217 protein-coding genes, 4 tRNA genes, 1 other RNA gene and 1 riboswitch (1 of these 223 cut by a window edge) are annotated in these 230,686 nt (G+C 32.8%); of the genes, 71 read left to right on the top strand and 151 right to left on the bottom strand.

From position 1 onward, the window contains the following. Positions 1-420 precede the first annotated feature (420 nt). The 4 genes from H277_RS0103210 to H277_RS0103225 all read right to left on the bottom strand — a co-directional run bounded on the left by H277_RS0103210 (position 421) and on the right by H277_RS0103225 (position 4,610). Complete coding sequence (locus tag H277_RS0103210) at positions 421-1,362, bottom strand: YihY/virulence factor BrkB family protein (RefSeq protein WP_019974135.1); 942 nt, start codon at positions 1,360-1,362, stop codon at positions 421-423. A 99-nt stretch (positions 1,363-1,461) separates the two neighbouring features. Next, complete coding sequence (locus tag H277_RS0103215) at positions 1,462-3,066, bottom strand: pyruvate dehydrogenase complex dihydrolipoamide acetyltransferase (protein ID WP_019974136.1); 1,605 nt, start codon at positions 3,064-3,066, stop codon at positions 1,462-1,464. Positions 3,067-3,075: 9 nt separating this feature from the next. After that, positions 3,076-4,080 (bottom strand): pyruvate dehydrogenase (acetyl-transferring) E1 component subunit alpha, encoded by a 1,005-nt coding sequence (gene pdhA, locus H277_RS0103220; RefSeq protein WP_019974137.1) that lies wholly within the window; start codon positions 4,078-4,080, stop codon positions 3,076-3,078. A gap of 56 nt (positions 4,081-4,136) precedes the next feature. Further along, complete coding sequence (locus H277_RS0103225; RefSeq protein ID WP_019974138.1) at positions 4,137-4,610, bottom strand: cytidine deaminase; 474 nt, start codon at positions 4,608-4,610, stop codon at positions 4,137-4,139. Positions 4,611-4,717: 107 nt separating this feature from the next. Between H277_RS0103225 and H277_RS0103230 the strand changes: the two genes are divergently transcribed. Continuing rightward, the gene (locus tag H277_RS0103230; RefSeq protein ID WP_026357383.1) at positions 4,718-6,244 is read left to right on the top strand and encodes a YifB family Mg chelatase-like AAA ATPase; all 1,527 of its coding nucleotides are present in this window, start codon (positions 4,718-4,720) and stop codon (positions 6,242-6,244) included. Positions 6,245-6,335: 91 nt separating this feature from the next. Here the strand turns inward: H277_RS0103230 and H277_RS0103235 are convergent, their stop codons facing one another. Then, a complete protein-coding gene (locus tag H277_RS0103235; RefSeq protein ID WP_019974140.1) occupies positions 6,336-9,257 on the bottom strand; it encodes a VIT domain-containing protein in 2,922 nt (973 codons plus the stop codon). A gap of 121 nt (positions 9,258-9,378) precedes the next feature. Between H277_RS0103235 and H277_RS0103240 the strand changes: the two genes are divergently transcribed. Further along, on the top strand, positions 9,379-9,762 hold the full coding sequence (locus H277_RS0103240; RefSeq protein ID WP_019974141.1) for a hypothetical protein: 384 nt from the start codon (positions 9,379-9,381) through the stop codon (positions 9,760-9,762). A 55-nt stretch (positions 9,763-9,817) separates the two neighbouring features. Here the strand turns inward: H277_RS0103240 and H277_RS0103245 are convergent, their stop codons facing one another. Continuing rightward, complete coding sequence (locus H277_RS0103245; protein WP_019974142.1) at positions 9,818-10,792, bottom strand: PhoH family protein; 975 nt, start codon at positions 10,790-10,792, stop codon at positions 9,818-9,820. 76 nt (positions 10,793-10,868) lie between these two features. Between H277_RS0103245 and H277_RS0103250 the strand changes: the two genes are divergently transcribed. From H277_RS0103250 to H277_RS0103270, 5 genes are all read left to right on the top strand, one after another. Then, positions 10,869-11,711, top strand: a complete 843-nt coding sequence (locus tag H277_RS0103250) for an SAM hydrolase/SAM-dependent halogenase family protein (protein WP_019974143.1) — start codon at positions 10,869-10,871, stop codon at positions 11,709-11,711. Between the two features lie 40 nt (positions 11,712-11,751). Then, entirely contained in the window at positions 11,752-12,297 is a 546-nt protein-coding gene (locus tag H277_RS0103255; RefSeq protein ID WP_026357384.1) for a CopD family protein, read from the top strand. Between the two features lies 1 nt (position 12,298). Then, positions 12,299-13,027 carry an ABC transporter permease subunit gene (locus H277_RS0103260; protein ID WP_019974145.1) on the top strand — a complete coding sequence of 243 codons (729 nt, stop codon included), beginning with the start codon at positions 12,299-12,301 and terminating at the stop codon, positions 13,025-13,027. 4 nt (positions 13,028-13,031) lie between these two features. Further along, the gene (gene gldG / locus H277_RS0103265) at positions 13,032-14,702 is read left to right on the top strand and encodes a gliding motility-associated ABC transporter substrate-binding protein GldG (RefSeq protein WP_026357385.1); all 1,671 of its coding nucleotides are present in this window, start codon (positions 13,032-13,034) and stop codon (positions 14,700-14,702) included. A 184-nt stretch (positions 14,703-14,886) separates the two neighbouring features. Next, a complete protein-coding gene (locus H277_RS0103270; protein WP_019974147.1) occupies positions 14,887-15,228 on the top strand; it encodes a T9SS type B sorting domain-containing protein in 342 nt (113 codons plus the stop codon). Positions 15,229-15,282: 54 nt separating this feature from the next. Here H277_RS0103270 and H277_RS0103275 read toward each other — a convergent pair whose 3' ends face one another. Further along, complete coding sequence (locus H277_RS0103275; protein ID WP_026357386.1) at positions 15,283-15,633, bottom strand: 4Fe-4S dicluster domain-containing protein; 351 nt, start codon at positions 15,631-15,633, stop codon at positions 15,283-15,285. A gap of 62 nt (positions 15,634-15,695) precedes the next feature. On the opposite strand from H277_RS0103275, the gene H277_RS0103280 reads away from it, so the two are divergent. Continuing rightward, on the top strand, positions 15,696-16,760 hold the full coding sequence (locus H277_RS0103280; RefSeq protein ID WP_019974149.1) for an acyl-CoA reductase: 1,065 nt from the start codon (positions 15,696-15,698) through the stop codon (positions 16,758-16,760). 48 nt (positions 16,761-16,808) lie between these two features. Continuing rightward, positions 16,809-17,060 (top strand): hypothetical protein, encoded by a 252-nt coding sequence (locus H277_RS0103285; protein ID WP_019974150.1) that lies wholly within the window; start codon positions 16,809-16,811, stop codon positions 17,058-17,060. 67 nt (positions 17,061-17,127) lie between these two features. Here the strand turns inward: H277_RS0103285 and H277_RS0103290 are convergent, their stop codons facing one another. After that, the gene (locus H277_RS0103290; RefSeq protein ID WP_019974151.1) at positions 17,128-19,203 is read right to left on the bottom strand and encodes a TonB-dependent receptor plug domain-containing protein; all 2,076 of its coding nucleotides are present in this window, start codon (positions 19,201-19,203) and stop codon (positions 17,128-17,130) included. A gap of 107 nt (positions 19,204-19,310) precedes the next feature. Between H277_RS0103290 and H277_RS0103295 the strand changes: the two genes are divergently transcribed. From H277_RS0103295 to H277_RS0103305, 3 genes are read left to right on the top strand one after another with little or no spacing between them, the layout of a single operon-like run. Then, positions 19,311-19,745, top strand: a complete 435-nt coding sequence (locus tag H277_RS0103295) for a hypothetical protein (protein ID WP_026357387.1) — start codon at positions 19,311-19,313, stop codon at positions 19,743-19,745. A 2-nt stretch (positions 19,746-19,747) separates the two neighbouring features. Continuing rightward, positions 19,748-19,930 carry a hypothetical protein gene (locus tag H277_RS0103300; protein WP_019974153.1) on the top strand — a complete coding sequence of 61 codons (183 nt, stop codon included), beginning with the start codon at positions 19,748-19,750 and terminating at the stop codon, positions 19,928-19,930. 12 nt (positions 19,931-19,942) lie between these two features. Beyond that, on the top strand, positions 19,943-20,218 hold the full coding sequence (locus H277_RS0103305; RefSeq protein WP_019974154.1) for a hypothetical protein: 276 nt from the start codon (positions 19,943-19,945) through the stop codon (positions 20,216-20,218). A 56-nt stretch (positions 20,219-20,274) separates the two neighbouring features. Here H277_RS0103305 and ftsY read toward each other — a convergent pair whose 3' ends face one another. The 6 genes from ftsY to H277_RS0103335 form a co-directional block, all read right to left on the bottom strand. After that, positions 20,275-21,237, bottom strand: coding sequence for a signal recognition particle-docking protein FtsY (ftsY, locus tag H277_RS0103310; RefSeq protein WP_019974155.1), 963 nt, complete (start codon positions 21,235-21,237; stop codon positions 20,275-20,277). A 117-nt stretch (positions 21,238-21,354) separates the two neighbouring features. Beyond that, positions 21,355-21,504: a DUF4295 domain-containing protein gene (locus H277_RS19920; protein ID WP_019974156.1), complete on the bottom strand. Its 150-nt coding sequence runs from the start codon at positions 21,502-21,504 to the stop codon at positions 21,355-21,357. Between the two features lie 14 nt (positions 21,505-21,518). Next, on the bottom strand, positions 21,519-21,701 hold the full coding sequence (gene rpmG / locus H277_RS0103320) for a 50S ribosomal protein L33 (RefSeq protein ID WP_019974157.1): 183 nt from the start codon (positions 21,699-21,701) through the stop codon (positions 21,519-21,521). An 11-nt stretch (positions 21,702-21,712) separates the two neighbouring features. Next, positions 21,713-21,949 carry a 50S ribosomal protein L28 gene (gene rpmB, locus H277_RS0103325; protein ID WP_019974158.1) on the bottom strand — a complete coding sequence of 79 codons (237 nt, stop codon included), beginning with the start codon at positions 21,947-21,949 and terminating at the stop codon, positions 21,713-21,715. An 82-nt stretch (positions 21,950-22,031) separates the two neighbouring features. Next, a complete protein-coding gene (gene lnt / locus H277_RS0103330) occupies positions 22,032-23,687 on the bottom strand; it encodes an apolipoprotein N-acyltransferase (RefSeq protein ID WP_019974159.1) in 1,656 nt (551 codons plus the stop codon). Between the two features lie 130 nt (positions 23,688-23,817). Then, entirely contained in the window at positions 23,818-25,461 is a 1,644-nt protein-coding gene (locus H277_RS0103335) for a M1 family metallopeptidase (protein WP_019974160.1), read from the bottom strand. Between the two features lie 596 nt (positions 25,462-26,057). Between H277_RS0103335 and H277_RS0103340 the strand changes: the two genes are divergently transcribed. Then, positions 26,058-26,384: a tRNA-binding protein gene (locus H277_RS0103340; protein WP_026357388.1), complete on the top strand. Its 327-nt coding sequence runs from the start codon at positions 26,058-26,060 to the stop codon at positions 26,382-26,384. Positions 26,385-26,620: 236 nt separating this feature from the next. Further along, the gene (dnaK, locus tag H277_RS0103345; protein ID WP_019974162.1) at positions 26,621-28,522 is read left to right on the top strand and encodes a molecular chaperone DnaK; all 1,902 of its coding nucleotides are present in this window, start codon (positions 26,621-26,623) and stop codon (positions 28,520-28,522) included. A 53-nt stretch (positions 28,523-28,575) separates the two neighbouring features. Here dnaK and H277_RS0103350 read toward each other — a convergent pair whose 3' ends face one another. Both H277_RS0103350 and H277_RS0103355 read right to left on the bottom strand, forming a co-directional pair. After that, positions 28,576-29,502: a T9SS type A sorting domain-containing protein gene (locus H277_RS0103350; protein WP_019974163.1), complete on the bottom strand. Its 927-nt coding sequence runs from the start codon at positions 29,500-29,502 to the stop codon at positions 28,576-28,578. 206 nt (positions 29,503-29,708) lie between these two features. Continuing rightward, on the bottom strand, positions 29,709-31,976 hold the full coding sequence (locus tag H277_RS0103355; RefSeq protein ID WP_019974164.1) for an NADP-dependent malic enzyme: 2,268 nt from the start codon (positions 31,974-31,976) through the stop codon (positions 29,709-29,711). 220 nt (positions 31,977-32,196) lie between these two features. Between H277_RS0103355 and H277_RS0103360 the strand changes: the two genes are divergently transcribed. Genes H277_RS0103360 through H277_RS20475 form a run of 5 tightly spaced genes read left to right on the top strand, consistent with a single transcriptional unit; the run spans position 32,197 to position 35,375 of the window. Beyond that, a complete protein-coding gene (locus H277_RS0103360; protein WP_146810809.1) occupies positions 32,197-33,540 on the top strand; it encodes a hypothetical protein in 1,344 nt (447 codons plus the stop codon). An 8-nt stretch (positions 33,541-33,548) separates the two neighbouring features. Continuing rightward, the gene (locus H277_RS19615) at positions 33,549-34,163 is read left to right on the top strand and encodes a DUF6705 family protein (RefSeq protein ID WP_019974166.1); all 615 of its coding nucleotides are present in this window, start codon (positions 33,549-33,551) and stop codon (positions 34,161-34,163) included. Continuing rightward, on the top strand, positions 34,164-34,769 hold the full coding sequence (locus H277_RS0103370; protein ID WP_019974167.1) for a DUF6705 family protein: 606 nt from the start codon (positions 34,164-34,166) through the stop codon (positions 34,767-34,769). After that, the gene (locus H277_RS20470; RefSeq protein ID WP_019974168.1) at positions 34,770-34,937 is read left to right on the top strand and encodes a DUF6705 family protein; all 168 of its coding nucleotides are present in this window, start codon (positions 34,770-34,772) and stop codon (positions 34,935-34,937) included. A gap of 45 nt (positions 34,938-34,982) precedes the next feature. Further along, on the top strand, positions 34,983-35,375 hold the full coding sequence (locus H277_RS20475) for a hypothetical protein (RefSeq protein WP_019974169.1): 393 nt from the start codon (positions 34,983-34,985) through the stop codon (positions 35,373-35,375). A 15-nt stretch (positions 35,376-35,390) separates the two neighbouring features. Here H277_RS20475 and H277_RS0103385 read toward each other — a convergent pair whose 3' ends face one another. From H277_RS0103385 to rpsH, 19 genes are all read right to left on the bottom strand, one after another. Next, on the bottom strand, positions 35,391-36,683 hold the full coding sequence (locus H277_RS0103385; RefSeq protein ID WP_019974170.1) for a glycosyltransferase: 1,293 nt from the start codon (positions 36,681-36,683) through the stop codon (positions 35,391-35,393). A gap of 7 nt (positions 36,684-36,690) precedes the next feature. Continuing rightward, entirely contained in the window at positions 36,691-39,336 is a 2,646-nt protein-coding gene (locus tag H277_RS0103390; RefSeq protein WP_033422558.1) for a YfhO family protein, read from the bottom strand. Beyond that, a complete protein-coding gene (locus H277_RS0103395) occupies positions 39,326-39,583 on the bottom strand; it encodes a hypothetical protein (RefSeq protein ID WP_019974172.1) in 258 nt (85 codons plus the stop codon). The genes H277_RS0103390 and H277_RS0103395 overlap by 11 nt, the downstream gene beginning before the upstream one ends. Before the next feature lies 1 nt (position 39,584). Further along, entirely contained in the window at positions 39,585-40,655 is a 1,071-nt protein-coding gene (locus H277_RS0103400) for a DUF6263 family protein (RefSeq protein WP_146810506.1), read from the bottom strand. A 159-nt stretch (positions 40,656-40,814) separates the two neighbouring features. Beyond that, entirely contained in the window at positions 40,815-41,465 is a 651-nt protein-coding gene (locus H277_RS0103405) for a porin family protein (protein WP_019974174.1), read from the bottom strand. A 112-nt stretch (positions 41,466-41,577) separates the two neighbouring features. Then, positions 41,578-42,069 carry a 50S ribosomal protein L17 gene (gene rplQ, locus H277_RS0103410; protein ID WP_019974175.1) on the bottom strand — a complete coding sequence of 164 codons (492 nt, stop codon included), beginning with the start codon at positions 42,067-42,069 and terminating at the stop codon, positions 41,578-41,580. A 12-nt stretch (positions 42,070-42,081) separates the two neighbouring features. Next, complete coding sequence (locus tag H277_RS0103415; protein WP_019974176.1) at positions 42,082-43,074, bottom strand: DNA-directed RNA polymerase subunit alpha; 993 nt, start codon at positions 43,072-43,074, stop codon at positions 42,082-42,084. A gap of 22 nt (positions 43,075-43,096) precedes the next feature. After that, positions 43,097-43,699: a 30S ribosomal protein S4 gene (rpsD, locus tag H277_RS0103420; RefSeq protein WP_019974177.1), complete on the bottom strand. Its 603-nt coding sequence runs from the start codon at positions 43,697-43,699 to the stop codon at positions 43,097-43,099. Between the two features lie 44 nt (positions 43,700-43,743). Next, positions 43,744-44,133, bottom strand: coding sequence for a 30S ribosomal protein S11 (rpsK, locus tag H277_RS0103425; protein WP_019974178.1), 390 nt, complete (start codon positions 44,131-44,133; stop codon positions 43,744-43,746). Positions 44,134-44,144: 11 nt separating this feature from the next. Then, a complete protein-coding gene (gene rpsM, locus H277_RS0103430; RefSeq protein ID WP_019974179.1) occupies positions 44,145-44,522 on the bottom strand; it encodes a 30S ribosomal protein S13 in 378 nt (125 codons plus the stop codon). A 12-nt stretch (positions 44,523-44,534) separates the two neighbouring features. Continuing rightward, complete coding sequence (ykgO, locus tag H277_RS19930) at positions 44,535-44,651, bottom strand: type B 50S ribosomal protein L36 (RefSeq protein ID WP_013598490.1); 117 nt, start codon at positions 44,649-44,651, stop codon at positions 44,535-44,537. A gap of 76 nt (positions 44,652-44,727) precedes the next feature. After that, positions 44,728-44,943 carry a translation initiation factor IF-1 gene (gene infA, locus H277_RS0103435; protein ID WP_019974180.1) on the bottom strand — a complete coding sequence of 72 codons (216 nt, stop codon included), beginning with the start codon at positions 44,941-44,943 and terminating at the stop codon, positions 44,728-44,730. Positions 44,944-44,964: 21 nt separating this feature from the next. After that, positions 44,965-46,335, bottom strand: coding sequence for a preprotein translocase subunit SecY (gene secY / locus H277_RS0103440; RefSeq protein WP_019974181.1), 1,371 nt, complete (start codon positions 46,333-46,335; stop codon positions 44,965-44,967). Between the two features lie 15 nt (positions 46,336-46,350). Further along, positions 46,351-46,806, bottom strand: coding sequence for a 50S ribosomal protein L15 (gene rplO, locus H277_RS0103445; protein ID WP_019974182.1), 456 nt, complete (start codon positions 46,804-46,806; stop codon positions 46,351-46,353). A gap of 29 nt (positions 46,807-46,835) precedes the next feature. Next, positions 46,836-47,015, bottom strand: coding sequence for a 50S ribosomal protein L30 (gene rpmD / locus H277_RS0103450; protein WP_019974183.1), 180 nt, complete (start codon positions 47,013-47,015; stop codon positions 46,836-46,838). Between the two features lie 11 nt (positions 47,016-47,026). Next, positions 47,027-47,548 carry a 30S ribosomal protein S5 gene (gene rpsE, locus H277_RS0103455; RefSeq protein ID WP_019974184.1) on the bottom strand — a complete coding sequence of 174 codons (522 nt, stop codon included), beginning with the start codon at positions 47,546-47,548 and terminating at the stop codon, positions 47,027-47,029. A 16-nt stretch (positions 47,549-47,564) separates the two neighbouring features. Next, on the bottom strand, positions 47,565-47,918 hold the full coding sequence (gene rplR / locus H277_RS0103460; protein ID WP_019974185.1) for a 50S ribosomal protein L18: 354 nt from the start codon (positions 47,916-47,918) through the stop codon (positions 47,565-47,567). Positions 47,919-47,931: 13 nt separating this feature from the next. Beyond that, complete coding sequence (gene rplF, locus H277_RS0103465; RefSeq protein ID WP_019974186.1) at positions 47,932-48,477, bottom strand: 50S ribosomal protein L6; 546 nt, start codon at positions 48,475-48,477, stop codon at positions 47,932-47,934. A gap of 22 nt (positions 48,478-48,499) precedes the next feature. Then, the gene (rpsH, locus tag H277_RS0103470; RefSeq protein WP_019974187.1) at positions 48,500-48,901 is read right to left on the bottom strand and encodes a 30S ribosomal protein S8; all 402 of its coding nucleotides are present in this window, start codon (positions 48,899-48,901) and stop codon (positions 48,500-48,502) included. Positions 48,902-49,189: 288 nt separating this feature from the next. Next, positions 49,190-49,282, top strand: a riboswitch (TPP riboswitch). A gap of 83 nt (positions 49,283-49,365) precedes the next feature. Between rpsH and thiM the strand changes: the two genes are divergently transcribed. From thiM to H277_RS0103495, 5 genes are read left to right on the top strand one after another with little or no spacing between them, the layout of a single operon-like run. Continuing rightward, the gene (thiM, locus tag H277_RS0103475) at positions 49,366-50,169 is read left to right on the top strand and encodes a hydroxyethylthiazole kinase (protein ID WP_019974188.1); all 804 of its coding nucleotides are present in this window, start codon (positions 49,366-49,368) and stop codon (positions 50,167-50,169) included. Beyond that, a complete protein-coding gene (thiE, locus tag H277_RS0103480) occupies positions 50,159-50,818 on the top strand; it encodes a thiamine phosphate synthase (RefSeq protein WP_019974189.1) in 660 nt (219 codons plus the stop codon). The genes thiM and thiE overlap by 11 nt, the downstream gene beginning before the upstream one ends. Beyond that, positions 50,793-51,629, top strand: coding sequence for a bifunctional hydroxymethylpyrimidine kinase/phosphomethylpyrimidine kinase (gene thiD, locus H277_RS0103485; RefSeq protein WP_019974190.1), 837 nt, complete (start codon positions 50,793-50,795; stop codon positions 51,627-51,629). The genes thiE and thiD overlap by 26 nt, the downstream gene beginning before the upstream one ends. Then, entirely contained in the window at positions 51,613-52,275 is a 663-nt protein-coding gene (gene tenA, locus H277_RS0103490) for a thiaminase II (RefSeq protein ID WP_019974191.1), read from the top strand. The genes thiD and tenA overlap by 17 nt, the downstream gene beginning before the upstream one ends. Then, the gene (locus H277_RS0103495; protein ID WP_019974192.1) at positions 52,260-52,895 is read left to right on the top strand and encodes an HAD family hydrolase; all 636 of its coding nucleotides are present in this window, start codon (positions 52,260-52,262) and stop codon (positions 52,893-52,895) included. Before tenA ends, H277_RS0103495 begins: the two co-directional genes overlap by 16 nt. A 71-nt stretch (positions 52,896-52,966) precedes the next feature. On the opposite strand, the gene rpsN is transcribed toward H277_RS0103495, so the two are convergent. The 19 genes from rpsN to rpsL form a co-directional block, all read right to left on the bottom strand. Then, positions 52,967-53,236: a 30S ribosomal protein S14 gene (gene rpsN / locus H277_RS0103500; RefSeq protein ID WP_019974193.1), complete on the bottom strand. Its 270-nt coding sequence runs from the start codon at positions 53,234-53,236 to the stop codon at positions 52,967-52,969. A 6-nt stretch (positions 53,237-53,242) separates the two neighbouring features. Beyond that, a complete protein-coding gene (rplE, locus tag H277_RS0103505; RefSeq protein WP_019974194.1) occupies positions 53,243-53,806 on the bottom strand; it encodes a 50S ribosomal protein L5 in 564 nt (187 codons plus the stop codon). A gap of 2 nt (positions 53,807-53,808) precedes the next feature. After that, the gene (rplX, locus tag H277_RS0103510; RefSeq protein WP_019974195.1) at positions 53,809-54,123 is read right to left on the bottom strand and encodes a 50S ribosomal protein L24; all 315 of its coding nucleotides are present in this window, start codon (positions 54,121-54,123) and stop codon (positions 53,809-53,811) included. Positions 54,124-54,132: 9 nt separating this feature from the next. Beyond that, on the bottom strand, positions 54,133-54,501 hold the full coding sequence (rplN, locus tag H277_RS0103515) for a 50S ribosomal protein L14 (RefSeq protein ID WP_019974196.1): 369 nt from the start codon (positions 54,499-54,501) through the stop codon (positions 54,133-54,135). A gap of 8 nt (positions 54,502-54,509) precedes the next feature. Next, a complete protein-coding gene (gene rpsQ, locus H277_RS0103520) occupies positions 54,510-54,764 on the bottom strand; it encodes a 30S ribosomal protein S17 (RefSeq protein WP_019974197.1) in 255 nt (84 codons plus the stop codon). 16 nt (positions 54,765-54,780) lie between these two features. Next, positions 54,781-54,969, bottom strand: a complete 189-nt coding sequence (gene rpmC / locus H277_RS0103525; protein WP_019974198.1) for a 50S ribosomal protein L29 — start codon at positions 54,967-54,969, stop codon at positions 54,781-54,783. Positions 54,970-54,990: 21 nt separating this feature from the next. Continuing rightward, positions 54,991-55,410, bottom strand: a complete 420-nt coding sequence (rplP, locus tag H277_RS0103530) for a 50S ribosomal protein L16 (protein ID WP_019974199.1) — start codon at positions 55,408-55,410, stop codon at positions 54,991-54,993. A gap of 36 nt (positions 55,411-55,446) precedes the next feature. Next, positions 55,447-56,169 carry a 30S ribosomal protein S3 gene (gene rpsC, locus H277_RS0103535; RefSeq protein ID WP_019974200.1) on the bottom strand — a complete coding sequence of 241 codons (723 nt, stop codon included), beginning with the start codon at positions 56,167-56,169 and terminating at the stop codon, positions 55,447-55,449. A gap of 4 nt (positions 56,170-56,173) precedes the next feature. After that, positions 56,174-56,590, bottom strand: coding sequence for a 50S ribosomal protein L22 (rplV, locus tag H277_RS0103540; RefSeq protein ID WP_019974201.1), 417 nt, complete (start codon positions 56,588-56,590; stop codon positions 56,174-56,176). A 9-nt stretch (positions 56,591-56,599) separates the two neighbouring features. Further along, the gene (rpsS, locus tag H277_RS0103545; RefSeq protein WP_019974202.1) at positions 56,600-56,878 is read right to left on the bottom strand and encodes a 30S ribosomal protein S19; all 279 of its coding nucleotides are present in this window, start codon (positions 56,876-56,878) and stop codon (positions 56,600-56,602) included. Between the two features lie 3 nt (positions 56,879-56,881). Further along, complete coding sequence (gene rplB / locus H277_RS0103550) at positions 56,882-57,706, bottom strand: 50S ribosomal protein L2 (protein WP_019974203.1); 825 nt, start codon at positions 57,704-57,706, stop codon at positions 56,882-56,884. 15 nt (positions 57,707-57,721) lie between these two features. Then, the gene (gene rplW / locus H277_RS0103555; protein ID WP_019974204.1) at positions 57,722-58,006 is read right to left on the bottom strand and encodes a 50S ribosomal protein L23; all 285 of its coding nucleotides are present in this window, start codon (positions 58,004-58,006) and stop codon (positions 57,722-57,724) included. 10 nt (positions 58,007-58,016) lie between these two features. Continuing rightward, a complete protein-coding gene (gene rplD / locus H277_RS0103560) occupies positions 58,017-58,646 on the bottom strand; it encodes a 50S ribosomal protein L4 (protein ID WP_019974205.1) in 630 nt (209 codons plus the stop codon). Then, positions 58,637-59,266, bottom strand: a complete 630-nt coding sequence (gene rplC, locus H277_RS0103565; RefSeq protein WP_026357390.1) for a 50S ribosomal protein L3 — start codon at positions 59,264-59,266, stop codon at positions 58,637-58,639. The genes rplD and rplC overlap by 10 nt, the downstream gene beginning before the upstream one ends. Positions 59,267-59,458: 192 nt before the next feature. After that, positions 59,459-61,009, bottom strand: coding sequence for a hypothetical protein (locus H277_RS0103570; protein ID WP_019974207.1), 1,551 nt, complete (start codon positions 61,007-61,009; stop codon positions 59,459-59,461). A gap of 116 nt (positions 61,010-61,125) precedes the next feature. Further along, positions 61,126-61,431: a 30S ribosomal protein S10 gene (gene rpsJ / locus H277_RS0103575; protein ID WP_019974208.1), complete on the bottom strand. Its 306-nt coding sequence runs from the start codon at positions 61,429-61,431 to the stop codon at positions 61,126-61,128. 10 nt (positions 61,432-61,441) lie between these two features. After that, on the bottom strand, positions 61,442-63,565 hold the full coding sequence (fusA, locus tag H277_RS0103580; protein ID WP_019974209.1) for an elongation factor G: 2,124 nt from the start codon (positions 63,563-63,565) through the stop codon (positions 61,442-61,444). Positions 63,566-63,571: 6 nt separating this feature from the next. Next, positions 63,572-64,048 carry a 30S ribosomal protein S7 gene (gene rpsG, locus H277_RS0103585; protein ID WP_019974210.1) on the bottom strand — a complete coding sequence of 159 codons (477 nt, stop codon included), beginning with the start codon at positions 64,046-64,048 and terminating at the stop codon, positions 63,572-63,574. Positions 64,049-64,060: 12 nt separating this feature from the next. After that, positions 64,061-64,444 carry a 30S ribosomal protein S12 gene (rpsL, locus tag H277_RS0103590; RefSeq protein ID WP_019974211.1) on the bottom strand — a complete coding sequence of 128 codons (384 nt, stop codon included), beginning with the start codon at positions 64,442-64,444 and terminating at the stop codon, positions 64,061-64,063. 470 nt (positions 64,445-64,914) lie between these two features. On the opposite strand from rpsL, the gene H277_RS0103595 reads away from it, so the two are divergent. The 3 genes from H277_RS0103595 to H277_RS0103605 all read left to right on the top strand — a co-directional run bounded on the left by H277_RS0103595 (position 64,915) and on the right by H277_RS0103605 (position 67,887). Beyond that, positions 64,915-65,559: a DUF47 domain-containing protein gene (locus H277_RS0103595; protein WP_019974212.1), complete on the top strand. Its 645-nt coding sequence runs from the start codon at positions 64,915-64,917 to the stop codon at positions 65,557-65,559. A gap of 22 nt (positions 65,560-65,581) precedes the next feature. Further along, positions 65,582-66,688: an inorganic phosphate transporter gene (locus H277_RS0103600; RefSeq protein ID WP_051094525.1), complete on the top strand. Its 1,107-nt coding sequence runs from the start codon at positions 65,582-65,584 to the stop codon at positions 66,686-66,688. A gap of 101 nt (positions 66,689-66,789) precedes the next feature. Then, positions 66,790-67,887: an inorganic phosphate transporter gene (locus H277_RS0103605; RefSeq protein WP_019974214.1), complete on the top strand. Its 1,098-nt coding sequence runs from the start codon at positions 66,790-66,792 to the stop codon at positions 67,885-67,887. A gap of 68 nt (positions 67,888-67,955) precedes the next feature. On the opposite strand, the gene H277_RS0103610 is transcribed toward H277_RS0103605, so the two are convergent. The 4 genes from H277_RS0103610 to H277_RS0103625 are packed head-to-tail and all read right to left on the bottom strand — an operon-like array spanning position 67,956 to position 71,902. Then, positions 67,956-69,668 (bottom strand): phospho-sugar mutase, encoded by a 1,713-nt coding sequence (locus H277_RS0103610; protein WP_026357391.1) that lies wholly within the window; start codon positions 69,666-69,668, stop codon positions 67,956-67,958. 15 nt (positions 69,669-69,683) lie between these two features. Then, positions 69,684-70,388, bottom strand: a complete 705-nt coding sequence (locus H277_RS0103615) for a GIN domain-containing protein (RefSeq protein ID WP_019974216.1) — start codon at positions 70,386-70,388, stop codon at positions 69,684-69,686. A 20-nt stretch (positions 70,389-70,408) separates the two neighbouring features. Further along, positions 70,409-71,371, bottom strand: coding sequence for a glycosyltransferase family 2 protein (locus H277_RS0103620; RefSeq protein ID WP_019974217.1), 963 nt, complete (start codon positions 71,369-71,371; stop codon positions 70,409-70,411). Positions 71,372-71,374: 3 nt separating this feature from the next. Then, on the bottom strand, positions 71,375-71,902 hold the full coding sequence (locus tag H277_RS0103625) for a DUF4199 domain-containing protein (RefSeq protein WP_169337509.1): 528 nt from the start codon (positions 71,900-71,902) through the stop codon (positions 71,375-71,377). 271 nt (positions 71,903-72,173) lie between these two features. Here H277_RS0103625 and ffs point away from each other — a divergent pair. The 4 genes from ffs (at position 72,174) to H277_RS0103640 (ending at position 76,591) form a co-directional block, all read left to right on the top strand. Beyond that, an RNA gene (gene ffs / locus H277_RS19935) (signal recognition particle sRNA small type) lies at positions 72,174-72,272 on the top strand. 80 nt (positions 72,273-72,352) lie between these two features. Then, positions 72,353-74,005 carry a CTP synthase gene (locus H277_RS18555; protein ID WP_019974219.1) on the top strand — a complete coding sequence of 551 codons (1,653 nt, stop codon included), beginning with the start codon at positions 72,353-72,355 and terminating at the stop codon, positions 74,003-74,005. After that, positions 73,983-75,830 (top strand): membrane protein insertase YidC, encoded by a 1,848-nt coding sequence (yidC, locus tag H277_RS0103635; RefSeq protein ID WP_019974220.1) that lies wholly within the window; start codon positions 73,983-73,985, stop codon positions 75,828-75,830. Before H277_RS18555 ends, yidC begins: the two co-directional genes overlap by 23 nt. Before the next feature lie 194 nt (positions 75,831-76,024). Next, positions 76,025-76,591, top strand: coding sequence for an acetate uptake transporter (locus tag H277_RS0103640; RefSeq protein WP_019974221.1), 567 nt, complete (start codon positions 76,025-76,027; stop codon positions 76,589-76,591). 72 nt (positions 76,592-76,663) lie between these two features. Here the strand turns inward: H277_RS0103640 and H277_RS0103645 are convergent, their stop codons facing one another. Then, on the bottom strand, positions 76,664-76,978 hold the full coding sequence (locus H277_RS0103645; RefSeq protein ID WP_019974222.1) for a GlsB/YeaQ/YmgE family stress response membrane protein: 315 nt from the start codon (positions 76,976-76,978) through the stop codon (positions 76,664-76,666). 121 nt (positions 76,979-77,099) lie between these two features. On the opposite strand from H277_RS0103645, the gene glmM reads away from it, so the two are divergent. From glmM to H277_RS0103670, 4 genes are all read left to right on the top strand, one after another. Next, positions 77,100-78,482, top strand: coding sequence for a phosphoglucosamine mutase (gene glmM, locus H277_RS0103650; protein ID WP_019974223.1), 1,383 nt, complete (start codon positions 77,100-77,102; stop codon positions 78,480-78,482). A gap of 92 nt (positions 78,483-78,574) precedes the next feature. After that, positions 78,575-79,948: a tetratricopeptide repeat protein gene (locus H277_RS0103655; protein WP_019974224.1), complete on the top strand. Its 1,374-nt coding sequence runs from the start codon at positions 78,575-78,577 to the stop codon at positions 79,946-79,948. 89 nt (positions 79,949-80,037) lie between these two features. Further along, positions 80,038-80,625, top strand: a complete 588-nt coding sequence (locus H277_RS0103665) for an acyl carrier protein phosphodiesterase (protein ID WP_019974226.1) — start codon at positions 80,038-80,040, stop codon at positions 80,623-80,625. 70 nt (positions 80,626-80,695) lie between these two features. Next, positions 80,696-82,324 carry an acyl-CoA carboxylase subunit beta gene (locus tag H277_RS0103670; protein WP_019974227.1) on the top strand — a complete coding sequence of 543 codons (1,629 nt, stop codon included), beginning with the start codon at positions 80,696-80,698 and terminating at the stop codon, positions 82,322-82,324. A gap of 38 nt (positions 82,325-82,362) precedes the next feature. Here the strand turns inward: H277_RS0103670 and H277_RS0103675 are convergent, their stop codons facing one another. From H277_RS0103675 to H277_RS0103720, 10 genes are read right to left on the bottom strand one after another with little or no spacing between them, the layout of a single operon-like run. Beyond that, entirely contained in the window at positions 82,363-82,950 is a 588-nt protein-coding gene (locus H277_RS0103675) for a sugar transferase (protein WP_019974228.1), read from the bottom strand. 5 nt (positions 82,951-82,955) lie between these two features. Next, positions 82,956-85,439 (bottom strand): exopolysaccharide transport family protein, encoded by a 2,484-nt coding sequence (locus tag H277_RS20370; protein ID WP_019974229.1) that lies wholly within the window; start codon positions 85,437-85,439, stop codon positions 82,956-82,958. Between the two features lie 2 nt (positions 85,440-85,441). Beyond that, positions 85,442-86,236: a polysaccharide biosynthesis/export family protein gene (locus tag H277_RS0103685; RefSeq protein WP_081623186.1), complete on the bottom strand. Its 795-nt coding sequence runs from the start codon at positions 86,234-86,236 to the stop codon at positions 85,442-85,444. 2 nt (positions 86,237-86,238) lie between these two features. Further along, positions 86,239-87,342, bottom strand: coding sequence for a glycosyltransferase family 4 protein (locus tag H277_RS0103690; RefSeq protein WP_019974231.1), 1,104 nt, complete (start codon positions 87,340-87,342; stop codon positions 86,239-86,241). Further along, positions 87,329-88,081 carry a glycosyltransferase family 2 protein gene (locus H277_RS0103695; protein WP_019974232.1) on the bottom strand — a complete coding sequence of 251 codons (753 nt, stop codon included), beginning with the start codon at positions 88,079-88,081 and terminating at the stop codon, positions 87,329-87,331. The genes H277_RS0103690 and H277_RS0103695 overlap by 14 nt, the downstream gene beginning before the upstream one ends. Beyond that, positions 88,066-89,184 carry an EpsG family protein gene (locus H277_RS0103700; protein WP_019974233.1) on the bottom strand — a complete coding sequence of 373 codons (1,119 nt, stop codon included), beginning with the start codon at positions 89,182-89,184 and terminating at the stop codon, positions 88,066-88,068. Before H277_RS0103700 ends, H277_RS0103695 begins: the two co-directional genes overlap by 16 nt. Positions 89,185-89,190: 6 nt before the next feature. Next, complete coding sequence (locus tag H277_RS0103705; RefSeq protein ID WP_019974234.1) at positions 89,191-90,180, bottom strand: glycosyltransferase family 2 protein; 990 nt, start codon at positions 90,178-90,180, stop codon at positions 89,191-89,193. Further along, a complete protein-coding gene (locus H277_RS0103710) occupies positions 90,177-91,244 on the bottom strand; it encodes a glycosyltransferase (RefSeq protein WP_026357393.1) in 1,068 nt (355 codons plus the stop codon). Before H277_RS0103710 ends, H277_RS0103705 begins: the two co-directional genes overlap by 4 nt. Before the next feature lie 4 nt (positions 91,245-91,248). Beyond that, complete coding sequence (locus tag H277_RS0103715; RefSeq protein WP_019974236.1) at positions 91,249-91,800, bottom strand: serine O-acetyltransferase; 552 nt, start codon at positions 91,798-91,800, stop codon at positions 91,249-91,251. A gap of 2 nt (positions 91,801-91,802) precedes the next feature. Beyond that, positions 91,803-92,942, bottom strand: a complete 1,140-nt coding sequence (locus H277_RS0103720) for a glycosyltransferase (RefSeq protein WP_019974237.1) — start codon at positions 92,940-92,942, stop codon at positions 91,803-91,805. A gap of 326 nt (positions 92,943-93,268) precedes the next feature. Here H277_RS0103720 and H277_RS0103725 point away from each other — a divergent pair, with 326 nt between their 5' ends. Beyond that, positions 93,269-94,624, top strand: a complete 1,356-nt coding sequence (locus H277_RS0103725) for a hypothetical protein (RefSeq protein WP_244874872.1) — start codon at positions 93,269-93,271, stop codon at positions 94,622-94,624. Between the two features lie 136 nt (positions 94,625-94,760). Here the strand turns inward: H277_RS0103725 and H277_RS0103730 are convergent, their stop codons facing one another. The 7 genes from H277_RS0103730 to H277_RS0103760 all read right to left on the bottom strand — a co-directional run bounded on the left by H277_RS0103730 (position 94,761) and on the right by H277_RS0103760 (position 101,577). Further along, positions 94,761-95,354, bottom strand: a complete 594-nt coding sequence (locus H277_RS0103730) for an HAD-IB family phosphatase (RefSeq protein ID WP_019974239.1) — start codon at positions 95,352-95,354, stop codon at positions 94,761-94,763. After that, complete coding sequence (locus H277_RS0103735) at positions 95,354-96,079, bottom strand: SDR family NAD(P)-dependent oxidoreductase (protein ID WP_019974240.1); 726 nt, start codon at positions 96,077-96,079, stop codon at positions 95,354-95,356. Before H277_RS0103735 ends, H277_RS0103730 begins: the two co-directional genes overlap by 1 nt. After that, complete coding sequence (locus tag H277_RS0103740) at positions 96,076-97,398, bottom strand: FAD-binding oxidoreductase (RefSeq protein WP_019974241.1); 1,323 nt, start codon at positions 97,396-97,398, stop codon at positions 96,076-96,078. The genes H277_RS0103735 and H277_RS0103740 overlap by 4 nt, the downstream gene beginning before the upstream one ends. Then, complete coding sequence (locus H277_RS0103745) at positions 97,388-98,263, bottom strand: UbiA prenyltransferase family protein (RefSeq protein ID WP_019974242.1); 876 nt, start codon at positions 98,261-98,263, stop codon at positions 97,388-97,390. The genes H277_RS0103740 and H277_RS0103745 overlap by 11 nt, the downstream gene beginning before the upstream one ends. A gap of 1 nt (position 98,264) precedes the next feature. Beyond that, positions 98,265-99,320 (bottom strand): acyltransferase family protein, encoded by a 1,056-nt coding sequence (locus H277_RS0103750; protein WP_019974243.1) that lies wholly within the window; start codon positions 99,318-99,320, stop codon positions 98,265-98,267. A gap of 174 nt (positions 99,321-99,494) precedes the next feature. Beyond that, positions 99,495-100,406, bottom strand: coding sequence for a glycosyltransferase family A protein (locus tag H277_RS0103755; RefSeq protein WP_019974244.1), 912 nt, complete (start codon positions 100,404-100,406; stop codon positions 99,495-99,497). Further along, the gene (locus tag H277_RS0103760; RefSeq protein ID WP_019974245.1) at positions 100,393-101,577 is read right to left on the bottom strand and encodes a glycosyltransferase; all 1,185 of its coding nucleotides are present in this window, start codon (positions 101,575-101,577) and stop codon (positions 100,393-100,395) included. The genes H277_RS0103755 and H277_RS0103760 overlap by 14 nt, the downstream gene beginning before the upstream one ends. A gap of 105 nt (positions 101,578-101,682) precedes the next feature. Between H277_RS0103760 and H277_RS0103765 the strand changes: the two genes are divergently transcribed. Further along, a complete protein-coding gene (locus H277_RS0103765) occupies positions 101,683-102,198 on the top strand; it encodes a Smr/MutS family protein (RefSeq protein WP_019974246.1) in 516 nt (171 codons plus the stop codon). Between the two features lie 33 nt (positions 102,199-102,231). Here H277_RS0103765 and H277_RS0103770 read toward each other — a convergent pair whose 3' ends face one another. Then, on the bottom strand, positions 102,232-102,882 hold the full coding sequence (locus H277_RS0103770; RefSeq protein ID WP_019974247.1) for an alpha/beta hydrolase: 651 nt from the start codon (positions 102,880-102,882) through the stop codon (positions 102,232-102,234). Between the two features lie 115 nt (positions 102,883-102,997). Continuing rightward, on the bottom strand, positions 102,998-103,582 hold the full coding sequence (locus tag H277_RS0103775) for an NUMOD4 domain-containing protein (RefSeq protein ID WP_026357395.1): 585 nt from the start codon (positions 103,580-103,582) through the stop codon (positions 102,998-103,000). Positions 103,583-103,821: 239 nt separating this feature from the next. Between H277_RS0103775 and H277_RS0103780 the strand changes: the two genes are divergently transcribed. The 3 genes from H277_RS0103780 to H277_RS0103790 all read left to right on the top strand — a co-directional run bounded on the left by H277_RS0103780 (position 103,822) and on the right by H277_RS0103790 (position 109,774). After that, entirely contained in the window at positions 103,822-104,202 is a 381-nt protein-coding gene (locus H277_RS0103780; RefSeq protein ID WP_146810510.1) for a hypothetical protein, read from the top strand. 105 nt (positions 104,203-104,307) lie between these two features. Next, positions 104,308-108,636, top strand: a complete 4,329-nt coding sequence (locus H277_RS0103785) for a CusA/CzcA family heavy metal efflux RND transporter (RefSeq protein WP_019974250.1) — start codon at positions 104,308-104,310, stop codon at positions 108,634-108,636. Between the two features lies 1 nt (position 108,637). Next, the gene (locus H277_RS0103790) at positions 108,638-109,774 is read left to right on the top strand and encodes an efflux RND transporter periplasmic adaptor subunit (protein ID WP_026357396.1); all 1,137 of its coding nucleotides are present in this window, start codon (positions 108,638-108,640) and stop codon (positions 109,772-109,774) included. A gap of 77 nt (positions 109,775-109,851) precedes the next feature. Here H277_RS0103790 and H277_RS0103795 read toward each other — a convergent pair whose 3' ends face one another. The 3 genes from H277_RS0103795 to H277_RS0103805 form a co-directional block, all read right to left on the bottom strand. Beyond that, complete coding sequence (locus H277_RS0103795; protein ID WP_019974252.1) at positions 109,852-110,610, bottom strand: TIGR02757 family protein; 759 nt, start codon at positions 110,608-110,610, stop codon at positions 109,852-109,854. Between the two features lie 52 nt (positions 110,611-110,662). Further along, complete coding sequence (locus tag H277_RS19620) at positions 110,663-111,883, bottom strand: helix-turn-helix domain-containing protein (RefSeq protein ID WP_019974253.1); 1,221 nt, start codon at positions 111,881-111,883, stop codon at positions 110,663-110,665. A 71-nt stretch (positions 111,884-111,954) separates the two neighbouring features. Beyond that, a complete protein-coding gene (locus H277_RS0103805) occupies positions 111,955-112,629 on the bottom strand; it encodes an ABC transporter ATP-binding protein (protein WP_019974254.1) in 675 nt (224 codons plus the stop codon). A gap of 316 nt (positions 112,630-112,945) precedes the next feature. Between H277_RS0103805 and sucC the strand changes: the two genes are divergently transcribed. After that, positions 112,946-114,139, top strand: a complete 1,194-nt coding sequence (gene sucC, locus H277_RS0103810) for an ADP-forming succinate--CoA ligase subunit beta (RefSeq protein ID WP_019974255.1) — start codon at positions 112,946-112,948, stop codon at positions 114,137-114,139. Positions 114,140-114,361: 222 nt separating this feature from the next. On the opposite strand, the gene H277_RS0103815 is transcribed toward sucC, so the two are convergent. Beyond that, on the bottom strand, positions 114,362-114,742 hold the full coding sequence (locus tag H277_RS0103815) for a PUR family DNA/RNA-binding protein (RefSeq protein ID WP_019974256.1): 381 nt from the start codon (positions 114,740-114,742) through the stop codon (positions 114,362-114,364). A gap of 116 nt (positions 114,743-114,858) precedes the next feature. Further along, positions 114,859-116,616 (bottom strand): ABC transporter ATP-binding protein, encoded by a 1,758-nt coding sequence (locus H277_RS0103820; RefSeq protein WP_019974257.1) that lies wholly within the window; start codon positions 116,614-116,616, stop codon positions 114,859-114,861. On the opposite strand from H277_RS0103820, the gene nusB reads away from it, so the two are divergent. The 6 genes from nusB to H277_RS0103850 all read left to right on the top strand — a co-directional run bounded on the left by nusB (position 116,607) and on the right by H277_RS0103850 (position 121,556). Then, the gene (gene nusB, locus H277_RS0103825; protein ID WP_244874873.1) at positions 116,607-117,629 is read left to right on the top strand and encodes a transcription antitermination factor NusB; all 1,023 of its coding nucleotides are present in this window, start codon (positions 116,607-116,609) and stop codon (positions 117,627-117,629) included. The genes H277_RS0103820 and nusB overlap by 10 nt on opposite strands. A 44-nt stretch (positions 117,630-117,673) precedes the next feature. Then, on the top strand, positions 117,674-118,165 hold the full coding sequence (locus H277_RS0103830) for a DUF1573 domain-containing protein (protein WP_019974259.1): 492 nt from the start codon (positions 117,674-117,676) through the stop codon (positions 118,163-118,165). Between the two features lie 25 nt (positions 118,166-118,190). Beyond that, positions 118,191-118,547 carry a preprotein translocase subunit YajC gene (yajC, locus tag H277_RS0103835; protein WP_019974260.1) on the top strand — a complete coding sequence of 119 codons (357 nt, stop codon included), beginning with the start codon at positions 118,191-118,193 and terminating at the stop codon, positions 118,545-118,547. Between the two features lie 70 nt (positions 118,548-118,617). Further along, positions 118,618-119,220 (top strand): dephospho-CoA kinase, encoded by a 603-nt coding sequence (gene coaE, locus H277_RS0103840; RefSeq protein ID WP_019974261.1) that lies wholly within the window; start codon positions 118,618-118,620, stop codon positions 119,218-119,220. 82 nt (positions 119,221-119,302) lie between these two features. Then, a complete protein-coding gene (locus H277_RS0103845) occupies positions 119,303-120,856 on the top strand; it encodes a sensor histidine kinase (RefSeq protein ID WP_019974262.1) in 1,554 nt (517 codons plus the stop codon). A gap of 4 nt (positions 120,857-120,860) precedes the next feature. After that, entirely contained in the window at positions 120,861-121,556 is a 696-nt protein-coding gene (locus H277_RS0103850; protein ID WP_019974263.1) for a response regulator transcription factor, read from the top strand. Positions 121,557-121,617: 61 nt separating this feature from the next. On the opposite strand, the gene H277_RS0103855 is transcribed toward H277_RS0103850, so the two are convergent. Genes H277_RS0103855 through H277_RS0103875 form a run of 5 tightly spaced genes read right to left on the bottom strand, consistent with a single transcriptional unit; the run spans position 121,618 to position 125,780 of the window. Continuing rightward, positions 121,618-122,646, bottom strand: coding sequence for a glycosyltransferase family 2 protein (locus H277_RS0103855; RefSeq protein WP_019974264.1), 1,029 nt, complete (start codon positions 122,644-122,646; stop codon positions 121,618-121,620). Beyond that, positions 122,640-123,503, bottom strand: a complete 864-nt coding sequence (locus H277_RS18565; protein ID WP_019974265.1) for a glycosyltransferase — start codon at positions 123,501-123,503, stop codon at positions 122,640-122,642. Before H277_RS18565 ends, H277_RS0103855 begins: the two co-directional genes overlap by 7 nt. Further along, complete coding sequence (locus H277_RS0103865; RefSeq protein ID WP_019974266.1) at positions 123,496-124,134, bottom strand: NeuD/PglB/VioB family sugar acetyltransferase; 639 nt, start codon at positions 124,132-124,134, stop codon at positions 123,496-123,498. The genes H277_RS18565 and H277_RS0103865 overlap by 8 nt, the downstream gene beginning before the upstream one ends. A 1-nt stretch (position 124,135) precedes the next feature. Beyond that, positions 124,136-125,218, bottom strand: a complete 1,083-nt coding sequence (locus H277_RS0103870; RefSeq protein ID WP_019974267.1) for a DegT/DnrJ/EryC1/StrS family aminotransferase — start codon at positions 125,216-125,218, stop codon at positions 124,136-124,138. A gap of 4 nt (positions 125,219-125,222) precedes the next feature. Then, the gene (locus H277_RS0103875) at positions 125,223-125,780 is read right to left on the bottom strand and encodes an acyltransferase (RefSeq protein ID WP_146810512.1); all 558 of its coding nucleotides are present in this window, start codon (positions 125,778-125,780) and stop codon (positions 125,223-125,225) included. A gap of 96 nt (positions 125,781-125,876) precedes the next feature. Here H277_RS0103875 and H277_RS0103880 point away from each other — a divergent pair, with 96 nt between their 5' ends. Then, positions 125,877-126,878 carry a glycosyltransferase family 2 protein gene (locus H277_RS0103880; RefSeq protein WP_019974269.1) on the top strand — a complete coding sequence of 334 codons (1,002 nt, stop codon included), beginning with the start codon at positions 125,877-125,879 and terminating at the stop codon, positions 126,876-126,878. Here the strand turns inward: H277_RS0103880 and H277_RS0103885 are convergent. From H277_RS0103885 to H277_RS0103945, 13 genes are all read right to left on the bottom strand, one after another. Further along, positions 126,866-127,540, bottom strand: coding sequence for an NAD-dependent epimerase/dehydratase family protein (locus tag H277_RS0103885; protein WP_019974270.1), 675 nt, complete (start codon positions 127,538-127,540; stop codon positions 126,866-126,868). The genes H277_RS0103880 and H277_RS0103885 overlap by 13 nt on opposite strands. Further along, positions 127,527-128,378, bottom strand: a complete 852-nt coding sequence (locus H277_RS0103890) for a hypothetical protein (protein WP_019974271.1) — start codon at positions 128,376-128,378, stop codon at positions 127,527-127,529. The genes H277_RS0103885 and H277_RS0103890 overlap by 14 nt, the downstream gene beginning before the upstream one ends. Continuing rightward, complete coding sequence (locus H277_RS0103895) at positions 128,375-129,166, bottom strand: glycosyltransferase family 32 protein (RefSeq protein ID WP_019974272.1); 792 nt, start codon at positions 129,164-129,166, stop codon at positions 128,375-128,377. The genes H277_RS0103890 and H277_RS0103895 overlap by 4 nt, the downstream gene beginning before the upstream one ends. Before the next feature lie 7 nt (positions 129,167-129,173). Then, positions 129,174-130,160: a WaaS/CpsH family glycosyltransferase gene (locus tag H277_RS19625; RefSeq protein WP_019974273.1), complete on the bottom strand. Its 987-nt coding sequence runs from the start codon at positions 130,158-130,160 to the stop codon at positions 129,174-129,176. An 82-nt stretch (positions 130,161-130,242) separates the two neighbouring features. Further along, positions 130,243-131,040, bottom strand: coding sequence for a glycosyltransferase family protein (locus H277_RS0103905; protein WP_019974274.1), 798 nt, complete (start codon positions 131,038-131,040; stop codon positions 130,243-130,245). After that, positions 131,033-131,968: a glycosyltransferase family 2 protein gene (locus H277_RS0103910; protein ID WP_019974275.1), complete on the bottom strand. Its 936-nt coding sequence runs from the start codon at positions 131,966-131,968 to the stop codon at positions 131,033-131,035. The genes H277_RS0103905 and H277_RS0103910 overlap by 8 nt, the downstream gene beginning before the upstream one ends. A gap of 183 nt (positions 131,969-132,151) precedes the next feature. Then, a complete protein-coding gene (locus H277_RS0103915) occupies positions 132,152-133,153 on the bottom strand; it encodes a glycosyltransferase (protein WP_019974276.1) in 1,002 nt (333 codons plus the stop codon). After that, entirely contained in the window at positions 133,141-134,127 is a 987-nt protein-coding gene (locus H277_RS0103920; protein ID WP_019974277.1) for a glycosyltransferase family 2 protein, read from the bottom strand. Before H277_RS0103920 ends, H277_RS0103915 begins: the two co-directional genes overlap by 13 nt. Beyond that, the gene (locus tag H277_RS18575) at positions 134,124-135,203 is read right to left on the bottom strand and encodes a polysaccharide pyruvyl transferase family protein (protein ID WP_019974278.1); all 1,080 of its coding nucleotides are present in this window, start codon (positions 135,201-135,203) and stop codon (positions 134,124-134,126) included. The genes H277_RS0103920 and H277_RS18575 overlap by 4 nt, the downstream gene beginning before the upstream one ends. After that, on the bottom strand, positions 135,200-136,432 hold the full coding sequence (locus H277_RS0103930; RefSeq protein ID WP_019974279.1) for an ABC transporter ATP-binding protein: 1,233 nt from the start codon (positions 136,430-136,432) through the stop codon (positions 135,200-135,202). Before H277_RS0103930 ends, H277_RS18575 begins: the two co-directional genes overlap by 4 nt. Before the next feature lie 13 nt (positions 136,433-136,445). Continuing rightward, on the bottom strand, positions 136,446-137,285 hold the full coding sequence (locus H277_RS0103935) for an ABC transporter permease (protein ID WP_146810514.1): 840 nt from the start codon (positions 137,283-137,285) through the stop codon (positions 136,446-136,448). 148 nt (positions 137,286-137,433) lie between these two features. Then, complete coding sequence (rfbB, locus tag H277_RS0103940) at positions 137,434-138,480, bottom strand: dTDP-glucose 4,6-dehydratase (protein WP_019974281.1); 1,047 nt, start codon at positions 138,478-138,480, stop codon at positions 137,434-137,436. 9 nt (positions 138,481-138,489) lie between these two features. Beyond that, positions 138,490-139,656: a nucleotide sugar dehydrogenase gene (locus H277_RS0103945; protein ID WP_019974282.1), complete on the bottom strand. Its 1,167-nt coding sequence runs from the start codon at positions 139,654-139,656 to the stop codon at positions 138,490-138,492. 247 nt (positions 139,657-139,903) lie between these two features. Here H277_RS0103945 and panB point away from each other — a divergent pair, with 247 nt between their 5' ends. From panB to H277_RS0103995, 10 genes are all read left to right on the top strand, one after another. Beyond that, positions 139,904-140,719 carry a 3-methyl-2-oxobutanoate hydroxymethyltransferase gene (gene panB / locus H277_RS0103950; RefSeq protein WP_019974283.1) on the top strand — a complete coding sequence of 272 codons (816 nt, stop codon included), beginning with the start codon at positions 139,904-139,906 and terminating at the stop codon, positions 140,717-140,719. Between the two features lie 69 nt (positions 140,720-140,788). Continuing rightward, on the top strand, positions 140,789-141,466 hold the full coding sequence (locus H277_RS0103955) for an RluA family pseudouridine synthase (RefSeq protein ID WP_019974284.1): 678 nt from the start codon (positions 140,789-140,791) through the stop codon (positions 141,464-141,466). Between the two features lie 31 nt (positions 141,467-141,497). Continuing rightward, a complete protein-coding gene (locus tag H277_RS0103960; protein ID WP_019974285.1) occupies positions 141,498-142,358 on the top strand; it encodes a lysophospholipid acyltransferase family protein in 861 nt (286 codons plus the stop codon). 2 nt (positions 142,359-142,360) lie between these two features. Further along, a complete protein-coding gene (locus tag H277_RS0103965) occupies positions 142,361-143,353 on the top strand; it encodes a glycosyltransferase family 2 protein (protein ID WP_019974286.1) in 993 nt (330 codons plus the stop codon). 105 nt (positions 143,354-143,458) lie between these two features. After that, complete coding sequence (locus tag H277_RS0103970; protein ID WP_019974287.1) at positions 143,459-144,238, top strand: GLPGLI family protein; 780 nt, start codon at positions 143,459-143,461, stop codon at positions 144,236-144,238. 104 nt (positions 144,239-144,342) lie between these two features. Next, positions 144,343-145,122 carry a GLPGLI family protein gene (locus H277_RS0103975; protein WP_019974288.1) on the top strand — a complete coding sequence of 260 codons (780 nt, stop codon included), beginning with the start codon at positions 144,343-144,345 and terminating at the stop codon, positions 145,120-145,122. Between the two features lie 102 nt (positions 145,123-145,224). Further along, on the top strand, positions 145,225-145,827 hold the full coding sequence (pncA, locus tag H277_RS0103980; protein ID WP_019974289.1) for a bifunctional nicotinamidase/pyrazinamidase: 603 nt from the start codon (positions 145,225-145,227) through the stop codon (positions 145,825-145,827). A gap of 137 nt (positions 145,828-145,964) precedes the next feature. Then, positions 145,965-146,741: a GLPGLI family protein gene (locus H277_RS0103985; RefSeq protein ID WP_019974290.1), complete on the top strand. Its 777-nt coding sequence runs from the start codon at positions 145,965-145,967 to the stop codon at positions 146,739-146,741. Positions 146,742-146,829: 88 nt separating this feature from the next. Next, positions 146,830-149,577 (top strand): TonB-dependent receptor, encoded by a 2,748-nt coding sequence (locus H277_RS0103990; protein ID WP_019974291.1) that lies wholly within the window; start codon positions 146,830-146,832, stop codon positions 149,575-149,577. Between the two features lie 108 nt (positions 149,578-149,685). Further along, positions 149,686-151,707 carry a DUF3857 domain-containing protein gene (locus H277_RS0103995; protein ID WP_019974292.1) on the top strand — a complete coding sequence of 674 codons (2,022 nt, stop codon included), beginning with the start codon at positions 149,686-149,688 and terminating at the stop codon, positions 151,705-151,707. Between the two features lie 44 nt (positions 151,708-151,751). Here the strand turns inward: H277_RS0103995 and H277_RS0104000 are convergent, their stop codons facing one another. The 3 genes from H277_RS0104000 to dapF are packed head-to-tail and all read right to left on the bottom strand — an operon-like array spanning position 151,752 to position 154,991. Further along, positions 151,752-153,152: an FAD-binding oxidoreductase gene (locus H277_RS0104000; protein WP_019974293.1), complete on the bottom strand. Its 1,401-nt coding sequence runs from the start codon at positions 153,150-153,152 to the stop codon at positions 151,752-151,754. A gap of 30 nt (positions 153,153-153,182) precedes the next feature. Beyond that, positions 153,183-154,205, bottom strand: coding sequence for an endolytic transglycosylase MltG (gene mltG / locus H277_RS0104005; protein WP_019974294.1), 1,023 nt, complete (start codon positions 154,203-154,205; stop codon positions 153,183-153,185). Positions 154,206-154,214: 9 nt separating this feature from the next. After that, positions 154,215-154,991 carry a diaminopimelate epimerase gene (dapF, locus tag H277_RS0104010; protein ID WP_026357397.1) on the bottom strand — a complete coding sequence of 259 codons (777 nt, stop codon included), beginning with the start codon at positions 154,989-154,991 and terminating at the stop codon, positions 154,215-154,217. Positions 154,992-155,153: 162 nt separating this feature from the next. Here dapF and H277_RS0104015 point away from each other — a divergent pair, with 162 nt between their 5' ends. From H277_RS0104015 to H277_RS0104025, 3 genes are all read left to right on the top strand, one after another. Beyond that, a complete protein-coding gene (locus tag H277_RS0104015) occupies positions 155,154-156,665 on the top strand; it encodes a Do family serine endopeptidase (RefSeq protein ID WP_019974296.1) in 1,512 nt (503 codons plus the stop codon). Positions 156,666-156,758: 93 nt separating this feature from the next. Continuing rightward, positions 156,759-157,250: a hypothetical protein gene (locus tag H277_RS18580; RefSeq protein ID WP_019974297.1), complete on the top strand. Its 492-nt coding sequence runs from the start codon at positions 156,759-156,761 to the stop codon at positions 157,248-157,250. A gap of 20 nt (positions 157,251-157,270) precedes the next feature. Further along, complete coding sequence (locus H277_RS0104025; protein WP_019974298.1) at positions 157,271-157,753, top strand: hypothetical protein; 483 nt, start codon at positions 157,271-157,273, stop codon at positions 157,751-157,753. Here the strand turns inward: H277_RS0104025 and H277_RS18585 are convergent. From H277_RS18585 to H277_RS0104140, 23 genes are all read right to left on the bottom strand, one after another. After that, positions 157,725-158,240: a hypothetical protein gene (locus H277_RS18585; protein ID WP_019974299.1), complete on the bottom strand. Its 516-nt coding sequence runs from the start codon at positions 158,238-158,240 to the stop codon at positions 157,725-157,727. The genes H277_RS0104025 and H277_RS18585 overlap by 29 nt on opposite strands. A gap of 221 nt (positions 158,241-158,461) precedes the next feature. Then, complete coding sequence (locus H277_RS0104035; protein ID WP_019974300.1) at positions 158,462-160,489, bottom strand: T9SS type A sorting domain-containing protein; 2,028 nt, start codon at positions 160,487-160,489, stop codon at positions 158,462-158,464. A gap of 151 nt (positions 160,490-160,640) precedes the next feature. Then, on the bottom strand, positions 160,641-161,711 hold the full coding sequence (locus H277_RS0104040) for a tetratricopeptide repeat protein (RefSeq protein ID WP_019974301.1): 1,071 nt from the start codon (positions 161,709-161,711) through the stop codon (positions 160,641-160,643). Further along, positions 161,708-162,898, bottom strand: coding sequence for a helix-turn-helix domain-containing protein (locus H277_RS0104045; RefSeq protein WP_019974302.1), 1,191 nt, complete (start codon positions 162,896-162,898; stop codon positions 161,708-161,710). Before H277_RS0104045 ends, H277_RS0104040 begins: the two co-directional genes overlap by 4 nt. Before the next feature lie 91 nt (positions 162,899-162,989). Next, on the bottom strand, positions 162,990-164,309 hold the full coding sequence (locus H277_RS0104050; protein WP_019974303.1) for a dihydrolipoamide acetyltransferase family protein: 1,320 nt from the start codon (positions 164,307-164,309) through the stop codon (positions 162,990-162,992). A 234-nt stretch (positions 164,310-164,543) separates the two neighbouring features. Beyond that, positions 164,544-164,837, bottom strand: coding sequence for a DUF3467 domain-containing protein (locus H277_RS0104055; protein ID WP_019974304.1), 294 nt, complete (start codon positions 164,835-164,837; stop codon positions 164,544-164,546). Next, the gene (rpoC, locus tag H277_RS0104060) at positions 164,837-169,114 is read right to left on the bottom strand and encodes a DNA-directed RNA polymerase subunit beta' (RefSeq protein ID WP_019974305.1); all 4,278 of its coding nucleotides are present in this window, start codon (positions 169,112-169,114) and stop codon (positions 164,837-164,839) included. The genes H277_RS0104055 and rpoC overlap by 1 nt, the downstream gene beginning before the upstream one ends. Positions 169,115-169,176: 62 nt before the next feature. Further along, positions 169,177-173,019 (bottom strand): DNA-directed RNA polymerase subunit beta, encoded by a 3,843-nt coding sequence (gene rpoB / locus H277_RS0104065; protein WP_019974306.1) that lies wholly within the window; start codon positions 173,017-173,019, stop codon positions 169,177-169,179. A gap of 102 nt (positions 173,020-173,121) precedes the next feature. Then, positions 173,122-173,490 (bottom strand): 50S ribosomal protein L7/L12, encoded by a 369-nt coding sequence (gene rplL / locus H277_RS0104070; RefSeq protein ID WP_019974307.1) that lies wholly within the window; start codon positions 173,488-173,490, stop codon positions 173,122-173,124. A 46-nt stretch (positions 173,491-173,536) separates the two neighbouring features. Beyond that, positions 173,537-174,046 (bottom strand): 50S ribosomal protein L10, encoded by a 510-nt coding sequence (gene rplJ / locus H277_RS0104075; RefSeq protein WP_051094527.1) that lies wholly within the window; start codon positions 174,044-174,046, stop codon positions 173,537-173,539. A gap of 18 nt (positions 174,047-174,064) precedes the next feature. Beyond that, positions 174,065-174,760: a 50S ribosomal protein L1 gene (gene rplA / locus H277_RS0104080; RefSeq protein WP_019974309.1), complete on the bottom strand. Its 696-nt coding sequence runs from the start codon at positions 174,758-174,760 to the stop codon at positions 174,065-174,067. 17 nt (positions 174,761-174,777) lie between these two features. After that, positions 174,778-175,218 (bottom strand): 50S ribosomal protein L11, encoded by a 441-nt coding sequence (rplK, locus tag H277_RS0104085; protein WP_019974310.1) that lies wholly within the window; start codon positions 175,216-175,218, stop codon positions 174,778-174,780. A 70-nt stretch (positions 175,219-175,288) separates the two neighbouring features. Next, positions 175,289-175,837 (bottom strand): transcription termination/antitermination protein NusG, encoded by a 549-nt coding sequence (nusG, locus tag H277_RS0104090; RefSeq protein ID WP_019974311.1) that lies wholly within the window; start codon positions 175,835-175,837, stop codon positions 175,289-175,291. Positions 175,838-175,869: 32 nt separating this feature from the next. Further along, positions 175,870-176,058 carry a preprotein translocase subunit SecE gene (gene secE / locus H277_RS0104095; protein WP_026357398.1) on the bottom strand — a complete coding sequence of 63 codons (189 nt, stop codon included), beginning with the start codon at positions 176,056-176,058 and terminating at the stop codon, positions 175,870-175,872. Positions 176,059-176,073: 15 nt separating this feature from the next. After that, positions 176,074-176,144 (bottom strand) — tRNA-Trp (locus tag H277_RS0104100). Between the two features lie 60 nt (positions 176,145-176,204). Continuing rightward, positions 176,205-177,392, bottom strand: coding sequence for an elongation factor Tu (tuf, locus tag H277_RS0104105; protein ID WP_019974312.1), 1,188 nt, complete (start codon positions 177,390-177,392; stop codon positions 176,205-176,207). 187 nt (positions 177,393-177,579) lie between these two features. Then, a tRNA-Gly gene (locus H277_RS0104110) sits at positions 177,580-177,652 on the bottom strand. A 73-nt stretch (positions 177,653-177,725) separates the two neighbouring features. Beyond that, a tRNA-Tyr gene (locus H277_RS0104115) sits at positions 177,726-177,807 on the bottom strand. A gap of 30 nt (positions 177,808-177,837) precedes the next feature. Next, positions 177,838-177,911 (bottom strand) — tRNA-Thr (locus H277_RS0104120). Positions 177,912-178,041: 130 nt separating this feature from the next. Further along, a complete protein-coding gene (gene hpf, locus H277_RS0104125; protein WP_019974313.1) occupies positions 178,042-178,341 on the bottom strand; it encodes a ribosome hibernation-promoting factor, HPF/YfiA family in 300 nt (99 codons plus the stop codon). A 2-nt stretch (positions 178,342-178,343) separates the two neighbouring features. Then, positions 178,344-179,243, bottom strand: a complete 900-nt coding sequence (locus H277_RS0104130) for a tyrosine-type recombinase/integrase (RefSeq protein ID WP_019974314.1) — start codon at positions 179,241-179,243, stop codon at positions 178,344-178,346. 81 nt (positions 179,244-179,324) lie between these two features. Further along, positions 179,325-179,519 (bottom strand): 30S ribosomal protein S21, encoded by a 195-nt coding sequence (gene rpsU, locus H277_RS0104135; protein WP_026357399.1) that lies wholly within the window; start codon positions 179,517-179,519, stop codon positions 179,325-179,327. A 68-nt stretch (positions 179,520-179,587) separates the two neighbouring features. Next, positions 179,588-180,730, bottom strand: a complete 1,143-nt coding sequence (locus H277_RS0104140; RefSeq protein WP_019974316.1) for an acyl-CoA dehydrogenase family protein — start codon at positions 180,728-180,730, stop codon at positions 179,588-179,590. Positions 180,731-180,964: 234 nt separating this feature from the next. On the opposite strand from H277_RS0104140, the gene H277_RS0104145 reads away from it, so the two are divergent. Next, positions 180,965-181,609, top strand: coding sequence for an OmpW/AlkL family protein (locus H277_RS0104145; protein ID WP_026357400.1), 645 nt, complete (start codon positions 180,965-180,967; stop codon positions 181,607-181,609). Between the two features lie 70 nt (positions 181,610-181,679). Here H277_RS0104145 and H277_RS0104150 read toward each other — a convergent pair whose 3' ends face one another. From H277_RS0104150 to H277_RS0104190, 9 genes are all read right to left on the bottom strand, one after another. Beyond that, entirely contained in the window at positions 181,680-182,207 is a 528-nt protein-coding gene (locus tag H277_RS0104150; protein ID WP_019974318.1) for a hypothetical protein, read from the bottom strand. A gap of 9 nt (positions 182,208-182,216) precedes the next feature. After that, entirely contained in the window at positions 182,217-183,146 is a 930-nt protein-coding gene (locus H277_RS0104155; protein WP_019974319.1) for a cation diffusion facilitator family transporter, read from the bottom strand. Positions 183,147-183,206: 60 nt separating this feature from the next. Continuing rightward, complete coding sequence (pruA, locus tag H277_RS0104160) at positions 183,207-184,835, bottom strand: L-glutamate gamma-semialdehyde dehydrogenase (RefSeq protein WP_019974320.1); 1,629 nt, start codon at positions 184,833-184,835, stop codon at positions 183,207-183,209. A 123-nt stretch (positions 184,836-184,958) separates the two neighbouring features. Next, positions 184,959-185,675 (bottom strand): DUF1003 domain-containing protein, encoded by a 717-nt coding sequence (locus H277_RS0104165; RefSeq protein ID WP_019974321.1) that lies wholly within the window; start codon positions 185,673-185,675, stop codon positions 184,959-184,961. A gap of 62 nt (positions 185,676-185,737) precedes the next feature. Then, positions 185,738-188,299, bottom strand: a complete 2,562-nt coding sequence (locus H277_RS0104170) for a hypothetical protein (RefSeq protein ID WP_019974322.1) — start codon at positions 188,297-188,299, stop codon at positions 185,738-185,740. Continuing rightward, entirely contained in the window at positions 188,296-189,285 is a 990-nt protein-coding gene (locus tag H277_RS18590) for a hypothetical protein (protein ID WP_019974323.1), read from the bottom strand. Before H277_RS18590 ends, H277_RS0104170 begins: the two co-directional genes overlap by 4 nt. A gap of 81 nt (positions 189,286-189,366) precedes the next feature. Beyond that, on the bottom strand, positions 189,367-192,006 hold the full coding sequence (locus H277_RS0104180; RefSeq protein ID WP_019974324.1) for a DEAD/DEAH box helicase family protein: 2,640 nt from the start codon (positions 192,004-192,006) through the stop codon (positions 189,367-189,369). A gap of 30 nt (positions 192,007-192,036) precedes the next feature. Beyond that, a complete protein-coding gene (locus H277_RS0104185) occupies positions 192,037-193,293 on the bottom strand; it encodes a type IX secretion system plug protein (protein WP_019974325.1) in 1,257 nt (418 codons plus the stop codon). Between the two features lie 83 nt (positions 193,294-193,376). Beyond that, positions 193,377-195,791: an alpha-ketoacid dehydrogenase subunit alpha/beta gene (locus tag H277_RS0104190; protein WP_026357401.1), complete on the bottom strand. Its 2,415-nt coding sequence runs from the start codon at positions 195,789-195,791 to the stop codon at positions 193,377-193,379. 122 nt (positions 195,792-195,913) lie between these two features. On the opposite strand from H277_RS0104190, the gene H277_RS0104195 reads away from it, so the two are divergent. Continuing rightward, the gene (locus tag H277_RS0104195) at positions 195,914-198,655 is read left to right on the top strand and encodes a M16 family metallopeptidase (protein ID WP_019974327.1); all 2,742 of its coding nucleotides are present in this window, start codon (positions 195,914-195,916) and stop codon (positions 198,653-198,655) included. A 219-nt stretch (positions 198,656-198,874) separates the two neighbouring features. Then, positions 198,875-199,891 (top strand): tetratricopeptide repeat protein, encoded by a 1,017-nt coding sequence (locus tag H277_RS0104200; protein ID WP_019974328.1) that lies wholly within the window; start codon positions 198,875-198,877, stop codon positions 199,889-199,891. A 71-nt stretch (positions 199,892-199,962) separates the two neighbouring features. Here the strand turns inward: H277_RS0104200 and H277_RS0104205 are convergent, their stop codons facing one another. The 10 genes from H277_RS0104205 to H277_RS0104255 form a co-directional block, all read right to left on the bottom strand. Continuing rightward, a complete protein-coding gene (locus H277_RS0104205) occupies positions 199,963-201,564 on the bottom strand; it encodes a class I SAM-dependent methyltransferase (RefSeq protein ID WP_019974329.1) in 1,602 nt (533 codons plus the stop codon). A 123-nt stretch (positions 201,565-201,687) separates the two neighbouring features. Further along, positions 201,688-202,299 (bottom strand): PepSY-like domain-containing protein, encoded by a 612-nt coding sequence (locus tag H277_RS19630; RefSeq protein ID WP_019974331.1) that lies wholly within the window; start codon positions 202,297-202,299, stop codon positions 201,688-201,690. 79 nt (positions 202,300-202,378) lie between these two features. After that, complete coding sequence (locus H277_RS0104220; protein ID WP_019974332.1) at positions 202,379-203,764, bottom strand: alpha-amylase family glycosyl hydrolase; 1,386 nt, start codon at positions 203,762-203,764, stop codon at positions 202,379-202,381. A gap of 25 nt (positions 203,765-203,789) precedes the next feature. Next, on the bottom strand, positions 203,790-205,445 hold the full coding sequence (locus tag H277_RS0104225; RefSeq protein WP_019974333.1) for an alpha-amylase family glycosyl hydrolase: 1,656 nt from the start codon (positions 205,443-205,445) through the stop codon (positions 203,790-203,792). Between the two features lie 66 nt (positions 205,446-205,511). Next, positions 205,512-207,689: a glycoside hydrolase family 97 protein gene (locus tag H277_RS0104230; protein WP_019974334.1), complete on the bottom strand. Its 2,178-nt coding sequence runs from the start codon at positions 207,687-207,689 to the stop codon at positions 205,512-205,514. A 98-nt stretch (positions 207,690-207,787) separates the two neighbouring features. Continuing rightward, a complete protein-coding gene (locus H277_RS0104235) occupies positions 207,788-209,641 on the bottom strand; it encodes a glycoside hydrolase family 13 protein (RefSeq protein WP_019974335.1) in 1,854 nt (617 codons plus the stop codon). A 113-nt stretch (positions 209,642-209,754) separates the two neighbouring features. Further along, positions 209,755-212,052: a glycoside hydrolase family 65 protein gene (locus H277_RS0104240; RefSeq protein ID WP_019974336.1), complete on the bottom strand. Its 2,298-nt coding sequence runs from the start codon at positions 212,050-212,052 to the stop codon at positions 209,755-209,757. Between the two features lie 27 nt (positions 212,053-212,079). Continuing rightward, positions 212,080-212,760, bottom strand: coding sequence for a beta-phosphoglucomutase (gene pgmB / locus H277_RS0104245; protein WP_019974337.1), 681 nt, complete (start codon positions 212,758-212,760; stop codon positions 212,080-212,082). Then, the gene (locus H277_RS0104250) at positions 212,741-214,087 is read right to left on the bottom strand and encodes an MFS transporter (RefSeq protein ID WP_019974338.1); all 1,347 of its coding nucleotides are present in this window, start codon (positions 214,085-214,087) and stop codon (positions 212,741-212,743) included. The genes pgmB and H277_RS0104250 overlap by 20 nt, the downstream gene beginning before the upstream one ends. Before the next feature lie 160 nt (positions 214,088-214,247). Beyond that, entirely contained in the window at positions 214,248-215,267 is a 1,020-nt protein-coding gene (locus tag H277_RS0104255) for a LacI family DNA-binding transcriptional regulator (protein WP_019974339.1), read from the bottom strand. Between the two features lie 223 nt (positions 215,268-215,490). On the opposite strand from H277_RS0104255, the gene H277_RS0104260 reads away from it, so the two are divergent. The 4 genes from H277_RS0104260 (at position 215,491) to H277_RS0104275 (ending at position 223,984) form a co-directional block, all read left to right on the top strand. Continuing rightward, positions 215,491-218,421, top strand: a complete 2,931-nt coding sequence (locus tag H277_RS0104260) for a SusC/RagA family TonB-linked outer membrane protein (RefSeq protein WP_019974340.1) — start codon at positions 215,491-215,493, stop codon at positions 218,419-218,421. A gap of 10 nt (positions 218,422-218,431) precedes the next feature. Then, the gene (locus H277_RS0104265) at positions 218,432-220,054 is read left to right on the top strand and encodes a RagB/SusD family nutrient uptake outer membrane protein (RefSeq protein ID WP_051094528.1); all 1,623 of its coding nucleotides are present in this window, start codon (positions 218,432-218,434) and stop codon (positions 220,052-220,054) included. A gap of 1 nt (position 220,055) precedes the next feature. Then, on the top strand, positions 220,056-221,090 hold the full coding sequence (locus H277_RS0104270; RefSeq protein ID WP_019974342.1) for a SusE domain-containing protein: 1,035 nt from the start codon (positions 220,056-220,058) through the stop codon (positions 221,088-221,090). Between the two features lie 89 nt (positions 221,091-221,179). Continuing rightward, complete coding sequence (locus tag H277_RS0104275; RefSeq protein ID WP_019974343.1) at positions 221,180-223,984, top strand: alpha-amylase family glycosyl hydrolase; 2,805 nt, start codon at positions 221,180-221,182, stop codon at positions 223,982-223,984. Positions 223,985-224,020: 36 nt separating this feature from the next. On the opposite strand, the gene H277_RS0104280 is transcribed toward H277_RS0104275, so the two are convergent. Together H277_RS0104280 and H277_RS0104285 are read right to left on the bottom strand one after the other, a co-directional pair. Further along, a complete protein-coding gene (locus tag H277_RS0104280; protein WP_019974344.1) occupies positions 224,021-224,737 on the bottom strand; it encodes an LOG family protein in 717 nt (238 codons plus the stop codon). A gap of 69 nt (positions 224,738-224,806) precedes the next feature. Then, positions 224,807-225,511, bottom strand: coding sequence for a Bax inhibitor-1/YccA family protein (locus H277_RS0104285; RefSeq protein ID WP_019974345.1), 705 nt, complete (start codon positions 225,509-225,511; stop codon positions 224,807-224,809). A gap of 195 nt (positions 225,512-225,706) precedes the next feature. On the opposite strand from H277_RS0104285, the gene H277_RS19635 reads away from it, so the two are divergent. Next, complete coding sequence (locus H277_RS19635; protein WP_019974346.1) at positions 225,707-227,584, top strand: T9SS type A sorting domain-containing protein; 1,878 nt, start codon at positions 225,707-225,709, stop codon at positions 227,582-227,584. Between the two features lie 19 nt (positions 227,585-227,603). On the opposite strand, the gene pnuC is transcribed toward H277_RS19635, so the two are convergent. Beyond that, a complete protein-coding gene (gene pnuC, locus H277_RS0104295) occupies positions 227,604-228,272 on the bottom strand; it encodes a nicotinamide riboside transporter PnuC (protein ID WP_019974347.1) in 669 nt (222 codons plus the stop codon). 23 nt (positions 228,273-228,295) lie between these two features. After that, the gene (locus tag H277_RS0104300) at positions 228,296-228,655 is read right to left on the bottom strand and encodes a winged helix-turn-helix transcriptional regulator (protein ID WP_019974348.1); all 360 of its coding nucleotides are present in this window, start codon (positions 228,653-228,655) and stop codon (positions 228,296-228,298) included. A gap of 92 nt (positions 228,656-228,747) precedes the next feature. On the opposite strand from H277_RS0104300, the gene H277_RS0104305 reads away from it, so the two are divergent. After that, complete coding sequence (locus tag H277_RS0104305) at positions 228,748-229,185, top strand: DUF3291 domain-containing protein (protein ID WP_019974349.1); 438 nt, start codon at positions 228,748-228,750, stop codon at positions 229,183-229,185. A gap of 7 nt (positions 229,186-229,192) precedes the next feature. Here H277_RS0104305 and H277_RS0104310 read toward each other — a convergent pair whose 3' ends face one another. Next, positions 229,193-229,822, bottom strand: coding sequence for a 4'-phosphopantetheinyl transferase family protein (locus H277_RS0104310; protein ID WP_019974350.1), 630 nt, complete (start codon positions 229,820-229,822; stop codon positions 229,193-229,195). A gap of 72 nt (positions 229,823-229,894) precedes the next feature. Here H277_RS0104310 and ahcY point away from each other — a divergent pair, with 72 nt between their 5' ends. Further along, positions 229,895-230,686: the 5' portion of an adenosylhomocysteinase gene (gene ahcY / locus H277_RS0104315; RefSeq protein WP_019974351.1), read on the top strand. Its footprint extends 522 nt past the window's final position; the window shows 792 of its 1,314 coding nt (coding positions 1-792); its start codon is at positions 229,895-229,897; its stop codon lies beyond the right edge, outside the window.

A 230,686-nucleotide genomic window follows, 5' to 3' on the forward strand; every position in this document is an offset into this window, starting at 1 on the left:
CTTTTTAACTTTACTCATCAATTCATAAAAGAATCGGATCGCAAAACTAAATACTTATTTATAACTCTCAAAATTTAGTTTTAACTAAATAATTTCCGGTATTTATAAGCTCCTATGTCAACTACAATACTACTCGTCTTTCGTATTGGGATTGCAAATATACAACCCATTTTTCCGAAACTCCAAACGAAATTTACATTTATTTTACACAAATACCCTAACTCATTGTTATATCGCTAAATATTTTTTAAAAAATCATAAATTAAAACCATAATGCAACCTGATTACTGATTAAACAAGGGCAAAATCTATAGAGGTTGGCCCGGAAAATCACTAGCGATTTGTGATTATTCAACAAAAAGAGTGGAGAAAGGGAAGAGTTTATATGTAAATACTCGGATGAAGAGGGAGAATTAATCCTTAATCTATATTTTCGTAATCCTGTTTTTCTGTAATGTGATCAATAAAAGATACTTTTCGAAGCTTTGCATTTTTTTTAGGAACAATAGGATATCCTTTTATCTCTGCATAAACTTTTGTGAACTTTGCTCCAAAATAGAGTATTGTTGCTACATAATATATCCACAATAAAAGTATCACTAGAGAACCTGCTGAACCAAAAATTGTAGAATATTTAGAATTTGCAATATATATCCCAATCAAATATTTTGCAATAAAGAATAAAATTGCTGTAAAAATAGCCCCTACAAAAGCGGGTTTCGTTTTTATACGCGCATCAGGTAAAATTTTGAAGAGAATATAGAATATCAAGATTGAGATGGAAATACTCAAAGTGTTGTTGAGAAAAATAACGGAGGTTTTTGTCATTATTGTATCAAGTTCAAATAAACTAAATATCTCTTCTCCAAAACTTACTAGAATACTGTTGAGAATAACCGTTGCAATTAAAACGATTCCTAAAGAGAGAATAATTAAAAAAGAAAGCCCCCTGTTGATAACAAATTTTATCCAAGCTCTTCGAGGCACAGCTTCTACACGCCAAATGAGATTCAAACTATCTTGCATATCCGTAAACATAGTGGTAGATCCGAAAATCAGAATACCTATACCTATATATAGTGCAAGCGAGCTATCTCCTGATATAGTAGAGTTAGCAACAAAATTTTGAACCGATAATGCTACATCCGGACCGACAATATTCTTTAATTCATAAAACATTCTGTTTTCAATCGCATCTTTTTTAAAGAATAAACTTGCACTGGAAATCACAATCAAAATTAAAGGAGAAAGAGAAAATAAGGCATAATATGTCAACGAAGCGCTCAGTTTCATAATTCGGTCTTCACCAAACTCGATAAATGTCTGTTTTATTATATTGAAGTAAAATTTTAACTGCTTCATTAAGTTTAATTAGAAATTAAAGATACAAATTCATAAAATCTATAACAAAAAAAAGACCATTCGATGAATGGTCTTTTAAAATATATCTTAAATCTTAGCTTACACTAACATTGTTACAGGGTTCTCGATATACATTCTTAATGTTTGTAAGAATTGAGCACCTGTAGCTCCATCAACTGTTCTGTGATCACAAGCCAACGATAACTTCATTGTATTTCCTACTACAATTTGTCCGTCTTTAACAACCGGTTTTTGAATAATTGCACCAACTGATAAGATACAAGAGTTTGGTTGATTGATAATCGATGTAAATGATTCGATTCCAAACATACCTAAGTTAGAAACTGAGAAAGTAGATTTTTCCATTTCGTCCGCTTTTAATTTACGATCTCTTGCACGTCCTGCATAATCTTTTACCTCAGCAGAAATTTGAGCAAATGATTTTTGATCTGTGTTTTTAACAACAGGCACCAATAAACCATCTTCTACAGCAACTGCTACACCAATATTAACGTCTCCGTGTTGAATAATTTCCGTATCAGTCCATGTCGAATTAACAGCCGGATGTTTACGTAAAGCCATTGCACAAGCTTTTACCACCATATCATTGAATGATATTTTAGTATCTGGAACAGAATTTAATTGCTTACGAGCTGCAATTGCATTGTCCATATCCAACTCTACATTTAAATAATAATGAGGAGCGGTAAATTTAGATTCTGCTAAACGTTTTGCAATTACTTTTCTCATTTGAGAATTTGGAATCACTTTGTCTTCGCCTGAAATAAAAGTTTGAGCAGGTTTAACTGTTTCTGCTTTCGTTTCAGTTTTCGGCTGCGCAGATGGCTGATAATTTTCGATATCTTTTTTCACAATACGTCCATTATCTCCAGAACCTTTTACTTCTGCTAAATTAATTCCTTTATCTTTTGCAATCGTTTTTGCTAACGGAGAAGCAAAAATTCTGTCAGAAGAAGTGTCTTCTTCTTTTTTATTGTTAACATCCAATTGAACAACTACAGGTTTTTCATCGTCCTCTACTGCAGCTACTACAGGAACAGAAACTTTCCCTCCATTTGCAACAATAGCAGAAACATCAGTACCAGCTTCACCAATAATTGCCAAAACAGAATCTACGGGTGCAGGTTCATTTACCTTCGCTCCCTGGTATAATAAAATTCCATCGAACTCTGATTCGAATTCCTGAACAGCCTTATCCGTTTCAATATCTGCTAAAATATCTCCTTCAGAAACTTTATCTCCTACATTTTTATGCCAAACAACTACTGTCCCCTCTTCCATTGTATCAGAAAGGCGAGGCATTGAAATTACTTCCACATTTGCAGGAATTTCTACAGCTGGTTTTACTTCTTCAGTTTTTGTTTCTGTACTGGCTGTTGGATTTTCTTCTTTTGAATCGGTAGAAGCTTTTGCTCCTCCATCTATTAAACCAGAAATATCTTCTCCTTCATTTCCAATGATTGCTAAAACTTCGTCAACGTTTGTTGCTACTCCTTCTGCAATACCTTGGTATAACAAAACTCCATCAAATTCTGATTCAAATTCTTGGATTGCTTTATCTGTTTCGATTTCTGCTAAGATATCACCCTCAGCAACTTTATCTCCTACATTTTTATGCCATTTTACAACAGTTCCTTCCTCCATTGTATCGCTTAAGCGAGGCATTGTAATAATTTCTGCCATGATTTATCTTTAGTTTTTTTCGATTTTATCTAAGAATGGATAATTTTCTTCAGAATAGATATAATCATACATTACATGCTCTTCCGGATAGTTTGAATTTTCAGCAAATTCTACACACTCTTCAACTTGCACTTTTACTTCTTCCACAATCGCATCTAATTGTTCTTTAGTTGCCCAATTATTTACTAAAATATGGTTTTCTACATTCAAAATAGGATCTTCCTGTTTGTATTCTTCTACCTCTTCTTTTGTACGGTAAGGTTCTGCGTCAGACATAGAATGTCCTCTATAACGATAGGTACGAACATCTAAGAAAGTTGGTCCATCACCACGACGAGCACGTTCTACTGCTTCGTAAGCTGCTTCAGCAACTTTTACAGGATCCATACCATCTACAGGCATACATGGCATTTCATAACCTAATCCTAATTTCCAAACATCCTCATGATTTGCAGTACGAGAAACCGAAGTACCCATTGCATACTGGTTGTTTTCGCACACAAAAACAACTGGCAGCTTCCAGTTCATCGCCATATTAAATGTTTCATGTAATGTCCCTTGGCGAGTTGCCCCGTCTCCCATTAAACAGATTGTAACACCATCGCGGTTAAAAAATTTATCACCAAAAGCAATTCCTGCTCCTAATGGAATTTGTCCACCTACAATTCCGTGTCCTCCATAAAAATTATGTTCTTTACTGAAAACGTGCATAGATCCTCCCAAACCATGAGAAGTTCCAGTCTCTTTCCCACATAATTCTGCTAAAATACGTTTTGGGTCTACTCCTAAAGCCATTGGCCAAACGTGACAACGATAAGCTGTAATTACATGATCCACTCCTGGTTTCATTGCATGAATAAAACCAGCCGGTAAAGCCTCTTGACCATTGTATAAATGTAAGAAACCTCTAATTTTTTGTTTTAAATATAATGAACGACACTTGTCTTCAAAGCGACGCCAAAAAGTCATATCACGATACCATTGTAGGTACGTTTCTTGCGTTAATTTTTCCATAATTGCACAATTCCGTTGGAACAAATTTAAACTAATCTATTAAGTGTACAAAATTGCTACCCTAAAAAATCATCTGTAAAATGTAATGGCAGCAAATCTCTAGCGGAGTTCAGGACAAAAACTTCCCCTTCATTACCCGATAAGATAACTTCTATCGATTGCTCTTGTTTCTTCTCTATCTCTAAAATATATTGACGACACATTCCACAAGGAGGCAAAGGATAATTGACATTTGGAGTAGAAACAGCCAGCTTCTCTATCTTGATATTTGGATAATTGGCATTCACATAAGCCAACAAACCTCTTTCTGCACAAGTCCCAACCGGATAAGATGCATTTTCCTGATTTGAACTCGAAAATATTTCTCCATTAGCTAACTGAACAGCTGCTCCAACTTTAAAATTAGAATAAGGAGCATAAGCATGATGAGAAATCTCTAAAGCTTGCTCCACTACTTTTTTTTGTTCCGTTTCAAGTTCATTTTTATCTTCGAATCGGTCAAATTCAAAAGAATATTTTTCTTTTTTCATATAGAATTCACACAGCTAAGTGCTATTTAATTAATTATTAAATACTTAAATCCTTTTAGCTATTTTCTACAATAGAAAAAGGAAGTAAATTTATGAAAAATCAGTATATGTTGGTAAAAATTTTTGCAAGTGCTATTTTCGGAGTTTCTGCTCAAACCATTATTGTCGAAGTGAATATTGACCAGGGTGTTGGTTATCATTTAGTCGGTTTACCCGATAGTGCAATCAAAGAAAGTAACTTCAGAATTAACGCAGCATTAAAAAATTCTGATTTAAAATTACCGGGAAAAAAAATTACAATTAATATGGCGCCTGCTGATTTACAAAAAGAAGGATCTGCATATGATTTACCAATAGCAATAGGAATTTTAGCTGCTTCGGAACAAGTAAATGCAGAACATCTAAACCAATATGTAATGATGGGAGAATTATCTTTGGATGGCTCTCTTCGTCCAATAAAAGGTGCTTTACCTATTACAATCAAAGCAAAAGAAGAAGGATTCGAGGGAATTCTTCTACCTCAAATTAATGCAGATGAAGCCGCAGTTGTACAAGGGATTGATGTTTTTGCAATTGATAATATAAAAGAAGTGGTAGATTTTCTGAATCAAAAAATTGAATTGAATCCTCATCAGGTTAATTTAGATGAATATTTTTTCAATGAAATGAATAATTTTCCTTTTGATTTTGCTGACGTAAAAGGACAAGAAAATGTAAAACGTGCAATGGAAGTAGCTGCTGCAGGTGGACACAATATTATTTTAATTGGACCGCCGGGTAGTGGAAAAACAATGCTGGCCAAACGAATAGCTTCTATTCTTCCGAAAATGACAATTCATGAAGCTTTAGAAACGACCAAGATTCATAGTGTTGCGGGAAAATTAGCTCAAAAATCTCTGGTTACCGTCAGGCCGTTCAGTTCGCCTCATTCAAGTATTTCTGATGTCGCTTTGGTTGGAGGTGGTTCTTATCCTCAACCCGGAGAGATTTCTTTGGCACATAATGGCGTTTTATTTTTAGATGAATTACCTGAATTTAAACGTTCAGTATTAGAAGTCATGAGACAACCTTTAGAAGACAGAGAAGTGACTATTTCCAGAGCAAAATTCACCGTGAATTATCCTGCAAGTTTCATGTTAGTCGCTTCCATGAATCCCAGTCCAAGTGGTTATTTCATGGACGATCCGAACAATACCTCAACCTTGATGGAAATGCAACGTTATTTAAACAAAATTTCTGGTCCTTTGTTAGATCGAATTGATTTGCATATCGAAGTAAATCCTGTTCCGTTTGATGATTTAGCACAAGAACGTCGTGGCGAAAAAAGTAGTGTTATTCGAGAGCGGGTAACTCATGCACGTAATATTCAAACCAAACGATTTGAAAACACCAGAGTTCATTATAACTCGCAAATGGGACCAAAAGAACTGGATGCTTTTTGTTCTTTGGATGATGCTTCGAAAAATTTAATAAAAGTCGTCATGGAAAAATTAAATCTTTCAGCCCGTGCCTATGATCGGATTATACGAGTTGGACGAACGATTGCAGACTTAGATTATTCAGAAAGAATTCTTTCAAAACATATTAGCGAAGCTATTCAATATAGAAGCCTGGATAGAAATCAATGGATGTGAGTGTTGTAAAATGTATGACGTAAACTGCATAATTAATTTTTAAGTGTTAAGCAAAAAAAGGAATCTCTTTCAAGATTCCTTTTCCCATTTACTAAAATTCAAATTCTCCGACTAAGATTCCTTCTCCTCCTCGATCGGGATTATTATTTTGAAACGTAATCATTTTTTTCACTTGTTTACCTGAACTATACATCAAATATATTTCGGCCGAAATAGTCGTTGGTCCCGAAATGCTCATTTGACGCTCTGCAAAAAAGTTCGTTTCTATTTTATATTTTCCTTTTATGGCTTTCTTTAACATGAACTGTTCCGGCCCGAAACCTTGTGTTACATCTTCACTCATTCGCCCTCCAATAGCTGTTGTACGATGTCCATAAAAACACTTTTCTCCATTTGGATCCGTCACCCACAAATCAATATCTGTCATGTCTTTGTTCCAATTCATCACGACACGAATATCAACAGGTATATCTACAATAATATCTTTATTGATTCCACCTAAATTCAAATCTTTACGATGTAACGAGACTAAATTATTAACTTCAGGCACAATAATCTCTGTAATATCCCGGTCTCTATTTACTATTTCTACTGAATAATCATTCGTCAATACTTTATACAAATGATCTAAAGCAGTCTGATATTTTCCATTATCCTGTAATGCCAATGCATAATCCCGATAGCTTTGTGCATCAAAAGGTCGCCAATCCAATATCTTTTTTGTGATGAATAATTCTGTTGGATATTCTTCAATTTCTTTCAACTTATACGCCAACATCTTATACAATTCCGCATCTTCTAAGCCTAAATCTGCAATAGAACTTAAAATTTTAAGACCAATTTCTCTTTCCTTTTTCTGAAAGAAAAATGTGGCTACATCAAAATAATACGCAGGTGTTTCGGCATACTCTTTTCTCAGATCTAAATACGTTTGATATGGATTTTTTGACGCTTCTATCAACTTCATGTATTCTTTATCCGATTTGATGTTAACCATTTTAATTTCTGGAACTGAAACACTCTCCTCACTCTTCATATTCTTTTCTAAAGAAGCATTTCTTACCATCATTACATTTGCTACACCAGGAGTCCCAGAAATAACATCATACATTACAGTTTCTTGAGCATATCTAGCGTTTCTTTCACTATTTTCATTTTGAATACCTGGCACTCTTCCTTCTAAAATTCGATCTACAGAAGTTGAATCCGTAACAGGTTTTGGATATTTAGATTTTACAGGTTTAAAATCTTTCTTCCACCATTCTTTTAATTCTTTCGCTTTTGCAATTGCATTTTGCAGCAAATCTGCTTTCCTGTTTTCTTTATTCAGAACACCTTGTTTTAACAAGTCATTATATTCTTTTTGCAATTCTGTTGGTGGATTGATTTTGTACTTCACATAATCCGAAACATTTTCTAATACAATCAAACTTGTATGAGATGTAACGATCGAAAATTGTTTTCCGATTTCTTCAATCTCCGTTTTATTTTGTTCAGAATTTAATTCAAGGACATTTACTTTACTTTGTGCCCAAATTTTACTGATGTCAAGATTTTGAACTGCTTTACCCAAATCCAATTCTTTCTGAAATTCGACCTTTCCGTTTCGTCCAAACATCATGGTTAGTTTTGCATTTGGATATTGAGAAATTCCCACAATCGAAATTCCGTTATTCACTTCATTTGTGGATATTGGGTAAACTTCTCCTGCTGTATTATTGATAATTCCTAAGAACTGAGCAGAACTTGCATTCAATTGTTTGAATGCATTTTCAACAGAATTTTCATTCAGATTAATCAACTTTCCACCAACTTTCTGTGCAATCATTTTCAAAACACCATAATTAGACGTTGGCGAAGATGCAACAGTATAAAAAGGTTTATCTACATTAAAAATATTCGACCCGAAAGACGAAATACCATCCGAAAACAATAGATATTCATCTGCTTTCAGATTTGTAGGAAGAATTTTAGCATAATTAGTCCCTCCGTCATACGTTACATTTTCCAAGTAATTTTTCAGCTCGGACCACTCTCCATTTTTTATTTGAAATAACCTTCCTTTTCCCAACGTAATATTCAACAATGAAACTTCAATATTAAGATTTTTTTGCTGTGAAATAAGTTTATCCAGCAATTCAAGTTCCTTTTTATGATTTCGTTTCAAACCACTCAACGAATTATCCCAAATAATTCCAATATTTTTCGACCAAACTTTAGCTTGTGGTTTTTCATCAACCAATGCATTTGCGTAGAAATAAACTGAACCGTCTATATTTTTCTGTATAAATGATTCTACTCTATTTTCTGTTTTTGGGACATTAATTAACAACGAATTTTTAGGTGTAAAATCTGTTTTCGATAAACTTGCTTCATAAATATTACTATTCTCGGAAAAATTAAATGAACCATCCGGCGATTCTATCAATTGTGGTTTCCCTATCGAATTATACACTTTTGTAGTTAAATTAAACTTCGAGATTTTCTTAGAAGAATCCAAAGGCAAATGATATTGATACGCTGATTTACTCAATTTTAGTTCTTGATAGTACGATAGTTGAATTGTACGTGTACCTCTACCTGGAATCGGAGAAATACGAGTTCGAAAATTATTCCCTTCTACTTTCTCTATAATTCCGGGGTCTACGTTTTGTTTTTGAATACTCTCAAAAACCTCAACCGCACGCGCTTTTGTTACAGCAACTGCATCGCGTAATTTTCCATTCATATCAATCGCATAACCACTAACCGTTGTATTTTCAGGTAATGGAAACACTAAATTTCCTTCGAGATTTCGATTTGAAGAATTTGCAAAAATTAAAGTTGTTGTCGTTTTTGCAAGATTTCCGAAAATCTCAACTTGTACATCCATCGATTGTAAATGAACCGATTTTTCATCCGGACGATCTCCAATCTCAATACGTGGAATTCCTATCCGAATATCTTGGGCAATTATTTTTGGAGAAAAAAAGATTCCTACAAAAAGAACAAAAAAAGAAAATAACTTTTTCATACAGTTTAAATTTATAAGGTAGATGCAAGAGTTTTAAAAAAGGTTGGTTGAGAAAAAAATTATGTTTTGGACTATTTGATTTAATTATCTATATTTAAACATATTAACAAAATACACTTTTATGAAAAAATTTATTTTAACGATGCTAATGTTGATTCCTATATCAATATTTGCTAATCCTATTTCTTTATCAGAACAACTAATTAATCCTAAAATTGAAAATTTAATCAATCCTAATATTGTTACCATAAAGAGAACAGGGTGTAATTTTAACTATTACACATTTCCTGTTAGATTTTTGGTTTCTGATACTGATTATTTAGAAGTTAAAATTTACGATTATTGTGGTAATTTAATTTATGATGAAACTAGAGGTCAAGGAACTACAAATGGCGATTTTAGCGTTTGTAACATTTTACATTGTCTCACACCTCCTACTGTCACTACTACTCCCTACTATTATTATATAAATCTCAGTGGTACTGTAACACAAGGAGAAATTTAGAATAATAAAAAAACTCCTATTATTCGCTTTAAGTATCAAATAGGAGTTTTTTATTTTACTTTTTAATATCTATTTTCTCTCGCTCTTTATCTTCGCTTGTTTTATATGCTTTCAAAATTTCACGGACTATTTTATGTCGAACGACATCTTTATCATCTAAAAATATAAATCCGATGTCTTTTACATCACGTAAAATCGTAATCGCTTCCCGTAAACCCGATTTTTGTTTCGGAGGTAAATCGACCTGACTCGGATCTCCTGTAATAATGAATTTTGAGTTTTTTCCCATACGAGTCAAAAACATTTTCATCTGCGCGTACGTTGTGTTTTGTGCTTCATCCAAAATAACGAATGCCTCATCCAATGTTCGTCCACGCATAAATGCTAAAGGGGCTACTTCAATGACTCCTTTTTCTGTGTAGGAAGAAAGTTTCTCGAACGGAATCATATCTTTCAATGCATCATACAATGGTTGCAAATATGGATCGAGCTTATCTTTCATATCACCTGGTAAAAAACCTAAATTTTCTCCAGCTTCTACTGCAGGGCGTGTCATAATAATTCGGCGGACTTCTTTATTCTTCAACGCTTGTACGGCTAATGCAACTGCTGTATAAGTTTTTCCTGTTCCGGCCGGCCCAATAGCAAACACCATATCTTTGTTATACACAGTTTGCACCAACTTGTGCTGATTCGGCGTTTGAGGCCTAATAATTTTCCCATTTACACCATGTACAATGATTTCGTCTTCTTTCTTCATTTGAAGCATTTCATTGTTGTCTTCGGTCATAATGATTTCAAGTTCGCGATCAGATAGTCGATTGTATTTATGAATATGCTGAATAACCCGTTGCATTTTTTGGTCAAACATTTTCAGAACATCCTCATTTCCAAAGACTGTCAATTCTCGACCGCGTGCAATAATCTTCAATTTTGGATAATATTCTTTTATTCGTTTTAGATGTTCATTATTAGCGCCGTAAAAATCTTGGGCATTAATTTCCGCTAATTCTATATTAATTTCTGTCAAATGTGGTTGTTTTTTTGGTTCACTTACACAAAAATAAAGAATAATAAACAATATATTTGCTAATTATTAGAGAATAGTGGCAATTATTACATTAACATCGGATTTTGGAGTCAAAGATTACTTTGTTTCTAGCGTTAAAGGCGCAATTCTAAAAGAATTGGCCGATGTTACAATTGTAGATATTTCACATCATGTTAATCCATACGATTTATCTGAAGCTGCCTATATCATTCGTAATTCTTACGAAGAGTTCCCTGACGGAACCATTCATATTATAGGAATCAATGCATTAAGCACGCCTTTTCAGAAACCAATCTGCGCTTTGATTAACCATCATTATTTTATTTGTGCAGACAATGGAATTTTATCTTTGATTTGTCAAAAAAATCAACCAGATGAAATTTACGAAATCACGGCTTATCCGGAAGGCATTGATAGTTTGTTTCCAATGAAAAATTGTTTTGTGCCTGTTGCTTGTCACTTGGCTCGCGGTGGAGTTCCTGCTTTATTGGGAAATAAACGTTCCGAAATGAAACAATTGAATGAGTTGAAACCTATTTATCGTGATGATAAATTTATCATTGGAAATGTAATTTACATCGATCATTTTGGAAATGTTGTCAGTAATATTTCGAAAGACTTTTTTGATGAAATTGCACAAGACAGAAAATATAAGATTTTACTTCGTCAAAAAGATTTCTCAATGACTGACATCACTATCATTTATGAACATTACAACGAAGTTGTTCAGGATTTCAATAAAGAGGTACAAGCATTTGGCCGCACATTATGTTTATTCAATTCAGCCGGTTTTTTAGAAGTTACCTTATACAAAAGTAATCCAACAATATCTGGAGGGGCTAATCAATTAATGGGATTAAAGAAAAATGATACAATTACAATTGAATTTGAAAATTAACGCTGAGAAAATTTAGTATTAGAGAAGTTATCACAAACACATGACATACAATTATTTAATATATAAAGCAATACATGTTATCTTCGTCGTAAGTTATTTTGCCGGTTTGTTTTACATTGTTCGTTTGATGATTTATCATACGGAAACGCAAAAAATGGAAGAGCCTAAAAAGTCAATCCTACAAGAGCAGTACACTTACATGGAAAAAAAACTGTGGAATGTTATCACAGCTCCAGCTTTGGTTATTTTGATTACAATGGGACTGAATATGCTTTATAAAAATCAAGGGTTACTACAAATACCTTGGATGAAGAGTAAACTAGGCATGGTTAGTGTCTTGTTGATTTACCATTTTTGGTGCTGGAGAACATTGAAGCAAATTCAAAACAACGTTTTTAAATACACTTCTGTTCAACTACGAATGATGAATGAATTGGCTACAATTTTATTATTCGTCATTGTATTTGCTGTGATACAAAAAACTGATTTTGGAAGAGATTGGTATTGGTCTATTGTAAGTTTCTTCGGATCAGGTGTAATACTTATGCTTATTGTGCGTTTAATTAATCGTAATAATAAAAAATAACATGTGGACAATCTTCAAAAAAGAGTTTTCCAATTTTTATTTAGGTTTTACAGCCTATTTAGCAGCCGCAACGTTTGTTATTGTTTCGGTTTTGTTTCTTTGGTTTTTTGATAACGAATTCAATGTTTTCAACACAGGAAATGCTTCTTTAAGTAGCTTTTTCTTTATCGGACCTTGGATTTTTTTATTCATGATTCCTGCATTGACCATGAAATCAATTGCGGAAGAGCGAGCAAACGGCACTTTATTGTGGCTATTCACACTACCTATAAAAAATAATCAAATTATTTGGGGTAAATACTTAGCCGTGGTTTCTATTGTTATCTTTTGTTTACTCTCAACTTTTCTTTTTACAATTACATTACAAGAATTGTTGATACCTGAACAAGAATTGGATTATGGAACTATTTTCTCAGGCTATTTGGGACTTTTCTTCTTGGGAAGTTTATTTGCAGCAATTGGTTTATTCACCTCATCCATTACAAAAAATCAAGTGATGGCTTACGTTTTAGCTGTTTTCTTTTGTTTCATTATTTTCTATGGATTCGAAAGTTTAGCTTCGTACAACTTACTTGGTTCATTGGATTTTTATGTTCAAAAGATTGGAAGTTTTACACATTACAACCAGTTTTTGAAAGGAATTATTGACTCACGAGATTTACTTTATTTTGTTATTTTGATTGTTATTTTCAATCAGATCAGCACTGTTAATCTTGAAAATAAAAAATAGTGCCATGAAAAAATTAAACAAACAACATCTAATTACTTTCATCGCATGTATCGCGCTTTTCATCATCGGACAATTTGCCTATACACGAATTGACATGACGAAAGACAAACGTTTTACCTTAACTTCAACAACAGAAAAGTTAGTTGAGAATATAAAACAACCGCTTAAAATAGAAATTCTTTTAGGTGGAGACTTGACTGGTGATTACAGAATTTTGAAAAACGAAATTCAGTTTTTATTAGATGAGCTTCGCGAAAAAAACAGCAAAGTCACTTATTCGTTTGTTGACCCTGTCGACCTGGGACAAGCGGAGTTAGAACAAAATAAATTAACTCCGGTTCCAATTAAAACAGACAAAGGAATCCTAAATGTTTATCCATATGCTAAATTAACATATGGAGATAAATCTACCTATATGGAAGTTTTGGTTAATGACCCTTCCACTCCCTTCGAAAAATTAGCATTGGCTTCCACAGAAAAATTAGAATATTTATTTGCAGAAAAAATTCAAAAAGCAACCAATTTCGAACGCAAACGAGTTGGTTTTGTCGTTCATCATGATGAATTGCCAGAAGCTAACATTCAAGGTTTAGGAACTGCTCTATCCGAAAAATATGACGTAGAGGTTTATCTTAATCCAATTGCAAACAAAACATTTTCATTTCAACCTTCTGACTTAGATAGTTTGAAACGTTTTGATGCTTTAATTGTCGCAAAACCAACTTTACCTTTTTCTGATATGGATAAATTGGTTTTGGATCAATACATCATGAATGGAGGAAAGTTGATGATGGCTGTCGAAACGGTAGATGCTGAAATGGATTCGATCTTTAGAAGCGGTAAAATTGTTGCATTTCCGAGAGATTTAAAATTAAATGATTTCTTATTCAATTATGGCGTTCGTATTCATCCTGCTGTGATAAAAGATATGAATGGTGCACAGATTGTATTAGCCGATGGAGAAACAGCAGGAAATACAAGTTACAATTATTACAATTGGCCTTATTTCGAGTTGGGAATAAAAGGAGAAGAAAACCCAATTACAAGTTCGATAGATCCTGTTTTATTTCAATTTGCAAACCCGATCGAATTACTGAAAAACCCGACTATCAAGCAAACCGTTTTATTAAGTTCTTCTGAACAATCAAGTTTAAAACCTGTTTTAAATTATATCCAGCTAAATGAAGTTGAAGTCGAACATCCTGAAGAATACAAAATGGGTAAAATTCCGATGGCAGTTTTATTAGAAGGTAATTTTAATTCCGCTTATGCATCACGTTACGAACGTAAAGAATTTCCAAACTTTAAATCGAAAACGACAGATGGAAAAATGATCGTCATATCAGATGGAGATGTTTTAAAAAATGCTTTATGGCGTGGAATACCAATGCAATTAGGTGAGAATAAATTCTCGGTTCGTCCCGATAATCCGGATGCAAAACCTAAAACATATGCCAATCAAACGTTTGTCATGAATGCAATGGATTATTTATTAGGCGATTCAGACTTTTTAGCATTGAGAAATCGTAAGGTAGAAATTCCATTATTGAGTGAGACAATCGTTTTACAAGAAAAGGCAACCTGGCAAATGATTAACTTACTTGTTCCAACTTCAATTATTGCTATTTTAGGAGGACTTGGATTTTGGATAAGAAAAAGAACGTTTGCGAGATAAATTTATCAGGATTACTATTCTACCAAAATGTTCTGATTCTCTACTCAGAAAATCATTATTTCAAATATATTTTATAAGGAACCCTCGAAATATTTTCGAGGGTTCCTTTTTAGACCTTTTTTACAGTGTGTTAAAATTTAGACATGAATTATTATTTTTATTAATTTGAAGTATAATTCTCTCTATGAAACCTTTTTATACCTTTGTATTAGTACATCTATTATTTTTAACTTCTATATGTTACAGTCAAACCATTTGGTATGTTTCTCCTAATGGAGATGGAAAGAATGATCTATTGGACTTCTCTTTTTTATCAACCAAAGAAAATCCTAAACTCCTTATTGTAGATCGATTTGGTAAAACTGTATTCAAAGATCACGGAGAGAATAATTTTATATGGAATGGAAAACAACCCACTGGTTCAGCATTACCGAGTACTACATATTGGTATAGACTAGAATGGAAAGAAGCAAATGCTGAAAACACGGCAAGCTTACAAGGCGCTATTCTTCTCAAGAGTAAATAACAAAAAAACCTCGAGAAATGACTCGAGGTTTTTATATGTAAAGTTATGACGATTTTACTCTAAGTGCATAAACGCTTTTTTACTCAAAAGGCGTTCATCGCTTTCTACGTGGTTATCATCAGGCACACAACAATCCACCGGGCAAACTGCCGCACATTGTGGCTCTTCGTGGAAACCTTTACATTCAGTACATTTATCTGGAACAATGTAATAAACCTCATCACTTACAGGATCTTGCACCGCATCAGCATCAAAAGTAACACCATCTACGTTTACAATAGTTCCGGTAAGAGAAGTCCCGTCAGAATATTTCCAATCTACCGCAGCTTCATAAATTGCATTATTTGGACATTCTGGCTCACAAGCTCCACAATTTATACATTCATCTGTAATAATTATAGCCATTGTATCTGTTTTTTTATTTCCTACATTTGTACCTACAAAATTACATTTAATTTTCAGAAAAAATGACATTTGAACAAAGGATTTCAGCATTTAACGAATTGGGACAGTTTTTTAATTTTATTATAAATAATTATTCTACTCAAGACAAAGAACTGGCAGAAAAATTCGAAGATTGGAAAGATGATGCAGCATATGCTATTAGTGATGCAGAAGCCTACAACAATTGGTTTACGAAAGAGAACATTATATTAGCATTAAAGAATTGGTCAGAAGCTTTAACCACCGAAAATCTACATGCTTGGACAAAAAAATATCCTTATGCCAAAGCGCCAAAAAATGTCGGAATTATTATGGCTGGAAATTTACCTTTGGTAGGTTTTCATGATTTACTTTCTGTTGTCATTTCCGGAAATAATGCATTAATTAAAACCTCTTCAAAAGATGATAAATTAATCCAACTTGTAATTAAATTTCTTTATTCAGTTAATGAAGAATTCAAAACGATTATACAAACAGTTGAGCGATTAGAAGATTTTGAGGCTGTAATTGCAACAGGAAGTAATAATACAGCGCGTTATTTTGAGCAATATTTTGGAAAAGTCCCGCACATCATTCGAAAAAACAGAACATCTGTTGCTGTCCTGGATGGCTTAGAAACTGAAGAAGATTTGAAAAAATTAGGTGACGATTTATTCATTTATTATGGTTTAGGATGCCGCAATGTGACAAAACTTTATGTAAAGGATGAAGCGCAACTTCCTAACGTTTTTGAAGCTATTTTTCCTTGGGGAGAAATGGTTATAAATCATCCGAAATATGCAAATAACTACGATTACAATCGTGCGATTTATTTGTTAGGAAAGGATGAATTTCTGGATAATAATTTTGTTTTATTGAAAAAAGATTCGAGCTTGCATTCGCCCATTGCTGTTGTAAATTATGAAACCTATACGGATATTAATGAAGTAAAGCATTATTTAGCCGAACATAACGACCAAATCCAATGTGTCGTTGGAAACGAGATGAAAGACAACCCGAATCATGTTGAATTTGGACAGACGCAGTTTCCTAAATTAACAGATTACGCAGACAATATTGATACTTTAAAATTCTTAGCTGAGTTATAAAAATAATTCATATATTAGGCTTAATCATACTTTAATAATTAATACATTATGAAAAAATTAGTAATTTTAAGCTGTTTATTATTTTCTTCTGGTTTCTTAAAAGCAGAAGTAAAAGAATTACATTCTACCATTGTCAACTTTAGTAATCCGTGGTACAACGGTTATCCAGTTTTATTAAGCGAAAATGAATTACCTCAAGAACATTTAGATGAATTTAATTTAATGTTTGTAGGAATGTACCCTGTCGTTTCCGAAAATAATACTGTAACATATTTTTATGGTTATGTTCCTAGATCATAATTTATACATTAAGAAAAAGAAAAACGCATGGTACTAAAGTATCATGCGTTTTTCTTTCTATCACTTTCTAAAACGAAGCCGCTCCTGCTGTTTGATTTTCTAATTTTCGGTTAATATTCGTTTTCTTTCCTGTTGAAAAATCATAACTAAACCCTAAAATAAACATATTTTTATTGTTCCAAATTTGCGTATGACTTGTAAAGTTTACCAAACTCTCGTTCAGTGATTTTGTTTTATATTCAGAAGGCATTCCAAGCCAATATGCTCCTGTTTTAAACGACCAATTATTCCATTTATAACTTAATACCAAATGGCTTTTATTCTCATTTGTATTCAAGAATGGCCCTCTCAACGAATAAGTCGGAACATTAAATAAATACATGAAACTCAAGCTTTTGTAGACAGAACTAATCACAAAATTATTTCCTATATAATTATTCTTAACCGTTTCACCATTCTTCAGTTTTACACTTTCTGAAGCAGGTGCCAAAACAACTTTTAAGGTAAATATATCTGTTCCAAATGGTTTAACAGATCCGGAAACCTGTACTCCAAACTGTTGAGAGTTTTGAGCATTTTCATAGGTCAGCGCATAGCGATTTCCATCTAACACATACAATTGATTAATTGCATCTTTTCTGTACCAATAAAATAAATTGGTATTGAGATCAAAATATTTTGAATTGAAGGAATAGATTAAATTATTTCCAAATGACTTCTGAATATTTAACTCAGGATTTCCTTTTCGTACAATATTCGGCACCATTTGTACCACATTACTACTCAGTGCATCACTCCAAGGACTCGTTGGTGTATATGAACTTGTAAAACGTAAACTTTGGTTCTTCGTCAACTCATACCCCAACACTATTTTTGGTGTAATTGTCCATGTATTCTGAGTGTCATCAGCACTTTGATTATGTATATTTGTTAATCCCATTCCTAAACGATACATTAGTTTTTTCGTTTTCCCGGAGAATTCTGTATACATATATTGTTGCAGATAATTTACTTTATAATGAGAAACTCCTTCCAAATTTTCCAAATCATTTTTAATATCATTGGTCGAAATTCGATAGCCTGAACTCAATTTTCCCGATTTAAAATCATGTGTATGTGCGACTTCTCCTACAATGGAAGTTTGTTCAGCCTTTAACTTCATTTCATTATCAAATACACTATTCCCATTGCTCGTCAGCCATTCTTTCGATAACTCATACGTATTTGTTTTAAAATTAGATCCTACAACATTTAAGCTCAATTCATCTTTTTTTCCAAATTTCCTTGAGTAATAAATATCTAAAGTCGGCTTTGTATAACTACTGTTTCCATGTTTATAGGTAGTATGGTCCTCGGGAATTTGATTCATTAAGAAAATACTCTCTCCATTCACATCTGTAAAACTGTTGAAAATTTCTAAATCCAACTTGGTTTGAAAAGTATATTTATCCGAATCTGTATTGGTATAGCGTAGCACTGCATTTTGGGAAGTGTAACCAAAGTGATCAAAGCGATGTTCCGTTGTTTTGTAATAGTTGTTATCCAATAAATATTCATAGGTGTTCACATTTTCACGATTGTCATAATCTCTTAAATTAAGTAAATACTCAACTCCAAAATTATTTCTTCCTTTTGTAAAATTTGCATAAGCAGAACCATCTACAAATCCTGTCAGAGGAGAAGTTACTCCTTCTACTCCGAAAACATAACCATTTTCCGGATTTCGTGTAATCAAATTCACCACTTGATCAGCTCTATTAGCCCAACGTGATGGAGGAATGTCAAAATATTCTACCCGCACTACATCTTGCGGTTTCACTGAACGAATTTGATTATCTGTAACTTCAATGCCATTCATCAAAATCAATGTTGTTCCACCTTTAATACTCTGAATTGTATTTGAGACAGGATCTACATTTAATTCTGGCAATGTATTCAATAAATCTTTTGCATAACGCGCCTTTTCTAACGCATCTTTATCAAATGTATAAACCGATTTATCAGCAAACATTTTTTTTCGCTGGGCCTGAACTAAAACTTCTTTTATCTCGATTGGATTATAGTCAATTGAATCCTGTTTTTCTTCTTGAGCGAAAGTTAAAATTCCCATTAATGAAATTACAAGTACATAAATTTTTCTCATGTTTAATTCTTTTATTAAAGTTTAGTGTCTTTTATAAATGACGCTTGATTTATGAGTATGTTACATTTTATTTTCAATAACTTTACGTCAAACAAGAATTTTTAACCTTGAAAAAATTAATCCTTTTTATTACATTCCTTATAAGTTTTAATACATTGTATGCTCAACAACAAGCAGAACGCTCGTTGACAGAATATCGCGTAGAAAGTTTCCAGACCCCATTGGTTGCAAAAAAAATGCTATACGATTGGCTTGGAAAATGGGACAATGTTTTGTACACAGAAAATAATCAAGCTTTATTGGTTTGGTCAAATCGTAACATTATCAACGAAGCAAATGAAACCTTTACACTTATTGCATCGAGTATAGAAAACGAAGAAGAAATGTATGGCACGATACAAGTATTAACCAGTAAAAAGCAAGATGCTTTGGCGAAAGATTCTCCATTTAGAGAGTATTTAAACGAATACCTAAAAACTATTTCTAAAAAAGAAACAAAGAGTAAAAAGTTTTACAAAGAGTATATTAAGGTCGTGTATTAATTATGAGAACGTTATTTTTTATTTTTTTTGTGGCGCACTCTATTTGTTCCTTTGGACAAGATCAAATCAATTATATAGAAATAGAGAATAATTCATCACATTTATGGAGCAATACCACAATTTATATCGAATCTCCAAAGGCAAGTTTTCTTTCTCCAAAAAACAATAGAAAAGATAAAGTATGAATAGAAATAAAAATGAATCTAAAAGAAGATCGTAACTATCAAACAAATAAATACATCGACCTAAATGATTTTGAAGAACTTTCTACTAAATTATTAAGCTTAACTGCAAAAGATTTATTTCCTCAAACAGGTTGTTTAGATGGAAATCATACCACACTAAGTTTTAGCAATAACAACAATTCTGTGAAATATGATGTTAGTTGTACAAATAAAGAAACAAAATTTCATCAAGTTTTAAAGTTTATACTTGATAAAATTAATCTCAAGGAAAAAGATTTTTATAGATAAAAAAATCCTTTAAGCTAAGCTTAAAGGATTTTGTATTTTGTATTCTTAAAATCTTATTATTTATTTCGTTTGAAGAAAGAATCAACAAACTCCATTTTATTAAAAGCTTGTAAATCATTTATTCCTTCACCTACACCAATGTATTTGACAGGAATTTGAAATTGATCAGAAATTCCGATCACCACTCCACCTTTTGCGGTTCCATCTAACTTTGTAACCGCCAAAGCTGAAACTTCTGTTGCTTGCGTAAATTGTTTCGCCTGCTCAAAAGCATTCTGACCTGTAGAACCATCTAATACCAATAAAACTTCGTGAGGTGCGTCCGGAATAACCTTTTGCATGACACGTTTTATTTTTGTCAGCTCGTTCATCAAATTAACTTTATTGTGCAAACGCCCTGCTGTATCAATCAAAACGACATCTGCATTTTGAGCAACCGCCGATTGTATAGTATCAAAGGCTACTGAAGCAGGATCTGATCCCATTGCTTGTTTTACAATTGGCACTCCTGCACGTTCTGACCAAATCACCAATTGATCTACAGCTGCTGCACGAAAAGTATCGGCTGCACCGAGAACAACTTTTAATCCTTGCGATTTGAACTGAGAAGCTAATTTTCCAATTGTTGTGGTTTTTCCAACTCCATTTACACCGACAACCATAATCACATATGGTACCTCTTTTTTAGGAATTGCAAAACCATTTGTATCTTCTATATTATTTTCAGAAAGTAAGCCGGCAATTTCTTCACGAAGAATTAAATCCAACTCAGATGTCGAAACATATTTATCACGTTCCACACGTTCTTCAATTCGACGAATAATTTTCACCGTTGTTTCTACTCCTACATCAGAAGAAATTAAAACTTCTTCCAAGTCATCTAAAACCTCATCATCAACTTTAGATTTTCCAACAACTGCTCGACTTATTTTATCAAAAAATGAAGACTTCGATTTCTCAAGACCTTCATCTAATTTTTCTTTACTTTCTTTACCTAATATCTTTTTAAACCAACTCATTAAAAGCTAAATTTCTTAAAATTATGTACGAAGATACATAAAATATAAGGAAATAAAAAAGCCGCCTAAAAACGAGGCAGCTCTATTAACCTTAATATTTTGTGTTAAGCTAACAAATTATTTCGCGAAGAAAGAATCTGCTTCGTCAGCGTTAACTACTTTTTCAACAAATACGTAAGCTCCAGTTTTAGGAGATTTTACCATTTTGATTACTTTGGTCATTTTTTTAGACCCAGTTTGTAGGGTTGCTACCGTTTTCTTTGCCATCGTCTAAAATTTTATTATTTAATCTCCTTGTGAATTGTATACTTTTTCAATACTGGGTTGAATTTTTTCAACTCAATACGATCTGGAGTATTTTTTTTGTTTTTAGTTGTGATATAACGAGACATTCCTGGCATACCACTTTCTTTATGCTCTGTACATTCTAAAATAACCTGTACTCTGTTTCCTTTTTTTGCCATGGTGTCTTAAATTATTTGATTAAACCTTCTTTACGTGCACGTTTAACAGCCTCATCAACTCCTAATTTGTTGATTGTTTTTAAACCGTGTGCAGAAACTTTTAAAGTAATCCACTCACCAGCTTCTGGCATAAAAAATCTCTTTTTGAACAAATTCACTTCAAAAGTGCGTTTTGTTTTATTATTAGCATGAGAAACACTGTTTCCCACTAATCTCTTCTTACCTGTAATTTGACAAATTTTTGACATCTTATTTTGTATTGTCCTATTTTAAACGGAGTGCAAAGTAACAAATTATATATTACTTATACAACTCTTTAGGTTATTAATTTTATATTTTTTTCTTATTTTCTTTGTATAACAACTTCTGCGCAAAGGTATAAGCCAAGATAATTCCCATTACCAATAAAGCTATTCTTGCGATTACGTCACCATACTTTGTATAAAACGTTAATTCACTATTCATTAAAATTGTACCATTTAAAGCACCCTGTTCACCATAAGGTAACGATTTCATTATATCTCCTCGCTGATTAACGAAAGCCGAAATACCTGAGTTTGCAGATCTAACAATAGCTCGTCTATTTTCAATAGCTCTCAAGTTACCGTATAAAAGTAACTGACGATGACCATCGGTAGAGCCCCACCAAGAATCATTGGTCATCGTGAACAAAACATTTGCGCCTTCTCTCACATATTCTGTTGTATAGTCTCCGTAAATCGATTCGTAACATATAACCGGAGCAACAGTAGCGGTGTTTGTTTTATTTTTGAAAACAGAACGATGAGGTTGAATTCCCAACGTTTTTGTTGTGCCGCCAAAGTTAAGCATAAATTCTCCAATAATTGGCATTAAATAGTTACGATATGGAAAAATTTCGACACCGGGCACTAATTTACTCTTATGATAAACATCTATTGAATCGTTACCACCTATCTGCAAGGCCGAATTATAAGCGTCATACCATGTAATTCCATCTTTCATAACAGATGCTGTTTCCGAAGCTAAAGATTCCATCGGATAAATTCGCATAATAGATGCTCCTGTCACAAAATGTAAATCTTTCTTAGAATTTGTCCATTGTTGAATGTCTTGAATAATCAAATCATCATACAAATTATCAAAAATTAATGCAGAAGATCCAGGCACAGCAGTTTCCGGAGCTACAACAAATTGAGTGTTGGGTTGAATATTTTTCAAGGCCAATTGCTTCAGTTCATCGTATATCTGCAATCCATCTTTCATGTACTTTTCGTTGTATGGATCTAAATCAGGCTGAAGAATTAACACATTAAGTGCTTTTCCTTTCTCTTCATAGTTTGCATAAATAATGTAGGAAATACCGATTGGCACTGCAATTAATAACCCTGCGTAGATTCCTAATTTGTTCAGGTACTTTATTTCTTTCTTATTGATATATGCCGTTAAATAATAGAACACAATAATGTTCACCAACCAAATCCATAAGGCTCCTCCAAAAGTTCCTGTATATTCGTACCATTGTACCCATTCATAGTATTTTGCAAAACCATTTCCAAGATTAAACCAAGGCCAAGTCAGTTCCCAATTCAGTGTTAGTTTATCAAAACTCATCCAAATTGCCGGAAGAAAAATCAAACCATACAAGTTTCCTGCTTTCTTTTTTACAAAATGGTAGGATTGGAAAACAATTGACATAAATAATGAATTGGCCACCACCGGAATTAAATAAGCACTCCACGAATTTTGTAAATCTCCATTTGCATTGGTTTCTTGTGCATAATGCAGCCACCAAATAACAGTTGCATTCCAAATAAAAAATGCCAAATACGAAAGACCGAAAATCTTACGTCCTTTCTTCTTGAATTCTACTCGTTGCGAGATTTGATGTTCCGCTAACATCAAGGGAACAAATCCTATAAATAACAACAATGGAAAACCATACGATGGCCAACCGGCTGTCAGCAATAATCCTGTTGCAATTGCGTATGCAATGTATTTTTTCATGTCACAAATTTATAATTTCATCCTCCAATAATCGATGATATTTGTTTGGATTTATTGATTTTACAAACTTATCTCGTTTCGGGTGATGTGAATCTGAATGAACGTTTCATATCATTCAAAAGAATCTTTTTTAACGTACTATTTTTATTTTGATGTAATAATTTGGATTAATTTCTACATCAGAAATATTTTTAATTGAAACACTATTCAATGTTTTCCAATCTTTTGTTGGGCTTATTGTTTGTTCAGTATTTTTCAATCTCAAAGGCATTGAAAATCCATCAACAATGTTCGTGTATCTATAGTTGATTTGATTTCCTTCTTGTTTCAATTCTAATGTCGGAACTTCAACTGTTCTCAAATATTGATTAAAAAAAGATTTCAAATCTAAACCTGAAAATTTTGCCATATAATTCTCTATTTGCTGCGTTGTCACAGTTTGATGATAAAATTCTTTGTTCAATCCTCTTAACATTTGTCTGAATTGTTCATCATTGTTCATCCACGTTCTTAATGTATGAATCATATTTGCTCCTTTGTAGTACATATCACCACTTCCCTCCTGATTTACACCATAAACTCCAATGATCGGAATATCGTTTTCTATCGCATTTCGGGTTCCTCGAACATATTCTCCTGCAGCTTCTTTTCCATAAAAAGTTTCGGTGAATAATGTTTCAGAATAAGCTGTAAAGGACTCGTGAATCCACATATCCGCAACATCCTTTTCGGTTATATTATTTCCGAACCATTCGTGCCCGGCTTCATGAACAATAATAAAATCCCATTTCATTCCCCATCCTGAACCTGATAAATCACGACCTAAGTAACCATTCTTAAACTTATTTCCATAGGCAATTCCGGACTGATGTTCCATTCCCAAATGTGGTGTTTCTATAATCTTGAATGAATCTTCATAGAATGGATAAGGTCCAAACCAATGTTCGAAACTTTTCAACATCAATTTTGCCTGTTCAAATTGAGACTTTGCTTGCTCTAAATTATAATCTAACACATAATAATCTAAATCTAATTTTCCTTTTTCTCCTTCATAAATATCTTTGAAGTTGACATAATGCCCGATGTTTGGAATAATGTTATAATTATTGATTGGATTAACGACTTTCCATGTATAAGCCATTTTACCATTCATTTCTTTTTTAGAAACAAACCTCCCGTTTCCTACACCAACCAACTCCTTTGGGACAATGATTTCGAGTTCCATTCCGTTATCCGGTTCGTCACCCAAGTAATCTTTGTTCGGAAACCAAGCGCTTGCACCTAACCCTTGTACAGCAACAGACATCCAATCGCGGTCTTTTTGATCTTTGGTAAAAATCCAGCCTCCATCCCAAGGGGCATTTTTAGCAACACGAGGATTTCCACTATACTCTAATTCTAATTGATTTGAATTACTTTTTATTTTATTTCCTACCGTTATAAAATAAACATTTCCATCCCGTTTAAAATTTGAGATTTTCTTCCCGTTTAACTTTACGGCAGAAACAGTCATTGGATGTTGTAAATCAATTTGAAGCAAATCTGATTGCTGAGTATTGGTTTTATCAAATATGATGGTTGTTTTTCCTTTGATTGTTTTTGACTGAAAATCCGGTTCTACACTTACTTTATATTTTTTTACATCCCACCAATTACGAAATTCGTTATTGGTTCCGCGAAGCGAATCCTGTCGTGTAAATTCTTTTTTGTGATTAAGAACTTGTGCATGTGTTGTGATCGATATCAAGCCAAGCAATAGTACTAATTTCTTCATAGTCATTTTTAAAACATATCAAAAATAAGATTATATATTTGATATATAAGTGCAAAAAATCTATGATTACAGAAAAATTTAAAGAAAGAATAAATTATTTAAAAAATAACCACCTCATTATCGAAGCATTGTATGAAATTTTAGATGAATTGAAATTAAAACATAGTGCTTTCACAGGTTTTACGTTTAGAGAAGAAATTGATCCGAAAAGCTTTCTTCTAACAGCAGAAGGAGAAGAAAAAAATGGGATTACAATTCGTGTACCACGTAATATTTTAGATTTTGATCTTGTGTTACTTTCTAATGTTTTGATGCATGAAATGATGCATGTTTTTCAGCGTTCGGGAGAAAATCAGGTCGAAACCAGAGAAGAACGTGAATGGCAGGCATATACCGAAATGATTTTTCATAAAAGGTTTCCAAATGTTCCGACACTGACGAATTTCTATCTCAAACAATTTGGAGAAAAAGCTTTAACGTATTATGAAAGAATGCCGGATGAGATGAAAATAAAATATAGTAGTGAAAAAAATGAATTAATTCAGATCTTACAATCTATCCATGAAAAAGAAAACCAAAAGCAGAATACGGAAACTATTTCCTGGCAAGATTTTGAAAAAATTGATATCCGGGTTGGAACAATAGTTAAAGCAGATGATTTTCCAAAAGCAAAAAATCCTGCTTATATTCTAGAAATTGACTTTGGTCCATTGGGAATTAAAAAAAGTTCGGCCCAAATAACTTCTCTTTATTCAAAAGAAGAATTGATTGGGAAACAAATTATTTCCATCGTTAACTTTCCGAAAAAACAAATCGCTAATCTTATGAGTGAATGTCTTGTAATGGGTGTTTACGGCAATAACAGCGATGTGATTCTTCTGAATCCTGAGCGAAAAGTGGAAAACGGAAGTAAGATTGGGTAAGCATTCTGTTTCGTTATTTAGCTTAACGCTGACAATTTATCAATCAAAAAACTGACGATTCCTCCGCTTTATAATGATTTCTCTTTCATAATATGACAACATGACATTTTAAAATATCAGATGTCATTCTTTTATACGTTGGCACAAAGATTGTCCATTAGGTTGTAACATCATTTTTTTGTGATGTATAAAAGTTCAAAATAAATCATTAATAATATAAAAAATAACTAAACAATATGAGCAAAATAATCGGAATCGATTTAGGTACAACGAACTCTTGTGTTTCTGTAATGGAAGGTAGCGAGCCAGTTGTAATTCCAAATGCAGAAGGTAAAAGAACTACACCATCTATCGTAGCATTCGTAGAAGGTGGTGAAATTAAAGTTGGTGATTCAGCAAAACGTCAAGCTGTAACAAACCCAAAGAAAACGATTTATTCTATCAAACGTTTCATGGGAACTAAATTTAATAATGATGCAGATGAAATCAGTCGTGTTCCTTATTCAGTTGTAAAAGGAAATAATGATACGCCAGCAGTTGACATTGATGGTCGTAACTATACTCCACAAGAAATCTCAGCAATGATTTTACAAAAAATGAAAAAAACAGCTGAAGATTACTTAGGACAAGAAGTATCTAGAGCGGTAATTACTGTACCTGCTTACTTTAACGATGCTCAACGTCAAGCAACAAAAGAAGCTGGTGAAATTGCAGGATTAAAAGTAGAGCGTATTATCAACGAGCCTACTGCTGCAGCATTAGCTTACGGATTAGACAAAGCAAATTCAGATAAAAAAATCGTTGTTTATGATTTAGGTGGTGGTACTTTTGACGTATCTATCTTAGAATTAGGTGACGGTGTATTCGAAGTATTATCTACAAACGGTGATACTCACTTAGGAGGTGATGATTTTGATGATGCAATCATCAATTGGTTGGCTTCTGAATTCCAAGCAAAAGAAGGTGTTGATTTGAAAAAAGATGCAATGGCTTTACAACGTTTACGTGAAGCTGCTGAGAAAGCTAAAATCGAATTATCTTCTTCTGCGCAAACAGAAATTAATTTACCATACGTTACAGCAAATGAAACAGGACCAAAGCACTTAGTAGAAACTTTAACACGTTCAAAATTTGATCAGTTAACAGAAAACTTAGTGAAACGTTCTATGGATCCTTGTCAAAAGGCATTGTCTGATGCAGGATTATCAATCTCTGATATTGACGAAGTAATTTTAGTTGGTGGTTCAACTCGTATTCCTAAAATCCAAGAAGAAGTAGAAAAATTCTTTGGTAAAAAACCATCTAAAGGTGTAAACCCTGATGAAGTTGTTGCAGTAGGAGCAGCTATCCAAGGAGGTGTTTTAACAGGTGACGTAAAAGACGTATTATTATTAGACGTTACGCCATTATCTTTAGGTATTGAAACTTTAGGAGGTGTTTTCACTAAATTAATTGAAGCGAACACAACTATTCCAACTAAAAAATCTGAGGTTTTCTCAACTGCAGTTGATAATCAACCAGCGGTAACATTAAGAATTGGTCAAGGAGAACGTCCTTTATTCAATGACAACAAAGAAATCGGACGCTTTGACTTAGTCGATATTCCACCAGCACAAAGAGGTGTTCCTCAAATCGAAGTTACATTTGATATTGATGCGAATGGTATCTTGAGTGTTTCTGCAAAAGATAAAGGAACTGGAAAAGAGCAATCGATCAAAATTGAAGCTTCTTCCGGATTATCTGATGCGGATATCGAAAGAATGAAAAAAGAAGCGCAAGAAAATGCGGCTAAAGATGAAGAAGCAAAACAAAAAATTGAAAAAGTAAATGCTGCTGATGCTTTAATTTTCCAAACAGAAAAACAATTGACTGAGTATGGAGATAAAATTCCTGCTGATAAAAAACAACCGATTGAAGAAGCTTTAGCAGAAGTAAAATCTGCTCACGCTGCACAAGACGTTGCTGCAATTGATGCTTCTATGGAAAAATTAAATACAGCTTGGAATGCTGCTTCACAAGAAATTTATGCTGCAATGAACGAAGGTCAACAAGGTGGTGCACAAGCTCAACCAGGTACTGATCAAGGTCAAGCTAAAAATGATGGTGTTGAAGACGTAGACTTCGAAGAAGTTAAATAATAGAATTTCATTTATCAAATAGAAAATCCTCCCATTTGGGAGGATTTTTTTATTTATTTTTTGATGATTTTTCGTGTCATCATTTTTCCATCTTTTAATTTAATTTTCACAATATATACACCTGAACTTAAAGATGATGTATTGAGTTGTTTTACAGAATTATCAGACTTTAAAACCAATTGACCTGCTGTATTTAACACTTCTATCGTTGAAATTTGCTCATGAAAATTTCCATCAAAATTTAGATAATCGTTCACCGGATTAGGGTAAAGTTTGAATTCTTTATGCTCGATTTGATTCACGGCTAAATCATCTGTATTGAATTTGAAATTATCATAATAAGCATCACCTCCATAATTATTATGCAAAATAGTCAATCCATGAATATTCATTTTAGTGAAATTATCGCCTGTGTAGACTAAATTATCATTTAGATAATATTTAATTTCATTTTCTTTGACTTCTATTCTAAAATTATTCCATTTGTTAATTGCCCATCCTTCTGCAGCATCTGCATAATCAAAGCCATACTCAATATCTTTTGTAATATACAAATATCCCCTATTCTCCATTCCAAGACCGGCAACCGGATTAAATTCATCTGTATCGGGATTGATGGTATATAAGGTAAACTCGAAATCAGCCCCGTTGCGTTTTGTGACAAAAGCATCAAACGAAATGGTAAAGTTTTTGTAATCTGCTGGTTTTTCAAAAGTTTTTGTCACTCCCATTACAGGAAAACCTTTTGGGCTAAAATCTGTTTGGTCTCCATTTTTGAACGAATAACTTCCATCACTAGCTTGTTCATCAGAAACAAGTTGGTTATTGAGAATAGCCCCATTCCCTTCACTAACTTCCCAACCATTCTGTGAATGCATATTCCCTACTATATAACCTTCGCTTGCTTCAAAAGAAGTATTGTTTTGTGCAAAAGAAATAACACTTCCTGCAACTAATAAAATTGTGTAAACTTTTTTCATATCCTGTTAATTTAAAAAGGTATACAATTTACTGAATTTAATGCATTCGAAAAAAGACACTTTGGTGAATTGTGTACAAAAGATATTTCTATCCTGATAATAGAAATATATAAACGTAATTTTACAGAACGAATTTTTATAAAATTTATTCCAACAAAAAACTCCCTAAAGAGGGAGTTTTTTGTTATTATTAACTATGATGTAATTTACGACTTATGTTGTTGTGCATCAATTACAGCAATGGTAACCATATTTACTATTTCACGAACTGTGCTATCCAATTGCAACAAATGAATTGGTTTTTTCATTCCGATCAGAATTGGGCCAACTGCTTCTATGTTCCCTAATTCCTGCAACAATTTGTATGAAATATTAGCAGATTCAAGATTAGGAAAAACCAATGTATTGGCATATGTTCCGGCTAGTTTAGAAAACGGGAAGTTGCTTTGTAATTTTTCTTTATTCACGGCAAAATTTGCTTGAATATCTCCGTCTACTAAAATATCCGGATGATTTTTATGCAAATAATTTACTGCATTCTGAATTTTAGAAACCGTTTCTCCTTTGTTCGATCCAAAATTTGAATAAGACAATAATGCAATCTTAGGCTGAATTTTAAACTTCTTAATTGTTTCGTTGAATTGCAACGTAATATTCACCAAGTCTTCCGAAGTCGGTTCTAAGTTAACAGTCGTATCTCCTAAGAAAACAGGGCCTTTTTCCGTTAACATCATATACATACTCGCCACTTTTTGTCCTTCCTCTGCTCCGATTAATTCTAAAGCCGGACGAATTGCCTGCGAATAATTTTTTGTCATCCCCGAAATCATTGCATCTGCATAACCAAACTCAACCATGCATGAACCAAAATAATTACGATCTCTCAATAATTTTTTTGCATCTGATTTAGAAATTCCTTTTCGTTGACGTTTATTGTAGATAAATTCTACAAATTCGTTGTAACGATCGGAATCTTCTTCCGCATTCGTGTCTACAATTTCTACATCTTCCAAATCCAACATATACTCTTTGATCATTTGTTGAATCTTATTTTTCTTTCCTAAAATAATTGGAATTGCTATTTTTTCTTCTTTCACAATTTGAGCTGCACGAAGAATTTCGAAACGATCTCCTTCAGCAAAAACAACTCGTTTAGGATTAGATTTTGCAGTTTGTGTTAAATTGCGCATAATCGTACTTTCTTTTCCGATTCGTTTAATCAACGATAATTTATACGCTTCAAAATCTGTGATTTCATTTTTAGCAACACCAGTTTCTATCGCTGCTTTCGCCACAGCTGCTGAAACCTCTGGTAATAAACGAGGATCATTCGGTTTTGGAATAATATATTCTTTCCCAAATTTTATAGAATGATTGTTATAGGCTTGTGTGACAACTTCAGGAACAGGCTGTTTCGCTAATTCTGCAATTGCATGAACCGCAGCAATCTTCATCTCTTCATTAATTGTCGTTGAACGAACATCTAAAGCTCCTCTAAATATGTATGGGAATCCCAAAACATTATTCACCTGATTTGGATAATCTGAGCGACCAGTTCCCATAATAATATCCGTACGTGTAGATACCGCCAAATCATAAGCTATTTCCGGATTCGGATTTGCCATTGCCAATACAATTGGATCGGCAGCCATTGTATTCAACATTTCCGGTGTCAATACATCTGCAGCAGATAACCCAATAAAGACATCGGCCTCTTTTACAGCATCAGCTAACGTAGAAATATCCCGATCTGTCGCCCATTCAGCTTTAGAAGCATCAAGATTGTCTCTGTCGGAACGGATAACACCTTTACTATCCAACATCACGATATTCTCTTTTTTTGCTCCCACAGAAATATACATTCCTGTACAAGAAATAGCAGCTGCTCCTGCTCCATTTACCACGATTTTAACTTTAGAAATATCTTTTCCTTGTAATTCACATGCATTAATCAAAGCGGCTCCGGAAATAATTGCCGTTCCATGTTGATCATCGTGCATCACAGGAATATTCATTTCAGCTTTCAAACGTTTTTCAATTTCAAAACATTCAGGTGCTTTAATATCTTCTAAATTAATTCCTCCAAAAGTTGGCTCTAAAGCTTTTACTGTATTGATAAATTCATCCACATTCTTTGTATCCAATTCGATGTCAAAGACGTCGATATCAGCAAAAATTTTGAATAAAAGTCCTTTTCCTTCCATCACAGGTTTTGAAGCTACTGCTCCAATATCTCCCAGACCTAAAACTGCTGTTCCATTACTAATTACTGCGACTAAGTTTCCTTTTGCCGTGTATTTATAGGCATTTTCAGGATCTTTTTCAATCTCCAAACAAGGTTCCGCAACACCTGGCGAATAAGCAAGAGATAAATCACGTTGCGTATTTGTCGGTTTTGTCGGAACTACTGCAATCTTTCCCGGTTGACCCATTGAATGGTAATTCAATGCGTCTTTCTTACGATTGTCATTCATTTCTCTGTAGTTTTATTTTTTCCAAGAATAAATTTAGGTAAAATTTAACCAAACCATTTATGATGAATGTTGGATTTTGGTATTTTTTGATAGCATGTTATATCTCGAAATAGAATTTTCATTCGGTTTTGATGCAACAATAATCTTTCTTTTTTTGTTAAATATTTGTTTTTCAGGTAAATATTTCTTATTTTCAAGCAAATCAATCTACCTAACACACATGAATAAAATATTTACTCTCCTAATTCTTTCATTCTGTTTTTTATTATTTTCTTGCCATGATGATAATAATTCCATCTACAATGAAAAGAAAGATACAGAAATAAACGCCAGGGTTATTCTGAATTTTAATGATTTTAATCGTCACTTGTTTATAACAAATGATTTTAACAAAAAAGAATCGAATGATTTTGACTCTATTTTACAAAATTATACAATGGATTCTATCATCGTAAAAACAATTGTCTCCAATCAAGTGGCCAATTTTGCGATTAAACTTTTTCCTAAAAAGGAAGACAACGAAACTAACGTTTTATACAATTTGGTTCTTCATAAAGAAGCTGATTTAATGACTAAATATATCTTGAAATTTATTTTGTCCGATAATAAAATTGTAAAAGTCGAAACATTATACAAAGATCTGCATCATAGATCAGGCCCAAACTGCTACGTTCTGGTATATGCCCCTTGTGATTACGGGCATTGGCATAGTGATGATGATTGTATATCGGACGGTTGGAAAACAAAAGTTGTTTGTAACGAAGGTGGTGGTGGTTCCCCTGATGGAAATACGGATAATGGACCTATAATTCCAAGTGGAGAAAATCCTTCTGATATGGGAGGAGGTGGCGGAGGTTCTGACAATAACCAACACCATGACCCTTGTAAAAATTTGAAGAATAAATTGAAGAACGATAATATGTTCAAACAAAAATTAACTGATCTTAAACCAAAAGTTAGTGATACGCAGCGGGAACATGGATTTATTAATACAAATCCGAAAGACAACCCTAATTTAAATTCTGCTGCTCAAAATGTCTATTTAAATCCTAAATCTGCCGAAAGCGGCTCTATAAATTTTGGGATAAATTATTATAGACCTGAGATTTTTGGTTTTGCCCATACTCACCCTACAAAAGAAAACTCATTAGGTATTCCATCTATAACAGATATAAACACTTATCTCAATATGTTAAAAGCGAGAGCAGACCGAGGTTTATCGAACAACGACAGCTATGGTATAGTGGTTGGAAATTATGGTATTTATACCATGATGTTAGAAAATAACCAGAATTTCTTGGATGTTTATAATAATAATACAAGTGCGACAGCCAAAGAATTTTGGAAAAGGTTTGAAGATAATTATAAATATAGAATGTCTTATTATTTCTCAACATTAGATGATATTTCCAAAAATAATATGGAAAAATTTATCACCGAAGTGTTCAAAAAATTCTACCATGAAACAGGTATTGTTATGTACCGCATGACCGATGACATGAATTCGTGGGAAAAATTAGAATTTGACAACAATGGAAATGTAAAGCGTACAATGTGTAAATAAACAATAATATGAAAAAGATAATTTTAATAATAATCTTTTTGGCAAGTCTAAAAATCTTTAGTCAAAGTCAAATAATTCCTTTAAAAACTCCATTAGCAGAATTACCTGAAGGAGCCTATTTAAAAGATGTTAACAACGAACTCAACCAATTTGTGGGTACATGGACCTATACAGAAGGAAGTAAAAAATACACCATTAATTTTAAAAAATTGATTAAAGAAGAGTTTAACTGGGGACCTCATTATTATAAAGATATGTTGATAGGGGGGTATAAACTAGAGGTCAATAATCAAATTATTTACAATTCAATTCTTACTTTATATGAATATTATGAAGCTCCTCTAAGAGGAATCGGTTTTGTCAAAAATCAAAATAAATATATCATCACCTTTGAAGACCCATTAAATTGTGATATCAGCGGAAATGTTAAAATAGAAAAAGACCCTTCAAACATAAACCAACTCATTTGGAAAATGTACAGAGAATTTGAGATGAACCCAAATTTTGAGAAATGTCCCTATTTACACAATATAGACGAAACATCAACTTTTGGTGACACCATGTCATTACCCTATGAAATGATCTTAACAAAATTTACTGATTCTACACAAAAAATAGAATAAATGAAAATAATATTCTTCTTCATATTATTAAGTATCCATATTCAAGCTCAGACAGAAGTTTCTTTAATAGCAGGTTATGGAGATTATCCGGAAGGAACGTATTACAAAGATCTAAACAGCGAACTCAACCAGTTTGTGGGTACATGGACCTATACAAATGGAAGTAAAAAATACACCATTAATTTTAAAAAATTGATTAAATGGGAATCTACATGGGGACCTCATTATTATAAAGATATGTTGATAGGGGGATATAAATTAGAAGTAAATAATCAAGTTATATATAATTCCATTATTTCTAGTTATAATTTTTACGATGCAAGTTTGAACGGTATTAATTTTGTCAAAAATGAAAATAAGTATATCATTATCTTCGAAGACCCATTAAATTGTGATATAAATGGAAAAGCTGTAATAGAAAAAAACCTTTCAAATCCTAACCAACTCATTTGGAAGATGCGCAGAGAATTTGAGATGAACCCCAATTTTGAGAAATGTCCCTATCTACACGATATAGACGAAACATCAACTTTTGGTGACACCATGTCATTACCTTATGAAATGATCTTAATAAAATTTACTGATTCTACACAAAAAATAGAATAAATGAAAATATTCTTCTTCTTCATATTATTAAGTATCCATATTCAAGCTCAGACAGAAGTTTCTTTAAGAGCAGGTTATGGAGATTATCCGGAAGGAACGTATTACAAAGATCTTAACAACGAACTCAACCAGTTTGTGGGTACATGGGGGCTATACAGATGGAGATAAAAAATACACCATTAATTTTAAAAAATTGATTAAACGAGAACCTATATGGGGCCTCATTACTATGAAGATTTAATTATTGGAGGATATAAATTAGAAATCAATAATCAAATTATTTACAATTCAATTCTTACTACGTACGAGTATTATGAGGTTCCTCTAAGAGGAATCGGTTTTGTTAAAAATCAAAATAAATACATGCTTACATTTAAGGACCCATTAAATTGTGATATCAGCGGAAATGCTAAAATAGAAAAAGACCCTTCAAATCCTAACCAACTCATTTGGAAGATGCGCAGAGAATTTGAGATGAACCCCAATTTTGAGAAATGTCCCTATCTACACGATATAGACGAAACATCAACCTTTGGTGACACCATGTCATTACCTTATGAAATGATCTTAATAAAATTTACTGATTCTACACAAAAAATAGAATAAATGAAAAATGCTGTACTAAAGTCTATTCATTACTTCAACCAATTTTGAGGTCAAATTTTTGCGGTTAAATTGTTGTACCTCTTTTTTGTTTGTTTCAAATTTTTGATTCGGATTCACCAACCATTGTTTATAAACAGAAAGTATGAAACCTTTCATCTCTTCCACTTGTTGAGGCATAAAATAGTTTCCTGCCTCTGTTTTTTGTAGTATTTTTTCGACATCAGCATCTGTTGGTCCAATCGCTAAAATCGGATTCCCGGTTGCCATATATTCAAATAGTTTTCCCGGGATAATTCCTTTCGAAGCTTGGTTATCGAAATTTGTCAACAATAAGATGTTTGCAGCATTTATTGCATTCAATGATTCTTGATGCGAAACATAACCGTGGACAATCAAATTATTTTCTAATCCCTGGTCAATTATTGTTTGTTTTACGTCATCTGCCAAAGAACCATAAAAATCGAGTTTAAAATCTTCTTTGAACGATTGGTTTTCAGCTATAATCTCTGACAGTGCTTTCCATAAAGAAGCCGGGTTTCGAAGTATTTCCAATCCTCCTGAATATGTCAAATGGAAATATTTCTGATCTTTTTCTGTTTGTTGTTTTACCTCTTCAAAACCATTTGTTATCACTTCGACCCATTTCGCTCCTATCTTCTTGAAATTCTCTCCATCAGCATAACTTGTTGCAAGAATAACATCTGCTTTTTGCATCACTTCCCGTTCCAAATTCTCGTGTTTTTTGGCAGCCCAAGAAGTTAATTTCAATTCTTTGTGGTAACTGATTTGTGTCCAGGGATCTCGAAAATCTGCCAACCATTTAATATTCGGGAGTTGTTTTTTCAACTTCAAACCAATTAAATGAAGACTATGAGGTGGACCTGAAGTTACAATGGTATCAATATTTTCTTTCTGTAAAAAGTCTTTTAAATATGCTACAGAAGGATTTACCCAAAACTTACGTGCATCGGGAATAAAGAAATTTCCACGAACAAAAACTGATAATTTTGACAACAAAGATTGATTCTCTTTTTTCTCAAAATGTCCTCCTTTGTACGCTTTATTTTTCGGGTTCAGTTTTTCCGCTAATTGATAAGGTTCCCAAATTTTATTCTTGATTAGCTTAACTTTTGGATTGACATCTTTTGCCAAGGTTTCATCAAGAATTGGATAAGAAGGATTTTCCGGGATATAGACATACGTTTCATATCCAAATTCCGGAAGATATTTTGTGAATTTCAACCATCTCTGAACACCAGGGCCTCCCGCAGGAGGCCAATAATAGGTGATGATTAATATTTTTTTCATGCTAAGATTAAGCGTTTTCAGTCGCTACGTTTAAATTCGCTTTTGAAGTACATTTTTTGTATCCCAAATAAAGACCACCGGCCACAACAAGTAGAAGCAGAATATTTGAAATAATCACAATGATATTTCCTGTTGAAATGACTTGCGGTTTAAATTCCAGTACGATCGTATGATTTCCTTTCTGAACAGGAACTGCACGCAGCACATAGTTTGCTTTTTCAATTGGCACTTCTTTTCCATCAACTGTTGCTATCCATCCATGCGGATAATAAACCTCTGAGAAAACCGCAATCTGATCTGTATGTGATGAAGATTTATAGGTCATTTTCATTGGAGAATACTCCACCAATTCAATCTTAGCGTTTTCATCCGCTGAAACATTCAGATTCTTATTTTCAACTAAATCTTTACGTAAGATAACCGTGTTATTAACAGGTATAGAATTAATTGCCAGGATTTCATCATTCGCATTTTCTGTCCACTTAATATTTGAAGCCAGCCATGCACTTCCTAAAGCTGTCGGATTTTGTTGAACTTGTGGCTCACTTGGGCTTCCATGAATAATGTATTTTGTATTCAACATATTCAATACATTGATCAATCCTGTTTCATCCTTTATTCCATACTGTTTTAATTGCGGATTTTGAGAAAAATAAATATCAACAACATCTTGATATTTCCCTAGCTTTGCCGCATGGTAACCTCCTACAGATGGAACAAAGTAAGAAGTTCCTGCTTCGTTAAATGTACTTGAAGCTGTATTGTAAACACGGAAATGCGATGGATCTTGTTTCGCAATATTTGATAACAAATTATTCAAAGGAACTTTATATGCAATTTGTGCTACATTGTTGTTATTCTGGGCTTCAGTTTGCAAACGAGGTGACATTTCAGTCGGAAACGGATTATCAACAATATATTTTGATACAAAATTATCTTCATTCAAATATCTTTTATTAACCGTAAATCCATCAATAAAAGCTAACGCACCAATTCCTAAAACGACAATAATTGGTTTTTTGATCAATTTAAATAAATAACCCAATAATAAAGCCATTGTACAAAGAACAAAAATTAATGTACGAGCTGTATCAGCTTTGAACATTGTAATTCTATCTTGTATCAAAGCTTCGTCCAATCGTTTAATTAATCCATCCCATAGTCCAATTGCATTTGGGTTGGCTTGTTGAATTTGACCAATGAATTGTTCAGTCATCAACTTCTCATTTTCTGACGTAAAAGGAAAAATCATTCCTCCAAATAAGAAGAAAATCAGTAAAATACCAATTGTAGAACCACCAGCTATATAAAGCACTTTCTTTTTGAACTCATCCGACTCTTCAGAATTAAAGAAATAGTACAACGTCAATATCGCTAAGAAAGGCATTGTAAACTCGGCAATAACTAAAATGGAAGAAACGGCGCGGAATTTATCATACATTGGGAAATAGTCAATAAACAGATTCGTCACAAAAGGTAAATTCTTTCCCCAAGCTAAAATAAAGCTTAAGAATGTTGCTCCCGCTAACCATTTTTTATAGGTCGTGTATTTTCCACGAACCATAAATAACCCTATGACAAATAAGAATACAACTACTGCTCCCTGATAAGCAGGACCTGAAGTTCCGGGTTGATCTCCCCAATATGCACTTCGCGGTTGACTTGCTACCGCTTGAAAAACTTGCTGATTAAATTCGTCCTCACCAACACTATACTGCGTATTTTGTAATTCGGAGGTATAGTTTGTTAAATCTTCAGGATTCGTTTGAGAACCACCTCCCATTAAATTCGGAATAAACAAATTCAATGTTTCCAATTTTCCATAGCTCCATTGTGTAATATAATCGTGATCTAATCCGTTTGAATTCTTTTTTAGCAACGTCATTTCAGACTTTCCGCGTGTTGTTTCCTTACTGTATTCGTAAGTTGATAACAATCGGTTTGCATTTAATCCTGCTGCTATTATTACAGCAACAACTACCAATGCTGATGATTTAAAGAAATCAGGCAATTCTTTTTTCTTTAAACTGTCAATAAACTGAACGATTGCAAAAACCAACATCGCCAAGAACAAATAATAGGTCATTTGAATGTGGTTGGCTTGTAATTGCAACCCCATAAACAAGGTTGTCAAGACAAAACCTGCCATGTATTTTTTACGGTACAATAGAAGGATTCCGGCAACTAATGGAGCAAAATAACCAATGGTATGTAATTTACCATTGTGACCTGCTGCAATTAATTCGAAATAATAGGAACCAAATGCAAAGAAAATAGCCCCAACTAGAGCATATTTCCACTTTCTGAAAACTGTTAATCCAAGAATGAAGAAACCAGTAAACAACAAGAAAATATAATCTGCCGGCCGAGGTAAAAACCTAAAGACGCCGTCAATTGTTTTGATCACATCAAAATTATATTTTGCTCCTGTCTGATAGGTTGGCATACCACCAAACATGGCATCGGACCAATAGACATTTTCACCTGTCTTCTCCTGATACGTCAACATTTCTTGAGCACTTCCTTTGTAGTTGATAATATCAGGCTGTATAACAGATTTCCCTGATAAAACTGGTGCACAATAGACCAATGCTACCACTACAAAAAGTAGCAATGAGATAAGAACGTAGAGTAAATTCTTTTTATTTTTCATCCTTTTTTTCTTCGATTATTTCGTAATCCACCGTTTCGGCGTCTATATTGTATTTCGGTTTGTCGAAAGATGTGTTTTCTTGTGATTCTCTATGAGAATCGTTTGAATTTTGGTTCTGATTGTAAGCATTTCTTTGTTGATTAATTGCTTCCTGAAAAACTTTTTTGACCGCAAAGACTTTTCTTAAAAATCTAAAAATAGTTAAGAAAATGATACCTAGAATAATAATCCAAAGAATTGTTTTCATGTTAGTTCACTGTTGTGACAGTTGTAACCGATTCGGTCATGGTTTGTTTTTGACCTTGCGCTTCCACTGTACGTTTTAATGTTTCCTTTTTCGTTAAATTAACTTTGTTGATCCAACCTGATTTCGTATCCAACAAAATTTTTCCATCTACATTCGCACTACTATTTGCAGACATTGTTACACCTTGCTGCGATTCGTTACCTTTTAAATCTTGTTTGCCTGTTACAGAAATTGTCGTATTTGAAGGTTCTACACTTGCTAAGGTTCTTTTCATTGAAATGCTTCCTTTCATTGGTCCCTTATCAATTTTTTGACTATCGCTCCAAGACTCTTTCAAAGCTAAAGTTTTATTCGGAAAAATGTTCATTGTTTCTTCAAACTGAGAAGAAATAGCTTCTTTGTTTAATGAATTGTTGATAATTTCTGTAAAGAATTTAAACTCTTCTGCTGTTACTTGTTTTTTCACAGAATTAAGAATCGATGATTTGATCGCTTCTAATCCATCGACACTTAGCACCTTTCCTTTCTGATCAACTTTCATTGTATACGTTTTCCCAGTCATCGCTTTGTAAATTGACCATGAAACTGCAATGTCCTTGTTCGCAGGCTTCGCAGCATCTGTGTCATACGAAATAGATTTTCCTGAAGGATCTGTCATCTTCTCGCTATATTGTTTAGATTTTACTTCTAAAGTATAAGCTCCGTCTTTAAAATCTTTTACCGTATAATCAATTTTCTTTTTACTTTCGCTTGACATCTTTTGAGATTGTTTTCCATCAGAAGCTGTATGTGTTGTTTTGACACCTAACGTCATCGGATAAGTTTTCCCTATCTCTAAATTGTATTTATAAGCATATTTACCATCAACATCTTTTGCAATTGCAACAACTTCCGGTTTTACTACTAAAGAATCAACTTTCAAAGAATCGTTCGTTTCTGTTTTAGCAACAGTATCACCTTTTTCATTTACGATTAATTCTTTTCCGTCTTTATCTTTTCCTACAACTTTATCCTCTTTTTTACATGAAACAACTGCCATTGCGACAGCCATCATGAATAGTATTTTTTTCATATAAATTTTTATGTTTGATAATTGGTTTATTGCCAAAATCAATCCAAAAATAAGGATTTTAGTTGATTTTTTAACATTAAGATTTTAAATCAATCATACATAATTACTTATCATAAATTCAATTCAAATAAGAAAAGCCATTCTAATGAATGGCTTTTCTTATTTGATAAATGGAATAGCAAGCGATAAACTGAAATAGTGATTTCTCGATTTAATGTCATCTCCTTTATTAAAATTGGTTATTCCGTATGTATAACGCGCATTGATAGAAGCACCGAATTTAAAATCATACCCAATTCCTCCAACTACAGAAAAGTCCAAATCTTTAAAATCATCAATATCATCTTTTAGATCTACTCGTTGAGAAATTGTTTGAATAATACCTTGATAATTCCTGATATCTACTTGACGTGTATATTTTCCCAAATAAAAATAGGAAAGTTGCGGACCTACTTCGAAAGTCATTCCATTCTCCATCTTATATTTTGCAAGAACAGGTAAGGCAATATAGTCTGTTTTAAATTTTCCTTCAGATTCATACGTTAAACCTTCAAAACTAAAATCTTCTTTTGTTCTGAAACCTTGTGAAGAATATAAAAGTTCTGGTTGAATTGAAAGATTTTTATCAACAGGAATGTTCACATAGATACCTACTGTTGGCCCAAATTTGAATTTAGAGTTAATAAGCTCTTTATTTTCTGAAAAGCTAACATTAGAAAAATTAGAACCTAATCTCATTCCTAAAGTTGTTTGCGCTTGCGCAAACATGCTTAAACTGATAAAAGTTAATAAAGTGTAGATTTTTTTCATACAATACTATTTTATAGTAAAAATAATATTAATAATTGAGAGTTGAAGAAATAAGTATCAACAAAAAAAGCCTCCCATATTTGGGAGGCTTTTCAATTTATAATCGAATAGATTATGCTTTTTCTTCAGTACTTTCAGTTTCTGTTGCCGGAGCTTCTGCAGCCGGAGCAGCTTCTTCTGTTTTTGTACTTTTTCTACTACGACGTGTCGTTGCTTTCTTTTCAACTTTCGCGTTAGTGTAGATATCATTGAAATCTACTAACTCGATCATTGCCATGTCAGCTGAATCTCCTAAACGGAAACCAGTTTTGATGATACGAGTGTATCCTCCTGGACGATTAGCAATTTTAGGAGCTACAGTTCTGAATAGTTCAGTTACAGCTTCCTTATCTTGTAAGTATGAAAATACAACGCGACGGTTGTTCGTATCGTCTGTTTTAGACTTTGTCAATAAAGGCTCAACATATGTTTGTAATGCTTTAGCCTTTGCTACTGTTGTGTTGATTCTTTTATGAGTAATCAACGCTATAGCTAAATTAGATAATAAAGCTCTTCTATGAGAGGCAGTTCTACCTAAATGGTTAAATTTTTTTCCGTGTCTCATTTTTTAATAAAATTATTCTACGTCTAACTTATATTTTACGATGTCCATTCCAAAGTTAAGACCTTTGCTGTCCACCAATTCTTCTAACTCTGTAAGAGATTTCTTACCAAAGTTTCTGAATTTCATTAAGTCAGACTTAGCGAAAGAAACTAATTCGCCTAATGTTTCAACTTCAGCTGCTTTTAAACAATTTAATGCTCTTACTGATAAATCCATATCTACCAATTTTGTTTTCAATAATTGGCGCATATGTAACGCTTCTTCATCGTAAGTTTCACCAGATGCAACTTCTTCTGCTTCCAATGTAATTCTCTCGTCTGAGAACAACATAAAGTGGTGAATTAAGATTTTAGCTGCTTCAGTTAAAGCATCTTGAGGTGTTATAGATCCATCTGTAGTGATTTCAAAAACTAATTTTTCATAATCAGTTTTTTGTTCTACACGATGGTTTTCAATTGCATATCTTACATTCTTAATAGGAGTGTAAATAGAGTCAATTGCTATAGTACCGATTGGCGCAGAAGCCTTTTTATTCTCATCAGCTGGTACGTATCCTCTCCCTTTTTCGATTGTAAATGTAATGGTTACATTTACTTTAGCGTCTAAGTTAGCGATTACTAATTCAGGGTTTAAAACTTGGAATCCAGAAATAAATTTCCCTAAATCACCTGCTGTTAATTGATCTTGCCCTGAGATAGTAGCAGTTACAGTTTCAGCATCTGATTCATCAATTTGTTTCTTAAAACGAACCTTTTTCAGATTTAAAATGATCTCTGTAACATCTTCCACTACTCCTGGAATAGTTGAAAATTCGTGCTCAACACCTTCAATTTTAATTGAAGTGATCGCATATCCTTCTAATGAAGAAAGTAAAACTCTACGTAGAGCATTTCCAACTGTAATCCCGTATCCTGGCTCTAATGGACGGAATTCGAATTGTCCAAATTTAGAGTCAGACTCTACTAAGATTACTTTGTCAGGTTTGATGAAATTTAAAATAGTCATTTTATTAGTCTGATTTTAAGGTTTATTTAGAATATAACTCGACGATTAATTGCTCTTTGATATCTTCTGGAATTTGAACTCTTTCTGGAGCTTTTGTGAAAGTACCAGCTTTTTGCTCATCGTTCCAAACTAACCAATCGTACTCGCGACGTGCGTGTAAAGAGTTTGTGATAGCAGCTAAAGATTTAGATTTTTCTCTAACAGCTATAACATCACCAGCTTTTAATTGGTAAGATGGGATGTTCACGATTTCTCCGTTTACAGTTACGTGTTTGTGAGATACTAATTGACGTGCAGCACTACGTGAGTTTGCGATACCTAAACGGTAAACTACGTTGTCTAAACGAGATTCACATAATTGTAATAATACTTCACCTGTAATTCCTTTAGAAGCATTTGCTTTCTTGTATAAGTTAGCAAATTGTTTCTCTAAGATACCGTAAGTATATTTCGCTTTTTGTTTTTCAGTTAACTGAATAGCGTATTCTGATTTTTTAGCTCTTCTTTTGTTAGGTCCGTGTTGCCCTGGAGGATATTTCTTTTTCTCAAAAGATTTATCGTCACCGAAAATTGGTTGTCCAAATTTTCTTGCAATTTTAGTTTTTGGTCCTGTATATCTTGCCATGATTTGTTACTATTAAATATTAAATAATTAAATGAGAAAAATGATTATACTCTTCTCTTTTTAGGTGGACGACATCCATTGTGTGGTAATGGAGTAACATCAACGATCTCAGAAACTTCGATACCACCGTTATGAATTGTTCTAATAGCAGATTCACGACCTTGACCTGGTCCTTTCACGAATACTTTTACTCTTCTTAATCCTGCTTCATAAGCAACTGTTGTTGCATCTTGAGCAGCTACTTGAGCAGCGTAAGGAGTGTTCTTTTTAGATCCACGGAATCCCATTTTACCTGCTGAAGACCAAGAGATAACTTCACCGTTTTTGTTAGTTAAAGTAACGATAACGTTGTTAAACGATGCTTGAATATGAGCTTGTCCAGTAGCTTCAATAACTACTTTTCTTTTCTTTACTACTTTCTGATTTTTTGCCATGATCCTACTTATTATTTAGTGGCTTTTTTCTTGTTAGCAACTGTTTTCTTTTTACCTTTTCTTGTACGTGAGTTGTTTTTAGTTCTTTGACCACGTAATGGTAAACCTAATCTGTGACGAATACCTCGTTGACATCCGATATCCATTAAACGTTTGATGTTTAATTGGATTTCTGATCTTAATTCACCTTCTACTTTGAAAGTTTCATTGATCGATGCACGGATTCCGTTGATTTCTTCATCAGTCCATTCGCTAACTTTCTTATCTTCTGAAATGTTATTTTCAGCTAAGATTTTAGAAGCACTGCTTCTTCCGATCCCGTAAATGTATGTAAGTCCGATTACCCCTCTTTTGTTTTTAGGTAAATCTACACCTGAAATTCTTGCCATAATTCTAAATAATTAACCTTGTCTTTGTTTAAACTTAGGATTCTTTTTGTTGATCACATACAAACGTCCTTTACGACGTACAATCTTACAGTCAGCACTTCTCTTTTTAATGGATGCTCTAATTTTCATCTTTGTAAATTTATTTATAATCCGATAGAGTTAACGTCGAAACATTAACTCTATCACCAGTCGTTAAATTATTTTTTTAGTATCTATAAGATATTCTACCTTTTGTTAAGTCATAAGGAGACATCTCTATTTTAACTCTATCACCTGGTAATAGCTTAATGTAATGCATACGCATTTTACCAGATATATTACATGTTACAACATGTCCATTTTCTAATTCGACACGGAACATTGCATTAGATAATGCTTCTGTAATCGTACCGTCTTGTTCAATATGTTTTTGTTTAGCCATAAATCTTTTTAAATAATCTTATTAGATATCTCTTGAAGTTCTACCTGAAGACATTAAACCATCGTAACGGTGATTTAATAAATAGGTATTAATTTGCTGTACAGTATCTAAGATAACTCCCACCATAATTAACATCGATGTACCTCCAAAGAACATTGCTAAGCTCTGTTCTACACCTAATAATTTTACAATCGCTGGCAAAACAGCAAGCAAAGTTAGTAAAATTGCTCCAGGTAACGTAATTTTTGATAAAATTTCGTCTAAAAAATTTGCAGTTTCTTTTCCAGGACGGATTCCAGGGATGATTCCTCCGTTACGTTTAAGGTCTTCTGCCATCTGATTAACTGGAATTGTAATCGCAGTATAAAAATAAGTGAAGACAATAATTAGTAACCCAAAAATCAAGTTGTATTCCCACGTAAACGGATCTGCCATTTTCGCGAAGAATGCTTTTATTGGACTTCCTTCGTCTAAGAAATAGTTTGCCAATGTTCCTGGTAAAAACATAATTGCTTGTGCGAAGATAATAGGCATTACACCTGCTGCATTTACTTTAAGTGGAATATATGAACGTACAGAATCTGTAACTGATCTCATATATGAGCTACTTGAAGTTTGCGCTCTTCTTACATATTGTACTGGTACTTTACGCACCGCTGCAACAATCATAATACACATTGCAATAACTAGGATTAACCCTAACATTTCTATCAAGAAGAAAATACCGTTTGAAGGGTCTACTTCAAATGCATTAAATATTGCTTTTGGTAAGTCGGCCAAGATACCAACCATAATTAAGATTGAAATACCGTTACCTATACCTTTGTCAGTAATTTTTTCTCCCATCCACATGGCAAAGATTGTTCCCGTAATCAAAATGATTGTTGAAGGGAACCAGAACCAAAAGTTAGTTGGAGGAATTACATAGATAGCATATGATGAAGTTGGATCGTAAGGTAAAATCTGAGAAGTTACCAATGTAAGGTATGCTGGTGCTTGCACCAAACAAATCCCGATTGTTAACCATCTCGTAATTTGATTTACTTTGTTACGTCCGCTTTCTCCTTCTTTTTGTAGTTTTTGGATGTAAGGTACTGCTAATCCCATCAATTGTACAACAATCGAAGCAGAGATATAAGGCATAATTCCTAACGCAAATACGGAAGCTCTTTTGAAAGAACCTCCGGTAAAAGAGTTTAATAATCCTAAAATTCCTGAATTTGCATTTTCTTGGTCTGCAACAAAACGATTAACCTCGTTAATATCGACACCTGGAAGTGGAATATGAGAACCGAATCTATAAACCAATAATAGAAGGATAGTTACAAGTAACTTATCCTTCAATTCTTTTATGCTCCAGATATTTTTTATGGTCTGTATAAACCCTTTCATCTATAAAATATATTCTTAAGCGTTAACTAATTCTACTTTACCTCCTGCTTTCTCAATAGCCTCTTGAGCAGATTGAGTGAATTTATCAGCAGTAACATTAACAGTAGCTTTTAACTCTCCACGACCTAAGATTTTCACTAAGTCGTTTTTGTGAGCTAAACCTAATTGTACTAATGTTTCTTTGTTTAAAGTATCTGTAATTTTGTTGTTATCAACTAATTGTTGAATTGTATCTAAATTGATTCCTGTGTACTCAACTCTGTTGATATTTTTGAAACCAAATTTAGGTAAACGTCTTTGTAAAGGCATTTGTCCACCCTCAAATCCGATTTTTCTTGAATAACCAGAACGAGATTTAGCACCTTTGTGTCCACGACCTGCAGTCAAACCGTTTCCACTACCTTCACCTCTACCTTTACGGAATTTATTTTTTACTGAACCAGCTGCTGGTTTTAAATTACTTAAATTCATTTTAATAATCTTTTAAAGGTTAAAAGCGATTAAGCTCTTTCTACTACTACTAAGTGTGAAACTTTACGAATCATACCTTCAATTTGAGGTGTAGATTCGTGCTCAACAACTTGATTCAACTTTTTTAAACCTAAAGCAACTAATGTAGCTTTTTGAGATTTATCACGGTTGATTGCGCTACGTGTTTGTTTTACTCTTACTTTGCTCATTTTACTTTTTTTTAACCGTTGAACACTTTAGTTATAGAAATACCTCTTTGACGTGCAATTGTTTCTACAGAACGTAAGCTCAATAAAGCACGGAATGTAGCTTTTACCGCATTGTGAGGGTTAGAAGAACCTTTCGATTTTGATAATACATCATGTACACCAACTGATTCTAATACCGCACGTACTGTACCACCTGCAATTACCCCTGTACCTTTTGCTGCCGGACGGATGAATACTTGCGCACCACCGAAACGAGCTTCTTGCTCATGAGGAATTGTGTTGTTAAACAATGGGATACGTACTAAGTTTTTCTTTGCATCTTCGATAGCTTTAGCAATTGCAGAAGCAACATCTTTAGATTTACCTAATCCAAAACCTACTACTCCGTTTCCATCACCTACTACTACGATTGCAGAGAAACCAAATGCTCTACCTCCTTTTGTTACTTTAGTAACACGTTGTACTCCAACTAAACGATCTTTTAAATCTAAACCTGTTGGTTTTACTCTTTCTACGTTTTTAAATCCTAACATAATTTCTTTCTCTTTTTTAGAATTTTAATCCACCTTCTCTAGCACCATCTGCTAAAGCTTTGATTCTACCATGATACACGAAACCGTTACGGTCAAAAACTACAGTTTCAATTCCTTTTGCAATAGCTTTTGCAGCTAAAGCTTTACCAACAGATGCAGAAACATCAGTTTTTGTACCTTCTACAGAAACACCTTTTTCACGAGATGATGCAGAAGCTAAAGTTACTCCACTGTTATCGTCAATAATTTGAGCGTAAATTTCTTTGTTAGAACGGTAAACTGACAAACGAGGTTTAGTTTCTGTTCCAAAAATATTTCGACGCACGCGTCTTTTTATTTTTTGTCTTTTTTCTACTTTAGATAATGCCATTTTTCAATGATTTTTATGCAGATTTACCTGCTTTTCTTCTAATAATTTCCCCTACGAACTTAATTCCTTTTCCTTTGTAAGGCTCTGGCTTACGGTAAGAACGAATTTTAGCTACAACCATTCCTAATAATTGATTATCGTGAGACGATAATGTAATCACAGGGCTTTTACCTTTTTCAGTTAAAGTTTCAACTTTAACTTCCGTTGGTAATTCGATAATGATGTTGTGAGAGAAACCTAATGACAAATCTAATTTTTGTCCTTGGTTAGATGCTCTATAACCTACCCCAATCAATTCTAATTGTTTTTTAAAACCTTCTGTTACACCGATAACCATATTATTGATCAATGAACGGTATAAACCATGTAAAGCTTTACTATCTTTAGATTCGTTTGGACGAACTACAGTTAAAACTCCGTCTTCGATTTTTACATCAAATCCTTCTTTTAACTCTCTTGTCATTGTAATGTTGTTACCAGTTACAGTAACTACGTTATCTTTAAATTCAACTGTTGCAGCTGAAGGAATATTGATCTGTGCGTGTCCTATTCTTGACATAATTTCTTAATTTTTTAAAAGATTAATAAACAAAACATAAAACTTCACCACCAACATTCTCTTGACGAGCTTGTTTATCTGTCATAACACCTTTAGAAGTTGAAATGATCGCAACACCTAAACCGTTTAATACACGAGGCAATTCTTTAGATCCTGCATATTGACGTAAACCTGGAGTTGAAGCTCTTTTAATTTTACGGATAGCTGGCTCTTTCGTAACTTTATCGTACTTTAAAGCGATTTTAATCGTTCCTTGAGGTTGATCTTGACCTTCAAATTTGTAGTTCAAAATGTAACCTTGTTCAAATAAGATCTTAGTGATCTCTTTTTTAATTTTAGATGCAGGGATTTCCACTACTTTGTGTCCTGCCATCATTGCATTTCTAACACGAGTTAGAAAATCTGAAATTGGATCTGTATACATAAATAATTCTATAGTATAGCACCGAAGTACTACTTTTAAAATTAAACTTTTACCAAAATGCACTATGCATTTGGGTTGCAAATATATTGCATATTTTTTAATTACAAACTATTAATCTTAATAATTTATTTTTAATCGTTTTATAACTAGGAATTAAGATAAAACATGAAACTCAATCTTTATATTTATTTATCTTTTTAATCGATCTCAACAATTAATTCTTGATGTAATCTTCTACTTTTATTCTTAAAAAAATAGATGAAAGTCAAAACAATTTATATAAATTTGATTTGGCTTTAGGGGTATTCTGAAAAGAATTGAGAGAGTCCCTTTGAACCTGATACGGTTAACACCGACGTAGGGAAAAGCAATATCTATGCAATTATTTAATATTTGCAACGCTTTATTTTCAAAGAAAATCCTCTTTAGCCATTAATTGTTTCATTCTAAAAAATTATCAATTAATGGAAAATCTAATTATTCAAAATTTACATGCTGTCCGGACAAAAAATCCGCTTGTTCACAACATCACCAATTTTGTGGTAATGAACAATACTGCAAATGCTCTTTTGGCAATTGGAGCATCACCTGTTATGATACATGCACACAAAGAAGTGGAAAATATTGTCAAAATCTCAAATGCACTAGTCATCAATATCGGAACTCTTGATGATTATTGGGCAGAAAGCATGCTAATTGCAGCAAAAAAAGCAGATCAACTGAATAAACCTTGGGTGTTAGATCCTGTTGGTGCTGGAATTTCAACTTTCAGAAATGAACTTATAAAAGAACTGCTTCGCTATCATCCAACTGTCATCAGAGGAAATGCTTCAGAAATTTTAGCTTTAGATACCTTCGAAGCTGTTCAAGGAAAAGGTGTCGACAGTACACATCAAAGTAATCAAGCGATAAAAGCAGCCCACAATTTAAACCGGGAAATTGATTCTGTTGTGTGCATTTCAGGTGCTTCAGATTTTATTGTATCCAACAATCCGATAATTGAAATTAAAAATGGTCATGAATTGATGACTAAAGTTACTGGTTTAGGTTGTTCAGCAACAGCTAGCATCGGTGCTTTTATTGGCCTTAATGAAAATCCTTTCCTCGAAACGGTTAGCGGCATGGCCATATTTAGTTTAGCAGGTGAATTGGCACAGAAAAAAAGTAATGGCCCAGGAACCTTACAAATGAATTTGTATGACACGTTATACCATATATCTGCAGAAGAAATTCAAGCAAATTTGAAAATCTCAGTTTATGAAGATTAATCCAACTTTTCCTTATCCCTTGTATTTGGTCATTTCTGAAAAAGATTGTACACATCTTCACTGGTTAGATGTTGCAGAGCAAGCAATTATAGGTGGGGTTGATATCATTCAGCTTCGGGAAAAAAATTGTACTGCCAGCGAATACATTTCAAAAGCTGCAACATTAAAAAAAATTACGGATCACTACAACATCCCTTTGATTATTAACGATTCATTAGAGGTCACAACTACTGTTAACGCTTGGGGAATACATGTCGGGCAGTCGGATATACTACCTTCTGAAATTCAGAAAAATGCACAAGCTCCAAAAAATATTGGCTGGTCTATAGAAATTATCAAACAGTTGGATGATGATGAAATGAAATATGTACATCATTTAGGGGTAAGTCCAATATTTTTGACTCCAACGAAAACCAATACGATTACTGAGTGGGGTTTTGAAGGATTAAAATTTTTGAAAACTAAAACATCAAAACCATTGATTGCAATTGGCGGGATTAATGAAAGTAATATTGCCAAAATCATACAAGCCGGTGCAGATAGTGTTGCAATTGTTTCTGCAATTTGCGGAAGCAAGAATCCAAAAAAATCTGCCCAAATTTTAAAACAAATTATCAACGAAAATGAATACCATCCAAAAAGCATATAGTGTCTTAACAATTGCCGGATTTGACGGAAGCGGTGGCGCCGGCATACAAGCTGATACCAAAACAATTTCTGCTCATGGCTGTTATGCAACAAATGTATTGACAGCCTTGCCTGTTCAAAATACACAAGGCGTACAAAATATTTACGAAATTCCTGCACAAGCAATTCGTGAACAAATTCAATCCATATTAGAGGATATTTATCCTGATGCAATAAAAATTGGAATGGTTCATAGTGTTGAATTGGTTCATATCATTTCAGAGGAATTAAAAAATTACAATAAACCGATTGTTTATGACCCTGTCATGGTTGCGACAAGTGGACATCGGTTAATCAAAGAAGAAACACTTGAAGCTTGCATAGAAAAGCTTTTTCCTTTGGCCATGCTTATCACACCAAATCTTGATGAAGCAAGTATTTTGGTAAATCATAAAATTGATTCTGCTGAATTGATGCTTGCTTATGGAGAAACGATTTTAAATTTAGGTTGTCAGAATCTTTTATTAAAAGGCGGGCATCTTCAGCAAGAAAAAATTATCAGTTATTTATTTCAAAAAAAACAACCTGTACAAAGTTATACCTCTCAAAAAATAGAGACAAAAAATACGCATGGTTCAGGCTGCACGCTATCTTCTGCAATTGCATGTAATTTAGCTTTGGGATTTTCACTCACAGAAAGTGTACAACTTGCACAAGAATATGTTGAACAGGCAATATTAGGAAGTAAAGACCTAACAATTGGAAAAGGAAATGGACCTCTTAATCATTTATTTAATCCACAAAAATTAAAAACTTATGACATTCACAACTAAAGCTTGGGAAACCATCGCGCCTATTTACAATGATATTCTAAATATGCCTTTTATAATTGAATTGCAAAATGGGGCATTACCAATAGAGAAATTTCAGTTTTACATGTTACAAGATGCAAAATATTTGGAACATTTTGGACGAGTATTAGCTGCCATTGGATCAAAATCTGAAGACAATCAACAAGCCATTGACTTTTTCGAATTCGGAAAAAATGCATTGATTGTTGAACGTGCTTTACACGAATCCTATTTTGAGGATTTTGGATTGTCGCAAAACATCACCATCGAAACACAACCTGTTTGTCACCATTATTCACATTTCTTAAAAAGTACAGCTGCATTCGAACCTATTGAAATTGCATTAGCTGCTGTTTTGCCTTGCTTTTGGATTTATAAAGAAGTTGGTGATGAAATCATCAAAAATCAAACAAAAGAAAATAATCCGTATCAAAAATGGATTGACACCTATAGTGGAGATGAATTTGGTGAAGGTGTAAAAAAAGCGAAAAATTATGTTGATAAGATTGCAGAAGGAGCAACTGAAAAAATAAAAGAACAAATGCTAGAAGCTTTTGTCAAAGCAAGCGAATTAGAATTTCAGTTTTGGAATGCATCTTATGAAAAGATCACATGGGAAAGAAAATAAATGCCATCTTTTTTGATTTTGATGGGGTAATCGTAGACAGTCAACAATTATGGGAGCTGATGTTTGATGAAGTCGTTAAAATATATCGGCTGGATATGATATGTTTGGTAGAAAATGACGGAATGAATTTCACAACAAATGAAGCAATCCAATTGATGTTAGAAAACCAGCAACGCTTTACAAATCATTTGTACGAGGAAATAATCAATTGGACAGAAAAATTTTATGTCGAAAATTTTCATCCGTTTGTACAATTAAACGGTCATGTTGCTGAGATGTTGGAACATTTAAAAGCCAATCAGATTCAAATTGTTCTTGTTTCCAATTCCTCGAGAAGACAAATTGATTATGCTTTTCAGCAATTAAAACTTCATTCCTATTTTGATCATACTATTTCAGCAGATGATGTTTCGAAAGGTAAACCAAATGCAGAACCTTATTTAAAAGCTTTATCATTATCAGAAAAGCAAAAGGAAGAAGTTTTAGTTATCGAAGATTCACTCACCGGAATTAATGCAGCAAAAGATGCTGGTTTAAATTATAAAATTTACAACAATTCAGATTTTTGTCATCAGCCAAATTACATAGCTGATTTTAGGGAATTGATCAAAGAAATATAAACCTTACAGAAACAAAAAAACCTTACGCTAAGCGTAAGGTTTTTTTATATAATTTGCTCTTTGTAATTAGATTACCAAGACGCTTTTTTAACACCTGGGATTAACCCTTCGTTCGCCATTTCACGGAAAGTTACACGAGAGATCCCGAAAGTTCTCATGTATCCTCTTGGACGACCTGTTAATTTACAACGGTTGTGTAAACGTACAGGAGAAGCGTTTTTAGGTAATTTTTGTAATGCTTCGTAGTCACCAGCTTCTAATAAAGCTTGACGTTTCGCAGCATATTTAGCAACTAATGCTTCTCTTTTGCGCTCACGCGCTTTCATTGATTCTTTAGCCATGACTTCTTATTTTTCTTTAGTAAATGGTAATCCGAATTTAGACAATAAAGCTTTCGCTTCTTTATCTGTGTTCGCAGAAGTTACAAATGTAATATCTAAACCTTGAATTTTCTTGATTCTATCAATATTAATTTCAGGGAAGATAATTTGTTCTTTAACACCTAAGTTATAGTTACCTCTACCATCGAAACCTGTAGAAGAAACTCCGTTAAAATCACGTACACGAGGTAAAGCTGCAGATACTAAACGATCTAAGAATTCGTACATTTTCTCACCACGTAAAGTTACTTTAGCCCCAATTGGCATTCCTTTACGTAATTTGAAAGCTGCTTCATCTTTCTTAGAAATAGTTCCTACTGCTTTTTGACCTGTGATTAATTCTAACTCTTCGATAGCGTAATCAACGATTTTTTTGTCAGCTGTAGCAGCACCTAAACCTTGAGATAATACAATTTTCTCTAATTTAGGAACTTGCATAATCGATTTGTATCCAAACTCTTCTTTAAGAGCAGCTACAATCTCTTCTTTATATTTAACCTGCGGACGAGGTGTGTATGTTGTTGTACTCATTCTTAAATAGCTTTACCAGATTTTTTAGCAATTCTTACTTTTTTACCTCCTTCTTCTTTAATCGCTACTTTTGTTGCTTTTCCAGTTTCAGGATCTACTAAAGCCAATTTGCAAATATAGATTTGAGCTTCTTTTTCAACAACTCCACCTTGTGGATTTTGTGCGCTTGGCTTTACACGTTTTTTTGCGATATTAACCCCTTCAACGATAGCTTTAGCTTTGTCAGGGAATACGCGTAACACAGTACCAGTTTGTCCTTTTGAAGAACCTGATAATACGACTACTTTGTCTCCTTTTTTAATTTTTAACTTTGCCATGTTGTTCTATTATAATACCTCTGGGGCTAATGATACAATTTTCATATATTCTTTATCACGTAACTCACGAGCAACTGGACCGAATACACGAGTTCCACGCATTTCTCCTTGAGTGTTCAATAATACACATGCATTATCGTCGAAACGGATATATGAACCGTCTTTTCTACGAACTTCTTTTTTAGTTCTAACTACAACAGCTTTTGATACAGCACCTTTTTTAACGTTTCCTGAAGGTGTAGCTTCTTTGATCGCAACTACGATTTTATCACCTACTGATGCGTATCTTCTTTTAGTACCACCTAAAACGCGGATTACTAATGCTTCACGAGCTCCTGTGTTATCTGCAACTTTTAATCTAGATTCTTGTTGTAACATAACTTATATTATTTAGCTCTTTCAATGATTTCTACTAATCTCCATCTTTTGTTTTTAGACAAAGGACGAGTTTCCATGATACGCACTGTGTCACCTTCGTTACACTCGTTATTTTCGTCGTGCGCTGTATATTTCTTCGTTTTTAAAACGAATTTCCCATAGAATGGGTGCTTTTGTTTCTTCGTTTCAGCTACAACAATGGTTTTTTCCATTTTATTAGATGTAACTAAACCTACTCTTTCTTTTCTTAATTTTCTTTCCATCAGTTACAGATTACTGTTATGATTGTTTTTCGTTTAAAACGGTATTCAAACGAGCAATTGTTCTGCGTAATTGTCTGATACCGATTGGATTTGCTACAGGAGAAACAGCGTTCGTCAATTTCAATTGATCGTAGTTCGCTTGTTCTTCAGCTATTTTAGCTTGTAACTCCTCTACACTTAGATTTCTAATATCTGCTGCTTTCATTTTTTCTTAATTTTGAAATTATTAATTTTGGAAATCACGTGCAACGATAAACTTAGTCTTAACTGGTAACTTCTGAGCTGCTAAACGCAATGCTTCAGTTGCAACCTCTAATGGCACACCTCCTACTTCGAATAAAATACGACCTGGTTGTACCGGAGCTACCCAATATTCTGGTGCACCTTTACCTTTACCCATACGTACCTCTGCTGGTTTCTTAGTAATTGGTTTATCTGGAAATATTTTAATCCATAATTGACCCTCTCTCTTCATGAAACGAGTTGCAGCAATACGAGCTGCCTCGATTTGACGAGCTGTAATAAACGCTTCGTCTAAAGATTTGATCCCGAAAGTCCCGTAAGCTAATTGAGTTCCTCTGTGAGAAACACCTTTCATCTTACCTTTTTGGGTTTTTCTAAACTTTACTCTTCTCGGTGATAACATATCTACTTAATTCTTTATGTTAGTTGTTAAACTAAATTATCGCTTTCTATTATTAGATCTTTCACCTCCCTTTCTGTTGTTGTCAGATTTCTTTTGTTTCTTTTGTAATCCAACTAAAGGAGATAATTCTCTCTTACCATATACCTCACCTTTCATGATCCATACTTTGATCCCTAAACGACCATAAGTTGTATGAGCTTCTGAAATGTGGTAATCAATGTCCGCACGGAATGTAGACAAAGGAATACGTCCATCTTTATAAGTTTCTGAACGCGCCATCTCTGCACCATTTAAACGACCAGAGATTTGAACTTTAATTCCTTCTGCATTCATTCTCATTGCAGATTGAATAGCCATTTTGATTGCACGACGGTAAGAAATACGATTCTCAATTTGACGAGCGATACTATCACCTACTAAGATTGCATCTAATTCTGGTCTCTTAATTTCAAAGATGTTAATTTGAACCTCTTTACCAGTGATTTTCTTTAACTCTTCTTTTAATTTGTCAACTTCTTGTCCACCTTTACCAATGATGATACCTGGACGAGCAGTAGTTACAGTTACTGTAACCAATTTTAAAGTACGATCGATGTAAATACGAGAAACTCCGGCTTTAGACAAACGTGCTCTTAAATAAGTACGAATTTTTGCATCTTCTGCAATTTTATCACCGTAATCATTTCCACCGTACCAGTTAGAATCCCATCCTCTGATGATTCCTAAACGATTTCCGATTGGATTAGTTTTTTGTCCCATATTCTTAATCTTGTACTTTTTGTTTATCTTCTTTAGTTCCTAAAACCAAAGTTACATGGTTTGAACGTTTTCTGATTCTATGTGCTCTACCTTGAGGTGCAGTACGAATTCTTTTTAATTGACGTGCACTATCAACAGAGATTTCTTTAACATATAATCCAGCTTCTTCAACATCAGCTCCTTCGTTTTTGATTTGCCAGTTAGCGATAGCGCTTAATAACAATTTCTCTAAACGAATTGAAGCGTGATTTTTAGTATATTTTAAAATACCTAAAGCTTTTTGAATTTCAACTCCACGGATAATATCTACTACTAATCTCATCTTACGAGGAGAAGTAGGAACATTATTTAATTTCGCAAAAGCTACCTGCTTGTTAGCTTCTTTGATTCTTTCGTTACTTAATCTTTTTCTAGATCCCATGGCCTTCTACTATTTTTTTCCTTTGTTTTTAGCTCCGGCATGACCTCTAAAAGTACGTGTAGGAGCGAACTCACCTAATTTATGACCTACCATATTCTCAGTTACATAAACAGGAATAAATTGCTTTCCATTGTGTACTGCGATTGTTTGACCAACAAAATCAGGAGAAATCATTGATGCTCTTGACCATGTTTTGATCACGTTTTTGCTACCGCTTTCTACGTTAGCAAGAACTTTCTTTTCTAATTTATAGTGGATGAATGGTCCTTTTTTTAATGAACGTGCCATAAATTATTTTTTTCTTCTTTCAACAATATATTTGTTAGACGCTTTCTTCTTGTCACGAGTTTTGTAACCTTTAGATGGAATACCGTTACGAGAACGAGGAATACCTCCTGTCGCACGACCTTCACCACCACCCATTGGGTGATCTACAGGGTTCATAACCATTGGACGAGTTCTTGGACGACGACCTTGCCATCTAGAACGACCAGCTTTACCAGAAACTTCTAACTGATGGTCTGTGTTAGAAACAACACCTACTGTTGCTTTACACTCCACTAAAATCATTCTTGATTCACCACTTGGTAACTTAACGATAGCATATTTACCATCACGCGCAACTAATTGAGCATAAGTACCTGCACTTCTTGCCATAACAGCTCCTTGCCCCGGACGTAACTCAATACAAGAGATTACAGTACCTAATGGCATGTTTTTAAGCTTCATCGCATTACCTACTTCTGGTTCTACATTTTCTCCTGAAACAATCACTTGTCCAGCTTTCAAACCATTTTGAGCAATAATGTAACGTTTTTCACCATCTTCGTAAGATAATAAAGCGATGAATGCAGTTCTGTTTGGATCGTATTGTACAGATTCTACAGTTGCAGCACCTTCTTTATCACGTTTGAAGTCGATGATACGATATTTTTGTTTGTGTCCACCACCGATATAACGCATTGTCATTTTACCAGTGTTGTTACGTCCACCCGATTTAGATTTTCCTTCAACTAATGTCTTTTCTGGCTTAGCACCTTTGTCTACTGCCGCAAATTCATTAACCACTCTAAAACGTTGTCCCGGGGTGATAGGTTTTAATTTTCTTACTGACATTTTTTAATTCTTAAATTATCCGAACAACTCTATTTCTTGACCTTCAGCTAAGCTAACGATCGCTTTTTTCAACTTATTTGTTTTTCCAGTTTGAAAACCTGTTTTTGTATAACGAGTTTTCACTCTTGGAGCAGAAACTAAAGTACTAACAGAAACTACATTTACACCGTAAGTTTTTTCTACAGCTTCTTTGATTTGAATTTTGTTAGCTTTTGTGTCTACATAAAACGAATATTGCCCTAATAACTCACTGTTATTAGTTGCTTTCTCTGAAATTACTGGTTTAATTATGATTCCCATTTTCTTCGTCTTATTTTGTTAAATTTTCTTGAACTGTAGCTAAAGAACCTTCTAAAAATACGATTTGAGAAGCATTGATTAAATCAAATACATTTAATTCCTCAGTTGTAACAACTTTAACTTTTTGTAAGTTACGAGAAGATAAATATACATTGTTATTAGACTCTCCTAATACGAATAAAGATTTTGTGTTCTCTAATCCTAAATCAGTTAAAACAGTTTTGAACTCTTTTGTTCTTGGAGCTTCGAAAGAAAAGTTTTCAACAACTTTGATTTCATTCTCAGCTAATTTTTGTGATAAAACTGATTTTTTAGCTAATCTCTTTTGTGCTTTGTTTAATTTAAAAGAGTAGTTTCTTGGACGTGGTCCGAAAACTCTACCTCCTCCTCTAAACACTGGAGATTTAATAGAACCTGCACGAGCAGTACCTGTTCCTTTTTGCTTTTTGATTTTACGAGTTGATCCCGCAATCTCAGCTCTTTCTTTTGCTTTGTGCGTTCCTTGGCGTTGAGCTGCTAAATATTGTTTAACTTCTAAGTACACTGTGTGTGTAGAAGGCTCAATTCCGAAAACTGCCTCGTCTAAAGATACTGTTCTTCCAGTTTCTTGACCTTTGATGTTTAATACTACTACTTCCATCTTCTAACGATTACGTATGAATTTTTAGGACCTGGGATAGCACCTTTAACAATTAAAAGATTTTTCTCAGTATCCACTTTAAGTACTTTTAAGTTCTGAACAGTAACTTGTTTACCACCCATTCTTCCAGCCATACGCATTCCTTTGAATACACGAGACGGATCTGAACCAGCACCGATAGAACCTGGAGCTCTTAAACGGTTATGTTGACCGTGTGTAGCTTGACCTACCCCACCGAAACCATGACGTTTAACAACACCTTGGAAACCTTTTCCTTTTGAAGTACCTGTAACACTTACAAATTCTCCTTCGTTGAATAACTCAACGTTAACTTCTCCTCCTAGAGTTAAAGAGTTTACGAATTCTTCTCCGTAAAACTCAACTAACTTTCTTTTTGGAGTAGTTCCTGCTTTTTTAAAGTGACCTTTTAAAGCATTAGTCGTGTTTTTTTCTTTTGCGTCATCGAAACCAAGTTGAGCAGCAACGTACCCATCTTTCTCTACGGTTCTGACTTGAGTAACCACACATGGTCCAGCCTCTACGATAGTCACAGGAATATTTTTCCCGTTCTCATCAAATAAGCTAGTCATCGCGATTTTTTTACCAATGATACCTGACATTTGATTAAAATATGTTAATAATTTGTTTAATATTTTAGAGAATGTGGACTTTCGACCACTAGAGATCTTCTCTAAAATTAGCATGCAAATGTACAAAATATTTTATAATCACCAAACTTTCAATTAATTATTTATTCACATAATGTACGACAATCTAGTTTGAAGAAAGAATTAACACCTTACTCTATTGTTTTATTCAACCCTTTTTCCTTGTAATGAGTAATATACTTTTTGACCATTATTTGTTTTAGCAACCCATTTTCCATCTTCATAAAGGACATTATAATATTGTAACGGAACAATAATTTCTCCTGTTAATCCATCTACAACTCCCTCTGGCCCATTAATCCCTTTCTCTACAATACAATATTTGCCAGCATACAACTCTAAACTGTCCGGAATATAGTCTACTCTTTTAACCGCTTTATTTACACGATCAAACCAATACACTCGGTCATAACTTTTTTCATCAGATGTATCTCCAAAATCTATCTGATCACGAAAAAAATATTTATTCATCTGCCGGACATAATCTGTAAAAAGGGGGTTAACCGCCCATTCACCTTTCACATCAAGAATTCCGAATAAACCAGATTTAATATCTTTTGAAAGAACAAATTCGTTGTCTTCAGTTTTTACATTTGTCGAAATCTGAAACAGTTCTGGTTTATCTTCCAAATTCAATACTTTAATTTTTAGATAATCAATTGGACCGGCAAAACCAAATTCATAATAAGTATGTTCTGGTTCAAAAAAATCACTCGAATAATTCGTTGAATTTTTATGTATAAATTTCTCTAATTCTTCTGTACTCTTGATTGACTTATTATTTATTTCTACCTCTGCTAATTCATACGTTTTTAGCAAATTGTTAAATTCTTTTTTTTGTGCATCACTATAAACAGTATTCGAGTTTTGCGATTTTCGTTTCAATACTCTGCCATCTTTATAAATTGCATAAATCTCAACTTTCTTTTTTAATTGAGTCGGGATCAATAAACTTGCACTTGCACCATTAATTTCGAGCAATTTAATTTCTCCGAATTTAGTTAATGCCGTCTTATTTGCTGTTGATAATGTATAATTTTCAGATTTCGGAATAACAAACTCAATTTGATAATCTAATGAAGAAACTGGTTGAGGAGATTTTATCGCAAAATGATATTTAAATGCATTACTTTCTTTCCAAATTAATTTTTCTAAGTCAGACAATCTTTCTTCGTCAACATCTACATAACCATATTCATCAGCGGTTCCATATTTTTCCTGAATCGTTTCCAAGGACACTTTGTAGTCATCACCATTTATTGAAGTTCCATCTAAAAAAGTAATTTTTGTTGACGTATAAGTTGCTTCCAAATGTGGATTATCTAAAAAATAAAAATTATCCATCGAAAGAAATTTAATTAAATCAAATTGATCTTTGTCTATACTGAAAATATTATACGGATAAACTGAACTAACTTTTACACTTAATTGATTAAAAAAAGAATCCAAAGATACTTTTGAAACTGATTTATCAAAGTTCATTTTATCAAAATTTGAATCATCTTTTGGATTAAAATTAGTTTTTCCAGCACTAAGTTTAAAGCCTATACTTTCCATATTGGCTAGAAATGCAACTGTTTCTTTTTCCTTTTTTAAGGTTTCAAGAAGATCTTTTTGAGTTTGACTTTTACACAATCCAACAATCAAGAAAAAGAGACATGCAAAATAATACGTTTTGTAAACAGATAATTTCATCGTGATATAAGCGATTGACCTTTTTAAAGATATAAAAAAATTAGTAAACAAAACTGCATAAAAAAACCTCGAGATGTGCACTTCTCGAGGTTTATATTTATTTAAAGTAAGTCTAACTATACTTTAATTTCTACTTCAACACCACTAGGTAATTCTAACTTCATTAAAGCATCTACTGTTTTAGATGAAGAAGAATAAATGTCTAATAATCTTTTGTGAGCTGATAATTGAAATTGCTCACGAGATTTTTTGTTCACGTGTGGAGATCTTAAAACTGTAAAGATTCTTTTGTGAGTTGGTAATGGAATTGGTCCATTAACAACAGCTCCTGTAGCTTTTACAGTTTTTACGATTTTTTCAGCTGATTTATCAACTAAACTATAATCGTAAGATTTTAATTTTATTCTAATTTTTTGACTCATTTTTCTTGAATTAAGCGTTACCTTTTGCTTTAGCGATTACAGCTTCAGACACGTTTGTTGGTGCCGGAGCGTAGTGATCGAATTCCATAGTAGATGTAGCACGACCAGAAGATAATGTACGTAATGATGTTACGTATCCGAACATTTCTGATAATGGAACCATAGCTTTAATAACTTTAGCGTTATTTCTATCATCCATACCTGAAACTTGTCCACGTCTTCTGTTCAAGTCACCTACGATGTCACCCATATTTTCTTCTGGAGTTAAAACCTCTAACTTCATGATAGGCTCTAAAATTTGAGCACCAGCAGCTTTAGCAGCAGCTTTGTACCCCATTTGAGCAGCTAACTCGAAAGATAATTGGTCAGAATCCACAGGGTGGAAAGATCCATCTTTTAAAGTAACTTTTAACGAATCCATTTCGAATCCTGCTAAAGGTCCATTCTTCATTGCAGCTTTGAATCCTTTCTCAATTGAAGGGATAAATTCTTTAGGAACGTTACCACCTTTAATCTCAGAAACGAATTCTAAACCTGTTTTACCTTCATCTGCTGGCCCCATTTCGAAAACGATATCAGCAAATTTACCGCGTCCACCTGATTGTTTTTTGTAAACCTCACGATGGTTAGCCGGTCTTGAGAATGATTCTTTGTATTCTACTTGAGGTTCACCTTGGTTCACCTCTACTTTAAATTCACGTTTTAAACGGTCAACGATGATATCTAAGTGTAACTCACCCATTCCAGAAATAACTGTTTGACCAGAAGCCTCATCAGTTTTTACTTGGAATGTTGGATCTTCTTCAGCTAATTTAGCTAAAGCCATACCTAATTTATCAACGTCAGCTTTCGTTTTAGGTTCAACAGCGATACCAATTACTGGATCTGGGAAGTCCATAGACTCTAATACGATAGGTGCTTTTTCATCACATAAAGTATCTCCTGTTTTGATATCTTTAAAACCTACTGCCGCTCCAATATCACCTGCTTCGATTCTCTCGATAGGTTCTTGTTTGTTAGCGTGCATTTGGAAAATACGAGAAATACGTTCTTTGTTACCAGAACGAGTATTTAATACGTAAGAACCAGCGTCTAATCCTCCTGAATAAGCACGGAAGAATGCTAAACGACCTACGAATGGGTCAGTAGCAATTTTGAATGCTAATGCTGCGAATGGCTCATCAACTGAAGGCTTTCTTGAAATAGGCTCATCAGTTTTTGGGTCAGTTCCTGGGATCGCTTCTTTATCACTTGGAGATGGTAAGTAACGACATACAGCATCTAACATGAATTGTACACCTTTGTTTTTGAACGAAGATCCACAAGTCATTGGGATGATAGACATATCTAATGTTGCAGCACGTAATGCAGCGTTAACTTCTTCTTCAGTAATAGAGTTTTCATCCTCCATGTACTTCTCTAATAAGTCTTCGTCGTACGCAGCTACCTCTTCAATTAATTGACCACGGAATTGTTTTACATCATCAACCATTTCAGCTGGAATGTCAACAACATCAAAAGTAGCACCATGATTTTCATCATGCCATACAATTGCACGGTTTTTAATTAAATCTACAACTCCTTTAAAATCAGCTTCGTCACCGATTGGTAAAACGATAGGAACAGCGTTTGATCCTAACATTTCACGTACTTGACGACATACATTTAAGAAGTCAGCTCCTTGACGGTCCATTTTGTTAACGAAACCTAAACGAGGAACTTTATAGTTATCTGCTAAACGCCAGTTTGTTTCAGACTGAGGTTCAACTCCATCTACTGCTGAAAATAAGAAAACTAAACCATCTAAAACACGTAAAGAACGGTTTACCTCTACTGTAAAGTCAACGTGACCAGGAGTGTCGATAATATTAAAGTGATACCCTTTAGCATCTGGTAATGGCTTACCTTGTTCTGTTGGGAATGTCCAATCTACAGTTACTGCAGCTGAAGTAATTGTAATACCACGTTCAGCTTCTTGTTCCATCCAATCCGTTGTTGAAGCTCCATCATGTGTTTCTCCAATTTTGTGATTTTTACCTGAATAGAATAAGATACGCTCTGTAGTTGTAGTTTTTCCTGCATCGATGTGAGCAGCAATACCAATGTTTCTTGTGTATTTTAAATCTCTTGCCATCGTGTCTTAGAATCTAAAGTGTGAAAACGCTTTATTCGCTTCTGCCATTTTGTGAGTATCTTGACGTTTTTTAACGGCAGATCCTTCTTCTTTAGCAGCTGCAATAATTTCCCCAGCTAATTTTTGAGCCATCGATTTCTCGTTTCTGTTACGAGAATATTTGATTAACCATTTCATTGCTGTAGAAATTTTACGATCCGGACGAATTTCCATTGGAATTTGGAATGTAGCTCCACCAACACGGCGAGAACGTACTTCTACGTGAGGCATTACATTAGATAATGCTTCTTTCCAAATGTCTAATGAAGTTTTTTCTGCATCTTCTTTACGAGAATCTACGATTTCTAACGCATCATAGAAAATTTTGAATGCTACAGATTTTTTTCCGTCGTACATTAAGTTGTTTACGAAACGAGTTACTAACTGATCATTAAATTTAGGATCTGGAAGTAAAGGTCTTTTTTTAGCTCTTGTCTTTCTCATCTTACCTTAAATTTATTTTTTAGCATCTTTAGGACGTTTCGCTCCATACTTACTTCTACGTTGAGTACGTCCGTTTACTCCCGCAGTATCTAACGCTCCACGTACAATGTGGTAACGAACACCTGGTAAATCTTTAACTCTACCACCTCTAACCAATACTATCGAGTGCTCTTGAAGATTATGACCTTCACCACCGATGTACGCGTTAACTTCTTTTCCGTTTGTTAATCTAACACGAGCAACTTTACGCATTGCTGAGTTAGGTTTCTTAGGAGTTGTAGTGTAAACACGTGTACAAACACCGCGGCGTTGTGGACATGATTCCAATGCAGCCGATTTACTCTTCTTGGTTAGTTTTTTTCTACCTTTTCTAACTAATTGTTGAATTGTTGGCATACTAATTAAATTTCCTTTTAAATTTGGATTAAACCCATTTTTTGGGCATGCAAAACTACAAATAATTTATACAAAAACAAATAATTATAGATTTATTTTACATTGATTTATAAAATTTTATAACAAAATAAGCTTAATTTTACATACTCATTAAAGCATTTAATTTAACGATACTAAGAATTCATTAATTAATCAATAAACCCTTTTTAAACTCTTGTATCAAGTTCTATTTTAATAGTTATATAAAAATTGTTCCCCTTTAGATCTATTCCCAACTCAAATTCTACAAACAGATGATTTTTATTAATTTTAACTTATTGGAGTTTTTTTATACCCTATACGTTATATTTTTAATCATTCTGAATCTTGTTTTAACTACTGACTATTTTTATAAAAATATTCGGATAATATTTATTTAATGTTAATTTTACATTAGAAAAATTAATTTTGCACTTCAAAACATTATTTAAATGTCGGTAAACTCTTTTTTTAAATTATTTACTCCAAAGGATAAAGTATTCTATCCTTTGTTCGAGGAAGCTTCAAAAAGTTTAATCAAATTAGCTGAATTATTACACGAGTGTGTAAATGCACCAGTTGAGGAACGCGAAGATTACATCGCTCAAATTTCGAAAATTGAAAGTAAGATTGAATACTTAACTCAAAAAACAAATTTAGAATTAAGCAAAAATTTTATTACGCCTTTTGATAGAGAAGATATTTATCAATTAGTGAAGTCTATCGATTATGTTGCGGACAACTTAAATGGAGCAGCAAATCGTATCAATATTTATCAAGTAGATAAGATCACAAAATCCATCCGAAAAATTACAGCTGTTAACTTAGAAGCTTGTCAATTAATTGGAGAAGGAATTGAACAATTAAAAGATTTGAGAAACGTAAATCGTATTTACGAGATATGCGAACGAATCAATAAATTAGAAAATAAATCGGATCGTATTTTTGACAAAGCAGTTCAAGAAATTTTCGAAAACGAAACTGATGCTAAAAACATCATCAAGTATAAAGAGGTTTTATCATCATTAGAATCTGCAACAGACAAGTGTAAAAGTGTTGCAAATGTACTGGAGGCTGTAGCTGTAAAACACTCATAACCAAAACTTAATCTAAAAGATTATGACAGAATTTTTTTCAGCGTTCTCGAGTATGTTATCGTCTACGCCAGGAATTTTATTGATTACGATTATCTTATTGGCTTTTGTTTTTGATTATATCAATGGTTTTCATGATGCTGCAAACTCTATTGCTACCATCGTGGCAACAAAAGTTTTAACTCCTTTTCAAGCTGTTTTATGGGCTGCAGCATTTAATTTCGCTGCTTATTTTATTTCGGTATATTGGATTGGAGAATTTAAGATCGGTAACACGATTGCAAAGTCAGTTAATGAGCACTTCATTACATTAGAAGTAATTTTAGCCGGAATTATTGCTGCTATTTCTTGGAATCTGTTAACTTGGAAATTCGGTATCCCTTCTTCATCATCTCACACTTTAATCGGAGGATTTATTGGGGCTGCTCTTGCGCATGCAGGTGGTTTTTCTGCCGGTGGAGAAGATGTAATTGTCTACAAGAAAGTTATTCCAATTGTATTGTTTATTGTATTAGCCCCTTTAATCGGGATGATAATTGCTTCGATTTTGACAATCATTACACTTCATATCTGTAAGAAAGCAAAACCTGCTAAAGCTGAATGGTGGTTCAAGAAATTACAATTGGTTTCTTCTGCTCTCTTCTCTTTAGGTCATGGTATGAATGATGCTCAAAAAGTAATGGGTATCATTGGAGCCGCAGTTATTTTCTATCACATGAATGTCGATTTTGATCCTGCATACGTACAGGCTGAAGATAAATTTCAATACTTTGTTGCTCATTGGGGATGGGTACCTATCACATCATTTATTGTTATCGCTTTAGGTACAATGGGTGGTGGTTGGAAAATCATCAAAACAATGGGTTCTAAAATTACAAAAGTAACACCATTAGAAGGTGTAGTGGCAGAAACTTCGGGAGCTATGACACTTTATATTTCTGAACATTTCGGAATTCCGGTTTCTACAACACACACAATTACAGGATCTATTATCGGTGTAGGCTTAACGAAACGTGTTTCAGCAGTTCGTTGGGGAATAACCATTAGTTTACTTTGGGCATGGGTTCTTACCATTCCTGTTTCGGCAATATTAGCTGCATTAATCTATTACGTTGTCACATTATTTATATAAAATATATACAGTAAAAGGAGCTTAATTAGCTCCTTTTTTATTTTTTAAATAATTTTTGAAATTGATAAATAATAAGTTTAATAAATTTTTAAATTTGCGCAATGCAATTAACCGTATTATTTATCATTATCGGCTTAGCCATTTTATTCGATTTTCTAAATGGTTTTCATGATGCCGCAAACTCTATTGCAACTGTTGTCACAACAAAAGTTTTAACTCCAATTCAAGCAGTTATATGGGCTGCTTTTTTCAATTTTGTTGCTTTTTTTATTGCTAAATTTATCATTGGAGAATTTGGAGTTGCAGACACTATTGCCAAAATTATTAAAGAAGATGTTGTCGTCGCATTTGGCTCTAATCCTTCAATTGTTGTAATGGCAGCACTTTCTGCAGCGATTACATGGAATCTGCTAACATGGAAATTGGGAATTCCCTCTTCCTCTTCTCACACTTTGATTGGTGGCTTGGCTGGTGGGGCACTTGCTGCAACCGGCTATAATTTTTCAGCTATCAACAATACAATTATCCTAACAATTGTTGCATTTATACTCGTTGCACCCGTTATAGGACTTATTGCTGGAAATGTGATTTACATCATTACATTAAACCTGTGCAGAAATATAAAACCTCATAAAGCGGATTCTTGGTTCAAAAAGTTACAGCTTGTTTCTTCAGCTCTGTTAAGTATCGGACACGGTTTGAATGATTCTCAAAAAGTAATGGGGGTAATAACATTTGCTTTATTGGCTAATCAACAAGCCATTGTAAATACAGATATGAGTGAATGGGTTTTGAACGATGTTTTCGACTGGAAAAACTGGTTTATTACATCCAGTAGTACTGACATTCACGATTGGGTTCCGATTATGTGTTTCTCAGCAATTGCATTGGGAACGTTAGGAGGTGGAATGAAAATCTTGAAAACAATGGGAAATAAGATTACAAAAATCACGCCTATCGAAGGTTTTACCGCTCAGACCGCATCTGCTATTACGTTATTCTTTACAGAACACATCAAAATGCCTGTTTCTACAACACACGTCATTACAGGATCTATTATTGGTGTAGGGATGGTAAAAAGAGTTTCTGCAGTACGATGGGGAGTGACCATTAGTTTATTATGGGCTTGGATATTAACGATTCCTGTTTCTGCACTTATTGCCACAGGTTTTTACTATCTATTTTTAATGTTTTTCTAAAAATACACTTACATACATATAAAAAGGCGGTCAATTGACCGCCTTTTTATATGTATAATTTTAAATGATTATTTACTAAAATCTTCTTTCAACGAATCGATTTTCGTTAATAATTGCTGTTGAATTCTCGGATAATCTTCCTTATTCGAGATTGGTGCATTCACCGAAAAATAATACTTAATTTTCGGTTCTGTTCCTGAAGGACGGCAAGCGACTTTACTTCCATCTTCTGTATAAAAAATTAATACATTGGATTGAGGCACATCGATTGTTTTTTCTTCACCGGAAACTAAATCTTTGTCAACAGAAGTCTGAAAATCTTTTACACGAACAACTTTAGATCCTGCTAATTGTTTGGGAGAATTTGTACGGAAATCAACCATCATTTGCGCGATCAACTCTGCTCCTTCTTTACCAGGTTTTACAATATTAATCAAATCTTCTTGATAAGCTTTTCCTAATTCAAGATAGATTTCTGTTAGTTTATTGTATAATGAACTTCCTTTCGCTTTTTGGACAGCAGCAATTTCAGAAACCAATAATGCTGTTGTAACAGAATCTTTATCGCGGATAAAATCCCCAACCATAAATCCGAATGATTCTTCTCCCCCTCCAACAAAACTTTCTTTGCCTTCGAATTTACGAATCATATCTGCAATCCATTTGAAACCTGTTAAGCCGACTTTACAATCAACATTGAATTTCGCCGCAATATCATAGAAAATATCAGAGGTAACAATTGTCGAACCGATGAATTCTTTTCCAACTAATTTACCCGCTTCTTGCCATTTTTCTAATAAATAGTAGGCCAAAACAGTATTCATTTGGTTCCCATTTAACAAAACAATTTCACCTTCGTTGTTACGCGTTGCAACACCTACACGATCCGCATCAGGATCTGTTCCAATTACAACATCAGCGCCAATTTCGTTTGCTAAAGCAACTGCCATAACCAACGCTTCCGGCTCTTCTGGATTTGGTGATTTTACTGTAGGAAAATCACCACTTGGAATTGCTTGTTCAGCAACCTGATAAACTTGTGTAAAACCAGCTTTCTCAAAAGCTTTTGGCGTAATTGCAACAGAAGTTCCGTGAATAGAAGTAAAAACAATTTTGATGTCTTTTTTTCCTTCCTGAGTAAAACTTCCGTTCTCTACACATGCTTTAATAAAAGCTTCATCAATTTCTTTTCCGATGTATGTTAATAATTCATCATTTCCTTGAAATTTGATTTCTTCAACTTTTACATGATTTACTTCGTTGATAATTTCTCCATCTTGTGGTGGAACAATTTGCGCTCCATCATTCCAATAAACTTTGTAGCCGTTGTAAATTGGAGGATTATGAGAAGCAGTCAAAACAATTCCAGCATCACAACCTAAATGACGAACTGTAAACGACAATTCTGGCGTTGGACGGAAAGATTCAAATAAATAAACATGAATCCCGTTCGCTGTTAAAACATCTGCCACCATTTTAGCAAACGTATCTGAATTGTGACGAACATCATATGCAATTGCCACTTTTTTCTCTTTCGATGGAAATTGTTGATTGATATAATTTGCTAAACCCTGTGTTGCTGCACCAAGCGTGTATTTGTTTAAGCGATTTGTTCCTACCCCCATTATTCCACGCATTCCTCCTGTACCAAACTCTAAGTTTTTGTAAAAAGAATCGTCTAGTTCCGTTGGATTATGATCAATTAAATCTTGAACAGCTTTTCTTGTTTCCGCATCATAAGCGTCAGAAAGCCATAATTTAGCATTGTCTAAACTTGAAATCATTTTTCTTGTCTATTATTTTTTTATTACTTGAGCGCGATCGGCAATTTTAGTATCCTTGTTAGGGTCACCCATAAAATTTACAATTGAATTTCCTTTTGCCGAACCATATAACGTTTGACGAGCATTAATATCTAATAATGCATTATCATCTGTTGTAAAATTAGCTTCGTTCACTTCATATTTGAATAAATTCAATTTAGCTTCTCCGTAAGCTTTTACTTTCATCGTCCCTGCAGTTCCTTCTAACATGATATTCGATTGATCTTCTGCTTTCAAATTAAAGTTATTGGTAATTAAAAACGTTTGGTTGATTCTTGTTTGATCTTTCGCATTCATTTCCAATTCATCCACATTTAATGTTCCTGAAGTTGTAAGTGATGTTTGCTTAGCTACACTGATTTTTTCTAAATCGCGAGTAACATACACATAAAGATCATAAGCACTGTATTGATCAACATTCGATTTTTCTTTGATTGAAACAGCGTTGTTTTTTGCTTCAACTTCTAAATTATCAATAATATTTTGATGCGATTCTATCTTAATCCCCGACTTGTTTCCCGGAACTAAAATGACATTACAATTACACGAAACATTCAGATCTTTTATATTATCTGCCGTATATTCTTTCTGAGCAGTCGCAGCTCCTTCCCCATCAATAGACGATGAACAAGATGTAGCAGCTACTCCTAAAAGTGTTAACAAAATAATTTTTCTCATAGTAGTTGGTTTTTTTCTTATTAGTTTAAATTCAATTGTTTCTGAACTAAATACAATTGTTTTTCTCTGTTATTGCGAACGATTAATTCGCCCAAAAATCCCGCCAAAAATAACTGAGTCCCTAAAACCATGAAAACTAATGAGATATAAAAGTAAGGACTATCTGTAATTAATTTAGCCGGTGTATGCGAAATGTAAACTTTATATAGTTTTTCGATTCCGATATAAAAGGAAGATAAAAGTCCTAAGATAAACATTAAAGTTCCTAGCAACCCAAAAATATGCATGGGTTTATTTCCAAATTTCGAAGTAAAGAAAAGTGTGATCAAATCCAAGAAACCATTTACAAAACGATTTGCACCAAATTTTGAAACACCATATTTACGTGCCTGATGTTTTACTTTCTTCTCTATAATTTTCGAATATCCGGCATTTTTAGCCAATACAGGAATATAACGGTGCATATCTCCATACAATTCAATGTTTTGGGTCACTTCCCAACGGTAAGCTTTTAATCCACAGTTAAAATCATGCAATTTAACGCCGGATGTTTTTCTTGCTACACCATTGAATAGTTTCGAAGGAAGGTTTTTTGTCAATTTATTGTCCTGACGATTCTCTTTCCAACCGGAAACAATGTCTGCCTTTTGATTTTTCAACATTTTATATAACGAAGGAATTTCCTCAGGAAAATCCTGTAAATCAGCATCCATTGTAATGACAACATCTCCCTTCACTTCTTTGAAAGCAGCGCTCAATGCAGGTGATTTACCATAGTTTTTTCGGAATTTAATTCCTTTTACTTCAGGATTGAAGTTGGCAATATATTCTATAATCTGCCACGAATCATCTGTACTTCCGTCATCAACGAAAATGACTTCGAATGTAAAATCATTCTGTTCACATACTTTTTTGATTCTGTAGAATAATTCCTCTAAGGAATCCTGTTCATTCAATAAAGGAATAACAACTGAAATATCCATATGTTAAAAAACACGTTTTTTTAAGAATTGTGAAAACATCGCCGAAATTGCGATGTAGAAAGATAAGAAAATTGAGAATAATCCGAAGAAATTTTTCACTGTAAATAAATTAAGTGTTTTATAATCGTCCGAATTTCTAAATGTTTCGATATCTTTTGCGACTTTAGGATCAGACATATTCGATGTAAATGTATCTAATAGACCTTGTTTCAAACTGTCTTGCGCCCATTCTCCATAAGTATTAAAGAATACAAAAATAACAATCAAACTCATAATCCCTGCAAAGAAAATAGTATAGAAACCTACCTTAAAACCTTCTTTAAATGTCATTAAGTCTTCTGATGATTGATGATGTTTTGCTTTTACTTTCGATAAATTGAAAATTGTAAAGAAACAATACAACGCATACAAAGGTAAAACTACAAAACAGCAGATCATAAAGCTGTAGGTATAATAATCTTTTACAGAAACTGTTCCGTTTAATGAAAAATAAAAGTAAAGTGCAAAAAACAAGGCTAATGTTATTGCCATAAGCACCAAAGAGCTTTTGAAAATTTTATTAAAACTAATCATTCTGCAAAGATAATTATATCTCGTAATTCTTTCTCTATTAAATTGTATGATTTAAAAAGGAATTTATCTTCATAAATTCCTTTCTTCAGCTACTTTTTACAATATCAATTATTTTTTTAGTTCTAATTTTCAGTTGTAAATCAATTCATTAATTTAACCCGACCTAATCAGCAAGAAAGTTTTTTCAATAAACACTTTTATTTTATTAAAACTTTCTTACCTTTGCATCAGGCAAGTCCTACACAACCAGCTCCTGTTGAATCCTCCAGGACGGGAACGTAGCAAAGGTATACGGTCGTAGCGGTGTGATGTAGATCGCTTGCCTATTTTTATTCTCTAAAATTACCCTTCACTTTTTTTTACCCCATAAATTATTCATAAATTTGCAACCATTGATTTAAAGATTCAATGGAAACAAACAAAGCACCAAAGTACATTTTCGTTACCGGAGGAGTAACATCGTCGTTAGGAAAAGGAATCGTAGCATCATCATTAGGAATGCTATTAGAAGCAAGAGGATATAGAGTGACAATTCAAAAATTAGATCCCTATATTAATGTAGACCCAGGAACACTTAATCCATACGAGCACGGAGAATGTTACGTAACGGAAGATGGTGCCGAGACCGATTTAGATTTAGGACATTATGAGCGCTTCTTAAACCGTGCTACATCTCGTGCTAATTCAGTTACTACAGGTCGTATTTACCAAACAGTTATAGAAAAAGAACGTCGTGGAGATTATTTAGGAAAAACCGTACAAGTTGTTCCACATATCACAAACGAAATCAAACGCCGTATCAAATTATTAGGTAATACAGGCGATTATGATATCATTATTACCGAAATTGGAGGTACAGTGGGAGATATCGAATCTTTACCATATATCGAAACAATCCGCCAGTTGACTTGGGAATTAGGCGAACACAATTCGTTGGTTATTCACTTAACTTTAGTCCCTTATTTGGCTGCGTCTGGTGAATTAAAAACAAAACCTACTCAACATTCTGTTCGTACATTAATGGAAAATGGTATTCATGCCAATGTTTTGGTGACTCGAACTGAACATCATCTGCCAAAAGATGTTAAAAATAAATTAGCTTTATTCTGCAATGTTCGCAAAGAAAATGTGATCGAATGTATGGATGCGGATACAATTTATGAAGTTCCATTCTTATTACATGAACAAAATTTTGACGAAGTTGTTTTAAAAGGCTTAGATTTGCCAACTGATCAAGAACCAAATTTCACCGTTTGGAATAAATTCTTATCAAATCATAAAAATCCTAAAAACGAAATAGAAATTGCTTTAGTTGGTAAATATGTTTCGTTACATGATTCTTATAAATCTATTACAGAAGCATTTACACATGCTGCTGCAACATGCGAAACGAATGTAAAAGTTCGTTGGGTATATTCTGGAGATATTACAGAAGATAATGTTGGCGAGCAACTGAAAGGAGTTTCAGGAGTTTTAATTGCTCCAGGTTTTGGAGATCGTGGAATTTTAGGTAAAATAATTGCAGCAAATTATGCACGAAGAAATAATATTCCAACTTTAGGAATTTGTTTGGGAATGCAAATTATGGCAATTGAATTTGCTCGTAATGTTTTAGGTTACGAAAAAGCAGATTCAGCAGAAATGGATTTAACAACGCCTTATCCTGTTATCAGTTTGATGGAAGATCAAAAAGATGTATCAGATAAAGGTGGAACAATGCGTTTAGGGAACTGGAAATGTAATTTAACTCCAAATACAAAAATTGAGAAAATTTACAATACAACAGAAATCTTAGAGCGTCATCGTCATAGATATGAATTCAACAATGATTTTTACAACGAATTTGTTGAACACAATTTTATTCCGGTGGGGAAAAATCCAGAAACAGAGTTAGTCGAAATTTTAGAACATAATCAACACCCGTTTTATATCGGTGTACAATTCCATCCGGAATACAAGAGTACAGTTGCTTCGCCACATCCTTTATTTATAAGTTTTATCGAGGCAGCTTTATTGAATAAACAAAATGATTTATTAAATGCAACAAGAGAAAAAATTTGATTTTAACCAAACGATTGGTTTTATTTTAATTGCAATTCTTTTTGGCGTATTCTATTTTCTTAACAGACCTTCGGAAGAACAAATCGAAGCTCAGAAAAAAGAATTAGTTCAGAAACAAGAGCAAGCGAAAAAACAGGAACAATTAAATAAAATAGCTACAACACAAGCTTTTCAAACTGTAGATCCTACATTAGCAAAAGATGTCGAAGTTAGTAATGATAAATTAAAGGTCACTTTTTCACCAAAAGGAGCCCAAATTTCTGATGTACAAGTCATCGGATATACAGCTTATAATGACAAAAAAGACGGACACAAAGATCCTTTACATTTAGTAAAAGACGGATCGAGTACATTCAATTTATCATTCAAAACAAAACAAGGCACTGTTTTGAATGTTTCGGATTTAATATTTGTCCCTCAAGTACAAAAAAATGCGAACAATACAATTGTAACATTTACAGCGAATGCTCAAAATAGTCAGATTCAATACATCTATACGTTAGGAGATTCATACGGAATCGATTTTGAAATAAAAACACAAGGTTTATCTAATATTACATCAGATAACAAAGTCGATTTGGCGTGGACAATGGACGGTTTCAGTACAGAAAAAGGGAAAGATCAAGAAAAATATTGGTCTCATACTTATTTTCAGTTCAAAGGAAACAAGGACATTGAATACGAATTATTTGGTGCGGACGAATGGGAAGAGAAAGAAGAAGCGATTTCTTGGGTTGCCAATAAACAACAATTCTTCGCTACTGTTTTATCAAATGACGAAGGGTTTAAGAACACAAAAGGAGGTTCTAAAAATTCGGAGAAAGAAGATTTAACGTATAGCAAACACTACCACTTAAATTCTCAGTTAGATTTAAAAAACAGTGAAATCAACTCGAAATTCACATGGGATTTTATTCCATTGGATTATAAAATGTTGAAAGATTACAACGACAAAGGATTCCAAAACTTAATTGACTTTGGTTGGGGATTATTTGGTTGGTTGAATAAATATTTCTTCCTGAATATTTTCAAATGGTTGGCTTCTGTCGGAATTACATACGGATGGGTTATCTTCTTGATGACAATTGTAGTAAAATTGGTTTTATCTCCAATTATGTACAAACAATACCGCCAATCTGCCTTGATGAAAGTTGTTCGTCCAGAATTGAATGAAATCAATGAAAAATACAAGGATCCAAAGGATGCGATGAAGAAACAACAAGAAACAATGGCAATTTATCGTAATGCAGGTATTAATCCATTAGCAGGATGTTTACCGGCGTTATTACAAATCCCTATTTTCTATGCGTTGTTCCGTTTCTTCCCGAACTTAATCGACTTAAGAGGTGTTCCTTTTTGGTTTGTAGACGATTTAACGGCTTTTGATGATTTAATCAAATTACCGGAATGGGTACCATTCCTTAACGGACACTTAAGTGTGTTTGCTTTATTGTATATCGTTGCAATGATGATTTATTTTAAAGTTTCAGGATCAATGGATAACTTCCAATTGCCACAACAAGAAGGAATGCCGAATATGCAGTTCATGAAGTATATGATGTATGTTATGCCGGTTTTCTTCTTTGTATTCCTTAATAATTATGCCTCTGGTTTATCGTGGTATTATTTAGTATCCAATGCAATTAATATTTTTATTGTATTGTATATTAAGAAATACATGATCCATGAAGCGAAAATTCATCAAATTATCGAGACAAATAAAACGAAACCTAAAAAACAAGGTAAGTTTGCAACTCGTATGCAAGAGATGATGAAACAAGCACAAGAAATGCAAGAGCAACAACAAAAGAATAAAAAGAAATAATTTCGATATCATTCAATTTTAAAAAGTCCGTTATTAATTATTAACGGACTTTTTTTATTTTCTAATAATTTATTCTTAATCATGTATATATTCAATTAAAAATACTTTAATAGTGTACTAATTACACTTTTATTGAATAAATTGTTTTTTATTTATTATTTTCAGATTATTATTGTCTTTAAATAATAATACATATGAATAATATTTACTCAATTAAAGATGAAACTGCGAATCCAGGGCCACTGGGTTTATTTGGATTTGCAATGACTACAATTTTATTAAATATCCACAATGCAGGCTTCTTTCCTATTAATAGTATGATTATGGGAATGGGTGTTTTTTTTGGTGGCGGAGCTCAATTTATTGCAGGAGTTATGGAATGGAAAAAAGGAAACAACTTTGGAAGCATTGCATTTATGTCCTATGGAGCATTTTGGTTGACACTCGTTTTTACCTGGTTAGCACCTATGTTCGGTGTAGAAAAACCGGACGGAAACGCCATGGGATGTTATTTAGGAATGTGGGGATTATTTACCTTCATCAATTTCCTGCAAACCTTAAAAGGTAATTTAGTCGGAAAATTACTGTTTAGCTCATTAACATTTTTATTCTTTTTATTAGCTGCAGCTAATTTTACAGAAGATGAAGGAATTTTACATTTTGCGGGTTGGGTTGGTATTGTTTGTGGTTTTATCGCATTTTATGAAGCTTCTGCAATCATGATTAATCAGAAATATGAAAAAGCAATTCTTCCACTATAAACAGACTTTCGTATAAAAAAAATCCTTTATCAGTTTTGATAAAGGATTTTTTTTATACTTGAATTTAATAGTCTATTTATTGAACATCGGAGCCAATAATTTTTTCCAAATAAACAATAGAATTAGAGCCCCTAAAATTGAGAAAATCCAATCAAGCGGACTGAAGAAACTAACTTCTCCGTCATGAGAAATTCCTAAAATTGTACGCATATAAGCTCCTAAATAAGCCCCAACAATACCAATTAATGCTGTAACCCAAAATCCTCCCGGATCTTTTCCCGGCATAATGGCTTTAGCAATTCCTGCACAAATCAAACCGAACACAAGGTACACCAAGAAGCTCCAAACGCCCGTAATACCTAGCATAATAAATGAAGTTGTCATCATAATTAATAATATTTTTTATGGTTGTATAAATTGTTAAGCAAATCTTAACTAAAATCGTTCCAAAAAGATAAGAAAAGTTTTTGGATTTTGTAAATTTGTCTACTATAAAAAAATAAAATTTATGTCTCTAATTAAATCAATTTCAGGTTTTCGCGGAACTATCGGGGGTAAACCAGGAGATAATTTAACGCCAATTGATGCTGTAAAATTTGCTGCTGCATACGGAACATGGTTAAAAAAGCAATCAAATCAATCAGATTATAAAGTAATTATTGGCCGTGATGCCCGGATTTCCGGACAAATGGTTTCTCAATTAGTCTGTTCAACTTTACAAGGATTAGGAATTCATGTTGTCGATCTGGGTTTATCTACAACCCCAACCGTAGAAGTTATGGTAACACATTTGCATGCAGACGGAGGTATTATTTTAACCGCTTCTCATAATCCAAAAGAATGGAATGCTTTGAAATTATTAAATGCAAAAGGAGAGTTTGTTTCTGCAGAAGACGGCGCGCAAATTTTAGCTTTTGCAGACAAAGATGATTATACATTTGCTGAAGTTGATGATTTAGGATCTTATGAAACTTTTGATGATGCCATTGATTTACATATTGAGAAAATTTTGGCTTTACCACTAGTTAATGCTAAAGCAATTCAAAATAAAAATTTCAAGGTTGCCATCGATGCGGTTAATTCAACCGGAGGAATTGCCATTCCAAAATTATTACAACGTTTGGGTGTCATTCATTACGATATGTATTGCGAACCAAATGGACATTTTCCTCATAATCCGGAACCTTTAAAAGAACATTTAGGAGATATTTGTAAAAAGGTGATTGATGAACAAGCAGATTTCGGAATCGTTGTTGATCCGGATGTTGATCGTTTAGCAATTATCGATGAGAAAGGCGAAATGTTTGGTGAAGAATACACTTTAGTTGCTGTGGCTGATTATGTTTTATCAAAAACACCTTCTGCTACGGTTTCTAATTTATCTTCTTCTCGTGCTTTGTGTGATATCACAGAAAAATATGGACAAAAATATGTCCCTTCTGCTGTAGGAGAAGTGAATGTTGTCGTTGAAATGAAGAATACCGATGCAAAAATTGGAGGAGAAGGAAATGGCGGAATAATTTACCCGGAATTGCATTATGGTAGAGATTCTTTAGTAGGAATTGCCTTATTCCTAACTCATTTAGCTGAACAAAATATTACTGTTTCTGAATTGAGAGCTTCTTATCCGGCTTATTTTATGGCTAAGAAAAAGATCGAATTGACTCCGGAAATTAATGTAGACGAATTGTTAGTGAAAATTCAAGACATCTATAAAAACGAACAAATCAATACAGTTGATGGTGTAAAAATTGATTTCCCAACCGAATGGGTTCACTTGAGAAAATCTAACACAGAACCAATTATTCGTATTTATACTGAAAGTACTTCTGAAGAAAATGCAAATAAATTGGCTGATAAAATGATCGAAAGCATCAAAAATATCATCTAATATAATCAATTTTAATTGTTTAATAAATGTGCAAAACTCTAACAATTCGTTAGGATTTTTGCACATTTTATTTTGTAAATTAGTCTGATACTATGGACGAAGATTTTTTTAACAACGAACTGATTGAAGCTTTCGAACAAATGCTTGACAATCGTGAATATAAATATTACGATTCAGAGGATTTGGTCGAAATTATTGAATTCTATATTGAGGTAAACGATAGTGAATATGCAAAACGTGCCTTAGATTTTGCTGAAAAAATGCACCCTGATAACATTGATATCAAAATTAAGAAAGTTGAATATTTTCTTTCTATTAACGAATTGAAACGTTCAGCAAAATTAATTCAAGAGTTAAAAGATTTAGCATCCAATGAACTGGATTACTTACTTGTTCAGGCTCGTTTTTGGGGAATGAAAAATATGCCTCGAAAAGCAATCGGCTTTTACGAAGAAGCCTTGTTGATAGATGATGAAGAAACAGATTTTATCTGTAATTGTATTGGGAACGAATATTTGAATTTGGATGAAGTTCATTCAGCCTTGATTGCTTTTAAAAAAGCTGTAAAATTTAATCCAGAAAATGATTATTCTTTTTATTCTATTATTCAATGTTATGAGGAAATCCATAATCCGGATGATTGTATTGCTTTTTTGAAAGATTTTATTGATGATAATCCTTATTCTGAAGTAGCCTGGTTACAACTTGGCTTATTATACAATTACAAAAAAATGTATGCAGAAGCTATCAATGCATTGGATTATGTTATCGCCATCAATCCTAATTCTATTGCGGGACATGCAAACAAGGCTGCTTCTTTGGAAGAATTAGGTGAATACAACCAGGCGATAGAAACATTAGAAGAAACATTAGAATATGATGACTCTCCTGCTGTAACCCATCTTAAAATTGGTGAATTGTACGAAAAGCTGGAAAAACCTCAAAAGGCATTAAAAGCCTATCATATTGCGATAAAAGAAGATCCTCAACTGGATAAAGTTTGGGCAAAGTCTGCAGCTTTATATGATAAAATGGGTAATTTAGAGGAAGCGGAATATTACATTCAACGCGCATTAGAATTGAATGAAGATAATGCAGAATATTATACAAATTCGACTTATTATTTCTTGAAACAAATGAAGTTTGAAGAAGCCATAAAAAGTCTTTCCAGATTAGTTGAGCTAAAGCCTTTAGTTTTCAACACATGGTTCGCCTATATTGAAACGCTGATTGCTATTGGAGAATATGAACAAGCCATAGCAGTCATAATTAGCGGTGCCTTGAAAAACTTCAACCGAGCAGAATTTTTCTATCAATTGAGTAATGTTTATTATTTAACTGATCAAGATCAATTAGGAAACGAAGCATTGAGTAATGCATTAAGTTTAGATCGAAATATTAAAGATATGATGATAGAGCACTACCCTATTCTTCAAGAAAAAATTGAACACTTAAATCAAAAATAAAAGCAATAGAATTGTTGATGTTTACGTGATCTCCAACTTTATAGAAGACAACAAAAAATAATGTATCTTTAATCATCAACAATTCCCATATGAACTTTGTCGCGCACCAATATTTATCTTTCGGAAATCATTCTCTTCAAATAGGAAATCTGCTTGGAGAAATCGTAAAAGGAAAGCAATACCTTAGTTATGATGATGAAATTCAAAAAGGAATTTTGCTTCATCGTACAATTGATACATTTACCGACTCTCATGATATTGTCAAACAAAGTTCGAGTTATTTTCACGATACGCAACATAAATTTGCGCCCATCATCATTGATGTGATTTATGATTATTTTTTAATTAAATATTGGAATGATTTTTCCGAAACTTCTTTTGAACAATTTAAATCAGCTTGTTATCAACTTTTTAACATCAATTACGATTCATTTCCAAAAAAACTTCAGGAAACCATTTTTTATTTGTTAAAATATGATTGGTTTGAGAATTATTCGACCATAGAAGGTGTTCAAAAAACCTTGAAGGGAATTGGAAGCCGAACAAAATTTCAAAACAATCTGCATGAAATAATTCCGGTATTCGAAAAAAATTATTCACATCTCGAAAATGATTTTCTCAATTTCTTTCCTCAATTACAATCACACTGTAAGAGCTTTGTATTCATTACTCCTTAAGTATTAAAATTCATTTTAAGAATTCGATAAAATTCATTAGTTTAGGGCTGTAAACAAACAGAAAACCACAATGGATTTAACTTTTAATAAAAGAGAGGATCATAATAAATTATTACTTTCAAAACTGCGCCAAAAACTGAACGAAGTTTACCTTGGCGGAGGCCAGAAAAGAATAGATGCTCTACATAGCAAAGGAAAAATGTCAGCAAGAGAACGTATCGATTATCTTTTTGACGATAAAAAACCTAGCTTAGAAATTGGGGCTTTAACGGGAGATGAAATGTACAAAGAACATGGCGGATGCCCTTCCGGAGGAGTTGTTGTAAAAATAGGATATATTTCCGGAAAACAATGTATTGTCGTTGCGAATGACGCTACAGTAAAGGCCGGAGCCTGGTTTCCGATTACAGGAAAAAAGAATTTACGTGCACAGGAAATTGCAATGGAAAACAGATTACCAATTATTTATTTGGTAGATAGTGCAGGCGTTTATTTACCTATGCAAGATGAAATTTTTCCTGACAAAGAAAACTTTGGTCGCATTTTCCGAAATAATGCGATGATGTCTTCGATGGGAATTACTCAAATTTCTGCTGTAATGGGAAGTTGTGTTGCCGGCGGTGCTTATTTACCAATTATGAGCGACGAAGCGATGATTGTAGATAAAACAGGCTCTATTTTCCTAGCCGGAAGTTATTTGGTAAAAGCTGCCATTGGAGAAGATATCGATAATGAAACTTTAGGCGGAGCAACAACACATTGCGAAATATCTGGTGTGACTGATTATAAAGCAAAGGATGATAAAGATGCGTTAGACAGAATAAAATCTATTGTTGGTAAGATCGGGGATTACGAGAAAGCAGGATTTAATCGTATCGCATCTGCAAAACCTACTTTAGACGAAAACGAAATTTATGGAATTTTGCCAGCTTCCCGTGCTGAGCAATATGATATGTATGATATTATTAACAGACTTGTTGATCACTCTGAATTGGATGAATACAAACCTGATTATGGAAAATCAATCATCTGTACCTATGCACGTATTGACGGATGGGCTGTAGGAATAGTAGCCAATCAGCGTAAAATTGTAAAATCGAAGAAAGACGGAATGCAATTTGGCGGTGTAATTTATTCTGATTCTGCCGATAAAGCTACCCGTTTTATTGCAAACTGTAATCAAAAGAAAATTCCATTGGTCTTCTTGCAAGATGTAACCGGATTTATGGTTGGATCTAAATCTGAGCATGGAGGAATCATCAAAGATGGTGCTAAAATGGTAAATGCTGTTTCTAATTCTGTTGTACCTAAATTTACAATTGTTGTAGGAAATTCTTATGGTGCCGGAAATTATGCCATGTGTGGAAAGGCTTATGATCCACGATTGATTGTTGCTTGGCCATCTGCGCAATTAGCGGTTATGGGAGGAGAACAAGCAGCAAAAGTTTTATTACAAATTAAAGAAGCCACTTTAAAAGCACAAGGAGTTGAAGTTGATGAAGTGAAAAAACAAGAGCTTTTGGATGAAATTATAGCAAAATACAATGATGAAACAAGTCCGTATTATGCTGCGGCAAGATTGTGGACAGATGGAATTATTGATCCATTGGATACACGAAAATGGATTTCGATGGGAATTGAAGCTGCCAATCATGCTCCGATTGAAAAACAATTCAATCTAGGTGTTATTCAAGTTTAGAAATAAAAATATGTTCAAAAATAAAAGAGAAGCTAATTTTAAGCTTCTCTTTTATTTTTAATTATCGTTTTGAACATATAAACCAGGTCTTTTTTGAAACTCCAATTTTTAACATACTCTATATTTATTCTGACTTTATCCGGCCATAGCACAGTATCATTATACATAATAGGGTCTTTTACTTTCGATAAAATATCTTCTTCATTCCTGTATTTTAATTGGGCGGGGCCAGTGATCCCTGGCTTTACATTAAGCATAATTCTATCTTCTCCAACTAATTTGTCAGCATACCCTTCTACATCTGGACGCGGCCCCACAAAGCTCATCTCTCCTTTTAAGATATTGACTAATTGAGGTAATTCGTCTAATTTATACTCCCTAAGAATTTTTCCAATTTTGGTTACTTGATGTTGATTTGTCGTGATTGTTGATTTCGAGGTTCCTTTAATTGTTCGTATTTTATATATCTTGAATAACTTTCCTTTCCTGCCCACTCTATTTTGTGTAAAAAGCCCCAATTGTTTCGTTTCAAAAGAACTTATGATCATCAACAAAACAATTAATCCCACTAAAAAAATTAGTAGGATTAATGCAAGTATATAATCAAATATGTGCTTTATTAACATTTCAATTAAAAGAATTTACTTTTAATTCGAGAAGCCAATCGTTTCATTTTTCCGAAAGATGAATTGTCAAAATTCTCATCTCCTGCAAAATAACCATAACCGTAGCCATAACCGTAGCCATAACCATAACCGTAGCCATAGCCATAGCCATAACCGTAACCTGTTTTGATTTGGAAATCATTGAATATAATTCCAACATTTGACACCTCGCCCTCATCGTATTTATTCGAGATAGCATTGATAAAGTTTTTCTCTGAGTAATTATAGCGTGTTACATATAAAGTACAGTCTGCATAACGCATCAAATCATACGAATCTGTTACTAATCCAATAGGAGGAGAATCTATAATGACATATTCGTATTTCTCTTTCAATTCTGTAAACAATTGATCCATTCTTTTACTTAAAATCAACTCTGATGGATTTGGAGGAATTGGTCCTGCTGTAATAATATCCAAGTTGGGTAAAATGGTACGTTGAGTAATATTATTCACATCTAAATCTCCTGCAACATAATCTGTAACCCCAATTTTATTGTTGATGTTAAAATCGTCAAAAATTTTCGGTTTACGCAAATCTAATCCAATCAATACTGTTTTTTTATCCATAGACCCTAAAGAACTTGCAATATTCATCGCATTGAAAGTTTTACCTTCTCCTCCGATAAACGATGTCACCAAAATTGTTTTATTCTGTTCATTAAGAGCCGGATTCTTATATAAATATTTCAGGTTTGAACGAATAGATCTGAACGATTCTGAAATACCTGATTTTGGATTATTGATAACAACCAATGGAGAGTTATCTCCTAAAGGCCCAACTAATCCTATAATCGGAATACTTGTACGACTTGTAATGTCTTTCAAAACGCGCACTTTAAAATCTAGTAATTCTTTAATTACAACATATACTAAAGGGATCAGTAAACCAATACCTAAGGCGATTAAATAATTGCGCTGCGGATTTGGGTAAATAGAACCTTGACCCTGATTTTTAGCAGGATCTATAATTGTGATATCAGAAACAATAGACGCCAAAGACAAATCAGTAGTATTCAACTGATTAATTAAGGTTGAATACATTGTACTATTTATTTCGAATCCACGGTTTGCTTCAACGAATTCAATTTCTTCATAAGGTAAATCTTTTGCCTTAAACTCTGATTCTGCCAACTTACCATTAATCATGGATAAATCTGTATTCAGTTTTTGCAGATGAGCATTGACAACGTTTGAAATATTGTTTCTTGTTTTAGCTAATTGACGATCAATTTCTCTAATTTCATCAGTATTCGGTTTAAAAACCTTCAACATCTGTTCTCTTTGATTTTCAAGATTATCCAATTGATCAACATTTGTCATGTAATAAGAAACATCGAGCCCCGCAATATTAAGTGCTATCAAATTATCAACACTACTCGATTTTTTAGGCATTAATCTATGTAAAGCATTTATTCTTTCTTCAACAAGTACACGTTCTTTGTCTAGAGATGTCAATTTTCCTAAAAGCTCTCCTTTTTTAGTATCAAAATTATAAACTCCTGTTCTTTTCTGTAGTTCTTGTAGATTATCAGTTGCACTATCTAGCTTAAGTTTTACAGCTGCAATTCTTTCTTGTAAATACTTACGTGTTTTGAAGGCAGACAGATTTCTTTCTGATAGCTCGTTTTCTATTAGAACCTGAATGGAGTTATTCAATAAATCTACTGCTTCATTTAAACTTTCAGCATTTTTAGAAACAGATATGATGCTTGATATTTTAGAAGGGTTTGTTACATTGAAATTTCTAGTTGCTCTTGATGTCGCATCTTTAATGGTAACCAATTTGAAAGAAATTGTACTTTCTGAAAAAGGAACAGTAGAACGAGTTAATTTCATTTTATAATTGCGCCCAACCATCCATTGGTTATAATAACCTATTTTTGGAAGATTGATGAGATCCGATTTGATAATACTATCTTTTGAAAAATTATAGAGAGATCCTTTATTATTCTCTACTTCAAAATAAAATGAATTATGATCTTTTGGCTTTACTTTAATTTCAACATTTGCCACTTGTTGATGTAATGTATCAATATGAACATGAAATGGAGCATCTAATTTATAAATACTTGACTTTTTTAACCTTCCCTCCTCTGTATAAAAAATATAAGATTCTGTTTTCTTAACAACTTTTTCATTGTGAATACGAGAAGACAGCGTATAAGTTAGTCCATCTATTTTATTGGCATTCCCTCCCCAAATAAAGTTAATTGAATTTGAGGCCAATGAATTATTTGACGAATTATTATCCTTAATCTTAAAAGTTGTATTCGCTGAATAGATTCTATTTAGTTTCCAATTATTCAAATAATAGGCTACAGCTAATGCTATTAATATTGAAATAATATACAATGGCCAAGCATTAAGCAACCTAGGAATCAATCTTTCTATATCAATAAAATCAGATTGTTTTTTCTTATTTTTTTGATTATCTGTTGTATTTGCCATTTCTAAATTTTATCAAAAAATAAATAAACGCCTAGAATTGTTGCAATAGCCCCCATCACAGTGGTTACAACTGTTAAAGGATTAAGCCCTACGCCCCATACTTTCTCTTTACGAGGATTTACTACTATGATATCATTGTTTTGAATCCAGTAATATTCTGAATTCATAATGGATTCTTTTGTTAAATCTACATACACTTGTTTTGTCCCGTCCAAATCAGTTCTGATGATGCGTACATTTTTTAAATCCGCATAAATATTATTCGTTCCGGTTTTTGCAAAAGCTTCTAAAATAGTCAAATCTCTTTTATTGGCCCTATAAGCACCTTGCTGTACTTCACCTACAATCGTATATTCAATACCTGCTAAATTTACGTCGATGAAAGTTCCCTTTTCATCATATATTTTATAAAATTCATCTTGGATTTTTTTACGAGCTTGTTCTATTGTAAGACCTTCTAGGTAAACATCTCCAATTCTTGGTAATTCAATATTTCCGTCTTTTCGCACTAATACTCCTGCATTTTCACCTTGAGCAAAAGTTCGATTTCCTGAAGAAATAAAATCGTTAAGAATGCCCATTGAAGTATTTGAAGCACTTGAAATATTTATTAATACTCGATCCCCTTTCTGAATATAATATTCAGGTTTATCGAAAGCAATTTTTCCTTTTGAATCTAATTTCAGATTTTGATCTGGCTGAATTAATTGAATATCCTTTAGAGATATACATGAAAACAAGTTCAATATTATCAATAGAATAGCGGTTTTGGTTAAAGTTGATTTTAAGTTAAGCATTTTTATAATGATATTTTTCTATTATTTTTTAATATTACAATATACCTAAGAGATAGCACAAAGCTAGTTGATAGAACAACAAAAATCAAAAATAGTTGATTAATTTCAATATTTCTAAAATAATACCCAACGATTATAAAAAAAATGTTAATTAATACAAGAATAATTGAAGTTTGTAAATGGTTGAATCCTAATTTCAAAAATTGATGATGCAAATGATTTTTATCCGGGGAAAAGGGGCTTCTTTTTCTCAAAATCCTTATTGTAAATACATAAAGCGTATCTAAAATAGGGATCACAAATATAAAAAGTAAAATTACCGGACCCGTTTTTAATCCTAAATTAGATGTTTCGCTTATGTATAAAAAGCGAATGGCCATAAAAGTCAAGATAAATCCAATAACCATTGATCCTGTGTCCCCCATAAATATTTTGAATTTTTTTGAAAGATTATACCGTCCAAAACCTAATAAAACAGCAAGCGTACTAACAGCTAGTATCCCAATCCCGTAATCAAAAATCCGATAAAATATATAAACAAAGCACAAACAAATTACAATTCCTATTCCTGCTGCAAGCCCATCTATTCCGTCGATCAAATTATACGCATTAATTAGAACAATGAATACAAATATTGTAAGCAACACGCCTATAAAGTATGGTATTTTATAAATCCCGAATAATCCGGAAAAGGAATTGATCATAATACCTGATCCAAATATAATTAAAATTGTACTCACGATTTGCCCATAAAGCTTTTTGTCTGGAGCCACAACTAAAAGATCGTCCATTAAACCTATAAAAAAAAGGATGGTAATTGCTGATAAAAAAAAGGAATAATTAACCCCTAAGTCTGTTGCAAAAATAGAAGTGGAAACAACTATCCCGAAAAATAAAGCTACTCCTCCTAAAGTGGGAACTTTATTTATATGAGAACTCCTTTCCCCAGGGACATCCATCAATTGTTTTTTATACGAAATCCTGATAATTTTTGGAATAGAAATCAATGTAATAATTAATGCAAAAAAATATGCACCAAAAATATTTATATAGATAGGTGAAATACTGAGTGTATACAAGTATTCTAATAATTTAAAGTTTTCCATATTTTTTTAATCCATTTAAAGCCCAAAAAAAAGTATAATAAGACGATTGAAGAAAATTCATTTTCAAAAATTTCCTATATACATCATATTGTCTCAAGGCAATATTTAATTTATTTCTCGACACCGAATTTTCTCTAATCCTATAAATAGCTAATGATTCTTCAATAGCTCTGCCATATTTTATTTTTTTTAATAATTGAATCCACATTGCATGGTCTTCTCTCAATTCTACTTTCGGAAACTCTACTATTCCTATTACAGAAGAGTCATATACAGAAGTTAGCATAGGAATTGGGCAATTGTAAAGAATTCTTTTATAATCTACTTTATCAATTGCTATGAAATCCTCTAACAATGGCTTTAAATTCTCATCTACTCGTTTATAGCTCGTATAAACTAAACTTTCATTCTCCCTTTTTAAATAGTTAATTGTTGTTTCTAAAAATTTGGGCAACCATAAGTCATCACTGTCAATAAATGTCATGTATCTTCCTTTAGCTTTACTCAAAGCTAAATTTCTAGCACTTGCAGCGCCTTGATTACTTTTTTGGACGATTAATTTGATTCTTTCATCATTAAATGAGCAAATAGTTTGAACCGAATCATCTGTTGAACAATCATCCACAATAATCCATTCCCAATTTGGGTAACTTTGTTGTTTTATCGACTGATAGGTCTCTGCTATAAATCTTTCAGAATTATAACATGGTGTTATGATTGATACTAGTTCCACCTCCATAATCCGTAAACAGCTTCTTTATTAAAAATAGTTCTATAATTTGCAAAATTTGATTTATGTGCTTGTTTGACTTGAAACCAAAAAATTAACAGAACAGTATAAGAGACAAAACTTAAGTATATAAAGTTTCTTTTAAATACGTCTCCTTTAAATGAGTATACTAATCGCCCTACAGTTAATCCTAAAAAAACCAGATAAAATCCTGGTAACCTGACTCCAAATATTCCTTTTCCTAAAAAAAAGTACAGCAAAACACCAAACACAAAAAGATTTCTAAAGTAACAGTATAGTTTATCTTCTACAGCATATTTATTATAAACAATAATTGACAAAATGGATACTATTTTAACAAAATCACCTATTGCAACACCATCTCCCTGATTATATAGCTGACTCTGATAACTTTCGAATTTATCTTGCCCAATTGGCATATAATCCATTATAACTTCTATAATAGAATTTAAACCTGTATAAAATCCTATTATAGCAAAGACGACTAACCATCCTATAAGCTTCTCATCAAATTTCATAGGAGCTATCCAATATGCCAATACAAATACCACTATTGATTCATGAAATTGAAACCCTATCGCTAAACAAATTAAAAATTTAATCAAATTACGGTCTATTACATATCGAATCGAATATATGGCAATTGCATTCGCTAATCCTTGTCTAATATGTACATGCTCTTCGAACATAAAGTTTGGCATTGCATAAATGAATAAAACCAAAAATGGAAAACCCGCATATTTATAAAATGTAGTTGTTTTCAGAACCAATGATGCTGTTGCAATAATTAGCGTTAACATTCCAAAATCGAATCCAAAATCAACCAATATTTTATTTAATCCCAGATACCCTTCTTCCATTCCGGCCATATAAGCAAATCGATTAAATTCTGCCCAATTAATTCCCGATAAAAGATGAAATGTTTCATAATATGCCAACCAATCAGGACTTAAAGCATATCCCAATCCGGCAGTCAAACACATAATAACAACAATTAATATATAGAGCTGCTTACTAACATTCTTTTTTGAAAATTCTAAAAAGGATGCAACAAGAAGAAAGGCAAATATGAATAAATAAATTAAACTCACTACAAATTAAAATTTAGATAATAATTGAAGGTTTATCAAAGCTAGCCGGTAATAAATTCTTTTTTTCAAGGATAATGAATTTAAGTAGTTTTTGTCGAATCGTTTATAGGCTCTAAGCTCTTTTTGTGTTAATTGGTTCATTTTCAAAAAATCATTAAGTACACTTAACATTTTCTTTTTTAACACCTTATTTTTTACATAGGCCACATACGCTAAATAGGAATAATATCCTTGAATTATTTGAAAACGTCTTAACTCCGTTACAAATGTATTGTATTTACTGTTATAAAAATAATCCGTCACCCCATTAACAGCAACAAACATATCTAGCCCTTTTTCTGTATGTGATTTTGTAATTGAATCCTGTCGCTCGAAATAATTGTAAAAAGGCTCATTAATTTTAGAGATTATTGTCGAATCTAAAACCAGCTTTGGAATCAATTCAATGTCTTCAAAATGAATTCCTTTTTTAAAACGATGTTGTACAAACAATTCTTTTTTGAATATTTTATTACAAGCGAAACAACTCATTTCTCCAAATATCGAAAAATCATCTTTCAAAACTATTCTCTCCGGTAATTGAGGCGATTGCGGTAAATCTCTAAATTCAATTCCATTTTCATTCACTTTCACCAAGTCACATAAAACAATTTCTGACTTATGTTTTTCAGCCAGATCAATCATTTTTTCAAACATCGTAGAATCAATGTAATCATCCGAATCAATAAAAGCAAGATACTCTCCCGAAGCTTTATCGATTCCTACATTCCGGGCATCACTCAAACCTCCGTTTTCTTTTATGATCGGAATAATTCTTGAATCTCTAATTTTATACTGATTAATCAAGGCTTGTGAATCGTCTTTCGATCCATCGTTCACAACAATCACTTCGATATCTTTCAATGTTTGCTTCAAAATCGAATCCAAACATTTCGAAAGATATTTTTCGGTGTTGTAAACAGGAACAATTACTGATATTTTAGGTGGGGTTGTCATTCTATCTGATCAAAAATCGATTCGTATTGCTTAATGATTATTTCTTTACTAAAACGAGAGTCTATGCTCTCTATAACTGTCTCTTTTGAATGAGCTTGAGTCAAAATTTCTTTCATTTTTTTAGCGAAACCTTTTGCATCTTCTATCGGAAAGATTTCTCCATTTATTCCATCTTGAATTATTTCATTAATTCCTCCCGGCGCATTATTTGCCAGGCTATATGTCCCGCAAGCTCCTGCTTCTAACAAGACATTCGGAAAACCTTCGTAACGCGAAGAAAGTACAAACAAATCTGCATAATTGAGATACGCAAACGGATTAGCTACTTTGCCTTTGAACGTTACCTGCAATAAATTTAATTGCTTTTGTTGTTGGATTAATTCATCTTTAAAAGCACCATCCCCTAAAATAGTTAAATGAATAGGTTCATTCTTTAATTCATTCATAACTTTTAACAACAAATCGAATCCTTTTCGTGGAGATAAATTTCCAATCGCCACTATATTTTTATAGCTCGTGTCATACAACTCCTTATTATTTTCGTTTTTCATTCGGTTAATCAAATCGAAATCAACTGGGTTATTGATTTTTACGATTCTGTTTTCCGAAATTCTAAAATTTTGAATCAAATCATTTCTCATGTCATTGCTCTGCGCAATGATTTGATGAAAATTATTATAAAAACGATAAAAGAATAAAATTTCTTTACGTGTCACATGTTTGGACACAACATTCGTTTCGCGTGTAATAAATTTCGTTTTTGAAAAAAAAGGAATAATTGGAGATAAAAAAGCTGAAATTTCACCCCAACCTGTAAAAACAATTTCCGGTTTTAACTTTTGGATTAACGGAATAATTTTAAAAATGGAATAACGAATACGGGAAATATTTAATTCTATAATTTCGACATCACTTTTTAAATGATTCAAATAATAGCCTTCTTTTTTGAATAACACCAGTTTTGGACAGAATTTCGTTCTATCCAACTCATTGCAAAGTGTTGTGATTACACGTTCTGCGCCTCCCTGATTAAGATCCGGTAATATAAAAAGTATTGTCTTCAAAAAATTAATCCTCTATTCTATTGTTTATATATCCTTCTGTTGCTCTCTCATTAGAAATAATTGTCATCGGATTTCCTGTCACAATTGAATTATCCGGCACATCTTGTGTCACATAGCTATTAGGAGCGATCAATACATTATTCCCAATTGTAATTCCTCCCACAATCACCGCATTTGTTCCTACCCAAACATCATCTTTTAAGATTGGATAACCTTTCAATTTTCCCCTATTTGTTTGTCCCAGCGTAACACCATGTGCTAAATTGCAGTTTTTACCAATTTTAGCTTTTGGATTAACCACAACTGTCCCCCAATGACCTAAATTCAAACCGGGACCAATTTCTGTTTTGGCCGAAATTTGGTAACCATATTTTATGGAATAACGTCGCAACAACAAACGATAAAATAATCCTAGAGGATGCTTGGCTGAGTAATGTTGTGCTTTTCTTAAACAATAAATAAATCGAAAACCCGGGCTCATCCATCCTTTTAGGAAAGGAGAAGTCGTCCAATATCCAAAGTTTCGGTAAAAATCCTTCTGAATAATTGTTTTCATATTTAATCATTTAAATAGTATTCAATTGATTTCACAGCATTATCCAGTTCAAAAGGTAATGATTTTGATTCAATTATATGTTTATATTTTGTTGCTATTTCAGGATGATTGATAAAATATTTCATTCCTTCATAAATGGCATTTTCATCATTGTGAATAATATGTCCAAGTTCACCGTTTTTCAACATTTCTCGCACACCTGAAACATCAGTTGCGATAATAGGTTTAGCAAGCACCATCGCTTCAAACAAAACTGTTGGATAACCTTCATAACGGGAAGAAAGAATATAATAATCTGCTTTTACAAAATAAGGATATGGGTTATCCTTAAAACCGATTAATTTCACCGTTTTATCTACATTTAGCTCTTTCACTAATTTTCCGATATTAGGAAAATCATATCCATCGCCGACAATCCAAACTTGGTGAGTAAATCCTTCGTCTAATAAACGACGGTGCGCTCTCAATAATCTGTCAAACCCTTTTTGCGGAAATACTGTTCCAATTGAAACAAAAGTAGATTGATGATCCATTTTTTCTATCTCACAAGAGTCTTCCGCTAATTGTTTAATTTCATCAACATCAATCGGATTAAAAATTCGGGCAATCTTATTTTTATCTTCTACTGAAGGAGCTATATCTAAAAATAATTGCTTGATTTTTTCTGAAATCACTAAAATTTTATCAAACTTGAAAAATAATTTTAAACGTTCTTCTGTATATTCAGGAATATTAGATAAATCATTGTGGATCCAGACTATTTTCTTTGAAGATTTATTTGGTGAATTCAAAATATCATCCGCTATTCCATGTATCGCTGCAAATTCTATATCATACTTTTTGTTTGATAAGATATAGTTATAAAGCAATTTCGGAAATCTTTTGAGAATCGCTTGATAAACGACACGGTAAGCTTTTTTTGGAATATCCTGAAGGCGGTTTGTTGTAATCATTTCGCCTTTGTTTAAGTAATAAACATTAATCCACGATGGAACATCTTTCAGGTATTTGCCTGAATATAGGTTTAACAATAAATCTATTTCGTATTTATCAGGAGAAAGATGCTTTAGAAAAGTGATCAATACTTTTTCCGCACCTCCATGACGAAGCGAGCCAATACGTATTAATATTTTCTTTTTCATAGTTTAGGTTTGTGCAAAAGTAATCATTTTGTCAAAACTATCTTCTTAAAAAGAATAACTAATTAGAATTCGTTCACTTAAAAATTAATTAATACTATATATTTGTAGTTCTAAACCTATTTTCTATGAAAAAATCAACGTCCTTAAATCACCCCATTAGGAATATTGATATAAAAAACATTTTCATTATTTTCAACTTTCAGAAAATGAGCCTAAAAGCACTAAGCTAAAAAAAGACTTTTTGAGACATAATAAATTAGGCTTTCAACTCTACTGTTATCATAACCAACAGTTTGATTATAAATTAAACTAAGTATTCAACAAAAATGAACAATCGATTAAAAAACATTTTTAACACCGCTCCTTTTAAAATTATTCTGTTCTTATTGATAGGGTGGATTATAATGCTAGCTCTAAATTACTATATCACAGAGAATATAACTTATACAGGCTCAAGGATAACGTTCCCTATTAGTATTGTTTATTTTTCTCCTTTCTACTTAGAAGGCATATTATGTGCTATATTATTTTTAATTTTTGGCTTTTTTGTATTACGTAAATGTGAATCTTTTTCTACACCAATTCTAATTATCTGTTACATTCTTTTAATATTACTTGGTAATTTTTCCCAGGGTTCTATTCATAATATTTTCTTAAGATCCTTTATTGACACAGACTTTCAGTATTATCATGATGCCATTAAAATTGACAATGGATATGATTTTATTTCGCACTTCAACGAAAATCAAGAGAACTTGTTAATGCATTCTAAAACTCATCCTCCTTTTGCAGTATGGTTACATTATATTCTTCTAAAGATTTCAAATCATTCTGTTTTAGGACTTTCTTTGTTTATGTCAAGTATTGGTTTATTTGCGATAGTCCCCCTTATTAAAATTTTTAGCTTATTAAATGTTTCCAAATCTTACAGAAATTTATTGTTGATCATTTTTGCTCTAATTCCTGCAGTAAATATATATTCCGTGGTCTCAATCGATGCTGTTTTATTGACCTTTTCTCTTATCTTTTTATATGGTTTATTACTGATTAATCAAGCTCAAAAGATAACTATAAAAGGTATATTAATCACTTTAATTGGTTTTACACTGTCTAATTCCATATCATTTGGCGGTACTTTTTTAGCTGCATTGGCCTTTATTTTTTGTGTATACAACATTATCTACAAAAAAGATTATCATACTTTTATTAACTTTTCCATTGTCGGAATTTTATTCTTATTCATCTTAGTAGTTTTATATGTCTCTTTAAATTACAATCATATAGAAGCATTTTTTAACGCTTCAAAATCAGAAAATCCAAGAGGTTTCAGAGGTTTTGATCAACCATTCATCTACTTTTTTACTCGGATCGAATGCATTAGTGAAATTTTATTATTTCTTTCATTTGCTTTTTTTGCTTACTTATTTAGAAGCAAAGTGTTCAACCTTAAGACATCAAACATCAACTTTATTATTCCTATGATTGCTTTTATTTCTTTAGGACTAATGTTTATAATGGGAGCCTATGGAACAGGAGAAACAGCAAGAGCTTGTTTATTTATTTATCCTTATTTTATTCTTTTATTGATTAATATAAAAGACAAACAAATTTTATATAATATCGCTTACATTGCTTTAACACAAACATTTGGAATGCAGCTGATTGGTGAATATTTCTATTAAAATAATGCTAAAAAATAATGTCTATTTCAAAATTGAGATAGACATTATTTAAGAACTAATTTCTCATTATTTCTTAATTATTTTATAAGTTTTTCCATTCTCTAATACAAAAACATATACTTCTGGTTTTAATTGTTTAATCAGTAAAATACCTAAAATTAGATGTTGATGCAAGAGAAAACATCGCTTCATCCCCTTTTGTATCTCCAAAGGCAATAATTTCATCATACAATGACAAATCGATTTCTTTCTCGATTCTATTTTTCTTCTCGTGATGATTGCAATTTGGTGAAACGAAATCCCCTGTATAAAACCCTTTTTCATCCAATTTGGCTTGGGTACAGATCAATCCCATTTCATAATAATCAGCAAAAGGTTGAAGCCAGAAATCGACTGAAGCCGAAACAATAAATTTATCATTATAATTACTCAATGATTTTATATATTCATCTGCTTTCGAGTAAATCAAATTTTCATGATTTTTTTCAAAATAATTTTGAGCCAATTGATTGATTTCAGTATAAGATTTACCTTTAACAAAGCTCCCTACAAACTGCTCTTTTACTTTTCCTGCATCAATAACTTTTAATTTTGATAAAGCAAAAAGAGGAATAAAAAGAATAAATTGTTTCAAGTAAAGTGATGGAAAACTAAATTTTAGAAAATCGAATAAAGTATCTTTTTTCGTCAATGTTCCATCAAAATCAAAAAGATATAAATTACGGTTCATTACATTTTTAGTTTTTTAAAAATAAACTCAGGAATATTTCGTATAATCATCATAATTCCCCACCACACAAATGTAACATACACCACATTTTTCTTTTTTGTATATGCTTTATAAATAATATGTGCTGCTTCATCCGGTTGAGCCGTTAATGGTTTAGGTGTTTGGATATCAGCCGTCATTTGTGTATCCATAAACCCGGGGATGACAGTTAATACATGAACTTTTTTATGAAATAAATAATTTCTTAGTCCTGCTAAATAAGCTGTAAAACCTGCTTTTGCTGAACCATAAATAAAATTACTTTGACGTCCTCGTTCACCAGCCACAGAAGACAATCCTATGATAGTTCCTGATTTTTTCGCTTCAAATTTTTTTGCAAAATAATTGATCAATACTATGAGTTTAGCATAATTAATTTCTACAATTTGTTTCGTGTTCCAATCGTCATATAAACCTTCTTCAGAGCTTTTTCCTAAATAACCTGCTGCGCAAAATAATAATTCAGAATCTATGTGATTTAATTTGGTCCAATCATTTTCTTTCATCAAATCGAATTCAACAATCTCGCACTGTTGTTCATATTTTGCAAAAAAATGCTGAGCCAACTTCGTTGTTTTTTCGACACTGGAAGTGAATAAATAAACCATTGGAAAACGTTTTCCTTCTTTCAAAACCTTTTCTACAAAAGCTACTGCTATATCTGAGTTTGATCCTATTACTATCATTTTTGCTTAAATCTATTGATACGTTCATTTTGCATCGACTCAAATTTTGAAGATTCGATGTTTTTCAAATAATCTGTTAATGCCGGATTAGACATGGCATCTTTCGTGCGGTAAATATGCCCTCCATAGTCCATCACAATTTTATCTAAACTTGCAATTAATTTTTCCAATTTACCATTCACTTTAAAGTCTAAAGCCAACGTATAGCCTTTCATTGGAAAAGAATTATACGCCTGTGGATTATGCTCTCCAAATAACTTCAAAACAACTAAAAAAGAGCCATTTCCACTTGCCGCAATCGTTTCCAATATTTTTCGCATTCCTTCTTTTCCTCGTTCTTTTGGAATAACAAATTGGTATTGAATAAATCCGTTTTGTCCATAAATCCGATTCCAATTATGAACAGCATCTAATGGATAAAAAAATGTTTCGTAATCGACATAATTTTTCACATGCTTTTTCCCTTGTTTATTAAAATACAACCAATTAAACATCTTAATAGAGAGAGGATTCAGTGCGAAATTCGGAAAGAAAAAAGGAATATTTAAATTCAATTTCTTTTTAATTGACAAAGGATTTTTCTTTAATTTCTCAGGCAACTCTTCTAACGTTGCGTGTTCACCACGTAACATAATTGATTTTCCTAAATTTGCACCTTTTTGAAGGCAATCTAACCAGGCAACATTATAGGTCCAAGACTCTGAAGATTCAAATAACTCAAAAATTTCGTCTAAATTTTTAGCTTGAATAGCTTCATTCCGAATATAAGCGGTTTCAATTTTTTTCAACATGAACCGTGCGGAAAGAACAACACCTGTCAAACCCATTCCTCCTATTGTTGACCAAAATAATGCTGTATTTTCATTTCTGGAGCAACGTAAAATATCTCCGTTCTCAATCATCAAATCAAAATGAATTAAATGATCCGAAAAGCATCCATCAATATGATGGTTTTTGCCATGAACATCCGAAGCTATTGCTCCTCCAATTGTAATAAATTTTGTCCCCGGTGTTACAGAAATAAAGAAACCTGAAGGAATTGAAACTTCTAAAATATCAGACAATAAAACGCCAGATTCTACTTCAATAATTCCATTTTCTCTGTCAAACTCAATAAATTTATTCCAGCTGGAAGTAGAAATTACTGTATGTTGTAACGAAGCATCTCCATAACAACGTCCGTTTCCACGAGCAATTAATTCTTCATTTGAAAGAATTGCTTCCTGAAATTCTAGAATCGTCGTCGGAGAAACAACATTTGCTTTTATAGATGGATAAAGTCCCCAATTCGCTATTGGAGTTAATTTTTTATTTTCCATTATTAAAATAAATCAATAAAATGTAACTAATTCCCCACATGATAATTAAGAACTGTAAAAAATGATCTTTAAAAATTAATTTGGTAGGAGATTCTGTTTTTAAATATACAAACGTCTGTTGCAAATAGCGCAAAACAGCAGCAAAAACAAAGACAAAAGTATAAACAATATAATGATGAAACTTGGATTGTGTTTCCGGAGAAAGTATAAACATCATGTAACAAATGACTGCAACAGTGCACGTAATCGACAAGGCCGAATTAAGAAAATTAAGGTTATAACCATCAAGGGACTTTCTCGTAATCCCCTCTAAATCGGCATTAATTAATTCTCCTCTTCGTTTACCTAGTGCTAAAATAAGGGCTAAATCAAAAACCAATAAGATGGTCCAATCCGTAATTAGAATTCCTGTCATGTATCCTCCTACAAAGACTCTTAGCAAGAAACCTAAAGCGATGATCATTACATCTAAAATTGCAATTTGTTTTAGTTTGAACGAATACGCTAAATTCATGAAGAAATAAATCGCAACAAGAATTGCAACTTGTTTATTGCCAAAAAGAAAAATTAAAATTGAGGAAAAAACAACTAATACAAAAAATAAAACAAGTGCGTTTTTTTTCGAAATCTTTCCACTTGCCAAGGGTCTATTTTTTTTCTCCGGATGTTTTTTATCTTTTTCTATGTCAACATAATCATTGATAATATAAATACTACTCGCTACAAAAGAAAAAATAAGAAATCCATAAAATGATTCGATAAACAAATCAATGTCAAATAATTTTCCCGAGAAAAAAACAGGTAAAAAAACAAATAAATTTTTCACCCATTGATTCACTCGCATAAGTTTTAGATAGTTTTTCATTTTATTTTAATATTCTTTTATAAAGTTTAATTAGTTTCTTCTCAAATAATTCATAACAAAACAATCCAAAAATAATCACAGCGATAATCACTATCAGAGGTGATAAATAACCTAGTTTTAAATTTTCGTCTAAATACCTCACAAACACAACACCTATATGATAATGAATCAAATACATACAATAAGAAGCTGCACCTATTTTTAGTAAAATAGGCTGTTCCAAAAATCTCAATTTTTCCGGTTTGTAGACAAATGTTATGATAAATAATAAAATAAAAAAATCAAATAGAATCACTTCCAGATTTCGCTCTTTTAAAACAGTCAGCCCTAATAAAAATATAATAATATATAAGAAATTCTTATTTTTTGTTTGATAAAGCTGAAGTAAAAACATACCTATTATAAACCAAATACATTCATTAAAAAGAACTAAACATCGTGCAATAAGTTTATAGTAGTCAAGCTGACTTTCAGAAAAGTAATTCAATAAAAAAGGACGTGTAGTATGTGAATAAAAGATCATTTGTAATGGCATCATAATCGCACATAATATGATAAAATACAAGAGATATTTAGTTTTATTCATAAAATATAAAAATCCTATTATAATATAAAAACAAACCTCTACCCAGAGGCTCCAATAAGCATTGTCTAAATAATAATATTTTAATTTTCCTGAGTATAAATTAAATACATGGGGATCTATAAAAGTGTTAGCTATCAAATAATTCCAACTATTTTTTGAATTTTCATAACCTTCACCGGTATAAAGAAATGCAAAAAAGGTAAAGGTTAACGTCGAACAGATTATCATTGCTGGAGATAACCTTATAAATCTATTCTTTAGATAAGTTTTAAAATTATCTGTACGCTCTAATGTTAAGCTGATTACAAATCCCGAAATTATAAAGAATAAGGGCACACCTAGCATTCCGAAATACGATAAATCTCCTAATTCAGGAAAATTACTCGAGCTATAATAATGATGTACAAAGACCATTAATATAGCCAGTACGCGCATTGTATCAAAAACTTTAATTCTGTCTTTATTTATCATAGGCTGGCTATTAGTTAATTGAAGCCAATCTTTAATAATTGGCTCCTTCTTTCATTGGTTAGATTTTAAAACAGTAACTTTTGCGTAATGCATTTAGCTGTTTATTATACAAATCGTAGATTAAAATGTATTGTTGTTTGTGTCAATAAACATTTTATTTTTTAGTAATGTTAATTACTTCAATTTATAATACATCATACTTAATGGGTAAAGTATCACTGATAATAATTTGAAATGATTCAATCCTTTATTTATTTCAAAAAGACTTTTATCATTAAACATAGAATACACTTGATACCCAACTAAGTTACGAATCAAAGTTTTCGGATAGCCAAAAAGTTTTGTTCCATAAGAATTTAGAAATGAACGATAACCTTCCATTAATCCAAAAGTGTTTTTTCCACTCCAACGTGTATTCGAAACAGAGTTTTCATCCGATTCATCTAAATGATAGTTACGAACAACTTTATTAACAAATCTAGTTTTCATTCCATTAGCATCATAAGTATTAAAAAATACCGATTGCGGAATATATCCTTTGTGCTTAAAAGATGAATAATCAAAGTTTTTCAACAATTGTTGATAAGTCTTTGTTATAAAGATTCCAAACTTATCTCCACGTACTTTATACTTATAGCGCATATCGAAAATAGAGCCATCAAAACCATTGTTCGGGTATTGATTTCCAACAATTTTTCCATCTGTATATTGTGACAATCCCATCACAGAAATATATTCATACTGATTTTCGATTTGTTCAACCTCATCAAATAAAACTTGTAACGAATTGTATGGATATGAATCATCCGAATCTACAATCATAAAATATTTTGAAGCCACTTTTTTTATACCTTCAAAGACCGTGATAAATTTATGTTGATTTTTATTCCAGAAATACTCAATATCCATTAAACCTTCTGATTTAAAGTTTTCAACAATTTCTTTTGTATTATCAGTAGAACCATCATCCATAATCATCCATTTAAAATTCTTAAATGTTTGATTTTTCAACGAATCATATACTCTCGTTAAGGTATGCGCACGGTTATACGAAGGTGTAACAATTGTGATTTTAACCTCGTTCATTTTCAAGTTTGATTTGATATTGTTGTTCAAAAACTTCAGAAACTTTACGATAAATCTTTTGCTCATCAAATTTTTGATACGCTGTTGCTGTACCTTCTGTGATTTTTTGGATCAAATCCTGATCTGTCATAAAAGATTTCATTGCATCGTACATTTCTTGTTCATCATAGTTGATCAATACACCATCAACTCCATCCTCAATCATTTCAGCTATCCCGCCTACATTTGTCGAAATAATTGGTTTTTGCATACACATTACTTCTCCTATCACAAGTGGATAAGATTCTGATTGTGTTGGTAAAATAAAATAATCTGATGCCTTAATGTAAGGATAAGGATTGGTTTGAGAATCCAACAGCAAAAATGAATCTTCAACATTCAATTCTTTGCGTTGACTCATCAAATTTTCCATTTCATTCCCTCCGCCTATCACTGCAATAATGTGTTTAAAACCATCGTCTAACAATTGTTTATGCACTTTCATTAAGGTATGGTAACCTTTGCGCGAATGCAAACGCCCCATCGAAGAAAAGACAGGAAAATCAGTTTTATAAGAATATTCGAAAAGATCTGCTTTATTCAGTACTTCGTCTACTTTTATCACATTATAAATCACTGTCGATTTGGGATAGGTGACTTGGTACAGATCATCAATCACCTGACGTGTTTGTTTTGAGCCAAAAATCATGAAATCAAAACGTTTCATTTTTTCAATCCTACTCAAAACACGTTGTTTATCCTTGTCATAACCAACATCGGTATGAAACCAGCCTATTTTACGTGAAGATTTATCAGGTGAATTAAGCACCATATCAAATTCTGCATAACCAGGAGAAACTTCAATATCATATTTTTCCGGAACTTTCAATTGATATAAAATAGAAGGAAATTGATTATAAACTTCTAATTTAAGCCTTCTCCAAACCAATTGTATTTTTTGAATAAACGGATTAGAACTCATCTGTTCTTTTCCATTTTCTACTACAATTAACTTTATATCAGCTGGGATATCTTTTATCAATTCTCCTTGATACAAATTAAGCATCAACGTGAAATCGAATTTATCTTTGGGCAAGTTTCGTAATAAGTCTAAAACTACTCTCGGCACTCCGCCCATTTCTAGCGAACGAAGCCTAAAAAGTACTTTTATTTTTTTAGGTTGATTAGACATTTGGTTAGTTTAATGGACAAAAATACAACATTGAGTTTGAATTGAATAATACAACAATCTAAAAACTCTTGAAATAATTCTTAATTTTGCTGAAAAAATCAGAAAATGTTCAAAATTGGAACAAAAGTTAAAGTAATAGATGATAACATTTCCGGAACAATTACCAAGATAAAAGGTGATTTTGTCTACTTTAACGACGAATTTGGTTTTGAATATGAATATTATCAAGACGAAATCATCAAAGACATCGAAATTGATTATGAAGAATACCGTGACGAGGAAATCAAAGAATTTCCGAAGCCAAAATTCAAAACTTTTCGCAAGTCTCATCGTCATCCATATGTAACGAGAGAGGTTGATCTACACATTGAAAATTTAGTAGAGAATTGGAGAGAGCTGGATAGTAACGAAATTATACAAACCCAATTGGATGTCGCACGTAGTGAAGTAGAACGTGCTATGTTTGAAAGTCAAATCCGCTTGATTTTAATTCATGGGTATGGAAAAGGAATTCTAAAAAAAGAAATTACAGAACTACTTTATCGTTATACCAATATAGAATTCTATGACGCCTCATTCAAAGAATATCACGGAGACGCCATAGAAGTTAAATTTATTTAATTCTTTTTTCTGAATAATAGGCAAATGATGATTTTAAAATCTTTTAATCCAATCCATCAAATCATAATAATTTTGAGGAGCAATTCCGTGTCCGCTTCTGTATTCACGGTATTCGGATTTAATGTTCAGCGAATTTAAAAATTCTTCTCCTGTCCGTCCCATTTCTATTGGTAATACTACATCTTCAACTCCGTGCGAAACAAAGAAATTTAAATTTGAAAAATCTTTCTTTTGGTCGAAATCTCCAATAATCTTAGGTTCAGGATAGCCACTTAAAATTGCTACATTTTTAATTTTATCAGGATAATTTAATGCAATTGCATAACTTAAAATAGCTCCTTGACTAAATCCCATCAATGTCACATTCTCGCTATCTAAATTCTCTTTTGATACGATGGCATCAATAAACTCAACTAGTTTGTTACGAGATTGTACAGCTTGTGCTTCATCCATCCATTTTTCGTTATTCACGAAATTGATATCGTACCATGCATATCCTCCATACATAATATCATATACCGCACGCACACTTACAATATGCGCATTTTGTGGCAAATCCTGTGCAAACGAAAACAAATCGTCTTCATTGCTTCCGTAACCGTGAATCAAAACAAAAAGTGGTGTTTTGTCAGCCATAACAACAGGTAAGCGTTCGATGTATTTTATTCCGTTTAATTCTTTCATTTTTATTTATTTTTAGCGAATTTAATTCTAATTTGTAAATAAAAAAACGGTATTCAGTTGAACTAAATACCGTTTCTTCACTACGAACTTGCAAATTTATTTGTAATTCTATTTTTTAGATTTTTATATGTCCCCAGTTTTCTCCCGATTTTATCCGGTACAATTGCATTTCACTAATTCCAAATTGCTTGGCAATAATTCGTAATCTCGTTTTACGATTAGGATTGGCAAGAATTTTTTTAATGCGAATCACATCAGTCGTTGTCAGTTTGCTTCCATCCATTTTTTGACGTGTTCTTTTCGATTTTTCTACTCCCATATGATACAATGGACTATTCATAAAATGATCTCTGAATTCATCTTTTGTTGCCCATTTTAGATTCGTACAGATATCATTGTTTTTGACAAAATCAAGATGTAATAAATAGATTTGATCTTTTAATGGTTTTGGAAGAAATTTTTCAGCCACTAAATGATAAATCAAATGCTGAGCGTATCTTTTTTTTCCGGCTTCATCTTTATAACTATAACGGAAAATTCTATACCCATTAATGTAACTTCCTTTCAATACCCGGCCATCTGTTTCTATATCTTCCTGATAACTCACCAAACGTCCAAAATTTGAAATGGCATAGTAATTTCTCAAAGTACTTTCCAATTCTACTTCTTTAAATTCTTCTCCTACAAGTATCTTTACCATGTTATGTTCTATTCTTTTTTTTTTAATAAAATAATTAAATGAGGCGAGAGGTGAGATTAAGATTTTAACTAAAGTAAAGATTTTCATTCAAGTTTATCGTTAAAAAAATCTAAAATTCATTTTTCATCCAAAATCAAACAATCAAAGGGATAAATTGTTTAGTGAACAATTGAATTTACATGATAAAAAATATAGATTTATAATCGTTCGCTTTCGATATAAAATTCTAATTTTACAATGTGAAACAATGGGCTACAAAAATTCTGATCTTTTTGTACATAACGACTTCAACTCAATTTTGTCAGTTGTATAAGTTGCCTATATTTATTTCTCATTTTATTGAACATGATCGTGGTGGAGATTTTATTCATGAAATGGAAGCATTTTTAATTCATCATTATGGTGGTCATGAAAAAGATGCAGATTGGGAAACCGACCAGAAATTACCTTTTATGAAAGTGGAGTTTGTACACATTGACTTCTTCTTCTCACCTATCAAATTATTTCATGCCTTACATTTAGACAAAGAAATTTCTACAACTTCAATAAAATCTTTTGATGAAAATTTCTTATACTCTCATTATTTAAATTCGATTTGGCAACCGCCAAAACAAGCGTAAAATCAAAATTAATTTTTCTAATGCAACCTTGACCTAACTCAATGTTGCAAAAATTTCAGCTATTTATTCATATTTAGCTCATTTCCTAATTTATACAATTTTACGATGTTAAATAAGATTATTGATTTTTCAATCAAGAATAAATTTATCGTGGGTTTGTTTACGTTAGCTTTGTTAATATTTGGTATTTACGACGCAACGAAATTACCCATTGATGCACAACCTGATATCACCTCGAATCAGGTTCAAATTATCACTGTAGCTCCCTCTTTCAGCGCGGAAGACATTGAACGCTTGGTTACTTTTCCTATTGAACAAGCCAACTCCAATATTGGAGGAATTACAGAAATCCGAAGCTTTTCCCGCTTCGGGTTATCACTGGTTACAATCGTTTTTGATGACGAAACGGATGTGTATTGGGCACGTCAACAAGTAAGCGAACGATTGTTACAAGTTCAGAACGAAATTCCGGAAGGGATTGGAGAACCTCAACTAGGACCTATTTCAACAGGTTTAGGCGAAATTTATCAGTACGTTGTCCGTCCTGCTGAAGGATATGAAGACCAGTATGACGAAACAGAATTAAGAACAATTCAGGATTGGATTGTAAGACGTCAGCTTCTGGGAGTTCCCGGAGTGGCAGATGTAAGTAGTTTCGGTGGAAAATTAAAACAATATGAAATCGCCATAGACCCTCAACGTCTCCAATCCTTTAATCTTACGATTAACGATTTGTTTGACGCTTTAAGTGAAAACAATCAAAATACTGGAGGCGCATATATTGAAAAAGGTCCTACTTCATTATTCATTCGTTCAGAAGGCTTAATTGGAAAAATTGAAGACATTGAAAACATCTTGGTAAAACGTTCTCAAAGCGGCACACCTATTTTACTAAAAGACGTTGCGGAAGTTAAAACCGGTTTCGCTACACGATACGGCGCAATGACTTATAATGATTCCGGTGAGGTTTCCGGTGCAATTGTCATGATGCTAAAAGGAGCCAATAGCAACGAAGTGGTTAAAAATGTACAACAACGTATCGAAGAAATAAAAAAAACATTACCCGAAGGTATCGTAATTGAACCTTTTTTAGACCGAAAAAAAATGGTGGACAACACTATTCGTACGGTTGAAACAAACTTAATTGAAGGCGCATTAATTGTTGTATTCATCCTCGTCCTTTTTTTAGGAAATCTACGCGCAGGTTTCATTGTTGCTTCTGTCATTCCTTTATCTTTACTATTTGCCATCATTATGATGAATGTTTTTGGCGTTGGTGGAAACTTAATGAGTTTAGGTGCTTTAGATTTTGGCCTTATTGTAGACGGAGCAGTTATCATTGTAGAAGCTGCAATGCATCAATTGGCACACAGTAAAAAGTTTGGTTTAAATCTGAAATTATCTCAATCTGAAATGGATCAAACAGTTGGTTCTTCAGCAAAGAAGATGGTCAACTCAGCTGTATTCGGACAAATTATTATTCTAATTGTGTATCTTCCTATTTTCACATTACAAGGAATAGAAGGTAAAATGTTCAAGCCAATGGCTCAAACTGTTGCGTTTGCATTAATCGGGGCATTTATTCTATCGCTGACTTATATTCCTATGATGACCAGTTTATTTTTAAGTAAACAGAAGAAAATTAAGCCTAACTTTTCAGATCGGATAATGGCTAAAGTTGAAGTTTTTCATCAGAAATATTTAATCAAAACCTTAAGAATTCGTCAACTAATTTTAGCTATTGTCATTTTTCTTTTTGCTATTTCTGTCTTTGTCATGTCACGTCTAGGTGGAGAATTCATTCCTGCTTTGGAAGAAGGTGATTTCGCTGTAGAAGCACGTATCTTACCTGGAAGCAATATCACCACAACCATAGAATATACAACCAAAGCTGCTAAAATTTTGAAGGAACGTTTTCCCGAAGTGGAAATGGTCGTCACTAAAATTGGAAGTGGGGAAATTCCAACAGAACCGATGCCTATGGACGCCGGTGATATGATTATCGTTTTAAAACCTAAAAAAGAATGGACATCTGCCAAAACATTTCCTGAATTATCGGATAAAATGAGTAAGGCATTAGAAGAAATTCCCGGTCTTTCCACCGGTTTTCAATTCCCTGTTCAAATGCGTTTCAACGAATTAATGACAGGAGCCAGACAGGATGTGGTTGTCAAAATATTTGGAGAAAACCTAGATAGTTTAGCCGTTAATGCAGATAAATTAGGTAAAATCATTACGACTGTAAAAGGTGCTCAGGATTTATATATTGAACCGATCAATGGAATTCCACAGGTTGTCATCGAATTTAATCGTGCATTATTGGCTCAATACGGACTCAGTATTGGTGAAGCTAATCGCATTATCAATATGGCTTTTGCCGGACAATCTACAGGAATGGTGTTCGAAGGTGAAAAACGATTCGATTTAGTTGTGCGTTTAACCGCTGAAAAACGTGCCAACATAGAAGATATTCGAAATCTTCTTATTCCTACAGCTTCCGGAATTCAAATTCCATTGAGTCAATTAGCTAAAGTTGATTATAAAAATACGCCTAATCAAATTCAACGTGAGGACACCAAGCGTCGTATTGTAGTCGGTTTTAATGTAAAAGGGCGAGATGTAGAAAGTGTCGTACAAGAATTACAACAGAAAGTTGATGCCCAAATAAAACTTCCAATAGGCTATTACACAACGTATGGAGGAGCATTTGAAAACCTGAATCATGCCAAAGCTCGTTTAGGAATTGCAGTGCCTGTCGCATTAATTTTGATTTTCGTTTTATTATTTTTTGCCTTCAAATCAATCAAAGAAAGTTTATTGATTTACACCGCCATTCCACTTTCATCAATTGGAGGTATATTATTTTTAGCCGCTCGCGATATGCCTTTCAGTATCAGTGCCGGAGTAGGATTTATTGCTCTTTTTGGAATCGCTGTATTAAACGGAATTGTATTGATCTCAGAGTACAACCGTTTACGTGATCATGGTATCAAAAATACAACTCGAATTGTAATTATGGGAACACGCACTCGTCTTCGTCCTGTTTTAATGACCGCTGCCGTTGCCTCTTTGGGCTTCTTACCAATGGCTCTCAGCAACGGATCAGGAGCTGAAGTCCAACGTCCATTAGCAACCGTTGTAATTGGAGGTTTAATGGGCGCCACTTTCTTAACTTTATTTGTTTTACCAATTTTATACGTTATGTTTGAACATATTCATTTTAAAAAGAAACGAGAAAAGAAAACAACACTTTCAGCTTTAGTACTTATCATCTTCACTTTAATCGGGACTTCTGTCCAAGCACAAGAACGGTTGAGTTTTGAAGAGGTTTTAAAATTAGCTGAAACAAATAATCTTGAAATTAAACAAGCTGAATTGAATACAGTTTATCATGAAAAGAATGTTTTTATGAATCGTTCTCTTTCTGCTTTGGATATTTCTGCTGAATTAGGACAAGTGAATTCCGGTGAGTTTGATAACAAATTTACCATTTCGCAAGCTTTTCAATTTCCTGTCGTTTTTAAGCGTCAAAAAGAGTTGAACGAGCAAATGATTAATGCGTCGAAAGCAAATGAAAAATTGACAAAAGTTGAAATCAAACAACGTTTAGCAAATTTGTATGTCAATATGCAAAATACAGAAGCGCAATTTGATTTATTGAAAGAGAATGAATCCATTTATCATGAATTTCTTCAAAAAGCAAATTTGCGTTTAAAGAAAGGAGAGTCCAATCGTAGTGAAATCTCGACTGCAATTATCCAATTCAAAGCAATTCAAAGTCAACTAAAATTAATTGAAGTTGAATTAGAAAATACCTCGAGGAAAATTCAGTTTTTAACAAATTCTACGGTTAAAATTTATCCAACTAAAAATAGAGTTCATTGGAATGAGGTTTCAGGTTTAAACATTTCAACTTCTCATCCATTGTTAGAATTCTCAGAAGAAAATATTCAGACTTTCACCTTAGAAAGTGAAGTTGAAAAATCAAAGAAAATTCCGGTTTTAACAGTTGGTTATTCAAATCAAAGTTTTTCCGATTTGGATCAAAATCGTTACAATTCTTTTCAAATAGGCGTTGGTTTACCTTTATTTAATAGAGGGGTCAATTCTTCTATCGAAGCTTCGAAAGTTAAAATTGATCTTGCGAGACAATCTTATGCATTACAACAATCAAAAATGCAACAAGATTTTGATGTATTAAAAAATCAAATCAATACATACGACGAAATTATCAATGATTTTGAACAAACTCAAATTCCGGCTTCTAATGATTTACAAAAAACGATTAATCGTCAATTATTAGAGGGAGAAATCAACTTTTTGGATTGGGTTATTTTAAACAATCAAATCATCGAAGTCAAAACATCGTTTTTAGAAGCCAAAAATTTACGTGAACAAGCATATGCTACAATAACCTATTATACAACAGAATAACATGAAAAAATATCTCTTAATACTTTGTATTTCATTTACTCTAATGAGCTGCAACAAAGAAGAACAAAAACAGGAAGAACAAATACTAACAACCACAAGTTCTTCTATTTTAAAACTAACAGATGCTCAACTAAAAAATTTTGAAATCAGTACAACTTCTTTTCAAACTCACAATTTGTCAACAACAATTCGTTTAAACGCAAAAACAGCGGTTACACCTGAAAATACAATTTCCATTACCAATGCTTTTGGAGGTTATGTAAAACGAATTGCATTAATTCCAGGAAATTATGTGAATAAAGGTCAAATTTTGGTTGTGCTAGAAGATCCTCAATATATACAGATGCAAGAAGATTATTTGACGACAAAAGTTTTATTGGAACAAGCTAATGCGGATTATGTCCGTCAAAAAGAGTTGAATGCAGAGCAAGCCGCGAGTGATAAAGTCATGCAACAAGCAAAAGCAACCCGCCAATCTCTCATGGTAAAGAAAAGCTCGTTGGAACAAAAACTACGAATAATGAACATCAATCCTGCGACAGTTTCTTTAAATAACATTCGTCGTACAATCAATGTTTATGCTCCAATTAGCGGAATGGTAAGCCAGGTTTTTACAAATACAGGACAATACGTTTCTCCTGCTGATCCTATGTTAGAAATTATTAACCCGAATCGTGCGCTGCTAAATGTAAAAGTATTTGAAAAAGATTTGAGCACTATACATATTGGTCAATTAGTCACTGCCTATACGAATGCGAAACCGGATCAAAAATTAGATGCTCAGATCTCATCCATTTCCAATCAAGTAAACGAAGATGGTACAGTAGATGTTTTTGCAAAAATTACAAATGCAAATGGAACCCGATTAACTGCGAATATGTATTTCAATATCGAATTACACGTAAATTCGTTAACTGCTAATGTTTTACCGGAAGAAGCCGTTGTTCAATTTGAAGGAAAGGATTACATTTTTGAAAAACAAAACAAAAATCAATTTCGTTTAATTCCTGTTACAACAGGTGGTTCGGCAAATAAGATGATTGAAATCAAATCGCCTCAAAACTCAGGAAAAGTTTATGTAGCAAAAGGAGCTTATCATCTTTTGACTGCAATGAAAAACAGTGATGAAGAAGGATAAGTTAAGTTAAATATAATATTCCACTTTAATTTTACATCTTAAAGTGGAATACTTTTTTTTAAAAAAATCTAGTAGATTTAAAACCCTTCAAAAACACCCAATCCAAATAAGGCAAAGTCATATTTAACAGGATCGTTAGCGTCCATTTCCCGAAGTTTTGTATCTAATTCTTTTAACGCTTTCGCATCATTTTGTTTACGGGTCAAAATCCCTAATTTTCTGGCAACATTTCCGGAATGTACATCCAAGGGACATGAAAGAACAGAAGTTGGAATAGATTTCCAGAGCCCTAAATCGACACCTTGTTTATCATCACGAATCATCCAACGCAAATACATGTTAATTCGTTTTGCGGCAGAATTATTCAACGGATCAGAAATATGTTTTTTTGTTCGGTCTAAATGTTCGATTTCAAAAAAAGTGCGTTTAAAATTTGAAATAGAAACCTGCATTGAATCTGAGGTTTGATATTGAGCAAAGACATTTTCTAAACCGCCGTGATTTTGATAGATATTTCGAAGTGATTGCATGAAAAATTTCAAATCATCACTATTAAAAGTTCGATGTACAAAACCATTTAGATTTTCTAAATCATTTTCAGAGAAATTCATCACATAATCATAGGGAGAATTCCCCATCAACTGCATCATTTTATTTGCATTATTGATAATCATTTTTCGATTTCCCCATGCTATGGTTGCGGCCAAAAAACCTGCGATTTCAATATCTTCTTTCAATGAAAAAAGATGCGGAATCTGTACGGGATCCGAATCTATAAAATCTAATGTATTATATTGAAGAACTTTTTCTTCAAGGAAATCCTTCATATTTGTCATTAAACAAATATACTAAGAAGTAGGAGATGTTCTATTTTTAGTATATTAAAAACTAGAATTTCAATCCCAGTCTATTTTCTATACCTAAAACTTTATAAATAATTTTCAAGTGGTATTTCACTGTATTTTCTGAGATAAAAAGTTGTTTTCCTATTTCTTTATTTGTTTTCCCTTCTTTTACAAGTTTAATAATCTCTATTTGTCTTTCCGATAGCTCGTAATCCTCTATAGAAAGTAATTCTTCTCCCTTTTCATTAGATTCTTTCATAAAGTTTTCCAACTCCATTCGCATTCTACAATTTTCTCTTTGTATAAATCGGTTTTTTTCTTTGTTTGAATGGTATAATTTTATAACTACAATAAGAAATGCTAATACGGCTATCAAACAAATGATAAGTAAATATCGAATATTTTTCTCATAATCAATTTCAATATTTTTACGTTTATCAAGCAAATCTTTATCAAGAATGGTTAACTTTCCATTAAAGGTATTTGTATTATATTTATAAGTAAGTTCTACACCCGTTTTCTGATGATAATAAGCTTTTTCAAAATCTCCTATCTTGGCATAAAAGTGACTCATTGTATAATAAACAAACTTTTCATAAATCAACATTTTATATTTTCTTGAATAAAAAACAGCATTCTCGAATGCCTTTTCCGCCATTCCTACATCTTTTATTTCCTCTGCTAAATCAATCAACTTTATATAAACTGCAGCTACATGTTTCGGGTTATCTTTTTTACCAAGTTCAATAGAATGATTCAGTGTTTTTTCTGCATTTAAAAAATCTTTATTATTTATTTGTAATATTGCTATAACGTTATAATAAAATAATTTTGTTTCAGAATTTAATAGGGATAAGTCTTTTGTAGAAATTTCATTTAATAACCTATCTACATCATTCCATTTTTGATTATCAAAATAAACAAACAATTGTTCAACCAGCAAACGCACTTCACCAATCTCTTTCAGTTTATCATCACGCACCTCTTCTAAATGCTCCTTTGCTAATTCTAAATTACGTGCAACTTCTGGATAATTATACAATCTTTTAAACGTTAAAGACCTTTGTATGTAAGCATTATAAATATCATAATGCGTAGAGTTTTTATGTGTAATAACCTCCTCCAATCTCAGCAATGAAGTTTCATATTTAAATTGATCGTTTAAAATTGAGATTTCATCATTCAATTTTTGTGGATCAATATTTTGAGCAGTTAAAAAATGGGTAGTAAATAATAAAACAAAAAAAAGGAAATTCTTAAACATTAAAAAAACAATATTTCTTATAAAGTGTTAATATATTTTTTTTACTTAAAATGTTTAGATCACAAATGTTATCAAATCGCATCAATAAATAAACCATCAGCCATCGCGAGCTTTCGATCGGTCATATCTGCCAACTCTTCATTATGTGTGACAATAACAAATGTTTGTCCAAATTCATTGCGAAGATTAAAAAACAATTCGTGTAATTCTTCCGCATTTTTAGAATCCAAATTTCCCGAAGGCTCATCGGCAAAAACAACTTTAGGTTGATTAATTAATGCACGAGCGACTGCCACACGCTGCTGTTCTCCTCCCGAAAGTTGATTAGGTTTATGTGTTAACCGTTGCGAAAGTCCTAAATAGGACATTAATTCTTTTGCTCGTTTCTCAGCGTCAGCTTTCTTTGTTTTTTTGATAAATGCAGGAATACAAATATTTTCAATGGCGTTAAATTCCGGTAATAATTGATGAAACTGAAAAATAAATCCGATGTTCTCGTTACGAAATCTCGATAAATCACGATCATTTAACTTCGTAATATCTTGCCCCGCAATCTGAATAGATGTATTATATTTTTTTGGTTCAGAACTTTTTTCGAGCGTTCCTAAAATTTGAAGTAAAGTTGTTTTTCCTGCTCCGGAAGCTCCAACAATAGAAACGATTTCTTTTTCAGCAATTGATAAAGAAACATTTTTTAGTACTTCTAATTCACCAAATTTCTTGACAATATTTTCTGCTTTTATCATGAGGTAAAGATATAAATTAAGTTCTAAGTTTTTTTTGATATCCTCAATGATTTTGAACTTTAATCGTGCTTACTTCATTCAATAGCTTCTACACTCCTTGTTTCATTACTTCCCTTATTATAAAATAGTGTATGAAATACGATTTAAAATTCATATAATATTCATTTTAACTTTCTATATCATTAATATTCGTATCTTGTAACCTCTAAATAAACAATATTATTTACTTTTTTAGCATAAGCTGATAAAATTAATATGGCAAAATTTAGAATACATCAACAATATTTTTATTTTTGTAATTGAAAAATCAAAAAAAATGAATCTTCACGAATATCAAGGAAAAGAAATTCTTAGTAAATATGGTGTGAAAGTACAACGCGGTATCGTTGCTACTACACCAGAAGAAGCTGTAGAAGCTGCTAAATCGTTAACTGAACAAACTGGTACAGGTTGGCACGTTATAAAAGCACAAGTTCACGCAGGTGGTCGTGGAAAAGGTGGAGGTGTTAAGCTTGCTAAAAACTTGGACGAAGTTAAAGAGAAAGCAAACGAAATTATCGGAATGCAATTGGTAACTCCTCAAACCTCAGCTGAAGGTAAAAAAGTTCACCAAGTATTCATCGCTGAAGATGTTTATTACCCAGGAGAATCTCAAACAGAAGAATATTATGTTTCTGTCTTGTTAGATCGTGCAACTGGTAAAAACATGATTATGTATTCTACAGAAGGTGGAATGGATATCGAGGAGGTTGCAGAATCTACACCGGATAAAATCTTTACAGAAGAGATTGATCCTACTGTAGGAATTCAAGGTTTCCAAGCACGTAAAGTTGCTTTTAACTTAGGTTTATCAGGAAACGCTTTCAAAGAAGGAGTAAAATTTATCACTGCTTTATATAATGCATATGTAGCAATTGATGCTTCTATGTTCGAGATTAACCCAGTTCTTAAAACATCTGACGATCAAATTATTGCAGTAGATGCTAAAGTTTCTATTGATGATAATGCTTTATACCGTCATGCAGATATCGCTGCTTTACGTGATACAAGAGAAGAAGATCCTACAGAAGTTGAGGCTGGCGAGGCTGGATTAAACTTTGTAAAATTAGATGGTAATGTTGGATGTATGGTTAACGGAGCTGGTTTAGCAATGGCAACTATGGACATCATTAAATTATCTGGTGGTAACCCGGCTAACTTCTTAGACGTTGGTGGTACTGCTGATGCTGAACGTGTGGAGAAAGGTTTCCGTATTATCTTAAAAGATAAAAATGTAAAAGCAATCTTAATTAATATCTTCGGAGGTATCGTTCGTGGTGACCGTGTTGCACAAGGTATCTTAGATGCTTATAAAAACATGGGAGATGAAATCAATGTTCCAATCATTGTTCGTCTACAAGGAACTAATGCCGAAATCGCGAAAAAAATGATTGACGATTCTGGATTAGAAGTTCATTCTGTGATCACATTAGAAGATGCAGCGAATAAAGTAAAAGAAGTATTAAGCTAAGATTTGGTTTAATCACAATATAAAAAGCTCCCAAAAGTCATCTTTTGGGAGTTTTTTTTATATAGTATCTGACTATAATTGATTTAATCTTTTAATAAATTCAATACATATGTTGATTTTTTTATTCGAATCTGCTTTACTCAACGAATTAGAAATTTCAACACTACTTTAAAAATAAAAACTCCGCTCAATCATAATCTTGAGCGGAGTTTTTAAAAAGATTTATATATCTTCAAAATCGATATTCGTAAAAGATTCCACTTCCGTTTCATCTTTACTTATAACTTTACTTTTTGGATCAAAATCTCGTTGATGTCTTTCTGAAATAACTTCTTGTCCTTTTTGTGCAAAAACAAAATCTGTTGTTTCGTCTAACATTTCCTTGAAGCTTTCAAAATCTTCTTTATACAAATAAATTTTATGCTTTTTGTAATACACATTTCCATCATCTTGTGTATTTTTTTTACTTTCCGTAATCGTCAAGTAATAATCACCTGCTCTTGTTTCGCGAACGTCGAAAAAGTAAGTTCTTCTTCCAGCCCTTAATACCTTAGAAAAGACTCCTTCTGCATCTACCTTTTCTTGGTTTTCAAAATCATTCATAAGTCTAATAGAGTTTAATTGTTAAATGTTTCCTAACAAATCTAAAAAAAATTAAGAAAACAACAACATTTTAATCAATTAATTTCTATTTTTTTATTAATTTAATAATTAAGCTCTTAATCAAGCAGTTGTTTATTGTACAATTCGTAATAATATCCGTGCTTATTTAATAATTCGTTGTTTGAACCATTCTCTAAAACATGACCATCTTCTAACACTAAAATCTGATCTGCTCCTTTTGCGGAAGAAACACGATGCGTAATAATAATGGTAGTTTTCCCTTCTATCTCAGAGGAAAGATTACTCAAAATTTGCTCCTCTGTTTCTGTATCTACAGCAGATAAACTATCGTCAAAGATTAAGATTTTCGGATCATTCACCAATGCACGAGCAATAGAAACACGTTGTTTTTGACCGCCGGAAAGTGTCACTCCTCTTTCACCTACAACCGTATTATAACGTTCTTTGAAACGATCAATATTATCATGAACTACTGCTTTTTTTGCAAAAATCTCTGCCGTTTTTTCTTCTGTATCATCAGAACCAAATAAAATATTATTGGTCAAGCTATCAGAAAAAAGAAAAGCTTCTTGCGGAACATACCCAATTTCATCTCGAATTGATTCTACATTCATTTCATGAATATTTTTACCATCAATTAAAATTTCTCCGGAAGTTGGTTCCAAAGAACGGGCAACTAACAAAGCTATCGTCGATTTACCTGACCCCGTTTTCCCAAGAATAGCTAAAGTTTCACCTTTGTTTATTTTGAACGAAACATTATCCAACGCTTTTATACCTGTATTCTCGTAAACATAAGAAACGTTCTTAAACTCTATCGATCCTTCAATCTTATGATTGACCAATTGTTTTTCTTTCACATCCGTTTCCGCATTCAAAAATTCGTTGATACGGAACATTGATGCTTCAGCACGCTGTACAACCATAGTAATCCATCCTAAAGATGTAAAAGGCCAAATTAACATATTTAAGTAAAGGAAAAACTGTGCTATAGAACCAATGTCCATTTTTCCTTCGATGTATTTAATTCCACCTAAATATAAAATAACCAAATTACTTACTCCAACAACAACAACCATCAATGGTCCAAAAGCGGCTTGAATCTGGGCTAAATTCAGAGCTCGTTTTTGATATTCATCTGCTTCTACTTTATATTTAGATTTTACAAACTCTTCTGAATTAAATGATTTAATGACACGAATTCCGGCAAAAGTATCCTGTACAGAAGAAGAAATGGTCGATTGCTGCTCTTGAACCCGTTTACTTTTCTTGTTAATATTCCGCGCAACGTTATAAATCAATACAGATAAGACAGGCAACGGAGCCAATGTATACAAGGTTAATTCTTTGTCTATCTGCAACATGAAATAAGCAATTATCACCACACGAGAAACCAAATCGACCGGGTACATAATTCCGGGACCAAGATACATCCGTACCAACCCAACGTCTTCAGTGATCCGATTCATTAAATCTCCCGTTTTATGTTTTTTGTAAAACGACAACGATAATTTTTGGTATTTATCGTAAATCACGTTTTTCAAATCAAACTCAATGTAGCGGGAAGCGACAATAATCATTTGTCGGGTTCCTACAGTTAAGGCCCCTCCCAATACTTTAAAAAAGAAAAAAGCTAAACTGGCATACATCAATCCTTGTTTTAATAATTCAAGATTATCGTTCCCTTCTTTTTTAAAATTCTGAAGCAGTTCTTCAACTGTATTAATTGCTTCTCTAATATATGTAACGGAAAAAACCTGTACCCAATTGGCACAAATTGTAAAAATGAAGCCTAAAAATATTCTCCATTTATACTTCCATAAAAATTTATTTAACTTTTGTAATGATTTCACAAAACAAAATTACATTCTTTTTTTTACCTTTGCATCAATTTATTAGACGTTATATCATTGAAATTATGTTGGGAAGAAGACAACTCCGCGAAAAAGTAATGCAAAATATCTATGCTTACAATAGTTTAGGAACGGATGGCGAGGAAAGAATGGTCGAAAAAAATATGATGAAAAGTATCGATCAAATCTACGATTTGTACATTTATATCCTGAATTTAATTAAAGTTCAAAAAGACATTGCCGAGCATAAAATTGAACTTGCAAAATCAAAAAACTTTCCAACCGAAGAAGATTTAAATCCAAATTTAAAATTTGTTCACAATAAAGTATTCAAAATTCTAGAAGAAAATCTTGAATTGTCTCGTTATTCTAATGACAACAAATTTTTGCTTTGGGACATTTATGATTCTTACCCGAACAATATTTACAAAAATTTGACAGAAAGCGAATTGTATAAAACGTACATGAGCAGCGGCAAAAATTCTTTCGAAGAAGACAAAGAGTTTATTTTAGACTTTTTCGTAGAATTGATTGCGGAGTATGAAGATTTACACGATTACTTGGAAGGGGTTCAAATCACTTGGGCAGATGATGTTCATATTGCAAACGCAATGGTACATACCACAATAAAATCTTTCCGTCAAAACAGTTCACCTTTGATTTCTTTATTCAAAGTGTACAAAGACCTGGACGACAAAAAGTTTACAGAAGAATTGTTCCGTAAAACGATTCGTCACCAAGCCGAGACCAAAAATATGGTTGATGAAAAAGCGCAGAACTGGGAATTAGATCGTATTGCAACTATTGACTTGATTATTTTGGAAATGGCATTAACAGAGTTTCTATACTTTCCGAATATTCCTGCAAAAGTGACCATTAATGAATATGTCGAATTAGCAAAAAACTATTCAACAGAAAAATCGCGTGTTTTTGTTAACGGAATCTTAGATAAAACCTTAAAAGAGTTAAAAGACAATAATAATTTACCAAAATATGGTAGAGGTTTATTATAGTGTTTAATTTTTCTTAAATTTGACTAGGACAAATAATTAAAAAAATGAAAAGTAAATTATTTATTTTAGGTGCATTTGCATTATCATTTGCAATCAGCTCTTGTGGAGAGAAAAAAGCCAGCGATAACTTTACAGCAGAAGAAACAGCTCAACAAGCTGAAAATGTTGTAGATCCGGCTAAAGCTCCAGTTTTAACATTAGCTGAAGCAAACCACGATTTTGGAGACGTACAGGCTAATAATAAAGTAGAAACATATATCAAGTTCAAAAACGATGGTAAATCTCCATTAGTTATCCGTGATGCTTCTGCAACATGTGGGTGTACAGTCCCGGAATTTCCTTCTACACCAATTGCAGTAGGCGCTACAGATTCTATCAAAGTTGTGTACACAGCGGGTAATATGAACGGAAAACAACAAAAGACAGTAACTTTAGTCACAAATACAGCAAATGGTCACGAGAAATTTGACATCTCTGCTAATGTTGTTGGAGCTACTGCTAATGATCAAAATGCTCAACAAGCGTTTGGACAATAAGTATTAAATTAATTAAAATATAAAAATGATTCAAACAATCTTTTTACAAGCTGGTGCACAAGGCGGAGGTATGTCTATGCTTTTAATGTTTGGAGGTATGTTCGTGATTATGTATTTCTTCATGATTCGTCCTCAACAAAAGAAAGCAAAACAAGAAAAGCAATTTCAAACTGATATCAAACGTGGAGATCAAGTTGTAACTACTTCTGGTATTCATGGAAAAATTAATGAAATCAATGATGATTCTGTCGTTATTGAAACCGGAGCAGGAAAAATCAGATTCGAAAAAGCAGCAATTTCTAGAGAATTAACGGCTGCTCGTTATGCAAAAAGTACTGAGAAAGCTGAAAAGCCGGAAAAAGCAGTAGAAGACAAAAACTAATACCAAGGTTAACATATATTTAACTGATTGCCGAAGAAATTATTCTTCGGCATTTTTTTAACTTCAAACCATGAAAAACAACCAGCCTTTTGTAGTAGGAATCACAGGCGGAATAGGCTCTGGAAAAAGCACCGCAGCAAAATTCTTTGAGGAATTTGGTGCTCCTGTGTATAATTCTGACATAAGAGCAAAAATTATTCAGAACGAAAACCCTGAAGTAAAAGTTAAAATTACTGAAGCTTTTGGGCAAGAAGCCTACAATGAAAGCGGCTTAAATAAACCATTTATTTCAAAACAAGTTTTTCAGGATAATGAAAAACTAAAATTATTAAACGGTATTGTCCATCCTGCTGTTTTCAAGGATTTTGATGATTGGAAAAAAATGCAGAAATCTGACATCGTGATAAAAGAAGCTGCCATTTTAATAGAAAGCGGAAGTTATAAAGATTGTGATGTTGTGATAAGTGTGATAGTCGATATTGAAAAACGCATTTCACGCACTATAGAAAGGGACGGATTAACGAAAGAAGAAGTTCTTGCCCGTGTCAATAATCAGATCTCGGATGAAGAACGAATCGCTAAATCAGATTTTATCATTGATAATAACGGAGATTTAACTCACCTGAAAAATGAAGTTGAACAAACGTTCATCAAAATTAAAAAGTTGATTTAACTAACATCATTATGATCTCTTGTAACTAAAATAGAGTTTAGAAAAGATTAAACTATTTTTAATCATTCAATAAAAATATTAAATGAAAAAAGGATTTTACAAAATCTTAATTGTGATCATGAGTGTTGCGCTTATAGGATTGATTATTATTCAATTTTACTGGCTCAATTTAACGATTCAGAATGGTACGGAAAGTTTTAATAACAACGTATACCAGGCGATGAATTACACGACTGAAAAAATTAATAAAAATGAATTGGAGCTATATTATAAAAAATTCAATAATATTCAATCTGATTTAAAATCGAATAAAGACAAGCCGCAAGTTGTGACCAACCAAGTCATAAAAGATTCTCTTGGGGTGACCTATGCTTATGTGACACGCTATGTTGTCGAAAAATCAATGTTACCTTCTTCCGGTAAATACAATGATAGTTTAACAAAAGCAAATATTTATTCGCAGGAGCGTGTCTTTAAAATTGATAAAGATTCTACCGCAAGAGGAATTCCGAATCTGAATTTGAATTTTGAACATTCCTTACAAGACGGAACATTTACCTTAGAAAGTGCTGCGCGCTGGGATGCCGGAACAACACCAATTGATAAACGTGTTTCGTATGAGATGCTGGATTCTATTCTAAAAACTGAATTACGAAACAGAGGTATTAACCAAGCGATTCCAATTTTGGCCGTGTTGAAGAAAGATTCGACAGAAACAAATGTAAAATCAAAAGATTTCGATCGAAATAAAATCGAATTTATGGTTCCGTTATTTCTTGACAGAAAAGACCATATCGAATATTATTTGGCTGCCAATTTTGTCAACAGGAAATTAGCAATTGTCGCTCCGACAGTTCCAGTTATTTCGTTGACATTTATCTTGACCATGATTATCATTACGGTATTTTCTCTGTCAATTTATTACATGCAGTTGCAACGTAAGAGTTCGGAAATTAAGACAGATTTCATCAACAATATGACACACGAATTCAAAACACCTATTGCAACAATTAACATTGCATCTGATGCATTGAGGAACGAAAAAATATATACAGATCCTGAAAAAGTAAAATATTATGCTGATTTGATTAAGCAGGAGAACAAACGCATGAATGCTCACGTGGAGATGGTATTGCGAATGTCGAAGCTGGAACGTAATCAAATGGATATGAATTTTCAGGAAGTAAACTTAAATGGTGTGGTACAAAAAAGTATTGAGCCGATAAGATTTATTGTAGAAGAAAGAAATGGTACAATATTTGAAGAATACAACGCAGAACAGTCGTTTGTAAACGGAGATCCGTTCCATTTAGAGAATATGATTATTAATGTGTTGGATAATGCTCGAAAATATTCTCCGGACACGCCAGAGATTAGAGTGAAAACATACAATAAAGACAACAATTTTTTAATTGAGATTTCTGATAAAGGAATGGGGATGTCGCAAAATGTACTGAAAAAAATATTTGAACAATTTTATAGAGAAGAAACGGGAAATATACACAATGTAAAAGGTCATGGACTTGGATTGTCTTATGTCAAAAAAATTGTTCAGCTGCATGGCGGACAAGTATGGGCAGAAAGTTCTCCGGGAAAAGGAAGTACTTTTTATATTAAAATTCCTCTAAAATCATAGATCAATGAGTGATAAACAACGATTACTTTTAGTAGAAGATGATCCAAGCTTTGGAAGCGTATTGAAGGATTATTTGGTTATAAACGATTTTGACGTAACGCACGCAATCGATGGTGAAGACGGTCTTGCCAAGTTTAAAGAAAGTGATTATGATCTATGCATCCTGGATGTGATGATGCCTAAAAAAGATGGTTTTACATTAGGAAAAGAGATCAAAGAATTAAAAAGCGAACAACCAATTATATTTTTAACTGCAAAAAACATGCGAGAGGATGTTTTAAACGGTTACAAAATTGGAGCGGACGATTATGTCTTAAAACCATTTGATTCTGAAGTTTTATTGTACAAAATAAAAGCTGTTTTACAACGTAATTCAGGAGAAGAAGAAAAATTTGAACAAGAAGATTTCAAAATTGGAAAATTCACTTTCAATGCGAAATTGAGACAATTAATTTACGACGGTAAGTCACAAAAACTTTCACCTAAAGAAAACGAATTGCTACGTTTATTAGCTGTTTATAAAAACGATTTAATGCCTCGTGAAATTGCATTAACGCGTATTTGGCACGATGATAATTATTTTACATCGCGCTCGATGGATGTTTACATCGCTAAATTACGTAAATATTTAAAGAAAGACCCAGCAGTAGAAATCGTGAACATTCACGGAGAAGGATTCCGACTGTTGATTCAAGAATAAAATTATAATTCTTTTAAATAAAAAAACCTCAACTAATGTTGAGGTTTTTTTATACTTTATATCAATTGTCTACTTCAGCTCCTAAATTTCTGTATTGTTGTTTAAATTTTTCTGCCCATTTCTGCCATTCAACAGATTGGGCATCCGGGTGATTTTCTTTATCTAAAAAAGCTTTGATATAATTGTCTGAAAAATCTTTCGGATAATTTTCCATAGCGTTAAGCTCTCCTTTTAACCAAGCTTCATTGAAAATATAATTCATTCGATTCACATCAAAATGATCTCCATATTCATGGTACGAACCCGTTGCAGAAGACTTAAAAGTAGTTTTAAGAACTTCTTCATTTGTTCTTGCAAAAACTGCTTTCTTATTCTTATTATACCAAACAGCAGCATTTCTCAATTGTTGTTTTTCGTCCACTTTTCCTTTCGCATCTTTCCAAATCGCTAACCAATATTCTTTTTGATATAACCCCATTAAAATAGAATTAATCGCCCAATATTTTCGTTTTGTTTGATTATCAACCCAACCTAACTTATATAGAATTGTAAAGAATTTAAATTTATTGTACATCAACCAATCCATTACCAACTTATTAGAAGTAAATAAGTTAATCGGTTGAGTTTTTATTACATTAAAATTCAACTTGCTTATTTCTAAATTTTTATCATCTGAATAATTCCCTAACCAGCCTAATTTCAACAAAGGGATTTCGGTTGATTTCATAACTTCTACCAATTCATCAAAATCTATAGCCTGTGTAAACCACACATCATCTTCTGTCACCAAAACATAATCAGAAGACATTTTTACTTCATTGATCCATAAATCAGTTGGAATTGTAAAACCATCAATCTTTTTACCGGAATCGATATTATCTTCAATGGCTTTGATTTTATTCTGATATTGATCTGATTTTATGATTTTTACATCCGGATATTTAGTTTCTATTTTATTCAAATAGTTAGCAGGTGTTCCGTCATCTAGAAGTTTTATCTCAAAATTGCCCAACGCATGAGAATAAATTGATTGCAAACAGCGATCTAAATAATAAGGCCGATTAAATGATTTTATAAGTATCGTTAGCATAGAATTTTATTCATCAAAGATTTTAATTTCAGTCTATAACTAATATTCGCACTAAAGATGGAGTTTAAAGAATTCAAGAATGACACATTATTGATTTTCATGTGTAATAACTGATAGTTTAATAAATCTTTCTGCACTTTGGTAAGATTCAATTTAGAGATGACTATTTCTAAACTGGAAATTTGCATGTCCATTTGTTTCTTTTTTGTTACTGTACTATGGTAGCCCGAATTACTTCTATAACTCGCCATAACATCATGTAATAAACCTACTTTTCCATATTGTGCACAATGCAAGATAAGAGGATAATCTCCTATTTTGCACTCTAAAATCCAATCAGGTAGTTTATGAATATTTTTAAACATAATGCTAAGCGCTGGAATATAATTTTTTTGAAAAATAAAGTCATTCGAAATTATTTTTTTTTCTTTAAAAGGAAAGCTTGTATTTATAATTTCAGAAGTTTTATCATCAAAAATTTCAACATTATGTCCAATTAATATATAATCTTCATTATTTTTTAAAAATTCAATTTGTTTTTGCAGTTTTAATGGATTTGTCCAAAAATCATCTCCATCACAAATTGCTATATAATCACCAGTTGAGGAATTTATTGTATTGTAAAAATTGGGAATTATTCCTATATTTTCCTGACGGTCTATAAATCTAATACAATTGCCCTTTGGATGAGTCGTGATATATTCTTCTATTATTTGTTTTGTATTATCAGGAGATTTATCTAAAGAAATAATAAATTCTAATTCAAAATCACCTTCTTGCATTAACACTCCTTCAATACATTTAGCTATGTATTTTTCATGTCCATAAGTAATTGTGCAAACGCTAACTTTAATCATATTTAATAGTTATTATTTGGGCTGGTACTCCTACAGCTGTACAATTATCTGGTATATTTTTATTTACAACTGCTCCTGCTCCAATTACTGAACCTTTTCCTATAGTAATATCAGGAAACACTATACACCCCGTTCCTAGGTGTACAGCATCTTTTATAGTTGCTCTTCCTAAAATTTTTACAGAAGGAGAAATCTCAACAAAATTACCAATACAACAGTCATGTGTAATAATAGCGTCATAATAAATCATGGTTCCTAGGCCTATTTTTACGTCATTGGAAATTTTGACTCCATCTAAGATATTCGCTCCTTCTTTTATTTCTACCTTATAATGTCCAATTACAGCACTTGTAGAAATCAAAGATGTATATACACCTCCTATTTCAGTAAATTTATCAAATAACTTTTTACGCAACCTTGGGTTTCCTATACCGATATTAAATCTATTGTCTACTTCATCAAAATATCTCATAGCAGCATCTAAAGAGTTTAATATTGGATATTGATCATATAACTTGTCTCCGATATCTTCATTGACATCATCATAAAAGACAAGATTTTCTAACTCATTATTTTGATGGCAAATTTCTAATACCTCTTTTGCAAAACCTTTTGCTCCTACTATTAACATTCTAATTATTTTGAATTCTTAAGATTAATCTGGAAATATAATCAACCTCTTCTAAAGTAAGATCATAATAAAGAGGCAGACATAAAACACGTTTTGCGATATCATCTGATACAGGCATGGTTTGTTTTTCCAAATATGGTAATACAGAAGATAAACTTGGATAAAAATATCTACGGGTAAAAATTTCGTTCAAATCCAATTCTGCTTTTATTTTGAGAAGTAGTTCTTCCGACTCTAAAACAATAGGATAATAAGCAAAGTTATTATGTGATTTTTCATGCCATTTAGGTCTTACTGCTTTTAAATTTTTAAGTCTTGTATCATAAGATTCACTCAATTGCTTTCGTTTAATGTGGATATCATTCACATACTTTAAATTCACTAATCCCATCGCTGCATGAAATTCGGAATTTTTACCATTAATCCCTAAGTCAGAAAAAGTATCAAATCCTGAAATTCCAAAATTTCTAATTTTAGCAAGTTTTGCCAGAAGTTTTTTATCCTTAGTTACAATAAAGCCTCCTTCAATACTGTGGTATAATTTTGTTGCATGTAAAGAACAAATTGAGAGATCTCCATACTCAAAAATAGATTTCTCTTTTATTTCTACACCAAATGCATGTGCTCCATCATAGATAATCTTTAGATTATATTTATTTGCAATTGCTTCTATCGCGATAACGTCACATGGATTTCCGTATACATGAGTTGCCAGAATAGCTTGAGTATTTTCTGTTATTGCTTCTTCTATTTTTTTGGGATCTATGCATAAAGTTTCTTCATCTATATCTACAAAAACCGGTTTACAGTTTTCCCAAACTATTGTTGACGTTGTGGCTACAAAAGAAAAAGGAGTCGTTATCACTTCCCCTGTAATTTCTAATGCTTTTAAGGACATCTGTAATGCTACAGTCCCGTTCGTTACAAATAGTAAATGATTTACTTTTAGATGATTTTTTAATTCCATCTCTAGTTGGCTTGCTAATGGCCCCATATTAGTTAACCATTGTCTTGTCCAAATACCTTCTAATAATTGTTGATATTCTTCTTGAGGTGGTAAAAAAGGTTTGGTTACTGGTATCATGAAATTATATTTTTTTTATTAAATGTTCTTGTTTATTCACAATAATAGAATTTGCAGGGACGTCTTTATGAATTATACAACCCGCTCCTATTATAACATTATCGCCAATAGTAACATCTTTTAAGATGATAACATTTGCTCCTGTCCAAACATTATTCCCCATTTTAATAAAACCTACATTAAAGTCTGTTTTTGAAACATTAAACGGATTCGTTTCATATTGATGATTATGATCAAATAATTTCATACCTTCTCCTAAGATACAATTTTCTCCAATTGAAATATCTCCTAAACAAGAAATAGTTGCTCTTGTAATATAGGTATTTTCACCTACTGAAAATTTTGCTTTATCTTTTATGGTTAAATAATTTGATTCGTTTATTGTTACATTATCTCCAATTTTTATTTTTGCGCTTGGTGAAATATCATAGTAATTATTATTTCCTAATTTAAAAGTAGATGCTATTGTAGAATTCGGGTTTTTTCGGAACAAAGAATAAGCTTGATTTTTTTTAGCTTTTTCAATTAATCGATCAAAGATTAGTAAAATTTTATACATCATATAATTTAGGTCTATTACACAAAAGTACTAAGATAAAATAATATACATTTTAATATTGCTTAAAATAGTTAAATTTGCAGGACCAAACCAATTAATATGAACACGCCTTTAGTGAGTATCAATATTCCTGTTTACAAATGTGAAAACTACATTTACAGATGTTTAGATTCTGTAAAAAATCAAACATATAAAAATATCGAAATTATACTGGTTAATGATTGTACTCCGGACAATAGTATCGTCATTATTAATGACTACATTTCGCAAAATCCTGAATTGAATATTAAGTTGTATCACCTGGAAACAAATCAAGGGTTATCTGTTGTAAGAAATAAAGGAATAGAAGAATCTTCCGGAAAGTATATTTATATGTTGGATAGTGATGATTATATTACTGCTGATTGTATTGAAAAACTACTCTTAAACGCTGAACAATATCAATGTCAAATTACAGTTGGAGAATCGGTTTGTGAATTTGAAGATTCTGGTGAACGTAAACAAATGTTCAAAATAAATAGTATAACTGATATTATTAAAGGGAATCATGAAATATTTCGTTCATTTGTGAATGGTAATTATCCTGTTATAGGACCTAATAAATTATACCTAAAAAGCTTTATTCTTAACCATAATTTACACTTTGTAAAAGGTTTGTATTCACAAGATGAACTTTGGGCATTTCATTGTGCTGAAAAATTAGAATCAATCAGTTTCATCAAAGATATAACCTATGTCTATTTTATGAATTCAGGTTCTACGATTTTTAACAAAAAGAGAATAAATTTTGAAAATCATCAAACCATTGTTGAATGGTTTACGAAATCATATAATAAAACAACTGATCAAGTTCGAAAACAATTGATTCGTAAAAAACTTATTAATTTTAAAAAACTAACGTTACAAATGCAATACAAATCGATGAGAAACGATGTAGAATATTGGAAACAGAATTACAATCGATTAAAAAAAGCACCTTCGCTTACTTTTTTAGACTATTTCAGTTCAGATTTTACAAAACAGGAAAAAAAGGAAAATCTATTACTCAATCTCCCTGTGCATTTTGGGTTCAAAATTTTTAAAAAACGTTATGAGGGATAATACTTTATAATCAAATTATTTAAATAATCTTTTTTATTTCCCAAAACAAAATTATAATCAAGTTCATGGATATCAATTGAATAACTCTCTCCTTTATTTTCAATTATTTTGTGTGTATTTTTATTAAATATATTTTCAAAGGCTTCTATAATTTCAGGAATATAAAAATTCTCTGTATAGGCTACATTTACAATTTTATTCCAATTGTTGGAATTGATATATTTTAAGGTAATATTTTTTATATCTTCCACATCAATCAAGTTTCGTGTGGCATTCTTGTGTATTATTAAATCCTGATTATTTAATATCTGCCTAGATAAATAATTCATCAATAAATTAGGATTTCCTCCATTCCCAACCGCATTACTTACCCTTAAAATAAGATAATGTTTGACATTTTGTTTTATAATTTCTTCGATATGTAATTTGTGCAAAACATAAGGTGAATTGTATTTTGAAGAATCGTAGATGGAACATGTACTAAAATAAATGAATAGTTTATCTGGATATAAATTGATTGTTTCTTCTATTAATTTTTGTTCACGTAAAAATTCTTCTTTTCTTGTTTCCGAAGAGTTCGATACACCTGAAGCAAAAAAAACAACCTTATCTAAATCCACTTCTGTAAACAAATTTGCTAATAAACCTTTACCTATGATCATTGTAAAATTCTTTAATACTTTTATGTCCTACATGTAAAATAACTTCATCTCCTATCCCTTCATCTGAATCGCAAACACACCATTGTTTTGGTAAAATATATGGATAAAAACCAGTCTTCCATGCTGACTTCCACATTACCAAAGATGCCCTAGATGGATCTGTTTCCATAGTCTCAGCACAAGTTTTAAAAAAAAAGTTCCCTCTTTCATTGTTTTGCCATAATGTCATAGGGCTTTGATTATAAGAATGTCCTAATCCTTTCGATTTGTCACTTATTACTTGAGTATCTTGTGATAGAATCATATCCTGACGAAGCAATTGCCGATTATTATAAGGCACACAAAAACCAAACTTACGTGTTAAATATATTAAAGCTATAATATCTGATGAAACCACCTGCATATCACTATCTAATACACATTTAAAGTCTGCATTAGAATTTACCAAAGCCAGAAATTTATAATAATCCGCCGTGCGATAACCATATCGAGGATGTTTTGGGTCGACAACAGGTGATTCAACTTTTATTAACTCAACCCCTTCAATATCCAGATCAAAATCACTATAAACTGTATATTTTGCATTAGGAAAATATACACGTAAGGTTTCAAGGGATGGATTTAACCTACTTTCAGTTTCGAAGTTAGTTCCTCCTCCATTTGTTCTATTTTCTCCAAACTCAGCAAACAGAAACTCGATAGAGATAGTGTTAAGCCATTCCTTTTCCTCCACAGAAAATTCTTCATTTCTGAATTTGAACTCTGGTTTAGATTTTATAAACGAAGCATTTGCTTTGCCTAATAATACTGCTATGGCGTCTTTGATATTCTTTATCACCGCTTTTTGAAAATTTTACGAAGTAAATAATTGAAAATATATCGCATAGGAATCTGCTCTAAAACTTTATCAATTTCTATCACTTTATGATTATAAACAACATTTTTAATCCGTTCTTTTGAATGCTTTTCATTAATAATCTTGTTCAGATCGCCATACATATTTACCATTTCTTTGTAAATATTTCTCTCTTCTGTCCAGCTATCATGCCAAGAACCTGAAAAATGATGTGTTACATAATTAATAGGTAAATCCAATGAGAAATAAGATGAAGGATATAAAACAATTCCTTCTTTTAATTCTTGATATTCATCCTTATCAGCATCTGCTCCAAAATCAGTGACTAACATTTTTGAAAAAATTGACGTATTCGGCTCTTCTTTATATTCAGAAACTAAATAGTAATTCATAATTTTTTCTGCTAAAACATGTCCTTTTTCAACGCCCCAAAAAGCCGAATATGGAATTCCTTTGATCTCAAATCCACAAACAGCTTTATGGTGAAGAAAATCATTTAGCGTATTTTTCACTTCCATATCTGTGTCCAAATAGAAACCTCCATTTTCGTATAAAGCTTTTGCTCGAGCAAAATCTGAAACAAATGCCCATTTTTTATTTTGATAAGCAGTTTTTACAAATTCATTTTGCATAACATCAAAATTATCTTCATTCCATTCAATAATTTCGTAGTCCGGTAAATATTTCTGCCAAGATTCAATACAGTTTTCGACAATTTTAGGTTTAGGATTATGACCAAACCAACAATAATGAATAATTTTTGGTATCATACTTTAATTATTGAATATCAAAGATATTTTTTATCCAGTTATCAAATCTATACTTCAAAACAATACTTCCTTCAATTTCATGATATGGAACATTTAAAAACTCTTGTAGTCCCTCGATATTTTGAAAATCTGTTATGTAAATATTATTTGGATGATAAAAATCGTACTCTCTCACCATTTGATTATTTGTAATAATTTTGCTTTTATAATTCATTGCTTCAAAAAAACGAAGCGAAAGCCCATTGTGTTCTTCCCTTTTTAGATCAATTAATACTCTTGATTGATTACTTAAATCTAAACATTCTTCATAAGTAAAAGATGTATCTAATAACAATAATTTCTTCGACTCTTTTGGGTGAAACTCATCCTGTTTTAAATAAAAATTTATTCTAAATTTTGAATTAATCTTTTTCAATTTATTATACAGGTTCTCTAAGATAATAAATCTATCTTCGGTGTTTACACCGACATAAGAAAAATCAATTGTTTTTTTGATTTGACTTTCATCAAAAAAGCAATTGGTTATCGCTTTTAGATTATAATTAGGATAATCTAAAACATCTTGTTTATCAAAAACATAAATTTGATCAAAAAGCTTATCATATTCTAAAATTTTTTTAGAAACAGATAGACCATCTAACTGGTAGTCTATCATTTTAGCTGAAATTGTCCGTGCATATTCTAGCACATTTTGAGGAATTAAATCCCCACGTATTACAAAACAAAAATCAAATTTTAAGTTTTTCTTTTTTAATTGCTCCAGCTTCTTTTCTGTTAGTAAAGAAAAGTTCTTATCATTAATCTTATGAATTTGTTGTGTATCTTTTTTTACAACTCTGTGATAAATATTCTCTAACTGTTGAAGTTTCGTAAGTTTATAATAGGGAATTTCTTCATCATAGAATTCATACACATCATAACCATTCAATTTGAAATGTTTGATAAATTGAGCGGCTAAATTTTTGTTTTTGTATATGAATAAAATTGATAACATTAGTTGAATTAGATGTTTTTAAATTATTTTAATCACTTGTTTATCCTCATTTAATATAATGAATCCATATTTTATTATTGATTCAATCATATTTAATTTTACCTGTATTTTGATTATCCTTATCAAAATTCCATGAACTTGAAGATTTTGCTGTTCTTTGATAGTAAATTTCTTCTTCTGTCATTTTTTTTGGATTCTTGTACCATCCTCCATGTGTTGCAGTATAATTACTCCCGATTCTTAAAGCAGGTAAAAATGGAAGATTATAAAAATTATAAGGATAGCGTGGTTTATATAAAGCAAAAGTTGTATCTAGCACATTGAGAAAAACGTTTTCTTCAACTTCGTTTTCCCAAAATTTATTTTCCCAATTAACTACTTGTTGTTTTAGCGGGAAAAAATCTGGTATGTCATCTATTTTTAAAGCAAAACCTACTTTTGTTACAGAATTAAAATATTTTTCAAGTTTTTCAATTAAAACATCCATAAAATTAATTGGAAGATTTTCATTAGGAAGAATGTCTGGATCAGTAATTACATAATATCCTTTTGTAAACTCTTTTATATCGTGAGCAGCTAAATAAAGAATACTGTGTCCGTAATTTTTATCCATTTTCTTTATTCTAACTTTTGTCTTAATATCATTGTAATATTCTAGTAAAGGCAAATAGGTTGATTTATTATCAATAATTACGATATTTTCAAACCCTCTTTTCAAAAGAAAATCTACAAGCTTTTGTAAATAAAATAATTGATTAAAATTGATAATAATTATCGGTATTGATAATGGATTTTTTCTCTGTTTTTTAATCAAAGGATTTGTTTTTACTAAATACTTATAGTATAAGAAATGTAAATTATTTTTGATTCTTTTAAACATACTTAATTTTAGATTTTAATTTGTCTGTACAGATAAAAAAGTAAATTGAAAAGAAACTAATTAATGTATTAAAATTAATTCCTGAAAAAAAAATCACTTTATTCAACGATATAAAATCTTTGTTTTTGATTAAATCCTCTGTGTTCTTTTTTATATATTTTAATAAATATTCTTTTTCTTGTATTAAATTTCTTCTTTTTCCTATGTAGGTGTACACAAACTTTCTTGCTATTATATAATTTATCATTCTTTCTTTAGCTTTTGTTTTATTGTAACTAATACTATCAGAATGTTTCCTATTCTTTACTAATACTTTATTTATAATAGCATACTGATTAATGGACGATAAGATTTTTGATAAAAATTCCCATTCTTGCGCAGCTCTTAGTTTTTCATTAAATCTAAAATTGTGGCGTAATAAAATTTTTTTATTAAATATTACTGAATTTGTCAACCACGCATTCTTTTGAACTAAATAATCATAAAAATTATCTTCAGAATAGATTGATTGACTTCTCAATCCAATTATATTTTCAGCTGATTTTTCAAAAATCGCTAATTGACAAACTGTAAAATCTAAACCAGATGTCAACAAACTCTCAATTTGTCTCTCTAATTTATCATTCATCATCACATCATCACTATCAAACCAATTAATGTATTCTCCTTTTGAAATATCAAATCCGTAATTCCGCGCACCATTTCCTCCCGGTTTATATTTTTTTGGCCGTTGATGATAAGAAATTCTATTATCTCTTTGTGTATAAAATGATAACACTTCTTCTGTATTATCTGTACTACCGTCATCTACTACTATGCACTCCCAATTTTGGTACGTTTGGGCAATTATAGAATCTAAAGTTTCGCCTATTAAATCTGAACGATTATAAGTTGGAATGATAATAGATACTAATGGTTGGTTGGTCATAAGTATAAGGTTTGTTTTTATAAATTTGTCTGCAGTATAAAATAGTGTTTAGGTATGACGAAGATACAAAATTGAAAAGATTTCTTGCCATTTTTATTGTATACTTCCCTACTTTTAAGAAACTATAACAACATCTATATCGTAAAATTATGATTTAAATTGGGAAAGCTCAACGATTTTTTTTTACAACAAACTTTGGTATAAATCAAAATGCTGTCGAGCGATTAATTTAGGATTACACTTTTCTTCTGCGTATCTTAAATTCAATTCGGCACTTGTTGTATTTTCAATTGCTTGCTTTAATGATTCTACAACAGAATTAAAATCATTGGGTTGATAAGTTGGATTATTATTTTTTTCCAACACTTCTTTCATATTACCAATATCCGGACCTACTACAACTTTACCAAAAGTATATCCCAGATATATTACACCTGAATTCAGACTATCAATTCTAGGACTTATAACAACACTTGCTTGATTAAAATATTTTTCTACTTCTTGATTAGATAAATATTTTGGTAATAATATAACGTTTTTTAGTTTGTATTTTTTTAGTTTCAAATTATATTGGTACATCTTAAAAATATCTTTTTTTCGATGTATATATGGATTTTTCCCAATAATGGAATTACAAATAATTAGTTTAGAACTTTGGATATTTGCTTGGATAAAAGCATCTATTATTTGTTGCTCTTCTTCAATCTTTCTAATTACACCAAAACTTAAAAAAATATTGTCATCTGACTTTATTGGATTGATATTAAAGTATTCTGAATAATTAGGATGCTCAATAATTACATTTTCCTTATTGGGATAAAAGTTCGTACTAAATTTTCCTAAGTTTACAATTGCATCAGCTGAATTATAAACCAAGTCATATAATTTTTTATCTAATTTATGTTTTCGATGTGGTAGCGTATTATGCAGAGTTACAACTATTTTACTCTTTTTATTTTTATAATAGATAAGTTTTTTTTCTAACGCTACCAAATCAGTTTCTTCAAGAGTTTTCCAAAAAAATAATTCTTCAGGCCATTGAATATGAATAATATCGTAATGTAGGTTAGAAGACCAAAAATTCTGAGCCTCAGTCACTAATTCAACATTATTCTTTAGTTCATCAACAATACCTTTAACATAAGTATTTTTAGAATTATATTGAGAGGTTATCAAGACTTGCATGTTAGTTTGTTTTCGAAATGATTTAGCTTTTTAAAAAAAGTAATATTATTCAAAACTAAATCTGGGAAATACTTAAATAACCTTTTTTCAAATTTAGTAGATTTTGGCTCTTTATAAATTCCTGGTATTACCATCCCAGAATCAATGCATATATTCTGATCTAAAATATCATTTTTACAGCTTTCGTAAATTGCTTTTAAAAAAGTATATTCATATTGAATACGTTTGGATAAATACTTTTTATCAAGCAAGGATTTTTTTAAAAAATGATCAAACTTTAGTAATACTTTTATTTGAGATTTATAATGATTGATATTAAATTTCTTAGTCATGATAGAATCCTCTCTCTTAATGTAATTAATAAAAAACTCATTGATTCCAACAACAGATTGTGCTTTTAAATAAATATCTAAATTCAGAAAAATATCTTCAAAATACATCTTATCGGGAAAAAGAAAATGGTTGCTCATAAAAAATGATTTTTCATAAATCTGAGTCCAAGCATTTATAGGCATATTCGTAAAGGTTGCTATATAATCATATCCAGTAAGAGATACAGTAGATACTGGTGCATTTATATTTAACCATCCATCTGAAGTCTGATCTTCAAAAATAACTGTATTGTTGAAAACAACTATATCAGGCTGATTATTAAAAACTATTGTGTTAGCTAGTTTTTCTAATGCTTGTAAATCTGAAATATAATCATCACTATCAATAAACCAAAGATAATTTCCTTTAGCATATTTTAATCCATAATTTCTAGCAGAACTTAATCCTCCATTTTTTTGAGAAACAATTTGTATTCTGTTATCCATAAAGCTCTCTCTGACAATTTTAATCGAATCGTCTGGTGTTTCATCATCAACAATAATTATTTCTAAATTTGTATAAGACTGGTTAAGAATACTTTTTATGCATCTTATTATATATTTTTCAACACCGTAAACAGGAACAATTATTGAGAACTTCATTCTAATGCTTCTATCAATTGTTTGTAACTATTATTTAATACCAACTGAGGAGTTCTACATTCGCCTTTGTTTTTTACTAGCTCTTCTAAATCTAGCATCGCTTTTGGGAGATCTGAAATATCTTGAATAAATAACGTATTTGTTGACAATTTTATCCACTTAAAAGATTCAATAATTTTATGATTATAATTACCTATGGCAATACATGGAACCCCTGTAATGGCTGAAACAATCATTCCATGTAATCTATCTGTAACAACAAGATTAGAATTTCTAAACAAAGTCAACTTCTCATCAATTAACTTTTGTCTTATAGTAGAATTATTAATAACAACTTCTTTATTTTCACAAAACATATCTGTTTTAAAAACATGTTTGTATTTATCTGATAATGTATGAATAATAAAATTTCTGTTTTCTTCATTAAGTATACTTTCTCTATCGCTTCTAAGCACAGCGATAGCCGTTTCTTTTTTTACCGAATCATTTATAAGTACCTCTGGCAAAACGTACTGCAAGACAATGTCCGGTATTAAAAGTACTTTATTTTCAAAGCTTTTTTTTGCAAAATCATACGATTTTTCCTCTCTCGCGCAGATAACCAAATCTGAATGCTTTGCATAAATAGATATACTTTTTTCTAATTCCTTTTCTCCAATTTCATCATTTGAAAAATGAATCGTTTGAGGTAAAATAATGACCTTATTTTTAGAAAATATTTGGATAATCTCTCGTCTCAAATTCTCGTGGTGTAAATATTCATTTCCTAAATTTCCCCCGCCATGAATTAATATTCTATCTTGAGGTTTTACTAATTTTCTCCCATATTCTAAAAAAACATCTACTATGTCCTCTTGTATTTCTATGATGTTATAATTCTTAAAATTATTTTCTAAAAATTGTATTTCAGCTACAGATATAAAATGATCCCCTATATTAATATGTACTGGTGTTTGTAGTAAAAAAAATGTAGGTTGATTAGGATTTATTCTATTTTTAATTCCTCTTATATCAAAAGTTTCTTTTCCTTTACTGACAAACAGTTTACACAAAAATTTCTTTATTTTTTTAATCATAATTGCTTAGTTTCTATCTCAAAATAGTATGGTGCAAAATCTGCTAATTTTAATCCTTCAATTTTAATTTTAATGAAATCCCTATAAATACATAAGAATTCTGATATTTTTACATCTTTGGTATTTGATCTATTTTCTGTGATTAAAAAAGATATGCTATACTCTCCATCAATTAATCTTAGATTTTTTAGTACAATATCTATTGTTGACTGTTTCTTTTTACCGTCATAATAGGGTTCAAAACGATTTGTATAAACAGTACCTACCATTTTTAAATCTTTATCCGTTATCCTAATAATTGCAAAATATTTATCAATATCTTTTACTAAGTTTACATCAAATTGCAAGTGTAAATCCTCTCCAAATTGGACATACGTTAAGTTTTCCTCAAAAATGTCAATAGAGGAATTATTCACTGAGAAATTAGACATTGTTGCTCCATCCTGCATCTCAATAATACCTGTTTTACTAGTTTTAAATTCAGATAAATACATATCAATACCTTTGTGTATATTTGCTCCATGGTAATACGATTTTCCATGACGCATAAACAACACTTGATTACATGTACGAGAAACTTCTGGCATAGAATGGCTTACAAAAATCACTGCTGCTTTTTGCATAATTTCTAATGTCTTGTTAAACGATTTAATTTTAAAACCGACATCTCCTACTGCTAAAACTTCATCCAATATTAACACATCAGGTTCCGTGAAAGCAGCCACAGAAAAACCTAAACGCACTTTCATCCCTGAAGAATAATATTGTACTGGAGTATCTATAAACTCTTCTAATTCTGAAAAAGCAACAATTTCGTCATATTTTTCGTCGATTTCCTTTTCAGTTAACCCCAATACAGCCCCATTGTTATAGATATTTTCGCGTCCTGTCAAAATTGGATTAAAACCTGCTGTCAGTTCAATCAAGGCATTTACCCGTCCTTTCATGGTAATTTGTCCACGATCAGGAGCGATTAGACCTGTTAAAACTTTAAGAAGTGTCGATTTTCCTGCTCCGTTATGACCTAATAATCCCAAACATTCTCCTCTTCGAACTTCAAAACTTATATCATCTACTGCCCAAAATTCTTTTTTACGCAATTCCCGCTGTTTTGTATTGCCCAAAAAACTACTACCCAAATCTTGCAATCCATATAATAAGCCTAAATTAAGATCTTTGCAAAATTTCTTCGAAACATGTTCTGCCTTTATTAAAATTTCTTTACTCATAAATAAAATAGGATTACATACGTTCAACAATGATTGGAATAGAAATTCGATAAAAAATCCATCCTATTAACATAGCAAGAATACTGATTACAAAAATAAGTAAGAGGTACATTGGTTGATCCCAACTATAACCTGTTAATAAGTTTCGAGTAGAATTGATAATAGGTGTCAGTGGATTTACATTAACTAATTTGGCTAAAAACGGGTTCTTCATCTCTTGGTATACAACTGGTGTTGTGTACATTGCAAATGATAATACCAGAGGAATACCTCTTCCTACATCTTTATACAACATACCAATTGGTGTTACAAGTAACCCTATGGCATTTCCTACAAAAATTAAGAATACAATCATAAGAAGTCCATATACAATTTGTATCCCGGGATTAATTTGAAAGAAGATTAAAGCTACAGAAATAATCAATAGTTTTATAGCACTATTAAAAATTGTTTTATAAAAACCTGATAACAAAATGGCTTCTTTCGGAAAATTAATTTTAGAGATTAAAGCTTTTGCTCCGTTGGTTGAAACTAAGGGTGAATTAATGCTTTCAGAAAATATACTCCAAAGCATCGATCCTATAAATACAAATAAAGGATAAGGCAACTGATCTGTTTCTATTTTTACAGCTCCTGACATACTTAAGAATATCCATACCAAAGCATTGATTAAAGGGGTGACAAATGCCCACATTATACCTAATAAAGACTGTCTGTATTCCGCTTTTTTATCTCTGATAAATAATCTTTTGGCTAATTCTCTTGAAGTAAAAAGATCTGAAAACATTGCTTTAATTTCATTTATAAAGCCTGTTTTTCGTTGTGATGAATATATTGTTGTTTTTAACTCCATTAATATTCAGTTTGATTTTATTGTTGGTTTGTTGGTTATTCTAGAAAAACAAAGTTATTTACTTTGTGATGTAAAACATAAAATAAGACATTAAGAAATTATAAGTTCTGGATATTATCCAGAACTTATAATTTCTTTTATTAATCTCTTAATTATACTGTTCCTTATAGTAATTTTGGTAATCACCAGACGTTACATGATCCAACCATTCTTGATTTTCTAAAAACCAATCAATTGTTTTGGATAAACCTTCTTCAAAAGTGACGGATGGTTTCCATCCCAATTCTTCGTTGATTTTTGTTGCATCAATAGCATAACGTAGATCGTGTCCAGGACGATCTTTTACAAACGTGATTAATTGTTCTGAAGTACCTACTTCACGTCCTAATTTTTCATCCATTTGTTTACACAATTCTTTCACCAAATCGATATTTTTCCATTCGTTAAAACCTCCTACATTATAAGATGCTCCATTTTCTGCCTCATGGAAAACTAAATCAATCGCTTTGGCATGATCAATCACAAACAACCAATCGCGTGTGTATTTACCGTCCCCGTATATTGGAAGTGGATTATTGTTCAGAATATTGTGAATACACAAGGGGATTAACTTCTCAGGAAAATGATTCGGACCGTAATTATTTGAGCAGTTTGTCATCACAATGGGTAATCCATACGTATCGTGGTAAGCTCTCACAAAATGATCTGAAGATGCTTTAGAAGCAGAATAAGGAGAATGCGGATCATAAGACGTTTCTTCCGTAAAGAATCCTTCATCTCCCAATGCTCCAAAAACCTCATCGGTTGAGACATGATGAAAACGCTTTCCCTCAAAATTACCATTCCAAATTGTTTTAGCTGCGTTTAACAAGTTTACTGTTCCGATAACGTTTGTCATCACAAACTCTAACGGATTAGTAATCGAACGATCTACATGCGATTCCGCAGCCAAATGAATAACACCATCCGGTTGATACTGTTCAAAAACCTCTAATATACGTTGTGCATCAACAATATCAGCTTTTACAAATTCATAATTTGGACAATCTTCAATATCTTTCAGATTTTCCAAATTACCTGCATACGTTAAAGCATCTAAATTGATGATTTTTGTTTCAGGATAGTTTAAGACAAATTCTCGTACGACATGCGATCCGATAAAACCAGCACCTCCTGTAATTAAAATAGTTTTCATAGTTTTTTTTTAATCGTTACCAAACAAATCACGTGTATAAATTTTATCTTGTATGTCCGCTAGTTCAGGAGCATTTCTATTTGAAATAATCACATCACATTCTTGTTTAAAGGTTTCAAGATCTTTTGTTACTTTCGATCCATAAAAAGTTTCTTCTTTCAAAACAGGTTCATAAACAACCACCTCTATTCCTTTTGCTTTGATACGTTTCATTATACCCTGAATTGCAGAAGCTCTAAAGTTATCAGATCCTGATTTCATAATTAATCGATAAACGCCTACCTTTTTGGGATTCTTTGCAAGAATAGAATCCGCTATAAAATCCTTTCTTGTTCTATTTGCGTCTACAATTGCCTGAATAATATTATTGGGAACTGCATCGTAATTCGCCAACAATTGTTTTGTATCTTTAGGCAAACAATAACCTCCATATCCAAATGATGGGTTATTATAATGCGAACCAATACGAGGGTCTAAGCCAACTCCCTCTATAATTTGTTTGCTATCCAGATTAAATGTCTGTGCATAACTATCTAATTCATTAAAATAAGCTACTCGCAAAGCTAAATATGTATTCGAAAAAAGCTTGATAGCCTCTGCTTCTGTAGAATGTGTAAACAAAGTTGGAATATCTTTTTTAATTGCACCTTCCTTTAAAAGGTTTGCAAAAACTTCAGCTCTTTCACTTTGTTCTCCTATAATAATTCTTGAAGGATATAAATTATCGTACAACGCTTTTCCTTCTCTCAAAAACTCAGGTGAAAAAATAATATTTTGATAATTTAACCTAATTTTTAAATCTTCAACAAAGCCAACCGGAACTGTTGATTTAATAATTATTATTGCATTCGGATTATATTGTTTGACATCCTCTATAACTGTCTCTACACTTGATGTGTTAAAATAATTTGTCTTGGGATCATAATCTGTAGGAGTTGCTACAATTACATATGCTGCATTCGTATATGCTTCTGTCTTGTCTAATGTAGCACGAAAGTTAAGGTCTTTATGTTGCAAGAAATCTATAATTTCAGTATCTTCTATGGGAGATTTCTTCGCATTAAGTAGTGCAATTTTTTCCGGAACAACATCTAACGCCACTACCTCATTATGTTGAGCTAATAAAATTGCATTAGATAAACCGACATAGCCAGTTCCTACTATTGCTATCTTCATTTATGGTTATTTTAAATTAGTTTAAGAGAACAAATTTAGTCAAATTCTCTGAATATTAGTACCAATTTACTAAAAATGAGGAAATAGACCACTATACAAAACCCTATTCGATTAAAAAACTTTTATTTCCTTTTCAACGAATCAATTATAAATTTAAATAGAACTTACTCCTCGAAAAACTTCGAACAAAATTAGTTCTGTTTTAATATTCAATTTAACTTTACAACATTCAAAAATTATAAACGTAATGTCTGTAAATAAAGAAATCAAACGTATTACTACCGAAACTGTTCGTAACATGAAATTTACCGGAGAAAAAATTTCGATGTTAACGGCTTACGATTTTACAATCGCTTCTCTTGTAGATGCAGCCGGAACTGAAGTGATTCTGGTAGGTGATTCTGCAGCAAATGTCATGGCTGGTCACGAGACGACTTTGCCTATTACTTTAGACCAAATGATTTATCACGCACAATGCGTGGTTCGTGGAGCTAAACGAGCATTAGTTGTTGTTGATTTGCCTTTCGGAACTTATCAATCAGATCCTCAAAAAGCATTGGAATCTTCGGTTCGTATTATGAAAGAATCTGGTGCACACGCAATCAAACTAGAAGGAGGTAAAGAAATTGAAGAATCTATTCGTCGTATTGTAAATGCGGGTATTCCTGTCATGGGACATTTAGGTTTAACGCCTCAATCTATCTATCAATTTGGTTCATATAAAGTTCGTGCAAAAGAAGATGCTGAAGCTGAAAAATTAATCAACGATGCTAAATTACTAGAAGAATTAGGTTGTTTTTCTTTGGTCATGGAAAAAATACCTGCAGACTTAGCCGCAAAAGTAACAGCTTCTATTCATATTCCTACTATTGGAATTGGCGCAGGTTCAGGATGTGACGGACAAGTTTTAGTTGTACATGATATGTTGGGATTAAATAATGAATTCAAACCAAAATTTGTACGTAAGTATTTAAACTTAGAAGATCAAATTCATGAGGCAATAGGACAATATGTCGCTGATGTAAAATCAGCAGACTTTCCAAATGCAAATGAACAATATTAAATTTTAGTTGAAAGTTTTGAGTTTTGAGTTTATTCTCACAACTCAAAACTCATCACTCACAACTCAAACATGAATCCAGAAATTTTATTCGAAGACAATCATTTGTTAATCATTAACAAAAAAGCTGGCGAATTAGCCCAAGGAGATGAAACTGGTGACATCCCACTTATCGACAGTTTAAAGGACTATATAAAGAAGCGAGACCATAAACCCGGAAATGTATTCTTAGGATTGGTTCATCGTTTAGATCGTCCAACTTCAGGTGTTTTAATTTTTGCTAAAACATCAAAGGCTCTTACGCGAATGAATGAAATGTTTCAGAAACGAAATATTGACAAAATTTATCGAGCAATCGTTCAAAGTAAACCTCCAAAAAATTTTGAACGTCTGGAACATTACCTAAAGAAGAATCCGAAAAATAATAAAACAACTGTTTATTCTAAACCAACTGCCGATGCGAAGAAAGCAATTTTAGAATATACTTATTTAGGTGCTTTAGATTCATTTCATTGTGTAGAAGTGAAATTATTTACAGGTCGATCACATCAAATTCGTGCGCAACTTTCTTCTATAGGTTGCCCTATTAAAGGTGATTTAAAATATGGAGCAAAGCGTTCTAATCCGGATGGAAGCATTTGTCTACATGCCCACAGAATTACTTTTGAACATCCTGTTAAAAAAGAAGAAATGACCATTATAGCACCAGTTCCGAAAGATGCAATTTGGCAGGCTACAACCAAATTTTAATTTGTAAATTTGTTTCTTATTTGTCTATCAAATGAACAGCATTTTTTATTTTATCATCTATCAAATTTCTCGGTTACCATTATCGATTCTATACAGATTTTCAGATTTTTTATTCTTTCTGCTTTATACCGTTATTGGATATCGAAGACGTGTCATCCGAACAAATTTAGAGAAATCTTTTCCTGAAAAATCACACAAAGAAATTAAAACTATTCATCGAAAGTTTTATGCTAATTTTTGCGATTATTTGGTCGAGACATTAAAAAGTTTTTCTATTTCTCAAGAAGAATTAGACAAAAGATTTACGTATTCTAATCTTGAAGTCTTTGATGAGATAAAAACGGAAAAACGTGACGCAATGATGATGTGCGGCCATATTTTTAATTGGGAATGGTTCATTGGAACCGTAAAACATTTGCCTGCAAAAGAAACGGCAGCTGTTTACCATAAGATTAGAAATCCTTTTTGGAACGATAAAATCAACGGAATGCGTGCGCGATTTGGTACAAAAGCACTCGACATGAAAGATGTGCTTCGTTTTATGATGAAAGCTCCAAATGACGGAAATCTAACTTATTTGTTTGTTGCTGATCAAAGTCCAAAACAATCTGCCATTCACTATTTTATCAATTTTCTACATCAAAGAACTCCTGCTTTTAACGGTTTTGATAAAATTGCCCGCCGCAAAGATATGGGTGTGGTATTCTGCCATACTGAAAAAATAAAACGTGGTCATTATCATACGACTTTTATCCGTTTAAAACCTCAACACGAAGAATTCGAAGAAAACGAGATTGTTCATCAATTCTTTTCTCATTTAGAAAAAACTATTCACCAACATCCAGACAATTGGCTTTGGAGTCACAAACGTTGGAAATACGCCGATTTATAATTATGAAAACAGCAATTGCCATCTTAAATTGGAATGGAGAAAAATTACTTCCCCAATTTTTACCTTCGGTTATAAACAATTCTAAAAACGCAACGGTATATGTCATTGATAATGCTTCTACTGACAATTCTATCGAATTGCTGAAAACTCAGTTTCCTGAAGTAAAAATCATTCAAAATAAAGGAAATTATGGTTTTGCTCAAGGGTATAATGAAGGTTTAAAACAGATTGATGCTGATTATTTTTGTTTGCTCAATTCAGATGTTGAAGTCACTGAGCATTGGATTGAACCCATCGAAAAGTTATTCGATCAACATCCTGATATTGCAGCAATACAACCAAAAATATTAGATTATAAAAACAAAGAATATTTTGAATATGCAGGTGCCGGAGGAGGTTTCATCGATAAGTTTGGGTATCCCTTTTGTCGCGGACGTGTTTTTTCGACGTTAGAAAAAGATAACGGACAATACGACGATACAACACAAATTTTTTGGGCAACAGGAGCAAGTTTATTTATTCGTAAAAAAGATTTTTTTGAGCAGAATGGTTTCGATGAAGATTATTTTGCACACATGGAAGAAATAGATTTGTGCTGGCGACTGAATAATGCCGGGCGAAAAGTTTATTATTGTGGCGAATCGACAGTTTATCATTTAGGAGGAGCTACATTGGATAAAGCCAATCCGAAAAAATGGTATTTAAATTACCGAAATAGTTTGTGGATGATGTTAAAAAATCTTCCGAAAAACAAATTATTTCCAATGCTTTTTACCCGGCTTTCAATGGATGGAATTGCAGCAGTTGCTTTTTTACCTACACAAGGATTACCGCATGTTTGGGCTGTCTTTTTATCACATATACATTTTTATAAAGGTTTTTTCAAAATGTATAAAAAGCGGCAACAACATCAACTAAAGAATTATTCAGATAAAGAATTATTGCCCTTTCAGTATTTCATCAAAAAACGCCAATATTTTAAAGATTTGAAATAACCTTTCACTCATTTTATACCAATTTTTTAAATTTACATTATTTTTTTATTCTATTTTTGTAGAATCAAAAAATATTCCTATCATTGTAAGTAAATTAAAACTGCAATGAAAAAAATATTGACACTATTTACGTACTGTGCTTTCTTTACAACTTCTATTTATGCGCAGAAACTGGAAGTCACTTATCAGGAAATTACAAAGCTTAATGTTGAAGAATTCAAAAACGCTTCAACGATTCAGGTAAACGGTTCTTCGACATTACCAAAAGAGCTCTACGATAACATGATGAAAAGCGCACAAGAACCAAAAGATTTTATCTTAAAAATATACGACAACGAAACCAATTATAAAAAAATTGAAAAGCTGGATAATCAACAAACCAGTGGAATCAAAATGACAATTAGTTTTGGAGGTGCAGGAGGAGATTTATTCAAAAATCTATCGACAAAAGAATACACGAAAAGCATTCATTTGATGGATAAATCTTATATCATTAAAGATAAATTAAACGATTACAATTGGAAAATTTCTAGAGAATCGAAAAAAATTATCGGATTTGATGTCAAAAAAGCAACAGCTGTTATAGACAGTACAAAATCTATTGTTGCCTGGTTCGCACCAAGTATTGCTGTAAAAGATGGTCCAGGAATGTACAATGGTTTACCTGGTTTAATTTTAGAACTTGAAATTAAAGATTCCAAGAATAAATCGGTAGAAAGTATGACAATCCGAGCAACAGACGTAAAAGAAGTTCCTGAAATGAAACCGTTTGAAAAACCAAAAGATAAAAATGTCATTACGGAAAAGGAATTCGAAGAATTAACAAAAAAACAAATGGAACGTTTCAAACAAATGCGCTCAGAAGGCATTGATAAAAAAGATTAAAAGCCATACTTTACCAAAAAGTCAAATCATAAAATGATTTGACTTTTTTTGATCCCACATTAAACATTCTGATCATTTGATTGTCTAATCATTAAATTTCATCCATGAAAAGAATAGTTTCAGTTTTTATCCTTCTTACAAGTTTAGTTTCTTTTGCCCAACAAGAAAAAATAGAAGTTACTTACACGTCCAAAATTATTTTACCCAAAGATTTCTCCTTTCAATCTTCAGGAGATAGTGGACGGCAAATGCCTAAGGAGAGACAGGAGGAGTTTATCAAATCGATTCAAGAACCACAAGAATTTACATTAACAATTCTGGCAGATGAGTCAGTCTATAAAATGATTGAAAAGATATCAAATAATCAAAATCAAGGAATGAGAAATCCTCGCGGGGGAAGTAGAATGAGCATGATGGATGGAGACAATGTTTATAAAAACACCTCTACTCACCATTTCTTAAAAGAGCAGAACATGATGGGTAAAAATTATACCATTAAAGATTCTTTGCCGAATTTTGATTGGAAGTTAACACGCGAAACAAAAATAATTTTAGGAAATGAAACCAAAAAAGCTACCGCAATTATTGATGATATCACCACTACAGTTTGGTATATTCCATCGTTGAAATATAAAACAGGTCCTGAAATTTTCTGGGGATTGCCAGGACTTATTGCAGAGGTAGAAACGGAAATAAACAGAGGTCCTTTCAAAGGAAAAAAAATCATTACGTTGACCAATATTTCAACCTCAACTACTGTGAAAGCACTTGAAAAGCCAAAAGATAAAAATACGATTTCTCAAAAAGAATACAACAAGTTGATGAATGAACAGCGCAAGCGTTTCGAAGAAATAAGAAATTCCGGTGTCAATAAACGAGAATAAATTTTCTTGCTTCAGAAGTGATTAAATTTTATCAATATTTCATTCAAATTTATATTTTAAAACTTATATTTAGTCATAAATTAATCTTTAGAATAAAATACTATGAAAGCTTTAATCATTGTAGATATGCAGTACGACTTTTTACCCGGAGGTGCTTTGGCTGTAAATGATGGAGATAAAATCATCGATCGTATAAATAAATTACAAGAAAAATATGATGTCGTTGTGGCGACACAAGATTGGCATCCTGCTCATCACAAGAGTTTTGCTTCTCAACATCCCGAAAATAAACCTTTTGATGTGATTGATCTGAACGGTACCCGTCAGGTTTTATGGCCGGATCATTGTATACAAGGCACGAAAGGAGCAGAATTACATAAAGATATTAATCAAAAAAAGATTAGTGCAATTTTCCGAAAAGGAATGAGCCCTGATGTAGACTCGTACAGTGCTTTTTTTGATGTAAATAAGAAAAACCCAACAGGTTTGCACGGTTTCTTAAAAGATCACAATATTCTGAGTGTTTACATTTGTGGTTTAGCGGCTGATTATTGTGTTTACCATACAGCAAAAGACGCTTTAGCTCTTGGTTACACAACCTATATTTTGGAAGGAACAACGAAAGCCATTAACCAAGAATACTTTGATGAGTTGAAAGAAGACTTTATCAAAAAAGGAGGGAACGTCTCAACATATTTATTATAATTAAACCTTCGATATTGAAAATTAAACATGTCATTTGAAAACGGTAACTTTTTGAATGACATTTTATTTTGATTAAAAATTAAAAAAAATTGTAACATTATTCTATAAAAGTAGACTAACTATTTAAATACACAATTATGAAAAAAGCTATTTTAACATTTGCCTTAGGAATTATTACAACTACTGTTGCTATTGCTCAGGACAATAAAGCCCAAAACATTGATGCAACCTATGTTTGCGAGATGAAATTAGACTATGAAAAAACGATGTCTCAAGTTCCTCAACAATACCGTGCACAGGTTGGTCCAATGCTGAAAGCAGAAATTGATGCAGGAATTTTCATGAATTATTTTTTCAAAAGTAATAGTAAGCAATCCACTTTTGTCCTTGAACAAAAAGTTGGAAATGCTCAATCGCAAGGAGGAATGATTGCACAACAAATGGCTACATTCGATAACAAACCTACGTACAAAGATTTTACAGTAACTCCCAATATGTACTATAAAGAAGTAGATATGGGAACAAAACAATACTTAATTAAAGACCAAATTCCAGATTACAAATGGAAAATTTCTCGTGAAAAAACGGAGATTGCAGGTTATCAGGCAACAAAAGCCGAAGGTGTTATGATGGATTCTATTCCTGTTATAGCATGGTTTGCTCCGGCTATTCCTATTAAAGACGGACCAACTTCATTAGCAGGATTACCTGGGTTGATTGTAAAAGCTGAATTTGATTATCAAAGTACACGAATGATCTTCACTTTAAAAGATTTAAATATTTCCGAAAAAGATTTAAAAGTTGCACTACCTACAAAAGGAGAAGTTGTGACTCAAAATCAATTCATGAAGATTATGGAAGATTTACAGAAAAAAATGAAAGAAATGATGAACAGTGGTGTAGACACCAAATAAAGTTTTATCCAGCATCGTCTTCTGCAAGAAACAGATGGACGATGCTAATCTTTGAAAAAAAGTCTTCGATTGCCACTAAAATACACATATGAAAAAAATACTCTATCTAATTTTATTCATTACTTCTACTCAGATTTCTTTTGCCCAAGAATGTAAACTAAAGGGAGCTGTTGCTGATGAAAACGGAATTCCAGTAACAGACGCATCTGTTTCTGTTTTTGATAGTAAGAACGAGGGAAAAGGATTCGTTTTTACAAGTAATATTGGTGAATTTGAATTCAAATTACCTTGTGGAGAAAAATATGACATCGAAATCGAGCAGCCCGGATTCGATACTTATATCGAGAATATTGATTTAACAGAGAATACAACCAGAAAACTAAAGCTCAAGAAAGGAAAAGAAATTTCACTGAAAGAAACAATTGTCAAAGCTCAGCAAGCCATTAAAGTAAAAGGTGATACCATCGAGTTTGATGCAGACTCTTTTAAAGTGGGGAATGAAGAAGTTTTAGAAGACATTTTAAAAAAATTGCCCGGAATAGAAGTTCAAAACGGAAAAGTTTTGTACAAAGGAAAAGAAATGAAACAAGTGACCGTTGGCGGGCGCGAAGTTTTGGGAGGTAACGAAAAGTTATTAAATAAAAATTTACCTTCTGATGCTGTTTCTAAAATACAATTAAACACAAAGTTCAAATCAAATCCTTTTGCTTCTTCGCTACAGGAAGATGATGAACAATTTTCGTTAAACATTGAACTAAAAGAGGACATGAAACGCCTGGCTTTTGGTAATGTAACCTTAGGAGGAGATGCTGATCAACACACTGATGCACAAGCAAAAGTATTCTATTTCTCTGAAAAAACAGATGCAACTTTAATTAACGATTTCAATACATTTGGTAAACAGGTTTTTGATCAGGATGATTATGTCAGTTTCTTTGGAGGATATTCAGAATTTAATGCCGAAGGGAGTATTTATTCTTTAAGAGGTAATTCGAACAACCTGAATTTAATGTCAAAAAATGATGCGCCAAGTATGAATACGTACAATGGGGCAGTTCATTTTGGAGTTGAGCCTAATAAAAAATTAAAAGTTTCAGGTTTTGGTTTAGTCAATACCAATAATATTCGTTACGATTCTAGATCAGAACGTTTCTATAATAACATTGAAACTCCTTATACAACAGTCGATGAAGAGCGTAATAAAAGTAATGTTTTAATGGGAATGTCTCGTTTACGTCTTGATTACAGTCCGAATGACAAGGGACAAATTAAATACCGTTTAAATTTCAATTATTTGGATAGTGAAAATGAGCAATTAGTAGATAGTTATTACAACGGTCAAAAAAATAGCTTTAGAAATGTTAATTCAGATCAGAAAAATTATTCATTAGCTCAAACCTTATCTTATATCCGTAAAGTTGGACGTGATGATAATGTTGGATTATACTTCCGCCATCAATATCAAAAAGATACTCCGGATTATAATATTCTTTCTACAGCCAACCCATTTTCGTCTTTTGATATGTTCAAAAATTTATCTCAGGTAGATAATCAGTATAATCTTAATCAAAATCAAAATTACGTCTTAAACACTGTTCAGTTCTATGGAATTTACAATCATTTATTAACCAATACAGCCAATCTTAAACTAAAAGCCGGAACAAGTTTTAGCACACAAGATTTTGATAATTCAATTTATGATTTCAATACTTTATTGAACAATAATGCTTTAATTAGTCATACAGGATTAGATTACAATGAAACTTTTGTTGATGCTACATTAACAAAAAAAATAGGTAATTTCCAATTAGATGCCGGGGCAGGCGTTTCTTTCTTTAGTGAAAAGTCGAGCTATCAAGACGGTGAAAAAATAAAACGAAACGAAACAAAAGTTTTGCCGCATATCAACCTGCAATACAAATTTAATAATGCGACGAGTATTCGTGCAAGTTATACGCAGGATTATAGTTACCCGTACACAAAAGAATTTAATGATTCGTATACCATTCAAAGTTACCAATCTATTTTCTATGGAAATCGTGACTTGAAACAAGCTTTAACTCATAATGCCAGTTTAAATTTCAACCATTTTAACTCTTTTTCTTTCTTTCATGTTTTTGCCAATGTGACGTATTCTTTGCGTAAAAATAGTATTCAGACACAATCTGTCTTAAACCGTGATTTTATCATTTCGGCAAACGATACAATTGTCAATACGTATCAGTTTAATACCATGATTAATTCTGATGATGACCAAGAAACGTATTCTGGGTATTTTATGATTGGGAAACGTTTCACTAAATGGTACAATGTTCGATTTACAGGTAATATTTCAACTTCTAATTATTACACCATCACACGAAACATAGAATACCGAAATGGAACTGTTATAAACGATGAAATAAATAATGTGAACAATAAAAGTTTTACGCAGACCTATAACTTAGAAAATGCGTTTACCTTCAAAAAAGTCTTTGAATTGAAAGCCGGTCTTAACCTGAATTTAAGTAAATACCAATCTCTTGCAGAGCAAAAATTCACCAATTGGCGCCCATATGGAGATGCAGCATGGTCCGTGACAGATAAATTATTAGTGCAAACAGATTTTTCTTATCGTTTACAATACCGTGACGGAGAAGAATTGAATACGGCAAAAGAATGGAATGCTTCTGCACGCTACAACATCGCTCGAAAAACATACTTAACCCTTACAGGAGGAAATTTACTAGGAAATAATATTATTGTTTCAAATGGCTTCTCTGATAACTATATTTCAACAACAACTAAAAATGTTTTGGGCAGATATTTTATTGTCAGCTTAAGATACAAGTTCTAAACCAACATTTTATCATATTATTCTCTGAAACGCGCCTATTTTTGTAGACGCGTTTCTTTTATTCATAATTTTTGTACTTTTAATCTAATCAACAAATTAAAAATAAAGATGGGAAACCAGTCAAATGAAATGTACAAAATAATCCAACCTGAGGGCTGGACAAAAAGCTTAACTGATGATCAAATTATAGCCCTTTCCAAAGAAAGTGATTTCTCAAAAAATATTTTAGATGAAGGAAGAGACTATTGTTACTTTTTAGACAAAAAATTTTATGTTACCCGAGAAAAACATATCGAGTATGTCAACATGTCTTATACTCTTACAGATCCTTCTAATTTAGAAAAAGCATCTACTTATGACACCATTGTTGAAGAAAACGAAATCTTCTTGATTCATCGAATCAGCGTTATTCGAGATGGAGAATTAATTGATAAATTACCCGATATTACCATCAAAGTTTTAGACAACGAGAATGATAGCGGATCAGGTATCATCAACAAAAGTAAAAAAATCAATATCTCGATCAAAGATTTGCGTTTATATGATACACTTGTTTTAGAAGATGCAAGAGAAAAAGTTTTTACCGATAAAGATTTTGTTCGCAAAGAATACAGCCGATACTTATGGGTAAGTCCGGATTCCTATTGGGCATATGGAAATTATAAATTCGAATTAATCAATCAACGTGATGATGAATTTGCGTATAAGAAAAATTTCTTCCGAGACGAAAATGGAAATTTAATTGAAAATGAAACCGGAACTATTGCACCCGGAACTTCTTATATTTTTGAGCTTTCCAACTATTTGAATCCAACTGATCCAAATCGTGAAATTTTTCCTTACATTGATTTTGCAACAAAAAGTACATGGGAAAAACTATCCAATTTTATTTCTCCTTATTACGAAGAAGTCATCCAAAAAGCTAGTCTAGAAAGTTTCGCGCCTAATTTAATTGAAAAATTAAATGAATTTACCAACTTAGAAGATAAAATAGAATATGCCATCGAATATGTTCAGAACCACATCTATTATATCTATAACGCGGACGAAATGAGCGGTCACAAACCGCAAGAAGCTGAAGTAACATACACCAATAAACAAGGAGATTGCAAGGCAAAATCTATTTTATTAAAAGTTATTTTTGATTATTTAGGCTTAGAATCTTCTATTATTTTATTGAATTATAATACTGATTTCTATTTTAAATATTACCTGCCGTCATTATTGGCTTTCAACCATGTCATTGTAAAAGTGAAACACAATAACGAAACCTATTATGTAGATGCAACCATGCGAAATGAATATGGCTGGTTAGAGAATAGAAGTTTTATTTATTTTGCACATTATTTAGAAATCAAACCAAATCAAACCTTACAAATTCGTTCTCCTTACAAATTCCCAAAGTTTTGCATAGAGGAAAAGATTAACATAGCGACAAAAGGAAATGAAGGATATTTAGAATCAGAATCTACTTATCGTTACAACCGGGCAAATAACATGAGAAGATATTTCAAAAACACCAACAAACGTGAAATTATAGACAGTTGGAACAGCTTCTTCTATTATGCTTTGAATTATAGTGCCGATCGTCCGGAAATGGATTTAAGGGATATTTTTAAAGATACTTCAATCGATATTGTTTCAGATGATAAAAAACGAAACGAATTAACGATAAAATATAAAGCACGAATCGAAAATCCTTATTTTAAAGACCGTGTAACAAACGAACGTTTTTTAATGTTCTTTGATCGAAATATTCCCAAAAACAATGTCCGAGATTTTATCCACAAAGATGCGAGTTTCTGGCACAATTTTGATAGTGAAAAATATGAAATCAATCTGTCAACTGATCAAAAGATTGATATGAAAGAGAAATATACGATTCAGGAATCAGCAATCAATGATGAATATTTCACTTATTCCAGCCGAAAGAAAATCACACCAAATGGAGGAAGTGTATTCATCGAATACAATCCATTTACCAATCATGAAATCACCACAGATCATTTTGAGAAATTCCGCAGCAATCATCATATTATTGCAGATAGTAATTACGGTTTAGGACTAGATATTATAGAACCGGGGTTACTGAATATGTTAAAATTCAAAATGAAGAAAACATTCAAATAAATCACACATGAAAAAGTCCCGAAAAGTTAATTTCCGGGACTTTTTTATTTAATCACTTGTGGATAATCAAATCGATTATTGGGATCATATTTCTTTTTCAATTTTTGCAATTGAGCAAGATTATTTCCAAAATAGGCTTTATTGGCTTCTGGAAAATTGACATCAGGATAATTTCTGTATTGTTTTACATTTCCCAATTTTCTTAAAAGTTGCTGCACTTCTTCAAAATCTTTCACCAATTTTTCTTCTTGTGAAGGCAAATCCCAATAAGCTTGTAATTCGCTCAAATAATTAATGTCCCGATGCGGATAGGCCGAATCTGAAGCTTTGACTTCGTTAATCTTTCCTCCCAATGTATTAATTTGATAAATCATTCCTTTGGAAGATGTCACTTTTTTAAACAATTCTGTCAATCCATTTTCAATATCATCAATTCCCTTATATAAACCAGCAGAAGCATTCTTAAAATAAATCGGTTCCTTTACGCCATAATAATTTTTCAGTGCAGCAGCAAGATTTCTATTTTTCATGGGTTTATAATCACTCGCTAAAGGAATTAAAGCGGAGAAATTCTGTTCAAAATCTTTTTGATTAGCTGAAAAGTTGGTAAATAAAATTGTCAAAAACTTTCCGTTCAAGACAAAAGCGGAGAATGCTTCATTGGGTAATTTATCGGTTGCTTGAAACCAAAGCTGAATTAATTTGACAAATTTATCTGACGTAAGGTTATTGAACTTCATCCGATAGCCACTGAATGACTGCGGTGCCGGATAAGTTTTGAAATGCAATTCGGTTACAACACCAAAATTTCCATTTCCACCGCCTTTACAAGCCCAAAGTAAATCAGGATCTTTATCAGAATCAATGGTGTTTCCTTTGTAATCAATCATTTTTACACGAAGCAAATTATCGCATGTCAAACCATATTTTCGACTAAAAAAACCATACCCTCCGCCTAAAGTCAATCCTCCTATTCCAACAGTTCCGCAAGAACCGGCCGGAATAATTCTTTTCTTTGGTAAAAAATTAGCATAGATTTCCTGTAAAAGACAAGCTGGTTGTAATTTCACATTATTATCCTGTAACCAGGTAATTTTGTTCATTAAACCAAGATGAATTAACATCCCGTCATCACTATTCGAAAAACCTTCGAAACTATGTCCACCACTTCTAATTGCTATTTTCAGTTTCTTTTCATTTGCTAATACAATCGCTTTTCTTACCGCATTATCTGATTTACAGACGGCGATAATTTTCGGAAATTTATCTATCCTCTTATTGAATGATTTTCTGTACTGATTGTATTTTTCATCATCTTTTTTCAACAGAATTAAATCATCATCCAAGAAATCATCAAACGAATAAAAAGACATAAAAAAAATTCCTAAACTACCTGTGCCAAGCAATTTTAGGAATTCTCTTTTTGTATAATCATGTTGTACCATAGCTAAAATTGATTTAGCCTAAAGATACAATTATTTGATATTATTCTCCTTTAACCAATTTCTATAATTTTCAGCATTTTTTAAATGTTCCTGATAATCATTGGTATAAATATGATAGCCCGGTTTTTTAGGGTCAGCAACAAAGAAAATAAAATCATGGTTTGCCGGTGACAACACCGCATCAATTGCTCCTAAATTTGGTAAACAAATAGGTGCCGGAGGCAACCCTTTGTTACGATAAGTATTGTAAGCATTAGATGACCACGTCCATTTCTTGTAGACACGTTGTACCTTTTGATCCCATCCGTTTTCCATTTTATAAGCATAAATAGACGTTGGATCAGCTTCCAAACGCATATCTTTTGCCAAACGATTCATATAAGCGCGAGCTACTTTTTGTTGCTCATCCATATTATCCGAAGATTCTAACTGAACAATAGAAGCCAGCGTTGTGACTTCTAAAGGTGACATATTTAGCGCTTTCGCTTTTGCCAAACGTTCTGCGTTCCACACTTTATCATGTTGGGCAACCATTTTATCCACAAATTTTTCAGGTGTTAGTCCCCAATACACAAAATAGGTTTCCGGAATAAAGTATTGTTTTACGGTCTCATCATTTAGCGTTGTATCGTTCTTTTCCTTCACAAAATCGCGAATCGCTGTTAAAACTTCGATTGAATCCATATCTATTTGCTTCGAAACCGAACCTGCCAAATGATAAATTGTCGGTTCATTCTTGATACGAAGTTTTACCTCTTCTTGTTCCCCTCCTTGCAAACGATCAATAATGTCGCGATTAGAATCGGAGCTCGAGATTTTATACTTTCCTGACTTAATTGTCGCCGGATAATCTGCCTCTTCAGCATATTGTTTGAAAAGCTTTTCATCCTTCAAGAACGGTCTCAAAGAATCTAAAACTTGGTCGAACTTAGCTCCTCTGGAAATATAGATGTAACCGTCTTTGGTTGCATTTCCTTTAAAACCATCTATAAATGTACATCCTATAAGTCCGAATGAACAGATTAATATTAGTAATAGATTTAATTTTTTCATTGGATTGAATTAAATTTCAATTTCACCTTCAAAAACTTTAACAGCTGGTCCGTTTAACCATACATTGACAAAGTTATGATTATTTTCTTCAAAATTTACAGATAAATCACCACCCATTGCTTTTACTTTGATTTCTTTTTTGTCAATCAAATTCTTGACATAAGCAGAAATAGCGGCTGCAGTAATTCCTGTTCCACAAGCCAAAGTCTCATTCTCTACCCCACGCTCATATGTTCTTATCGTAAGGGTTTTGTCCGGCATGACCTCAACAAAATTAACATTAGATCCTTTCTCAAAATAGGGCGCTCCGTTTCGAATTTGTTTACCTCGTTTATAAACATCCACTTCACTCAGATTTTGTACAAATTCTACATGATGAGGAGAACCTGTGTTCATAAATAAATAGCCGTCATGATCTTCGACTTCTTTTACATCAATCATCTGCAAGCGAATGATATCTTGGTCTACTACACCATGATGCAAACCATCAATTGCATTAAATGTCATCTTGTCATTTGCTACTTCCAAATCATTGGCAAATCGAATAATACAACGTCCCCCATTTCCGCACATTGTACTTTCGTTTCCGTCTGAGTTAAAATAAACCATTCTGAAGTCTGAATTTTTATCATTTTGCAACAAAATTAATCCATCAGCTCCAATCCCAAAATTACGATGACATAGCCTGTTAATCAGTGCTGTAGAAATTGGAAAAGCTTTTTCTCGGTCATCAATCATGACAAAATCATTTCCAGCTCCTTGATATTTATAAAATTTTAATTTCAACTTCTTAAATTTTAAACAAAGTAAAGACATTTTTGTCACTCTTAACTAATGTTATAAAAGATTTATAATTTAGTGTTAACATGCGTTAAACGGTTTGAAATGTTAAAGTTTTGGTCTTAAATTTGATTTAATCTAAAACATTAAAAACTTATATAATAAAAGATGAAAAAATATACAGGTTACTTATTAGTTGGATTAGTGAGTTCTATGACAACTATGGGAGGTTTTTATTTGATGAATGATAATGGAAATAACCCATTTATTACGAATGCAAGTAATCAAAAGAATGGTGACTTTGAGTTTGTCGACTACAAAGGAAATTATGGTTATGATGCGCCTAATTTTGTTCAAGCTTCTAATAAAGCTGTACACACTGTTGTAAGTATTAAAAATTATTCAAACCAAAGACAGCGACAACAACAGCAGTTCTTTGATCCTTTTGATTTCTTTTTCGGACAACCAGAACAACAGCAACGTCGACAACAACAGCCCGATCAAGATCAGCCATCAGGAATGGGTTCCGGTGTAATTATTTCACAAGATGGTTACATTGTAACAAATAATCACGTGATACAAGGTGCTTCTAAAATTGAAGTGACCTTAAACAATCAGAAAAGTTATACTGCTGAATTAGTTGGTACAGATCCAAGTACAGATATTGCTTTATTAAAAATTAGCGAAAAAGGTTTACCATTCACAAAATTTGTAGACTCTGACGCAATAAATGTAGGAGACTGGGTATTGGCAGTAGGAAACCCTTTTGGTTTAACTTCTACAGTTACAGCCGGTATTGTTTCAGCAAAAGGCCGTAGTATTAATATTTTAGGTAAAAATTCTGAATCACCAATTGAATCATTTATCCAAACAGATGCAGCGATTAATCCAGGTAATTCAGGAGGTGCTTTAGTTAATTCGAATGGAGATTTAATTGGTATTAATACGGCTATTTCTTCTCCAACAGGTGCTTATTCCGGTTATGGATTTGCAGTTCCTGCAAATTTGGTAAAAAAAGTTGTAGAAGATATTAAATCTTACGGAATTGTACAACGTGGATATTTAGGAATTAAAGGTTTCGATTTATCGAACGAAGATGCTGTAAAACAATACAACAAACAATTTAAGAAAAATATAAAAACAGACAATGGCGTTATGGTTACTGAATTGGTATCAAAAGGCTCTGCGATTGATTCGGGAATTGAAGAAGGAGATATCATTACAGCTGTAGACGGTAAACCTATTACTACTTTCTCTACTCTATCGTTCATTGTTGGTAGCAAACGTCCAGGAGACAAAGTTGCACTTACTGTGAAACGTGGAAATACAGAGAAAACATACTCAATTACATTAAAAGATGCGAAAGGAAGTACAAAAGTAAGAAGTAAAGCAGACTTAACTCCTACTGAGCTTTTAGGAGCACAATTTGAACCATTAACAGAACGTCAAAAAGATAATTTTGGAATCAATTATGGTGTGATGGTGAAAAATTTAGAATCTAGTGGAAAATTGGCTGCAGCTGGTGTTCAAGACGAATTTATTCTTCTTTCTGTAAACGATAAAAATGTAAGTTCACAAGAAGATATTGAGAAAATATTGAAGAATCATAAGGGTCGCGTTTCAATCAAATTTGCTGATTATTACGGGCGTATTTATACAAAAGGTTTCACGATGGATTAAAATTTTGAGTCGATTTTAAATTTTGATAAATCACTATAAATAGCTACAACAAAATGTGTTGTAGCTATTTATTTTTAAAAAAACCTTATCTTTATGAATATGATTCTTACAACGACATTAAAAAAAACACTGACGAGCTTCTTATTCTTATGTTCCTCTTTTTTATTTTCTCAAAAGCATCATGATTTCCTTTATGGATTTTCATTAGGTTACATGAATCAATCGGGGAATTATGGAAAAATAGGTGCTTTTTGGGAAATTGAATCTGGCAATAACAGTATGTTAAAACTTGATGTAAATGCAAACATTACAGGAATGAAAAATAAGTTATCCATCATTCCGGAAGCAGGATTAACATTCTATACTTTTCCAGATCGATTAGGTGGATTAGGTATTTTTGCAGAAACAGAATTTACCCCTTACACCTTTACGCCAAAAGCAGGTCTAAGCCTTTTTACTTTTATTGATTTTGGGTTTGGTTATGGATTTGAAATGCATCAAAAAAATAATTTCAAATCAATTGAAGGCTTCCAATTTAGCTTCGGAATTAATATTCCTCTTAACTTTCAACTTAAAATGATGTAATAATTGATTATTTTTACCACATGAAAAAAATTATTGCACTCTTTATATTCTTTGTTGGTTTACATGCTAAAGCACAACAAAATTTAACCGATTATTTCACCGTTAATTTGGGTTATGAATATTGGAATGGCAACTACGGAAAAGTTGGAACAGATTTATATCTAGTACAAGATAACAACAATATTTTGACATTTAGTGCCAATGCGAATTTAGGGTATATGAAAGATAAATTTCGTGTCATTCCAGAGGTTGGTGCCGGATATATGTTCAATTTCCGTAATAATCCGGGCGACCCTTATAGTTCAAATTTCAGTTCTGCTTTTTATGTCATTCGTGCTGAAGTCTCTCCTTGGACTATTACACCAAAAGCCGGAATTGCAATATTGAGTATAGTTGAATTAAATGCAGGATACTCTTTCGAATTTAGAGAAAATAAAGATTTTAAAGAAATGAGTGGATTCAGAGCCGGGTTAACTATTCATTTGCCGACTCAGCTTTTTTAGCATTTCTAATTCTTTTGCGCAATTCTTTTAAACGGATATATAGATCAGATGTAGAAGCATTTTCTTCAATTGTATTGAAAATAAAAACTCCTTTATCTATATAAAAAAATATAATGGCTTCGTGATCTGCCACTTTGAACGCATTTGTTATGCCATTTATTTTATTTCCAACCCAAGATAATTTACATGTTTGCAAATCAAAAACATGGTCTTCGTTTCCTAATATATCTTTGAAAATCAATTGTTCTCCTTCTACATACAAAACACCACTTCCTTGAAAAGATTTCATTTTAAGAAACCTTCCTTGCGGGCGTCCAATGTTATATCGTACTACAGCTTTCAGGTCAACATCTTCCGGTAAACTCTTCAGCGTATGCATTTCATTTTTTTCTCTGACCTTCGCATCAGATACGGCAATAACAAAGAATATCGAAACAAAAATTCCGAAAATTAAAAAGATGATAAGTATTGATAAAAGCGCTGCCATAGTTTTATGAATGATAAAGTAAAGTTATAAAAAAGCCTGAATTATCATCTAAATAAACCACTTTTTTTGCGGTAGACTTTTAAACACTTCTTCATCTTGAATAAAAATATGATGTTGTTTGGTGATGACACCGTCAAAAAAAGATCATTTTGTAGCACTATCAAAAAAGAAAAGTCCTAAATAAATAGGACTTTCTTATTCAAATTAGTATTAATTTCCGGTTAGTAAACCAATATTTTAACCGTATTTGCTTGCCCCTTCTTGTCTATAGTTTTGACGATATAAACTCCTTTTTCCCATCCGTTGGTGAAAATTGTTTTGAGAGCGTTTCCAGAAGAAATTAAATTTCCATTCATGTTATAAACCTGGTATGTTTGATAATCGTAATCAATGCGAATTTCCTTTACATTATTTAAATAATGAATTGAATGTTTATTTTTTTGAACATCATTTACAACTAAAGCCTCAAAAGGGAACTTATAGAAATCTGTGTTATATGATGTCGCTGAGTAATCACTCCCATAATAGATATATAGACGATCAAATTCTCCATTTCTTTTTGTTCCGTAACCAGACATTGTGATATTTCCTTTTTCTGTACGTCCAGAAAAACTTGCCAGTACATTATTTTCATCTTGTGCAATACTGTATGTATTTGCTCCAATATTATTCACCCTGTCCTGATAGGCATATACATATTCTATTTTATCATCATCATTTACAATCGTAGGGTTTAATGTTAATTTATTTAGAAATGGTGCGAATAATTCTGTTTCTAGAGAAATCGGTAATCTTATTTTTTTTATTTCTTCTCCTTTTATATCATAATGTTTTACAATACCAAAAGCTTTATCTCCTTCTATTTCTCCATAATTTAAACCGACCACATAATTATAAGAAGTTCCATTTGTTATCCTATTCAAATTAAGAGATAATAAATCATCTTTGTATACTGCTGTAAAATCCTGGGCTAATTCAAGTTCTGGCAAATTGTAGATTTTAATATTCGAAATTCCTTCATCACTCCCAACTAACATCACAACCTGATCTTTTTGGTTTGGTAATTCTGTCAATTCAATCCCGGTTTCTATTCCTCCATTTGCAATATCGTCGTTTAAGGTTTTAAGAACTGTCCCGTCCTCGTTTACAACATAGTAATTGAACCACTCACGATCATTAGGCATATCATAAAATAGTGTCCCATAGGTAAACTCTAGCTTGCTATCAGTATTATAAATATCTGTCGAAATATCATATTTATCTGTATTATAAAACATTCCGAAAGTAGTCATAGGAATGGTATAAGGATTTTCAGTATCAAATCCCATTACAGGTAATGTATATGTTTTTTCTAAAGTAAACGTTTCGGCATCAATAAAGTCTACCACAAATTTTGCATTTGTATTAAATTCTAATGTACTATTGTCCATTAACTTTTCTGAATAATGTGAAAAAATCAGGTAATCTTTTCCATTCATTTCTTTATGAGCTAATGGTAATCCAACATAATAATTAACCAAATCAAAATCTACTTTGTATTCTAAATTATGAGCAGTATTATTCAAGTTAACCTTCTTTACTGTAACATAATCTTCGTTACTATCATAAGTATAAATGTTCAATCTTCCTTTAGAATCTCTTAATATTTCTGCAGAAGATGCATCCACTTTGTATAATATATCTCCTGTTTCATTTACAAACCAAATTTGATGTTTTTGATATTGTGGTCCTTGGCCTCCTTCAAAAAAATGAACATATACACCAACAATTAATTTGTTATTGTTATCCATTATTTTTGAAGAAAAATCTCCTATTGGTTCTGCTCTATTTGCTGTTTCAGGAATACTAATCGTAAATTTTTTATCCACTTTTAAATCGTCTGCATATGTTTTAAAAGTTAACGAAGCATTTTGTCCATATTTTGCATCTACAGAAAACATAATGGTTTCATTTGTATCTACATTTTTTCCATAGGTCCAACGTTGTGCATTTATACTTCCGAATGGCAGAATGTCATTTTTCTGTGTTCCTTTTCTTGTAAAATTGTTTGCTGTTTGTTCAATATTTCCAAAATGACTATGATCTTTTCCTCTGTTATAAGTTGTCCAATCAAAACTCTTTTTTAGTTTTTCCGAACGATTGGTTTTACTTTGTTTAATAACAGCTGTATTCGATTTCTCAAAAATAGTTTGAGCGGAAGTAATGCTTATTCCAAAAAGCGTAGCCAAGAGTATAAGTGTTTTTTTCATATGATGTGTATTTTCATCAAATGAAGAATGTTTTTATTACAATTGAAATTCTTATAACTTTAAGAAGAATGAATATTACTTGAATTCATTCATCACAAAAACCACTTAATACATTACATAAAAACCAGATACTCTTTCTTTTTCAAGAAAATTATACTTTCATACTTTTTTTATGTCGTACATACATTTTCCGAAAAACTAAAATCAATAAAATAAACATTAATGAAATGGGTAACCAAAGTTTTGTCAGTTTCGTCATAAAATTCTCATCTTTATGCAATAAATAATTCAAACTCTTTTCTTGAGCTTTCAAAAATGTTTCTTCCAGTTGGACATTTGTTTCTTTTACAAGACCTGTGTATGTTTTGTAGGATTCAAAATCTCTCAACTCGAAAGAATTTTGTGCCAATAATTTATAAATTTGATTGCTTACCTGCAAAGGTTGAGAAGATTGAATATCTTTTAAAACCTCATTCAATAGCTTATTCGAGTTGTGATATTCTTTTTCATATTGATAAATTCTTGCCAAGCTTATTTTAGCAGATTGATCATATTCTTCTAACTTGTTCTTATCAATAACTTCCATTGCATCATTCAAATAGATCTTAGCAGAATCGAGAAGGTGTTTATCGATCAAACAATTTGATTTTTCAATGTAAACAAGTGCCAAATTATTTAAAATAGATTGATTGCTCTCAGACTTCTGATATGCTTTTATTGCTTTATTGTAGTATTTTAATGCAAAATCACAATCCAAATCATCTTTGTAGCCGTTTCCTTTTATCCCATAGATATTTCCCAGATACATTGCTTTTTTTTCTTCCGGAAATGTCTTCGATAAAATTAATTTTGTGGATTGATCTAAATATTCTCTCGATTGTGTATTGAACCCATACCCCTGAAACAACTCTCCCAACCGTCCCAATATACGAGCCTCATTAAAAGTATCTTTTTCTTTCTTAACATAATCATACGTTTCATACGCATATTTCAGCGAATTATAGCCATCGTCTAACGATGAATACGCATTCGTTTTAATTAATCTTGCGGTTATTTGATCATTTTTATCTGTCGAATTTTTAATAATCTGATCCGCAAGTTCGATTGCTTTCTTCGGATCAAAGTAAACGTAATCATATGCTGTTCTAATGCTGTCTACTTTTTGAGCAGATAATACCGGAATGACCAATATAAAAAAGAGGTAGAATAATTTAGTCTTCATTTTTCAGTCAAATTTTTGATAAAAGAAGAAGGTGTTATTCCTGTAACCAACTTAAAAAAGGTTGTAAAACTACTTTGAGAGGCAAATCCGCTCAAGGTTGCTAAATGGCTGACTTTGTACAGACGAAACTTTTTATCTTCTTCTAAGAGTTTGACAATATAGATAATACGAAGTTCATTTATGTAATTGTTAAAGCTCTTTTGTTTGACATTGTTTAATATCGTAGACAAGTATTTTACGTTTGTATCCAAATCCTTTGCTAATGTTGATATGGTAATTGTTGGATTCAAAAATCCATTGTTCTTCTCGAAAGTATCTAATTTAATTAAGATTTCCTTCTCTACTTTATCCGAAATCAGGTTAGGTTTATTCGTCGGCTTTTTCTTTTTATAAAAGCTTATAAATACAATCAATCCTAAAAGAACGATACTAAAGATAACCGAAAAAATTTGAAAATTCTTGTTCTCTTTAGCTATTCTTACTTTATTTTGTTCCAATAATTTATTGACAAAATGATTTCGGGTATTTCGTTTTTCCACATTTAGCCGATCGTTAAGAGCAGTTAATTGTGCGTTATAATCCGCAAATTTTTCGAGAGAATTATTTTTCAAATAATATGCTTTGAGTTTTTTCAGAAAAATAAACCTTTCCACTTCATTTGCTGTATGATGCAAACTATCTGCTACTGCTTTCGCTTCAAAATCTGATTGAACTGGATCTCTAGTGCTTGAATTAATTGAAAAATCTGTACGTAAATCCAAAAATTTATCATGCATACTGTTGACCCAATCTTTATCCTTAGACTTTACTTTCTTGTATAATTTTTCAGTATGTTCTTTGAATCCTAAATAATTAGCTATATCAGCTCCAATAATATTGTATTTGTCTTTTAATTCTTGGTTATCCAATGCGTCGACTTCCGATTCAATATCAAAATAAAGATCTACTGCTTCGATATCTTTGGATACATAAAACTTGATTTTAATTAAATCAAGTTCGTAATTTATTTTTTGTTCGGGATTTTTCGCATTTGTGATAAGGTATTCATAAATTTTAATGCTCTTCCCATTATCTTTTCTAATTTGTTGTATCGCCTCTTGATAAAAAATCGAGTTCTCATCTGTGTTTTGAGAAAATCCGAAGGTGGATAAAATAAATACAATCAAAAAAACAACCCTATATCCCATTTTTAACTAAACCTAGTTGTAAAAATAAAAAAACTCTGATGTTATCAGAGTTTTTTAAGGGTATATAATTGTATTTTTTACAAATCTTCTATTATACAGGTGTATTCATATCAAAAGCTTCAAGATATTCAGCAACACGCTTTACAAACATCCCGCCTAATGCTCCATCAACTACGCGATGATCATAGGCATGAGATAAGTACATTTTGTGACGAATTGCAATCATATCACCTTGTGGTGTTTCGATAACCGCCGGTTTTTTTACAATAGCTCCAACAGCTAAAATTGCCACTTGAGGTTGAGGAATAATTGGTGTTCCTAATGTGTTCCCAAAAGAACCAATATTCGTAATTGTATAAGTACCTCCTTGGATTTCTACCGGTTTCAATTTGTTATTACGAGAACGGTTCGCTAAGTCATTTACTTGAGAGGCTAAACCGGCTAAATTAAATTGATCCGCATTTTTAATTACTGGAACAATCAAATTTCCGCTTGGTAAAGCTGCTGCCATTCCTATATTAATATTTTTCTTTTTGATAATTCTATCACCATCAACCGAAACATTAATCATAGGGAAGTCCTGAATTGCTTTAGCTACAGCTTCTATAAAAATTGGCATAAAAGTAATCTTCTCACCATGTTTCTTCAAAAACTCATTTTTATTTTTATCTCTCCACAATACAATGTTCGTCATATCTACTTCAATAAACGAAGTCACATGAGGGGCTATTTGTTTTGCCTGCAACATATTTTGCGCAATAATCTTACGCATTCTATCCATCTCTATAATTTCGTCACCTTCTCCAACACTTATTGGCGCAGATACTTGTGGTGCTTGAGTTTGGGTAACCGGAGCAGATGAAGTGCTTATTGTTGCTACTTGATTAGTTGCTTGATTGCCTCTATTCTTTACAAAATTTAAAATATCATCTTTCGTTACACGTCCATCTTTGCCAGAACCTGTAATTCGATCCAGCTCTGCTTGAGAAACTCCTTCTTCTTTTGCTATAGATTTTACCAAAGGAGAATAAAATTTGTCGTCAGATGAAGTAATCACTGTTTCAGATTTGATTGCAGCAACTTCAACTTCGATAGATTTTGCAGCATCTGCAATTTCTTGATCACTATTGGTATCAACTTCTTCTGTAGTCTCTGTTTGTTCTACCACTCCATCTACAGATAATATTGCAATAGGTTCACCTACTTTTGCAATTCCATCTACAGGAACTAAGATTTCTTTTAAAACTCCCGATACTGGCGAAGGAACATCAGAATCTACTTTATCTGTTGCAATTTCAACAACCGATTCATCTTCAGCAATTGTATCACCAATATTTTTTATCCAATTGGTAACGGTAGCTTCCATCACACCTTCTCCCATCGAAGGTAGAATTAATTTATAGTCAGACATGCTTTGTGTATTTGCGTCTTACAAATCTAATCATTTTTTCGATTCTAAAAAATAGTCAAAAAAAAGTTTAATCCATTTCCATTTTAACGTATTCATAAAAATATCGCTGTATATTATTAATTCCGTAAAATAAAAAGAACTAATAAAGCTTATATTATCAATTTGATAGTTAGCTTAAATAAAAAAATCCCCCAATCTAAGATTGAGGGATTTTTGAAATATTAAGAATAATTCTTAAGCTTCGTAAGTTGCAGTACCGTTGTTTACTTGAGGTTCTTTGATTTCACCAAAGTTTTTCTCGAAGTTTGTTACATTTTCTGCTAACGATTGAGATAATTGTTTTGCTTGTAATGGAGACAAAATAATTCTTGATTTTACACTTGGTCTAGCACCTGGTAAAAATTGAACGAAATCTACAACGAACTCAGATGGTGAGTGGTTGATGATTGCTCCTGTAGCATAAACACCTTGAGCTACTAATTCGTTTAACTCAATGTTTAATCCTTCGTTTTGTTGATTTTCTGACATTATAATTCTTGTTTTGCGTTTATTAATTCTTCGTATTCACGGTTAGATCCTACGATAATGCTTTGATATTCTTTTAATCCAGTTCCTGCAGGAATTAAGTGTCCAACAATTACGTTTTCTTTTAATCCTACTAAACCATCTACTTTACCAGCTACAGCTGCTTCGTTAAGAACTTTTGTTGTTTCCTGGAACGATGCTGCAGACATGAAAGACTTTGTTTGTAAAGACGCTCTTGTAATCCCTTGTAAAACGGCCTCTGCTGTTGCAGGTAAAGCTTCACGAGCTGTTACTAAATTTTTATCTTCACGTTTTAATTTAGAGTTTTCGTCACGTAATTCGCGAACAGTGATGATTTGTCCTGGTTTCAATGTATCAGAATCACCAGCATCTTCCACGACTTTCATTCCAAATAAACGATCATTTTCTTCCATGAAATCGTCTTTGTGCTCTAAACTATCTTCTAAGAATCTTGAATCTCCTGAATCAACAATACGAACTTTACGTAACATTTGACGTACGATAATTTCGAAGTGTTTGTCATCAATTTTTACCCCTTGTAAACGATATACATCTTGAATTTCGTTTACTAAGTATTCTTGAACCGCTGTTGGTCCTAAGATTCTTAAAATATCCTCTGGTGTAGTTGCTCCATCTGATAAAGGTTCACCTGCACGTACAAAGTCATTTTCCTGAACTAAAATTTGAGCAGATAATTTAACTAAGTAACGACGAATCTCACCATTTTTAGATTCAACGATGATTTCACGGTTACCACGTTTAATTTTACCAAATGATACCACTCCATCCATTTCACAAACAACAGCTGGATTTGATGGATTACGAGCCTCTAACAACTCTGTAATACGAGGTAAACCTCCTGTAATATCGCCTGATTTAGCAGACTTACGAGGAATCTTAACTAAGATTTTACCTGCATTAATTTTTTCACCATCGTTTACCATTAAGTGTGCACCTACTGGTAAGTTGTATGTTTTTTCTTCACCATCGATTGTGATAACTCTTAACGCCGGAACTAATTTTTTATTACGTGATTCAGAAATTACTTTTTCTTGGAATCCTGTTTGCTCATCAATTTCAATTTGATAAGTAACGCCTTGTTCTAATTGTTCGTATTCAATTTTACCAGTAGATTCCGCGATGATTACCCCATTATAAGGGTCCCAACTTGCAATCTCTTGTCCTTTTTGAACTTTAGCTCCGTTTTTCACTGATAAGATTGTACCATAAGCGATGTTAGTTTGCTGACGAACGTTTCCTAAATCGTCAATCACTTTCATCTCTGTAGAACGAGAAACAACAGTATCTACTTTGTTTCCTGCATCATCAGTAGATTCAACAGTACGTAAGTCGTCAAACTCAACTGTACCGTCAACTTTAGCATTAATTGTATTTTGCTCAGAAACGTTACCGGCAGTACCCCCAACGTGGAATGTACGTAATGTTAACTGTGTACCAGGCTCTCCAATAGATTGTGCAGCAACTACACCTACAGATTCACCTTTCTGAACACCTTTACCTGTTGCTAAGTTACGTCCGTAACATTTCGCACAGATTCCGGTTTTTGCTTCACAAGTTAATGGAGAACGCACCTCTACATTTTCGATACCAGCAGCTTCTAAAGCTTCACCAACATCTTCTGTAATAATGTTTCCAGCAGCAATGATTAATTCACCATTATCCGGGTTGTAAATATCATTTAATGAAGTACGACCTAATACACGAGAAGATAAACTTTCAATGATTTCTTCTTTTTTCTTAAGTGCTGAAACTTCTAAACCTCTTAATGTACCACAATCTTCGTGCATTACGATAACGTCTTGTGCAACGTCAACTAAACGACGAGTCAAGTATCCTGCATCGGCAGTTTTTAAGGCCGTATCGGCAAGACCTTTACGCGCACCGTGCGAAGAAATAAAGTACTCTAAGATAGACAGACCTTCACGGAAGTTAGAGATAATCGGGTTTTCGATGATATCCCCACCAGTAGAACCGGCTTTTTGAGGTTTCGCCATCAATCCACGCATACCTGATAACTGACGAATTTGCTCTTTAGATCCACGTGCTCCAGAATCAAGCATCATGAATACAGAGTTAAATCCTTGTTGATCTTCTGTCATACGCTTCATTACAATTTCAGTTAACGTTGCGTTTGTTGTTGTCCAAACATCAATAACTTGGTTGTAACGTTCGTTATTTGTAATAAGACCCATGTTATAATTCATCTTGATGTTCTCAACTTGGTTGATCGCACCAGAAATAAGGTCTTTCTTTTGTTCTGGAATTAAGATATCTCCTAATGAGAATGATAAACCACCCTCGAAGGCATTTCGGTACCCTAATTGTTTCATATCATCTAAGAAAGCAGCCGTTGTAGGGAAATCTGTAATCTTAATGATTTTGTTAATAATAGTACGTAACGATTTTTTCGTTAATACTTCATTTACGAATCCCACTTGTTTCGGAACGATTTGGTTAAATAACACACGTCCTACAGAAGTTTCGATTAATTGATTTTCTACTAACTCCTCTCCTACACGAATTGTTCCTTTTACACGAATTGGTGCATTAAGATCTACTGCTCCTTCATTGTATGCAATTTGAACTTCTTCGTCTGAATAGAAAGTTAATCCTTCACCTTTTACTGTAAATTGGTGGTCTGTACGACGAATTTTTGTCATATAATACAGCCCCAAAACCATATCCTGAGAAGGTACAGTAATTGGTGAACCATTTGCAGGGTTTAAGATATTTTGAGAAGCTAACATTAATAATTGTGCTTCTAAAACAGCTTCTGGTCCTAATGGTAAGTGAACAGCCATCTGGTCACCATCGAAATCGGCATTGAAGGCCGTACACACTAATGGGTGTAAACGAATTGCTTTACCTTCGATTAATTTCGGTTGGAATGCTTGGATACCTAAACGGTGTAACGTAGGGGCACGGTTTAATAAAACCGGATGTCCTTTGATTACATTTTCTAAAATATCCCAAACAACTGGCTCTTTTCTATCGATAATTTTCTTAGCCGATTTAACTGTTTTTACAATTCCACGTTCGATTAATTTACGAACAACGAATGGTTTGTATAATTCAGCTGCCATATCTTTTGGTAAACCACATTCGTGTAATTTAAGTGTTGGACCAACAACAATTACCGAACGAGCAGAATAATCTACACGTTTACCTAATAAGTTTTGACGGAAACGACCTTGTTTACCTTTTAATGAGTCAGATAATGATTTTAACGGACGATTACCATCCGCTTTTACAGCAGATGCTTTACGTGTATTATCGAATAACGAATCTACCGCTTCTTGTAACATACGTTTTTCATTACGTAAGATTACTTCCGGCGCTTTGATTTCCATTAATCGTTTCAAACGGTTATTACGGATAATCACACGACGGTATAAATCATTTAAATCTGATGTTGCAAAACGACCACCATCTAATGGAACTAATGGACGCAATTCTGGTGGAATAACAGGAATAACGCGCATTACCATCCATTCCGGACGGTTTACGTGGTGCATATTTGACTCACGTAACGCCTCAACAACTTGTAAACGTTTTAACGCTTCTGTACGACGTTGTTTAGATGTTTCGTTATGTGCTTTGTGTCTTAATTCGTAAGATAATTCATCTAAGTTGATACGAGATAATAGGTCCTCTAATGCTTCAGCACCCATTTTCGCAACAAACTTATTAGGATCTGTATCTTCTAAATATTGATTCTCGATCGGAAGAGTTTCTAAGATATCCAAGTACTCTTCTTCTGATAAGAAATCTAATCTATTTAATTCTTCACCTTCTGGTCCTTTTGCAATACCTGGTTGGATCACTACATATCTTTCGTAGTAAATTACCATGTCTAATTTCTTAGATGGTAAACCTAAGATGTAACCAATTTTGTTTGGCAATGAACGGAAATACCAAATGTGTGCAATTGGCACAACAAGGTTGATGTGTCCAATACGCTCACGACGAACTTTCTTTTCTGTAACTTCAACCCCACAACGGTCACAAACGATACCTTTATAACGGATTCTTTTATATTTTCCGCAGGCACATTCGTAATCTTTTACAGGTCCAAAGATACGCTCACAGAATAACCCGTCACGCTCTGGTTTGTGCGTTCTATAGTTAATCGTTTCAGGTTTTAAAACTTCACCTTTAGATTCTTGAAGAATCGATTCCGGAGAAGCTAACCCAATACGAATTTTTGAGAATTGACTTGTTTTATTTTTTGTTGACATATAGAAATGTATCTAACAATTATATTATTATAACGAAAAAGGTAGAATAATAGGTTTCCCTATTATTCTTCCAAGTTTATGTCTAATCCAAGACCTTGTAATTCATGTAACAATACGTTAAATGATTCTGGAATACCAGGTTCTGGCATTGGCTCTCCTTTTACGATTGCTTCGTAAGTTTTCGCACGCCCAATTACGTCATCCGATTTAACTGTTAAGATTTCGCGTAAGATATTAGATGCACCAAATGCTTCTAATGCCCAAACCTCCATCTCTCCGAAACGCTGACCTCCGAATTGTGCTTTACCTCCTAATGGTTGTTGAGTAATTAATGAGTATGGTCCGATAGAACGCGCGTGCATTTTGTCGTCAACCATGTGTCCTAATTTCAACATGTAAATCACTCCTACAGTTGCTTTTTGATCAAAACGTTCTCCAGTATTACCATCATATAAATATGTTGTACCGTGTTTTGGAATACCTGCTTCTTCTGTGATTCTATCGATATCAGCGATTTCAGCACCATCGAAAATAGGTGTAGCAAATTTTTGCCCCATTTTAAGTCCAGCCCATCCTAATACCGTTTCATAAATCTGACCGATATTCATACGAGATGGTACCCCAAGTGGATTCAATACGATATTTACTGGCGTTCCGTCTTCTAAGAAAGGCATATCTTCGTCGCGAACAATACGTGCAACAATACCTTTGTTACCGTGACGTCCCGCCATTTTATCTCCTACTCTTAGTTTACGTTTTTTCGCAATGTAGATTTTCGCTAATTTAACGATCCCTGCAGGTAACTCATCACCAACAGAAATTGTGAATCTTTCACGGTTAAGAGCTCCTTGTAAATCGTTGTACTTAATTTTATAATTATGTAACAACTCTTTTACTAATTCGTTCTTATCCTCATCTGTTGTCCAAAGAGATTCTGTACCAGTTAAGTTTAAGAAATCTTCAACGTTAGATAAGATTTTTTGCGTATATTTTACCCCTTTCTTGATGACCTCTTCGTTCAAGTCGTTGTAAATACCTTGAGAAGTTTTTCCGTTCAATAAAACGTATAATTTCTCTAATAAAATCTCTCTTAATTCATTGAATTTAACGTCGTACTCTGCTTCTACACTATCAATGATTGCTTTGTCTTGAGAACGTTTACGTTTATCCTTAATGCTACGTGAAAACAATTTTTTGTCGATAACAACACCACGTAATGATGGAGAAGCTTTAAGAGAAGCATCTTTAACATCTCCCGCTTTATCACCAAAAATTGCACGTAATAATTTTTCTTCTGGTGTTGGATCAGATTCTCCTTTAGGGGTAATCTTACCAATCAAAATATCACCAGGTTTTACTTCTGCTCCAATACGGATCATACCGTTTTCGTCTAAGTCTTTTGTTGCCTCTTCCGAAACGTTAGGAATATCAGAAGTTAATTCTTCCATACCTAATTTTGTATCACGTACATCTAATGAATATTCATCGATGTGGATAGATGTAAACCAGTCTTCGCGAACAGCTTTTTCAGAGATTACAATAGCATCCTCGAAGTTGTACCCTTGCCAAGGCATAAAGGCAACAACCATGTTACGACCAATTGCTAATTCTCCTCCTTCTGTTGCATAACCTTCAGATAGAACTTGCCCTTTCTCTACACGGTCACCAATTTTTACGATTGGTTTCAACGTAATTGTAGTTCCTTGGTTCGTTTTTCTGAATTTAGTTAAGTTATATGTTTTCTCTGCAGTATCGAAGCTTACTAACTCTTCATCCTCTGAGCGATCATATTTAATTGTTATAATGTCAGCATCAACATAAGTTACTGTACCTTCACGTTCTGCATTTACTAAGATTCTAGAATCTTTTGCAACTTGTTTTTCTAATCCAGTACCTACAATTGGTGCTTGAGGTTTTAATAATGGAACTGCCTGACGCATCATGTTCGATCCCATTAACGCACGGTTGGCGTCATCATGCTCCAAGAAAGGAATTAATGATGCTGAGATAGAGGCAATCTGGTTAGGTGCAACGTCGATTAAATCTACTTCTGATGGAGTTACAACTGGGAAATCTCCATCTTCACGAGCAGTTACACGTTCAGTAGCAATAGTCCCATCGTCTTCCATGTCGATATTGGCTTGAGCAATTACTTTAGATTCTTCCTCTTCCGCAGTTAAGTAGATAGGTGCTGATTCGACGTCCACTTTTCCTTCTTCTACCTTTCTGTACGGTGTTTCGATGAATCCTAAGTTATTAACTTTAGCGAATACACATAATGACGAAATCAAACCAATGTTTGGTCCCTCAGGAGTTTCAATTGGACATAAACGTCCATAATGAGTGTGGTGTACGTCACGTACCTCGAATCCCGCTCTTTCTCTTGATAAACCTCCAGGTCCTAATGCTGATAAACGACGTTTGTGCGTAATCTCTGATAATGGATTGGTTTGATCCATGAACTGAGATAACTGATTCGTTCCGAAGAATGAGTTGATAACAGATGATAATGTTTTTGCATTAATCAAATCGATTGGTGTGAACACCTCATTGTCACGAACATTCATTCTTTCACGGATAGTTCTAGCCATACGAGCTAAACCTACTCCGAATTGGCTTGCCATTTGCTCACCTACCGTTCTTACACGACGGTTAGATAAGTGATCGATATCATCTACCTCTGCTTTAGAGTTGATTAATTCGATTAAGTATTTAATAATCGAAATGATATCTTCACGAGTCAATACTTGGATATCCTCGCTAATGCTTAAGCCTAATTTTTTATTTAATCTGTAACGACCTACTTCACCTAATGAATAACGTTGATCAGAGAAGAATAATTTATCAATAATTCCTCTTGCTGTTTCCTCATCTGGTGGCTCAGCGTTACGTAATTGTCTATAGATGTACTCTACTGCTTCTTTTTCAGTATTCGTAGGGTCTTTTTGTAAAGTATTATGGATAATTCCATAATCAGCAGAATTGATATCTTCTTTGTGTAATAAAATTGTTTTTACACCTGAATCTACGATTTGATCAATGTGATCTTTTTCTAAGATTGTTTCACGGTCTAAGATAATTTCATTACGTTCAATAGATACAACCTCTCCTGTATCTTCATCCACGAAATCCTCGTGCCATGTATTTAATACACGTGCAGCAAGTTTACGACCTACAACTTTCTTTAAATTAGCTTTATTAACTTTTACTTCTTCTGCTAAATCGAAAATTTCTAAGATATCTTTATCTCTTTCATATCCGATAGCACGTAATAAAGTAGTTAATGGTAACTTTTTCTTACGATCGATGTAAGCGTACATTACGCTGTTGATGTCTGTTGCGAACTCAATCCAAGATCCTTTAAAAGGAATAATACGAGATGAATACAATTTTGTACCATTCGCATGGAAAGATTGTCCGAAAAATACCCCAGGAGAACGGTGTAATTGAGATACAATAACACGCTCCGCACCATTGATAATAAATGATCCTGAAGGAGACATATAAGGAATTGTTCCTAAATAAACGTCTTGTACAACAGTTTCGAAATCTTCGTGTTCTTCGTCAGTACAGTACAATTTAAGACGAGCTTTCAATGGTACACTGTACGTTAATCCTCTTTCGATACACTCATCAATTGTGTAACGTGGTGGATCTACGAAATAATCTAAGAATTCTAAAACAAACTGATTGCGTGTATCCGTAATTGGAAAATTCTCAGCAAATGTTCGGTAAAGACCTTCATTTTTTCGTTGGTCAGGTCTTGTTTCCAACTGGAAAAAATCTTCAAACGATTTGATCTGAATGTCAAGGAAATCTGGGAACTGAGCGACTGCTTTTGCAGATGAAAAGCTCAATCTTTCTTTTTTCTCAGTCGAGTTGCTTAATGTTGCTTTAGTGGCCAATTTCGAATGAATTTTGGTTTATATAATGACTTTATGCGTAAAAAGGTTTAGACCTAACACATCCCGTGTTAGGTCCAAACCTATATTTTTGAGTAATAAAAATTACTTCAATTCTACTACTGCACCAGCTTCTTCTAGCTGTTTCTTTAAAGCTTCAGCTTCATCTTTAGAAACTGCTTCTTTAACTGTAGCTGGAGTTGAATCTACTAAATCTTTAGCTTCTTTTAATCCTTTTCCAGTTAATTCTTTAACTAATTTAACAACTGCTAATTTAGATGCACCTGCTTCCTTTAAGATTACGTCGAATTCTGATTGCTCTTCTGCAGCTTCACCTGCTCCACCTGCAGCAACAACTACAGCAGCAGCAGCTGGTTCGATTCCGTACTCATCCTTTAAGATTGTAGATAATTCATTAACTTCTAATACTGTTAAGTTTACTAACTCTTCAGCTAATTTTTTTAAATCTGCCATTTTAATGCTTTTTGTTTTTTAAACTTTTATTTAATATGAGTGTGTCTTATTCCTCTGAAGCTCCTTCTGCTTTCGCATTTTCTTTGTTCTCTAATTGAGAAACAACCGTTTTGATTGGAGATTGAAGTAACATGATGATATCTGCGATTAATTCTTCACGAGATTTCAATGCTACTAATTGAGGTAATTTGTCATCACCTACAAATATATTATCTTCAATCCAAGCTCCTTTTAAGATAGGTTTTTCAGATTTTTTTCTGAAAGTATCGATTACTTTTGCTGGTGCATTACCAACTTCAGCAGTCATTAAAGCTGTATTTCCTTTTAAAGATCCGTAAAGCTCTTCGAAGTTTTTATCTTCGATTTGCTCCATAGCTTTCTTTAATAAAGTGTTTTTTACTACGCGTAAAGTAACATTGCTTTTGTAGCAAGCTCTTCTTAATTCAGTAGTATTAACAGCGTTTAATCCGTCGATATTTGCTAAGTAGATAATTTTTGCTTCTGCTAATACAGCTTGCAACTCATCTATCATATTTGCTTTATCTTGTTTTGTCATTGCCATAATCTACTAATTTTAAGCGTTTACACTTTTTGGATCTACTGATACACCTACAGATTGAGTTGTAGAAAGCGTGATGCTTTTTACATATGTTCCTTTAGCAGCTGTTGGTTTTAATTTAATTAAAGTCTGAATTAATTCATTCGCATTTTCTTTAATTTTATCAGCATCAAAAGATACTTTACCAACTGCAGCGTGGATAATTCCGTAACGGTCTACTTTGAAGTCGATTTTACCTGCTTTTACTTCAGAAACGGCTTTACCAACCTCTAAAGTTACAGTACCTGATTTTGGGTTAGGCATTAATCCACGAGGTCCTAAAACACGTCCTAATGGTCCTAATTTACCCATAACAGCTGGCATAGTAACGATAACGTCTACATCTGTCCAACCTTCTTTAATTTTTTGTAAGTATTCGTCTAATCCTACATAATCAGCACCCGCTGCTTTAGCTTCTGCTTCTTTATCTGGAGTAACTAATGCCAATACTTTTACATCTTTACCTGTTCCGTGTGGTAATGAAACTACTCCACGTACCATTTGGTTAGCTTTCTTAGGATCTACCCCTAAACGAACTGCTATATCTACAGATGCATCAAACTTTGCGTAGTTTACCTCTTTTACTAAAGATGATGCTTCATCAATAGTATAAAGTTTATTTTTCTCTACTTTAGCCTGTGCTTCTTTTTGTCTTTTTGTTAACTTTGCCATTTCCTAAAATGTTTTAATTATTCTGGAGCTTGCCCACCTTTTACAGTTATACCCATAGAACGTGCAGTTCCAGCAACCATTTTCATAGCAGATTCAACAGTAAAACAGTTCATGTCCGCTAATTTGTCTTCAGCAATAGCTCTAACTTGATCCCAAGTAACAGTACCTACTTTTTGACGGTTAGGCACACCTGATGCTTTTTTTAATTTCGCAGCTTCCATTAACTGAACAGCAGCTGGTGGAGTTTTAATTACGAAATCAAATGATTTGTCTTGATACACCGTAATAACAACTGGTAACACTGCACCTTGTTTTTCTTGTGTACGTCCATTAAATTGTTTACAAAACTCCATGATGTTAACACCTGCAGCACCTAAAGCCGGACCTACTGGTGGCGAAGGATTTGCTTGTCCTCCTTTAACTTGAAGTTTTACAACTTTTTCAATTTTTTTTGCCATTTTTTTTAATTCTTAAAATTAAGCGTTATGTGGAAGCAGCCTAAATTTCTACTTTTAAATCGCTGAAAGATTATGCAATCTTTTCAACTTGGTTAAAACTCAACTCAAGTGGTGTCTTACGTCCAAAGATTAGGACCATCACTTCAAGTTTACGTTTATCTTCAATGATTTTTTCAACTGTACCGTTGAACCCATTGAATGGTCCGTCGATTACTTTAACAGTTTCACCTACCATGTAAGTTACACCTAAATTCGTATCTACGTTTTCTGCTAATTCGTCAACTTTACCTAACATTCGGTTCACTTCCGATTGTCTCATTGGTACAGGATCACCTCCTTTCGTTGCACTCAAAAAGCTAATTACACCAGATGTATTCTTTACCATGTGAGGAATTTCTCCTACAAGTTCAGCTTCAATCATGATATAACCTGGAAAATGTACTTTTTCCTTTTGATATTTTTTACCGTTACGGATTTGAATCACTTTTTCCATAGGAACAACAATTTGTCCTACATAATCATTCAAATTCTGGTATTGAATTTCTCTTTCAATATAATCCTTAACTTTTAGCTCTTGTCCAGCCACAGTCTTGATTACATACCATTTCTTTTCACTCATGATTCTAATTACTAAACGGGATATTTTACAAACTAAAAAGCGCCATAGATAAAGTTAAGCACTTGTGTGAATAATGTATCTACCGCATATAAAAATATAGCTAACAAAACTGTAGCTATTGCAACAATAATTGTGTCTCTTTGTAAATCAGAAAATGATGGCCATGTTACATGCTCTCTAAATTCTACAAAGGAATCTTTAATATATTGTACGACTTTCATATCGTTTTCATTTAGCACGGGCACAAGGATTCGAACCCTGATCAACGGTTTTGGAGACCGCTATTCTACCATTGAACTATGCCCGTAGAATAAAAAGAGTGGTAATCATTGAAGATTACCACATCTTCTTTATATTTTGACTATAATTAGTCTAAGATTTCAGTTACCTGACCAGCACCAACTGTACGTCCACCTTCACGGATTGCGAAACGTAAACCTTCGTTTAATGCGATTGGTTGTAATAAATCAACTGTAATAGTTAAGTTATCTCCTGGTAAAACCATCTCAACTCCTTCTGGTAAGTTAATTTCCCCTGTTACGTCAGTTGTACGTACGTAGAACTGTGGACGGTAACGGTTGTGGAATGGAGTGTGACGACCACCTTCTTCTTTAGTTAAGATATAAACCTCAGCTTTGAATTTTTTGTGTGGTTTAACAGATCCTTGTTTCGCGATAACCATACCACGACGGATTTCTGTTTTCTCAATACCACGTAATAATAAACCTACGTTATCACCAGCTTCACCTCTATCTAAGATTTTACGGAACATTTCAACCCCAGTTACAGTAGAAGTCAATTTTTCTTCTCCCATACCTACGATATCAACTGCCTCCCCAGAGTTGATTACACCAGCCTCGATACGTCCTGTTGCAACAGTACCACGACCTGTAATAGAGAATACATCCTCTACCGGCATTAAGAATGGTTTATCAGCATCACGAACTGGTTGCTCGATCCATTCATCAACATTGTTCATTAAGTTTAATACAGTTTCAACCCATTGAGGCTCACCGTTTAATGCACCTAAAGCAGATCCTTGGATAACAGGAGTGTTATCTCCGTCATATTCGTAAGAAGACAATAAATCTCTTACTTCCATTTCTACTAACTCTAATAACTCAGCATCGTCAACCATATCTACTTTGTTTAAGAAAACAACGATACGAGGAACGTTTACTTGGCGACATAATAAGATGTGCTCACGAGTTTGAGGCATTGGACCATCAGTAGCAGCTACTACTAAGATACCACCATCCATTTGAGCAGCACCTGTAACCATGTTCTTTACGTAATCCGCGTGACCAGGACAGTCAACGTGTGCGTAGTGACGGTTAGCAGTTTCATACTCTACGTGAGATGTATTAATTGTAATACCACGCTCTTTTTCTTCTGGAGCATTATCGATTTGATCGAAAGCTTTTGCTTCTGAATAACCAGCATCAGCTAATACTTTAGTAATCGCTGCAGTCAAAGTTGTTTTACCGTGGTCAACGTGACCAATAGTACCAATATTTAAGTGCGGCTTATTACGGTTGAAAGTTTCCTTTGCCATTTTACTTTTTATTAATTTCTATTGTTATACTTAAATTAAAAAAATAACTTTAAATTATTTTCTAAGTGCAAAAATACACTTTTTGATTTATATAAAGATATTTATTTTTGACTCGCGTTAACCTTGGTTTAAATGAGTTTCAACAACTACTTAAAAGATTAACTATACTGGGCGAACCAGAATTTTGAGCGGGAAACGGGACTCGAACCCGCAACATTCAGCTTGGAAGGCTGACGCTCTACCAATTGAGCTATTCCCGCATTCACTTCTAAAAAGCTTTGCAAATTTACAGATTAAATCCTAAACCACAAAAGTTTTTAAAAATTAAGTTTGTGGGGAGAGCAGGATTCGAACCTGCGAAGGTGAAACCAACGGATTTACAGTCCGTCCTCGTTGGCCGCTTGAGTATCTCCCCGCCTTATTTTTTTTATTCTTTAAAACTTTGAGCCGATAGAGGGACTCGAACCCACGACCTGCTGATTACAAATCAGCTGCTCTAGCCAGCTGAGCTACATCGGCATTTTTATTTTTTAAAGACTTATTTAAAAGAACAGCCCGTTAAATATCTTTGTTTAACGGACTGCAAATTTACGTTGTTTTTTGAATTAACCAAATTTTTAGGTTTTTTTTTTAGTCAATTCTTCATTTTTTATCTATCGCTGATTTTTTCTTTTTTTCTGATAATTAATTTTTTTAATGTATCTACCGACAAATCAATACATTCTTCAAAAGACTGTCCAGTTTTACTCACAACGATATCATCTCCCGGCACTTCTAATTTGATATCAACTGTCTTGTTATGTTTTTCTGCAGTATTTTCTAGTTTAAATGAAACGTTCGCTGCAATGATTTTGTCTGACAAAGTTTCTAATTTTTCTAATTTTTTTTCTAAATACTCCTCTAAACCTGGTTTAGTGTTGAAGTTTACTGCTTGAAAGTTAATTGTCATAATTACTCTTTTTTGTTCTCACGCGGGTGAGCTTTGTTAAACACTTTTTTTAAATTTTCTATACTCCCATGTGTATAAATTTGAGTCGATGACAAACTTGAATGCCCTAAAATATCTTTCACTGCATTCAGATCTGCTCCGGAATCTAACATATGGGTTGCAAATGAATGCCTCAGCATATGAGGACTTTTTTTATGTTTTACACTTATAAGACTAAGATAATATTTTACTTTGGAATAAACAAGATTATCGTACAAAGGTTTTCCTTTTTCTGTTACAAAAACATTCGTACATTGTAAAGTAATTTCATTGTGTTTTCTTGAATTATAAACGGTTAAATCTTCTAACAAAAAGGCAGAAATTGGAATAATTCTTTCCTTATTTCTTTTCCCTAAAACTTTTATAGACAATGTCAAAGGGTCGATATCGGTTTCTTTTAAACCTATCAATTCTGCACGACGTATTCCCGTTTGGTACATTACATCAATCATTAATCGATCACGTGCACCTTCGAAAGTATCCGGAAAGAAATCTTCATTATTTAACAAATCATTCAATTCCGTTTCTGTAAACGGAACCAACACCTGCTTATTCTGTTTTAATGAATGAATCTGTTCTATTGGATTTACTGTTAAATGATTCTCCTTGATTAAGTATTTATAAAACGTGCGGAGAGCACTCAATTTGCGATTAACCGTTTTTTCAGATTTCTCCAATTCAGTTAAATACATGACAAATGCGCGAATATGATTTTTGGTAGCGAGTTGGATTTCAGATGAATTTTCTTCTTGTTGATAAAACGCAACAAAATCATCCAAATCTCTTTTATAACTTGTAATGGTTAGCGTAGAATAGTTTTTCTCGAGCGCTAAATAATCTAGAAACAGTTGAATAAATCCCATAAAAAAACCTATTCATCAAAGTTACAACTTTAATAAATAGGTCAACAGAAATTAATTCTTTATATTGTTTAAAACAGCAATTTATGCTTCTTCTTGAGCAACTAAAGCTTGTTTGTAGACTGCTCTACTCATTTTTTGTCTTTTCGTCACAGAAGGTTTTGTAAATTGTTGACGTGCTCTTAACTGACGTACAACACCTGTTTTATCAAATTTTCTTTTGTATTTTTTTAGAGCTCTTTCGATTGACTCTCCGTCTTTTACTGGTATAATCAACATAATTTTATCTATTTCTTTTTGAGATGGCAAATATACAACTCTTTAGTAATTAAACAAATCCTTTTGTATTAATCTTTCAAAATATTTCTACCAATGACTAGTTTTTGGATTTCCGTTGTACCTTCTCCTATCGTACATAATTTAGAATCGCGGTAGAATTTCTCAACAGGAAAATCTTTTGTATAACCGTAACCTCCAAATATTTGAACAGCTTCATTAGATATTTTAACACATGCTTCCGATGCATAATATTTTGCCATTGCACCCTCTGTGGTCATCGGTTTTTTATTATTTTTAAGATAAGATGCTTTACGAATTAACAATTCTGAAGCTTCAATTTCAGTAATCATTTCAGCTAATTTGAAATTAATCGCTTGAAAATTTGCAATCGCTGTTCCAAATTGATGACGCTCTTGTGCATATTTTAGCGCTGCTTTATATGCTCCTTTTGCAATTCCTAATGATAATGCAGCAATAGAGATACGTCCTCCATCTAAAATTTTAAGCGCTTGTTTGAAACCATCTCCTACATTTCCTAAACGATTGGCGTCAGAAACACGAACATTATCAAAAATTAATTCTGCTGTTTCCGAAGCTCTCATCCCTAATTTATTCTCTTTTTTACCTGACGTAAAACCAGGCGTTCCTTTTTCTATCACAAAAGCAGTTGCATTATTCTTTGCTCCTTTTTCTCCTGTTCTCGTCATTACGACTGCTACATCACCGGAAATTGCATGTGTAATAAAATTTTTCGCTCCATTTATCACCCATTCATCTCCGTCTTTTACTGCTGTTGTAGACATTCCTCCCGCATCTGAACCTGTATTGTGTTCTGTTAATCCCCAAGCACCAATCCATTCTGCTGTTGCTAATTTTGGTAACCAACGTTGTTTTTGTTCTTCATTTCCGAATTCTAAAATATGGTTCGTACAAAGTGAATTATGTGCAGCTACAGATAACCCGATTGAAGGATCTACTTGAGAAATTTCATCAACAATCGATACGTATTCATCATAAGACAATCCACTTCCTCCATATTCTTCAGGAACAACAATTCCCATGAATCCCATTTTCCCTAATTCTTTGAATACTTCAACAGGAAAAGTTTGAGCTTCATCCCACTCCATAATATTTGGTTGAATATATTGCTTCGCAAAATCTCTGGCAGATTGTGCTATTAACGATAAATTTTCGTTTTCTAAGAAATTCATTTTTTTGAGTTTTTATTATGACTTAACTCCAAAAGTAATAAAATTCTATCAAGTGAAAAGTTTTTCTTTTATGATTATTTTTATTCATTAAAAATAATTGACTATCAGCGGTTTTAAGTTAATAAAAACCTTAAAAAAAGCAAATGTTAAAAGTCATTTTCAAAAATGATTTTTAACATTTTAATTCGGATAATTTTGTCTGAATTTTGTTTCAGAAATAAAAAACAAACAGATATGAAAAAAGGACTTATACTATTAGGGGCAATCTTTACATCAATTATTTCATTTGGTCAAGAAGCCGGTGAATTGCATATGCGCGTAAGAGCAACCGGTGTAGTTCCTATGGAGGATGCTAAAATTGAAGCAATAGGCGGAAATGTAGCTGTAACAAATAATCTTATTCCTGAAATTGACTTTACCTACTATATCACAAAAAATCTTGCTGCAGAATTAATTTTAGGAACATCTAAACATGAAGTTGTTGCTGTAAACACTGCTTTAGGAAATTTAGATTTAGGAAGAGTGATGTTATTGCCTCCTACATTAAATGTTCAATACCATTTATATCCTACTAAAAACTTCAAACCTTATGCCGGTGTCGGTATTAATTACACGATTTTTTATGATGAAGGAAAAGGTAAAGGTAGAAACGCTGCTGTTACAAGTGTAGATTATAAAAACAACGTAGGTTTCGGGTTTCAATTAGGATTTGATTATAAACTCAACGATAAATTATATTGGAACGTTGACGTCAAAAAATTATATTTAAACACAGATGTTACTGTTGGTGCTGCTTTAGACAAACAAGTTTATGTACCAGCTGATGTAGACCTTAATCCTTGGTTAATCAGTACGGGTATTGGTTTCAAATTATTCTAATAATCGACCTTTTATATATATTATTATGATTTTTAAATCAAAAAAAGAGAAGCGCCTTTTGCTTCTCTTTTTATTTAAATTGATTTATATGAAAATATTGTTCATAAACCGGATTTAACTCAGTCAAGCTTGTACACGGTGTTTGTCTTAGTTTTAGACGTTCAATTCCTACTGTATAATCACTTAAAATCTCCTCATAATTATTAACATAACCATATGCACCTATTTCAATTTTATTAAAATTTAAAATTTCAGGTTTTACAATTTGAATTTTATCAGTAAAAATATCTTCTTTTACATAAATAACATCTATCAAGTCGACACAATCGCCATCAAAACCTTCTGGGATCCTTCTTCCGAAAATTTGATCATCAATCATAAAAGATATTCCAAAGTAATATTGATCATTTTCATTAATAATATCAATTACAATTGCATTAATATTAGATCCATCAAATGAAATAATATCTCCAAACTTCAATTTTAAATTCGAATCATCAATCTTTCCATAATTTGTTTTATTCCTATTATTTTCTGTTGTGGAAAGATTACAACCGAAAAAAGAACACAACATAATGAAAACTCCAACATATTTCATAAAATAAAATTATTCCTTTACTCGTTTATCTTCAATGTGATGACTTCGAAAATAATCTCTTACCGAAACAAACGTAGGCTCTATGTGTACCAATACATCCTTTACTTGAGGCATTTCTGCTTGTACCGCGTCTTTCAAATCGTGACTGATTTTATGCCCTTCCACAACTGAAATAGACCCATCAACAATTGCATGTAAATCCACATAGTAATTCATTCCGCTTTTACGGACGTTACATTTCTCTGTAGCCATAACACCTGGTACATGAGAAGCTATTTTTCTTATTTCTTCTATTTCTTCTTCATACAACTGCTCATCCATAATTTCTCCTAGTGCAGGACGAAGAATTTTATAGGCATTGTATAAAATAAACGCTGATGCAAAAAGCGCAGCTACATCATCCGCAGCTTCCCAACCAGGTCCCATCACTAATGAAATTGAAATTCCAATAAATGCCATCAGAGAAGTAATCGCATCCGAACGATGATGCCAGGCATCTGCTTTTAAGGACGAACTATTGGTTTCGACACTTTTTCTCATTACATATTGAAAAGACAATTCTTTAAACAAAATAATCCCTCCTAAAACCAATAAGGTAAATGGTTTTGGTTGATGATGAGGCGTAATAATGTTCGTGATACTTTCTTTTGCGATAATAATTGCAGAGACAATTAAGAATGTCACAACCAAAAATGTAATTAATGCTTCTGCTTTTCCATGTCCATAAGGATGATTTTCATCTGCTGGACGAGAAGAATATTTTAGTCCGAAAAAAACAAATATGGATGAAAAAACATCAGCTGAAGATTCGATTGCATCGGCAATAAGTGCATATGAATTTCCAAAATAACCTGCTAAAAACTTAATTCCAGCCAAAGAAGCGTTTCCTATAATACTAAAAATTGAAGCTTTAATTGCTTTTTCCGAATTATCATTCATTACAAAAAAAAATAAGCCCTACAAATGTAAGGCTTATTCTAAATTTATATCTTGAAAAATTTATTTTTCTAAGAATGGATATTTGTAATCTTTTGCAGGAACAAATGTTTCTTTGATTGTTTGAACAGATGTCCAACGTAACAAGTTCATTGCAGAACCTGCTTTGTCATTTGTACCAGAAGCTCGAGCTCCACCAAATGGTTGCTGCCCTACAACTGCACCTGTTGGTTTATCATTAATGTAGAAGTTTCCACATGCATTTTTCAATGCTTTAGAAGCGAATTCTACAGCAGCGCGATCTTTTGCAAAGATTGAACCTGTTAAAGCATACGCAGAAGTTTCATCAACTAATTTTAAAGTTGCTTCAAATTCATTTTCATCGTAAACATAAACAGATAAGACAGGTCCGAAGATTTCCTCTACCATTGATTCATATTTAGGATTTGTTGCTTTAATAACTGTTGGTTGAACAAAATATCCAACTGAATCATCATATGTTCCTCCAATGACAACTTCAGCTTCTGAAGATGCATTTGCACGATCAATGTATGCTTTCGATTTTTCAAAAGAATTTTTATCAATAACCGCTGTCATAAAATTAGAGAAATCTTCCGGAGATCCTAATGTCACAGTTGCCAACATTTCTTTCATTTGTTTTTCAACTTCATTCCATAAATTAGATGGAATATAAGCACGAGAAGCCGCAGAACATTTTTGTCCTTGGTATTCGAATGCTCCACGAACTAATCCTACAGCAACTTCTGTTGGACAAGCTGATTTGTGAACCATTACGAAATCTTTTCCTCCTGTTTCACCTACGATACGTGGATAAGTTCTGTATTTATCGATGTTATCACCGATTTGTTTCCATAATGTATTAAAAACTTTCGTAGAACCCGTAAAATGTAAACCTGCAAAATCAGGATGTTCTAAAACAGTTTTTGCCGTTTCTGCACCACTTGTTAAAATCATATTGATTACACCATCTGGCAAACCTGCTTTTTTGAAAACTTCCATTGTTACTTTAGCAGCCAAAGTTTGTTTATCAGAAGGTTTCCAAACAACAACGTTCCCCATTAATGCCATACAAGATGGTAGGTTACCAGCAATTGCAGTAAAGTTAAATGGTGTAATGGCAAATGTAAATCCTTCTAATGGACGATAATCTACACGATTCCAAATTCCCGGAGAAGAAATCGGCTGATCTGCATAAATTTCGGTCATGTATTGTACATTGAAACGCAAAAAGTCAATCAACTCACAAGCTGAATCAATTTCTGCCTGCATTGCATTTTTAGATTGACCAATCATTGTCGCAGCGTTTAATTTCGCTCGGTAAGGTCCCGCAATTAAATCAGCTGCTTTCAAGAAAATCGCGGCTCTGTCTTCCCATGGCATTGCTACCCAAGCTTCTTTTGCAGCCAAAGCTGTATCAATCGCTTTTTTCACATCTTCTTGTGTTCCTTCGTGAAAGTAACCCACAACTTTTTGATGATCATGCGGAGGACGAATTTCTTTCTTATTTCCACTGAAAATCTCTTCAGAACCAATGTATTGAGGAACTTCAGTTACCTCATTAAACATTTTTTTGTATGCGTCTAATAATTGCGCACGCTCTGGCGAACCAGGAGCATATGATTTTACCTCTTCGTTAACAGCTTGAGGAATTTGAGCAAATGATTTTGACATCTTGATTATTTTGTTTGTTTATATTTTTCGAGTTTCAAAATTACAAAAAATAAATGAAAACAATCTCAGTTCTAACAATTAGAAAAAGCTTCATTTATATCAGGTTATTGTAAAATAAATTACCTAATTCTCAGGTTTTCCCTTTTTATCTTTTGTGTGTATCACTTGTTTTTCAATATTCTCTAAATATTGAATTTGCATTTCCTGAATTTCTAAAAGCTTTTTGTTTTGATGCACCAACAGATGGTCTATTTTTTCACTGAGTAATTTAATTTCCAATTCTGCTTTCAGATTAATTTTATAATCATGTTCTGCTCGGTCTCTATCTTTGTCTTCCTGTCTATTTTGGCTCATCATGATAATAGGCGCTTGTATAGCTGCTAAACAGGATAAAATTAAATTGAGTAAAATAAAAGGATAAGGATCAAAACCTTTATTATGAAGCATCCAAAAATTAAGAAGCATCCAAGCCACTAAAAAAACGAAGAATGAAATAATAAAAGTCCAGCTTCCCCCAAAAGAAGCTACTTTATCTGCAATCCTATCTCCGGCTGTCAAGGGTTTTATAGCATCTTCTTTTATATTTTCAGAAAGAATAGAATTATTCCGAATCGCTTCCATTACATCTTGATCCAACTTTTCCATTTCTCCTTTTTCCTGCGAAATTAAGCTGGCAAAAAATTGACGCCGGTATTTATTCAATTCCTGAATTGACACATAATCCTCCTCCGTAAAATTTGGATAATCCTGTTGAATCAATCTAAAAATCTCGTGCTGAATTTCTTTTCCTTTTACAGCCTCGTACGGATTGATTGTTTTCTGAGTAACAAAACATTTCATAAGTATCTGTTTAACTTAAAAGTTGTAACAAAAAACGCTCCTAAATTTAAGAGCGTTTTTTGTTAAAAATTATTGGTATAATAATCAAAATAGTTGCAATTTGATTTAATTTCCTGATACGCTTTTGTATCAGCATATTGTTTCAAATTTTTAAAATTAGATCGATAGTTTGCTACTTTATAGGCCAATATCTTATCTTCATTATCATATTGATTTTCATATAAACGCATTAAAACCGGATCTTTTGCATTATAAAAACGTCCTTGTTCGTTCTTTGATAAAGCAAACAAAATCTGCACTTTCATTTCTTTATCTTTAGCCAGATCAAACGCTTTCTTCAAATAGGTTTCTGATGGTGAAAAATTATCGACATAATTTCCTCCCCAACCAAAGCTTTTATAAAAGAAATTATTTGTTGTTTCGTATTCTCCTCCATAATTATTAAACTTCGGACCATTTTCATTGTTTCGGTCAAATGTCAATAAATAACGGTAATAACCTAAAGTTGTCGTATTATAATAAAAGTTTCCTAATAAATAATTTGCTTTTGCTCCTTCTTCGGTTTTCTTTTTGGCTAATTTATTCAATTCGATGATCGAATTTGTTAATTCTAATTTTGACATCTTTGGTTGAATAAATTGAAATTCATTTAAATAAGGTGTCGCAATTACCTGATCTTCATCGCATGTAAAACATTCTATTTTATTGTATCCAAAAATCTGCTTCGGAATATTATGATATCCATCGAATTGATTTTCTTTCCATGTTTTCGTTTCTTTTCCTTTTTCGTAATCATAATCATATTCAAAATATGAACTTAGAGATGTGTGAAATTTTTGATCGATTTTCTCAAATTCTTTTTTTGCCAAATCAAATTTCATCTCACCCAAATACAATGTTCCTTTGAAATCGGCCAAATAATCAGACAATTTAAACTGAATTTCTTTCAATTTTTCAGTTCTCCAATCCCACGAACTCGATTTTACTTTAGCATTGATCAAGTATTTTTCGAAAGCAGTTTTATTTGATTTTTTATCCAATTTATCCAAATCATGAATAATTGCCCAATCCGGATTAGATCCTAATTGTGTAATTTCATTATGAATCAGAAAAGCTTTTCCTTTGTCGCCTTGTAAATAAAAACGATTTGCCAGCACATCTAAAATCACATTTTTCAGATTCATTTTTTGATCATCATCAGCTGAATAATCATACACATCTTGTGGTAATTTTGGATATTCATAATTCAAAATTGACGCATATTTTTGCATCAGTTGATTTTCAAAATTATCTGTGATTTTCTTCTGTTCAAAAATTTCCAATAATATTTCAATTACTTTTTTTTGTTGTTGAAATTCTTTTGAACTCGAATTTACTTTTGCTAAATAATCCTTTGTTTCCGTAAAATTTTTGTTCAACAAGTTTAAATAAGCAACAGATAAATTCCAATATTCTTTATCATCTGCTTTTACTGCTTGAGATTTTGCCACAGCAATTAATTCATTGATCAGAACTTCATCTTTTGAATCTTCGGGATTACTGTAATAATTGCCATTTGTTTTTACAGGCAAATATAAATCTGTATATTTTTTTCGTTCTTGAGAAGAACTCCAATAATAATCTTCAGGATTTTGTTGTAAATATTCACGCTCGATTAGATTAATTGAACGTGCAAATAATATACGTGCTTGCGGCGCATTCACATCATTTGCAATGATCTTTTTCGCAGGAGCCAAAGGGTTCGAAAAATCATTGTAACCAATCAATAAAAACAAATCATTCTTCTCCTGGTTTGTTTTTGCGTTTGCCAAAAGCTTCTCATAATTCAACTCTTCTGTCACTTTCATCGATTGATAAGCACTTAACTTTCTATCATTTGAATGAGAAAAAACTTCGAAGAAATCGTAATTCGCTTGAATATAATTCCCTAATGCTCGTTCTGCTCCTGCTTTTTGATCCAACGCATAATAATAAATTGAATTTTTATTTCCTTGCGACGCAACATACATGTTGAAGTAATTGATTGCATCTTTATATTCATGAAAATAATGGGCAAAACGAACCAATTGATAACCATAGCGAATCTTTAGTTCTTTATCTGTTTCAGCATTCCAGCTTTTTTTCAGAACATCTAATACTTTTTTATAATTCAGATTATTGACATTTTTTTCAGGACGGTCTACATATGACCATTCTCCATTATCAATGTAATAGAAAGCCATATAAGGTTCTAAATATTTTGCATACGACAAATAAAGCAGTTGTTGTTTGTTCTTTTTTACCCAATCTGTCGTCGCATAATTATATTTACTATCTGTCGATTTTCCATTCTTTACCAATTGATCAATTTCTTGTTTTGATGCTTTAAAGACCAATTGATAAGCTTGTTGATAACTAATTCCTAACTTTTTTTCCCATTCTAAAATATTATCATTTTTCTGATTGGTGTCAACTGAATAATAAGGATTATCCAATGTCATCAAAAATGGCTGATACTGTGGTGCTTCACTCAATGTTTGAGAAAAAAGATTGTAGTAATAATAATCCTCTCCTCCTCCGTCAGCACAAGCAAATACTTTGGTTAAACCAAACGTTAAGCATAAAGTAAGTACTATTTTTTTCATAATTGTGTTGGTATTGTTTTCAAAAACTTTGAGTCTAAATGATAATAAATCAAACGATAATCGTATTTTAATTTTGTATCGAGGAATGATTTCGTTTCTACCAATAATTCAGGTGAAATTATTTCCACTTTTATCGTAAAACCTTTGCTTACATAAAAATTGTGTACAAAAAAATCGTCTTCCACCTCGTAAAAACCTTCTCGAACTTTCTTTACCGGTTTTCCTATCAAATCTTGCTCCGAAAAAGAATTAATCAGCTTTATTTTTCCGACATGATTTGTCAGAATTGCCCATGAATAAATTGGCAATGCAACATCCAGTTGAATTGGATAATCATTCAGATTATTGAGGTAATCTTTGGCAATCTTTACATCTAGAATCGAATTATTTTCCGATTGATCGGTAGGATTTTCGGTCGCATAACACATCAACACCATTTTATCTAAAGGCGGGACACCTTCTTTGTCTTTAAACTTTACTTGATGTAAACGTAGAGTTGCAGATAGTTTTTTACCCGAAATATGTTTTAACTCTGATAAAAAAGAAAAATAATTTTCCCTGGTCGATTTCGTCCAATCGCAATCAATCTGAATTTCGTTGAAATTTTTCAAATGTCCTCTTTCAGCAGTTTCGCTTAAAAAATTATAGACATCTTTTGCCAAAATCTTCACTTGATCTTTAGAGGTATTCAGAAAAGTCCTGTTGGTGATAAAAACTGTTGGAATATAATTGACGTTTAATTTTGTTGCTTCAAAATGCTGAATAATTCCAATTGGAGCTATTTTACCGGCTTTTTTATCCACATCAAAAAAACGAACATACACATTTTCAACATTCAGCGAATCAACAGTCTTTTTTTCAGCTTCATTGACTGTATAATTACTTCGCCAATAATAAAAATCGATTGGTGATTTTTTCGTTTTGGAGTTGCATCCAATGAAAAGGATTAAAAGGACAGGAATAATTCGTTTGAATAAAAATTTCATACTCAAATTTAGTCAGAAATTTAGTCAATACAATAGATAATTTTAGTGAGATTTTTGGGATAAAGTTAAAGAAGTCAATTATTATTTCCACTTTTTGATATGCTCTATGGGTTCTTTTAGTTGATAACTCAATGATTTTATTTTTGCTTTTATCAGTTTCTTTCTTCCATAATAACTACGTGTATAATGTAATTCTGCATCGCCTACAACTTGTAGCCATTGTTGATGAAAGTATTCTGCCTTCTTCTTGTGTTGACCTATAATTTCAGGAACCGAATGATAATCTCTTTGTTTGAAAAGAGTCATCAATTCGCTTTTTCGTTCGATAAAATACCGTGGATTATCAATCGGATTTAAAATTGTTTCCAAAGATTCTAAAAAGATTGCTTTATCATAAGTTGTCCCAACTAGTAAACTACAGGAAATATTTCCTGTTTTATCAACCGTCATTAAAATATTTTCAATCTTTAAATCAGTTGATAATAAATTAAAATGCTGTAACGTATTAAACAGCGCAATTGCTATTTTGTGAAAATCTTTTGTAATATCTCGGTATTGAATATAAAGTTTGATGTTTCGGTAAAAGTTAAACCCGAAGTAGACAACTCCGACAGTTGATAGAAAAATCAATGTCGAAAGAAAGCTTCTTTTCGACATCGAGAATAAAAGTGTTCGAATACTTTCTTCGAAAAAGAAAACAATAAAAGAGCTTAAAGAGATCATTAAACTTGTTGTGATGTTTTTTATCGACTTCGAATAATATAAATGTTTTGAAAAATCATACTCTTTCTCTCCATCATAAAAGTACTTTAATTCATTGTCTAATTTTGTTCCTCCTGCTATAGAAACTTTCCATGAATCTCTAATCCTCTCATCATCTTTACTGAATTGTATTGCATTTTCGTTATACTTTTCCACTGAATTAACCGTCAACTCTTCCGGAAGATTCAATCGTCCTATCCCATTCGAAATAATATCCTCTTTTTGAGAAATTCCAACAAAAGCCTCAAACCTCTGCTTCATTTTATCTAAATCCGCTCCTCCATCTGTTTCATTTAAATTCAATGTAACCAAATGCCATACATTACTTACTTTATCCGGTCGATTAGAATCAACGCGGATGGCTCTTCCACGCATTTGGTTGGATGTCACAAAAGATCCTACATTACTTGCTAAAACCAAACTGTTGATACTGGGAGCGTCCCATCCTTCTCCCAGATATGCTCTTGTTCCGATGATTATTTTGATAAAACCTTCATTGAATAATTTTGTTAAAACGCTCAATAAATTTCCTCTGGAATGACCTTCTGCCACAACCTCAAAAAAATTATCATCAAACATGACCGATTTGAATTGTATAGCTTCTACATGATCTTTAAAATGAACAACTATTTGTGGAAGAATTGTTTTTGATACAATGACCATAGATCCGGTAATAATCGCAAGATGTGGTACAATTTCAGGAGTTAAATTTCGGAGTTTTTCAAAAATCGGAAAAACGCCTAATTTTATTTTACTTGCGTCATTGACTAAATTAGTCGAATAAAATTCTTTTCTTATATAATCCGTCAAGATAACCATATGCAGATTTTCACCCAAATGCTTATATTCTGACATCACAATATCAGCTATACTCTCTATCTTTTTGACACTATTAATCAACGAATTTTTAATTTTTTGATTATAATGTAATGTCACTTTCTTCTGATTGATCGCCCCTATTCGTTTGAGATGATAATGAAAAGGTTTTAAGAATTTTTCATGTTCCACGTAAAACGATTCCTTTTTGAACAAAAGATAATTAAACATACATTCTGCCCAATAATAATTAAAAGGAGGAAAATCTATCCGTTCATTTTCCAAAAGATCCAAATGTTGAAAGTCAACTGGTGTATCAAATAATTTCAAATAAATAATAAATGCAGCATACGCTTCAAAATCTGCATAAATTTCATCAAAACAACTTGCTGGATTTTTTACAAAATCTAATTCTAAAACAAAATCATATAAGGATTTATTTTGTTTGATTTCCTGAAAAAAAGATTCTACTTCTTCAAGATTTTTAGAAATGATCTCTTTTTCAAAATTTGTCGGAAAAGAACAAATTAATACATCTTGGTGAGGACATAAATCCTTTTGTTTAACTAATTCCGGAACAGTAATCTCACAATCTATCGTTCCACAAAATGTTAAGTACCTGTTCCATTCTTCCTTTGAAACATCAAATGGCGGAGTTGCAGTTAGTGCTACAATCTTAGGTGTTAATTCAGACTTTATTTTATTCAGACTTTTCCACCATTCATTCTTCAAATGATGCGCCTCATCTACAATCAATGTTTTGACATTCTTCTCTTTTAGAAGATTCAACAAGACTTGTTCATCTTTTGTTACAGATGCATGTAACCCTTGATAAGTTGAGATGGTAAGAAACTTCGGTTGATGAATATCCAACGAAATCCAATTTACTTCCTCCTCCTTCAAAAAAAGTTCAATAAACCTATCTTTCCATTGATTGCGGATAGCCAATGTTGGAGCTAAAATCAATGTGGGCTGATTGATTCGAAGCATAACTTCTAATCCCAGAACCGTTTTTCCGGACCCCGGTGGAGCAACAACATGAAGATGAGCATCTTCTAAATGAATTTCTAATTCATGTAATACTCGTTGTTGATAACCGCGCCAATTGTATTTAAATTTGATTGGTTGGTTGGTAAAACTCATTATTTGAAACTCAAAAAATTTGAAATTCAGTTATCTTCTCGAATTTCCAGTGCCATATCCCATTAAAACATCGTATCGTTGCCCCCAAGGTCTATAATAAAATAAAGCCTGGTATTGATTTTCCGTTTGCCAAAAACTTCCACTTACATAAGAAGGATCAACCTTTCCTGTTTTTGTATTTTTAACGACATATTGATAATTGTAATACCCTTGTTTCAGGAATAATTCAGTTACCCAAAGTCCGGATTCATCTTTCTCTAGCTTTGAATTTTCATCGATATTCCAATTGTTAAAAGCACCTACCACATAAGGTTCGTACAAGCCATTTTGATCCTCGAAAGCATCTAATGCAAAATAAACCCATGAATAATCTGCTTCAGAATTTGCGGCATATTCATTTCCGTAACGATTATTCCGTATATAAAAGTTCCCATTAATATCCGGGTAATCATCATAAGGTAAATTATACTTTGGGATATCAACCCGTAAAACTGTATGGTAAACACTGTCTTTTCTGAATGTTTTTTCTGTCGTTAAACTCGGGACTTCTAGATTTTTATTATCAAACCAGTTGTACTCCGCTCCACCTGCAAACAAGATATCTGTACCGTTATATGTCAACTGATTTGGTCTTGAAAAAGAAGGACGATCGATAAAATACCCTTCATTCCAATTGTTATTTTTCATCAAAAACAATTTTGCACCATCTGGAACTTCTGTCAAATTTTGTGTCCCGCTTACGACCTGAATCTGCAAACGTTGGTTGAATTCTTTTACCGTTGGATTATTGTAACGAGAAACCATTACACCAACATCTGCAATTGGCTGATAAATGGCAAAACGTTTTGTAAAGATAGGGGTTGAATCATTTTCTAAATAAACTTTCAACACATAATTCCCCGGCAATTTAACATTCATTTGTTCATTCGGAAACTGAATTTGATAATTGGTATATTTCTGATAAGTATTGAACGAATTTTTATACGTTCGGGCATAATCTGAATTTACGCCATTTAGAAATTCAGATTGAAATATATTCGATTCAGACCAATCGGCATTTCGATGTTCAATGGAATACTGGTAACGTTTATAACCTGCATTGATATCATCAAAAAGAAAAAACAACCTTTCTCCTGAACCTAATCTTATAATGGGTGTATTATCGTTTGTCTGCGGATTAAAAATTTGGACCGTTTTGATATTTTTCGGAGGTTTCACATCCTGAAATTGTCCAAAAACAATTGACATCAAAAGACATAATATAATCGAATAGAATTTCATTTTCATTATTATTTTGATTTATAAAAATACAAAAAAGCGTATGTCTTTTTAAAAAGAACATACGCTTATATAACTTTAAAATTTATTTTTTAGTACAATGCAGGAAATTCATTTGGTTTTGCTTCACGCATCAATTCATAAATTTGCTCTGTAATATCATCTACAGAAGGTTTTGAGAAATAATCACCATCAGTAGCATATGCAGGACGATGAGCTTTTGCTGTGATTGTCAACGGTGCACTATCTAATGTAAAGTATCCTCCTTGTTTTTCGATAATTTCTTGTAACAAGAAAGCACTTGCCCCTCCGGGAACATCTTCGTCTACAATGACCAAACGATTTGTTTTTGATAAACTTTTCGCTACATCAGCCTGAATATCGAATGGCAATAACGACTGCGCATCAATCACCTCAACAGAGATTCCCAATTGTTCCAATTCTTTCGCTGCATCCATTACAATTCTCCAAGTAGAACCATAAGTTAACAATGTAATATCTTTTCCTTCTTTGGTGATTTCTACTTCACCAATTGGTGTTGTAAACTCTCCGATATTTTTAGGTGCAGGTTCTTTCAATCTGTAACCGTTTAAACTCTCCACCACAATTGCTGGTTCATCCGCTTGCATTAATGTATTATAGAAACCTGCTGCTTTTGTTAGGTCGCGAGGGACTAACACATTCACTCCACGAACCAAATTCAAAATTCCTCCCATTGGAGAACCTGAATGCCATACACCTTCCAAACGGTGGCCACGCGTTCTGATAATGACAGGCGCCTTCTGTCCTCCGTTTGAACGATAAAGAACCGTTGCCAAATCGTCAGAAATCCCCTGTAAACAATAAAGGATATAATCTAAATATTGAATTTCAGCAATTGGACGTAAGCCCCGCATTGCTAAACCAATTCCTTGTCCTAAAATTGTAGCTTCTCGAATTCCCGTATCTGAAATACGATCGATTCCGTATTTTGCCTGAAGACCTTCCAAACCTTGGTTGACATCTCCAATATTACCGGCATCTTCACCAAAAACTAACGCTTTTGGGTATTTTTCGAAAATTTTATCAAAGTTATCTCGAACAATTACACGACCGTCTTCTAATTCAGGATTGTCTCCAAATTCAGGTTGTACTTGTGGAACCTGTGTTGCAGAACCAGAAACTAATTTTGTTGAATAGATTTCTTCTTCTCTTTTCAATTTCGTTTCCAACCAAGAAAGTAATTCCCCTTTGGAACTTAAATTTTCTTGTCTTGTTAGACGTATAACTTTACGAACAGCTCCATAAACATCACGTTTGAACGGGCTTTTCTTTGCTTTAAGATTATTAATCTCAATGTTGATAAATGCTCCATTGGCACTTTCTGTCGCAACTTTATTTAGTACATCCAATGCTTGATTTTTCAAGTCTAAAATTGGATTCAAATAATCTTCCCAACATTGTTTTTGAGAAGCTTTCACCTCTGCTTTTATTTCTGCCTCTACTTGATCCAACTCTTCTGCAGAAATAATTGCTTCCGAATGATCTGAAAAAGCTAATATATATTCACGGAATTTTGCAATTCCATCAAATTCTTTTTCCCACGCCAAACGCTCTTCCGACTTATAACGTTCATGTGAACCGGAAGTTGAATGCCCTTGTGGCTGTGTACATTCTTGTACGTGTACAATACATGGAATATGATGCTCACGGGCAAATCTTTCTGCACGCGTATAAGCTTCTATTAATGCTGGATAATCCCAGGCTTTTACAGTAATAATTTCATACCCTCTTTCATTTTCTGTTCTTCCGAAACCAGATAATAATTCGGAAAGGTTCGATTTTGTACGTTGAAACTTTGCAGGAACTGAAATTCCGTAACCATCATCCCAAATCGAAACAATCATTGGTACCTGTAATACACCTCCCGCATTTATTGTTTCCCAGAAATGTCCTTCAGATGTACTTGCATCTCCAATTGTTCCAAAAGCGATTTCATTTCCACTTACAGAAAATTGTTGTTCTGTATCTGATTCAGGAATATTTCGATAATATTTAGAAGCTTGTGCCAATCCCAACAAACGTGGCATCTGACCAGCTGTTGGAGAAATATCTGAACTCGAATTTTTTTGTTCTGTTAGTTTTTTCCATGAACCATCTTCATTTAATGAACGAGTTCCAAAGTGAGAAGTCATTTGACGACCTCCGGATGACGGCTCTTTTTCTAAATCTGTTAAAGCATATAACTGTGCAAAAAATTGTTCAACCGTTAATTGACCAATTGCGAACATAAATGTTTGATCGCGATAATACCCGGAACGGAAATCTCCATTTTTGAATACTTTTGCCATTGCAATTTGAGGTAACTCTTTTCCATCACCAAAAATTCCAAATTTAGCTTTCCCTGTAAGTACTTCTCTTCTTCCTAAAAGACTTACTTCACGAGACATAAAAGCTGTTTTATAATCATTAATGATTTGGCTTTTAAATTCTTCGAAAGTAATTTTATTTACCTCTTTTGTTTCCATTTCTTTTGTTTGTTGCATCACAAATTTAACAAAAGATTTGTAACTTACACCATACAATTTACGTCTACCTAATGAATTAGATAAGAATTGTCAACAATAAAAACTAGTATAAAATTAAACGTATGAAGAAAACTTTACTGAGTTTATGCCTTGTTTTCACATTAGGCTCTACAACTTATGTTGTAGCTCAAACTAAAAACCAAACTGCAACATTTGTTACGCAAGTGGAAGGAATTAAAGAATACAAACTACCGAATGGTTTGCAAGTTTTATTAATTCCGGATCAATCGCAGAGTAATATGGTGGTAAACATTGTTTACAACGTTGGATCAAAACATGAAGGATATGGCGAAAAGGGAATGGCTCATTTATTAGAGCATATGTTATTCAAATCGACAAAAAATCTTGGTGATATCAAAAAAATGTTATCTGATAAAGGAGGAGCAGCGAATGGTACAACTTATTATGATCGTACAAATTATTATGAAATTTTTCCTTCTTCTGACGAAAACTTGCGTTGGAGTTTAGAGATGGAAGCTGATCGTATGATTAATGCGACAATTAAACAAGAAGACTTGGACAAAGAATTCTCTGTCGTTCGAAATGAATTTGAAATTGGAGAAAACAATCCATCTAGTGTTTTGATGGAACGTGTAATTTCGGCTGGCTATTTATGGCACAATTACGGAAAATCAACCATTGGTTCAAAAGAAGATATTGAACGTGTAAAAACTCCTCAATTACGTAAATTTTATGAAAAATATTATCAGCCGGATAATGCCACTTTAATTGTAGCCGGAAAATTTGATGAGAAAAAAGCGATCGATTATGTCAATCAGTATTTTGGAAAAATTCCAAAACCTACGCGTATTTTAGATGAAATTTTAACAGCAGAGCCTGCACAAGATGGAGAAAAATTTGTAGAAGTAAAACGTGCCGGAGACTCTCAATCTGTTGGCGTGATGTATCACGTTGCAGCTTACAGCGACAAAGATTATGCAGCAATAGATGTTTTAAATAATATCTTAACTTCAGATCCATCAGGGTATTTATACAAATCTTTAGTCGATACACATAAAATTGCTTCTATTTGGGCTTATAGCCCGGAAGTTCGTGATGCAAGTTTTTTTTATATAGGAACTGAAATTCCAAAAGAGAAAAATATCGAACAAACCAAAAATGATATTCGTGCTGAATTGGACAAAGTTGCAACGATCAATTACACAGACCAAGATGTACAACGTGCAAAGGCTGCCATCATCAAAAACATCGAAAATCAAAAAAACAATACGATTAACTATGCGGTCAATTTAACAGAAATTGTTGGAGCCGGTGATTATCGTTTAGGGTTCTTGTACAGAGATAATATTGAAAAAGTCACAAAAGAGGATGTAAAACGTGTTGCTGAAAAATATTTCAGAGCAAACAATAGAACAGTGGGAACTTTTATTCCGACAAAAGACGAAATTCGTGTAAAACCAAACGAATTAACCAATAATCAGATTACTGAATTGGTTTCTAATTACAAAGGTCGTGCTGCGGAAAAAGAAGCTAAACCTTTCGAAGCTTCTATCAAGAACCTAAAAGCTCATTATGCCGAAGGAAAATTAAGCAACGGGCTAAAATATGGAATGATTGACAAAGAAATTAAAGGTGAAAAAGTCATTCTTTCATTTAATTTACCTGTTTCAAATGAAAAAGATTTGGCAGACAAAGGAATGATCAGCCAATTAACTGCTCAGTTATTAACTGCTGGAACAAAAAATCTTACAAAAGAGCAGATCAAAGATCAATTAGATCTTTTAAAATCTTCGGTTGGATTTAGATTTAGTGGTCAAACTTTAACTGTAAACATTAATACGTACAAAAATTCATTAGACAAAACAATGGATATTGTTCGCCAAATCATTACAGAGCCTACTTTCCCTGAAGCAGAATTAAACAAAGCTGTAACAGAATATGTCACTTATTTAGATGCAAACACAAACGATCCGCAAGCTTTAGCATTCAATGAAATTAGTCGTTTAACTTCTAATTATCCTAAATCTTCTATTTTCTATACCGCTTCTTTCAATGAATTAAAAGAGGAGTTGAAAAAAGTGAAACAAGCAGATCTAGTTCATTTCTATAAAAATATTTTAGGTGCTCAAAATGGTGTTGTGTCAGTTATCGGAACAAACGACAAAGCTAAAATTGAAAAATTATTAAATGAAACGTTTGGGAAGTGGAACAGTAAATCGAAATACGAAAAAGCCTACCCAACATTTACAGCAACTAAAAAAGAGGATAAGATTTACAATATCGCCGACAAAGAAAATGCTGCTGCTGTTGGAGCCATTAATTTCAAGATGAATCGTGAAAGTGCAGATTATCCAGCAATGGTAATGGCGAATGAAATGATTGGAAGCGGCGGTTTCTTGTCTGCCCGTATTCCTATGCGATTAAGAGAGAAAGAAGGAATCAGCTACGGAGCAGGTTCTTATGTTTCTATTCCTAATGAACCTAAAAATGACGTTGCTTCTTGGGGGTATTATGCTTTCTTGAACCCTACAAAACGTGAAGCTGTTGAAAAAGCGTTAAAAGAAGAAGTTTCAAAAGCATTAAAAGACGGATTTACAGCAGAAGAATTAAAAACAAATATTGTAAGCTGGAAAAATAGCCGTAATACTTCTTTAGGTATGGATGGTACTTTATTAGGATTATCTAATAGCTATTTATTGAACGGAGTTAATTTTGATGAATTTGATAACTTGGAGAAAAAAGTCGATGCGCTTCAAGTGAACCAAGTAAATGAAGTTTTCAAAAAATATATTTCGTTAGATAAATTGACATCGGTTTATACCGGAACTTTTGATAAAAAATAATCTTTCATTTCATCCAATTATAAAAGAAGCTTCAGAAATATCTGAAGCTTTTTTTATATTTTTTTATGAATAAATAATTGTATTATTATTCATTTCCAGTCCAAAATGTAAAATTTTATGTTAAAAAACTTATCTTTTAACATAATCGAAAGTTTTTGGCATTATAATTTCTTAACATTAAACCAATAAAAAAATATTTAACCTTAAATAATAATTTATATGCAAGGATTAGAAGACAACAATCAACCAACGAGCAAAGGTAAAAATGGTTTAGTAGTACCTTTAGCTTTAGTAGGAATCTTATTGGCAGGAAGTGTTGGTTACAACATATATCAAGCAAATCAAATAGGAAATTTAGAAAAGAATGAATCTCTGAATTCTCAAATCCTTAAAAATGAGACTGGTCAGAAAGATCAGATTCGTAGACAATATGATTCGATTTTAAACGACTATACACAATACAAAGCTCGTATAGAGGATCGTAATAATTTGTTAGGAGATAAAGAAAATATGATTCAATTAAAGAATCAAGATATTCAAGAGATTTTAGACAAAGATAATCCTACGGCAGATGAAATGAACCGTGCACGTAAAATGATCGCTGATTTAGAAGGCAGTGTAAAAAACTATAAATCTGAAGTTTCTCGTTTACAAAAAGAAAATGCAATTCTTGTACGCAATGTAGAAGATTTAAACAATAGAAATTCTGCTTTAACAACTGATAACAACAATTTAAAAGAAAGCAACAAAGAATTAACATACAACTACGAAACTGAAAAGAATGTTCGTCAAAAAGACAACACGATTTCTAAAGGAAAAATAAACGAATTAAGTTCTACCTTATCAGTTTCTAATCAACAAATAAAAGGAATTCGTGTAAGAAACAGTGGAAAAGAAGTGGAAAAAACACGTGCAAAACGCATTGATAAAATTCGTGTTTCTTTTGACGTTGACCGTAATTCCAGAACAGAATCTGGTGATAAAAAATTATATGTTGCCATCTATAATCCTGATGGAACTTTAGGAAGATATGGAAATGCGCAAGGAGGACAAATTGAATTGAGATCCGGAGATACGGTAAATTTTTCTGATGCAATCAACTTCAATTATACAAATGGACAAACAAAAAATATAACTTTTGATTGGGAAAATGAAGAATTCCAAAAAGGAGTTTACACATTCAATGTATATGAGAATGGGTTTAAAATTAGTCAAGCAAAAATAACCCTAAACTAATTATTCATATTACAAGACTAACCAAAAAACTCAGCAAATGCTGAGTTTTTTTATGATTTAATTTTAATTTTTTATCGTTTAAGAAGATTGATACTTACAGTAGCTAATTCATTGTTTGGAAACTTTTTAAACAATGTTTTATCAGGAACCAATCCTGTTTCTTGACAAATTCGATGAAACACCTCCACTTCAACGATATATTGATCCGAAAATCCATGTGTTGCATCATAAGCTGTAGCTGGTGTATTCCCCAAATTCTTCGCGGTTAAATCCGGAGCAATTGTGTGCAACTCAATTAACAACAACCCGAACTTTTCTACATAAGGTGCCCATTTTTTGAGGTGATTCAATAAATTTTGTTCGACATCATTGTTCGACAATCTTTTTCCTCTAAATGAAAAAGCTCCTGTAGACGAACTCACTCTAGTTGTCTTCACTTCTTTTACATCTTCCCAAATTCTGTTATGATCCAAAAATGTTCTGATGTTTAGCAAATCGCTCAATTCTATTGAATAATCATTCCTCAAATCAGTTGCCAATCGATCCGGATCACCAATATCTCCCCAAATAACTTTTGCCCAAATATCATTTTTAATCAAATTGGCACGTGTTACTTTTAAAGCTGCTTGATTATAATCTGCTCCTACAAGAAAAAGAGGATATTCGTCCAAATGCTTTCCTCTCAAAGTTTGACGTTCTATCACATCATATAAATGCTGTAACAATGCTCCATTTCCACATCCCATATCCAAAATACCTTTCGGTTGTTCTTCAATTGGTCGATTAAATATATCAATAATAAATTCGTCTATTACTTTAAAATATGTGGAATGCGCACCTCCGCTGCCCCACACATTCATTTCTCGATTGACATGTTGCTCGTCTTCATTTGCTGCAATTTCTCTTAATTTTGTTGGAGAGCCAAACAGTAAATCGTTCAACTTGGCAAACATCGGTAAATAAGATACTGTTACACCATAAGAAGTTGCTCTTCGTGCAAAGAACAATCCTGTTTCTGTAAACTTATAGTTTTTCTCATGTTTCGTAAACCATCCCAATTCTGACAGTCTTTCCAATATTTTTTCAAAAGCTTGAGGATTTTTATGAAACTCATCCGGATTAAATGATGCTTCCATAAAATATTTATGAAACAATCCGCTCATACCCATTCGAACAATAATTGGTCCTACCAAAGCGCCTTCAATGTGTTTTGTAATCTGATAATGCAGCGGTTTTTCCAGAAATTCTTTCTCATCACTTGTCATCAAATATGTTTTGTATTTGTCAAATAATTTGACCCATTTTTTACAAAACTCATCCGAAAAATCATGTTGATGTATGACCTCATCCTCTGCTAAAAAAACAGCTAAATCGTGGTAAATATCAATGTTTGTAAACGCCCGGTCTGAATATTTAGTCGTTTGAATTTCGACAATTTCTTTTTCATTGTCTACACTGTATTCTAACATATTTTGAGAAGCCAAAACACGTAAAGCCACATTCAAATAACCTTCATTCGTTTGAAACTCCTCTGTTAACTGATCCAACACCAGTGTTTTGTGCTCTACAATGTAATGCAGGATACCTTTACTCGCCAAAGCGTTCAGTATCGGAGCTGTCACCAAACCATCGAGATGTCTAAAAATTAACGATCTCAAATATTTTTTATCCATTTTGGTTGATTTTTTCTACTATAAATATATTGATTATTGTGAAAAAAATAAGTGAACAATAATCTAAAATTTTGGATGCTAAAATAAAAATGAAAACCTCATCAAATGATGAGGTTTTCATTTTTAATCAATTTTGATAAAATTTCCATTCAAATCGAATTTCAAATCAATTTTATTTTGCAACAATTCGACTTTAATTTCTTTATCCTTCTCGTCAATTTCTATTGATTTTGCATCGATTTTGGGATATTTTGCTTGAAGGTATTTCACGATATTCTCCGGGAAAAATTTGATTGGAATTGCTTTTCCTAAACCATTTTTCACTTCAATCCAATCTCCATTCTCCGTAAATTCAATTTTAGTTCCGTCTTTTAACTGAACATTATATGTGGCAACATTTCGTTCAACTTCTTTCACCGCATTCAAAAACTCGATATTTCCGAAATTTCTCGAAACAAAATTCTGAGCATTTACCGGCAGGTTATTCGCGGCAATCACTGTTTCATTCGGATCTAAAGCAACTGTTTTTTGCTGCCCATTGTCTTGTAAAACAGCATACGAATTTTGGAGAGTAGCTGATTCTGTATGATTGGGAATATCGCTCTCTGACGCGATAGGCTGTTCCGGCGTTTCGGCTTTACTTGAAATGACTTCTGTTTTTTCTGCTTGTTTTGAATTGCACGAATACAATGCAAAGACCGCAACAGCTGCTATAGATAATGCTATTTTTCTCATGATTTGGATTTTAATCGTTTATCAACAAGCATTATACCACAAAAAAAAGCCGGTTAAAATTTAACCAGCTTTTAAGAATCTATTTTTTCTTTTGAACTAAAATTAAATACTCCCACGGTTTCAATTTCAGTTTGGTTGTTGCATCGAATGTGACCTCTTCATTGTTCATAAAATTCTTATAGTTTCCGTTTATTGGAACTGTAATCTCTTTCGCTGACTTTGTCAAGTTCGCCACAAAATAAGCTTCTGTTGTATTTTTCTTACGCTTAAAAGCTAAAATAGCTTTATCATCAGATGTTTTTAAACGTTCATATGACGCTGCTTTTTTCGCTCCGTTAAAAGCTTCATTCGTCACCTTAAGTTCTCCTAATTTTTCATAAACACCTCTCATTTTTGCTGTTGGGTTACGATCAATGGAATCTTTAACAAAGAATTTTAAACGACGGTTAAAATCTTCTTCCTGCCCATTATAAATCAATGGGATTCCCGGTAAAGTATATGTTAATGCCGCAAAAGTTTCAACCGCATCTCCCATTCTTTCGTATTCTGTTCCTGCCCAAGAGTTTTCGTCATGATTAGATGTGAACAATAATTTATAATCATCTGCTTGCCATTTTTTAGGGATAGAATCCATGTAGGTATCAATTGCTGAAACATTTTTCTTCCCTTTTGCAATATCATTCATAATATGATGAAATTCCCAACCATAAGCAGCATCAAATGCATTGACTAAAAGCTCCGGTTTTTCAGTCTCCCCCAACATAAATATTTCGCGCCCATTTGTTAATTGAGGTTTCGCTTCTTCCCAAAAATCAGTTGGAACTTCGTGCGCCATATCACAACGGAAACCATCAATTTTGAAATCATCTAACCAATATTTCATATCGGCAATCATTTGTTTGCGCATTTCTTTGTTCTCAAAATTTAACGCTACAACATCACTCCAGTCATAAGGGGAATGCATTTTACCATTCTTATCTTGTTCATACCAATCCGGATGTTGCTTCACCCAAGGATGATCCCAAGCAGTATGATTGGCAACCCAGTCCAGGATGACATATATCCCATTTTTATGTGCTTCATCTATCAATTTCTTGAAATCTTCGGCAGTTCCGAATTCCGGATTAATTCCCCTGTAATCTTTTATTGAATAATAGGATCCTAAACCTTCCTTTCTATTTTCTTCTCCAATCGGGTAAATTGGCATAATCCATAGAATTTTAACTCCTAATTTTTTGATGTTCGAAATTTCTTTCGTTACCGCCGCAAAAGTTCCTTCCGGAGAGAACTGACGAACATTTACTTCATAAATCACTGAAGTCTCTGCCATATCAGCTGTAAAAGGCAAAATTCCTTTCTGCTTTAATTCAGATGTGACAGATTTGGATTCTGTTTCTTTTTTATTGTTACAACTTGTTAAAAACAATGTTGCAACCAATGTTAAACCAACTATTTTTTGTATCATTTTTTTCGTTTATTCGTTTTAAAAATTACTCTATTTTTTCCAATAAGACTATCTCAAATGGTGTATCCAATTTCAATTGTCCATTGATAACTTTTCCTGATATTCCGGCATAAGCATCACGAACTTTCGTTCCATCTTTCCAAACTGAATCTATATTGATTGTTTTTACACCAATAGGCATCTTTAGTCCGATTACCACTTCATCCGTTTTATATTTTCTTGTAAAAAGATAAGGAGAATTTTGTAAATCAGTTTGATTCCCTGCACCAACAGCAGGATGATTTCTTCTGAATTGTCCTAATTTTCTATAATGATTCAATAAAGATTCTGTCTCCGAATTAGGTTGAATATCACTCCAATTCATCTTTGAACGAAGATTGGCATCTCCATCAACACCTTCAATTTCTAATGAACGAGCAGTTTCATCACCGTAATAAATCTGAGAAATTCCCGGAGTTAATAACAATCTAGTTCCTGCTTCCCATGAATCTTCGCGGTTTTTATCAAATGGAGATCCATCATCATGAGAAGTAATATAACTCATCACTGATTTTCCTTTCATTTTGTGTTGAAGAATATCATTGTAACGATTAAATAGTGCCTGATTAGATTCTTGCTGTGTTGAACGCAAATCAAAATTGATTAAAGCATCAAATCCATTTTCAAAATAATTGACCGCTTTGTCAGGGAAGTGAAATTGTTGTCCATCATTAATCGAATAATTATACACTTCTCCCAAAAGGAAGAACTTATTTTCATCCAATACTTTTGATGGGTTTGCTGCTTTATAACTAGTAAAAGCATCTTGACAAATTTCTTCAAATTTCTTCCAAACATCTTCTTCCGTATGTTTCACTGTATCCACCCGATAACCATCTATTCCATATGTGCGAATATAATCTGAAAGCCATTTCATGATGTAATATTTCGGTGCTTTTGGAAGATTATATTTTAGAAAAAATGCATTCAATTCTGCTACTTCTTTTTCCAACCGCCCTTCTTTAGACCATTTGGCTAATAATTGCGGTGGCAGCATCACATCATTTTCTGATTCAGTTAGAATATCCGGTAAATTTTTCACTAAAGTACATTCGATTGTCATTTTGTAAGAATCATATGTACATTGAGGTGAAACACGAACCCAATCTGCAGGAAAAACACCATCCGAACTTGTCACTGGTCCTGTATGATTGATTACCGCATCTAACATGATTCGGATACCTTTTGAATGCGCTTTGTCTATTAATTCTTGTAATTCCTTGTCAGAACCCCAGTTTTTATCAATCGAAGTCCAATCTTTTGTCCAATAGCCATGAAATCCGTATGTTTTTCCCTGGCCTTCATCTACAAAGCCATGAATCTGTTCAACAATTGGTGTCATCCAAATTGCATTGACCCCTAAGTCAGAAAAGTAATTATCCTCTATTTTATTGATAATCCCACGAAAATCTCCACCTTCAAAACCTCTTAATTTTGCTGTTTCTGCTGTTCGTCCATAATTTATATCATTCTTCTTATCACCATTTTCAAATCGGTCTGTCAATAAGAAATAGACATTTGCAGCATTCCAGACAAATGGTTGTTTTTCTGAATGGATAGTTTGTGTTACTTGTGTTGTTGTTTTAGAACAAGAACTTAAGAACAAAGACGCAATCCCTATTGAGAAAAGTATTTTTTTCATTGTAAAAAGTGTTGAGTTTTAAGCGCTGAGCGTTGAGAAAAACTCAACACTCATTACTTTTATTGCTTATTTAATTTCTTTGATACTAATTGCAAAACCTCCACCCGGAGCAGACGTTAAATTCAAATTAGATTTAGCATCCACTTTCTTTGTTTCTATGTTATAAGCCTGAGGATTTGTTTTATAATGTGCATCTTTTGCATCAGCATAAATTGTCGCCTCGTATTTTTTTCCTTTCTCCAAGAAATCTAATTTGATTTTTGTCGAGCGAGCATCTGTACCATTTACATTTCCTACAAACCAATTGTTTGAATTTTTGTCTTGACGTGCAATCGTCAAATATTTCCCAGGCTCTGCTTCAAGATATTTAGAATCTTGCCAATCTACTGGTACATCCTTGATAAACTGAAAAGCATCAGAAAAACGTTTGTAATGTTCAATGATATCTGCTGCCATTTGCAAAGGTGAATACATTGTAACATATAATGCCAACTGATTCGCAATTGTAGAATTTACATGTGAATGATTATTCGGATTTAATTTTTTTACATCCATTTCAAAAATTCCAGGTGTATAATCCATTGGCCCTCCTAAAAGTCTTGTAAACGGTAGAATTGTGACATGATTTGGTTTTGAACCTCCAAATGCCTGGTACTCTGTCCCACGAGCAGATTCGTTTCCGATTAAGTTTGGCCATGTACGCGCAACACCTGTAGGGCGAACCGCTTCATGTGCATTCACCATAATTTTATAGTCAGCTGCTTTTTCTATTGCATATTGGTAATGATTGATCGTATTTTGACTGTAATGATAATCACCACGAGGAACAATATCACCTACATATCCACTTTTTACAGAGTTGTAACCATTGTCTTGCATAAATTTATACGCTTTGTCCAAGTGTCTTTCGTAATTACGAATTGAACCTGAAGTTTCATGATGCATCATAATTTTTACACCTTTAGATTTTGCATAAGCATTCAATGCTTTTACATCAAAATCCGGATAAGGTGTAACAAAATCGAAAACATAGTCTTTATGATTTCCAAACCAGTCTTCCCAACCTTCGTTCCATCCTTCTACCAAAACAGCATCAAAACCATGTTCAGAAGCAAAATCGATGTACTCTTTTACATGTTGATTGTTTGCAGCATGTTTTCCGTTGGGTTTTGCATTTTTATAATCCGTAACACCCAATTGAACCGTTGGATATTCATCCGTATACGCCCAAGAACTTTTACCTGTGATCATTTCCCACCAAACACCAACGTATTTAACAGGTTTGATCCAAGATGTATCTTTAATTTTCGAAGGTTCATTTAAATTATAGATTAATTGAGGTCCTTTAAACGCAACTTCTCTTGCATCATCACTCGCTATAATTGTGCGCCAAGGCGTATTGAAAGGCGCTTGTAAATACCCTTTATCTCCTAAAGCATCTGGTGTTAACCAAGATTCGAATGTCAAGGTTTTCTCATCCAGATTTAAACTCATGGCAGGATAATTAATCAAAGCTGCTTCATGTAAATTGATGTAAAGACCATTTGTCGCTTTCATCATTAATGCCGTTTGAACCCCTGTTTTTGAAAATGCTTTTTGAGACGCATTTCCGATATAAGCTTTATCAAATAAGCTGCTGATTTCTGACAATTTAGATTCTGTAAAATCATATTCTTGTGTATCATAATCACCAGGAATCCAAAAAGCGGTATGATCGCCAGCCATTGCGAACTGTGAATGCTCTTCTTTAATTACAAAATATTTTAAATTCTTTTGCTCTGGAAATTCGTAACGGAATCCTAACCCTTCATCAAACAAGCGAAAACGGATCACCATTTGTCGGTCTGTATTGGGTTGAGAAACTGCAACCGCCAATTCATTAAAATGATTTCTGATTTTATCTACCTCTCCCCAAACAGGCTTCCAGGTTTCGTCAACTGTTGATGTTTTTGTATCAACAATTGTGAATCCTGATAAAAAATTTGCAATATCTTTTGCCTTCTCGTCTTCAACACGATCCTGCACTGCAAAATCCATTTCTTTATGTTTCGTCTTAAACTCAAATCCTAAATGACTTGGTTTAACCACATCTTTTCCTTTATATTTTAATTGATAAGTTGGTTTTCCATCTTTAGACAAAGAGAAATCCATTACAAAATCACCATTCGGAGACTTTAACTCTTGTCCATAAACCATGTTCATCATTGCGATTCCTACACCTAGTATAAACTTAAAGTTTTTCATATTTCTTGTTTTTGTTTTTTTCTTTAGTGTCAAACTAATCTTGTTTCAGCTTATCCCTTAGTTTTATATGATTCTAAAACGGGCTTGGCGTGACATTCCTATTTCAACTCAATAATCATTGAAGTTTTTCCGTCTATTGAGATTTCTTCTTTTGAATTAATTGAAAGATTTTTGTCTGAGAGAATATCTTTTCCAGAAGTAATCCCATTCAATGATTCAGCAAAACGATCTAATTTGAATGTTTGTTTTTCCGAATTAGCATTCAGAATCACCATCACCGATTCTTTTTCATTGTATCTAAAATAAACATATACATTCTTTACCGGCATATAATGCTTTGTTTTTCCTGAATGAACAACCTCCTTATTTTTTCTCCAATTTAAAATTTTTGCTGTAAAATCGTGAAAAGTATTTTGCTCAACTGTTCTTCCGGCAGTTGAAAAAGCATTTTGTTTATCTGACTTCCAACCTCCGGGAAAATCGCGACGAATATCTGCATCTCCTTTGCTTTTATCTCCACGCATTCCGATTTCAGAACCATAATAAATCTGCGGGATCCCACGAACAGTTGAAATCAACGTTAATCCTAATTTATAATCATTCACATTTCCATTCATGATTTCATTCCAACGTTCTGTATCATGATTTTCCATGAAGACAAACATGTTGTTGACATTAGGATAAAGAAAATCATTCGTAAATGAATTGTAAAGCTTTATCATTCCTCCGTCCCAAGATTCTTCTTCTTTGATTGCTTTTGGCAATTCTGAAAATAAATTAAAATCCATCACAGAAGGTAGGTACGAATTGTAATGATCGATTTCAGCAATTTTCGAATCTTTTTGCCAATACGAAATATGCGCCGGTGAATACATCCATGCTTCACCTACAACATTAAAATTAGGGTACTCATCTGTAATGGCTTTGACCCATTTTGCCATTCCTTCTTTGTCATTATACGGATAAGTGTCCACACGCATTCCGCCCAATTCAGCATATTCAATCCACCAAATTGCATTTTGAATCAAGTAATTTAATACCAGAGGGTTCGATTGATTCATGTCTGGCATTGTCAAATCAAACCATCCGTTCAATGCTTCCTTTTTATCGACTTCTGCAACATTGGTATCAAATTGAGATGTTGTACGATAGTTAGAGCGTTTAAATCCTTTTAAACCTCCATCCGGAAATTGATGAATCCAATCTTGTGAAGGCAAATCCTGAATCATCCAATGCGATAATCCCCAATGATTGGTCACATAATCCTGAATCAGCATCATTCCACGCTGGTTTAATTTCTGAGATAATTCGCGATAGTCTTCGTTGGTTCCGTAGCGCCCGTCAATCTTATACAAATCCGTTTGAGCATAACCGTGATACGAATGTTGCTTCTCATTGTCTTCATTTACCGGAGTCAACCAAACAGCCGTCGCTCCAAGATTCTGTAAATAATCTAAGTTGTTGATAATTCCTCGTAAATCTCCGCCGTGCCTGCTATCAGGAACAGTACGATTGGCTTTATCTGTCAATTCATTTTTAGAATCGTTATTCTCATCACCATTCGCAAAACGATCAGGCATAATCAAATACACCACATCTTTTGATGAAAATGATTGACGATTTGCAGAATTTGATTGACGATTTTTTAACTCATATGTATACGAATCAACAACCTTGTTTTTATTTTTAAGATGAATTTTAAATGACGATTTATTGACTTCATTCGTATCAATCGTCACAAAAACATAATTTGGGTTTTCTGTTTTTTGAATCTCTTTAATTTGAATTTGATCCGATAATTCAATGGAATATTTATTGATATTTTTTCCATAAACCAAAATCTGCAATTCCGGATTCTTCATTCCTTTCCACCAAAACATTGGCTCTACTTTTTGAATTTGAGCAAATGCAAGCGTTGATAAGAAAGAGGTTAATGCAATTATTTTTTTCATAATTAAATTAATGTGTTTTGAATTTCCATTCTTTATAGCACTTAAAAAACTTTCAACTTAAATAAAAATACCCTGAAAGCCGAGGCTTTCAAGGTATCTTGAATTTCCCTTTATTAAATTGAAGGTTGAACAACAGACTTTTCTCCGAAAACATAAACTTCTAACGGTTTTGTTCCTTCTAATTCGAATGTTGTTTCTCCTTTATTTACAATAACTTTTAAGATTTGATTGCGGAAATTGATTTTAAACGAAAATCCTTCCCATTGCTCTGGCAAACGTGGTTCAAAATATAACGCATCGTTCTTTACTCGCATTCCACCAAATCCTTCTACAATTGACATCCATGTTCCTGCCATCGATGTAATGTGTAAACCTTCGTGAACCTCTTTGTTATAATCATCCAAATCCAAACGAGAAGTTCTTAAATAAAACGTATAAGCTTGTTGCATTCGTCCCAAAGTTGCTGCTTGAATTGAATGCACACAAGGTGATAAAGACGATTCGTGAACTGTTAATGGTTCATAGAAATCGAAATGTTTTTCCAATTGATCTTTTGAGAATTGGTCTTCGAAATAGTAGAATGCCTGTAATGTATCTGCCTGCTTGATATAAGCTGAACGCAAAATTCTATCCCAAGACCATTTTTGATTGATCGGACGTTCTTCTTTTGCCAACTGAGAAACAGGTGTTAAATCTTTGTCTAAGAAACCATCTTGCTGTAAGTAAACATCATGTTCTTCACTAAATGGAAAATAAATATTCGCAGCAACTTTTTTCATTTCTGTTAATTCCTCATCTGTTAGATGTGTTTTAGCTACAATTCGCGCATAATCTCCAGGATGATTTGTTTTTACTTTTTCCGCTTGCTCCGCTAAATAGTTCATACACCACTGTGCACAATAATTAGAATGGAAATTGTTGTTCACATTGTTCTCGTATTCATTAGGACCAGTCACACCTAACATCACGTATTTCCCTTTATCATTGGACCAGTTCACACGTTGCTTCCAAAAACGTGCAATTCCTAATAAAACTTCTAAACCGGCTTCCGGAATATAAGATTCATCACCTGTAAAACGTGTATAGTTAAAAATCGCAAATGCTATCGCTGCATTTCGGTGAATTTCTTCAAATGTAATTTCCCATTCATTATGGCATTCCTCTCCGTTCATTGTCACCATAGGATAAAGAGCTGCTCCAGCTTTAAACCCTAATTTTTCTGCATTTTCAATCGCTTTATCCAACTGATTGAAACGATACATCAACAAATTACGCGCTACTTCTTGGTTTTTTGTTGCCATATAAAAAGGCAAACAATACGCTTCTGTATCCCAATATGTAGAACCTCCATATTTTTCACCTGTAAATCCTTTTGGACCAATATTTAAACGTGCATCTTTTCCTGAATACGTTTGATTTAACTGGAAAATGTTGAAACGAATTCCTTGCTGTGCTTTTACATCACCTTCTATCGTGATATCTGCCATTTCCCATGTTTTCGCCCATGCTTCTTTTTGGTTGATTAACAATTGTTGATAACCTAAAGCATTTGCTTGTTTGAGTACCTTTTCGGCAGCGGCAATCAATTCGTTTTCCTGATGGTTTGTAGAGACAATATACCCTCCAAATTTCTGAATCGTTGCGACATCATTTGCTTTTACTTCTATTTCATATCTAAATTCTACTTTCCAATCCGTTTTCGTCGAAATTATCGGAGCAATTGCTTGTTTTTCATTGTTAATGAAAATAGTATTCTCCATATAGGTAACCACATTGAAATGAGTTTTAAAAGTCTGTGCCTGCACGAAGCCTTGTTCTCCTTTGATTTCAGAACCAATTGGTTCCCAAAAAATTTCTTCCCAATTGGCATCCTCATTTTTTACATGAGTATCAACATAAGGTTTGTAAACAATCTTCGCATCTCCATTCAGCGGCTTAATATCGTATTTAATGATACCTAATTCATCTAAATCTTCAGAAAGAAAACGACAGACGTTCACTTCAATTTCTAAACCGGAAGGTAGTACTGCAACAAAAGATCGATACAGTAAACCTTCTTTCATGTTTAATTCACGACGGAAATTTTTAATTGATTTACACGTATTTAAATCGAACTGTTTTCCATTGATTTCGATATCAATTCCAATCCAAACCGGTGCATTTAATACTTTCGCAAAATATTCGGGATAACCGTTTTTCCACCACCCCACTTTTGTTTTGTCAGGATAATAAACTCCGGCAATATAGCTTCCTTGAAAAGTATCCCCTGAATAAAATTCTTCGAAATTAGCACGTTGCCCCATCGCCCCATTACCAATAGAAAATAAACTTTCTGACGATTTCACTCGATCTTTTTCAAACCCTTCTTCGATAATTGACCACGCATTCGGGATGATATAATCTTGATTCATTTTGTTTTGTATGTTGATTGTAAAAAATTATTGATTGATTAATTCCATTAAGAATTCCTCTGTGATTTCGGTAAAGTTGTTGAAATTATATTTTGCTTCGTTTAAAACCGAAGGTTCTCCGATTCCAACACTTATCATTCCTGCAATATTAGCTGCCTGAATGCCTGCAACCGAGTCTTCAAAAACAATTGCGTTCTCATTTGGTTGATTTGCTTTCTTTGCTCCTACAATAAATACTTCAGGATCTGGTTTTGCATTCGAAACATCATTTCCATCAACAATGTCATCAAAATAATGCAGAATATTTACTTTTTCTAAAATCGGACGAGCATTTTTAGAAGCAGAACCTAAAACAATTGGCTGGTTATTTTCTTTTAGAAAATTTAAAACATTCATCACTCCCGTAAGAATTTCTGAATCGTCCATTTTGTTGATGTATTCTAAATAATCTTCATTTTTTTGAACCAACCATTGCTCTTTTTGTTCATCTGTTGCTTCAACATTTCCTAATCCAAGAATGATTTCTAATGAACGAACACGCGAAACTCCTTTCAAGAGTTCGTTATGTTCGTGTGTAAAATTAATTTCCAAGGCTCTTGCAATTTTCTGCCATGCCAAGAAATGATATTTCGCGGTGTCAACAATGACACCGTCTAAATCGAAAATAAATGCTTTCGTTTTCAAAATTTTATGCTTTGATTGGTTCATCCACATCTTTTACTCGTGTTACAAAAAGTGCCGCTAATACGAGAGCAACGCCACTTGTCATAATTGCGTAAATGGGATTATCGTGATAAATATATTTTACAATTGGACCGCCCAATAGAGCGTTGACGATTTGAGGCATACAGATAAAGAAATTGAAAATTCCCATGTATACGCCCATTTTTTTAGCTGGAATAGCTCCGGCTAAAATAGCATAAGGCATCGATAAAATACTAGCCCATGCGATTCCCACACCAATCATTGAGATGATTAAAAGTTTCGGGTCGTGAATAAAATAGATGGAGATTAATCCTAATCCTCCACAAATTAAAGAAATTGCGTGCGTTGTTTTTCGACCAATTTTTAGTGCCAATGCAGGTAAGAAGAATGCAAAGATTGCAGAAACCGCGTTATATACACCAAAGATTATTCCAACCCAGTCGCCTGCTTTTTGATACGTTTCTGAATGTGTATCACTTAGCGGAAGACCATAAACATGATGTGCAATTGCCGGTGTAGCAAAAACCCACATCCCGAATAAAGCAAACCACGTAAAAAATTGGACTAAACCTAATTGCTTCATTGTTTTTGGCATGTTACCAAAATCAGTGAAAATTTGTGTTAAACTTGCTTTTTCTTCTGTTAAAGACTCTCTTCTTTCCGCTTTTTCAAAAGCATCTAATTGTTCGGGAGTATATTCTTTCGTCGTAAATACGGTAATTAGAACAGTTATAATGATCGCAATTGCACCTATTATGAATGATAAGATTAAATGAAAAGGTACTTCTCCGGCGGCGGCAGTACTCGATACTCCAAACCAATTACTTAAAACATACGGCAACCAAGATCCTATTACTGCTCCTAAACCAATGATAACTGTTTGGATAGAATAACCTAATGTACGTTGGTCAGAAGGTAACATGTCCGCTACAAATGCACGCATCGGCTCCATTGCGATGTTAAACGAAGCATCCATAATCATTAAGAAACCGGCTCCCATCCATAACGCAGGCATAATTGCAGTAAATGCTCCTGCCTGAGGCATTAAAATTAATCCAAATGAAGCAAGTAAAGCTCCTAATAAAAAGTAAGGTTTTCTTCGTCCAAATTTAGACCATGTGTTGTCTGAATAGTGACCAATAATAGGTTGAACAATCAATCCCATTAATGGTGCTACAATCCAAAACCAAGACAGTTCGTGTACATCAGCACCAAACGAACTTAAAATTCGGCTCGCATTTGCATTTTGCAAAGCGAATCCCATTTGAACTCCTAAATATCCGAAACTTAAATTCCAGATTTCCAGAAATCCCAATCTACGCTTTTCCATTATCGTAATTTTATTATGTATTTACGATAAGCGTTTTATGCTTATCAAAACTATATTTTTTTGTTTGAGAAGTAAAAATATGTTTTGATTTGATTACAATGTTAAAACATTTTTTCGGGATTATTGCAACTGTAACAATTATTTATCCAAAAAAAACTTACTAAATCGTTGTAGTTTCTCTGTGCAATAATTCAGTACCTACAACTTCCGTAATATAATGCTCATGTTCATTTTCAGACTCTAGTTTTTGGATCAAAAGTCGAGCAGCAATTTCCCCCATTTTAAATGCATTTTGTTTAACTGTAGAAATGCTGGGAATTGAGTTTTTGGAAATTACACCATCTGTAAATGCGATTATATGTAAATCTTCCGGAACTTTTATCCCTTTTTTTAATGCAGCTCTAAGCACTTTAACAGCATATAATTCGTTTACTGCCATCACTGCATCAAACTTGTTCTTTTCAAAAAAATCATCAATCATCGTATCTAATTGACTTTCATCTTCGACTCTTAATATTAAATTATCGTCAATTTCAATTCCGTTGGCTTCCAATGTCCTCTTATAACCTTCTGTTCTTAGCCTTCCTACACTGATATAATCCGGTGTCGTGATGAATCCTATTTTCTTACGACCTTTACTTATGAAGTACTGTATCGCCTCTTGTGTCGCAAGTACATCATCAATAATCACTTTATCGGTATACACTTCACGCGTTACACGATCAAACATTACGACAGGCATTCCTTGATTGATAATCTCTTTGATGTGATGATAATCCTTCTTGGCTTGGGTTTCCTTAGAAAGAGAAATCACGAAACCATCAATACTTCCTGACGCAAGCATTTCCATGTTAAGGACTTCCCGGTCGTAAGATTCATTTGACAAACAAATTAAGACATTATATCCATATTGATTCGCTAGATTTTCAATCCCGCTAATGACCATGGCGAAAAAGTCATGAACAATTTCGGGAATGATAACCGCAATGGTTTTCGTTTTACGGTTTTTAAGACTTAATGCAATATTATTTGGTTTATAATTGTATAATTTCGCAAATGCCTGAATCTTATTTCGTGTTGCTTCGCTAATTTCTTCACTATTTTTCAACGCTTTAGAAACTGTTGATATCGAAACATCTAACTCTTTTGCAATTTGCTTTAATGTCAAATTCTTTTTCATAATCTTCTTTCTACTTAACCCTCAATCTTGTTTTACTAATTTCCGCCTTTTTTATTTAAAATTAACACACTTCTATAAATAATTTAATTATTTATTAACACGAAAACGTTTTCGTGTTATTTCTCAGTGTACCACATACACAATCAATCAATTAAACAACTTACATTTGAGATTGAGAAGTAAAAATATAAATTAAAAATTAACGAAACAAAACGGAAAATATATGAGGATTTTAAAACAATCTCTTCTTGCATTAGTTTTATCAAGCCCAGCAATTTTATCTGCACAAACTGCAGTAAAAGGAACGGTATATGATAGCACAAACAATGCAATTCTTCCTGGAGCTGATGTTTCGAACATCACAACAGGAGAATCAACAATTTCTGATGAACAAGGAAACTTTACATTAGAAGCAAATGACGGTGATGTCATTGTAATCAGTTTCTTTGGTTATGATGATCAGGAGTTGACTTATGCCGGACAAACTCAATTGCAACTTCGCATGGCTAAAACAACTGAGAACTTAAAAGAAGTTGTGATAATAGGATATGGAACTGCTAAAAAAGAAGATGTTACAGGATCTGTCAATCAGTTAAATTCTGAAGATTTCAATAAAGGATCTATTACTTCTGCACAAGAATTAATGACAGGTAAAATTGCTGGTGTTGTAGTAACATCTAGCGGAGGAGCTCCTGGAGATGATCAAAAAATATTAATTCGTGGTAACAGTTCAATTTCTTTAAACCGTGAACCACTTTATGTTGTAGATGGACTACCATTATCAGATGAAAAAATTGGAGGCTCTCGAAATCCATTGGATTTCTTAAATCCTAATGACATCGAAACCATGACCATTTTAAAAGATGCTTCAGCCACTGCCATCTATGGTTCTCGTGCCGCCAATGGAGTTGTTTTGATTACGACAAAAAAAGGAAAAGGGAAAAAATTTAAATACAGTTACAATTCTACAACTTCTGTTTATGATCCAATCAAAATGGTTGATTTAATGAATGGAGAAGAATTTAGAGCTCTTGTAAAACAACACGGAACTGCTGATGATATTGCAAAACTAGGTAATACAAATACGGATTGGCAAAAATTAATTTATAAAACAGCAATAGGGTTTGATCATAATTTTAGCGCTGTTGGAAAAATTGGGGATTTTATGCCATCTCGTTTTTCTATTTCGAATACAAATCAAGATGGAATTCTAAAAGGGGATAACATTAATCGTACAACAATGAGTGTTAACTTAAATCCTACTTTCTTAGATGATCATTTAAAATTTGAAATTAATGCAAGGGGATCTTATATCGAAAATATTTTTGCTAATCGTGATGCTATTGGCGCCGCTTTAGAATTTGATCCTACACAATCTGTTTATTCAACCGGAATTAATTCTTGGCAAGGATATAACGTTTACACTCAATTAATAGATGGACAATATTTTTTGAAAGATTTAACTCCTAATAATCCAATTGCATTATTAAATGAAGTAAACGACACATCTGAAACAAGACGTTTTGCAGGGAATGCGAAAGTCGACTATAAGTTACATTTCTTGCCTGATTTGACTGCTACTGTAAATGTAGGTTATGACATTACAAATGCGAATGGTAGAAAAGTTTCTAACTATGCATTACCAAGTAAAAATACAAAATGGGACGGAGCTTATTCTAATTTTAGCAACGAATTTTCAAACAAATTATTAGATGCTTATTTAACATATAACAAAACTATCGGAGCTTCAGCACTTAATGCTGTTGTTGGTTATGGTTATCAAAAATTTGGTTTTGATAAATTTTCTTTTGATTCTGAAAAGGCTGAAATTGGACAGATAGCAGCTGTTATCGATAAATACGAAAGTGTATTATTATCATACTATGGCCGCGTTAATTATAATTATGATAACCGCTATATTCTAACCGCTACTTTACGTGCAGATGCTTCTTCAAAATTAAATCCTGATGATCGTTGGGGATATTTTCCTTCTGCTGCATTTGCTTGGAACGTTGCAAATGAAGATTTCTTGAAAGGAAATAAGACTCTTAGTGATTTAAAATTAAGAGTTGGTTATGGTCAAGTTGGTAATGTTAATGGCTTAGAAGATTATTTATTCTTAACTCGTTATACCCAAAGTTTATCATCTGCTCAATATCAGTTTGGGGATAAATTTTATCAGGTTTATCGTCCTGAAAAAGTAAATCCAAACTTGAAATGGGAAATCTCTAATACATTGAATATTGGAATTGATTATGCCTTATTTAAAAACCGTATTTACGGTAGCTTAGATGTTTACCAAAAGAAAACAAAAGACTTGATTGCTGAAGTTTATGTAGATCAGTTTACAAATTTCTCTAATAAAATTAAACAAAATATTGGAGACATGGAAAACAAAGGAATTGAGTTTAGCATTAATGCCGACATTATCAAATCCAAAGATTTTGATTGGTCTTTTGGCTATAACATTGCGTACAACGACAATAAAATTGTTAATTTAAAAAATGACAATTACATCGGAGGAATTGATGGAGGTACAGGAATCAATGTTCAAGTTCATAAAGAAGGGTATACACCTTTTTCATATTTAGTTTACAAACAAATTTATGATTCAAATGGAAAACCGATTGAAGGTGCTTATGAAGATTTAAATAATGACGGTGTTATCAATGAAGACGATCGTTACTTACACAAAAGTCCATTTGCTGATGTAACTATGGGATTCAACACAAGATTCCGATACAAAAACTGGGATTTATCTGCAACTGCCCGTGCCAGCATTGGAAATTATGTATATAACAATGTAGCTTCTGCAAAAGGATATTTAGCAAAAGCAACAGGTAATGGTCAAGGTTATTTATCAAACGTACATAGAGATTACTACAATACAGGTTTCTCTGCTATTACAGCAACAAACTTAACTAGTGATCATTATATAGAAAATGGATCTTTTTTAAGAATTGATAACATTACATTAGGTTACAATTTAAAAGAAGCCATCAAAGGTATGGATGTCCGTTTATACGGCGCAGTACAAAATGTCGCTTTATTTACAAATTATGACGGAATTGATCCTGAAGTTTTTGACGGAATTGATAGAAACTTTTATCCAAGACCAAGAACATTTGTCTTTGGTTTAAATGTTAACTTCTAAAAAGAAAAAAATGAAATTAAACATATTCAATATTAATAAAATCGCTTTAATTGGAATCTTTTCATTGTTCACATTAACATCTTGTCATGATGATTTGAATTTAGATCCGATTGATCCTGATATGGTAACAGAAAATGAAGTTTTCTCTAACTCTCAACAAGCTAAAGCTGCATTAGGTAAAATTTATGCTTCTTTATCTCTAACAGGTCAAGAAGGACCTGCCGGGCAACCAGACATTGTAGGTGTAGACGAAGGAACCTCTCAATATACACGTTTGATGTTTTATTTAAATGAGTTAACAACAGACGAAGCTATTGTTGGTTGGGGAGATGCAGGATTACCTAACTTACATGCTATGGATTGGGGGGCAAGTAATCCATTTGTAGAAGCGATGTACTTTCGTTTAGCACAGACCGTTTCATTCTCTAATTCTTTTATCGAAAAAGCTGAAAGATTAGCTGAAACAGATCAAGAAGTAAAAAAGTTTGTTGCTGAGGCTCGTTTTATTCGTGCTTATGCTTATTATAATTTAATGGATTTATTTGCTAATGTTCCTTTAGTAACTAAAGTCTCGTTAGAATTACCAAAACAAAATAACCGTCAGGAAATTTATACATTCGTTGAATCTGAATTAAAAGATTTAGAAACTCTATTAGCAGAACCCAGAACTAATGAATATGGACGTGTAGACAAAGTAGCTGCATATGCATTATTATCTCGTTTATATTTAAACTCAGAAGTATATATCAGCCAAAATAAATACAAGGAAGCTGCCGAATACTCTAAAAAAGCAATCGAATCTGGTTATATCTTAAATACCATTGATAAAAATAATAACGGAACTGCTTATGATGAATTATTTTTAGCCGATAACGACACAAATGGCGCACAAAACGAGAATATATTTGCCATTAATTTTGATGGACGCTATTCTACAACTTACGGAGGAGCAACATTCATTGTTAAATCAAAAATAGGAGGCACTATGGCTCCTGCTGATTTTGGTGTTAATGGAGGATGGGGAGGTCCCCGTACAACAAAGGCATTAGTCAACCAATTCTCAAGTTCTGTTTCTCAAAGCAATTCGGAAGGGAATCCAACCTCATGGAGAGATAAACGTGCCATGTTTCATTCTGATGGACAAACTTTTGAAATTGAAAATGTTTCTGAGTTTAAACAAGGTTATGCGATTACAAAATTTTCTAATAAAAAATCTGATGGAACAAATGGAAATAATGATACTGGTGAACATGCAGATGTAGATATTCCGATTTTCCGTGTAGCTGAAATGTATCTTAATTATGCAGAAGCTGCATTAAGAGGTGGAGGTGATACAGGTATTGCACTTGGTTATGTCAACAAATTACGCGAACGTGCCTATGGAAATACGTCCGGAAATGTAACGTCTATTAATCTAGATTTTATATTGGCTGAACGTTCTCGTGAAATGTATTGGGAAGGAACACGTCGTATAGATTTGATTCGTTTCAATAGATTTACGAGTAATTACAACTGGCCATTCAAAGGAGGAATTACAAATGGAATGAATGTGGATAACCACAGAACAATTTATCCGATTCCATTCAATGCTTTGGCTGTCAACTCAAATTTAACTCAAAATCCTGGTTACTAAAATGAAAAATTTTATAAAATATATTTCGTTAGCTTGTGCAAGTGTTTTTGCGTTAAGCGCTTGTAACGATGATGAAGATATCATCACATTAGATCCCTCAACTTTTGTTGCGCCTAAATTAGAAGATCCAACATCAAATTCACTTATCTTATTAGAGGAAAACGCTGCTGAAACAGCGATGACATTTAAATGGAGTGCTGCTGAATATGGTGCAAATACACCTCCAAAATACGAGCTTCAAATTGATGTAAAAGGAGGAAATTTTGAAAAACCAAAAGTGATTACCTCTACTTCTTCGGTCACTGCTAATGTAACAGTAAAAGAATTAAATACGACCGCTATTGATTTAGGGTTAGAGCCCTTTAAAGAAGGTGAACTGGAATACCGTGTTATTTCAACAGTTGGTACTCCAGGTTCTCAACCTTTGATTTCTAATGTAAATTCTTTGCGGGTAACCCCTTATCCTACAGATTTATCGACTAACTGGGGAATAGTAGGTTCCGCAACACCAAATAAATGGGATGGCCCAGACATTCCTTTCTGGAAAACTGAAACACCTAACGTATTTGTAGCTTATGCTGATCTCATTGACGGAGAAATCAAATTCCGTCAAGATAATAAGTGGGATTTAGATTATGGAGATAACGATCCTATTGATGGAAAATTAGATAAAGGAGGAAAAAATATTAGTGTTAAAGCAGGTTCATATAAAGTAACAATTAACCTGAATGACTTGATCTATAAAATAGAACCTTATACATGGGGATTAGTTGGAGATGCAACACCTAATGGATGGGAAGGTCCAGATGTAAAATTAGCTTATGATGGCATGGAAGATGCCTGGTCGACAATTGTTACGATGAAAGACGGAGAATTTAAATTCCGATTAAATAACAAATGGGACGTGAGTTACGGAGGTACGGATACTCCTAATGTTTTAACAGATGAAAATGGTGCCAACATCAAAATAAAAGCAGGTACATATAAAGTTACTGCAAACTTCAACAAGAAAACTTATTCTGTAGAAGCACAATAATTAATTTTTTCTCATTAATTATATAAACTCTAAAAGCCATTAAAATTCATATCGTTTTTTAATGGCTTTTTTTCTAAAAACCACAAAATATGAAAAACACTTTATTACTCTTCATTTCTGTGTTCTCGCTCTTTATTGTGAAGGCACAGATTACAACACTCCCTATAACTCCCGAACCAGAGCAGCCTGTGACAATTTTTTTTGATAAAAACAATACAGGTTTAGCTAGTTATTCGGGTGATATTTATGCACATACAGGTGTTACAGTAGACAATCAAGCATGGCAAAATGTTATCGAATCCTGGGGAAATAATACCACTCAGCCCAAATTAACTTTTGTATCAGGAACAACCTATAAATTAGAAATCACAACGTCTATCTATCAATTTTATCAAGTTGATCCTTCTAAAAACATTACAGCAATTAATATTGTTTTTAGAAGTGACGATGGAAAACAACAAACAAACGATTTCACAATCAATGTTGGCTCCTTCAAAATGATATTAAATCATCCTGTTGAAAATAGCATCACCAATTTAACATCCGGGGCTGCTTTTAATATTAAAGCAACCTCAACCAAAAATGCAAATTGGACATTAACCGCAAATGGTCATCCGATTGATGCGATAACAAATACTACTGATTTCGATAAAAATTATACCATAACAGCCAGTCAAAACTACATTTTAAAAGCAGAAAATAATGGCCAAACGATTTCAAAGTCATTTCAGGTTTTTATAAAACCAACAGTAAACGAAGTGGCAATTCCTGCGAATCTGAAACAAGGAATTAATTACATTGATAGCGACCCCACCAGAGCTTATTTGGTACTTTTTGCTCCTCAGAAAGAATTTGTTCATGTGATAGGTTCATTTAATAATTGGCAGATTTCTGATCAATATGTTATGAACCGCGATACGTCAAACAAAGATTTATATTGGATTGAAATCAATAATTTGAAATCCGGGGAAACGAATACATTCCAATACAGAACAAGTGACGGAATAAAAACGGCTGATCCCTACTCTACTTTAATTCTCTCGCCTTACGATGATCAATACATCAACGCTGCTACATATCCTGATATGCCTGTTTACCCAAATGAGCAACAATTTGAAGTTTCTGTTTTACAAACAAATCAACCTAAATACAACTGGAAAACAACAAATTTCAATCGCCCAAACAAAGAAAATCTAATTATTTATGAACTGTTGATTCGAGATTTTAACTCGGCTAAAACCTGGCAATCTTTGATTGATGATTTTTCATATTTCAAAAATCTACATGTAAATGCTATCGAAGTGATGCCTGTTATGGAGTTTGAAGGAAATATTTCATGGGGATACAACACCGCTTATCATTTGGCTTTGGATAAAGCTTACGGACCAGCTTCTAAGATGAAAGAATTTATTGATTTGTGCCATCAGAATGGAATCGCAGTCATTCTGGATATTGCATTAAATCATGTGTATGGTCGTTCTCCTTTGGTCAGAATGTGGATGAATGATCCTGATGGTGATGGTTTCGGAGAACCTACTGCAACAAATCCTTATCTTAATCAAGAAGCTAAACACAGCTACAATGTTGGCTACGACCTTAACCATCAATTGGCTCCAACACAATATTATGTAAAAAGAACAGTGGAACATTGGATCAATGAATTCAAAATTGATGGTATTCGTTGGGATTTAACAAAAGGATTTACTCAAAATTGTTCCCCTTCTGATGAAGCCTGTACCAATAATTATCAGACAGACCGTGTCGCCATTCTGAAAAAATATGCAGACGAACAATGGGCTATAGACCCTTCCTCGTATATCATTTTTGAACATTTAGGAAACAATGGCTCTGCACAAGAGGAGAAAGAATGGGCTAACTATAGAATAGACGAAGGAAAAGGAATTATGCTTTGGGGAAAAGCGACCAATAATTTCAACCAAAATACAATGGGATATGAATCTGATAGTAATTTTGATTGGTTAAAACATACCGTAAAAGGATTTGACAGAAAACATTTGATCGGTTATGCGGAAAGCCATGATGAAGAAAGAATAATGTATAAAAACTTACAATGGGGAGCTACAAACGGATCATATAATATAAAAGATTTGAACACTTCCTTAGAAAGACAAAAAGCACTTGGTGCTGTTTTATTTACTATTCCAGGTCCAAAAATGCTGTGGCAGTTTGGAGAATTAGGCTATGATTATTCGATCAATTATTGTGAAGACGGAACAGTTAATGATGGTTGTCGTACAAACCCAAAACCAATTCCTAGTGAAATAGGTTACATTACAAATACAAATAGAAAAAGTGTATATGATATTTGGGCAAAAATCATTCAGTTAAAACTGAACAATAAAGTTTTCGAAACAGATCATTATACCATTACTTCCGGTGATTTAAAACCTCGTATCCAGATTACAAATAATCTGTTATCTACAAACGAATTATACGAAGTGATTGTAATTGCTAATTTCACAACTTCTCCACAAAATATCGCTCCATTATTCCCTTTTGTTGGGAATTGGTACAACTTAATCGACAATACAGTTGTAAATGCAACAAATACAACCTCTTCTTTTACTGTTAATTTAAATCCTGGAGAATTTAGAATTTATGGGAATACGAAAGCTAATTTATCAACAGATTCTATTGATGTAGCAGCAGAAGAAATCAGATTAGTTCCAAATCCTGTTTCAACCTTTTTCACCCTGAATACCAACTCAGAAAAAGTGAAAATTTATGATGTTTCAGGAAAGTTAATAAAAGAATTTTCAGGAACCTTTTCTTCAACTTTTCAATTCAATGTAAAGGAATTAATAAAAGGAATCTACATCCTTGATGTCAAAACAAAAAAAGGAAATTCTTCTATAAAAATGATTAAAAAATAAATAAAAAACCTCATCAATAGATGAGGTTTTTAGTTTTTAAAAATTAAGTTTAATATTATATTTCTCGTAAAAATTCTTGATATGTGTTACTGCTTCTTCCGCTGTATCAACTAAACGAAACAGGTCCAGGTCTTTTTCGGAAATATAACCATCTGCAATCACTCGGTTTCTAATCCAATCAAATAAACCTGACCAGTATTCCGTTCCAACTAAAACAATCGGAAAACGACCTGTTTTTTTCGTTTGAATTAACGTCAAAGCTTCAAACAATTCATCCAAGGTTCCGAAACCTCCCGGCATTACAATAAATCCTTGCGAATATTTCACAAACATTACTTTTCGAGCAAAGAAATAATCAAAATTAATTTCATATTCACGGTCGATATATTTGTTCAACTCTGTTTCAAAAGGCAATGAAATCCCTAAACCAACAGAAGAACCTCCTCCTTTTTGAGCTCCTTTATTTGCAGCTTCCATAATTGCAGGACCTCCTCCTGTAATCACTCCAAAACCAATTTTTGTCAATTGATATGCAATTTCTTCTGCCAATTTGTAGTAATGGTTTTCTTTTGGCGTCCTTGCCGAACCAAAAATAGAAACACATGGTCCTATTTTAGACATTGCTTCATAGCCATTCACAAACTCAGCCATAATCTTGAACAATGCCCAAGAATCATTTATTCTAATCTCATTCCAATCTTTTGGTCGAAACGGAGATTGTATTCTATCATCTTCTCTCTCTTTATCCGTCATAATACTTTAATAAAAAAACCGTAACATTTTTGTTACGGTTCAATATACAAATTTATTGTTTCTTAATCCTTAATCTCTACTCATAAAAATTCGTAAGATATACCAGAACAATAACATTAACGAAGCAAACAATGATAACGCTGCTGCTACATATTGTTGTGTTCCAAACTCATATTTTAATTGATGCGTATTATACAAAATTGCTCCTCCGGCTAATGCACACATTCCTACTGAGAACCATAATCCTAAATCGAACCCGAATAGCATTCCTGCAACGATTAATCCTATTGCTAAGAAAAAACCGATAGTTAAAGCACCTTTTAAAACAGAGAAATCTGCTTTTGTTAAAAATACAATCGCTGATAATCCGATGAATAATCCTCCTGTTACAACAGCTGCTTGTTTAATAACATAAGTTCCTCCGTAGTACAAAGCGATGTAAAGCATTGGAACAAAGATTAAAGCTTCTGCAACGATATATAAAAAATATCCTAAATATTGTTTTGATTTAGAAATTGAACCATAGGCCATTTTTTGAGCAACCCAAGTAATTCCCATGAAACCGGCTAATAAAGCAAGCCAAAGGTAACCACTCGTCAGACTTAACATAAAACGAACCAACGCTTCTGATTGTAGCATCAGAGATTCTATGAGTACAAAGACTAACACCCCTCCGGCAACGTGACCGTAAGTATGTTTATAAAAATTTGCTCTTTCTACATCTGTTGCCTCGGCAACCAATTGGTTTTGTTGATATAAATGTTGATTTTCCATACAATTCTATTTAGGTAGATATTTTTCATTTAATAATTATTGCTAAAATAATAAATTTCAGCTATTCTTTTACTCACTATTTTCAGGATTTTTTAAGCTGCCTTCATTTAATTGATTATTTAATAATTACTTAAAGTTTTGTTAATCCCCTAACCTTCTTTAAAAGATATATTTGCTCCTAAAAAAATCATATCCATGAAAACACATTTATTCTTCTTACTATTTATTTTTCTAATCAAAACCAACTTACTCGCTCAATCAACACCAAATGACCCATTATTTTTTGAAAAAGGTTCTACCTGGCTTTACCTGGATGACGGTTCTAATCAACAAAAAGAGTGGACTCTCTTAACATATGATACAAAGAATTGGAAAGAAGGAAAAGGTCATTTTGGATTTGGAGACGGGGATGAAGACACTTTGATCCAAAAGGGATATATCCGCTATTTTTTCAGAAAAAAAATTACAATAGATGATGTCACAAAACTTCCTGAAGAAGTTATTTTTAATATCATTCATGATGATGCAGCGATCTTACATATCAATGGAAAAGAAATTTTGAGAAGTTCTCTTCTTCCTCAGTCCGGAGATATTCCTCATGAGTATGAATTAAGTACATTTATACCGAACGACAAAGAAAATAGTTTTTTTCAGTACAACGTTTCTTCTTCAAATTTTGTAAATGGTGAAAATATTATTTCTATCGAAATTAGAAATCAAAATACAAGAAGCTCAGATGTATCGTTTGATTGTTTTGTGAGTGAAGATAACACAACTCCTGTTCCTTTCCACAAAGACGGGCCTTATGTATTTTATAATAACGATCAAATAACAGTGACTTATATTACGGAAGCTGGTGTCGTAAACGAAACATATACAACAAATGACAAGGTTATTCTTAAAGTGACTGATCCCACTACGTCTACGACATTTGATGTTCCTCTAAAAAAACAACATCAAACAGAGTTATCAACATATCTAGCTCCATCAAAATTCTTTGTGACATCAGACATTGAAGGTCAGTTTTCAGCTTTCAAAAAAATGTTAATTGACGGTGGTGTGATGAATGATCGTTTGGAATGGACATATGAAAACGGGCATTTAATTGTGAATGGAGATATGGTAGACCGCGGGCCTTATGTTACAGAAGTTCTGTGGTTAATCTATAAACTAGAAACCGAAGCTGAAGCAAAAGGAGGAAAAGTACATTACATCATCGGGAATCACGATATGATGACCATGACATACGATTTTCGTTATGTCAACAAGAAATATATAGAAAACGCCAGCTATTTAAAAAAGACATATGGCGATTTCTTTGAACCGAATACAGCGTTTGGAAAATGGTTCAGAACCAAAAATATTATAGAACAAGTAGGTGATTACACTTTTGTACACGCAGGCATAAGTCCACAGGTTTCTGATCTAAAATTGCCTTTGGATGAAATGAATGGTTACGGACGAAAAAAAATGAATGGAGAATCATGTACAGGCAATTGTGCTACTGTAACAGGAGGCAGTGCTTCCGGATTATACTGGTACCGCGGAATGGCAAATCAAGTTCTTTCTCAAGCGCAAGTTGATGATATTTTAACTAATTTTAAGACAAAACATATCATTATTGCGCACACTGTTTTCCCTCAAATCACTTCGTTGTACAATGATAAAGTTATTGCAATCGACGTCTCTCATGTTGATAATATCGCAAATAATAAAGTGGAAGCGTTGACTTTCTCTGATTCTTGTTTCAAAACGATGGTTTCGATTGGAAATCAAATCACCTTCAAAAATTTATTCGACAAATGTGAAAACTTATCTATTTCAGAAAAAATAAAACAAAATATCACGATCTATCCAAATCCTACTACAGACTGGATCAATATAGAAGCGAATTCGAATCAAAATCTCTCAATAAAATTAGTTGACATAAATGGTCGAAAAATCCCTAGTCCTTCTACTAAAACATCCAAAGGAATCAAAACAAATATTCAAGCACTTCCTAAAGGAATTTACCTTTTAAAAGTTTATGACAACGGACAAGAAATTCTAACCAAAAAAATCATCAGAAAATAGTTTACTTCAAAATCCTCCATCATTTTTGGAGGATTTTTTTCTTCCATTCTATAAGACCCAATATAGAAATACCCAACAAAACAAGGTATTGAAAAGATGTAATAACGGCTCCTTTGTACATCATAAGCGGAATCATGATTAAATCTCCGATAATCCAAAAAAACCAATTGTCAATTTTTCGACGTGCCATCAACCACATTCCAATTAGAAATAATGCTGTTGTTGATGCATCTATAAAATCTATTTTGGTATAATGCAATTTACATTGCGTAATAAAACCGAAATCAAACCCATTTTGAATAACCGGACGGAAATAATAAATTGTCAAAATAAAAAGAAAGCTGAGTATAAAAAGAATGGCTCCATAAAAATATTCTTTCTTCGATGCCCATGAAACCTCTACATGTTTATGATCTTCTTCAAGATTTTTTTGCCACAACAGCCATCCATAAACCGCCATTGAAGTATAATACACATTGATAATGGTTTCGCCATATAATCCCCAGTTAAAAAATAAATAAATGAAAATAAATGTCGAAATAATCGTTGTCGGATAAACTAAAATATTACGTTTATACGTGTAATAAACTGAAATAATTCCGAAGAGTGTCGCAACCGTTTCAAGGATGATATTTAGAGCTGAATACGTTTGATAAGGCGAAATGATGTAATCAATAAAATCGTTCATATACTAAGTGATGAGTTTTGAATTCAAAATTTATTATCCTTTAAAATTTTCTTTCCGTAAGTATTTAGTTCCTCTAAAATTGGCATAAAAGAAGTTCCTAATTCTGATAATTTATAAATCACTTTTAAAGGAGGTTTTTCTCCATAAATTGTTTTTATGATTAACCCATCTTCTTCTAATTGTTTCAACTGCAAACTCAAAGTCGATTCGGTTATAAATGATAATTCTTTTCTTAAAACATTGAATCTTTTTTCTTTATTTTTTAATTGACATAAAATAACGGTTTTCCACTTTCCTCCAATCAAATCCATTACAAAACTTGTTGCACATGGATATTCTTTCGATTTATATTTAATATAATTTATGTTGCAAGAATCTTCCATTTGTTTAATTTTTAAACTACTATAAATAATAGTTATTGACTCTGTATAATTTACTCAATACATTTACAAGTATATAATTTAAAAATTAAAAGATGTACCAATTGGCCCAAATAAATATTGCAAAAATGATCGGAATTAATATTGACGATCCGGTTATGAAAGAATTTGTAGATAACCTTGAACATGTAAATCAACTTGCAGAAAATAGTGATGGTTTTATATGGAGACTAAAAGACGAAACCAATAATGCAACAGAATTTAATCCTTACCATGATGAACAAATTATCATTAACATTTCTGTTTGGAAAGATATAGAATCACTTGAAAATTTCACTTACCGAACATTTCATACCGATTTTTTAAAAAGACGAAAAGAATGGTTCTCAAAATATGGTGAAGCTCATTATGCTTTATGGTGGATAAAAAATAATGAATTTCCAACTATCCGAGAAGCGGTAGAAAGATTAGATTATTTACAGAAAAATAAAGAAACCGACTATGCGTTTAGCTTTAAAAAAAGACATTTCTAACTTCGATCTATTCATAATCCAACACCCAAACCAAATAATAATCACCAACCATTTTATAAAAAGCATGATATTTACGGCTCTTTACCTCGTCTGATATCCAACATGTAATTTGCTCATTCTCCCCTAAACTAAATTCTTCTACACGGTAATGATTCAAAAAATTCCAAAGATTCCCGCCATTTAGTTTATACAACCCTTCTTTTATTCCCCAAATGATATGCAGATACTCAATCTCATGCGCCTGAGGAATCCATGTTATTTCATCTTCTCGGGCAAATTTGTGTTTGATATTTAGAATTTTCTTAGGTCGTGCCAATTCGATGTCAATTCCAATATTAAATTCGCTCACGCCAACAGAAACTAACCCATACGAATGGGTAATCGAGATTTCTTTATTTGTAGGTAAAAAGGGCTTTCCTCGTTCATCGTAATTTACATCATAATCCAAATCCAATTGCTTTAGACAAGCGCGCAATCCGAGATACTCCCTGGCCTGCTTAGGTCGAAGATTTTTATATTTCTCCATTCTATAATCTTCTAATTGAAGATATTCCAGTAAATCTTCGTTCGACTCCGTCACTTCCCAAGTAATAATTCGGGTATGTTTAAAATCGTTAATATAATCGATGATAGGCATTTTATTAATCGAAATTAGTTTGTAAATTTGTACCTTATTTTTAAATCAAAAGTTAGTTAAATATATCAATTGATGGATACAAAAACGCAATACATTCCTTACAAAGTTAAAGATATTTCTTTAGCTGAATGGGGAAGAAAGGAAATTACGTTGGCTGAGGCCGAAATGCCTGGGTTAATGGCTATCCGTGAAGAGTATAAAGCAACTCAACCTTTGAAAGGTGCTCGCATTGCGGGTTGTCTTCACATGACAATCCAAACTGCAGTATTAATCGAAACGTTGGTAGCTTTAGGAGCAGATGTTACATGGTCTTCATGTAATATTTTCTCTACACAAGATCATGCTGCTGCTGCAATAGCTGCTGCAGGTATTCCTGTGTATGCTTGGAAAGGGATGAACGAAGAGGAATTCGATTGGTGTATCGAGCAAACATTATTCTTCGGAGAAGATCGTAAACCATTAAACATGATTTTGGATGATGGTGGAGATTTAACGAATATGGTGATTGATCGTTACCCGGAATTAGTTGCTGAGATCAAAGGATTATCAGAAGAAACAACTACAGGTGTACACCGCCTTTACGAAAGAATGGAGAAAGGTACATTGCCTATGCCTGCCATCAACGTAAATGATTCTGTAACAAAATCTAAATTCGACAACAAATACGGATGTCGTGAATCTGCAGTAGATGCAATTAAACGTGCTACAGACTTGATGATTGCCGGTAAACGTGTTGTAGTTTGTGGTTTTGGTGATGTTGGTAAAGGTACAGCGGCTTCTTTCCGTGGTGCCGGAGCAATTGTTACAGTAACAGAAATTGACCCTATTTGTGCTTTACAAGCGTCTATGGAAGGTTACGAGGTA

Origin of the sequence: Empedobacter brevis NBRC 14943 = ATCC 43319 (assembly GCF_000382425.1) — a bacterium.
Lineage (GTDB): Bacteria > Bacteroidota > Bacteroidia > Flavobacteriales > Weeksellaceae > Empedobacter > Empedobacter brevis.

What these genes read in the sequence shown, in the direction of transcription:
- H277_RS0104155 (WP_019974319.1), bottom strand. Translation starts at nt 183,146, where the DNA reads ATGAATGATAATTCGGAAAAAGCAATTAAAGCTTCAATTTTTAGTATT.
- H277_RS0103335 (WP_019974160.1), bottom strand. Translation starts at nt 25,461, where the DNA reads ATGAAGAAATTAGTACTATTGCTTGGCTTGATATCGATCACAACACAT.
- panB (WP_019974283.1), top strand. Translation starts at nt 139,904, where the DNA reads ATGTCTGTAAATAAAGAAATCAAACGTATTACTACCGAAACTGTTCGT.
- H277_RS20470 (WP_019974168.1), top strand. Translation starts at nt 34,770, where the DNA reads ATGAAAATATTCTTCTTCTTCATATTATTAAGTATCCATATTCAAGCT.
- H277_RS0104310 (WP_019974350.1), bottom strand. Translation starts at nt 229,822, where the DNA reads ATGCCTATCATCGATTATATTAACGATTTTAAACATACCCGAATTATT.
- H277_RS18565 (WP_019974265.1), bottom strand. Translation starts at nt 123,503, where the DNA reads ATGATTAAAGTTAGCGTTTGCACAATTACTTATGGACATGAAAAATAC.
- H277_RS0103815 (WP_019974256.1), bottom strand. Translation starts at nt 114,742, where the DNA reads ATGAATGATTTTGAAAACCAAGAAAAGGTAGATGCAGAAGGAGTCTTT.
- H277_RS0103935 (WP_146810514.1), bottom strand. Translation starts at nt 137,285, where the DNA reads ATGGAGTTAAAAACAACAATATATTCATCACAACGAAAAACAGGCTTT.
- rpmC (WP_019974198.1), bottom strand. Translation starts at nt 54,969, where the DNA reads ATGAAAGCAGCAGATATTAGAAATCTAAGTGTAGAGGAGTTACAAGCT.
- H277_RS0103830 (WP_019974259.1), top strand. Translation starts at nt 117,674, where the DNA reads ATGAAAAGTAAATTATTTATTTTAGGTGCATTTGCATTATCATTTGCA.
- H277_RS19920 (WP_019974156.1), bottom strand. Translation starts at nt 21,504, where the DNA reads ATGGCAAAGAAAACGGTAGCAACCCTACAAACTGGGTCTAAAAAAATG.
- H277_RS0103685 (WP_081623186.1), bottom strand. Translation starts at nt 86,236, where the DNA reads ATGCTTAACTTAAAATCAACTTTAACCAAAACCGCTATTCTATTGATA.
- pnuC (WP_019974347.1), bottom strand. Translation starts at nt 228,272, where the DNA reads ATGAACGATTTTATTGATTACATCATTTCGCCTTATCAAACGTATTCA.
- rplB (WP_019974203.1), bottom strand. Translation starts at nt 57,706, where the DNA reads ATGTCAGTAAGAAAATTAAAACCTATCACCCCGGGACAACGTTTTAGA.
- H277_RS0103875 (WP_146810512.1), bottom strand. Translation starts at nt 125,780, where the DNA reads ATGATGTATAAAATTTTACTAATCTTTGATCGATTAATTGAAAAAGCT.
- H277_RS0103865 (WP_019974266.1), bottom strand. Translation starts at nt 124,134, where the DNA reads ATGTTAATAGTAGGAGCAAAAGGTTTTGCAAAAGAGGTATTAGAAATT.
- H277_RS0103670 (WP_019974227.1), top strand. Translation starts at nt 80,696, where the DNA reads ATGGATTTAACTTTTAATAAAAGAGAGGATCATAATAAATTATTACTT.
- rplX (WP_019974195.1), bottom strand. Translation starts at nt 54,123, where the DNA reads ATGGCAAAGTTAAAAATTAAAAAAGGAGACAAAGTAGTCGTATTATCA.
- H277_RS0104280 (WP_019974344.1), bottom strand. Translation starts at nt 224,737, where the DNA reads ATGACGGATAAAGAGAGAGAAGATGATAGAATACAATCTCCGTTTCGA.
- H277_RS0103930 (WP_019974279.1), bottom strand. Translation starts at nt 136,432, where the DNA reads ATGAGTAAAGAAATTTTAATAAAGGCAGAACATGTTTCGAAGAAATTT.
- H277_RS0103615 (WP_019974216.1), bottom strand. Translation starts at nt 70,388, where the DNA reads ATGAGAAAAATTATTTTGTTAACACTTTTAGGAGTAGCTGCTACATCT.
- H277_RS0104150 (WP_019974318.1), bottom strand. Translation starts at nt 182,207, where the DNA reads ATGAAATATGTTGGAGTTTTCATTATGTTGTGTTCTTTTTTCGGTTGT.
- rpmG (WP_019974157.1), bottom strand. Translation starts at nt 21,701, where the DNA reads ATGGCAAAAAAAGGAAACAGAGTACAGGTTATTTTAGAATGTACAGAG.
- H277_RS0104015 (WP_019974296.1), top strand. Translation starts at nt 155,154, where the DNA reads ATGAAAAAATATACAGGTTACTTATTAGTTGGATTAGTGAGTTCTATG.
- H277_RS0103350 (WP_019974163.1), bottom strand. Translation starts at nt 29,502, where the DNA reads ATGAAAAAAGTTTACACAATTTTATTAGTTGCAGGAAGTGTTATTTCT.
- H277_RS0103995 (WP_019974292.1), top strand. Translation starts at nt 149,686, where the DNA reads ATGGGAAACCAGTCAAATGAAATGTACAAAATAATCCAACCTGAGGGC.
- H277_RS0103725 (WP_244874872.1), top strand. Translation starts at nt 93,269, where the DNA reads ATGAACAATCGATTAAAAAACATTTTTAACACCGCTCCTTTTAAAATT.
- H277_RS0103225 (WP_019974138.1), bottom strand. Translation starts at nt 4,610, where the DNA reads ATGAAAAAAGAAAAATATTCTTTTGAATTTGACCGATTCGAAGATAAA.
- H277_RS0103625 (WP_169337509.1), bottom strand. Translation starts at nt 71,902, where the DNA reads ATGGCAATAACATTAGCCTTGTTTTTTGCACTTTACTTTTATTTTTCA.
- H277_RS0104185 (WP_019974325.1), bottom strand. Translation starts at nt 193,293, where the DNA reads ATGAAAATGAAATTCTATTCGATTATATTATGTCTTTTGATGTCAATT.
- rplV (WP_019974201.1), bottom strand. Translation starts at nt 56,590, where the DNA reads ATGGGATCTAGAAAAAGATTAAGTAACGAAAGAATCAAAGAAGCTAAC.
- H277_RS0103975 (WP_019974288.1), top strand. Translation starts at nt 144,343, where the DNA reads ATGAAAAGAATAGTTTCAGTTTTTATCCTTCTTACAAGTTTAGTTTCT.
- H277_RS0103785 (WP_019974250.1), top strand. Translation starts at nt 104,308, where the DNA reads ATGTTAAATAAGATTATTGATTTTTCAATCAAGAATAAATTTATCGTG.
- nusB (WP_244874873.1), top strand. Translation starts at nt 116,607, where the DNA reads ATGATTTCACAAAACAAAATTACATTCTTTTTTTTACCTTTGCATCAA.
- pdhA (WP_019974137.1), bottom strand. Translation starts at nt 4,080, where the DNA reads ATGGAAAAATTAACGCAAGAAACGTACCTACAATGGTATCGTGATATG.
- H277_RS0103665 (WP_019974226.1), top strand. Translation starts at nt 80,038, where the DNA reads ATGAACTTTGTCGCGCACCAATATTTATCTTTCGGAAATCATTCTCTT.
- H277_RS0104260 (WP_019974340.1), top strand. Translation starts at nt 215,491, where the DNA reads ATGAGGATTTTAAAACAATCTCTTCTTGCATTAGTTTTATCAAGCCCA.
- thiD (WP_019974190.1), top strand. Translation starts at nt 50,793, where the DNA reads ATGAATACCATCCAAAAAGCATATAGTGTCTTAACAATTGCCGGATTT.
- rpsM (WP_019974179.1), bottom strand. Translation starts at nt 44,522, where the DNA reads ATGGCAAGAATTTCAGGTGTAGATTTACCTAAAAACAAAAGAGGGGTA.
- H277_RS0104275 (WP_019974343.1), top strand. Translation starts at nt 221,180, where the DNA reads ATGAAAAACACTTTATTACTCTTCATTTCTGTGTTCTCGCTCTTTATT.
- H277_RS0103985 (WP_019974290.1), top strand. Translation starts at nt 145,965, where the DNA reads ATGAAAAAAGCTATTTTAACATTTGCCTTAGGAATTATTACAACTACT.
- H277_RS0103390 (WP_033422558.1), bottom strand. Translation starts at nt 39,336, where the DNA reads ATGAAAAATAAAAAGAATTTACTCTACGTTCTTATCTCATTGCTACTT.
- H277_RS0103770 (WP_019974247.1), bottom strand. Translation starts at nt 102,882, where the DNA reads ATGAAAGAATTAAACGGAATAAAATACATCGAACGCTTACCTGTTGTT.
- H277_RS0103275 (WP_026357386.1), bottom strand. Translation starts at nt 15,633, where the DNA reads ATGGCTATAATTATTACAGATGAATGTATAAATTGTGGAGCTTGTGAG.
- H277_RS0104235 (WP_019974335.1), bottom strand. Translation starts at nt 209,641, where the DNA reads ATGAAAAAAATAATTGCATTAACCTCTTTCTTATCAACGCTTGCATTT.
- H277_RS0103260 (WP_019974145.1), top strand. Translation starts at nt 12,299, where the DNA reads ATGTGGACAATCTTCAAAAAAGAGTTTTCCAATTTTTATTTAGGTTTT.
- pruA (WP_019974320.1), bottom strand. Translation starts at nt 184,835, where the DNA reads ATGTCAAAATCATTTGCTCAAATTCCTCAAGCTGTTAACGAAGAGGTA.
- H277_RS0103740 (WP_019974241.1), bottom strand. Translation starts at nt 97,398, where the DNA reads ATGGAAAATAAAAAATTAACTCCAATAGCGAATTGGGGACTTTATCCA.
- rplE (WP_019974194.1), bottom strand. Translation starts at nt 53,806, where the DNA reads ATGAGTACAACAACATACACACCTCGTCCGCAGGTTAAATATAAAGAA.
- H277_RS0104205 (WP_019974329.1), bottom strand. Translation starts at nt 201,564, where the DNA reads ATGGATAAAAAATATTTGAGATCGTTAATTTTTAGACATCTCGATGGT.
- rplF (WP_019974186.1), bottom strand. Translation starts at nt 48,477, where the DNA reads ATGTCAAGAATAGGACACGCACAGATCAATATTCCTTCAGCTGCAACA.
- rplP (WP_019974199.1), bottom strand. Translation starts at nt 55,410, where the DNA reads ATGTTATCACCGAGAAGAGTAAAGTTTAGAAAAACCCAAAAAGGTAAG.
- H277_RS20370 (WP_019974229.1), bottom strand. Translation starts at nt 85,439, where the DNA reads ATGGCAAATACAACAGATAATCAAAAAAATAAGAAAAAACAATCTGAT.
- H277_RS0103720 (WP_019974237.1), bottom strand. Translation starts at nt 92,942, where the DNA reads ATGAAAAAGAAAATATTAATACGTATTGGCTCGCTTCGTCATGGAGGT.
- H277_RS0103305 (WP_019974154.1), top strand. Translation starts at nt 19,943, where the DNA reads ATGAATCTAAAAGAAGATCGTAACTATCAAACAAATAAATACATCGAC.
- rpsK (WP_019974178.1), bottom strand. Translation starts at nt 44,133, where the DNA reads ATGGCAAAAAATCAGAAAGTAGTAAAGAAAAGAAAAGTAGTTATTGAA.
- H277_RS0104270 (WP_019974342.1), top strand. Translation starts at nt 220,056, where the DNA reads ATGAAAAATTTTATAAAATATATTTCGTTAGCTTGTGCAAGTGTTTTT.
- H277_RS0103960 (WP_019974285.1), top strand. Translation starts at nt 141,498, where the DNA reads ATGAACAGCATTTTTTATTTTATCATCTATCAAATTTCTCGGTTACCA.
- rplK (WP_019974310.1), bottom strand. Translation starts at nt 175,218, where the DNA reads ATGGCAAAAAAAATTGAAAAAGTTGTAAAACTTCAAGTTAAAGGAGGA.
- rplN (WP_019974196.1), bottom strand. Translation starts at nt 54,501, where the DNA reads ATGTTACAACAAGAATCTAGATTAAAAGTTGCAGATAACACAGGAGCT.
- H277_RS18585 (WP_019974299.1), bottom strand. Translation starts at nt 158,240, where the DNA reads ATGGCAGCGCTTTTATCAATACTTATCATCTTTTTAATTTTCGGAATT.
- H277_RS0103640 (WP_019974221.1), top strand. Translation starts at nt 76,025, where the DNA reads ATGAATAATATTTACTCAATTAAAGATGAAACTGCGAATCCAGGGCCA.
- H277_RS0104170 (WP_019974322.1), bottom strand. Translation starts at nt 188,299, where the DNA reads ATGAAAAAAATAGTACTTACTTTATGCTTAACGTTTGGTTTAACCAAA.
- nusG (WP_019974311.1), bottom strand. Translation starts at nt 175,837, where the DNA reads ATGAGTGAAAAGAAATGGTATGTAATCAAGACTGTGGCTGGACAAGAG.
- H277_RS0104190 (WP_026357401.1), bottom strand. Translation starts at nt 195,791, where the DNA reads ATGGAAACAAAAGAGGTAAATAAAATTACTTTCGAAGAATTTAAAAGC.
- H277_RS18575 (WP_019974278.1), bottom strand. Translation starts at nt 135,203, where the DNA reads ATGATTAAAAAAATAAAGAAATTTTTGTGTAAACTGTTTGTCAGTAAA.
- rpsD (WP_019974177.1), bottom strand. Translation starts at nt 43,699, where the DNA reads ATGGCAAGATATACAGGACCAAAAACTAAAATTGCAAGAAAATTTGGA.
- H277_RS0103745 (WP_019974242.1), bottom strand. Translation starts at nt 98,263, where the DNA reads ATGAAAAACTATCTAAAACTTATGCGAGTGAATCAATGGGTGAAAAAT.
- pncA (WP_019974289.1), top strand. Translation starts at nt 145,225, where the DNA reads ATGAAAGCTTTAATCATTGTAGATATGCAGTACGACTTTTTACCCGGA.
- rplR (WP_019974185.1), bottom strand. Translation starts at nt 47,918, where the DNA reads ATGGCATTATCTAAAGTAGAAAAAAGACAAAAAATAAAAAGACGCGTG.
- glmM (WP_019974223.1), top strand. Translation starts at nt 77,100, where the DNA reads ATGTCTCTAATTAAATCAATTTCAGGTTTTCGCGGAACTATCGGGGGT.
- H277_RS0103795 (WP_019974252.1), bottom strand. Translation starts at nt 110,610, where the DNA reads ATGACAAATATGAAGGATTTCCTTGAAGAAAAAGTTCTTCAATATAAT.
- H277_RS0103300 (WP_019974153.1), top strand. Translation starts at nt 19,748, where the DNA reads ATGAGAACGTTATTTTTTATTTTTTTTGTGGCGCACTCTATTTGTTCC.
- rplL (WP_019974307.1), bottom strand. Translation starts at nt 173,490, where the DNA reads ATGGCAGATTTAAAAAAATTAGCTGAAGAGTTAGTAAACTTAACAGTA.
- H277_RS0103755 (WP_019974244.1), bottom strand. Translation starts at nt 100,406, where the DNA reads ATGAACGAGGTTAAAATCACAATTGTTACACCTTCGTATAACCGTGCG.
- H277_RS0104055 (WP_019974304.1), bottom strand. Translation starts at nt 164,837, where the DNA reads ATGTCAGAAAATCAACAAAACGAAGGATTAAACATTGAGTTAAACGAA.
- H277_RS0103970 (WP_019974287.1), top strand. Translation starts at nt 143,459, where the DNA reads ATGAAAAAAATATTGACACTATTTACGTACTGTGCTTTCTTTACAACT.
- dnaK (WP_019974162.1), top strand. Translation starts at nt 26,621, where the DNA reads ATGAGCAAAATAATCGGAATCGATTTAGGTACAACGAACTCTTGTGTT.
- thiE (WP_019974189.1), top strand. Translation starts at nt 50,159, where the DNA reads ATGAAGATTAATCCAACTTTTCCTTATCCCTTGTATTTGGTCATTTCT.
- rpsG (WP_019974210.1), bottom strand. Translation starts at nt 64,048, where the DNA reads ATGAGAAAGACAAGAGCTAAAAAAAGACCTTTACTTCCAGATCCTAAA.
- H277_RS0103805 (WP_019974254.1), bottom strand. Translation starts at nt 112,629, where the DNA reads ATGATAAAAGCAGAAAATATTGTCAAGAAATTTGGTGAATTAGAAGTA.
- tuf (WP_019974312.1), bottom strand. Translation starts at nt 177,392, where the DNA reads ATGGCAAAGGAAACTTTCAACCGTAATAAGCCGCACTTAAATATTGGT.
- rpsE (WP_019974184.1), bottom strand. Translation starts at nt 47,548, where the DNA reads ATGTTAGGATTTAAAAACGTAGAAAGAGTAAAACCAACAGGTTTAGAT.
- H277_RS18555 (WP_019974219.1), top strand. Translation starts at nt 72,353, where the DNA reads ATGGAAACAAACAAAGCACCAAAGTACATTTTCGTTACCGGAGGAGTA.
- H277_RS0104035 (WP_019974300.1), bottom strand. Translation starts at nt 160,489, where the DNA reads ATGAAAAAAACACTTATACTCTTGGCTACGCTTTTTGGAATAAGCATT.
- H277_RS0104000 (WP_019974293.1), bottom strand. Translation starts at nt 153,152, where the DNA reads ATGGTACAACATGATTATACAAAAAGAGAATTCCTAAAATTGCTTGGC.
- rplW (WP_019974204.1), bottom strand. Translation starts at nt 58,006, where the DNA reads ATGGGAATCATAATTAAACCAGTAATTTCAGAGAAAGCAACTAATAAC.
- rfbB (WP_019974281.1), bottom strand. Translation starts at nt 138,480, where the DNA reads ATGAAAACTATTTTAATTACAGGAGGTGCTGGTTTTATCGGATCGCAT.
- rplO (WP_019974182.1), bottom strand. Translation starts at nt 46,806, where the DNA reads ATGAATTTAAGTAATTTAAAACCAGCAGCTGGTTCAGTAAAAAATAAA.
- H277_RS0104300 (WP_019974348.1), bottom strand. Translation starts at nt 228,655, where the DNA reads ATGGAAGATTCTTGCAACATAAATTATATTAAATATAAATCGAAAGAA.
- H277_RS0103605 (WP_019974214.1), top strand. Translation starts at nt 66,790, where the DNA reads ATGCAATTAACCGTATTATTTATCATTATCGGCTTAGCCATTTTATTC.
- H277_RS0103880 (WP_019974269.1), top strand. Translation starts at nt 125,877, where the DNA reads ATGAACACGCCTTTAGTGAGTATCAATATTCCTGTTTACAAATGTGAA.
- H277_RS0103845 (WP_019974262.1), top strand. Translation starts at nt 119,303, where the DNA reads ATGAAAAAAGGATTTTACAAAATCTTAATTGTGATCATGAGTGTTGCG.
- H277_RS0103920 (WP_019974277.1), bottom strand. Translation starts at nt 134,127, where the DNA reads ATGAAGTTCTCAATAATTGTTCCTGTTTACGGTGTTGAAAAATATATA.
- rpmB (WP_019974158.1), bottom strand. Translation starts at nt 21,949, where the DNA reads ATGTCAAAAATTTGTCAAATTACAGGTAAGAAGAGATTAGTGGGAAAC.
- H277_RS0103400 (WP_146810506.1), bottom strand. Translation starts at nt 40,655, where the DNA reads ATGAAAAAAATACTATTCATGATGGCTGTCGCAATGGCAGTTGTTTCA.
- H277_RS0104145 (WP_026357400.1), top strand. Translation starts at nt 180,965, where the DNA reads ATGAAAAAAGGACTTATACTATTAGGGGCAATCTTTACATCAATTATT.
- rpsU (WP_026357399.1), bottom strand. Translation starts at nt 179,519, where the DNA reads ATGTTGATTATACCAGTAAAAGACGGAGAGTCAATCGAAAGAGCTCTA.
- mltG (WP_019974294.1), bottom strand. Translation starts at nt 154,205, where the DNA reads ATGAAAAAATTAAATCTATTACTAATATTAATCTGTTCATTCGGACTT.
- rpmD (WP_019974183.1), bottom strand. Translation starts at nt 47,015, where the DNA reads ATGAGCAAAGTAAGAGTAAAACAAACACGTAGCGCAATCAACCGTGAT.
- H277_RS0104230 (WP_019974334.1), bottom strand. Translation starts at nt 207,689, where the DNA reads ATGAAAAACTTTAAGTTTATACTAGGTGTAGGAATCGCAATGATGAAC.
- H277_RS0103690 (WP_019974231.1), bottom strand. Translation starts at nt 87,342, where the DNA reads ATGGAAAACTTTAAATTATTAGAATACTTGTATACACTCAGTATTTCA.
- H277_RS0103285 (WP_019974150.1), top strand. Translation starts at nt 16,809, where the DNA reads ATGAAAAAATTAGTAATTTTAAGCTGTTTATTATTTTCTTCTGGTTTC.
- H277_RS0103885 (WP_019974270.1), bottom strand. Translation starts at nt 127,540, where the DNA reads ATGATCATAGGTAAAGGTTTATTAGCAAATTTGTTTACAGAAGTGGAT.
- H277_RS0103370 (WP_019974167.1), top strand. Translation starts at nt 34,164, where the DNA reads ATGAAAATAATATTCTTCTTCATATTATTAAGTATCCATATTCAAGCT.
- sucC (WP_019974255.1), top strand. Translation starts at nt 112,946, where the DNA reads ATGAATCTTCACGAATATCAAGGAAAAGAAATTCTTAGTAAATATGGT.
- H277_RS0103915 (WP_019974276.1), bottom strand. Translation starts at nt 133,153, where the DNA reads ATGCAAGTCTTGATAACCTCTCAATATAATTCTAAAAATACTTATGTT.
- rpsJ (WP_019974208.1), bottom strand. Translation starts at nt 61,431, where the DNA reads ATGAGTCAAAAAATTAGAATAAAATTAAAATCTTACGATTATAGTTTA.
- H277_RS0103870 (WP_019974267.1), bottom strand. Translation starts at nt 125,218, where the DNA reads ATGATACCAGTAACCAAACCTTTTTTACCACCTCAAGAAGAATATCAA.
- H277_RS0104040 (WP_019974301.1), bottom strand. Translation starts at nt 161,711, where the DNA reads ATGAAGACTAAATTATTCTACCTCTTTTTTATATTGGTCATTCCGGTA.
- H277_RS0103645 (WP_019974222.1), bottom strand. Translation starts at nt 76,978, where the DNA reads ATGATGACAACTTCATTTATTATGCTAGGTATTACGGGCGTTTGGAGC.
- H277_RS0104045 (WP_019974302.1), bottom strand. Translation starts at nt 162,898, where the DNA reads ATGGGATATAGGGTTGTTTTTTTGATTGTATTTATTTTATCCACCTTC.
- H277_RS0103730 (WP_019974239.1), bottom strand. Translation starts at nt 95,354, where the DNA reads ATGAACCGTAATTTATATCTTTTTGATTTTGATGGAACATTGACGAAA.
- H277_RS0104265 (WP_051094528.1), top strand. Translation starts at nt 218,432, where the DNA reads ATGAAATTAAACATATTCAATATTAATAAAATCGCTTTAATTGGAATC.
- secY (WP_019974181.1), bottom strand. Translation starts at nt 46,335, where the DNA reads ATGAAAGGGTTTATACAGACCATAAAAAATATCTGGAGCATAAAAGAA.
- lnt (WP_019974159.1), bottom strand. Translation starts at nt 23,687, where the DNA reads ATGAAAAAATACATTGCATACGCAATTGCAACAGGATTATTGCTGACA.
- H277_RS0103595 (WP_019974212.1), top strand. Translation starts at nt 64,915, where the DNA reads ATGTCGGTAAACTCTTTTTTTAAATTATTTACTCCAAAGGATAAAGTA.
- H277_RS19635 (WP_019974346.1), top strand. Translation starts at nt 225,707, where the DNA reads ATGAAAACACATTTATTCTTCTTACTATTTATTTTTCTAATCAAAACC.
- H277_RS18580 (WP_019974297.1), top strand. Translation starts at nt 156,759, where the DNA reads ATGAATATGATTCTTACAACGACATTAAAAAAAACACTGACGAGCTTC.
- H277_RS0103255 (WP_026357384.1), top strand. Translation starts at nt 11,752, where the DNA reads ATGACATACAATTATTTAATATATAAAGCAATACATGTTATCTTCGTC.
- H277_RS0103945 (WP_019974282.1), bottom strand. Translation starts at nt 139,656, where the DNA reads ATGAAGATAGCAATAGTAGGAACTGGCTATGTCGGTTTATCTAATGCA.
- H277_RS0103405 (WP_019974174.1), bottom strand. Translation starts at nt 41,465, where the DNA reads ATGAAAAAAATCTACACTTTATTAACTTTTATCAGTTTAAGCATGTTT.
- yidC (WP_019974220.1), top strand. Translation starts at nt 73,983, where the DNA reads ATGCAACAAGAGAAAAAATTTGATTTTAACCAAACGATTGGTTTTATT.
- H277_RS19615 (WP_019974166.1), top strand. Translation starts at nt 33,549, where the DNA reads ATGAAAAAGATAATTTTAATAATAATCTTTTTGGCAAGTCTAAAAATC.
- H277_RS0103570 (WP_019974207.1), bottom strand. Translation starts at nt 61,009, where the DNA reads ATGAAATTATCTGTTTACAAAACGTATTATTTTGCATGTCTCTTTTTC.
- rpsS (WP_019974202.1), bottom strand. Translation starts at nt 56,878, where the DNA reads ATGGCACGTTCATTAAAAAAAGGACCATTCATCCACTATAAATTAGAA.
- rpsH (WP_019974187.1), bottom strand. Translation starts at nt 48,901, where the DNA reads ATGTATACAGATCCAATTTCAGATTTTCTAACTCGTGTTAGAAATGCA.
- rplD (WP_019974205.1), bottom strand. Translation starts at nt 58,646, where the DNA reads ATGGAAGTAGTAGTATTAAACATCAAAGGTCAAGAAACTGGAAGAACA.
- H277_RS0103705 (WP_019974234.1), bottom strand. Translation starts at nt 90,180, where the DNA reads ATGACAACCCCACCTAAAATATCAGTAATTGTTCCTGTTTACAACACC.
- H277_RS0104285 (WP_019974345.1), bottom strand. Translation starts at nt 225,511, where the DNA reads ATGGAAAATCAACATTTATATCAACAAAACCAATTGGTTGCCGAGGCA.
- H277_RS0103955 (WP_019974284.1), top strand. Translation starts at nt 140,789, where the DNA reads ATGAATCCAGAAATTTTATTCGAAGACAATCATTTGTTAATCATTAAC.
- H277_RS0103855 (WP_019974264.1), bottom strand. Translation starts at nt 122,646, where the DNA reads ATGCTAACGATACTTATAAAATCATTTAATCGGCCTTATTATTTAGAT.
- H277_RS0103990 (WP_019974291.1), top strand. Translation starts at nt 146,830, where the DNA reads ATGAAAAAAATACTCTATCTAATTTTATTCATTACTTCTACTCAGATT.
- H277_RS0104130 (WP_019974314.1), bottom strand. Translation starts at nt 179,243, where the DNA reads ATGGGATTTATTCAACTGTTTCTAGATTATTTAGCGCTCGAGAAAAAC.
- H277_RS20475 (WP_019974169.1), top strand. Translation starts at nt 34,983, where the DNA reads ATGGGGCCTCATTACTATGAAGATTTAATTATTGGAGGATATAAATTA.
- rplJ (WP_051094527.1), bottom strand. Translation starts at nt 174,046, where the DNA reads ATGACAAAACAAGATAAAGCAAATATGATAGATGAGTTGCAAGCTGTA.
- H277_RS0103620 (WP_019974217.1), bottom strand. Translation starts at nt 71,371, where the DNA reads ATGGATATTTCAGTTGTTATTCCTTTATTGAATGAACAGGATTCCTTA.
- H277_RS0104220 (WP_019974332.1), bottom strand. Translation starts at nt 203,764, where the DNA reads ATGATACAAAAAATAGTTGGTTTAACATTGGTTGCAACATTGTTTTTA.
- H277_RS0103695 (WP_019974232.1), bottom strand. Translation starts at nt 88,081, where the DNA reads ATGGAGGTGGAACTAGTATCAATCATAACACCATGTTATAATTCTGAA.
- rpoC (WP_019974305.1), bottom strand. Translation starts at nt 169,114, where the DNA reads ATGTCAACAAAAAATAAAACAAGTCAATTCTCAAAAATTCGTATTGGG.
- H277_RS0103905 (WP_019974274.1), bottom strand. Translation starts at nt 131,040, where the DNA reads ATGTTTAAAAGAATCAAAAATAATTTACATTTCTTATACTATAAGTAT.
- H277_RS0103355 (WP_019974164.1), bottom strand. Translation starts at nt 31,976, where the DNA reads ATGAATGACAATCGTAAGAAAGACGCATTGAATTACCATTCAATGGGT.
- H277_RS0104180 (WP_019974324.1), bottom strand. Translation starts at nt 192,006, where the DNA reads ATGAGTTTTACCAACCAACCAATCAAATTTAAATACAATTGGCGCGGT.
- H277_RS0103775 (WP_026357395.1), bottom strand. Translation starts at nt 103,582, where the DNA reads ATGGTAAAGATACTTGTAGGAGAAGAATTTAAAGAAGTAGAATTGGAA.
- gldG (WP_026357385.1), top strand. Translation starts at nt 13,032, where the DNA reads ATGAAAAAATTAAACAAACAACATCTAATTACTTTCATCGCATGTATC.
- H277_RS0103715 (WP_019974236.1), bottom strand. Translation starts at nt 91,800, where the DNA reads ATGAAAACAATTATTCAGAAGGATTTTTACCGAAACTTTGGATATTGG.
- rplA (WP_019974309.1), bottom strand. Translation starts at nt 174,760, where the DNA reads ATGGCAAAGTTAACAAAAAGACAAAAAGAAGCACAGGCTAAAGTAGAG.
- ftsY (WP_019974155.1), bottom strand. Translation starts at nt 21,237, where the DNA reads ATGAGTTGGTTTAAAAAGATATTAGGTAAAGAAAGTAAAGAAAAATTA.
- H277_RS0104025 (WP_019974298.1), top strand. Translation starts at nt 157,271, where the DNA reads ATGAAAAAAATTATTGCACTCTTTATATTCTTTGTTGGTTTACATGCT.
- H277_RS0104165 (WP_019974321.1), bottom strand. Translation starts at nt 185,675, where the DNA reads ATGAAATGTTTTGTTACTCAGAAAACAATCAATCCGTACGAGGCTGTA.
- H277_RS0103230 (WP_026357383.1), top strand. Translation starts at nt 4,718, where the DNA reads ATGTTGGTAAAAATTTTTGCAAGTGCTATTTTCGGAGTTTCTGCTCAA.
- H277_RS0103270 (WP_019974147.1), top strand. Translation starts at nt 14,887, where the DNA reads ATGAAACCTTTTTATACCTTTGTATTAGTACATCTATTATTTTTAACT.
- H277_RS0103235 (WP_019974140.1), bottom strand. Translation starts at nt 9,257, where the DNA reads ATGAAAAAGTTATTTTCTTTTTTTGTTCTTTTTGTAGGAATCTTTTTT.
- H277_RS0103965 (WP_019974286.1), top strand. Translation starts at nt 142,361, where the DNA reads ATGAAAACAGCAATTGCCATCTTAAATTGGAATGGAGAAAAATTACTT.
- rplC (WP_026357390.1), bottom strand. Translation starts at nt 59,266, where the DNA reads ATGTCAGGTATCATTGGTAAAAAAATCGCGATGACTAGCTTATTTGAT.
- H277_RS0104305 (WP_019974349.1), top strand. Translation starts at nt 228,748, where the DNA reads ATGTACCAATTGGCCCAAATAAATATTGCAAAAATGATCGGAATTAAT.
- H277_RS0103280 (WP_019974149.1), top strand. Translation starts at nt 15,696, where the DNA reads ATGACATTTGAACAAAGGATTTCAGCATTTAACGAATTGGGACAGTTT.
- H277_RS0104195 (WP_019974327.1), top strand. Translation starts at nt 195,914, where the DNA reads ATGAAGAAAACTTTACTGAGTTTATGCCTTGTTTTCACATTAGGCTCT.
- H277_RS0103750 (WP_019974243.1), bottom strand. Translation starts at nt 99,320, where the DNA reads ATGATAAATAAAGACAGAATTAAAGTTTTTGATACAATGCGCGTACTG.
- rpsN (WP_019974193.1), bottom strand. Translation starts at nt 53,236, where the DNA reads ATGGCTAAAGAATCAATGAAAGCGCGTGAGCGCAAAAGAGAAGCATTA.
- H277_RS0104140 (WP_019974316.1), bottom strand. Translation starts at nt 180,730, where the DNA reads ATGAATTTCTTAGAAAACGAAAATTTATCGTTAATAGCACAATCTGCC.
- H277_RS0103415 (WP_019974176.1), bottom strand. Translation starts at nt 43,074, where the DNA reads ATGACTATTTTAAATTTCATCAAACCTGACAAAGTAATCTTAGTAGAG.
- H277_RS0103240 (WP_019974141.1), top strand. Translation starts at nt 9,379, where the DNA reads ATGAAAAAATTTATTTTAACGATGCTAATGTTGATTCCTATATCAATA.
- yajC (WP_019974260.1), top strand. Translation starts at nt 118,191, where the DNA reads ATGATTCAAACAATCTTTTTACAAGCTGGTGCACAAGGCGGAGGTATG.
- fusA (WP_019974209.1), bottom strand. Translation starts at nt 63,565, where the DNA reads ATGGCAAGAGATTTAAAATACACAAGAAACATTGGTATTGCTGCTCAC.
- H277_RS0103760 (WP_019974245.1), bottom strand. Translation starts at nt 101,577, where the DNA reads ATGTCTAATCAACCTAAAAAAATAAAAGTACTTTTTAGGCTTCGTTCG.
- rpsQ (WP_019974197.1), bottom strand. Translation starts at nt 54,764, where the DNA reads ATGGAAAGAAAATTAAGAAAAGAAAGAGTAGGTTTAGTTACATCTAAT.
- H277_RS19620 (WP_019974253.1), bottom strand. Translation starts at nt 111,883, where the DNA reads ATGTTTAAGAATTTCCTTTTTTTTGTTTTATTATTTACTACCCATTTT.
- H277_RS0103210 (WP_019974135.1), bottom strand. Translation starts at nt 1,362, where the DNA reads ATGAAGCAGTTAAAATTTTACTTCAATATAATAAAACAGACATTTATC.
- thiM (WP_019974188.1), top strand. Translation starts at nt 49,366, where the DNA reads ATGGAAAATCTAATTATTCAAAATTTACATGCTGTCCGGACAAAAAAT.
- H277_RS19625 (WP_019974273.1), bottom strand. Translation starts at nt 130,160, where the DNA reads ATGTTATCAATTTTATTCATATACAAAAACAAAAATTTAGCCGCTCAA.
- hpf (WP_019974313.1), bottom strand. Translation starts at nt 178,341, where the DNA reads ATGACAATTAACTTTCAAGCAGTAAACTTCAACACTAAACCAGGTTTA.
- H277_RS0103655 (WP_019974224.1), top strand. Translation starts at nt 78,575, where the DNA reads ATGGACGAAGATTTTTTTAACAACGAACTGATTGAAGCTTTCGAACAA.
- H277_RS0103215 (WP_019974136.1), bottom strand. Translation starts at nt 3,066, where the DNA reads ATGGCAGAAATTATTACAATGCCTCGCTTAAGCGATACAATGGAGGAA.
- H277_RS0103850 (WP_019974263.1), top strand. Translation starts at nt 120,861, where the DNA reads ATGAGTGATAAACAACGATTACTTTTAGTAGAAGATGATCCAAGCTTT.
- H277_RS0104250 (WP_019974338.1), bottom strand. Translation starts at nt 214,087, where the DNA reads ATGGAAAAGCGTAGATTGGGATTTCTGGAAATCTGGAATTTAAGTTTC.
- rpsL (WP_019974211.1), bottom strand. Translation starts at nt 64,444, where the DNA reads ATGCCAACAATTCAACAATTAGTTAGAAAAGGTAGAAAAAAACTAACC.
- H277_RS0104200 (WP_019974328.1), top strand. Translation starts at nt 198,875, where the DNA reads ATGCAAGGATTAGAAGACAACAATCAACCAACGAGCAAAGGTAAAAAT.
- H277_RS0103395 (WP_019974172.1), bottom strand. Translation starts at nt 39,583, where the DNA reads ATGAAAACAATTCTTTGGATTATTATTCTAGGTATCATTTTCTTAACT.
- secE (WP_026357398.1), bottom strand. Translation starts at nt 176,058, where the DNA reads ATGAAAGTCGTACAATATATTAAAGATTCCTTTGTAGAATTTAGAGAG.
- H277_RS0103735 (WP_019974240.1), bottom strand. Translation starts at nt 96,079, where the DNA reads ATGATAGTAATAGGATCAAACTCAGATATAGCAGTAGCTTTTGTAGAA.
- H277_RS0103290 (WP_019974151.1), bottom strand. Translation starts at nt 19,203, where the DNA reads ATGAGAAAAATTTATGTACTTGTAATTTCATTAATGGGAATTTTAACT.
- ykgO (WP_013598490.1), bottom strand. Translation starts at nt 44,651, where the DNA reads ATGAAAATTAGAGCATCCATTAAAAAGAGAAGTGCTGACTGTAAGATT.
- infA (WP_019974180.1), bottom strand. Translation starts at nt 44,943, where the DNA reads ATGGCTAAACAAAAACATATTGAACAAGACGGTACGATTACAGAAGCA.
- H277_RS0104050 (WP_019974303.1), bottom strand. Translation starts at nt 164,309, where the DNA reads ATGTCTGACTATAAATTAATTCTACCTTCGATGGGAGAAGGTGTGATG.
- H277_RS0103895 (WP_019974272.1), bottom strand. Translation starts at nt 129,166, where the DNA reads ATGATACCAAAAATTATTCATTATTGTTGGTTTGGTCATAATCCTAAA.
- H277_RS0103495 (WP_019974192.1), top strand. Translation starts at nt 52,260, where the DNA reads ATGGGAAAGAAAATAAATGCCATCTTTTTTGATTTTGATGGGGTAATC.
- H277_RS0103360 (WP_146810809.1), top strand. Translation starts at nt 32,197, where the DNA reads ATGAATAAAATATTTACTCTCCTAATTCTTTCATTCTGTTTTTTATTA.
- H277_RS0104255 (WP_019974339.1), bottom strand. Translation starts at nt 215,267, where the DNA reads ATGAAAAAGAATTTGACATTAAAGCAAATTGCAAAAGAGTTAGATGTT.
- coaE (WP_019974261.1), top strand. Translation starts at nt 118,618, where the DNA reads ATGAAAAACAACCAGCCTTTTGTAGTAGGAATCACAGGCGGAATAGGC.
- H277_RS0103600 (WP_051094525.1), top strand. Translation starts at nt 65,582, where the DNA reads ATGACAGAATTTTTTTCAGCGTTCTCGAGTATGTTATCGTCTACGCCA.
- tenA (WP_019974191.1), top strand. Translation starts at nt 51,613, where the DNA reads ATGACATTCACAACTAAAGCTTGGGAAACCATCGCGCCTATTTACAAT.
- H277_RS0103385 (WP_019974170.1), bottom strand. Translation starts at nt 36,683, where the DNA reads ATGAAAAAAATATTAATCATCACCTATTATTGGCCTCCTGCGGGAGGC.
- H277_RS0104240 (WP_019974336.1), bottom strand. Translation starts at nt 212,052, where the DNA reads ATGAATCAAGATTATATCATCCCGAATGCGTGGTCAATTATCGAAGAA.
- rplQ (WP_019974175.1), bottom strand. Translation starts at nt 42,069, where the DNA reads ATGAGACACGGAAAAAAATTTAACCATTTAGGTAGAACTGCCTCTCAT.
- rpsC (WP_019974200.1), bottom strand. Translation starts at nt 56,169, where the DNA reads ATGGGACAAAAAACTAATCCAATCGGAAATCGTTTAGGAATCATCAGA.
- H277_RS19630 (WP_019974331.1), bottom strand. Translation starts at nt 202,299, where the DNA reads ATGAGAAAAATAGCATTATCTATAGCAGCTGTTGCGGTCTTTGCATTG.
- H277_RS0103675 (WP_019974228.1), bottom strand. Translation starts at nt 82,950, where the DNA reads ATGTTAATAAAGCACATATTTGATTATATACTTGCATTAATCCTACTA.
- H277_RS0103765 (WP_019974246.1), top strand. Translation starts at nt 101,683, where the DNA reads ATGTTCAAAATTGGAACAAAAGTTAAAGTAATAGATGATAACATTTCC.
- H277_RS18590 (WP_019974323.1), bottom strand. Translation starts at nt 189,285, where the DNA reads ATGAAATTTTTATTCAAACGAATTATTCCTGTCCTTTTAATCCTTTTC.
- H277_RS0104225 (WP_019974333.1), bottom strand. Translation starts at nt 205,445, where the DNA reads ATGAAAAAAATACTTTTCTCAATAGGGATTGCGTCTTTGTTCTTAAGT.
- pgmB (WP_019974337.1), bottom strand. Translation starts at nt 212,760, where the DNA reads ATGAACCAATCAAAGCATAAAATTTTGAAAACGAAAGCATTTATTTTC.
- H277_RS0103910 (WP_019974275.1), bottom strand. Translation starts at nt 131,968, where the DNA reads ATGACCAACCAACCATTAGTATCTATTATCATTCCAACTTATAATCGT.
- H277_RS0103790 (WP_026357396.1), top strand. Translation starts at nt 108,638, where the DNA reads ATGAAAAAATATCTCTTAATACTTTGTATTTCATTTACTCTAATGAGC.